The sequence below is a fragment of the Cytobacillus depressus genome, assembly GCF_008923245.1.
Lineage (GTDB): Bacteria > Bacillota > Bacilli > Bacillales > Cytobacillaceae > Cytobacillus > Cytobacillus depressus.
In genome coordinates this window covers 57,672-288,357 of record NZ_WBOS01000001.1, presented here as the reverse complement: position 1 = coordinate 288,357, position 230,686 = coordinate 57,672, and the positions used below count along the sequence as shown (strand labels likewise).

Genomic DNA, 230,686 nt, shown 5'->3' with positions numbered 1-230,686 from the left:
CGACCATGTTTTCCGGGAAGCTGATAGATTCCTTGAAATAATTGATATGTTTGATGCTCATCTTACTAGCGGTAACACAGGTTCTAGATAGTGCAACTGTGAAATGGAATTATATGTTCAAATCGGAAGAGCTGTACACTATGACCAAAGTTGCTCATCGGTATGTAGGAAATTCGGAATAAAAAACTAATATGCGATTATAGTAGGGCTTCCCAAACAATGATGTCTCGCCACATTGTTTGGGAAGCCCTTATTTTATTATTTAAATTCATCTATTTACTTAAAGGATATTGTTATATTAATAATCACTAATATACTTTTAGTAAAAATATTAATGTCATTATTTTTAATGAAATTAAATTTAAATGGTAGTATAAAGCGATTATTTTAAAGGGTTTTCAAGCGTTTTTATAAAATAGCCACATTTTTGTTGACGTATTGTGAACAAGAGTTTAATATGTGTATATAAAGTTTACTTGTTACAATAAGTAACCAGGGTATTTTAGAAAGGAGTAGTAAGAATACGTTAATTTTAATAAATAAAGCAGCACTTTAATATGTGATGCTCCATACAAGAGAAAATTTACATGGATTGAATGCAAATTGTTCAAAAATACAAGCCATGAGATGGCTTGATTTAGTTATCGAAATGTTAATTCGACATATAGCAAGGGGGATTAAGGATGAAACAAATCAATCGAGAAGAATTAAAAGCTGCTGGTTTTAGCGAAGACGTTTTGCCGCCGAAGCCAGAAGAGAGAAATTGGAACATCGGAAATTATGCAACAATATGGATGGGATCCGTTCACAATATCCCTAACTATATTGCGGTTGGTGGACTTTTTGCCTTAGGGATGTCAGCTGGACAAGTATTCGCCGCAATTATACTTGCGTCGATCATACTAGCAGCAGCGCTTGTTTTTAACGGCCACGCTGGATCAAAATATGGGCTACCGTTCTCAATGTTCTTACGCACATCTTTCGGTACTAAAGGTGCAATGATTGCAGGTGTGCTAAGAGGTGTTATTAGCGCAATTATGTGGTTTGGATTTCAAACATATGCAGGGAGTCAAGCATTATCAATCCTACTCGGAAAGCTTTGGCCAACGTATTTAACGTTAGGCGGGGATTGGAATCTATTAGGATTATCGTTGCCAGCATTAATTTCGTTTCTGATATTCTGGTTATTCAATGTTGCTTTAATTTATGGAGGAATGGGATTGTTAGGTAAATTCTCAAATATCCTTTCTCCGCTTGTGTATATTGTTTTTGGTGGTATGGCGATTTGGGCCATTAAATTAGCTGGAGGCGTTGGCCCTATCTTAGCTTATACAGGTGCAGGGGTCAGCGGTAATAAAGTAATCGTCTTTTTATCAGCTATAACGGTATTAATTGCTGCTTGGGCAGCTCCAATTGTCAATGTATCAGACTTTACAAGATTGGCTCGTTCAACGAAGGATCAGGCTGTTGGCCAAACATTAGGTTTAGTTGTGACTTATATATTGTTTGCCATTGCAAGTATTTCGATTATTGTCGGTTCTGAAATTGCCTTCGGTACACCAATTTGGAATGTACTTGATGTTGTTGCTAGATTTGATAGTTCTTATGCCATAGGAATTTCTGTACTTACACTATGTTTAACAACATTATCGGTAAACGTGACAGGTAATATTGTTCCTGCTGGTTACCAATTAGCATCACTATTCCCGAAAAAACTAACTTTTAAATCGGGAGCAACGATTGCTGCTGTACTTGGAATTGTTGTCATGCCTTGGAAGCTTATGGAGAACGCGACGAGTATTTTTACATTCTTAAATATGATTAGCGGCCTTTTAGCTCCAATTACAGGTGTTATGCTAGCGCATTATTTTGTAGTTACAAAAACAGAAATAGACTTGAGAGAGCTGTATTCCCACAACGGAAAATACAAATATAAAAATGGTTTTAATGTAAATGCCATTATTACATTAACTGTTGCTGGCGTGCTTTCCTTAATCGGCAATTTCGTCCCATTCTTTAAACCACTTTCTGATATTTCATGGTTTGTAGGAGTTATTTCTGCATTTATTATTTACACTTTACTTGAGTTACGTAGTAGTAAAGCTGTTAAGGTAACAAAGCAGATGAAATTGAATGAAGAAAAGTAGCTAGAAATAAGAGGATATCAATATAAATTTGGGAGTTAGTGGCAATTTTTAAAGAAAAGCTGCTAGGGTAATGTCAAAAAATGGGTTATTTTGACGGTGGGGCATTAATCTTATTTTAGAAAGGGGTTTTAATAATGACTCTTGATTTATTAATTAAAGGCGGCAATGTTGTCTTTCGGGATGGTGTTCGTAAAGTTGATATTGGAATAAAAAATGAAAAAATTTCATGCGTTGCTGAGCAAATTACTGAAGACGCAAAAGAAATTATTGATGCGAATGGGCAATATGTCATGCCAGGAATGATTGATACACATGTTCACATAAGCGAACCCGGCCGAACAGAATGGGAAGGCTTTGAAACAGGATCGAAAGCATTAGCAGCAGGTGGAACGACAAGCTATGTGGAAATGCCATTAAACGCACTCCCGGCAACAATTAATAAAGAGGCACTTGAATTAAAACTTGAAGCTGCAAGCAATCAAAATTATGTCGATTATGCTTTCTATGGCGGTCTCGTACCGGAGAACCTAGATAAGTTGGAAGAATTAGTAGATGCAGGTGTTCTAGCATTTAAATGCTTCTTATCTGATATCACCAGCGATGTTCCTGGAGATTTCATACATGTGGATGATTATTCTTTGTATAAAGGTATGGAAAAATTAGCGGAATTGGATCAGCTCTTATGTATTCATGCGGAAAATCCATCGGTTACATCTGGGCTTGCTAAAGCAATGGTAAGAGAAGGCAGAACTACAGCAATGGATTATGTAGATTCACGTCCCGTTTTCACTGAAGTGGATGCCGTTCAACGTGCCCTTCTTTTTGCTAAAGAAACTGGCTGTAAATTGCATTTAGTACACATTAGTACTTCAGAGGCTATACAGGCTATTTTAAAAGCTCGTGCAGAAGGTGTGAATGTAACCGTTGAATCTTGTCCTCACTATTTTGCAATGACTGCCGAACAAGTGGAGGGAATCGGACCTAGAGCAAAATGCCAGCCTCCAATTAGAAAAGCAAAAGATCAAGAGAAACTATGGGACGAGCTTCTTAACGGGAATATTGATTGGTTAACATCCGATCATTCGCCTTGTACAGAGGATTTGAAACAAGGAAATATCTTTGAAGCATGGGGCGGAATCAGTGGAGCTCAAAATAATGTCGATCTCATGTTTGATTTAGCTGTAAAACAACGTGGATTACCGGTTCATAAGTTTGTTGATTTAATTGCAACAAATCCAGCTGAACGCTTTAACTTGTCAAATAAAGGTGAAATTGCTGTTTCGAAAGATGCGGATATTATTTTGGTAGATCCTAACCAAACATATGTTGTTAAAAGAGAAGACCTATACTATAAAAATAAACATAGTGCATATGAAGGCAGAAAAATCGATTGCCGCGTAACAAAAACGATTGTTCGTGGAAATGTCGTTTTCGATTTAGAAAAAGGGATTGTTGGAACTCCTGTAGGACAGCTTATTTATGCAAAATAATTAATCTAAGGCCAATAAAAATTATTCGAACCCCTTGTTGGTGCAAAACCGGCAAGGGTTAAAGAAAATAGAAAATGGGGGAAAGAAACATGGTTAATTATGATTTAATTATTAAAAACGGGACAATCGTTACTGCAGATTCAATTGTTCAAGGAGATATAGCAATTAAGGAAATGAAAATTAAAGAAGTCTCTATTGGCAAGCCAATAGAGGCAACAGCAGATAAAGAGATTGACGCTAAAGGACTTCATATTCTTCCAGGTTTAATTGACACACATGTCCATTTTAACGAACCAGGCAGAACAGAGTGGGAAGGGCTAGAGACAGGAAGCAGAAGCTTAGCTGCCGGAGGAGTTACAACATTCTTTGATATGCCGTTGAATAGTACGCCTCCGACAATAAATAAAATAAATTTAGAGCTTAAGAGCACTGCTGCCGCTGAAAAGTCAATCGTTAATCCTCGTTTCTGGGGTGGACTTGTACCAGAAAATATTGACGATTTAAAGGATCTTCACGAAAATGGCGTCATCGGATTTAAGGCATTTATGTCACCAAGTGGAATTGTTGATTTCAATAATGTTGATGATGAAACAATTTATAAGGGGATGAAAGAGATTGCATCCTTAGGTTCTCTTTTAGCTGTTCATGCTGAAAGTACGGTGATTTGTGATCAGCTAGCTAAAGAAAAACAAAGTCAAGGCAAAACAACAGCAAGAGATTTTGTTGAATCACGTCCGATTATTTCGGAAATTGAAGCGGTCAGAAGAATTATTTCCTATGCAGAAGCAACTGGATGTAAACTTCATATTGTCCATGCAAGTAGCCGAAAAGTAGTACAAGTGATTAACGATGCAAAACAAAGAGGCTTAGACGTAACAGTTGAAACATGCCCACATTATTTATCGTTGACAGTAAAAGATTTAGAAGAAAAAGGAGCAATGGCGAAATGTGCCCCTCCATTAAGAGATGCAGAAGAAGTAGAAGATTTATGGGCCGCAATTGCTAACGGAGAAATTAACGTCATCGCATCCGACCATTCACCAGCACCGGCATCTATGAAAACAATAACAGACAACTTTTTTGAAGGGTGGGGAGGTATTTCGGGAGCACAGTCTACCTTGAATATCATGTTGACTGAAGGGTATTTTAAACGAAATCTTCCATTAGAAAAAATTGTAGAATTAACTGCGACAAACCCAGCAAAATTATTCGGCCTTTCAACTAAAGGAAAGATTGCCGTTGATTATGATGCTGATTTGGCGATTATCAACTTGAATGAAAGCTTTGAACTGAAGAATGAAGATTTGTTCTACCGTCATCAGCACTCACCTTATGTCGGAATGACATTTAAAGGGAAAGTAAAGACAACAATTGTTGGTGGTAAAGTAGTTTTCGAAAATGGCCAACCAATGAAAAAATAAAAATGTAAGGGAAGTAACTTTTATGGCACCTAAGGAAATACAACATCAAGTGCAAGAGAATAAGAAATTTATGATTCCGTATTGGTGGAAAGTGGTTTTTGCATTCACGTTAGGATGGATGTTTATCAATGCCAATAAATATTTTTTGAATCCTATTTTAGGGAATATTGGCTTAGAATATAACCTGAATAATAGCCAGCTTGGATTGGTCAATAGTATATTCTTTCTGACTTACACGATCGCGCAAATTCCGGCAGGGGCTTTCAGTGATAAATTTGGCAGGAAAAAGTTGCTTGTCATCGGGTTTATTTTATATGGGATTTTGACAGGCATCAGTGGCCTTATGGCGGGTTTCACAGGCTTTTTGGTGGCTCGTGCTATTGCGGGAATTTCTTCAGCCACTTATTACGGTCCTCAATTTGCCCTATCATCTGAAGCGATTCCAGAAAAACGCAGAACTATAGGCAGTGCCATTATTAACAGCGGATCGGGGATTGGGATTGCTTTAGGTTTTGTCTTGTCGAGTACATTAGTTTTAGATAAGGGAATGAGTTGGAGTGTTCCATTTTATATCTTCGGCGTGCTTACTGTTCTTGTCGGAATCCTTATTTCGGTATTAGTAAAAGAAAAAAATCCAGATACTGCATCGAAAGAAAGTGAAATACTAGAGGAGTCCTCGAATAAAGGAAAAAAAGTTTCGGTTTTATCTTTACTTAAAAACCGCAATCTTTTGATTACCTTTCTAGTCTTATTTTGTTCCATTTACGGCTTTACTGTCGTTGTCACATGGTTGCCGAAGTTTTTGGAAACCGAAAGAGGCTTCCACGGCAGTCAAGTTGGTTTGATAGCGGCCTTGGTCCCATTGGCTTCGATACCAGGGGCGCTGATCGCAAGTTATATTTCGGATCGCTTAGGTCGAAAGAAGCCTTTCGCTTTTGTGCTGATTCCAATTGCGGCGATCGCATTGTGGGCAACTGTCTATGTTCATAGTACTGCATTATTGATCACAGCATTATTGATTTATGGGTTATTTGGTAAAATTGCACTGGATCCGCTTCTGATCGCATCAGTTTCTGAGAATGTTGATAAATCAGCGTATGGGGTTGCCTTCAGTCTTTATAATTTTATGGGTATGATCTCGTCGATTATCGCCCCATTGCTCGTTGGTTTTCTTGCTGATAAAACAGGCAGCATGGCTACAGGATTTTACTCAGCGGTCATTGTTCTTGCTGTAGGGTTCGTGATAATGATGTTCTTTAAAGAAGACCCAAAAGTAAAAGCAATGGGTGAATAGACATTACCAAATTCCAGAGTGGTGTTTCTGAGAATCTATTATGGCAAAGGTGTTTGAATATATATATGGATCTTTAGTGCCGCTTGTGGAAAATATCGGAATAATAATGAAAGCTCAAATGGAAAGTAAATTAACTGCAGAATGTAAGATTAATCATATTGAAAAAGGGGTTATAACAGGTTTAATTTCACTGTTGTAGCCCCTTTTGCTTGGAGGAAATGGTGATGAAGCATTCAATAAGGAAAGATTGCAATAAAAATTATAGCCATTTTTCAGCCCAATTTTCAATTGTTTGTAGTGCTTTTCCAAGTTCAGTACCCTTTCTAGTAAGGGAATATTCTGTCCTAACAGGGCGATCAGTGATCACATTCCTAATTACGATTCCATCATCTTCAAGTTCTTTCATGCGTTCGTTTAGCACGCGTTTACTCAAATCAGGAATATAGGCGTGTATTTCACTAAATCTTTTTGGTTCTTCCATAAGTGTATGGATAATAAGTCCTATCCATTTTTTTCCAATCAGGTGATATGAGTGCTGAACTTTATCACATAATTGCTTCTGGCTTGCATGCTCAATCATTAATTTCACCTCCAGAATTAAGTATAGGTGTATATTAATAATAACCTGAATTATAATGTTATCTTTATCAAATTTTATCATATATTACCTTGATTATAAAGCTATTTATTATACGTGAAAAAAATCACTTTCGTTAATATAAAATAACCTTCAAGTTAAACTTTGATAATAGTCTTCTTCAAAACCTCTTTCTAAGATTTTTTTCCTACTCCGTTATTATCCATAATCATGTAAAAAGTTAAATTGCTGATTTTTTCTTCGATCATTTATATTTTTCTCTCTGTCTTTAATAAATATTATTATCTCTGCAAAAAAAATTAATATCACAAGATTAATAATTGGTTACTATTAGTTATTATGGTCTAAGAAATTTTTTGTGTGTTTTAATTTATATTTTAGAGATGTCAATGGTATAACACTCTATTTTAAAAGGTTTATTTCTGTTTCATAAAATCAAATTTTATTATTGACGAATAATACATACGGGTGTATTATGGTTACATAAAGTAAACAAGATAATAAATTGTAACCTTTATTGTCGTTAAAAAATTATAGAAAGGGTAGATGAAGATGAAAGACTTAACAAAAGAAATTGCTCAACTAGTAGATTGGCTAGGGGAATATGGGAAGGATCCTAATGGCGGTGTTACCCGCCTGCTTTATACGAAAGAGTGGATTGAAGCACAAAAAGCATTAGACAAGCTGTTGCAAGAAGATGGATTGGCTACTCGTTATGATGAAGTGGGAAATTTATTCGGCCGCTTAGAAGGTAGTAAGTATAAAGATGAAACAATCCTAACTGGTTCTCATGTTGATACAGTTAAAAATGCAGGTAAATTAGATGGTGCATTCGGAATTTTAGCTGGTATATTAGCTATTCGATACTTAAAGGAAACATACGGGCAGCCTTTACGAAACCTTGAAGTCGTTTCGTTTGCTGAAGAAGAAGGAAGTCGTTTCCCTTATGCTTTCTGGGGTTCAAAAAACCTTGTTGGAATGGCAAAGAAAGAGGATGTTGAAAACATAGCAGATTTCAATGGTGTTCCTTTTGTAGATGCAATGAAAGAAGCGGGTTTTAATTTTAGAGATGAATCAAAAGCGTTCCGTAAGGATATAAAAAGTTTTATTGAAATTCATATCGAGCAAGGGAATGTATTGGAGAATGAAGGGAAAAGCGTTGGGGTTGTTCATAACATTGTTGGTCAAAGACGTTTTACGATTGACGTAATAGGTGTAGCGAACCATGCAGGCACAACGCCGATGGGCTATCGTAAGGATGCTGTATTTGCAGCAAGCCGAATGATTCAAGACGTGATTAATAAGGCAATAGAGTATGGCGATCCACTTGTTGCTACTGTAGGAAAAATCGAAGTCAAACCGAACATCGTGAATGTTGTACCAGGGGGGGCATTGTTCACATTGGATGTTCGTCATACAGAAAAAGATATACTTGTAAAGTTCACAGACGAATTAACTAGTATCATTAACAGGATTGCCAATGATTCCGGTGTAGAGGTTAAAATCGATATGTGGATGGATGAAGATCCAATTCCTATGGATCAACAAATCGTTGAAGCCATTGAGAAACAAACGAAAGAAACTGGTTTGAATTACAAAATGATGCATAGCGGCGCAGGTCATGATTCTCAAATCATTGCCCCAATTGTGCCAACAGCGATGATATTTGTGCCAAGCCGTAATGGTATTAGTCACAATCCTTTAGAATATACAAGCCCAGAAGAGTTAGCAACGGGTGTTAAAGCGTTAATTCATTCACTATATGTTTTAGCGTATAAAGAATAAAAATGTTTACTAGGAAAAAGGTAAACTACTTTTTATAAAATTTGACGATTATATTAATTAAAATAGGAGATGAAGTAGTATGAAAACAACGAAGGAAGCATTAAAAAAATTAATGAAAGTGAAGTTAAATAAAGCGGGTCTTTCAGAAGAACACGCGGCAGGAGTAGCTGATGTATTGGCATATGCAGATGCACGAGGAATTCATTCCCATGGAGCTATGCGGGTGGAGTATTACGCAGAAAGAATCGCAAAAGGCGGCATTAACACAAATCCGAATTTTAAGTTTGAAAAAACAGGGCCTAGTTCAGCGATATTTGATGGCGATAACGGTGTTGGACATGTAGCTGCAAAAATAGGGATGGATCACGCGATCGATATGGCAAAAGAATCTGGTATTGCAGTTGTCGGAGTAAGAAGGATTGGTCACAGTGGAGCTCTTTCATACTTTGTCCAACAGGCAGCTGAACAAGGTTTAATAGGTATTTCTGTTGTACAATCGGATCCAATGGTTGTCCCTTTTGGTGGAAGTGAACCGTACTATGGAACAAATCCAATTGCGTTTGCAGCCCCTGGTAAAAATGACGATATGATCGTCTTTGATATGGCAACTACAGTTCAAGCATGGGGGAAAATTCTTCATGCACGCTCGAAGAATGAATCCATTCCTAATACATGGGCGGTAGATAAAAACGGCGAGCAGACAACAGATCCATTTAAAGTTAATGCCTTACTCCCAATTGCGGGTCCAAAAGGCTATGGGTTAATGATGATGGTGGACGTTTTATCAGGTGTTTTACTTGGCTTGCCGTTTGGGAATAAAGTTTCATCTATGTATCATGATTTAAGTGAGGGCCGTAATTTAGGTCAACTTCATATTGTTATCAATCCAGCATATTTTACAGACATAGAAAAATTTAAAGAAAACATTTCTAATACAATGGGTGAGTTAAACAATATTAAACCAGCCCCAGGTTTTGAACGAGTGCTTTATCCTGGTCAGAATTCTCTTATTGCAGAACAACAATCAGAAAAAGAAGGAATTGAAATTGTTGATGATGTCTACCAATATCTTGAGTCAGATGTTGTTCACTACAATAAGTATGACAATAAAGATCCATTTGCAAAATAGTTTATAACCATAATGCAAAGGAAAAATAAACAATTTTGAGGCTATCTATTAAACAACCAGAATTTATTTTTTAATAGAGATTTTAAATCATATATCTTGGAATAGAGATAACCTAATTAATATATTTTTAAACGGAGGTATAAAAAATATGACAACTATTACGACAAAAGATTTTTACACTGCAATTAAAGAAAGACGATCTTACTATGGAATCAATAAGGAAGTAAAGGTATCTGATGAAAAAATTAAAGAAATCGTTGAATTTGCCGTAAAATACACTCCATCTGCTTTCAATTCACAAACTGCACGTCTGGTTGTATTGACAGGAGAAGCGCATGATAAGCTATGGAACATTACAACTGAAACGTTAAGAAAAGTGGTTGGAGAAGGTGATTTTGAAGGAACTCAGCAAAAAATGGATTCATTTAAAGCTGGATTTGGAACAGTATTATTCTTTGAAGATGAAGCAATTGTGAAATCTCTCCAAGGACATTTTCCTTTATATGCGGACAATTTCCCTGTCTGGTCAAATCAAGCATCAGGTATGCATCAATTGGTGGTATGGTCAGCATTAGATGCTGAAGGATTAGGAGCATCTTTACAACACTATAATCCGTTAATTGATGACAAAGTCAAGCGAGAATGGAATATCCCAAGCAACTGGAAGCTGATTGCTCAGATGCCATTTGGCAATCCAATTGCTCAACCAGGCGAAAAAGAATTCCAGCCAATTGAAGACCGTGTTAGATTTTATAAATAATACACAAAGGAATTAATAATAAAATACCTCCTTATCAAAAGATAAGGAGGTATTTTTTAACATATTAAGTTTCGTTTTTTAATATACAAGTGTGGAAAGCTGCCTTAAATAAGGCTGTAGACTTCTTGATCTTACTGAACAAGTTATAAAATCGTACAAAATGATTTTAGATTATTTGCTTAGGGAGAGTGATTGTTTAACATGGTTACGCTATATTCAACACCAAGTTGTGCTTCTTGTCGTAAAGCAAAAGCTTGGCTTGAGAAAAATGAAATTGCTTATGTAGAAAGAAATATAGTTTCAGCACCGTTGACGATTAAGGAGATTGAGGGAATTCTTCGCATGACAGAAGATGGAACAGATGAAATTATTTCAGAAAGATCAACTGCATTTCAAGAATTGAATATAAATATGGATTCTCTTTCACTTTCAGAATTATATCAAACAATCAAAGATCACCCAAGATTATTACGAAGACCTCTAATACTTGATGAAAAAAGGTTACAAGTGGGATTTAATGAAGAAGAAATTCGCAGATTCCTTCCTCGCCAAGTTCGTTCTTTCTATCGCGAGGAAGCCCGACGATTGGTCAATTAATCTAGACTCAGCCCTGTTCAATTTTGTTTAATTAAACGGCTTAAAAGAAATATTACTGTCTACAGGGGAAACAACGACATTATCTATTTTATATATTCTTTGTTATCAGATGATTACATCCCCGATTTCTGTTTGGTGGTATTTACAAGAGTTTTTTAAATTAATACGTGGAGGGGAGTAATGCTCCTTATAATTATGTATATGGACAGGACTGTCAAATACATAATTATAAGGTTTTTTTATAGGCTTAAAAGCTTTTCGCTGTTTCTATAGCCCTTGAAATAGCTTTTTCTTTAATTTCCTGTGCTCTTTCTGGAAATCTCTTATGACCTTCTATAAATATTCCTTCAAATGAAGCTACCTCAAAGAATTTCATCATAACCTCTAAGTAACGATGACCCATTTCCATATCAGCATCTGGTCCTTCTGAATAAATATCTCCACGTGCTTGAATGTGTATTGCCTTTTTACCTGTTAACAAACCAATGGATCTTTCTTTTGAATATTTAAAAGTTTTTCCAGATACAGCTACACCATCAATATATGTCTTCAAAATGGCTGGTATAGAAAAATTCCACAAAGGTGTCACAAATATATATTTATCAGCTAATAAAAATTGTCCCCCTAATTCAGCTAAACGTCCTACTTTTGATCTTTCGCTAGGTAATAACTTATCAAATGAAATACCTGTCCGAAGTTTTTCCCAACCACTAAACACATCGGCATCAAGATATGGGATATTAGCCTTGTATAGGTCAAGATGAACTATTTCATCATTAGGATGTGAATCTCTATATGATTCGATAAATGCTTCTCCTACTTCCATACTATAAGACCCGGTTTCATCGTGCGGATTCGCTGTAATATAAAGAACATTTGACATGTATCTTTTCCTGCCTTTCTAGAATCAAGAGAATTCTCTGCTTCTGTGCTTATGATAATAAAGAAGGTATGAATTCTTGATTATTGTTGTTTATTCAATGAAGATTTCGCTTATCTCTGATGAAAAATCAAGAGTTGATGCTCCGTTTCTCTTTCTGCTACATTTATTTTTCAGTTATGATTGGAGCTATCGAAAGTCGGACTGTCACTCGTCTACATTAATCCTTAATCCACTCTTCGGCCCAACCACTGATTGGCCCAAGGATTTTTCCTAATTCAGTTCCCTTTTTTGTCAGCAAATACTCTGTCCTTATAGGGCGTTCAGGTATGACATGACGAACAACTATCCCGTGTTCTTCTAGTTCTTTCATTCTTTCCGTGAGCACGCGTTTGCTTAAATCTGGAATTGTCGAATGAATTTCACTAAACCGTTTTGGTCCTCCAAGTAATACATAAATAATTAACCCAGTCCACCTTTTCCCGATTAGTTCAAAAGATTTCCCTACCTTAGGGCATAGGTCTTTCGGTTCACTCATCTCCTTACATCTCCTTATAATCACATTTATATAATAAAAACCCCTGTATATTTATTGTAACCTATTTTATTTTACTAATGAAGTTATTAATAATAAAAATTATATTAAATTATTAATGACGATTGTTTTAGAAATAGGGTAGGAAATGGATGTAAATTACACTAGTAGAAAAAATATTTAGTTTGAATTTGGGGATTTTAGTTAGGTGGAAGTGTAAAAATAATAATACAATAAATTTTCAGGTTATAAAAAGTTCCTAATAAATGAAAAAGATTACACCAAATATTTATATGCTTGACCTTTGGAGCTGAAGCGAATAATTGACCTATGGTTCATTGAATAAACTTCAGCTAAATTTAATCTGATGGTCTTGGACCGGCAGCATGGCCAGAGTTTTCTACTGTCATAATAGGACGAACAGTAATATCTCCATTCACAATGATTTGACAAGATAAACGAAGATAATCATCAAACAATTGATCATTCAATCCTTTTGACGCAAAAGCTTTTTTTTCACTGCTGGTTATCTCAAGATAATCACCTGCCAGAACTTCTACTCTACAAGTTGTACATTTTGCTTTACCGCCGCAGCGATGTAGAATGTTTACACCGTTATCTTCTAATGCTAATACTAACTTTTTCCCCATACCTGCTTCAAAAGTACCTTGACCAATTACAGTAATATTGGGCATTTTATTTCCACCTCACAAAAAAGGATTGATCATCAAAATATGACTTCTTCATGATTAGTTATTCTCATACTTTACACAGTTAAGACATATAAAAGAAATTTTCCGCCAATAACATAAACAATTCCTTCCTTTAGTTCTTAAGATGATTCCTTGATACTAAAGGTCTCGAATTCGAGATTTTTTTCTTGCTTTGACTTCAGTTGAGTGGTAAAGTGAAGTCAAAGATTAGTATTAGTAATTTAGTACAAACTAATAACATGTGATGTATGCATAGCAAAAACTTTAAACAAAAAATTTTTTTACACACTCACTTGATTAATCAAGTTAAAACTAAGGAGGATGCATGATGTATAAAATACCTGGGCATCATCATATTTCAATGATCACTAAGAACGCTCAATTAAATAATCAATTTTATCAAAACGTGTTAGGTCTTCGACGGGTGAAAAAGACCGTTAACCAAGATGATCCTTCGATGTATCACTTATTTTACGGAGATTTAACCGGAAGCGCGGGTACAGAACTATCCTTTTTTGAAATTCCGTTAGCAGGAAGTACGCATCGCGGCACAAATGCAATCTCTCAAATAGGCTTACTTGTCCCATCTTTTGAAAGTCTTGAATATTGGAAAAAGCGCTTTGAGCAATTTGAAGTTAAGCATGGTGAAATCACAACATTTGCAGGTCGAGCAGCACTTCCCTTTGAGGATACAGAAGGATTACGACTTATTTTGCTAAATAATAATGACGAAGATATACCTGAATACTGGACGGCATGGGAAGATTCTGCTGTAGAGCAAGAGCACTGCATTTTAGGGATGGGCACTGTGGAAATTACAGTGCGTTATTTGGAAAAAACAGCGAGAACTTTAAAGGAAATGTTTGGCTATGTTGAAGTAGCTCGCTCAGAAAAAGAGGCAATCTATCAGTCTGTTGCAGGTCAAGCATTTGGCGAAATTATAGTGAAGCAGCAGGAGGGGCCAATTGAAAAGCCTGGTAGAGGCAGTATCCACCATTTGGCTATTCGAGTAAAAAACGAGGAAGAACTCATGTTTTGGGAAAAAGAAGTGAAGAAACGCGGTTTCTATGCATCAGGTGTTATCGATCGTTTTTATTTCCAAAGCTTATATTTCCGTGATTCGAACGGCATATTATTTGAAATTGCAACAGATGGACCTGGATTTACAGCAGACACAACGGTTGAAGCATTAGGGACAAAATTGGATTTACCTCCCTTTTTAGAAGAAAGGCGTACAGAAATTGAAGCGCATTTAAAACCACTTGATTAACGAGGAGAGAAGAAAATGGAAAAGTATCGTATTGATTTAAATAAAGGACTAGAATTCGGTTTATATTCGATTGGAGATCATTTGCTAAATCCATTTACAGGAAGTCGTATTAGCGCCGAACAACGTATTCATGAATTAATTGAAGCTAGTAAGCTAGCAGATGAAGCGGACCTAGATGTATTTGCTGTTGGTGAAAGTCATCAAACGCATTTTACAACCCAAGCGCATACGGTCATTTTAGGAGCTATTGCACAAGCGACAAAAAATATTAAAATTGCGAGCTCGGCAACAGTATTAAGTGTGGCAGACCCCGTTCGTGTGTATGAGGATTTTGCGACACTCGATTTAATCTCAAATGGTCGTGCAGAAATTGTTGCTGGACGCGGATCGCGAATTGGTGCATATAGTTTGCTCGGGTATGATGTCCGTGATTATGAAGAATTATTTGAAGAAAAATTGGAGCTGCTCTTGAAGATAAATAATGAGGATAGAGTTACTTGGGAAGGGCAATTTCGTGCACCGCTGGAAAATGCCTATATTCTACCTCAGCCATTAAATGGCCATATGCCGATTTGGCGTGCTGTTGGTGGGCCGCCTGCAAGTGCCATTAAAGCAGGCTATGCAGGTATACCAATGATGCTAACAACACTTGGGGGCCCAGCGAAAAATTTTAAAATATCTGTAGATGCTTATCGTGAAGCTGCAGCGCAGAGTGGATTTGACTCAAGCGAGTTGCCTATAGCCACAACAAGTTTATTTTACACGGCAGAAAATTCACAGGATGCACTTCGTGAGTATTATCCACATGCGAATTCAGGGATGCTGGCTTTAAGAGGCGGGGGATATCCAAAGCAACAATTCGCTCAAAGTTTAGACTATCGTGATGCTCTAATGATAGGCAGCCCACAGCAAATTATTGAGAAAATGCACTATCAATATGAACTTTACGGCCAACAAAGATTCATGGCACAAATTGATTTTGGCGGTGTGCCATTCGAGAAAATAATGAAAAACATAGAATTGATTGCGACAGAAATTTTACCTGCAGTAAGAAAGATTACAGTAAAAAATTAGGGGGCAAGTAAAATGAAAATAGTCGGTTTATCGGGATCAAGGGTTGGTTCTAAAACTAGAACAGCGATGAATTACACATTAAAATCTGCAAGTGAAAAATATCCAGAGGCAGAAATTACACTGATTGATCTAGCAGAATTTGATGTTCAGTTCAGTGATGGCCGTAATTACTGGGAATATGAAGGTGATACAAAATATGTAGCAGAAAAAATAATGGAAGCAGATGCCATAATTATTGGTACACCAGTGTTCCAAGCATCCATCCCAGCTACATTGAAAAATATATTTGATTTACTACCAGTAAACGCATTTCGCGATAAAGTTGTAAGTATGCTTGTAACAGCAGGTACACCAAAGCATTACTTAATGGTAGAACAACAATTAAAACCTATTTTGGCTTATATGAAAGCACAAATCGTACAGACCTACGTATTTATCGAAGAGAAGGATTTTCAGCGAAAAGAAATTGTAAACGATGATGTGCTCTTCCGAATCGATCGTTTAGTAGAAGATACAGTGTTACTAACGGAAACTTATACGAGAATTCGTGAAGCGAAAGAAGCTGAATACGATTTTTAATAGATTAAAAAAGCGCATGTAAAGACAAAGTTGAATAAACAAATAACTCCTTATTAAAAAGGAAAAGGGATGAGAACATGAAATTTGAGGTGAGTAAAGAAGCTGCAGAATGGTATAAAAACGAAATGGGTTTGAAGCAAGGTGATTATGTTCAATATTACGTTAAACTTTACGGTGGTATTCCGACTGTCCATCCGAACTATTCTTTAGGTGTATCAATCGGAAAAGAAGGGAATATTGCCATTAAAGATGAGGTTGAGGGAATTACGTTTTATTTTAATGACGGAAATTCCTGGTTTTTGAAAGAATTCGATATGAAAGTTGTTTTAGAAAAAGAAGAGTTAGATTTTATATTTCATAAAAAGCAAATTATTTAAAGGCTTCCAATAAGTAAAAGGCGGCATCACTGTTTCCTAATATAAGGAATGACTTTTATATAATTAAAAGGAATCCTGTCATCCTTTTCGTAGAAATATATAATTTTGAGACTTTAAAACTTGAGAGGGGGGATTTATGTAACTACATTATTGAATATCCCAATAGGATACCTGTCCAACAATTAGAAAAACAATGTTTCGCTCGATGAAAGAATATCAAAAATTCGGAGGAATAAATTATGACAAACCAACAAAAAAACGTATTCATTGACCCGAATGATGCTGCTCTTTTATTAATCGACCATCAAAGTGGTTTGTTCCAAACCGTTAAGGATATCGATGTTCCTACGCTACGAAGGAACGTGATAGCCCTTGCTAAATTGGCGAAATTAGCCAATATCCTACCATTACAACCGACTCTGTCCCTTCTGGTCCTAATGGTCCTTTGATTCCTGAAATCAATGAAATATTACCAGAGGCGGTGTATGTACCTCGCAATGGGGAGATCAATGCTTGGGATAATCCTAATTTCGTGAAAGCGGTTGAAGCAACAGGAAAGAAAACATTGATTATTGCGGGCACCCTTACTAGTGTCTGTATGGCGTTCCCTACATTATCTGCACTTGCTGCAGGCTACAAGGTGTACACGGTTGTTGATGCATCAGGTAACTGGAGCAAGTTGGCTATGCCTTGCTTTCAAGTTTTGTTGGTGTGTCGCCGTATGTTATTGCGTTGATTTTAATTGCGGGTACCGTCGGTCAAACTTTTATGCAGATTGCCATGTCAAATACCATTTCTCGAACTTTGGCAAAAGAGGAAGCGGGAATCGGGATGGGTTTATTTTCGATGTTGAATTTTATTTCGGGTGCTATTTCTATGAGTGTAATTGGAAAAGTGATTGATACAAAGCAAACAGCTTTTCACTTAAATCCATTTGTATTAAATATAGACGCCTATGTGTTCAGTAACATTTTTTTTGTGATGTGTATATTGACCATTGCTATATTCTGGCTATACCGTGTACAATTTGGAGCCGCCAAAACTAATATTATTAACGTTCCTGGAAAGGAGTAAGTAAGGAAGCCTAATTTCTCGGTTTTAATGTCACTAAGAAATTGTGCTTTTTGATATATGGGATAACTTTTAACACTGAATCTAGGTAAGTTTTTTAGACACCCTACCCTAAACATATAGGATAAGCAGTTAGGCATAAACTGAACTGATTATAAAATTAATGTTGGGGTGATGACTACCATGGTAGTGAAATACAAGAATAATTGGATTCCAACAAAATCACTTGAGGAGATGTCAAACGCAAATTATGATGTCCTAATTGTGGGAACTGGTCCTGGGGGAGGAGCAACTTTACAGAGACTTTGTGAATTGTGGAAAAATCAAGGGGCAAAAAAGATTGGAATATTAGAAAAGGGAGATAAGTTGTTTCACTCGCATTCTCTTAATATTCCTACACAAAATGTAAATACTGCGCGAGATGCACTTCTTCCTGATAATTCAACGGTTATAGGTGAAAGGTTACCGCAATTTTCTGGAGCAAGAATGGTGTATGCCCTAGGGGGAAGGTCATTATTTTGGAATGCGGCGACCCCAAGGCCCATACAATCTGAATTAAATAAATGGCCGATTCATCGTCAAGAATTAAATGTATATTATGACATGGCAGAGAGATTATTGCATGTGACAAGAGATTATGCTAAAGGATCATCGATGCAAAATACCCTTTTAAAGAGGCTCCATGCTGGAGGGATATTAGAAGCAAAAGATATGCCGGTCGCATTTGACATGACACCTTCCCGGCAAGGAGAAGTTCATTCAAATCCTTGGTTTAGTTCAATTAACGCTCTTGCCGCTGCATTGTTTGATAGGCCATATGATCTCGCTGTAAACGCTTATGTCTCTCGAGTAATGGAAGAGAATGGGAGAGTTTCTGGTGTCGAGGTTTTCTCAGCAGATAAGAATGCTCACATAATTCGGGCTAAAAATGTAGTAGTTTCAGCTAGCACGTTAGAGACTCCTCGTATATTGCTTAATTCTGGCATTCAAGGGCCAGCTATTGGACATTATTTGACAGGGCATGTGTCCATAATTGGTATTGGCACGATAAGTCGAAGACAGTTCTCTGATAAACTAGGAAATCTATGTATTTTGAAATTTGAAACGAAAGAGTCCCCTTATCAAATTCAGATTCTTGGTCCTGATCAATATTTTTCATATCAGCAATTTGAAGATAAGGTACATAAAGATCAGCTCATGGTTGTTTACGCAGCCTTTGGAAGAGTTGAGCCTCGTGCTGAGAACAGAGTTTACCTTACGGGTGAAAAGGATGAATTCGGAGTACCGTTGCAGCAGGTTCAATACTCCCTAAGCAATAAAGACCGTCAAACAGCCAACCAAGTTGCACAAGGCATTCGACAATCTGCAGCTGCCATGGGAGTGACTCTTGATGAGTCTACTTTAGTGCTCAGGCCTCCTGGAGCAGATATGCATGAGGCTAGTACATGCAGAATGGGTGATGACCCTGCGACATCATCGACTAACCGTCATGGTCAAGTACATGGAATTCAAGGACTATATGTGGCTGATAATAGCGTTCTACCTTCCTTAACGGCCGCTGGCCCTGTACTTTCAAATGTTGCTTTGGCCATAAGACTTGCAGATCATATCGTTCGACAGTCAGGGTAACCGTCTTGGATATATCAAAGCTGTATGTCACCAGTTTTAATAAATTGATAGCTTTTTCGATTTCTGACAAAGCAAGTGTTCTTTTTATTTTACAATGTAAAATAATAGGGAAATATCTTAACATCATATTAAAAGTTACTAAAATGAAAACCAACTTTTACTAGAGTATAGTTGGTTTTCATTTTAGTATTTGATTGACGCGGACAAAGAAAAATCATAAAATTGTCTCATATTCGAGATATTCAATTCAAGGATTTTATCTTTCTGCTAACACGAAAAATCATGTACCTGTAACAATGAAGGGCAATTCGATAATGAGGATAATTATGTATAAGTAGTAATTTGATATTAAAATAATTATGTGAACGTCGAGCCTAACTGAACAATCTTCAGTTGGGCTTGTAACATGTATTCTACTAAATTATTGGTTCGAATGGAGTTGGGCATGTGATGTTATTAGACAATCCAAGTCTTAAATTAGTAAGGGATATTCAAGTGTTTGATCTAATCTGGAATAATACGGCAGATGCCATCTTTACAATCGGTCATGATGGCGCAATTATTGATGCTAATCCAGCTTTTGAAGCTTTATTTGGCTGGAATGTGGAAGAGATAAAAGGACTTTCATTTCCTCCATTCTTTTCACATATAACGAAAGAAGAACATCAAGAAATTCTACTACAACTTCGAAAAGGAAAAAAATTTCCTTATGTGGTATCAAAAAGAAAACATAAAGATGGCATAGTTCTAGACATTATAGCATCTTATCAACCAATTAATAATCAAGAAATCCTCGCTATAGGTATGTACAAAAATTTTACTGAGCAAATGAAAATTCAACGTAAACTTCAAGCGAGTGAGGATACGTATCGAACACTTGTTGAATCATTGCCGGTAGCAATTATTGTTCAGCAACACGAGAAAATGGTCTTTGCAAACTCTGCTGGATTAAAGATATTTGGTAAAAATAGATTAAAGGATATCATTGGGAAATCGTTATGGGATTTTGTGTTTAGTAAAGAGAAGGAAAAGATAAAGGAAAAGTTTAATCGTATATTAGAGCAAAAGAATACATCAGTATCGATCAGTGATGAGTTTACGACAAATGATGGAAAAGTAATCTGTGGAGAAATTAAAGTAAATTATATCGAATATAAAGGTGAACCATCTATTCAAATTCTGATTCAGGATATCTCAGAAAAAAGAAATTATGAAGCACAATTAGAATATTTAGCATTTCATGATCCATTAACTGGGCTGAGAAATAGAAGGAAATTTACAGACATAGTGAAAGGTGCGATAAAAAAAGTAGAAAAGACAAATGAAAAAATAGCAATCATGTATATTGATCTAGATCATTTCAAATCAATCAATGACACACTTGGACATAATGTTGGTGATGAATTCCTGCAACATTTTGCAATAAGGCTAAAATCATGTGTTAGAAAAAATGATGAGCTATGTCGTATTGGTGGAGATGAATTTTTAGTACTTCTAAATAATCTTACGAATTATGAACAAATAAAAAAAATTGCGGAGAGAATGCATTCCACTTTTAAAGCACCTTATTCGATAGACAAAAAAACATTTGATGTTACCTCAAGTATTGGCATATCCGTATATCCTGAACATGGTTTAAATGAAAGATTATTAATTTCTCATGCAGATCAGGCATTATATAGGGCAAAAGAAAACAGAAATCGATTTGTTTTTTATTCATAGAATAGGAGATTCTATAATGGAGAATGCGGAAGTATAAATTGAACAAGCATATAAGGTGAACAAAGAGGGCAAATTGAGTATAAATATGATTTTGAATAAGGGTTTATACAGGAGGATAGATTCATGAAAATCGCTGCAATAGTTGGCAGTAATCGTAAAGGATCTTATAACAGAAAGCTGACTGCTATTATTCAAGAACGTTTCCAAGAGAAAATTGAAATTGAAATCTTAAAAATTGAACAGTTACCAATGTACAGTGAGGATGATGAGTTTAATTCTTCTTCAATCGTCACGGAAATTAAGCAAAAGATTTTAGAAAGTGACGGTGTTTTAATTACTACACCTGAATATAATCATTCCATTCCAGGAATCTTAAAAAATGCACTCGATTGGGTTTCGAGAGTTGATACGGTTATGGTTAAAAAACCAGTAATGATCATCGGCAGCACGACAGGAGCCCTAGGAACTGTTCGTGCTCAGATTCATCTTCGTCAAATTCTTAATTCACCGGGCATTTCTGCGCTTATCTTACCTGGAAATGAAGTTTATATTACTTTTGTACATGAGAAAATGAATAAGTCGGGTGAGCTGATTCATGAGCCAACTATTCAAATATTGGATCGAACGATGAATAATTTTATTGATTGGATAGAAAAAAACAAAATGTAAGAAAGGTCGACACCCATTAGGGGTATCGACCTTTTTTATGATTATAGAAATTTGAGAGAGGAGCAAGGGGAAATAAAAAAATGCCAAAAATGGAATGATTTTTAGTTAAAATTCGAGAGTTTTTAGGTTGAGATATTTACGATTCCGAGGTATTATATGTTCATGAGTTACAAAAAGTAACCGGAAGACAAAAAAGAAACACGCCAATGAAACCAATTTTATTTTCCGGACTTTTAACTCTGTTCCCGGGAACTGATCATTACAAGATTTTTTAAAATAAATCAACAGGGGGAAAAGATTATGATTAAAACATTGAAAAAAACAATATTTACAGGAGCTGCAGCAGCAACCATTTTAGGAACAGCATTCGCACCTATTTCAGGAGTAGAAGCAGCAACACTTACCCATTATACACAAAACCAAGAAGTGAAAGTGTTTAATCATAAATATACACATTTTGAAAGATATAGCCATTCACAAATTAAACAATATGAATTTCGTTTCAAACAATTAGGCTATAACATTTTTGATCAAAACTCTATTATGAATTTTCAAAGAGAATATCATTTACATGCTAATGGGATTCTAGGCCAAGCTACAATCAATAAATTAATGCTTGTAACTTACAACCAATATGAAGTTGACCTTTTAGCACGTGCTATTTATATGCAAGCCTATAATCAACCATTCAATGCCCAAATAGGAGTAGGGGCTGTAATATTGAACCGATTGCATCACGGTCAATTTCCTAATTCCATCTATGGAGTTATTCAAAATGACAGCCAATTTAGCCAAGTAATGTATGGAAGATATGCTGACATGAAACTTGATCCGAAATACTATCGTGCAGCCTATAAAGCTATTCAAGGTATTGACCCTACCCGAAATGCGCTTTTTGTTCAAAATAAATTTAATATCAAAGCCACTAGCAGTATTTCATTATCAGAAACAGGAAAAATCACATACGGACAAACCGTATTTACTAGATAAAAAATTTTACCATTCAATTATATGACGTGCAAGCCCAGCTGAGCAAATTTCAGTTGGGCTTGCAAATAAATCTTATAGAGAGAAGGACAATAATTTGTATAGATTACTAAATACGGTGAAGCCGTTGGTAATTTTATCTTTTTTTGTAGTAGGTTTATCATATACAACTACTTACGCTGATGCTGCAGAAAATTATGGGGAAGATATCATCATTATTAATAAGAAGATAAACAAATTAGCCTATATTAATAGTCAAAATAAAATGTACATTTTTTCTGTCGCTACTGGGAAAGCAAAGGATCTGACTCCAGTAGGAGAATTTAGAATTGTTAATAAAGTAATTGACCGTCCTTATTATAAAAAAAATATTCCTGGTGGAGTTCCTGAGAATCCATTAGGGCGTAGGTGGCTTGGTTTGAACGTATATGGGACTCCTGGTAATACCTATGCAATACATGGAAATAATAACGAAAGCTCTATCGGAAAGTATGTTACAGCAGGTTGCATAAGGATGAACAACAATGAAATTGAATGGCTGTTTGGAAAGGTTAAAAGTAATACGAAAGTATGGATAGTAGATTCTAACGAGACATTTGAAAAAATGGCCGCAAACAGATTTCTCGAAAAAGGATGCTTTACTGTCCAAAAGTAAGTGTCGTTTTTTGAAAGGCAGAGAAAATAAACATATGATTGTAAAAAATACATTAATTGATGATAAAGAAAGGAGGATTAAATAATGATTGAAGTAACTGTTACAGTTAATTTTAAAGGAAAAAACTATTTAACAAATGTCATTGGTGATAAAGGAATAACATGTGACAAAATTAACCTTATAGCTAAAGAACAAGTATTAAAACAATTGAGAAATAAGTAACTAATAAAAAATCAAGAAAAGGCTGTCCTTAGGGCAGCCTCTTCTTATTACAATCATTATTTTATATCATTAACTGATAAGTCCGCTGTTTGTATTGGTTAGAGGTTCCTCGGCAATAATAATTTCAAACGGCAGAGTTTATGGATTCGATCGTCAAAACAGTGCAATTTCATTTATTCCGCAAACATATACCAGATTGAATGACGGCGGAATCGAAACTGAAGAAAGCGATCTTGAAGATAATTTAAGGGGGAATTGAAAAATGAAAATAACAAAAATTACTACACTTATAGATTTATTGCAAGCCATTTCTGAAAATACACCACAAGTTTTGGAAATAGCAACGTCAATTCTTTCCCCTCACTCCATTTTTTTACCTGAAGGCTACAAATTAATAGGAAAAAGTAATGATTCATGTATGGTGAGCTTTAACAATAGTGATGGTTTTGGTGTGACACGTGACAATACCATCTCAAACATAACGGTTATGACAAAACAAACGAACCGTGCAATATATACGGTATCCGGCATTCCGGATATGGGGAATATTGTTCTTGAAAATTTGAATATTACAGGGCAGGTTTCAATCATTTCTAGGCAAGGAACAGACAAAATAAATCTCATTGCAAATAATATACATATTACTTCCTGCGATTCAAGGTATTACAGTGAGCAGCCGCAAAAGTATGGCGTAAATGTATACCAAGGGGCACTGACTGTATATAATTTTAATTCTAATGAAAACAGTAAGATTGATTGCAGATTAACAAATATTTGCATTGGCTTTAAGAATGCTCCCGTTATTGGCTCAGGCATTTTTGTATGTGGTTTTGGCGATAAAGGTGGCAAAGTTAATTTGGAAACACTAACCACAGGTGCAGTATATTCAAATGGTATGTTACCCGATGGCACAGCCGATATAATTACCGCTGCTGTTTTCATTGTTTATGGTGTTGAGGCAAAAACAGTTGAACATCATGGTGAACTTGTGACTTACGGTGTTAATGACATGGTTCTGGATACATGGGGTAAAGTTGAAAAATGGGTTAGCAATTATCCAGTAATATCATATGGCCCTAGTGGTATTGGATTTGTAAACTTTGGCAAAGTAAAAGATTTCATGGCACAAGATATTATTACATATGGATTAGGTGCTAGAGGGTTTAACCAATATGACGGTACGGTTGAGAATATTAAGTTTAAATCCATCACAACCTATGGTGATGGCTCAATAGGCATACAAGTAAGCAAGCCTATTGGAAATATGACTGTGGAAGAAAATGTAACAACATATGGCTCTGTAGGTAACTCCCTAGTGAAAGGAGTATTAATGAAGCTTGCGGCAAATGCAATAAGTGTTAAATCAGGTGGCAAAGTTGAAAGTTTGACCATTAATGGGGACATTATTACTTATGGCGACAATGTTACTAATTTCGCATTGGAAGGCGGAGAAGTTAAGAATTTTAACGTTGGCGGCAAAATTATTGTTAAAGGAAAAAGTTCACAAAAATATAAACCTTAATTCAGGGAGAATGGTCTTTGCATCGAAGTGTTAAAAGTATTATTAAAGTCCAAAAAGAATGGGAACGCTTGACGGTGTACCATATTAATTTCCCTAAAAATAGTAATTACAAAAAGGAGGTGTGTCTCCGTGAATCAGAATAATTGTGACTTTTCACCGATGAAACAATTATTAAAAAAGGATATCGGCCAAATTATAACAGCCCTTCAGAGTAGTTTAGAAACAATGGATAATGAAAATTATTGCCTTCTTGGAAATTTTGAAAAAATAAAAAATCAATTTATACATATTGAAATGAACGCTGCTACCTTTTATTTAAACTGCTATTTGTCCCCGTTTACGGATAAGTATCCGGAATTATCAATCTGTGTACAAAATATGTCGGAACGGAAACATGGCGGATTAATTATTATTAAACGCGAAGATTCTCTTGAATCAATAATACATCCTGGTATTCCAATAGGAGCAGATATAAGCCATACTTTATTAGAATCAATTTTTTTTCCGGGAAATCCTCTACATGATGGGGCTGTGTTGGTAAGTCAAAATCATATCATTTCTGCAGCAAATGTCCTCCCACTTTCAAACAGATATACGGGTGATAAAAAACTAGGGACACGTCATCGGGCTGCACTAGGTCTATCCGAAAAAAGTGATGCTCTTGTACTTGTTGTATCTGAGGAGACGGGTAGAATTTCATTTGCTTTTAATGGGAACTTGCACCCAATCACTACAGGAGAAATAATTTGAAGTAAAACCTAGGTTTTTCCAAATCAAACGGAGAAGCCTAGTTTTTTAATCGTTTAAAGTCTTTAAACCAAATATCTCAAATTAAAAATAAAATGTTTGCGCTTTTGTCAATTGCCTAGTAAACTGAAAATATAATGTCTGAAAAACTTCATTTGAGGGGTAATAACATGGAAACATTTGAACAAGTAGTTAGAATGAGACGATCAGCAAGTGATTTTTTGGAAAATAATCCGATTACAAAAAAAGAATTTGATGAAATTTTTGATCTTGTAAAAATGTGACCGTCAGCATTTAATCTCCAGCATACAAATTATTTAGTTGTAATGGATCCAGAGTTGAAGTTAGGTGTAAAAAAGGCAGCATATAACCAATATAAAGTTGGGACTGCTTCAGCAGTAATTATTGTTCTAGGTGATAAGAAGGCTTATCAAGACGCGGGGAAAATCTATGAAGGACTGCTTGCTTTAGGAATATTAAGCAAACAAGAGTATGACCAGGAAATACAAGATGTAGTTTCTTTATATGAACAGAGAAGAGAAGTATTCCAGCGTGATGAAGCCATTCGTAATGCTTCACTGTCAGCGATGTTATTTATGCTTGCTGCCAAAAGTAAGGGATGGGACACTTGTCCGATGATTGGTTTTGACCCTGAACAATTGAGACAATTATTATCCATATCTGATCAATATGAACCAGTATTAATGATTACCCTCGGAAAGGAAAAAGAACAAAGCAGAAAACCAAGAGGGTACCGTAAACCAGTAGACGAGTTTGTTACATATGTTTAAAATATCCTGCTAAATTTTAGTTTAAAAAACTGGTTTCCCATCTTTCTATAGGAAACCAGTTTTTTGGTTATCAAATGATTTTTTTGGGAATCATAAATTCCCTTACTAAGAAACTTGATTGGGGAAAATGTAATCCTAATTGCCAGGCCCCAATCCCTCTTAAACGATAGTCAACCATTAGTTGAAGTTTTTGAGCACGAGCTCTTGTATCTTCATACCACACAATATGTCGTTTGCCCGTTTCATCTCGATATTGATAAAAAGGCTGTTGATATTCAATAGAATATTGGATTGGAACTTGATACTTCATAGCAGTTTCTACTGCAGTTGCAACAGAAACTGCACGGGCACTAGCTACAGTACCATTAGACATTGTCCAGTCGTATCCATAGCGTGGAACACCTAGGATTATTTTGTTTCCTCTCATATGATTAAGAGCATACTCGATCGTTCGTCTTACCTCCGTTATCGGAGCAGTAGGGCCAGGTGGACTGCTTGTTTCGTGCCAGTCATAAGCCATAATAAAGACAATATCAACAGCTGCTCCAATTCCTCCGTAATCATACCCTTTTAACCAAGGTATATCGTCACTTGTCTTAGCTGGGATCGCTACAGATGTATAATATCCTTCTGGCCTTAATCGTTCTCTTAACGAACGTAAGAAGCCACTAAATAAATCCCTTTCACTTTCACGTATCCGTTCAAAATCAATATTTACACCTGCATAGTTTTTAGTTTTAACAAGGTTGTAGATATTATTAATTAATCTCTCTCTAATTTCAGGAGTATTTAATACTCTTCTCGTTAATTCCGGACTAAATCCTGTCGGTGTCAAATTCGTAATAACGGCAAGGGGTGCTACCTTATTCTCTCTGACAAGCCTAATTAGTTGCTGATCATTTAAGGTACTTAAACTTCCGTCTTCAAGAACATGATGTTCGAAAATTCCAAAATAAGTATTTATCGGTGCATAGGTCTGGACGATTAATTGATTAGTTTCAGGTGTATAAGGTGTTATATAACTAAAACCTTCAGCTTCATACTTAAGTCTAGGAGGAAAATATAATCTCATTCCAACCGTTAATAAATCTGAATGCAATCCGTTATATAGACGAATGGTTTCACTTGAAATTAAACTCATTTGAGATATGGAATATAGTGAATCCCCAGGCTGAACAATATACATGTTCGTTGGAATGAGTAGATCTTGACCTGGCACTAATCTATCTGTCTTTAATCCGTTTGTTTTACGTATACTATCCATAGAGACTTGGTATTTTGTCGCAATCGAAAATACAGAATCACTCTGTTTAACGACATAAATAAACATAGATAACCCTCCTTTCGAAAATAAGTATTAGTTTAAATATATGTAACAGTTTTTAATGAATGTCGGAAATTAATTATAATGTTTAAAGAAGTCAACTTTGCTGCGATATTAATTATGAGGTGCTTAACTTGATTTTTCGTCAATTGAGTGGTAAAGTGATATTGAGGTTAATGAAGGAGAGGGAAACGAGTTGCGTAATAATACGATGGGTTCTTTAATATGGTTACGCTTAATGCGTTTTACGAACCGCAGTAACCAGCTTTCGAATGATTTTTTAAAGCGTTTTGATTTAACAACAGCACAATTTGATGTGCTCGCGCAAATACATGTATACCAGCCACTAACGCAAATGGAGTTAGCTGATAAAGTAACAGTTACGCAAGGTGGTATTTCCCGTATGCTTGTAAGGCTTGAGAAAGAAGGCTATATCATGCGCAAGCAAGATTGGAAAACGAAAACGATAAGTCTCACTAAGAAGGGTGAAGCGATTTTAGATGAGGCGATGCCAGCTCAACTTGCGTTTCAAACGTCATTTTTTGACGAGGTTTTAAACGAGGAAGAAACAAAAACATTGTACACGCTAATGACTCGTGTCCATAAACATAGCCAAAAAAAAGAATTACCGCCTGAGTAATTTTTTTTGCACTATCGCTTGATTAATCAAGTTAAATAACGAGTATTTGATTGGATTATAATAAATTTGAAATTTTTCGATTGACTAAAATCCTCGTTTAATATATTATTAATTCGAGATAATCAACTCAAAGACATCTAAAGGAGATTACGAGATTATGAATATTTTAGTAGTAAAAGCAAATAACCGTCCAGCTTCTGAAGCGGTATCAACTAAAATGTATGAAGCTTTCATGAAAAATATTGAAGGTGTCAATGTAACAACATATGATGTGTTTGCAGAAGACATGCCTTACCTTGGACAAGATTTATTCAGCGCTTTCGGTAAAGTTGCATCAGGCGAAGAAATGACAGACGTTGAACAACGTATTTTAGCTGCAAAACAAAAAGCAATGGATGAAGTAACAGCTGCAGAACTAGTTGTATTCGCATTCCCATTATGGAACTTAACAATCCCAGCTAAATTACAATCATTCATCGACTATATATATCAAGCTGGATATTCTTTCAAGTATGATGAAAACGGCCAACTAGTACCATTATTGACTGACAAAAAATTCGCTATTTTAAGTGCTCGTGGAGGTATTTACTCAACACCAGAAACGGCACCAATGGAAATGGCTGCTACTTATATTAAAACTGTATGCGGCGGGTTATTCGGTATGGAGCTTGTAGATGAAGTGATTATCGAAGGTCATGCTGCAATGCCAGCTCAAGCTGAAACAATCATTGCTGAAGGTTTAGCAAAAGTAGAAGCTGTAGCAAAAGGGTTATCAGCAGTAACAGTTTAATTATTAAATTAAGAGCTTAACCAAAATGGAGTAAAATCTGAATTTAGATTTTACTCCATTTTTTTATTATTTTGTTATAGCATTGTGAAATCGAAATTCTAATTTGTTCTCCAAAATAAGACGGCATCAAAACGTTTTTTCATCATTTTTAAAAAAACAATAACGTATGGACCCCCTTAAGAAGGTAATTCTAGACTCAGTTAACGAAGTCATTTTTGAAACTCGAATAAAAATAAAAGAGGTGTCTCAAAATAACATTAAAAGAGCAAAGGAGTTTGGGATTCTTACAGAAAATAATTCATCTTTACAACCAGCTTTATTCATGAGTCTAGTCGAAAGAACCTTGTCAAGATGGTAATGATTCAGTTATTAATAATTCAAACTTTAATAAAAAAACTGATTGGCTCGGGATCTAATAAGGAAGGAGATAGAAACTTGAAAAGAAAACATTTATTTATATCATTTATTCTATTACTAACAATTACATTCGTATTAAGTGCATGCAGTGCAAACAATAATAAAACCACTGAAAATAAAGGTGACTTATTGCAGGAAGTTAAAGATAGAGGCGTTTTAAATGTAGGGGTAATGGGTACATATCAGCCTTACAATTTCTTGAATAAAGATAAAAAAATGGATGGATTTGATGTAGATATTGCAAAAGAAATCGGGAAACGTCTTGGTGTAAAAGTTGAGTTCGTTGCTCAAGAATTTTCTGGAATGATAGCTGGTTTACAGGCACAAAAATTTGATACAGTCATTAGCCAGATGACAATTACGGATGAACGGAAAAAACAAATGGATTTTACCGATCCATACATGACTAATAACGTTAAAGTTATTGTACAACAAGGAAATAACACGATTACTTCGGTTAATGATTTTAAAGGGAAAGATATTGGCGTTGGGTTAGGAACGAACGATGAAACATATCTTCGCACGGAGTTACTTCCAAAGGTTGGAGAATTCAATATAAAAACTTACGATGATGTGATCACTTCGCTAAAAGATTTGGATGTGGGACGAATTGACGCCACTATCAATAATATGTATGCAATAAAACCAATTGTAGAAAAGAATGGTTTTAAAATTAAGACAGTCGGTCAACCTGTCAAATCTGATAAGGCTGGTATTGCTGTACGTAAAGGGAATGAAGATTTTGTAAATGAATTAAATAAAATTCTAAAAGAAATGAAGAGCGATGGAACATATAAGAAAATCTTCGTTAAATGGTTTGGTGAGGAACCCCAAGCGTAAGTGACGGAAAGAGAAAGGAATAAAAACCAAAATGGATGTTGTATTAGAAAATATCCCATTTTTATTAAAAGGAGCGTACTATACGCTCCTAATCACAATTGTGTCAATGTTTTTCGGAACCATCATAGGTGTTATCACGGCGATTGCACGATTGAAAGGGAATAGATTAATTCGTTCGATAGCGCGAGGTTATGTATCGATTATTAGAGGGACCCCAACATTAGTGCAAATCATTATTGTATATTATGGACTGAGTGATTACAACATTAAGCTTGAGCCCTTGACGGCTGCTTATATTGCATTAAGTATTAGTATTGGGGCATATATATCAGAAGCATTAAGAGGAGCGCTCCAGTCTATCCCGAAAGGACAAACGGAAGCAGCCTATGTATCTGGGATGACGCCATTTCAGACCATGCGAAGAATAATCCTTCCACAAGCAATCCGGATCGCGATCCCTCCTATGGGTAATACTTTCATCGGAATGTTAAAAGAAACTTCACTTGTATCAGTTATCACTGTTACTGAGCTATTGCGCTCTGGGCAATTATTAATTGCCCAGTACTATATTTATATGCCATTTTATTTATCCATTGCTGCAATGTACTGGATAATGAGTACTGTATTTTCTTTCCTGCTTGAAAAAATCGAGAAGCGGTTATCAATATATGTATAAGTTGAGGTTACCCATGATCAAAACAAACAATTTATCCAAAAACTACCATAGCCTAGAGGTCTTAAAAAACATTGATTTTCAAGTAAATACAGGTGAAGTAGTTGCGATAATTGGTCCTAGTGGCTCTGGAAAAAGTACCCTTCTTCGCTGTTTAAATGGTCTTGAAGAAATTTCTAGCGGTAGTGTTGAAGTTAGTGGAATTATTGTGGATTCAAAACAAAGTAAAAAGGACCAATATAAAAAAATCCGGGAAATTCGTCTAAACACAGGAATGGTTTTTCAACAATTTAATCTATATCCTCATAAAACGGTATTACAAAATGTTATTGAAGCACTTCTGATTGTGAAAAAATGGAGTAAGGAAAAGGCGATTGAAAAAGGAGAGAATCTGCTTTCAAGAGTAGGATTGTTTGAAAAAAAAGATGAATATCCTTCTCGATTGTCTGGCGGCCAACAGCAAAGGGTAGCGATAGCACGTGCATTAGCCCTTGAACCTAAAATTATCCTTTTTGACGAACCAACATCTGCGCTTGACCCTGAGTTAGTAGATGAAGTGCTGAGTGTCATTAGAGAACTAGCTAAAGAAGGAATGACATTGTTGATTGTTACCCATGAAATGCAATTTGCCCGTGAAGTTGCAGATCGTGTTGTTTTCATGGCTGATGGAGTTATTGTAGAACAAGGAAAGCCAGAGAATTTTTTCTCAAATCCAGAAACAGAAAGAGCAAAAAGGTTCTTGAAAATAATGTGAAACCAATCTAATGTAAAAAGAGGGATACAGATGAAAGTGCTGACAACTTGGAAGGGACAGCGTGCTTTTACTGCTGTTGGGGATTCTGGGTATGAAATGAATTTAGATGCAACTGAAGCATATTTCGGTGAAGGGAAAGGTGTTACACCAACAGAAATGCTATTAGCGTCTGTAGCTGGATGCATTGGCATCGATGTAACGATGATTTTAAGGCACAACCTTTCTTCGATAGAAAAACTGGTAATAGAAACAAATGGTACAAGAAAAGAAGAATTACCAAAAGGATTCACCTCCATTGATGTTACTTTTATTATAGACGGCACAATTGATAGGAAACGAGTTTGGAGAGCTATTGACCTTGGCAAAGCAAAATACTGTGCCGTATCTGATTCTTTGAAAGCTGATATAACATTCCATCTAATTTTAAACGGTGAAGAGCAATCGAGGATGGAATGACTTGATAACAAAGCAATAATAAATAATGTAACACATTATATAAGGTAAAATAGAAGGATAGATACAAGCAGAACTTAATCTGCTTTATCTATCCTTTTTGTACTACATATAACCTTATTTACTATTTATTGTTCCATTAGTGGTACATGGACTGAACTTTTTCTAGATCACTTATTAAGAGGCTTATTTCCTCTTGGCTCAACAGTACAGGCAATTGATCATATAAAGTAATAATTTGACCATCAATGTCATTCTGGTGTTTCTTCAAAGGCATTTTTAATAATAATATTACTTGTTAAAGCGAAATTCTATTTTATTCTCTTTTTCATTCCATCCTAAAATCGCATCAAACGTTTTTTCCCCTTTTTTAAAATTCTTTATGACGTTTGTTTCTCCAGTATTTAGAAGTTTTTTCACGTTTGCTTGTGAAACAGTTTTTCCGAGTATTTTTTTGGATATCGAAAATTTGCAGTTAGACGTTTTATAGTTTGTACAGCCATAGAATTTTCCAAAGTCTAAAATTTGCCCATCGCATAGCTTGCATTTTCCAACAACTGTTTTCTCTTTTTTTACGAACTTACTTTTTGAATTCGAACTGATTTTCTCCATTTCGATATGTTCAAAAGTCCAATTTACTTTTTGCTCTTTCGCATCCATCATCAATTTATGTGATAATTTTTTAACTTGTTCGATGAAAGCTTTTGGCGAGGCTTTCCCTTCACCAATTTCTGATAAGCGTTGCTCCCATTTGCCTGTCATACTAGGAGAGGCTAATATACTTTCCCCTAAAGCTTCAATTAGCAGCAATCCTTTTTGGGTAGCAAATACTTGGTTTTTGCTAATTTCAATATAATTTCGATCCTTTAAAAGATTAATGATCCCGGCTCTAGTTGCCTCTGTTCCTAATCCTTCTGTTTTGGCCAAAACCTTTTCTAGCTCCGTATCTTCCAAATGCTTCCCAGCTGATTTCATTAAGGTGATTAAATTTCCTTCGGTATATCTTTTGGGGGCTTGCGTTTCTCCTTTTTTAAGGTCAACTTTCGTTACTTGCCCTGCTTCTCCCTCTTGTAAATTTGGCAGCTCTTGTCCATCTTCAGAATCTGAATTTTCCTTAGAAGTAAAAATGACTTTTCTCCAGCCTTCTTCGATTTGCACTTTCCCTTTAGTAATGAACTCTGCCCGGCCGTCAACTAAGGAATTGATTGTTGTATAATCAAAAACGGCATTGTTATAATGGGCAGCAATCACTTGCCGAGCGATAAGATCATAAATTTTAGCTTCATCCGCGCTTAACTTCGACGTATCAGGTACTTGCTCTGTTGGAATGATAGCATGGTGGTCTGTTACTTTTTTCTCATTTACATATCTTTTATTATTCATAATTGAAGCATTTGGCGGAGGAAGAAAAGCTTCGTATTGCTTCATTTTGCTTAGCTGATTAAGCAGGTTTGGCAAACCCTTTGCTTCTTCTTTCGTTAAAAATTGTGAATCTGAACGTGGGTATGAAACAATTCCCTTCAAGTAAAGCTTTTGCAATATGTCTAAAGTTATTTGCGGTGGAAACTTAAACGTTTTATTTGCGGTAGCTTGCAGGGCTGAAAGATTAAACAGGAAGGGTGGCTGATACTCTTTACGTTCTTTTTTGATATTTGTTATTTTTACATCTTTATTTTTACAAAATTCAGCTATGGCAACAGCTTGCTTTTCCTCTAAAATCCTTGTCACATTGTTTTTATGCCATTTGCCCTTAATCGTTTTATCGTCGAAGTTAAAGGTAGCTTCGACTTCCCAAAAAGGTTCTGGTTTGAAATTGGCTATCTCATGCTCTCTTTTGACGATTAACGCGAGGGTAGGGGTCTGTACCCGCCCAATCGAAAAGACATCCATTAAGCCTTTTTCTTTTAGTAATATTGTATAGATTCTCGATGCATTAATACCAATTAACCAATCAGCACATGAGCGGCTAAGAGCCTCATAATAAATATCGCGTGTTTCTCCTTCAGTAAGTAAATTAGCAAACCCGTTCTTGACCGCGCCTTCCGTTAATGAAGAGATCCATAGACGTTTCATCGGTTTATTCACACCGCAAATTCTAATAATCGTACGAATAATTAACTCGCCTTCGCGCCCAGCATCCCCGCCGATAATAATTTCACTTACATCCGGTCGTTTTAATAGAGTCTTAATGATATTAAATTGTTTATATTTTGTTTTTGTTACTCGATATTCAAATCGCTCTGGAATAATTGGCAATGTTTCTAAAGACCATTTTTTCCAGGCGGGGTTATATTCTTCAGGTGGCTTTAATTCACAAAGATGGCCGATCGCCCAAGTGATCAACGCACCGTTTGGAAAATAAGTATTCGGCTTAACCTCAAAATACCCGGCTTTCTTACTAAAGGAAAAGGGAGCTGCTAATTTAGCCGCTTGATCGGGTTTTTCTGCAATGACAATTTTCATTTGTTGATCTCCTCTATATGATCCATAAGACGAAATTTCAGTTCATAGTTTTCTATCTTTCTTTATAGCATACTTTCAGATTTTCTTGTAGATTTGAGTCTATCCTATATCCAATATAAAAAAGTACTTTACACGAATATTTAGAATATGATATGATGCAACTAATAATAAAATAGCATTGTTTTTGGAGGAGTCTGTCACCAAGGGATACGTGTGTCCTTTGGTGATAGGCTCCTTTTTGCTTTTTTATTAAAATATATCAAATCTCGGTTTGATATGTAATATCGTTGGCCAACGACAAGTAGTAAAAATATAAAAGAAGGTGGGGAATTCTAGTGTTAATACTTCAATTAGCCATTATTTTAATTGCATCAAAGATTTTTGGGGACTTAAGTGTTAGATTAGGACAACCGTCTGTTTTAGGTAAATTGATTATTGGAATTATTTTAGGTCCATCCGTTTTAGGATTAGTTACAGAAACTGAAACATTGACCCAATTGAGCCAAATTGGTGTTATTTTGCTCATGTTTATTGCTGGGCTGGAAACAGATTTAGATGAGTTTAAACGAACTGGAAAGCCAGCAACCCTAGTCGGTTTTGGCGGGATTATTGTGCCGCTTGTTTTAGGTTTTTTCGCGGGAATGATGCTTAATTTGTCTACGTTCCAGTCAGTATTTTTAGGACTGTTACTATCAGCAACGAGTGTAAGCATATCTGTTCAAGCACTTAAGGAAATGAATCAGTTACAATCACGTGAAGGCTCGACGATTTTAGGAGCGGCTGTCATTGATGACGTCGTTGTTATTCTTGCTTTAGCCTTTTTAATGAGTCTTTCAGGCGGGGATGTCAACTTAGGTCTTGTGGTACTGAAGAAAGTGTTATTTTTCGCTGGAGCCATTTTAGTTGGCTGGAAGGTCGTTCCTTGGTTTATGAAAAAGTTTGCTCCATTGAAGGTAACAGAAACGGTCATCTCTTCCGCACTAATTATTTGCTTCGTTTATGCATATTTAGCAGAGTATACGGGTGTAGCAGCAATTATTGGCGCCTATATTGCTGGAATTGCCATTAGTACTTCAGGATATAAAGAGGAAGTGTTCGGGAAGGTTGAAACAATTAGTTATTCCATTTTTGTTCCTGTTTTCTTTACATCGATTGGTGTGTCAGCGCAATTTAATGGCATTTTTGACAATCTTGGACTTGTTATTGGCTTAAGTATTTTGGCGATTTTAACGAAACTAATTGGAGCATCTATTGGGGCTAAAGTTTCTGGATTCACATGGAATAGCTCGCTTGCTATCGGATCTGCCATGGTGTCTCGTGGGGAGGTTGCATTAATTATAGCAGCCATTGGTTTAGAAACGAAGTTATTAACCCAAGATTTATTTGCAATCCTTGTTGTGGTCATTCTCGTGACAACGATTGTTACACCACCAATGATGAAATTGTTTTTTAAGAACCATTCACGAACAGTGAAAGCAGCGTAATTGTAACAATGGGTATGGAGTAATAATCAATTATCTTGTCTCTATTTTCCTAATGTAGTAAACTCATGTAGAGATCTTGGAACAATAAGTAATATTTTGAAGCTAATCATATTGCTTTATGAAACAATTTATAAACTTATTCATATATTGTAATAATGGATAAAAAGAATAAAAGATCTTTACGTTTGCACAGTTTATAGGAGGGTATAGGATGCCAACACCTAGTATGGAAGACTATATTGAACAAATATATATATTGATTAATGAGAAAGGGTATGCGCGTGTTTCGGATATAGCAGAAGCCCTTTCAGTCCATCCCTCCTCTGTTACTAAAATGGTTCAGAAGTTAGATAAAGATGAATACCTTGTGTATGAAAAATACAGAGGCCTTAGTTTAACTACAAAAGGAAATAAAATTGGAAAAAGACTAGTCTTCCGCCATGATTTATTAGAGCAGATTTTGCGCCTTATTGGGGTAAAGGAAGAAAATATTTACGATGATGTCGAAGGAATTGAACACCATTTAAGCTGGGATGCGATTGACCGAATTGGCGATCTTGTTCAATTTTTCGAAGAAGATCCGAATCGGATTGAAGCATTAAAAGAGATTCACAACAGGAATGAAGATGAAGTTGTGGATGCAGTTGAAGTTAAAGATGAAGTTGAAGAAAGTCAGGGACCTGCTTAAGCAGGTCCTTTTCTTGTTACTATTCAAAGGGATTCCAATACTTAAGAGAGAAATAATAGGAATGAAAACTTTACGTCAATAGTAATCCAAAAAGGAGTGGGGAAGCATGTCTATCTTTGATTGGAGTAAAGAAGCAGAGAAACAATGGGATGATCAATCAAGCAGCTGGAATTCGAAAAGTCGAGAAATGTGGGAAAGCGGGAGTAGAAAGGAGATCGTTCCGTTTTTTTCTAAATATGTCGATTCTGGAGCCCGGATATGTGATCTTGGCTGTGGTGACGGCTTCGGTTCATTCCAGTTAGAAAGAGCGGGATATAAAGTTACGGGACTTGATGTTTCAGAAGAAATGCTGCAAAAGGCGCAAGAAATAAATAAAGGAAATAACACTGAATTCGTCAAGGGCGATATTTCTGTACTTCCATTTCCGGATCGCGCTTTTGATGCGGTGTTAGCAATTAATTCACTTGAATGGACAGAGCATCCTTTTATGGTATTAAGGGAAGCACAAAGAGTGGTTAAGCCTGGAGGATTTGCTTGTGTCGGAATTCTTGGTCCGACAGCTGCTCCTAGAAACAATAGCTTTAGAAGGCTGTATGGCGAAAAAGTAATTTGCAATACGATGATGCCATGGGAGTTTGAAAAGCTGGCTGCTGATAATAACTGGGAAAAAATTGGTGACTTAGGTGTATATAAGAGAAGTGCGGATCAACTTCCGAAAGGTACATTGTCAACCGAGTTAAAACAATCTCTATCATTTATGTGGGTATTTATGTTACAAAATAAAATTGAAGTCTTGGAAAAATTAAATCAATAGAGGCCGCCTTTTGGCTGCCTCTTCCTAGTGTTAATCCCACTCATACGGTGTTTCTTGATATACATAGTAATTCAGCCAGTTCGAAAATAATAGATGAGCGTGAGAGCGCCATCTATTTAATGGCTGTTTCGTTGGATCATTATTTGGAAAATAATGTTTAGGCGGATGAATGTCTAATCCTTTTTGTATATCCCTTTTATACTCTTCCGCTAAAGTTTCAGCTTCGTATTCTAAATGGCCTGTAATCATAATTTGTTTTCCATTATTGGCGCTCAAAATAAAAGGACCGGCTTCCTCTGAGGCAGACAGCAATTTTAATGTCGGATGATTTTTCACTTTTTCTATGAAAATATCAGTATTTCGCGAATGAGGAGCTAAAAAGGAATCATCAAAGCCTCTAAGCAGTTTCTCAGAACGGTCATGAATTTGATGTGTGAATACACCAGAGCACTTCCGTGTGAGCTCATATTTTTGAATGCCAAAATGATGGAATAATGCAGCTTGGCCCCCCCAGCAAATATGGAGGGTAGAGGTTACATGACTCTTCGTCCAATCCATAATTTCTTTTAGCTCTTCCCAATAATCAACCTTTTCGAATGGCAGCAATTCAATCGGAGCGCCTGTTATGATCATGCCATCGAATTTTCGGTGTTTAACTTCGGCAAAAGTCGTATAAAACTGTTCTAAATGCAATGGGCTTGTGTTTTTTGATTCATGAGTAGCCGTCTTCAGAAAAGAAATATTGACTTGGAGCGGCGTGTTTCCAAGCAATCTTAAAAGCTGTGCTTCAGTCTTTTCCTTTTCAGGCATTAAATTTAGGATCAGAATATTTAATGGACGAATATCCTGTGTAAGCGCACGATCATCATCCATCACAAATATATTTTCTTCCTCTAATATTTCTCTTGCAGGCAGAAGCCTTGGAATCTTAATAGGCAAATCAGCATCCCCTTTTTAGAAAATTCAATTAAAACCTATTATAATAATGAAAAACATAAGTAGCAATGAATTAAAAATGAAATTATTAAAATCTTCATGATTTACTATCAACTGAAATAAAAGAAATGGTACAATGAGAGGGTAGTAATCGTTTTCATTACTGGAATGCTTAGGGGGATTAAGAAATGAATGTGAAACCAAAAGTAAAGTCAGACATTGAAATCGCACAACAATCACCAATGAAGCCTATCGTAGAAATTGCGGAAAAAATAGGTTTACATGTTGATGATCTTGAACTTTTTGGCAAATATAAAGCTAAACTATCAACTGATGCTCTTAAAAAACTAGAAACAAATAAAAACGGTAAGATTATCCTTGTTACTTCTATTAATCCGACACCGGCCGGGGAAGGGAAATCAACTGTGACAGTAGGGCTTGGCGATGCTTTTACGAAGATTGGCAAGAAGGCAATCATTGCGATGCGTGAGCCTTCACTTGGACCAACAATGGGCGTAAAAGGGGGCGCAACTGGAGGAGGTTATTCTCAAGTCTTGCCAATGGAAGATATCAACCTGCATTTCACTGGTGATTTGCATGCGATTACAACGGCTAATAACGCGCTTGCTGCATTCATTGACAATCATCTTCAACAAGGCAATCAGCTTGGAATTGATCCGCGAAGAATTGTGTGGAAACGCGCTCTAGATATGAACGACCGTGCTCTTAGAAAAGTAGTTATTGGCTTAGGCGGTCCAGTGCAAGGGGTTCCACGTGAAGATGGTTTTGATATTACTGTTGCCTCAGAAATCATGGCTGTATTATGCTTATCTACTGATTTGAAAAACTTGAAAGAAAGACTTGGCCGCATGGTTATTGCTTATAACTATGATAAACAGCCAGTTACTGTAGCAGATCTTGGTGTCCAAGGGGCATTAACAATGCTTCTTAAAGAAGCGGTTAAACCGAATCTAGTTCAAACAATTGAACATACACCTGCATTTATTCATGGTGGCCCATTCGCTAATATTGCTCATGGCTGTAATAGTGTCATTGCAACAAAGACAGCGACAAGGTTAGCTGATTACGTAATAACTGAAGGCGGTTTCGGTGCAGATCTTGGTGCTGAGAAATTCCTTCACATTAAATCTAGAAGTGCTGGAATTAAGCCAGAAGCAGTTGTTATTGTAGCAACGATTCGCGCATTAAAGATGCATGGCGGTGTTCCTAAAAATGATCTAGGAAGAGAAGATGTACAAGCTTTAATGAATGGCTTTGCAAACTTAAAGAAGCATATTGAAACGATCGAAAGCTTCGGACTGCCTTTTGTTGTAGCAGTTAATCGATTCATTACTGATACAGAAGAAGAAGTGAAAACATTAATGGATCTATGTGAACAAGCGAATATTCCAGTTTCACTAACTGAAGTATGGGAAAAAGGCGGGGCTGGAGGAGTAGATCTTGCGAACAAGCTTCTCGAAGTTATTGAGAAAGAAGAGTCGAACTTCCAGCCGTTGTACGATCTATCAGATACACTTGAAAATAAAATCATTACTATTGCCCAGAAGGTTTATGGTGCCGATAAAGTTGAGTTTTCATCTAAATCAAAAAAGCAGCTTCAAGATTTCGAAAGCTTTGGATGGGGGACTATGCCAATTTGTATGGCTAAAACACAATATTCTTTATCAGATGATCCAACAAAGCTTGGCCGTCCAACTGGATTCTCCATTACTATTAGAGAACTAAAACCATCAGTAGGTGCAGGATTTATTGTTGCCCTGACAGGTGATGTAATGACAATGCCTGGATTGCCAAAATCGCCGGCCGCTCTCAAAATGGATGTTGATGAGAATGGCAATGCCATTGGATTATTCTAGGATTTCACATGTTTGATCCGACAGCATTTGAGAATATGAAGGTTGTTGTGGAAGGAGCACTTTATGATCTTGATTTAAGCGGTGAGCTTCTTATTATTGACCGGAATGATTTCATTAATACTGCTAAGCTCTCACGAAGATATGAAGTGACTTTTTCAAAGGAAAGAGATGGCATGAATAGTGTCCAATGCACATTTATTATGGAGGCTAGTCTGGAAAATCTAGCAGCTGAACTGTTACCGTCAGCTCAATCGGACCGATTATCTGGCTGCCATCTTTTCGTGAAATTTTCCTTCAATCATCAAAATGAATTTGCGATTTTTCAGCGGATTGAAAAGGAGCTTCAAGACATCTGGGGTAACGACCGAACGATTAAGCAATCAATTATAATTGATCCATTCCAGTCTGAAGAATGGATTAAGAATGAAACGATGGTAAGCTTTAATCGCTTAGTCTACGAGGACCAAATGGATGATATAATAACAATGATCGAATACATGGACAAAAGTTTAGATAAGCTGCGAATGATTATTTAATAGATTTTTATACATGCTCTGCCCTTTTGCTGGCGGAGCATTTTTTTATTTGTAAAAAATATGGTTAGAAGATTCGAAACTATCTTTACATTATTAGTTTCAACTAATACGATTATAGAGAATGTGAAGAAAGCGCATTCAATTATTCGAAAGGAGGAGAAGGCAATGGATAGAAAAATCTTTGCAGGAAAAGGAATCAATAAAAATAGGTGTGAAAAAACTTAGTCTGGAGGAATTTTAATGGGTCAAATGACAAATTCAATAACAATTGTTGAATACAATGAAGGACTAGCTAAAGGGATCGCAAAAATGTGGAATCTTAGCCGCGATAGCTGGGGTGGAGATAAAAAAGTGCATACCGAGGAGTCGGTGAAAGCGAAGGAAGCAAGTTCAGAAAATATTATTCTTTACTTAGCGATGGACGGAGATGAAGTTGTCGGCTATTGCAGTCTATCGGAATATAAGGATGATACAGGTTCATTATATATTCCGCTTCTGAACGTAAGACCAGATTATCACGGCAAGAAAATAGGGAAAGTCCTTGTTTTGAAAGCAGTAGAGAAAACAGTTGAGCTTGGCTGGCCACGTCTTGACCTTTATACATGGCCTGGAAATGTAAAGGCAGTCCCACTATATAAGAAATGCGGATTTTTTTGGGAAGATCGGGATGATTCGACCCACCTAATGAATTTCATTCCAGCTGTGCTCAATACTCCATTATTAAAGCCGCTATTTTCAAAGCTTAATTGGTATAAGAATAGTATTAGAGAAATTAAAGTAAAGCCTGACGGACTGAAGGAAAGAGGCTTTACGTTCTATGAATATGTGTGGAAAAATGAACATTCTTTTGCTAGAGTTCGATTTGAACGAACAGGCAGAGGGATCTCTTTCATAGAAACAGCTGATTATCTACTTGAACTTGTCTTATCAGACCATGAAGTAATTGAAGAAGAAACTCGGAGATTTGAAATCCGTTTTGTTAATAAGTCAAAACGCCCAATCTCTTTAAAAGTGAAAGGAAATCAACATGAGCGGGCTAAATTTATATTAAATGAAGAGCTTATTGTTGTAGAAAGTACGGTCATTTCAGGGGATGTAGTTTTTCTGAAAGGTGAAGAGCCAAGTTTATGGAAAAAGCATCCTTATTTATCTGTGAATGTTTTAGTTAATGGAGAAGAGTGTGAATTAAGGCTAGGTGTATTCCCGAAACAACCTGCGAAAATTACGGCGAAATTAGATAGTCTATTAAGCTATATTGGGAAGGAAGAATGCATTGAGCTTGAAATGGAAAACAATCTAAGAGAGAACGCGGAATACGAAATATGTTTTTCTAAAAATAACCATGTTCAATTAAAAAATGATATTTATCAAATTTCATTAAAGAAAGCCGAAAGAAAATTAGTGAAAGTGCCGCTCGTTGTTAATAAATTCGGCTTCTACCAACCGCATCTACAGTGTAAAGCAATAAAAGAAGATGGTTCAGAAATTATTTTTGAAGATAATCATACAGGGATTGCCTTTAAAGGATTTGGTGAAAAGTTCGGAGGCGAGTCGAAGGATTATTGGCATATTTATAATGGATTGTATCAAGTAAATATAAGAAAAATGGATTATTTGACGACTGCTGGAAGAACCCAAACCTTTACACAGCCATATGCTTTCTTCGTACCGAAGCTTGGTAAACCATTTTCCACTGAATTTTCCAAACTAAAGCCGGAAAATGTGGAATGGCATGCAGATAATAGTGGAATTACGATCACACTGACTTTTCAGTCGAAGGAGTATGATGGGTTATTCTTAAGTTTATATACGACATTATTTGCTGAAGGGCTAGTAAAAAGATGGGTAACAATAGAAAATAAGGGTGAAAAATCATACAGTCAGTTATTTTTAAACCAGTCTTTTTACCACGAAAAAAAACATTGCTTTTTTCCGCTTGAAAATGAAGTTGTTGAGTTTTCAGAGGGAAAATACTTAGAATTTGGTGATATTCCTCCTAACAGTATAACTGGCAATTGGTATTTTTCTAATGACAAAGAAGGACCGATTGGCTTTAGCTGGTCAAATGAAATGAAAGTAAATCCTAATAGCTGGCAGTTCCAATTGGAAAATGAGTTATGTTCACTCGATTACGGGGAAAAGAAAGAAATCGAGCCATGCTATTTATCAATTGGGGCGTTCCGTACATGGCAGGAACAGGAGGCGTTTGCAAAGCAGCAATCTCAAGAGAAGCAAACGAGGACAAAATCAGAACTGGCCTTCCTGTTGACGGAAAATTCGCCGATTACGTCTAACTCAGAATTTGTTAGTTTTCAGTTAAAGTCATTCAGAACAAACTATCTGAATGGTCATTTGGATCTAAAGTTAAATGACGAGCGTATTCAAGAAACGGCCATTTTAGAAGCTGAAGAGAAAAGAGAATATGAGGCTCAAATATCAATTAAAAATAATGCAGCTGTTTCCATATTGACAAGTTCATTTACAGACGATAGCAAGGAAATGGAATTTAAGCAATTGCTTCTTAAACCAACAGGGGAGGTTCACTCTTATACGGAAGACACGGATCATTTACCTTCCTATATATTGGATAATGGAGTCATCAAAATTAAGGCGTCACCTGAATTTTATCCTGGAATTTATTCTCTAGCTTTAAAAGAACAGGAATGGCTAGATTCATCCTTTCCTAATTTAATTGAAAAAAGCTGGTGGAATCCATGGGCTGGCGGTTTGAAAACAGTACCTTCTAAAATAAATACGTTTTCACTTCTAAAAGAATCATCATCTGCCGAGTTTAAAGATGTGGAAGATATAAATGGAAACCGGTGGAGGAGCTTAGCTCTGCATACAAAAATAACTGAGAATGCCCATTGGAAGGGCTTACAATATACGCAATATTTTGCACTTCTGCCGGGTATACCCGTTTTAGCCTATTTTGTCAGTGTGGATAATGCAGGTGGAAATTCGCTTATTGGAGATACGTGGCGGACAGATTTATTTATAAAAGGGGATACATTAGAAGATCTTTCAGCTTTTACTAAAGGAGCGAAGAAATTTCACGTTGGCATGGAAGAGCAATTATTATTTTTGGAGGATGGCAGTTTTATATCTTCACAATCCCGGAAAGAAAATATGTATTTAGTAAATTGTGCCGATTGCAAAATTGCAGAAGGGTATATGAATAAAGACGCATTTCAAGTAAACTATGTGCAGAAGGCAAAAAAATTAACGGAGCCTGGATTTATTTTCTTTGATCAAAGAAGTTTATCAAAGGCTATATTGGATCAGCTTCGTCAAATTGAATTTCAGATATAAAGGGAGTAAACATGAAAATCATTGATGCACATATTCATTTTTCAGATATTCAATCTTTTCATCAAACGGCAAAAGAGCAATCGTTTGTTGATTATTCCTATAAAGGCTACGTAAAAGAGTTTAATGAAGCAAATGTTGTCCTAAGTATTGCGATGGGTGTCACAGAAACTCCGAATATGGGGTTTCCTGATTATCATTCCGTTACACCAATGGGGATAGATTTAGCAGATTCGATTCCTGAACAGATTGTTTATTGTCCGGGAATCAATCCTTATGATCTAAATGAGGAAGCCTTATTAAGACTAGAGAAAGAAATACAGAAGCCAAATGTTGTTGGGATGAAAATTTATTTAGGCTACTATCCATTTTATGCGTACGATGAAGTGTATGAGCCGGTTTATCAATTGGCGGAAAAATACGGTTTGCCGATTGTTTTTCACACTGGGGATACTTATTCAGAAAGAGGGCTGTTAAAATATTCTCATCCATTGACCATTGATGAAGTTGCTGTCAAGCATCGCAAGGTTAATTTTATGATGGCTCATTTTGGTGATCCTTGGACTTTAACAGGGGCTGAACTTATTTATAAGAATTCAAATGTCTATGCAGATTTATCTGGCTTGATTGTAGGAACAGAGAAGGACTTGAAAAAGCGAAGCGAAGACCGATTTTTTGACCATCTACGACATGCGCTTGTTTTTTCCGATTCCTACGATAAATTGCTGTTTGGCACAGATTGGCCGCTAATACCTGTTGGTCCCTATATAGAGTTTATAAAAAATCTTATACCAGAAGAACATCATGAGGATGTATTTTATAATACGGCATTAAAGATTTTCCCAAAAATTAAACCGTTTTTGCCGTAATTTTTTTGGGAGGAGGCTGGTGAACTAGCCAACCTCTTTCCTAATTTACATATATAGAAGGATTGATCCTGAGGGGGAAAAATTTTGACTAAAATTGCATGGGTCACAGATAGTACTGCCTATTTAGAAAAGGAGTTGATGGTTCACCCAGACGTTTATACGATTCCAGTAACAATTCTTTTAGACGATGAAGAATTTTTGGAAGTGGATTTAACACCTGTACAGCTTTATGGACGTTTAAAGACACTGAAATCACAACCGAAAACATCACAGCCTTCTCTTGGCGCCTTTAAAGACTTATATGAAAAGCTTGGTGAAAAATATGATGTTATTTTCTCTATTCACCTTTCCAGTAAACTAAGCGGGACCGCTTCTTCAAGTGTACAGGCGGCACAGCTTGTCGATGCTAATGTCATTACTATCGATTCGAAAATTCTCACTTATCCATTGACAAGGATCATCAAAAAGGGAATTGAATTGGCACAATCAGGAATGGGAATCGATGAGATTAAAACATCTTTAGAAGATTTACGGGAAACAAATGAGACATATGTATTAATAGGCAGCCTTGAACAACTTCATCGGAGCGGCCGTATGTCTGGGGTTCAATTCTTTCTTGGAAGTATGTTAAATATTATTCCTATAATTGAAATCAGGGATGGTGCTCTAAGCACAACAGAAAAAGTAAGAAGCGAAAGAAAAGCGAAAGACAAATTGATTCAGCCGCTAATGAAGGCGCACGCGCAAAAGCCAATTAGGGAGGCTTATATCTTGTACGGTTTACACGAGTCGGAAGCACTTAAGTGGAAGGAAGAACTCGTACTCCAGTTTCCTGATATTGATTTTGAACCGTACCCTCTTGGTGCAGCCATTGGTGTTCATGCAGGGGAGAACACACTTGGCATTAGCTGGTTTAATGGGTTAGACTAAAAACTTTATAGAAAATAAAAAGCTGTCCCGAACGAAGGATTTTATCCATTTAAGGGACAGCTTTTATATATATAACTAGTATTATTTTAAATCTTGAAGATGTGATAAATTAATGAGCCCATCAATATTGTTGCTTGGGATATAGCCAGCTTCTTTGCTTATATCGGCCATTTCTTGAATTACCTTTTCATTCACATCTATCGTTACTTGCAGCCTCTTAAAAGCAGCTGCAGTTTCTTCTTTATTTATTTCTTTGCCAGTTAAATCTTTAATATGTTTAATGACAATTTCTTGTGCTTTTTCTGGATTTTCTTGTATAAAGGCAACTGCTTTCTTGTGTGCATTTAGATAAGCTTGAACAAGCTCTTTATTTTCCAAGAATTCATCAGTTGCTGCGACAACTGTATTCGTTGACTCTTTCCCCCAAGCAAATTGGTCCCAGTCAAGCAATAGCTTTCCATTTGCTTGCGTTTCTAGAAAATAGCCCCACGGTTCTTGAGTGGCAGCTGCATCTACGGAGTTTTGGACGAAAAGAGTAGCAGTATCAGCTGGTGCTGCTGCAAAAAGTTCAACAGTTCCTCCGTTTGTTGTTGTATTTAAGTTTACATCTTGCAAAGCTTTCCTTAACATTACATCTTGTGTACTGCCGATAACAGGAATAGCAACTCTTTTTCCATCAAGGTCTGAAAGCTTCTCAATATTGCTTTCTTCATTTGCAACGAGCACTGCCCCGCCATTTACGGCCCCTGATATTATATGAAACTTCGGATTTTTTACGTAAAAATTAAGAAGTGGACCCGGACCGACAGTACCTACATCGATTGCTTTAGTCGTCATCGCTTCCATAAACAAACCGCCATTGCTTACTGTCTTTGTTTCAATTTTGACATTCTCGCCAAACTCTTCTTTAAAATAATTATTTTCAAGTGCAACGATTGTAGCGATATGAGTCAAGTTAGGGAAGTAGCCGATTTTGACTGTCCCACCATCGATTTTATTGTTTGCTTCTTTTCCATTTTGTGTGCAGGCGCTCATCATCCCGATTAATAATAAGGCGCTTACAGCTATAAGTAATTTTTTCATGATTATGACAACTCCTTTGTTATTGTTTGAAGACTAATTCATTCCCCATTTTGTTTGAACAGATCGCTCTAAACGAACAAAAACAATGTTATCCATGATCGTTCCGATAACGGCAATTACAATCATGACGGAAATAACGAGGTCCATTTGACCAAGTGATCTACCTGTTTCTAAAAGCTTTCCAAGTCCGCCGCCTGCACCAAGTAATTCCCCAGCCATTAATGCTCTCCAGGAAAAAGCCCATGCAATTCTAAGACCTGAAAGTAATTGTGGAACAGAGGCCGGCATGATGACCGTCCGAATAAAATGAAAACCAGATGAACCAAATGTTCTAGCTACACGCTGATACAGCCTTGGCACATTTTTAAAGCCGCTCGTTGCACTAATCGTCATTGTCCATGTAGCCCCAATTGTGACGATAAATAAAATCGCAAAATCATTGAGCCCAAACCAGATAATCGCAAGCGGAAACCACACGATACTTGGGATTGACTGGAGAGCTGTCACTAAAAAGCCAAGCGTATCTTCAACGAACTTAAACTTCCAGATTAAATAACCCATGAATGTTCCTAAAATAATAGCTATTAAGAAGCCAATTAAAATTCTGCTGATGCTCACACCAATGGCAGCAGTAATTTGGCCATTTATGATTCCATTAAACATTGTTTCGAATATTTGCGTGAGAGACGGAAACATAAATGCAGGAAGCCCAGAAAATCTAGATGTGATTTCCCAAATCGCCGCTATAATCACGATGAAGCTGATCCGCCTTAAAGCTGTAGTCATCTCCCATTTCCTCCTTCAAGACTTTTTCAATTTCCTCCTCTAAAATCGAGAGAATTCTTTGTTCAGAATGAAGTGTTACACTGTCTGGCATGACTCCATCCTTTGCTGATTGTATAGTAATCATTTCTTTAATTTTTCCTGGACGGGTAGCAAACACAATGACTTTTTCCGATAACAGAACAGCTTCGCGAATATTATGAGTGATAAAGAGAATCGTTACTTTTGTTTTGCGCCATATATCAAGCAACTCTTTATGAAGAACCATTCTTGTTTGCTCATCAAGGGCTGAAAACGGTTCATCCATAAGTAATATATCAGGCTCCATGACTAGTGCCCGTGCAATAGCAACTCTTTGCTTCATCCCACCGGATAGCTGATGGGGGTAGGAATCCGTATAGCGGCTTAAATGAACCATTTTTAAAATTTCAAGCGCTTTCGCTTCTGCTTGCTTTTTCGGGATTTTTTTCAGAAGTAAACCATATGTGACATTTTCGAGTACGGTCAACCAAGGAAATAAACCTGCTTCTTGAAACACGACGACTCGATCTGGTCCTGGTTGATTTACGCTGTTTCCTTCAATGTGAATTTCGCCATCATCTGCTTTTTCCAGTCCCGCAATTAAATAAAGTAAGGTTGATTTTCCACAGCCAGAAGGACCGACAATGGAAATAAAGTTGCCTTTTTCAATATTAAGGCTGATGTTATCTAAAACTTTGACTCTATCATTCTTCTCATTAACAAAGCTTTTACTAAGGCGATCGATTGTTAAATACATATTTACACCTCATCATAATCTGAATTATTCGTATGAAATTAATCGGATTTCATTGTAAAGAAAACAGGAACATTCCGTTCCTAATTTTCAAAAAGATCACTTGATAAATATCGTTCACCCGTATCTGGGGCGATACAAACGACCGCATCTGTTGGCTTTAATCTTTCGGCAACCTTTAGAGTCGAGTATACGGATGCTCCACCAGAAGGACCTAGTAAAATGCCTTCTTGAGCCGCAAGCCTTCTTACTGTTTCATATGCTTCTTCATCTTTTATTTGAAATATTTCATCGTACACAGACGTATTTAAAATGGAAGGGACAAAACCTGGGCTCGTGCCAACTAGTTTATGTTTGCCAGGTTCACCGCCTGATAATACAGGAGATCCTGCGGGCTCAACAACATGAACCGTAATGGAAGGATCATATTTCTTTAATTCTTCTCCTGTTCCTGTAATCGTTCCGCCCGTACCTGAAGTTCCAACAAAGGCAGCGAGCTTCTTCCCATGCTCTTCCATAGCCGCTATGATTTCGCGTGCTGTTGTTTTTCGATGAATATTCGGATTAGCCTCATTTTCAAACTGCATAGGTACAAAGCTATTTGGTGTCACAGCTGCTATTTCGCGTGCTTTGTTTATTGCACCTGGCATTTTTTCATCACTAGGTGTGAGGACGACTTCGGCTCCGTATGCTTTTAAAATATTGATTCGTTCAGCTGTTGCTGAATCAGGCATGATAATAATCGCCCGATAACCGCGGGCAGCCGCATTCATCGCAAGGCCAATTCCTGTATTGCCTGAAGTTGGCTCAATTATTGTTGCGCCGCTTTTTAAGAGTCCAGCATTTTCCGCTTCGACAATCATATTATAAGCTGCCCGGTCTTTCACGCTCCGGCTAGGATTGAAATATTCAAGTTTTACAAAAACTTCAGCTCCGTCTTTGGAAGGAAGTCTATTTAATCTTACTAACGGGGTTTCTCCAATTAATTCGGCAATATTATTTACGACCTTCATCGTTTCACCTACATTTTATTTTATGAACAATACTTTTTTAACTATATTACCAGATTGATATCTCATTATCCATACCTTTTTACTTGGATTAAGTGAAAAGTTTATTTTTTTAGTTTGGTTGATTGACTGAGCGTGTAATTTTTTTAACTATCTCATACCTTCATGGTAAAATAGTTCTTGATGATTAGCGAAGGTGGAGTTGTTATGCAAACAGTTATACAAACAACAGAAGACTTTGTACGAAATCTTCTTGGCGAAGATAGTACAGGTCACGATTGGTTTCATATTGAACGGGTGCGCAGAAATGCTTTATATATATGTGAAAAGGAAGGAAAAGGGAACCAATTTATTATTGAAATGGCTGCTTTACTCCATGATGTTCCCGATGAAAAGCTGAACTCCTCAAAAGAAGAAGGGGAGAAACAACTATTCGAATTTCTTGAAGTACTAGAACTTGAACAAAAGGTTAGAGCTCAAATTATCGAAATCATCGGTTCAATTTCTTTTAAAGGCGGAAAAAAATCCGTTTTAACTAGTATAGAGGCAGAAATTGTCCAGGATGCGGACAGATTGGATGCTATTGGTGCGATTGGCATTGCAAGAACTTTTGCTTATGGTGGGAAGAAAGGACAACTCATATATGCGCCCAATATTCAAGTAAGAGAAACGATGTCTGAAGAGGAATATCGCAAAGGGAAATCATCTTCTGTTCACCATTTTTACGAAAAGCTGCTGAAGCTGAAAGACTTGCTGAACACGGATTCGGCAAAGGAAATAGCAAATAAGCGTCATCAATTTATGGAAAATTATCTTGAAGAATTTTTTAATGAATGGAATGGTCAATTTTGAAAATGATTTCAGTTGAAAATATTACAAAAACATATGGGGAGAAAGAGCTTTTTAATGATATCTCTTTCACGATTTCTGAAAGAGACCGGGTTGGTTTAATTGGTGTAAATGGGACAGGAAAGTCATCCTTGCTGAAAATTGTGGCAGGGGTTGATCTCCCTGATTCTGGAGAAATTTTGACACCGAAAAATTATACTATATCATATTCTGAACAAGAACCTGATTTGGATCCTCACATGACAGTTCTAGATCAAGTTTTTGCAGGAGATGCCCCCGTCTTAGTTTTGTTACGGGAATATGAGCAGGCCTTGATTCAAATGAACAAAGAACCTGAAAATCAAGGTTTTCAAGAAAAGCTATTTGAACTGCAAAAGCGAATGGATGCGTTAAATGCTTGGGATGCAAGCACAAATGCAAAATCTATTTTAACAAAGCTCGGAATTGCAGATTTTAATAAGAAAATTGGTGAGCTTTCTGGTGGTCAAAAGAAAAGGGTGGCACTCGCACAAAGCTTAATTCAATCACCAGATTTGCTTATTCTTGATGAGCCGACAAATCATCTTGATTATGATTCCGTCAAATGGCTTGAAGAATATTTAGGCAGATATCAAGGCGCACTCCTGTTAGTTACCCATGATCGCTATTTTCTCGATAGAGTGACGAACAGGATGTTTGAGCTAGAAGGCGGACAGCTTTATAGCTACAAAGGGAATTATGCGGCCTTTTTAGAAGCAAAGGCAATCCGTGAAGAGAATGATGCTGCAACCATTGAAAAACAAAAAAATCTCTATAGAAGAGAATTGGAATGGATTAGAAGGGGAGCAAAGGCACGGACGACAAAGCAAAAAGCAAGAATCCAGCGATTTGAAAGCTTAGATCATCAGCTAGCATCTGTGAAATCCTCTGAAAAGCTAGACCTGTCTCTAAGCGGGAGCAGACTCGGTAAGCAGGTTTTTGAATTGAAATCTGCCTCGAAGAAATATGGCGATCAAGTCATATTAAACGACTTTGATTTGCTTGTGAAACCAGGAGACCGGATGGGCATTATCGGTAGAAATGGCTCAGGAAAATCGACACTAATGAATGTTCTTGCTGGAAAAATCCCATTAGATTCTGGTGAAGTAATCATCGGCCAGACTGTGAAAGTCGCTTATTATACACAAGAAAGCGAAGACATGGATGAAAATAAGCGCATGATTGAATATTTAAAGGAAACGGCACAGGTTGTGGAAACATCTGACGGAAAGACCATTTCCGCGGCGCAAATGCTGGAAAGGTTTTTATTCCCTTCCTATACCCATGGTACCCCAATCAGAAAACTTTCTGGTGGCGAAAAACGCCGGCTATATTTATTGAAAATATTAATGTCTGAGCCGAACGTATTGCTTCTTGATGAACCGACGAATAATTTGGACACACAAACATTAACAGTTCTAGAAGATTATCTTGAAGATTTTCCAGGTGTTGTGATTACTGTATCCCATGATCGTTATTTTCTTGATAAGGTGGCCGATCAGCTTATCATCTTGAATGGGAATGGGCTTATCGACTCCTTTTATGGAAATTACACGGAATATCTAGAAAAAGAAGCTGAGAAGTCCATTGTTCAAGAAAAAGCAGCGGCACCGATACAAAAGGAAAGAGAAAAACCGAAAAAGAAAAAGCTTAGCTACAATGAACAAAGAGAATGGGACGGCATTGAGGATGCGATTGCAGGTGTAGAAGCACGCTTGGAAGAAATAGCTAAAGAAATGACGAACACGGGCAGCGACTTTGAAAAAGCACAAAAGCTAATGAACGGGGAAGCAGAATTAAACGAAAAGCTTGAGCATTTGATTGAGCGCTGGACCTACCTTTCTGAGCTAGTAGAATAATTGTCTACCTTGATAATTTATTTAGTTTAAGCATGATAGACATGTAGCTTCACCACTTTATGTTAATATAAGTATAAGTTTACATGCTGATTATAGTGTAAAGGGTGATTTTGCCGTGAAAATATTATCAATTGAACCAACTCCAAGTCCAAATACGATGAAAGTTATTTTGGATGAAGAGCTGCCAATGGGGAAAAGCAATAATTATAAAAAAGAGAATCAAGAAGGCGCACCTAAGGTCATTCAGGAAATCCTCAATATAGATGGAGTGAAAGGTGTTTATCATGTAGCTGATTTTTTAGCTGTGGAACGGAACGCCAAATTTGATTGGAAGGAAATCCTTCCGCAAGTTAGAATGGCTTTCGGAGAATCAGCAGAAGCTGAAAATGATAATCTATCGAAGACAAATGACCATTTTGGTGAAATCAAAGTGTTTGTCCAAAAATATAAAGATATTCCGATGCAAGTAAAGCTGACAGACGGCACGGAAGACAGACGTTTTGGACTGCCGGAAGTGTTTATGAATGCCTTGTCGCGTGCTCAGTCAAAAGACGATAATGTCGTTTTAGCCCGTAAATGGGTAGAAGTGGGGGTCCGGTACGGAGAATTTGATCAAGTAGGGGAAGAGGTTGTTGAGGAGTTAATGGCAGCCTATCCGGATAGCCGTCTTAACCAACTAGTTGATCAGGCTGAAAATCCTGAAAAAAGTGATCAAAAGCAAGCTCGAAAGCGCATGAAATTAAATGTTTCTGATTTAGAGGATTCTGATTGGCGGATAAGGTATCAAAAGCTTGAGCAAATGGATGATCCCGAAATTTCCGATTTGTCAGTTTTAGAAAAAGCATTACAGGATGAAAAGGCGTCCATTAGAAGACTAGCTACCGTTTATTTAGGCATGATTGAAGATAAACAAGTTCTTCAGCTACTCTATAAAGCGTTGAAAGATAAAACTGTCACGGTAAGAAGAACAGCAGGCGACTGTCTTTCTGATTTAGGCTTTAAAGAAGCCATGCCAGAAATGATGGAAGCATTAACGGATAGCAGTAAGCTCGTTCGCTGGCGTGCAGCGATGTTCCTATATGAGGTTGGAGATGAGAAGGCTCTCCCTGCACTTAAAGCAGCTGAAAATGATCCAGAATTTGAAGTGAGTATGCAAATAAAGCTGGCTATTGAAAGAATCGAGCAAGGTGAAGAAGCGAAGGGTTCTGTCTGGAAGCAAATGACAGAGGCAAGAAAGAATTAGTTCTTTTTGAAAAATAGCATAGATTATAGTATCCTTATCCATACAAATGATGAACGGGAGATGTGTTAAAGATGTCAATGGCTTATGAAGAATATATGAAGCAAATGGTTAAACCGATGAGACAGGAGCTTGTTCAATCTGGATTTCAGGAGTTATTAACTACTGAAGAGGTTGAACAATTTATGGAAAATGTTGAAGGGACAACACTCGTTGTTGTTAACTCTGTTTGTGGCTGTGCAGCAGGGCTTGCAAGACCAGCGGCAACTCAAGCTGTAGTAAGAGGCGAAAAGCAGCCAGACCATTTGGTAACCGTTTTTGCTGGCCAGGAAAAAGATGCGACAGCAAAAATGCGGGAATACTTTGTTGGATTAGAGCCTTCTTCCCCATCGATGGCTTTATTAAAGGGAAAAGAGGTTGTACATTTTATCCATCGTCATGATATTGAGGATCACTCTATGGAAACGATCATGGAAAACCTTTTAGCTGCATTTGAAGCAAATTGTTAATAGAAATGGAATTGGATGTCTAGCGACGTCCTTTTCTTTTTTCTTGATAAGGAGAAAGAAATGATTATTACAACTGCTGGCAGAACAAATGAAGAAATGAATGCTCTTGCCATCAATATCGCTAAGGAATTAAATAGCAAATATGTCTTCAGAAGAAAGCGATCTGTGGCGGCGATTCAAGAGGCAGAAAAGGATGATTGTATCGTTGTCGGCAACGAAAGGCTCGAGCTTTATCTGTTTGGCGAAAAAGACCCTTTCTTTTTTCACCCAAATTCAGCTATGTTCAGAATCAAACGTTTGCTAAAAGGGGAACATGATCCTTTTATTGAAGCCGCCTGTTTACGACCAGGAAAAACAGTTTTAGATTGCACATTAGGATTAGCATCAGATAGTATTGTTGCAAGTTTTGTTGTCGGTGTTGAAGGGCGAGTGACAGGTATTGAAGGAAATCGATATTTAGCCTATTTAGTGAAAAAGGGTTTGCAAGCTTGGGATTCGGAAATATCAGTAATGAATGAGGCAATGGAGCGCATTGAAGTCGTCAATTCCCTTTCATTATCTTATCTTAAAAATCTTCCCGATAATAGCTATGATATCGTTTATTTTGATCCGATGTTTGAGGAGCATATTCTTGAATCTGATGGGATAAAGGCGTTAAGCCGCTTTGCAGTCTATGAGGATTTAACTCATGAATTAATCGGAGAAGCATATAGAGTTGCAAAAGAAAAGGTTATTTTAAAAGATCATTTTCGCAGTGAGAGATTTAAAAAATATCAATTTGAAGTATTGATCAGAAAATCATCAAAGTTTCATTTTGGGGTTTTACAAAAGAAGGAGAGTATCATTTAATCGTATAATACTCCCTTCTCTTTTTTGCTTTTTAATCCGTAATAGACAAATAAATAAAATACCCAAGCATCAATATCATAAGTGCCACAATAGCAATGGACCAATCCATAGAAATATCCCCTTTCATTGTATCTATTTAAAGTTATATGGATTTTTCCAAATCCTATACCCACTAAAACAAACTTTTAAAACAAACTTTTAAAACAAACTTATTTTACAATTGCGTGAAAAAATGAAACCATTTTTCCTTTTTCTCGTATTAGGAAGTATAATAGAATAATAGAAATTGAAACCGTTAATTTGAGAGGGAAAATAAATGAATATTTCAACTGCAGACAGAATGAATTCTTTTCAAGAAAGTATATTTTCAGAATTAGCTTATTATAAAGAGTCGAAAATTTCTGAAGGTCAGGAGATTGTTGACTTAAGTATTGGCAGCCCTGATACAGCACCACCTGCGATTGTAATGAAAACGATCGCTGAAATGGCGATGAACCCTCATTTATATGGTTATACGATGAAAGGGACAGGTGAATTTTATGAAGCGGTTAGCCATTACTATAAACGAAGCTTTCATGTGACGCTTGATCCAAAAATAGAAGTATCCCTGTTAATGGGCTCTCAAGATGGATTAGTGCATTTCCCGATGGTTCTTTGTAATCCTGGTGACTATGTGCTCGTTCCTGATCCCGGGTATACTGCATATGAAACAGGAATAAGCATGGCGGGTGCTAAACAATATCCGATGCCGTTAAAAAAAGAAAATCATTTTCTTCCTGATTTCTCAGAAATACCAGAGGAAATTAGTAAAAAAGCAAAGCTAATGATTTTAAATTTCCCTGGAAACCCTGTTCCGGTGATGGCTACGAAAGAGTTTTTTGCCGAGGCAATCGTTTATGCAAAAAAATATAATATCGTTATTTTGCATGATTTTGCTTACTCTGAGCTTTATTACGAGAGCAAACCGGTAAGCTTTCTTTCTGTTGAAGGAGCGATGGAAGTCGGCATTGAAATGAATTCATTATCAAAAAGCTTTAATATGGCCGGCTGCCGAATTGCTTACGCAGCGGGAAATCCGAAAATTATTGCTATGCTTGCTAATTTCAAATCAAATGTCGATTATGGTGTGTTTTTTCCTATCCAAGCGGCGGCTGTGAAGGCATTGACAGACGAATCGGATTTTTTAAGTAAACTTCGCGAAATGTATAAAAATCGAAGAGATGTTCTTGTGAATGGTTTACGTGAAATTGGCTGGAATGTAAGTTCTCCAAATTCTTCTATGTTTATTTGGGCGGAAGTTCCGAAGGGCTTTACGTCAAAGGAATTTGCCATTGAATTAATCAACCGTGCCAATGTAGTAGTCACACCTGGGAATGCTTTTGGGTCTTGGGGTGAAGGTTATGTGCGCATAGCTCTCGTTCAGTCAGAAGAATTGCTGACTAAAGCGGTAAATAACATTAAACAATCAGGGATTATGAAAGCAGTCTCGAATAAGTAAAGGCAGGAGGTTTTATTAATGCCAAAATGGCTACGGAAATCGCTCGTCGTCATGGTAACCATACTAACCTTTGGTTTGGTGACACCTTCTTACGATCATGCCGATGCAGTAAAAACACCGAAAAAAGATATTTTTGACTTTCTAGCAGATGAGAATAGAAACAATTCTTCTTTGAGCGAAGAAGAAGATGTTGGGTATATTAGTAAAGATGATTTTGTTAAGCAAATGCTCATTGCTGCTGAAGCTCAATCATTTACTAAGTTTGGCACAAGAATTAAGCCAGTCATCGAAAATGAATTTTCTGAAGTCATCTTACCTAATATTGAAAAGGCAATCCAAAATGTTGCAGCTCAATATCCAGAAGAGAAGTTGGCCTGTTTAACAGTATCAGAAGGTCCAGGCAAAGGGCACTCAGAGAAAATTTTTAACATTAAAAATGAAAAAACAAACGAGGATGTAATTCGTTTTCATGTAAGAAGGGATCAGCCGCCGCAACAAGGCTACTGGTTTAATTTTCACTACCATACTCATCATGATCAATTTCAAGCCCATCATGATTTAGGCAGCATTTATTGGGATAAAAACACTCCTCCGAAATGGATGAGCTAAAAATTAATAGAGTAAATGAAACCTTTTTATTCATCCTTCGTATATAAACAATAAACATTTATACTCAAAACTATATATAGCAGGGGGAACAATCAAGAAATGACAATATTAGAAGGTATACTACATACCTATTCGCAATTTTTTAATTGGGAAATGTGGGTAGAAGTTTTATCTAATCCAGTTAGCTGGGGATTAATAGGAACACTGATTATTTTAGAAGGACTTTTATCTGCAGATAATGCCCTTGTACTCGCTGTGATGGTTAAGCATTTACCAGAAAAGCAACGGAGGAAAGCTTTATTTTATGGACTTCTTGGTGCATATCTATTCCGCTTCATTGCTATTGGAATAGGTGTATTCTTAATCGAACTTTGGTGGGTAAAAATATTAGGTGCTGGCTATCTAGCATGGCTCTCTATCAAATACTTTATTGATAAAAAGAAGGAAGCAGATGCTGAGGAAGATGAAATAGAAGGAATGAAACAAGGGGGATTATTAATTCGCCTCTTTGGCACATTCTGGGGAACAGTCGTGGCAGTTGAGTTAATGGATATTGCTTTCTCTGTTGACAGTGTATTAGCTGCATTCGGTGTTAGCCAGGAAATCTGGATATTATTATTAGGCGGAATGCTTGGTGTTTTAATGATGCGTGGAATTGCCGGAGTGTTCCTAAAGCTGATTGATCGCGTTCCGGAACTAGAAACAGCGGCATATGTTCTTATTTTGATTATTTCTGTGAAAATGCTGCTTGGTGTAGCGGGCCTTGAATTTGACCATATGTATTTCTTTATTATATTACTCGTAACATTTGCAGCAACTTTCATTGTCCATTTTATGAACAAGAAGAAAGAAGCAACGAACGAAAAATAGAATATTATTTAGATGAGAAAAGGGAACAGACGAATGTCCGCTCCCTTTCTTTTTATCCTTTTTACAACTTATTGGAAATGAGGCAAACGGGATGAGATTGTTTTCAAATCTTAGTGATACAGCTTGCAATGAAATTTTTCATATAAAACCAAGAGAGTTTTCAAAGAATTCTAGTAAAGAAATTTTATCATATGCACTTGGGGCCACATTATATATGCCAGCGACAAGACCAAATATTTATCAGGATTTAATCACGAAAAAACATGCAGGACTCACCTCTATGGTCATTTGTTTAGAGGATGCCATTGGTGACGAAGAGGTGGAAAAAGCTGAATCAATCCTCATACAGGAGCTTAATAGTTTGAGAGATGATATGGATAAAGGTCTTTTGAGCGAAGAGGATCTTCCGTTAATGTTCATTCGAATCCGTAACAAGGAACAGTTAAGACGGATAAGACACCAAGGATCAAAAGGGTTAGATTTATTAACAGGCATTGTAATCCCAAAGTTTTCGCCCTTAACAGGCAGAGAAGTATTACAGGAAATTAGAGCGCTTAATTACGATGGCTATCGGCTTTTTGCCTTACCCATTTTGGAAACGAAGAAAGTGATTGAAAAGGAAACACGGCTTGATGAGCTGCTAGCAATCAAAAAACTTGTAGATGAATATGAAGATTTAATCTTAAATATTCGCATTGGAGCCACAGACTTTTGCGGCTTATATGGAATCCGTAGAAATTCGGATACAATTGTTTACGATATCGCAGTGATTCGTGATTGTATTTCCGATATCGTCAATCTATTTTTACGTGCGGATCAGCCATATGTGATATCGGGTCCTGTTTGGGAATATTTTTCTTCGAAGGAAAGAAGGCTAAAGCCGCAATTAAGACAAACACCTTTTCGAGAGCGATTCGGCCAAACGGGCATACATTACAGATCAGAGTTAATCGATAAACAGCTTGACGGACTCATTCGGGAAATATTGATGGATATAACAAATGGCTTAACAGGAAAAACAATTATTCATCCTACACATATAAGACCTGTTCAAGCGTTAAATACAGTGTCATATGAAGAATATTTAGATGCAAGGAACATTGTTGATATGGCAAATGGTCATATTGGCGTGGTGAAGAGCCATTTTTCCAATAAAATGAATGAAATCAAGCCCCATTACTATTGGGCACAAAAGATTCTCTTAAAGTCAGAAGTTTACGGGGTGCTAAATGAAGAATACACATACATTGACTTACTCACTAACGAAATATACGCTTCCAATCCTCAACCAGTTAAGCGTTAATATTGAAATTACTAATAATCCATATCAGTTGCCTATCGATGATTTATTTACGATGGCAGCTAGAATCAATAAAAAAAGGTCTTTTTTATTTGTAAGCAAGGTTTTAGGCAAACATATTCCCATTGAACCGGAAAAAGGATTAACTTGTGGGGCTTTGCTAGCCAATCGGTACTGGGAAACAATTACTGGAGCTGAATCAGAGTTAAGGGAAAAGTTAGTTTCCTCTTTTTTGAGTCATTCAAAAACAATTGCTAATCAGCCTTTTATTAATGAACAATTAAATCCTGTCATTATCGGTTTTGCCGAAACTGCTACTGCCCTTGGACATGCCTTTTTCCAAAATTTCCAAAAGGCGGACTTCTTCCACACGACGAGAGAGCATCTAATAGGGTTAGAACCGGTTATCACATTTGAGGAGGAACATTCCCACGCAACCTCCCACCGTTGCTATGTAGACGAATCAATGTTAAATAATCAGCGGGAAATCATTCTTGTTGATGATGAAATGACTACCGGGAAAACAGCCATTAATATTATTCGCTCCATTCAAGCAAAATTCCCTAGAGATAAATATACAGTTGTATCGATTTTGGATTGGCGTTCAGAGGAAGACTTATATTCATATGAAAATCTTGAAAGAGAGCTTGGGATCTCTGTTCGATCTGTAAGTTTACTAAAAGGGATAATGACAAAGGTTGGATCTTTGGAAATTGAAGCTCAATCTACGGAGCTATTTCAGCCTTCTAAAGTAGCACAATCTGTTCATCAAATCTCTTTAGATTCCGCTTTTTCAGAGGAAATGCAGAAGATTAATTATTCTTCTATTACTTTAGAAGGAAAGATAAAACAACTTCCTTATATGAAAGAGACTGGTAGGTTTGGTTTACACTCCCGTTTAAATCAAGAGTTAAACAAATCTATGGAGGAAATGGGGAAATATTTAAAGGAAAAAAGGTTAGGAGATAAAACTCTATGTTTAGGGACAGGCGAGTTTATGTATTTGCCAATGAAGATCGCTTCCTTTATGGGGACAGGCGTTTCCTATCAATCAACAACAAGAAGTCCTATTTATATCGAAAATCGTGATGGTTATGGAGCGCGATTCGGCCTTGCTTTTCCTAACCCAGATGATAGGAAAATAGCTCACTTTGTATATAATATTCCGCCTTATGAATATGACGATCTATTTATTTTTATGGAAAGAGCCGTATCGATGGAAGACCTTCAGCCAATGCTGAATGAACTGAAAAAGACGGGCATCAAAGATGTTAAAGTGGTTTTCTTTAGTGGAGGTAAAGGAATTGAATAGTCAAATAGATAATAAGATTATGTTCGGATCGTATAAAAAGGAAGATGTCATTTTCCTATTAAAGGATGTTAGTGATTTTCAGCTTGAAGGGACGATTGAAAGCCGGGAAAAACAAATTCAATTAGGCCGCCATTATAGCGAGACATTGCCGATCGAGTATCAGCCGCCTGCCTCTTATATACAATTATTTCGTGAAACACTTATGGAGTATAAGGAAAAAGTAGCGTTATGCACGGGAATCGTTGCTGAACAAATTTATCAGCTTAAAGGAGAGGATACGGTTCTTGTTTCACTTGCGCGTGCAGGAACACCTGTTGGGGCCCTAATAAAACGATATTTGAAAGAAAGGTATAATAAGGAACTGCCCCATTATAGTGTTTCTATTATTCGTGATAGAGGTTTAGATGAGAATGCAATCCGCTATATCATTGAAAAACATCCGAATAAGAATATTCAATTTATTGATGGCTGGACAGGAAAAGGAGCTATATCCATTGAGCTTACGAAAGCTTGTCAGGCTGTTTACGAGAAATTTGGTATTAGACTAGATGATACACTTGCTGTTCTTGCAGATCCGGGACATTGTACAACCCTTTATGGAACGAGGGAGGACTTCTTAATCCCAAGTGCTTGTTTAAATTCAACGGTTTCTGGATTAGTAAGTCGTACAGTTCTGAATTGTGACATCATTGGACAGAAAGATTTCCATGGTGCAAAATTTTATCGGGAACTAGCGGAATCAGATCTTTCGAACGAATATTTAGATGCGATCACAAATGAATTCCCACATATATTTGTTGAAGCAAAGCAAAGGGCTATACAATTGCAAACTCGCAAAGAAGAAGCAAATTTCCAAGGCATGCAAGATGTCTTGAGAATAAAGGAAGAGTTTCAAATTGAAACAACTCACTATATTAAGCCGGGTGTGGGGGAAACAACAAGAGTATTATTAAGAAGGGTTCCTTGGAAGATTTTAATGAAAGATATCGAAAGTCCATTTGTTAAACATATTCTTATGCTGGCAAAAGAAAGGAATGTGGAAATCGTTCATTATCCGGAAATGAGCTATACATGTTGCGGGTTAATTAAAAAGGTCGAACGCCGCCAATGAGGATGTTTGCTTCCGACCTAGACCGTACACTTATTTATTCAGAGCGTGCGTTAGCAGATTTTAAACAAACAAAGATGAATCATTTAATTGGCGTAGAAAAGAAAGCCAATCAAAACATTGCCTTCATGACAAAGAAGTCACTTGCCGACCTTCGATATATTGCCGAAAATACGCTGTTTGTACCTGTGACAACGAGAACGTTGGAGCAATTTAAGCGAATTTTTATTTTATCTATAGATATTCCGCTAACTTATGCCATTACGTCAAATGGTGCGAATATCATATATAAAGGTAATCCGCATAAAGAGTGGAGAAGCTTAGTTGATGAGCGGCTTAAAGCGGAATGTGCTTCTCTTGAAGAAATGATCAAACATGTAGAGAGTAATAATCTTAAAGGTACAATTAAAATTGCTGAATCACTGTTCTTTTACTATATTCTTGAAGAAAGCATTCATCAGGATACGAAGGATTTGATCAAATCATTGGCGAATCAAGCTGGATGGAGGATATCGCTCCAAGGAAGAAAGCTGTATTTCATGCCAAAACCAATCTGTAAAGGTGAGGCTGTAAAGTTTATTAAAGAGCGTGAGGGAATCACATCCATTTACGGTGCAGGGGACTCTTTGCTTGATCATGATTTTTTAAAAACTTGCGACTTTCCTTTTGTTCCATCTCACGGGGAATTAGCTAGTGAGACAATTGGGGATATACGGTATACATTGACGCAAGAAAGGGGAGTAGCGGCTGGGGAAGAGATTCTTTCTACTATTAAATTCGCATTAGCCAAATCCAGCTGACCTCATAGCCATTTTCTTATAATGCAGAAAAGGCATGCCCCAAAAATGTAAGAACTAAAAAAGATAAATAATCCCCATAAATATGAAAAATGCAGTGATATAGTTAGAAACGTAATCAGTAAAGACCAGAAAAATAAGTCAACTAATACAAAGGTACCAGATCCTAATACTTCCTCGACCAATTCTAAATCGGATTCATGTAAATGATATTTGGCTTTTCTAAATAAAAACCGCATGATTAATCACCTTCTATACCTTATGGTACTTAAAGGTATGCTAAGACAAGCTGAAAGGTGAAGGAATGGAGATATAAAGAATTTCAAAAATAAGATGGTATCATTTTAGAAACCTTTTTGATTTATGGTATGATTGTAATAACTTTACATATTATCGCAGATTAACGGGCTGTAAGACTCCCATTTCGAGTAGCGTGGTACAAAAAAATTCTGAGTGAGAGATCTAACAGCCCGTAAAGGCCCGACGACGGACAGGATGTCCTAGTCAGGCGAAAGCCACAGGACGTGGCGTTTTGAACTTTAACATCTTTCGCTTGCAGAGGGAAGGGAAGTAGAATGAATTATTCATTTAGTCAAATCAAAACACATCTATTGCCGATTTCTTTTGATAATTGGCTAATTAATTTAAAAAAGGCAATCAAAGACAGGGCTCAATTTTCAATTGTGCAAGGAACGATCCATATCCCTCAAGTGATTGCTCGTTTTAGCGGGATTCCGTTAGATGAGGATGAATACTATAATCGATTGTATGATTTAATCCATACTGAGCAGACAAACCTTATTCTTATAAGTGAAGAAGCTCTGAACAAAACAATAGATAATCAACAATTTCAATCTATACAGAAGGTGTTAAATTTCCATAAGGAGCAAAATTTATCCATCAACCGTTTTGTAGCCTTTCTTGACGGTGAACAGTTATTATTGAAGTCCAAACTCCCATCCTTACATAGGAAGGCAAGAGAGGCAATGATGTCTGTCCTACAGCTTTTTTCGTCAAAGGAAGAGGGTGGCTTAAATAATCCAGATTTACGGAGAGTTATTGTCGATGTGATTAAATGGACGTTTAATCATATTGCACCTATTTGGCCACAAGCTAACCCAGAACAAATGATGCCGAAATTTTTATGGTATGGTGATGCCAATAAAAGCCAGCAATATTTTTTATATTATTTAATGACCTTAGGGTGTGATATCATTTCTTTTGCACCTTCAGGAAATGATTGGCTAGCAGGTTTAGATGATGGGCAGGAAGAACCATTTATCTATAAATATCCTGGTGTGAAACAAGAGGAGCCTTTTCCGACTGAAAGAAGCAGAAGAACAGCAACAGTCGCCTATCGGGCCTCTCGTGAAATAGAATCTATTTTGAATCATGAAGGGTCGCATTTTTATAAGCCATGGCAACTTCGCGATTATACCCCATTATCTGTAACGTTAAAAACAACATATGATGAGTTATTTATTTTAATAAAAGAAAAAGCAATGATCCGCCCTAATTTTGCAGTGATGAACGGTCAAGTGAAAATCCCAGCTATTTTTGCGAAAGTTCAAGGTGTAAGTAAAAACCGGAAAGAGTATTGGGAACGTTTACAAACTGTTTCTGAATTTGAAAATAGTCTCTTAATAAAAAAGTTTCCTTTTACAAATAGCGTCAATAATGATTTTCGCTTCCATTATCGAAACGCTCTCGGTAAGGATGGGTTGTTGGATCCGCAGAAAATGATTACTGCCCACTATTGGAAATATCAGCATTTGCCAACTGGTCTGCAAAATGGGATTGCTACAGCAATTCGTAATATTTGTGCAAGGCCGTATATAAAACCGATTTATCATGAAAGTGAAGAGGAATTAAAAACTTATTTATTCACACAAGGGATGCAAATCCCAGCAAGTGTTTTACAGCTCCTGCAAAAGTTTGATTATTCCCAAGATATCCCTAAACTCATTCTTTACAATAATGAACTAAATGGGACGATGACGAGAACAGATGCAGCATTATTATTGCTGTTAAATCAATTCGGTATCGATATCGTACTATATAATCCTCCTGGCCAAAATGATCTTGAGAATTTTATAGAAGAAGGGTTATATGATGTTCATTGGCTAGAGGATGTTGTCTTTGAACAAGAATTTAAAGAGCCATCCATTTTTAAAAAAGTAAAAGGCATGTTTAAAAATTTAAGGGGAGATTGAAAGATGAACGAAATGCAGCAGACAAACCTAGATATCACTTTAACAAAACCGCAAGAAGATAAATTGACTGAAGCAACTGCATCAGAAATGAAGCTTGCATTAAGAAATGACCCTGAAGTCCAAAATTTAGTCAGATCAATTGATGAGCGGGATCAAATTCAAATTCTTGAATTTGGAAAAGAGCCAGCAACACAAATCTCCCGTTTTTCAGATCAAATTTTAAGCAATATGAGAACGACTAAAGTAGAAGATTCTGGTGAATTAATAAAGCAGCTTGGCAGAATCATGGACAAATTTGATAAAAAGGACTTTGAGAAAACTTCCGGAGGCTTATTTGGGAAGCTTTTCAAAAAAGGTGAGAAGCTTATCGATAAGCTATTTGGAAAATACCAAACGATGGGTCAAGAAATTGATAAAGTATATGTCGAGATTTCTAAGTATCAAAGTGAAATGGTTGATTCTACTACGATGCTTGATCAAATGTATGAGCAAAACTATCAATATTATTTAACGCTTGAAAAATTTGCAGTCGCCGGGCAAATGAAGGTGGATGAATTAAAAGCGAATCAGCTTCCACAGCTTGAATCTCGTACGGCTGCTGGTGACCAAATGGCTTCTATGCAATTAGATACGTTAAGAAATGCGATCGATTTATTGGAGCAAAGAGTATATGATTTGGAAATGGCGAAAATGGTTTCATTGCAAACAGCACCGCAAATTCGCCTTCTGCAAAGGGGAAATACGAAGCTAATTGGTAAGATTAATTCTGCATTTGTGACAACCATTCCCATTTTTAAAAATGGGTTAATTCAGGCGGTCGCTGCAAAAAGACAAAAGCTCGTTGCAGATTCCATGAATGAACTTGATAGAAGAACAAATGAGATGCTTTTGCGCAATGCGCAAAATATTTCTTCCCAAAGCGCTGATATTGCTAGACTTGCTGGAGCCCCTAGCATTAAGATTGAGACGATAGAAGAATCATGGAATATTATAATTAAAGGAATGCAGGAGACAAAAGCAATTGAAGAAGAGAATAAGCTGATGCGCGAGGAAGGGACAAGAAGGTTAGAACAGCTTCAAGATAATTTTAAAAAGCTTAAACAGCAAGGATAATGATTTAAAACAAACATGAGCAAAAATAAAATCAATTAATGGGGTGAATAGTATGGCAATAAATTTACAAAAAGGGCAACGTGTTGATTTAACAAAAGGGAATCCTGGATTATCAAAAATTATGGTTGGTCTCGGTTGGGATCCTGTGCAAAGCCGTGGAGGAGGCGGTTTATTCGGTGCGCTGTTCGGCGGCGGAAGCGGCCCAAATATCGATTGTGATGCTTCAGTTGTCATGGTTGACGAAAATGACAAGATAAGAAATAATAGCGATGTCATCTATTTCGGCAATTTAAAAAGTGCTGATGGCAGTATTCAACATACAGGAGATAATTTAACAGGCGATGGAGATGGCGATGACGAGCAAATTCTCGTTGATTTAAGCCGTGTTCCAGAACAAATTAAAAAGCTTGTATTTATCGTTAATATTTATGACTGTGTGAAAAGAAAACAGCATTTCGGAATGATTCAAAATGCCTTTATCCGCATAGTTAATTCGGCTAACAATCAGGAAATGATCCATTATAATTTATCGGATGACTATAATGGTAAAACAAGTTTAGTCGTAGGTGAAATCTATCGCCACGGTGCAGATTGGAAGTTTGTAGCGGTCGGAACAGGAACAACTGCTCCTGGGCTAGCCGACATTGTCCGTTCTTACACATAAAAAGCAAGAGTTGATAAATTAACTTGTCCATCCTAAATAGAATGATGAGAAGCCTTGGTATTATGCTAAGGCTTTTTCCCGTTGACCATCCTTTTGTGCATCATTTTCCAATTGTTTTCTAGTAATCTATCATATTAAGCTTTTTTTTCTTATGCTATAATTTATATAGTATCCTTTAATATTTTGAGATTACTATATATTCGAACAACTTTGAACTGCAGGTGGGATCCATCATAATGAAAAGAATGCAATCATTATTCATATTAATGGCTTTATCCCTTTCTTCATTAGGCAGTTCGCAAGCGGAGATGGGCGGAATTCAGCTAAAGGATTATCCGCGAAATTCACTTCTTTACCAAAATCTTACCCTCGCTTCATCAGCGCTATTGGAAAAAATCATCGTATTGCCATTAGGATCTTTTGATGAGCTTGAGGCTGCCGGGATTATTGAAAGAGTAGATCATCTGCCATATTTTATATTAGAAAAAATGGTCAATGAAAATATAAAGCTGAAGTTATTTGTCGGTCAATTAACAGAAAACCCAACAGTAAAGGATTTAACAGGGGTGATTCCAAGAGGATATACAAATAATACGACTTGGGATGATGTACCTGGGATAGGCGGCTCCAAAACGGTTTTAGTAAAGATAGGCTATAGTGAAAAAGGAAAAGGTCATGGCTCCGTTAATTTGGAACTACATGAGCTTGCACATTCGATTGATAAATATGTATACGAGGGGATTCGCTTTAATCAAGAGTTCCTGTCCATTTGGAATAAAGAAAAAGAGGCATTATTTCCAAATCAAGACTATTTTCTAAATTTCCCTGAGGAATATTTTGCAGAGGCTTTTGCAATGTATTATTTGGGCAGCCATACGAGAATGATCTTAAAGGAGCGAGCGTCAGAAACTTACCGATTTATCCAAAAATTAAATTAATTTATTGCTGATTCCTTATTTGATAATATAGGAGAAAGCATGATAGAAAAGGTAGGATGTAAATGAAACAATATTTAGAACTTTGTAAACATGTCCTAGAAAATGGCGTTAAAAAAGAGGACCGAACGGGAACAGGGACAATCAGTACATTCGGATATCAGATGCGTTTTGATCTTCAGGAAGGATTCCCTGTCTTAACAACGAAAAAGCTGCATTTGCGGTCAATTATTTATGAATTGCTTTGGTTTTTGCAAGGAGATACGAATGTTAAATATCTTCAGGACAATGGGGTAAGAATATGGAATGAATGGGCAGATGAAAGAGGCAATTTAGGCCCTGTTTATGGTCATCAATGGAGATCATGGACAGGGGCAGATGGTAGCACAATTGATCAGATCAGTTCATTAATTGAGCAAATCAAAACAAATCCTGATTCAAGGCGATTAATTGTCAATGCATGGAATGTCGGGGATATTGAGAAAATGGCGCTTCCGCCTTGTCATTGCATGTTCCAATTTTATGTTGCGGACGGAAAGCTATCCTGTCAGCTGTACCAAAGATCTGCAGATGTATTTTTAGGAGTACCATTTAATATTGCGTCCTATGCTCTTCTTACATTAATGATTGCCCAAGTTTGTGATTTAGAGCCGGGTGAATTCATTCATACATTTGGTGACACGCATATTTATTTAAATCATTTAGATCAAGTTAACCTTCAGCTAAGCCGTGAGCCTAAGGCGTTGCCAAAAATGAAAATAAACCAAGAGGTTAAAGATATTTTCAGTTTTACATATGAAGATTTTGAATTAGTCGATTATGAAGCCCATCCTCATATTAAAGGAGAGGTAAGTGTATGATATCCCTAATTTGGGCAATGGACGATAACCGTGTAATCGGTAAAGATAATCAGCTTCCATGGCATCTGCCAGAAGATTTAAAGTTTTTTAAACGAACGACAATGGGACATCCGATTGCGATGGGAAGAAAAACTTTTGATTCAATCGGAAAACCGCTTCCTGGGAGAGAGAATATTGTTGTGACTCGCAATCATGAATTTTCTCATGAAGGAGTAACCGTGCTTCATTCTGTTGATGAGTTAATTGCGTATAGTAAGAAAAAGGGTGAAGAGGTCTTCGTTATTGGCGGAGCGGAGATATTTAAGCTCATCACCACAGCTGCTGATCGGCTTTATTTAACGAGAATACATGCAGAATTTGATGGAGATACCTTTTTTCCAGCTTTGAATATGGCTGAATGGGAGCTTAAATCCAAGGAAAAAGGAATCAAAGATGAGAAAAATCCTTATGACTATGAGTTTGAAATCTATTATAGAAAATAAGCCGAAAGAAAAGACTCCTCGTTAACAGGAGTCTTTTCGCATTATATGCTGTAATTATAGTTGCTATCAACGAATATCGTAAAAATACTAAATTTTTAAATTATACGGTTGAAATCAAGTTTACAAGTGGTATAATTAACAAATTAAATCGTATAGAAGTGAGGGTGACAATATGGAACAGAAAGTATTGAAAAAGAAATGGGTGCATTTGGAGGATATTTTAATTGCATACCAGCACTTGAAAGATGTCGTCGCCCATACACCATTGCAAAAAAATGAGCGGCTATCCGAAAAGTATGAATGCAATGTTTTTTTAAAAAGGGAGGATTTGCAGCATGTTCGCTCCTTTAAACTTAGGGGGGCATACTATGCGGTAAAATCCTTAACTACAGAGGAACTTGAAAAAGGCGTTGTTTGTGCAAGTGCCGGCAATCATGCTCAAGGTGTAGCATATGCATGCAAACATTTAGGTGTAAGAGGAAAAATCTTTATGCCAGCGACAACACCAAGGCAAAAAGTAAGCCAAGTTGAAATGTTTGGTCGAGGCTTTGTAGATATTGTATTAGTTGGCGATACATTTGATGATTCTTATGCTGAAGCCCATAGCTGTGCAAAAGAAGAAGAGCGCACATTTATTCATCCATTTAATGATGAAAGAGTCATTGCTGGTCAAGGTACAGTAGCAGTGGAAATTTTGAATGACTGCGAGGAGCCGATTGATTATGTTTTTGCCAGTATTGGCGGAGGGGGCTTAATGTCAGGACTTAGCACTTATTTTAAAAGTATCTCACCGCAAACGAAGCTGGTGGGCGTTGAACCAACAGGTGCAGCTTCGATGCAGGAGTCTTTCATGAATAAATGTCTCACTACTTTAAATGAGATTGATAAATTTATTGATGGAGCAGCAGTTAAATGTGTTGGGGAGAAAAATTTTGATATTTGTGAAGAGCTTGTGGATGATATAGTGCTCGTACCAGAGGGGAAGGCATGTACGACCATCCTTGAACTATATAATGAGCATGCGATAGTCGTAGAGCCAGCAGGGGCTCTGTCCATTTCAGCTCTTGATTTATATAAAGATGATATTAAAGGCAAAAATGTAGTATGTGTCATTAGCGGTGGGAATAATGATATTGGCAGAATGCAAGAAATGAAGGAAAGATCTTTATTATATGAAGGACTATTATATTATTTTATTGTGAATTTTCCTCAGCGTGCCGGAGCTTTGCGTGAATTCTTAGATGAAGTTCTCGGTCCAAATGATGATATTACTAGATTTGAATATACGAAAAAGAATAATAAAGATAATGGCCCAGCATTAGTAGGCATTGAGCTTAAGAATAGAGATGATTATCCTGGCTTAATTTCCCGAATGAATAAAAAGGGCTTTGCCTATCAGGAAATCAATAATGACAGCAATCTCTTCCATTTGCTTGTTTAATAAACATACCAATATTATAATAATGAGGTAAATCTTTCAAATTTTATTTATAGCGACATCATTATTGACGGTTTGTGAATTAAATATGAACTTTTGTGGAGAAGTGCCACAAGCCGCCATAAAAGCTATATAATAAAATTAGATTTGCCAGTACGTATAATAAGGAGAATGTTTATGCTTTCAAACATCGGGTTTCCTGGATTGATTCTTATTCTTGTTTTAGCATTAATCGTATTTGGACCAAAAAAATTACCAGAAATTGGCCGTGCTTTTGGGCAAACTCTTAGGGAATTTAAAAAATCAACTCGTGAATTAACGAGTGATGTTATGGAAGAATTAGAAGATAACGATAAGAAAAAAACGATTAAATAAGGTGGCAAGATGTTATGTCTTGCCTTTTTTCATCTATTTGAATTTATTTAACATCGTTATATCGGGAGAACAGAATGGAAGATAAAGAACAGAACTTAGTTGAGCATTTGGATGAATTAAGAAAGAGGCTGATTATTTCAGTAGCTGCTTTTTTAATTTTTTTTGTAGTTGGATTTATATATGTTGAGGAAATTTACCATTGGTTTGTCCGTGATCTAGCTGTCAAGCTCATAGTGCTTGGTCCGAGTGACATTATTTGGGTTTATTTTATGATTGCAACTGTCATCGCTATTGCTGGAACCATTCCTGTTTTAGCTTTGCAAATATGGTTCTTTGTTAAGCCTGCCTTATTGCCAAATGAACGGAGAATTTCTCTATCCTATATACCAGCGTTATTTTTATTATTTATCGTTGGTCTTTGTTTCGGTTATTTTGTTATTTTTCCAATTGTTTTAGACTTTCTTGTTAACTTAGGAGGGCAGATGCTGGAAACGAATTTTACAGCGGAGAAGTATTTCCAGTTTATTATGCATATGACACTCCCATTTGGTGTCCTTTTTGAATTGCCAGTTGTTGTCATGTTTTTGACTTCATTAGGGATATTAAACCCATATGCTCTTTCAAAAATTCGCAAATATGCCTATTTTGTTTTAATCGTCATTGCAGTTGTCATTTCTCCGCCTGACTTTATGTCAGATTTCCTTGTTGCGATTCCGTTATTATTCTTATACGAAATTAGCATCAATTTATCTAAAATTGTTTTTAAACGGAAATTGAAAAGGGAAAGAGAAACTGGCGATCAAACTGAGTTTGAGCAGCTGGATGAAAATTAGCAGCATGGATAAGTATTTAATCCAAATTACGAATTTGACCAAAAAAAATTGTGATACATCTATAATGAGACACCATTCGATAGTGATTTCATGTATAATATAGTCAAACGGGTAAAAAAGAGGATTGATACTTTGCTATTGAAAAGCCTAGAGTTCAAAAATGCTGTTGGACAGAAGGTTAAGATTACGGAAATTCCTGTATTGGAGAGAAATAGCCCATTTTATTTCATGATTCAAGTCCGTTTGCAAACTTTTATGACATCTCTTTATAGGGATTCTACAAAAGTACTGAAAAGCTATTCATTTAGAGAGTATTTAAAAAGAATTTTAAAATGGCCAGTTTTTGAGGAGTTGTTTAAAACTCCGGAATTAAAGAATAATGCTTAAACCTTTTGAGTATCGGTCTAAACCGGTACTCATTTTTATTTTCTGCAGGAAAAAAGCCTAAGCAAATTTGCTTAGGCTGTGTGGAATTTTTAGCTAGGAAATGTGTTAGTGTTGGTTTAAGACCTCAATTCTACTATACCATAATTAAATGATTAATATATGATATAGTAGAATGGTTCATTTAAATGTCAATTTGAATGATTATGCAAATATTGTTATATTTAAATGATTTAAAAGGAAAAATGAACTTCTTTGTCGAATGGTAACATAGTTGAGATTATTAGGATTAGGGGAATGATTTATGAAAGATCAAATGAATAACTTACCTTTATCCAAAAAAGCTTTTCTATTCTCTTTTTACATTAGTTTTATTCTTGTTGTTACAACTGCAGGTTTAATTCTGATCCTCCAAGCCAAAGAAATGGAAAAGCAAATGCGAAGTCGCGTAACTGAAATGTCTTTACTATGGAATAATACTTTAGATGCAAAAGATATTAGTGAGTTGAATAACAGAAGAGATTATTCACATCCACTATTTCATCAAATAACTGAAAAACTATCAATTGTAAATAAAAATGCACGACATACAAATGCTTATCTACTCTCACCAGAATTCACGGATGAAAATGATATTTTCATTCTAGCAGGCTCAGGGGGAACAGAGGAAACGGATATGCATCCATTGGCTTATTATGCAGCAGAAAGTGCATATATAAATAGCTATAAGGATGCAATATTAACTAAAGCGGCAACAGCAACTGGGCTGTACAAAGATCATTTTGGTCTTTTTGTCTCTTCATTCGTTCCAATTACTGGGCAAACAGGTGAGGTAGTTGGCGTTATTAACTTTAAAATGGATGCGGCTCTCATTAATAAGTATCAAAAGAACATATTAATATATGTTATTGGCATGTCTTTGCTCCTTATGAGTATAGGTTACTTTATTTTAAATAAGGGCTTAAGGAAAGTATTAAGTCCGGTGAATGATATTATTTTTGGATTTAATGAAGTGAGTAATGGAAACTTTAATGTTAAATTGAAGTCCGCTGATCAGTATGACGTGGGGGTTATTGCTGAGCGCTTTAACAATATGACGAGTCAATTATCCCTACTTTTTGAACGATTATCTGCTACTTCAGAGGAGTTTGGCACAAATAATAAAAATATTGCTACAATGCACAGATTTGAAGAAGCTATTGATGAAATGGAACAAATTTTACATAAGACGAAAATTCAACGTGAACTTCAAAAAGCAGAAAAAATGAATGCCATCGGGCAGCTGGCGGCATCAGTTGCCCATGAAATTAGGAATCCAATGACAGTTGTTAAAGGCTTCTTACAAATCTTTTTGGCAAAAGAGCAAATGAGTGAAGAAGAGCGGACATACATAAAGCTTATGATTGAGGAAATGAATAGGGCCGAAACAATCATTAATGATTATCTTTCGTTGGCGAAGCCAGATATGGAGCAAGTGGAAGAAGTGGACGCAGCAGAAGCGGCTACGAAAGTACTTGATTTAATGAACTCGTATGCGATGATGTCTAAGAACATCAACGTTATGCCTACATTAACGGAGGGCGTGTTTATTAAAGGAAATTTAAGTGAGTTAAAACAGGTTCTCATCAATATATTAAAAAACGGGATTGAAGCGATGAAGGAAGGCGGTACTTTAACAGTTGCCGTTTATCGAGATGAGAAATATGGAATATTCGAAATTAGCGATACCGGGATTGGCATGAGTTCGGAGGAGCTAGAGCGATTAGGAACTGCTTTTTATTCATTAAAAGAAAAAGGAACGGGCATTGGGATGATGGTTTGTTACCAAATCATCGAAAGAATGAAAGGAAAGATCGAAGTACAAAGCCAAAATGGGCAAGGAACAACTTTCAAAATTTACGTTCCGATAATGGATTAACTTGTATGAGCTCCCCTAAAATTTAGTTTAAAACCTGCTTAACAAACATAGCTATTGAATATGTTTATTGTAGGAGGGGATGATCTTTCATGAAGAGAAAAAACGTCCTTCTATTTAGTGACTTTGGCATTGATGATATTGTCGCAATATTATTTGCAGATTTTTGCCCGGAAATTAATATTGTTGGCGTTGTTGCGGATTATGGAAATGTACCAAGAAAAGTGGCAATAAGGAATGCTGCCTACTTGCAGGAAGTGACAGGGATAGATCTTCAGATATATGGCGGTGCTTTATTGCCTTTGACTGGTGAGATGCCTGTATATGTCCCTGAGGTTCACGGGATTGAAGGATTAGGACCTATTATCCCAAATCTACAAGTAAACGAAAATTTATTCGAAAACTTTAATGAAGTGGTAACATTAATTGAGAAATATAAGAATGATCTCATCATTGTAAATGTAGGGAGATTATCTTCACTGGCGACAGCTTTTATTTTGTTTCCAAGGCTGATGGATAAAGTGAAGGATTTTTATATTATGGGTGGGGCGTTTCATGTGCCGGGAAATGTGACACCTGCTGCAGAGGCTAATTTTTTTGGTGATCCGTATGCTGCCAAAATTCTCATCAATAATGCACACAAAAAGATTCATGTATTACCTTTAGATGTAACGATGTCTGCCATCATTACACCTGCAGTTATCGATTCTTTGAATGAATATTATCAAGCTACTCAAAATAAAGTGGGTCTTTTGATTAAACCGATGGTCGATTATTATTACTCTTTTTATCAAAAGTCGAACCCGGGCATAGGCGGCAGTCCATTGCATGATTTATTTACATTATGGTCATTACTTGATAGTGCAGAAATTAGATATGTTGAGGTACCGATCCAAATTGTCGTAGATAGGGGCATTGCATTTGGGCAAAGTATTGGGGATTTTAGGAAGAATCCTGATCTTGAATCAAAGGATTACCAGATTCATAAGGTGGCTGTACAATTTAATTACCATCATTTCGTTAAATCATTTTATGAAATCATGCGAAAACCGTAAGGAATATTCTAATCTTTCACATGTTTGCCACACTTTTTTCTTTCTTCTTTCGTTTCTCTCTGCTAGAATAGGGTCGAATATGCAGAGGAGCGGATAAAATTGAGATTTAAGTATTTGACTATAATTTTAGCAATATTAGCTGTCGTAGGATTGTCAGCTTGCGGCAAAGGGGAAATAAAAGGCGCGAAAAATTGGCCAATCGCTGATTTCACATTTACCGATAACGAAAACAATTCGCTCAGTTTAGCCAATTTGAATGGAAAAGTATGGGTTGCTGATTTCATCTATACGAATTGTCCGGATGTTTGCCTACCAATGACTTTTAATATGGCAAAATTACAAGACTTAGCAAAAAAAGAGAAAATCGAAAATATTGAATTTGTTTCTTTTAGTATTGACCCAGAAGTTGATAGCCCTAAGGTTTTAACAGAGTACGCTAAATATTTTGATGTTGATTTTAAGAATTGGCATTTTCTAACTGGATACAAGCAAGAAGAAATTGAAAAATTTGCTATGGATAACTTCAAAACGTTAGTTAAAAAGCCTGAAAATGATCCAAATGTCATTCACCAAACATATTTTTATTTAGTGAACAAGGAAGGCAAGATTATGAAATTATATTCTGGTCTTGATGACATTCCATTTGATGAAATCATAAAAGACATAAAGACGTTACAATAGACCTTTTAGGTCTTTTTTCTTTTGATTAGTTCAATTATCCTGTTTTTTCCTCCTAAAGTTGAATTGTTTTGAATAAAGAGTAACGTGTTATAATAACGTATACGGAAATTTTACGCTTCACTACTTCTTTAAGTTCTACGTTTTACAAAGGCGGGTGATTACTTGAAATTCAAACTCCCCATTTTCTTAATCAGCATATTTATTTTGACATCCTGCAGTATGCTTTCCTCCACGAATATTGGGCATTTTAATCAAGCGAAGCAAACGGCTCTAACGACTAAAACAGAGCCACCAGAAGACTTTATTCCACATGATATTACGATCGTCTCCGCTGGAGATTCATTAACAGAAGGTGTCGGGGATAGTACAAATAGTGGTGGGTATATTCCATATTTAAAAGAAAAATTAGAAGATAATAGAGGAATTAGCAGTGCTCATTTTTTTAATTTCGGTGTTAAAGGAAATCGCTCTGATCAGCTTCTTACTCGATTGAACTCTAGTAAAATTAAAACGGCAGTAAGAGAGGCAGATATGGTGATCGTTACGATCGGCGGAAATGATATGATGCAGGTCGTTAGGGAGAACTTTTCAAACTTAAAATTTAGGGCGTTTCATAAACAAAAACAAAAATACATTGAAAATCTTGAAGAAGTAATCAATAAATTACGGAAGGATAACCCTGATGGTATCATTGTCTTAGTTGGTCTGTATAATCCATTTTTAAAATGGTTTGCCAATATTAGCGAGCTTAATGTGATTATTGATGAATGGAATAAAACAAGTAAAAAAACACTTGCCAAATATCCAAATACGTATTTTGTTGAAATTGATGATCTTTTCCAAAAGAACTCAGAGGAATTGCTTTATACTGATTACTTCCATCCGAATGATAAAGGATACGAGCTTATTGCAAACCGTGTATATGAAACTTTAAAAGAGGGTGCATTAAATAAGATAACAGAAAGATTTTATACAGTGGGGAATGGAGAGAAATATTGATGAAACAAAAATGGAAAATATTCTTTTTCCTTTTACTAGGGATGAATATCATTATCGTTGTGGCTTTAGTCACAGCTGTAAAAGCTCCTATTAAAGATGAAGCAGTGGAGAATCAAAAAATGGTTTCGGGATCATATGTCCCATTAAAAATTCAAGCAGAGAAAGAGGATTTAAATCAAGTCATTAATCATTACCTTGAAAAGGAAGGATTAACAGGACCGATACATTACCAAGTCGTTTTAGGTAAATACGTGGAATTATATGGCACGATTCCGGTCTTTAGCCAGGAAATTCAAATGAAGCTTGCTTTTGAGCCCATCGCCTTAGATAATGGCGATATATTGCTCCAGCAAAAATCAATATCCGTAGGGAAGCTCCAGCTGCCAGTATCGTACGTTTTGAAGTTTGTTCGGGATAAATACAAGCTTCCTGAGTGGGTAACAATTCAGCCAAACGCAGAAAATATTTATGTTTCATTGCAAAAAATGAAATTAAAAAGCGATATTCATGTAAAAGTTGATGAGTTTGATTTAGAAAATGATGATATTCGCTTTACACTGCTTGTACCAGTTAAATAAAGTAAAAGAAAGGCATGATGCAAAAGCGAGGCAAGCTTTTGCATCATGCCTTTTTTAATTTTTGATGATAATTATTTCAAGTCCCGGCTCACTCGCCGTCGATCCGACGAGTAGAATTGTGTAGGCATGGTTTGGCATTAATTGCAAATGAGGAAGAGGCAGGACGATATTAGAAGAGCCTGCAATTCTTGCTTCTAAATCTACCGTCATAGGGGAGAGTGCGAGATAGTTTGTATATTTTCGGAAGGATATATTTGAAAAAATTACCTCTCTTCCTTTAATTGCTAAATCCAATGCCGGTGCATCTGGGGATAGATTTACAAATCTGAATTTCGATTGCCCGATAGGGACTTGTGGATCATCGACTATAGCAAGCCATCTTAAATTTTTTACAAGTCCAGATGGAATGAGTGTATAGGACCTTCCGTGTTCAACGATGATTTTTCGGCTTAGAAAAGTGGAGACCATATTTCCAGTTGGATAAATATCGACTTGATGTTTACCAGCAGGAAGAGAAAAATAATTGCTTGCCTCTTTATAAGGGAAGTTCTTTAATATTCGTATACCATCAATATAAATATCTACATTAGGCATATCAATTGAAGCATGTACGAATCGAATTTTTCCCGAGCCGCCTTGAACATGGTGATTTGACGTCGGATTAGTGCGCATAGTTTGGACGGCCATACCCATATAATGCAAATGTTTTTGATAATAGGCGATATGTTTATTAGGGTCGGTGTATTTAAAATAATTTGCCAGCAAGTCATACATACTAGCTTTTGTGATTAAATCATAATAATTTCCATTTCGGGACATACCCCTCGCTCCTATCTAGATGGTGTATACGTCAATAACATATGCAAAAGTTTATAGGTTTGTGTCTCACTCTTATTGTTCAAAAAGTTCTGTAAAAAAGTCTTTACATTTGGATATACGTTCCATATAATAAAATTAATTATGTGAAAGGCGGGTGAAGTGTAATGAAGAAATTTATCATTGAAAGTAAGCTCATTGTCGATAATCATTGCACAGCCCAAATTACATCTGTTTAATACGATAGGAATATTCTTTTTTCTATGCATATTAAACCGTGGGCTGTGTTGCCTACGGTTTTTTTATTATTTCAATGCATGGAGGAAGAAAAATTTGAATTTACAATCTATTGGATTTAATGACTATTTTGAAAAAGAATTTGATGTATATAAAGCAAAGGGCTTTTCAGTTGGTCGAATAGCACTGGAACATAAACGAATGTATCGTGTTTGGACTGAAAATGGGGAGCTATTATGCGATGTAGCGGGGAAGTTTTCATATATGGCTAGCACAAGGGAGGATTATCCAGCTGTTGGAGATTGGGTAGTTTTCAGCCCCCGTTACGATGAAGGGCGGGGCACTATTCATGCTGTGTTGCCTAGAAAAAGTAAATTTTCAAGAAAAGCTGCTGGTCTGAATACAGAAGAACAAATTGTAGCCGCAAATGTTGATACTATTTTCCTTGTTAATTCTTTAAACGATGATCTTAATTTACGGCGAATCGAAAGGTATTTGCTTTTAACTTGGGAAAGCGGCGCAAACCCGGTCATTGTTTTGACGAAAGCAGATTTATGTGAAGCTTTAGAAGAAAAATTAAATGAAATAGAAACTGTTGCAATGGGTGTGCCTGTAGTTGTTGTCAGTGTTTTAGAAGAGAAAGGAATCGACAATCTGCAACCTTATTTACTTCCTAATAATTCAATAGCACTCCTTGGGTCTTCGGGTGTCGGAAAGTCTACCTTGACGAATTATCTTTTAGGGGACGAAAAGCAAAAAGTCCAAAATATTCGTGAAGGCGATGATAAAGGCCGCCACACGACGACCCATCGCGAATTAATTCAGTTGCCAAATGGGACCATGTTAATCGATACGCCAGGAATGAGAGAGCTGCAGCTTTGGGATAGCGGCGACGGATTAGTGGAAAGCTTTTCAGATATTGAAGAATTGGCTAAACAATGTAAGTATCGAGACTGCGCTCATAATCAAGAGCCTGGGTGTGCGATTCAGCAGGCAATTAATCAAGGCGCGATAGATCATCAGCGGCTGAAAAGCTATAAAAAGCTGCAAAAGGAGCTCGCTTATTTAGAAAGAAAACAAGATCAACTGGCTCAAGCAGAAGAGAAAAAGCGCTGGAAGAGCATTCATGTAAGTATGAAAAAGTCAAAAAAAAATAGTTATTAACTGCCATCAAAAAGGATCTCAATTGCTGTTGAGGTCCTTTATTATATTTACGTAGTTTTATTACTTTTTGTAAAATGGGCAAATGCCCGTACAGAACAAGCCCCCACATCATAAGTTAATATGGAAAATGCCCAAAAAAATTGAGGAGTGAAGTATTATGTATGGTGGCTATGGCTATGGTTGTGATCCTTGCTATCCTGGATATGGTTTTCCAGTAGCAGGTGCATATGCAGGACCTGTTGGAGGTTTTGGTGGATTTGACGGCTACGGCTTAGGCGGATTTGGCGGCTGTGGCGGCTGTGGCTTCGGTGGTGGCTTCGGTGGTGGCTTCGCCTTAATCGTAGTATTGTTTATTCTACTAATCATTATCGGCGCAAGCTGCTTCGGCTTCGGCAGCGGATGTTGTTAATATTAACATTAATGTTTAGGGCTGTCTTTATTAAAGGGCAGTCTTTTTTACTGTCCCCCATCGTTCACAAAGAATTCACTCTTTGATCACAAACTTCTTTTTCTCACTCTTTATAATGGATATAGGGAGAATATTCGTAATAAATTGGGGGAAGGTATATGCAACTTACTTTAATGATAATGCTTGCAGTAGCAATGTTCGTCTTATTTTTTTGTGGTTATTTTGCTGGTGTTATTAAAGAAAAATACGGGAAAAACTGGCTCCAAGCAGTTCCGATTACAGTAGCCATTTTGATGTTTAATATTATTTGGATTCTTACAGAATTAGCGAAATCTTCACGTTTTCAGTAAGGAATAAGGTAGAGAAAAGCAGCCCAATGTGCTGCTTTTTGTCTAGCTCCAGCGCCTACCCCCTCGAGGTCACAAGCCGAGCCTCCCAGAAAGGTAAAGAACACCTTTCCGAGAGGCTCGTCTTGCGCTTGTTGGGGGTGACCGAGGCGCTTCCGCTTTTCTATTTTCTCTGGACTGAAACCTAATTTATCGATTATAGTAGACGATATAAATAATTTTACTCTCCAAAATAGAGAAACTGCATAAACTATTAAAAATAATATTTAAGAGGCGTTTATTATGGCAAAAACTTTTTATCACTTTTTAATGAAATATCGGCATCCAGCACCGAAAGATGCGCTAAGCCGCTTTGCAAATGAGGCATATTTAGATCACAGCTTTCCAAAAACATCATCAGATTATCATGAAATAAGCTCCTATTTAGAATTAAATGGTTCTTATATGGAAAGTATGGCTGTGTTCGATGATGCATGGGACTTATATTTGATCGCGGAAAGTTAATTTGCAATTAAAGGTGTCTTTTTAGGTTTTTAGCTATTTTTCCTAACAGTGTTCCGTGTATACGGACCGAAATTTCCTCTCCTTGCATATAATATTCTAATCAATATTCACGACTCACACCCGAGAGGATGGAGGAAATGGGCGAAAGGAAAAAATCAAAATATAAAATCGGTGATACAGTCGTGATCACTATTTATGGCACTGTTGGAAAGATTACAGATGTAAAATGGCTGGATGGAATGTATGTCTACGAAGTCAATAAAAGTGAAGGTCTTTTTATGGAGTCCAGTCTTAAAATGCTCTCTGAATTAGAGGGAGAAATATTGGAGAAGGAGCATATTGACATCGAATACAAGTACTTCTTTGGCGATTTAGTTCAAGTAAAGGGCTATGGATCCGATTTATTTAAAATTGTAGGATTTAGAACAGAAATTTGGAGATACAAAGAAGATGCGTGGGAAGATGTTATATATGAGTTGACAAGAATAAGTGATGCAGAATGGCTTGAAGCGGGGGAAGAGGAGCTCACCCTAATCGCTGACGCGGAAAGTGCGGAAAGCTTCATTCAGAAGTTGGGACTTTTATATTTGCTTAATAAAAAAGAGCAGCTGCCAACATTAATAGAACAGAAAGGACCAACTTTCCGCAAGGCTGAAAAAGAAAGACTTGCAATTATTCAGGAAAAAAAACATTTAATCGACGGGCTGCTAGATATTTATAATGATTACCGGGTTTTATTTGAAATGTTTCACGATGATGAATATAGACATATTATGCGTGTCATTTTAAGAAAGCTGAAGCACGTTGTTAATAATGATGGAAAGAGCACAGTTTAGCTTTGCTGGATCAAGTGAAATAGCAAATAAGCCATATAGGGAATGCCGAATAAAAGTATCATTTTATACATGCCATTAAGAATTCGCTGAAAAAAATTAATAATTACACTATCTTCATCGTTCACATCTTCTAAAAATGCTGCAGCTAATCTAGATATACTCATAATATTCTCCTCCGTAAATAAAATAAATCTCTTAATTTTCTATCATTCTTAAAATCAAATATATGCCAGTTAAATTTTAAAAATGTCACAAGAAATTTATTGTTGCATGAAAGTTGAAGGGTCGTCATACATTCTTTGTAAAGGGGGCGGTGCTGTGAAAGAAATTGAGGTTATTATTGATACGGAAGAAATAGCGGATTATTTCTTTCATGAGCTAACGAGCAGGGGATATGTGCCTGCCGAAGGGGAGTTAGAAGAACTGGCTGATATTGTGTTCGATTATTTACTGCAAAAATGTATTATTGATGAAGAAATTGAAGATGAATAAAATAAAAAAATGACGAGTCATCCCGTCATTTTTTTAATGAACCTAGCTCCCGGTTTACGAGGTTTGAAGGTATTTTGCCTTCTAATGCTTCTGTTAAGTTCTTGGCTGCTAGTTCCCACATTTTTGTTCTTGTTTGAATACTGGCACTGCCGATATGAGGAAGGGTAACAACATTTGGAAACTGTAAAAGAGGGTGGTTTACATCAATTGGTTCTTGTTCAAAGACGTCTAATCCAGCACCCCAAATATCGCCTTCTGATAAAGCTTGAATGAGGTCCGCTTCGTTTACGATGCCGCCTCTAGCAGTATTAACTAATACTGCTGACTTTTTCATTTTTTTCAATTGTTTAAGCGTGATAAAATTTTTAGTTTCTTGCGTAAGTGGGGTAAGAATACACACAAAATCCGATGTTTGCAGTAATGTGTCTAAGTCAGTATATTCAATGTCTAGCTCAGCTTCTAAATCTGGCTTCGGATTGCGGCTATTGTACAATAGTTTCATATTAAAGCCCTTTGCTCTTCTTGCTACTGCTGCGCCAATCTCACCTAAACCAATAATGCCTAATGTTGAACCGTAAACATCCATCCCAGTCATATACATAGGTGACCATGTTTGCCAATTTCCCTCTCTTAAGGAATTCGAAGCTTCTATTAATCTTCTTGAAGTAGCAAGGAGAAGGGCAAAGGTAAGGTCTGCTGTCGTTTCTGTAAGCACCCCTGGAGTATTCGTGACCATTATTTCTCTTGAGGTCGCTTTCTCTAGCTCAATGTTATTATAGCCAACCGCCAAATTACTAATCACCTTAAGATTAGTGCCATTTTCAAGCACTTCTTCATCAATTTTTTCGGTTAACAGACAAAGCAAGCCATCTGTTTGAGGTACCTTATTTACCAATTCCTTTCTAGGTATTTCAATATCCTCTTCGTCCCAATAGTCTACGATAAATCTTTCTTGCAAATACTTTAAAACATGCTCGGGTGGTTTACGAGTAATGAAAACTTTCTTTTTAATTGAATTCATCTCCTAGCGATTAAATATTTTGAAAGCTTTGCTCTAAATATTACATTACCCATTAAAATTAAGTATTTCAAGAATGTATCCAAAAAAATGGCCCAATTTTTAAAACTTGGGCTTTTTCTAATTTATTCATTATTCCTTAATCAGAGGTGAGATAAAACTTGTAAACTTATAACTTGGTTTTCTAAATTCTTCATTAGAGATAATTCCGTGCACACCTAAACGCTGCATGATTGGGAATTGATATTGTTTCTTTATCGTCCATGAGAAAATATCGAATCCTAATAAATGCGCTTTATTAATAAATGATTTCGTCAGTAATTGGTGATTAATAGAAAGGAATGAAGCAAAAGGACGATAAGATGCTAATTGCAGCAAATCTAAAGGCTTATTTAATATAAGCCCGTGTCCGATATTTGGCACATACTCCTTTAACTTTTTCAATTCATTAATATTAAAGGTTTGTACCTTCAGCAATGCTGGATTTAGCCCATTTTCAATATGATAGGTTAGGATATCTGATAATATTTCAGTCATTCCTGGCTGTTTTTCAGGAGATTTCACATCTATTAATATTCCAATCGTTCCACCGAAAAGAGCAAGCACTTCTTCAAGAAGAGGAATCCTCTCATTCTTAAAATCTTCAGAAAACCATGAACCTGCATCTAGCATTTTCAATTCTTTAACTGTAAAATCACCGATTGCTCCTTTACCATTTGTTGTCCTTCTGACATCTTCGTCATGCAAAACGACTAATTGTTCATCTTTACTTAGTCTAATATCTAGTTCAATATAATCAAACCCAAGATCAACAGCTTTTTGAAAGGCGGCGAGTGTATTTTCAGGAGCGTGAAAGGAGGCACCCCGGTGCGCAATAGATGTGAATGGATGTATTGGTTGTACGTAATGCAAGATGCTAGAGATGGACAGCCAAAGACCAAGGAACATACTGAATAAAATAGCTGGTCTTTTATAAAGTGAGTATTCGATCATGTTACAGCCCCCTTTATCATTTATTATTAGTATATGAAACTATTGTTAATAATGTAAGCGCTTTCTAAAATGGATTTACTTCATTCGACAAAAATAGTTGTTTTTTGATGAAGGAAACGACACAGCGAATAGCAAAATAAAGAATCATGACAGAAATATTCGAATATTTAAATACATTTTACCTAATCCAAACGATCGAATCAATATGTGGGAAATAATTTTTTTCAACATTTTTAAGGAGGAATAAGGATATGTTAAAGGAGTTAACTAGGATTAAAAAGAAAGAATATGATGTGACGATCTTCCAAACACCTGAATTTCGACAAAGAAAAGGGTATAACCAAGTTTATCGATTAACTGTGGAAGCTAATAATCATAAAGAATGCATGTATTCTGTTTTTTCTACCTTTAATGTGCCTGATCGAATTCCTGAAGATTTTAAAGGACGCTTTATTTCGACCGGAGATATTCTCTATATTGATGAGGGGCGTAAGGGACAACATTATTTTCAATTACAAACGGGCGGATGGAAGGAAATTAACCGAATCCATATTAGGTAACGGGCATGTCTTGAGCTATGAATACATGAGCTCAAGACATGTGCGTATTGCATTATTGTTTGTTTTTTCTTCCGCCTGCTGCAGTAAACTCTTTGCCATGCGCTTCTTGCTCAGCAATGATTGCTTCGGGCGGTGTATGATTATTTTTTTTAGGTGAATTAATGCGGTTTCGATGCTTTTTACCCATTTGAATCCTCCATTACTTATTACTATTGGTTTTTACTGTTTTTGATGTATTTGGCGGTGTGTTATTTCGAGAAGTTGGATTCGTTTCATTTGCGTGTTGAACAGCCTGCCTAAGCTTTTTGCTCATTTTTTCATGAGTCATTTTAATTACCTCCTCTTCCAAAGCTATAAATAGCTTACCCTGATGGATAAAAAACATGCTCATAGTTCAATGTTTTATTGGCTAATGGAATTATGATATAGTGTATAGGGTACAATTAACGTAAGATTTTTTTGGGAGGCTATTTGAATGAGTATACATATTGGTGCAAAAGAAAATGAGATCGCAGAAACAGTCCTATTACCCGGTGATCCTTTACGGGCTAAATATATTGCTGAAACATTTTTAGAGAATGCTACATGCTATAATGAAGTTCGTGGCATGCTCGGTTTTACTGGTACATATAAGGGACATCGAATTTCTGTTCAAGGAACAGGGATGGGCGTTCCATCTATTTCGATTTATATTAATGAACTTATGCAAAGCTATAATGTGCAAAATTTAATTCGTGTAGGCACATGCGGAGCAATTCAAAAGGATGTAAAGGTTCGAGATGTTATTTTAGCGATGTCAGCATCCTCGGATTCGCAAATGAATCGTTTAACATTTGGCGGAGTTGATTTTGCTCCAACAGCGAACTTTGACCTATTGAAAGCCGCTTATGAGGCTGGAGTACAAAAAGGACTTCACCTAAAAGTCGGAAATGTATTTACATCTGATATGTTCTATAATGACAACTCTGAATTAGAAAAATGGGCTAAATATCAAATATTGGCGATTGAAATGGAGTCATCGGCTCTATATACTCTTGCTGCAAAATTTGGCAGAAATGCATTATCTGTCTTAACGGTTAGTGACCATATTTTAACTGGGGAAGAAACGACAGCCGAAGAAAGACAAACAACCTTCAGTGAAATGATTGAGGTAGCCCTAGAAGCGGCAATAAATAAATAGGTTTATTTTAGAACTGGTTATGTAAGAGAGCCAGTTCTTTTCCTTTTATCTAATACTTTCAATAAATGGTACAAAACAATCTCTGATAATATTTGATTTTCATGTTAAAATGGAAGGCGGTAAAAGTAATTAAAGATAGGTGAAAGAATGAAGAAATTATTTGTATTAACGGCAGCATCGTTGCTTATGCTCTCAGGCTGTAATAAGATTGAACCTTATTTAGAAAAGATTCCATTTTTCCAAAAGGAAAACAATGTAGCTAATGAGAGTGAAACAGGCGAGAAGGAATCTAATTCTGATAAAGAAAAAACTTCTGAGGAGAAAGAAGGCAAAAGTCAGGAAAAGGACGCTACTTCCTTAGAAGCGGCTTTTTTTAATGATGTAATAACAGTAGATGGGAAGAAAATTATTCAAAATCCGACTAATGTAATGGCATTAGTTAATAAACAATTTTCCTTGCCTGATGGTTATGCGCCAGAGGATTTAATGAGACCAGATGTGCTGTATTCATTTGGTGATCAAGATATTGAGAAAGCGTATATGCGAGAAGAAGCAGCTAAAGCGTTAGAGGCTATGTTTACTGAAGCGAAGAAAAATAACATTCATCTTTTTGCTGTTTCTGGTTATCGTTCGTATGAAAGACAGAAAGCTGTGTTTAATGCTGAAGTAAATACGTATGGAGAAGAAAAGGCAGTCCAAGCAGTTGCAATTCCTGGAACGAGTGAACACCAAACAGGATTAGCGATGGACATGTCGAGCCAAAGTGCTAATTTTGAACTTTCAGAAGCATTTGGGGAAACACTAGAAGGAAAATGGGTAGCTGCAAATGCTCATCGATTCGGATTTATTCTTCGCTACCCGAAAGGTAAAGAAGAAATTACGGGCTATAAATTCGAACCGTGGCATTTCCGATATGTAGGCAAGAATGCTGCAGCAGTTATTTATGAAAAACAGCTGACATTAGAAGAATATTTTGAAATTGTGAAGAAGATATAATAGGGAGGCTAGACTTTGTCTAGCTTCTTTTGATATTAAAAACAAAATCGAAAAGTTTTCTTTTGTTCTTTTCATCAAAAAAATGGTATTCTATTCAATAAGGATTTCGCTAGGCTATGAAAGTGGTGAGGAGTTTGCAAGATAAAGAAGTGAAACAGGAATCAGGCTTTATTCGGATGAAAAAGTTTAATTTCATCATGCTTATATTTTTTCTCGTCTTTTTATCGATTGGTATCACAATATTTGCGCTTGTCTTTGGAGATGAAAAGGCAGTAGAAATGGGAGTGGATCGCAGCGAATTCGAAAAGCTATATTCTGCTTACGATACGTTGAACAATTCCTATTTCCAAGAAGTTGATAAAGAAAAGTTAATTAATGGCGCCATTAATGGAATGGTTGATGCTCTTGATGATCCTTATTCGGATTATATGACAGTCGACGAGGCACAAAGCTTTCATCAGAGTATTTCATCTTCTTTCGAAGGAATTGGGGCAGAAATTCAGGAACAAGGCGGATTAATTGTCATTGTCACGCCAATAAAAGGCTCTCCTGCCGAAAAAGCTGGACTCAAACCAAATGATAAAGTACTTTCTGTTGACGGAAAAAGTATTCAAGGAATGAGTGCAACAGAGGCAGTCACTTTAATTAGAGGAAAAAAAGGCACTAAAGTTGAGCTTTCTATTCAAAGACCTGGGATGGATGAAGCACTATCTGTTCCAATTGTCCGTGACACAATTCCAATTGAGACAGTATATGGGGAAATGATGGAGGATGGGATTGCCAAAGTCCAAATTACATCTTTTTCTGAAAACACGTCGAAAGAATTAATCAAAACTTTGAATGATTTACAACAAAAAGGCATGAAGGGCCTTGTTCTTGATTTAAGACAAAATCCTGGTGGGCTGTTAACTCAGGCAATTGAAATTTCTAGTTTATTTGTGCCTGAAGGAAAGACAATTTTCCAAGTGGAGGACCGCAACGGCACTCGAAACGAAGTAAAGTCAAAAGGGTCAAAAAGCCGGCAAATTCCTTTAGTTGTTGTTATCGATAAAGGAAGTGCAAGTGCATCCGAGATTCTTGCTGGTGCTGTGAAAGAATCTGCAGATGTTCCTCTCATAGGGGAGAAGTCATTTGGAAAGGGTACTGTACAACGCGCAGAGGATTTTTCAGATGGGTCTAATTTGAAATTTACAACGGAAAAATGGCTTACACCAAATGGCAACTGGATTCATAAAAAAGGCATTCAACCAGATTATGAAGTGGCACTTCCGGAGTATGCTTCACTGCCAATTATCGATCCTGATTTAGAATTAAAGGTTTCTACATCATCGATGCAAGTAAAAGTCGCTCAACAGATGCTTACGGCAATTGGCTTTAATCCTGGCAGAGAGGATGGCTTCTTTGATGAGAACACTAAAAAAGCTGTTGAGGAATTTCAAACTGCAAATGGCCAGCAAGTAAATGGCATTTTAAAGGGAGAATCAACGATTAAATTAATGGGGCAATTACGAGAAAAGCTCAATAAAAATGATACACAAATTCAAAAAGCCGCTGAAGTTTTAAAACAAAAGCTTAGTAAATAAATGAAGGAGCAGCAGTTTCCGATAAGGGAGGTGCTGCTTCTTTGTCTAGTTCTAGGCCTAGCCCCGACGTACAGGATGTACTAGTGTCGACAATGCGACAGGACAAGGAAAGCTCATTCGAATAGTCATCGAAGGAACAATTTGTTCTTTAATTGTTCCAAAAGCGCTTCCACTTTTCTTTTTTCAAATAATGACCGGGTATAGAAACAGCCTATTTTTCGAACAATGAAAGTACATGTATACCCTCTATAAAAGTTTTTCCGCATCAGAGGTGATTTGTTTGTTAAGAAGGCTGCTTATATTAAGTTTTATTTGTGTTTTATTAAATGCATGCAGTTCAAGCTTTTCTGAGAGAAATATGAATGAAAAAGCAAGCCCAAAACCGATGAATGTAATCGAAAAAGTTATGGAAAATAATATTCCAACTATTCCTGTTGAGCCATTTAAATTAGCAAAAGAGCCAAAAAACTTCTTGCTGATTGGTGTTGATAGCAGAGGAGAAAAGGATTCCCGTTCAGATACAATTATGCTTGCGCGTTATGAACCCGCCGATAAAAAGATGAAGCTTATATCCTTAATGAGGGATAGTTTTGTGAAAATCCCAGATCACCCATTACATTATAGTAAGCTCAATCATGCTTACTATCTTGGGGGAAAGGATTTGCTTAAGAGGACGGTTGAAGAAAACTTCGGGGTGAAAATCGATCATATGGCGATCATTGACTTTAATGGTTTCATTAACATGATGGATACGATTGCCCCAAATGGCATAGATGTCGTGGTTACAGAGGCAATGATCAAGGATATGAATTTACAAGTGAAGCCAGGTAAACAAAAGCTTCATGGAAAGGATCTACTGTCTTATGTTAGATTCAGACATGATGAAATGAGTGATTTTGGCAGGGTTAAAAGACAGCAAGAGGTGCTAATTTCACTGAAAGAACAAGTCATTAATCAATTTTCTACGCTTGAAGGAATTGCGAAATTTCCCGATATTATTAAGCAAGCAATGCAAAATGTCGAAACGGATTTGAAATTTGATGAAGCTTTTTCAATGGGGGCAAGCTTTCTTTTAAATCCTGTGAATGACATTCAAACATTAAGAATACCTGTCGCGAATAGCTTTGAAAATAAGAGTTATCAGCATGCAGGCTCTGTTCTTCAATTAGATTTTCATGAAAACGAAGAAGCAATTAAGCAATTTTTATTAACACATTAAGGAGCGGGCATTAGCTCGCTTTTCTTATTCAGGCAGAACATATCGTTTGTTTGATAAGAGAAAATCAGCTAAAATGTGTCATTAGGACTCCATTTTAATCCGAGGTGGTTTTTTGAAATTAATTGTTGATCTAAACGAACAGATTAAAAAGGATATTGCTAAGCTTGAAGAAGAGTGTGAGCAAATAGGAAAAAAGCTTCAAACGATGTATAAGCAAAAGTTCAATGCGTTGAATGAGCAATTCATTATTGAGCTAATTAGAGAAATAAAAGGGAAACAAGCGACCGATGAGGATATTTTTTCTGATCGTTATGAGTCGTATTTGGAACTTGGTGTGGAGAAAAATGGCATGTATTTCCCAAACAGTTCGATTCCCATATGGAAATGCAAGGCGGAGATGTTTCATAAAGTTGGTTATTTAATGAAATTATCTATCCCTTCATTAGAAGCAAAGCTAAAAAACTTGATTATTGACATATTTGAAGATCATAGGAGAGAACTGGACGAAAATGATGACGACTGAAATTTATGTGCTTGCCGGGTTTCTTGGCAGTGGAAAAACAACCTTATTAAAACAGCTATTAACAGAAGAAAAAAAGCAAAATCGAAAAGTAGCTGTGATGATGAACGAGCTTGGCAAGGTGTCTATTGATTCTGATGCTGTTGAGGACGATGTTCCGCTCAAAGAGCTGCTTGATGGCTGTATTTGCTGCTCTATTCAAGATCAACTAGAGGCTCAACTGCAAGGTCTGCTAAGCCTAGAAAAACCGGATGTCATTTATATAGAAGCAACAGGTGCTGCCCATCCTGTTGAAGTATTAGATGATGTTTTGTCACCGCTTTTCGCAGACAAAATACATGTAAAGGGTATTATTTCAGTAGTCGATGGGGAAAGATGGTTAAACCGCAAATCTTTGAGTCCCCAAGTACAGCAGCTATTAATTGAACAAGTCCGTCATGCAGATTTAATTTTATTAAATAAAACAGATGTATTAAATGAAGAAGAACAAGCAAGGCTTTCTATGGAAATTCAATCACTGAATGGTCAAGCCTTCACTTTATTAACTACATACTCGAAAGTACCAATACAGTATGTAAGGAAGTTATCTGGAGGTAAAAAGCATTCACAAATAAGTTCACATGTTACGACAGACTTAAAGCTAAGTACATTCGTCTATAAGTTTGAAAACAGTGTGGATCAAAATGAGTTTGAAAATTTCTTACGAAACCTGCCCGATACAATATACCGAATAAAAGGATATATTAAATTTACCTTCTCGACCTATCCTTTCTTATTTCAATTTTCATACGGGATGCCTATTTATTTACAGGAAAATATGAATATGCCATTGAACTTAGTTTTTATCGGGGAAAAAGTGGATTGGCAGCTGATTTATGATAAGCTAAAACAATTAGAGAATAGAAATTCCTAACTTAAGGAAGAATCGTGTAGAAATTCAGCACGATTTTTTTTTTACCAAAATGAATACATTTACGGCTTTTTTTGAAAACTATTCGAGAAGGAAAAAGGATTTGCTAATAAAACAAAGAAATTGAGTGGAGAATATGAAATCTTTCGTTGCAATTCTACTTTCTGTTTCGATGTTATTGCTTAGTACAACTGTGAATGCTGATGAAGAAGTAGGCGGTCAAATCGAGATGCTTCCTTGGGATAAGGTGAATAAAGTCCTGCCGAAATATAGTAAATTTACAGTTATGGATGTTGAAACAGGCAAGAAATTTAAAGTGCAAAGACGGGCGGGCAGTCATCATGCCGATGTGCAGCCGTTAACGGCAAAAGAAACAAAAATAATGAAGGAAATTTATAATGGCAAATGGAGTTGGAAGAGAAGAGCCATTATTGTCATACATAAAGGTCAATGGATTGCGGCTTCTATGCATGGAATGCCACACGGAGCGGGCGCTTTAGAAAATGATTTTCCTGGCCATTTTTGTATTCATTTTCATGGAAGTACAACCCATCGGACAAACTTTATGGATTTATCGCATAAATTAATGATTTTAAAAGCTGCAGGGAGATTAAAGGAATATGCCAGCAGTGCAGATCCATATGAAATCATTAGTGCCTTTATTTCTGGGTTTAAACAGCAAGATGAAGTAATAATATCAACCTTTTCCTTACAGAAAATAAAAGAGAAAAAACTACTGGGAAAAATCGAAAATATAAATCTAAATCGAATGTCCATTGTCCCTGTAGAGGATCATTTAAATGAGTTAAGTATTGAAGTACCAGTTGATATTGAATTTATTATTCAAAATAAAGGCAAGAAATACTTTAAAGGAAAAATATATTTAGTTCGTTTTTCACAGGCAGATGCGTGGAAAATTGATAGTGTGCGCTTTTTAGAAGAAACTGAATTAAAGCTCAATAAAAAAACTTGAGTAAATATCTCAAGTTTTTTTACATTTGACCAAATTTGATAAACGTTCGCTCATCCTCGACTAAGCCGCACGAGCCGCATTGTACCCTAATCTCAGGACCTTTGTATGCCATGTGAAAGGGGCTTAATTCTCCGCTCGAATATTGTTCAATAATGTTTCCTGTTTGGGGGTCAAGCTTAACAGACTGCGGAACTTGTCTAATAATATTGAAACGGCTGCGATTTGTTTTGCAATTCGGGCAGCAATATGGTGTACTCATTTACATTCTCCTTTCATGATTGTTAACCTATTTTTTGCAAAACCGATTTTAAATATGTAAAAATGGAAGTATCACTACTATCACTACTATAGAAAGGCAAGATGAATATGCTTGATTACAAATGTTTACTAAATGAATATCGGAAATTATGGAAAAATAGGCCACTTTTTGTTGAGGAAGGGTCTGAGTCTGAAGCGATTTTAAAAGAAGCTATTATGAGAGAAATGAAAGATGAGAATGCTCATCCGCGTGTTCGAAAAAACCCAATGGATAAGTTTTATTTAGCGACGAAAAGAATTATGGAGTCTGAATTAGCAGATGAAAGTAAGTTGGCATTAATGAGGCTGCATATAGAGTTAATGATGCTCATGAAATAGGGATATAAGAATATTAGGATAACTTCACAATTTAAACACATATAGGCAATATAATGAAGAAAAATGTAAAAAGGAGAAAATCGTGCCTATTTTCCGAATGGTTTTTATTATTTTGGCAGCTGTATTTCTTTCTTCCTGTACGAGCCAAAAATATTCCCCTATTGAACCTGATCTTTCAATTGCCGCGAGTGTGAATATTAAAGATATGTCTGTCTCCTTCATTGATGTTGTAAATATGAAAAAGCTGACAGATTGGGAGCTGAATAAGCCATATACTGGCGCTGTTATTTTCCCAGATGGAGATACGTTATTACTATATGGGAAACAGCTTGAAACTGCTGATTTATATTCCTTAAAATTAGGAATATCGATTGGGAGCTGGAATACAGGAAAAGGAATTGTGAACGGCAAGCTACTTAAAAAAAACACGTATATAGCGTTGGCCGATCAAAATCAAAATAAGATTCGCTTCTTTGATCTAAACGGTCAAGAAAAAGCCGACATTAAAACGGAGAGGAATCCATTTACCATTCTCGAGTCTGAAAAGGAACAAAAGCTTTATGTATTAAGTTTTAATCGCGAACAGCTTACCGTGATTGATTTAAGAAAATTGGTGAAATTGGCTAATTTTCATATCCATCCGGCAGCTGCTGGAGCATGGTTAAATGATGGTAAAAATGAACTTTGGATTGGAGGCCATGGATCAGGTGCTGAAGTGGAAAAGGATATCCATGTGTACGATTCTGAATCTGGAGAATTTAAATACAAGATTCCAGCCCCTACTATGCCAGTAAATTTTTTAGGATTCTCCAATCATGTTTTTGTTCTTAGTCATGGATCAAATATGCTTTATAAATTGAATGAAGATGGCAATGTAATCAATTCAACTACAATAGGGGCTAACCCATTTGATATGGCCTTATTAGATCAATATTTAATGGTGGCCGGCTATGATAGCAATGATGTCCATATTATTAACCCCGATAACTTAGAGAGTATTATAACAATCCCCGTTGGAAAAGGCCCATTTCAAATTGTGATCAGAAAAGCGGAAGCGCCTTGAACAGGGGCGACAAGCATAAGACGAGCCATCAAGGAGGTTGTTTTTTAACCTGCTGGATGGATTGGCTTATGACCTCCGACGTACAGGACGTACTAGTGCCGACGTTGCCACAGAACGTGGCGTACTTAGTCGGCGAGCCCCTAGGCGCTGGAGCTAGACAAAGAAAAGCGGAAGCGCCCTTAGCAGGGGCGACTTTAAGGGAGAGAAGTGAATGGAGAAATTAAACATCCTTATCATCGATGATGAGGAAGATATGCGGCATCTTTTAGAAATGTATCTTGAAAACTCGGGGTTTCGCTGTTTCACTGCAGATGATGGACAAGAAGGGTATGCCATTTTGAAGGAAACACCCATCTCTTTAATCATTCTTGATATTATGATGCCTGATGAAGACGGGTTTCAAGTTTGTACAAAGATTCGAGAAGAATACGATGTCCCAATTATTTTTTTATCGGCAAAAGGGGAAGAATGGGACAAGGTAAAGGCTTTACAGCTTGGCGGAGATGACTATATTGTTAAGCCCTTCAGTCCTGGTGAGCTTATTGCAAGAATTCATGCGATTTTACGAAGGGCGGGAATAACAAAACAGGACAATCACCTACATATGGGGAAAATCGAAATGGACAGGCTTGCTCGAAGTGTACGGGTGGATGGGGAGCGCATTGTATTAACTTTAAAGGAATTCGAGCTTTTACTTTGCTTCATCGATCATCAGTCTCAAGCATTAAGCAGAGAACAACTACTTGACTTTGTATGGGGTTTGGATTACATAGGGAGTCTGAGAACAGTAGACACTCATATTAAAACATTAAGAATGAAGCTAGGTGTCGCAGATTATATCCAAACAGTATGGGGAATCGGCTATAAATTTGAGGTGCCGGCAAAATGAAATGGATAAAAAGTAGTATAGCCAAAAAGCTTTGGTTTACTATTACAGCGGCGATTATTATTACGATTCTTTATTCCTATTTTTTATCCTACTTTTTTTATGAAAAAATGTATGTTAACAACGTCGAAACATCATTAATTGAAGAAGGACAGCGATTAGCAAGCGATTATGAAGGCGGACCATTGACAGAGGAATTAAAAGAAAAAATTGAGTGGTATGGATCGAAGTCTGAATTAGAAATATTTATCGTCAGCAATCCACGAGAATTAAGTGCATGCTTACCATTTGAAATCGATTATGAAGCATTAATTAGCGGGAAGGAAAGAGAAGAATTACTGAAGGGGAATCCTGTTCAAAAAATCGGCTATGAGGAACGTTTTGATCGCGACATTATGGCGGTTGTTATTCCCCTCCTTGACCAAGCCCGGCTAGAGGGAATAATTTATCTTTATTTGCCGTTAGCAAAAATTTCAGAAGTAACGACAGATTTTGCTTATTTATGGTTAATTGCTGCATTGCTTTTTTTAGTTATCGCGATTTTTTTTGGAACGGTGCTCGTAAAAAGGCTCACAAAGCCTTTACTAGAGATGAAGCGTGCAGCAGAGCATGTTTCAAATGGTGACTACTCCATTCAAGTTCTCAATCATTCTACGGATGAAATCGGGCAGCTCGCGAACGCTTTTAATCATATGGCAGCATCTATTCAGCGCGAAGATGAACGAAGAAAAGAATTTCTTGCTAATATTTCACATGAATTAAGGACACCAATCAGCTATGTAAAAGGGTATAGTGAAGCATTAATTTCGGGGATTGTGAAAGAGGATTGTGAGCGCTATTTACAGCTTATTCATAGGGAAGCGGGAAGAATGGAAAGACTTGTTGGGGATTTGCTAGATTTGTCACAGCTTGATTCTGAAGAATTTAGGCTTGAAAAAATGCCCATTTCCCTATCACAAGTGATAGAAGATTCATTGCAAAAATTTTGGCCGGTTTTAAAAGAAAAAAACGTCAAGCTACATTATATGCTTGACCCCGATATTATCATTTATGGGGATGAGGGCAGATTTGAACAGGTAATCCAAAATATTATGGATAATTCTATTCGCTATACAGAAAAAGGCAAGATAACTCTCACACTTGCAAAAGTGAAGGAAGGCTGTTTGATAGAAATTATTGATACAGGATCAGGCATTCCCCGTGAGGATATTCCTAAAATTAAACAGCGTTTTTATAGAGTGAATAAAGCGAGAACAAGAAAGGATGGGGGAACCGGCTTAGGGCTTGCTATTGTCGAAAAGATCGTAAGTCTTCATGGCGGTAAACTATTAATTACTAGTAAATTGGGGGAAGGGACGACTGTCAGAATTACCCTTCCAATGCTAGAAATCTAGTTAAAAAAACCTTTACACATGTAACACCATCGTAACAAAAGTAAAACAAGCACTCTGCCAAAAAACCTGTCAATATTGAATTACTAGTATTTTTATGGAAGTTAGTTTAATAGCATTCCATGATTGGGTGGGATATCCATGGGTCTTACTTCCATTCTGTTTTATAAAAAGCCTTTTATTTTAAGGGTTTACTAGATTCAGGTTATTTTTTATGCAATTTACTTATACCGTTTTAAGATCATTGTTAAATTCTCCTATAAATATTACGAAAAACCATGTGTTATGATGATTATGCAAGTTAGCCAACACATAAAACTTCAACTTCAAGGAGGATTTATAGATGAATAAAAAAATGTTATTTTCAGTAGCAGCGGCAGCAGCATTACTAGTTTCTAATCCAGTGGTGAACAAGGCAGCAGCAGCATCTTATTGCCCAACGCCACAACAAGCAAAAGTATTTTACTCTCAACCTACTAATATAAACAATGATCAACTTAATAGCATTCTGCAAAACACTCTTAAAAATTTCAATATTCAATGGAATATGAATGATCTAAATAAGCAGTTTGGACAAGCTCCAACATGGCAAATGCCAGTACAACAGCAACCTGTACAGAAGCCAGTTCAACAGCAACCTGTACAGAAGCCAGTTCAACAGCAACCTGTACAACAACAACCAGTACAACAAAAGCCGGTTCAACAACAACCAACTGCACAAAAGCCAGTACAGCAACCGACTACTCCAGCGTCTTCATCTGTAAGTGCTTATGAGCAAAAAGTAGTTGAATTAACGAACCAACAACGTGCGAAATACGGCGTGCCAGCATTACAATTAGATGTAAACTTAAGCAAAGTTGCTCGTGCAAAATCTCTTGACATGAAAACAAAAGGATACTTTGATCATAATAGCCCAACTTACGGCTCACCATTCGATATGATGAAGCAATTTGGCATCACTTACAGTTCAGCAGGTGAGAACATTGCGATGGGTCAACGTACACCTGAAGAAGTAGTTAATGCTTGGATGAACTCTGACGGTCACCGTAAAAACATCCTAAATCCAAGCTTCACACATATCGGTGTTGGATACGTAGCAGAAGGTAACTACTGGACACAACAATTTATTGGTAAATAATATTGGCACAGTTTGAAAAAGAGCAGTCTTTGGCTGCTCTTTTTCTTTTTGAACAAATCATGATGAAGAGGATTCTTCATGATTAAGCGTGATTGGAATATTTTCGTGATCTGTCTGATTAAATGGAAGGATAATGGATAATATACCATTTTTAAAATGGGTTTGAATTTCTTGTCGATTAATTTGAACTGGGATCGTAATCTTTTTTTCAAATGTTCTGTTTGGTCTTTCTTTTAAATAATACTTAATCGACGGTTTGATCGTTTTGCATTCTCCTTTTAGGATTAGCTCATCTTGCTTAAGAAATACTTTTATCTCATTTATTTCTACCCCAGGGAGCTCGGCTTCTACAATGAGACATTCATTTTCTTCAAATACATCACAGCGTGGAAAAATGTCCTGGTTTGAAAAAAAATTTGCCGCCAATTCCTCAGTTGCATGAATTTGTTTGCTTTCAAACACATCATTCCAAAAGCTTTTTGTTTGATATTGATTCGTTAAATCCATCCATTGTTTTAATTTTTCATATTCCACGGATATTCCTCCTAATCATCTATCCTAAAAAGAAATCACATAATTTCGGTAATATCTATTTCAGAATACTGCATATCGACGTTTTTCGGGATTTTCATTTCTAACATGCCGTCCTTGTAAAAAGCAGTTGCTCCTTTTTTTTTCACTAAGGCGGGGAGGATAATTGTATGCTTATCATCATTTTCTGGTATGTGCTCAATCATCATCTGGTTTGATGTATGATAAATCTTCATATTTTTCAGCCACTCTTCATCTTTAATCGGGATTCTAACAAAAACATCCCCATGTGTCTCGAAAACAGATGAGCGTAGAGTGGACGATGATGATTGCGTGTTTTGCTTTTCAGCGTTTTGAAAGCCTGACATAAAGCTTTGCGGGTTCATCGTGCCTTGCATGCCCTTCATCTGTTCGGGAAGCATTTGGCTCATCATATTTTGGACATATTTATCAATCTCATCTGGCTTTATTTGCTTCATCATATTTTTCATATCTTTATTAAAAGGGAATAAATTCCAGGGAAACAAAGGGTATCCTCCTTTCGAAAACAGTCTTCAAGTTCATTCGTTTGGTTTAACGTATGCAGGTACACGCCTAATCGTTAATAAAATTCATGGTTCACAAGGATTCTTTCATATAATATTCATTTCATTTGCATATCATAGACGTTCTTCACTATATTTGTATTAAGGGTGTAATAAAAATAAATCATATAGCGAGGTATGTTCGTGAGAGAAAAAGCAGCTTTAATAACAGGAGGAGCAGCAGGTATTGGCAGAAGAACCGCTTATCAGCTGGCCGAAAATGGTGTTCACCTTGCCATCAATTATCGCAAGAGCAAAGTGGAAGCTGTCTCACTGGCAGAGGAATTAACTAAAAACTACGGTACTAAAAATATGGCTATTGGCGGCGATATAACAAATGTAGAAGATTGCCAAAGAATAGTAAATGAAGCACTGTCCAATTTTTCTAGTATAGATATTTTTATACATAATGCAGGTCCATACATGCATGAGAGAAAAGTTATGACCGAGTATTCATTTACCGAGTGGAATTACATGATCAATGGAAATTTAAATGCTTTATTTTATATTAGTAAGCTAATAATACCCAAAATGCGCGAAAAGGGCTGGGGGCGCATTATTTCTATAGGGTTTGATCGAGTAGAGACAGTACCAGGATGGATTTATCGATCCGCATTTGCAGCGGCAAAAAGCGGAGCGGCCTCTTTAACTAGAACGATTGCTCTTGAAGAAGCGGTTCATGGAATTACAGCCAATATGATTTGTCCTGGAGATATTACGAAAGATTGGAAGGAAAAAGAGATTTTCCAAGCTAGGGGAGTTCATGACGAAAATACCCCGATCGGAAGACCAGGAACAGGAGAAGATATCGCAAGAGTTATATCGTTTCTAATTGATGAAAAATCCGATTTTATTACCGGCAGCATTATCCCGATAACTGGAGGAATGGATGTGTTGGGGAAGGTGTTTAGAGAATAAAAAAGGGGAGAAAAAATTTTCACCCCTTTTTAATATTATTTCGCAAGTTTTTTTTGGTATATTACATTTTTCCTTTGGATCATGATGAGTCTGCTTGACAGGCAAATAGCTCCTGCTGCGAGGCCGATTATTAACCCAATCCAGTATCCAAATGCGCCCCAACTCGTGTAATTGGCAAGATAATAACCGAATGGCAGTCCAATGACCCAGTAAGAGATTAAGGTCATAATTAGTGTCATATTGACGTCCTTATAGCCTCTCAACGCCCCTTGTACAGGTGCCGCAATCGCATCTGATAGCTGGAAAAAGATTGCATAAATTAAAAATTGAGCAGTCAGCTGAATTACTTCTTGGTCCTTTGAATAAATAGCAGCTACCTCTGTTCGGGTGAAAAATAAGACCACACCACATAGGAAAGCCATAAGAACGGCAATGGTAATTCCAATCCAGCTGTATTCTTTCGCATCTTTGAATCGTTTAGCTCCAATTTCAAAACCGATAACAATCGTTAATGCCATCGATATGCTTAAAGGAACCATATAAAGGAAGGAAGCGAAATTTAATGCTGCTTGGTGAGCAGCAATTGTTACTGTGCTAAAATTACTCATAAACAATGTCACAGCTGCAAAAATACTTGTTTCAAAGAAGATTGCAAACCCAATTGGTACACCGATCAATAGGATTTCTTTCCATTTCGATAAAGAAACGCTGTAGAGCTTTCGGAAAATACCGAAAGAGGAAAAAGGAAGGGATTTATGCACAATAATTATAGCAATCAATGTAATAAGCCAATAAGTAATTGCTGTTGCGTAACCTGAACCAATCCCGCCAAGTTCCGGAAAACCCATTTTTCCAAAAATTAATAAATAATTAAAAATAATATTAATCGGCAGAGCCATTAATGTAATGAACATTGTTACTCTTGTTTTTCCTAAAGCATCCATAAATGACCGTAAAACATTGTAAACGAATAATGGCAGCATTCCATAGCTTAAAGCCGCTAAAAAGCCATAAGCCTTTAAATGAACGGCCTCCTCTAATTTCATGGCATTTAAAATGGGATTTAGGGCAAAACTGCCAGCTATGAGAACAATAATGGCCATCACGCAAGCAAGGTAGATTCCTTGTATGACTGAATTCGGAACCTCTTGGCGTTTTTTTCCTCCGATTAGCTGTGCGACGATGGGAGTAATCGATAATAATATTCCGCTCAGCCCCGTAAATACAGGCAACCAAAGAGATGAGCCAATGGCGACTCCAGCAAGATCCTCAGAACTATAGTGTCCAGACATCATCGTATCAAAAAAGCTCATCGAATACATGGCAAGCTGCGTAATTAAAATTGGAATTAATATGGTTAGCAGCTGCTTTATTTTTTCTCTTGACGTAAATGTTTGATTCATTTTCATCCTCTTTCACTTTAAGTTCGAAAAAGAAATTATAACATATTCTTGATTGTTTTTATGAATTATTTGCATGTGTTTGGTCTTGAACGGATGACGGGTGCATATATATGAATATGGACAAGCATTAGGAGGGGATGGACAATGGCGTATAGAGGATCAAAAGGCTGGTATATTCAAAAGTTAAAGGAAGCAGGTTTACAAAAGCATCCAATTGAGTTAAAAAAGCTGGAATTGTATAAAACTTATATCGTACGAAATTTATACCTTGATTTATATAAAGAAGAAAATAACGCATAGAAAACAAGAGCTCCTATTGAGGGGCTTTTTAATTTTTATGACAAAGCAATTTTTTAATTATGTGAACTTTTAAAAATCACGAATGAGAATAAGTGCAGTTGTTAATTATAAGGGTAAATGATTGACTAACTAACTTCAAAAGTAAATACTAGTAAAGGAGTGGGACCTTATGAGCTTTCAACTAAACAGAATTAACCCAAATCAAACACAAGTTATGTATCAAGACGGCCGTTTTGAAACACTCACGAATGAAGAGTTGGACGATTTAATGGGGCAAATGGGGATAAGTGAAAGGTCTGAGGAACTGGAATCAAATATTACAGATTAGCTATCTATATTCGTATAGAAAAAAGCCAATTATCCCAATTGGCTTTTTTCCTGAATGATATTATGCCTCCATTAAATGAGAAGCATCCTGTACAGCAGAACCATTCCGCAAAACTTCTAATGTATATAAATCTTTCGGTATTTCATATAAATTGTAAATGTCCCCATTCGCATTTAACTGATCATAAACTGATTTTCGCGTTTCATTTGCTTTTATGATGTAAGGAAGCTTTTCAGCAGCCTTTTGTGAACGAATATTTTCTTTTCTTATACGCATGAAGATTGTTTCAATACCCATTTCATAAAAAAGCTCATTAAAGAAAGCGTCTTTTGCTAATTTATTATAGCCCATACCGTGGTATGGCTTTCCGAGCCAAGTGCCTAAAAAGCCGGCATTTTCTTCAATATCAAATAAATTAATCGTCCCGATTGGAGCGCCCCACTCATCAAGAATCGTCCGTGAAATTAATTCACCTCGTTCTTCTGCTTCGATTGTTTGTTTTGTCATAAAGACAAATTCATCATAGGAGTAAGCTTTTTGGCGCACAAAAGGGAAGACTTCAGGATGTGTCATTAAGTCAAATAACTGATGGCATTCATGAAAATCACGTTTCTTGAGCAAGGTTATCCCTCCAATTAGAGGACAGTCCTTCTCCATGCCAAATAGAGATTACGGTCCACCCTCGAAATTTTTTGTATATTGCTTAAAAAATTTCGGGGTGGGAATCGAACCCACTAGAACCAGTTTGACTGGTGGCGCACCATTTGCCTTCCCTATTTTATCATTGCTGATATTTTCTTTAAAAAAAATCAAACTTCATAAAAACATTTCACTATCGTATAATACTAAAAAAAAATAAAAAAGGAAATAGTTTTTTTGTGTATTTTTTTCAACAATTTTCTACAGTAAAATCCTACATTTTTCACTCATCAATATATTCAAAAATTCCATTAATCATCGTCCATTTTGGTTTAGCCAAATAATGAAAGGGGTGATGGCTCCATAGGACTAGGTCAGCATCTTTTCCAGCTTCAATACTGCCAAGCTGCTTATCAATTCGTAGGTTTTTCGCAGGGAGAATTGTGATTCCTTCTAGCGCTTTTTGTTCTGATAGACCTTCACGAACTGCTATCGCTGCACAAAGGTTTAAATATTGAATAGGCGTGTATGGATGGTCTGTCGTGATAGACACCTCAACCCCATGGTTTGTCAGCTCTTGATATGTTTTCCACGTTTTATTCTTCAGCTCAACTTTTGAGCGTCTTGTTAGAGTAGGACCAACTGATACCTTCAAACCAAGTCCAGCTAATTCTTCGGCAATTAAATGACCTTCTGTACAATGTTCAATGCGTAAATCGAGATTAAATTCTTCGGCAAATCTAATCGCAGAGATAATATCATCTGCACGATGGGCATGGATTCTTACAGGTATTTCACGGTTAAGAGCTTGAATAATAGGAGCTATCCGTAATGTATCGGGCTTGTCCGAAAGACTCGCTTCAAAAAATATTTCCCTTAGCTTTCCCATGATCCCCATTCGCGTAATGGAATCTTTATTTCCTTGGCTGTGAATTTGTTTCGGGTTTTCTCCGAGTGCAATTTTTAATCCGGCTGTTTCTTGAACAAGCATTTTCTTAATATTCTTCCCGGTCGTTTTGATGACAGATGTTGTCCCTCCGATTACGTTAGCACTTCCTGGCATAATATGCACGGTTGTAATCCCGTATTTGACTGCATCACTAAACGCCGGATCAAGCGGGTACACCCCATCCATAGCCCGAACATGCGGAGATAAAAGTTCGGCTGTTTCATTCGCGTCATTACCTGCCCAGCCTGTCCCTTCATCATAGAGACCTAGATGTGTATGAACATCAATAAATCCAGGCAGTAAATAATGGTTTTGACAATCAACGATATATACATCTGGATCTGTCATGTTTATTTTACCTGTTCCTATAATTTTTCCATTTTCAATTAATACATCGCCATAATAAGCAGTTTTTGTGACAGGATAAACATTGGCGTTTTTTAATAATATTTTCGTCATGATAATCCTTTCTTGCTTTACACATTTTTTTTAATTTTAACAACAAAGACAAGAATAAGGAATGATTTTTTTAGTTGAAAAAAACCGCAAAAGAAGCGGCAATTACTTAGAATGTCGTTTTTTATATAAAAAGTAGATGCCAATGGAAAGGAAAGCAAGTATGATAAGGGGCATTAGGAAAGGCTGGGCATATTGTTTAATATCACGCCAATGATCGCCAAGCTCCATGCCTAATAGTAAAAACAAGACGGTCCAAGGAATCATTGCAGCAACCGTATACAATGTAAAGGTAGAAAGCGGCATTTTGGCGATGCCAGCAGGGATAGAGATCGCATGGCGAATGACTGGGACAAATCTGGCAGTAAAAATAACACCAGTGCCATATTTTTGAAACCATTGCTCTGAAGCATCTAAATGTGCTTTTTTGATTAGTAAAAACTTCCCGTATTTATCAAGTACTGGTCTCCCTCCATAAACACCAAGCCAATATAAAAAAAGTTGAGCAAAAGTACCTCCAATGACACCAGCGATTAATGCCCCCAAAAAGTTGATCTTTCCAGTGCTAATTAAATAGCCTCCGTAGCTTAAGACGATTTCGCTCGGTATCACTTCAACCATTAAACCGAGTGCAATTCCTAAGTAACCTAATTGAGATAGCATGTCAAAAATAGAGAGGATGAAATCTTTCATTTGTAAAACCCCTTTGATCTTTGATTTTGCGGAGTTAAAAGATCCCAGTCATTTGTAGGAGAATAATGGAAATGCCGAGTAACCAAACATATACGGCAAATATTTTCAGTGATTTTCTTTTGAGGAAATTAATCATCCAAACGACCGCCATATAGCCAAACAGTGCAGACGACAGAGTAGCGATAAATAAACTTCCAAAGGAAATGGCTTCAGTACGTCCTGATACCATTTCGCCAAATTGAAGGACAATTCCTCCAGCAATGGCAGGAATGGATAATAAGAATGAAAAATAGGCAGCTGTTTCTCTATCGAGCTTTCTAAATAATCCTGCTGCGATCGTGAGACCAGATCTTGAAATGGCGGGGAAAATGGCCACTGCTTGAAATGTGCCGATAAATAAGGCATCCCCATATGTAATATTCTCCATTTTTTTGGCTCCCTTGCGGATATGGTCTGACATCCAAAGAATCATACCTGTAACTAAAAACTCCCAACCGATCGTGATGCCTGATTTTGAAATGGATTCAAACAAATTACTAAATAAAAAGCCGACAATGACAGCAGGGATTGTCCCAATGACAAGAATCATGGAAAGTTTTCCAAATGGCTTTCTTATTATGATCATTAGTTCGTTTTTATAAACGACTAAAACAGCTAATAAAGTACCAACATGGAGCATCGTATCAAGAAAAAGACCAGCCTCATCAAGTCCAAATAAATGCCGGCCTAAATATAAATGCCCCGTGCTAGAGATAGGCAGAAACTCGGTTAAACCTTGAATGATCCCGAGTATAAAGGCTTCAAGCTTTGACATCAATTGGCATCATCCTTTTTTATTAGATCTGAAACCGTAGAGAGAGGTTGTCTCTACAAAGTGTATTCATCTTGTCCTAAACAAGAACTGAAATTGTCAGGCTGTGAAACAGAAATAAAAAATGTGCAAAATAAAATGAAACATTTTCATCTTTAAAGCGTAAATAGTATCATGAAGAATGTTCTAAAATAGTTGTTTCGAACATTGAATGGAAGGCTTTTACTTCAAAAGAAAATGGGGGAATAAACAATGCCATCACATGATGAAAGATTGCTGGCGGCAGCGATTTATGTGACAAGTTTTTTTACTACTATCGTCGGACCACTAATTATTTGGCTTCTTAAGAAGAATGATTCACCATTTATTGATTATCATGGCAAAGAATATTTTAACTTTATTATTTCTTATGCTGTTTATAGTTTGATCAGTGGAATATTAGTGATAATTTTTATTGGTGTGATTGCGCTTTGGGCAGTAGGTGTATTAGCGTTTATTTTTACAATCGTTGCAGCGATAAAAGCATATGAAGGAAAGGAATACCAAATTCCGCTAGTATTTCGAATTATTCGCTGAGTATTGAAGTCTAGGGGATTACTAATCTCTTAGACTTTTTTTGATGATTTTTCATGTCCAAAGTCTTATTATTAAATTACTGGGAGGTTGTTAACTATGGAATTAATTCAAAGTATAAACTGGGCTATTATTGCGCCAATTATTGTCATTCAGTTAATCCTGCTAATTGTCGCTATTATTGATTTAGTTCGCATTGAAAAAACGAATGGACCGAAATGGATGTGGGCGCTAATCATTCTTTTTATTAATTTAATTGGTCCGATATTATATTTTGTCCTTGGAAGGAGAAATCAGTGATGTCAGCAGTCGTCACCGTCCAAAATCTAAAAAAAAGCTTCCATCACTTAGAAGTGATAAAAGGATTGGATTTTTCCTTAACGAAAGGAAAATGCATCGCATTATTAGGAGCAAATGGAGCCGGGAAGACAACCACGTTACAAATGCTTTCCGGACTTATGAAGCCAACATCAGGCAGCATCATATTTAAGGGAGCGAAAAAAGGGGAGGACTTCCGAAAATGGATTGGTTATCTGCCTCAGCATCCTGTTTTTTATGAGTGGATGACAGGCAGTGAATTTTTAGAATATGCTGGTAAACTGGCGGGGTTGACAAAAAATGAAGCAAAAAATCGTGCTGAAGAGCTTTTGGGGATGGTAGGACTCGCAGATGCGAAGAAACGCCGCATCGGAAAATATTCGGGCGGCATGAAACAACGGCTTGGCATTGCTCAGGCCATCATCCATAAACCTAAATTAGTCATACTTGATGAACCCGTTTCCGCACTGGACCCATTTGGTCGGAGAGAGGTTCTTGAATTACTGGAACAATTGAAGCTGGAAATGACCATACTTTTTTCCACCCATATTTTGAATGATGCGGAAGAAGTATGTGATGAAATTATGTTTCTTCACAATGGAGAGATTATCGAATCTGGATCATTGGAAGAGCTTCGGGATAAACATCAACAAGCATTAATTGAACTCGTCATTCGAGGAGAAGCTGAAAAGTATGTGGAGCAGTTGTCATTACTATCTGATATTCAATCAGTAACTTTGAAAGGCAGCATAATACATATTTCTACGGACGATATCGAAAAGGTGAAGTTATATATTTTTAAAGAGGCTGCCGATAAGAACTGGCCATTGCAAAAATTTGAAGTGAGCCGTACTAGTCTAGAAGATGTATTTATGAAGGTGGTGCAAAAATGAGTCAGTGGCTAACCTTGTTTAATAAAGAAATGCTTGAGATGTCTCGTAACTTTAAGTGGATATGGGTGCCCATTGTTTTTATATTGCTGGCTGTTCAGGAGCCAATTGTCCAATATTACTTGCCGGAAATTATAAACTCTTTAGGTGATTTGCCTGAAGGAGCAGTAATCAAGCTCCCTGTTCCATCAGCTGCTGAAGTTTTAATGGCTATTTTAGGACAATTTAATGTATTGGGAGTTTTAATCATTGTTTTAACTTCGATGGGAATTATTGCCGGGGAGAGGAAGAGCGGCGTCGCAGCTCTCATTTTAGTGAAACCTGTCTCTTATTTTTCATACATTACTGCTAAATGGGCAAGTGCGATGCTCCTATTATGGGTCTCTTATTTTGCAGGTTATATTTTTTCTTATTATTATGTAGTTGTTTTATTCGAAGCTGTTTCTTTTTCGGTATTTCTGCAGTCCTTTTTTATGAATGGAATTTGGCTTTCTTTCGTTCTAACAATTACGATCTTTTTAAATTCATTATTTAGATCTCCAGGAGCAGTTGGCTTTCTTTCGATTACAGCCATTTTACTCATAAATATGTGTAGCAGTTTGTTTGTAAAATGGTTTAAATGGAGTCCTGCCCTTCTTACGGGTTATACAAATCAATTTCTATTATATGGAGAGTTTCCACGAGAAGCATTTCCTGCATTAACGCTAGCAATAATAAGTATAATTGTTCTACTTTTATGGTGTGTCCGTATTTTTCGACAAAAAGAACTTGCTTAAGAACCCAAAAAAGGGTCTTTTTGGATAGGAATCAGGGGGAATCCTAAAACCTGTTCAGAAAAGTGGTTTTATTGGACAGGAATACGAGAAAATCCCAAAACTTGTCCAATAAAGTCGTTTTTAGCTTTGTAGGCAAAAGCCAAAAGAGGGTTATGATCCGAAAATCCACATTTTTAATATTGCCGCATATTCTCGAATAAATAATGTGGCCTTGACAACTCTTGGGGTTTCAGCTGCCAATGGATAACCTTTTATCCCGACTTTTTTTGCTAGTTCAATTGCACGGTAAAGGTGAAAGTCATTACTTACAATAATTGCATGATCAATATTATAAAGTTCTTTTGTAAATTTAAGATTTTCATATGTAGAAGTAGAGAGATCTTCCTGCAGTATTCGGTCTTCATGAATCCCTTCATTGATAAAAAACCGTTTAAGGGCTTCTGCTTCACTAATATGTTCCCCGTTTCCTTGCCCGCCAGTGACAATCACGGTCGTATCAGAATGAGCCTCTATATATTCTAGTGCCTTTCTCGCTCGATAAAGCAAACTAAGAGACATTTCTTCTCCATTTACTTTCGCTCCAAGAACAATTACATAAGGAATATCTGCTGGAGGTGTGCTCTCGGCTGTTTTCATTATTTGATGATGCAATACAGCAATACTGATTATAGATATCATTATCACAATAGACAAAATAATCATTATTTTTTTCATGATTTTCCTCCAAAAATTCATGTTTAAAGACATTAAATAATAGAATGAATTAAGACACTATTAATATATTGCAGATTAACGGGCAGTAAAAACCCCTACTTCAAGGTTTAAATTTAAACACTAAAGAAGAAAGAGGGTTCAACTGCCCGTAAAGGCCCGAAATAGTTCAACTAACAATCCCCACTGATTGTTAGTTGAACTATATCATATGAATGAATAGTAAGGAATTCCCTTTTTTGAAGTTAGGAGATTTGGTTATGAATATACAAGATTATTACCGAAAAACAGCCTCAGCTTCTTTAAATGCAAGTCTAGCTTCACTCATCCCTCCATTTTTCTTCATCATTTATGGAATTATTGCCACCCCAGAAGGAAAAATGGTCTATTTAATTATCCCTTTTTTAGCGTATAGTTTTTTTTGCTATCAAATCTATTTAATAAATGATATACGCACGAAAGAAATATTCAATGAATGGAATGGAGCAGAGAAACAAACTACCCTTTTTGAGGAGGAGCAGGTACTTCTTAAATTTCTGCCGGCTCCGACTTTAAGAATGCTAATCTTTGAAGCGGGTGGACAAGTAATTGGCGAAATAAGAGATTTAAGGTTTTCGTCATATCGTTGGTTTATGCCTTATTTTTTCGAAGGACTAATGAGAAAAAGATATGGACTTTACGATGGCAAAAACCGGCTCAATGGCTCGTTTATATTAAAAAAAAATGAAATCATAATAACAGATGCAAATTTTGAAGTAATCTCTCAAGTATTCATTAAACGATCTAATAGCCGCTCTCAAATGATCTTTCAAAACGAAAGGAAAAAAATGACCGTCAAGCAATCTTTTCTCTTTATGGATTATCAATTTGTAAATCAAAAATCTAATGTGGAGGCAAGGCTCCGAAAAGGCTTGATTCCACTAGAATGGGGGAGTCGATTTAAAGATCCGAATACACCTGTTTTATCATTTGATAAGGTCTTATCAGTAGATGAGCGGCTTTTTATATACGCCATTTTAATGAAACTCTTTCGCTGTTCCAATCATTAAAATTAGCGTATAAAACTGTTCGTTTTTATACATGGCGAATGGATTACAGATATAGTATGATTGAAGCAATGATTAAGCATTAGGATTTAATGTTGAGGTGTGTTATGAAGAAGTTTCTATTAGTTGCAGGAATTATTATTCTTTGTTTATTTATTGTTGATCAAACGATCCTTAAAGACAAAGGTATTGTCAAGAATCTAAATCAGCTTCAAAAGTATGAAAGAGTTGAGAACCTTGATAAACTTAAAATTGGCATAGAAGAAGGCCAAAGAGCGCCAGACTTTGAACTATTGGATTTGAAAGGGAATCCGGTAAAGCTTAGTGATTATAAAGGAAAGACGGTTCTGTTGAACTTTTGGGCGACATGGTGTCCTCCTTGTAGATCTGAAATGCCGCATATGGAAAAGCTTTATCACAAATATAAAAACGATGGTTTTGAAATTATAGCTGTAAACATTACTTCATCTGAAAAAAATATTAATAATGTCGAGCGATTTATTGAAGATTATGAGCTAACCTTCACAATTCCACTTGATGAAAATGGGGCTGTATCTCATGATTATGGGATCATGGCGTACCCTACAAGCTTTTTCGTTGACTCTGATGGTGTGATTCGGAAAAAAGTATTGGGAGCCGTAAACGAAGAGGCGATGGAGAAGGAAATACAACGTTTGCCATAGGAAAAGAGGCACTGCATTGCTTGTTAGCAATGCAGTTTTTCTATATCTTCTCAAGATTTACAGTTAGTCTTTCCTTAATTCTTCGTTTACGATAAAGCATCATACCTGCTTCCGCAATATCATTGACAGCTGATCGATTAATGAAGGCACCAAAAAGGAGGCCCGCAACCGGGATCATTTGAAAAAGCTTTTTCCAGCCGATGTGATCTCTGTATGTAAAGACAACCTCTCGCCACCCTTGAATTTCTGAAATGACTTCTCTATTTCCTTTATCATTTGGAGAATCGATAGCCGAAAGCTGTTTTAATATCGCTTTTTTCCCAACAATATCAGAAGAAACAAATTGAAGAATCTTTACAATAAACATTCTTTCTTTTTTATCATTCGGATCAAAGCCATAGCAAATGGCAAGATCTTGCAGTGTTTTTAATTGAATGCCGAGTAAAACAGGGATGTCAATTGATAAAGTAAGAATTCCGCCCACCCCTGTACTCGCCCCTTGAATAGTTGCAAATCTCTTGCGATTTTTCGTCAATTTTGAGACTGCCGTATCCATTTCAGAAATGGCAATGTGATTTAAGTCTTCTAATTTGCTTATACGTTTATGAGGATAGTGCTTTTTCAGTGAAGACATGGAGCTTAAATATCTTCCGCCTGATTGGATATAATTACCGAGTTCATCGAGGATGACACCGATTTTTTTCTGTATAACTATCGGTGTCATCTTGTCCAGTAGCTTAAATGGCAGCCGACCGATCTTCTCCCAGAACCATATACCACTTTGGCTCTTTTCCCAATCCTCGCACTTTTTTAATTCATGAATTAATTGTTCTCTAGTTTCCATTACACAACATTTTCCTTCCATTATTAAATAAACGTTAAACGATTTTTCGATTACTAAGGTTTTATTTTAATACTATCCTTTGAAGATCTATTTTGTTTATTCATTAATATTGCCATATAAGTAGCAAAGAGATGTGTATTTCATGTTTTGTGTGGAAGAAAAATATTAGATTTATGTGAAAGAAACTGGAGAAACGTGGAAGGTCATCTGTACAAACATGTTTAAAATGTAGACATAAAATAATTGTGGAGGTGAGAAAATATTGAACTTTATCGAATGGGTTGCACCATTTTCTGTAAAATACATGAAAGAGGAAGGAATTCTAGCTTATCTTACCATTGCGCAAGCTATTTTGGAAAGTGACTTTGGCCGCTCTGAATTAGCTGTTAAGGCAAACAATCTTTTTGGCATGAAGGTCATTTCCAGCTGGACCGGCCAAGTGTACAAAAAGAAGACTGAGGAAATAAAGGATGGTAAACGGATTGAAATAGTTGCGTCATTTTGCAAGTTTTCTAGTACAGTTTAAATGAATATGACAAGGAGGGGAGTATAGTGAAAATTTTCATTGACCCGGGGCATGGTGGGACTGACTCAGGAGCGATTGGAAATGGACTGCAGGAGAAGGATTTAACATTGTCCATTTCTAAAAAAATTCGTGATTTACTATCTCAATATGAAAACGCTCAGATTAATTTGAGCCGTGATTCTGACCAAACACTTGAACTTACTCAGCGAACCGATATGGCGAATGCATGGGGAGCAGACTTCTTATTATCGGTTCACATCAACTCTGGGGGTGGTACAGGATTTGAAAGCTATGTTTATCCTCGCATTGGCGCTCCAACAACAACCTATCAAAATATTATCCACGACGAAATCTTGGCACAAATCGATTTAATTGGTCGAGGAAAGAAGTAGGCCAATTTTCACATGCTTCGTGAATCAAATATGTCAGCATTACTGACAGAGAATGGTTTTATAGACCACAAAGATGATGCCGCGAAACTTAAACAAGACTCATTTCTAGAGGGACTTGCTCAAGGACATGTTAATGGCTTAGTTAAAGCTTTTGGATTAAAGCAAAAACCAATACAAGAAAGGAAGTTGAGTGGTATGAAACCAAATTGGGCCGATTGGCAATGGGCAGAGGCAGCAAATACACTTAAAAAGGCAAGAGAAAAAGGAATAATTACGTCTGATCAATGGGAAAAGAAAGCAGCATTAAAGGATTTAACTTTTGATGAGTTAGAATTTCTAAATCTCGTGCTTTCTGGCAGACAATTTCAGTAAAAGTAGCCCTGTCTTGAGGCATCTTTTGTTTTTTCTCAATAGTAAATGGTACGAATGTAACAATAAACAAAACTTGCATTTTCTGCAGTTGTCCGAGATAATAAGTTTACATTCGAATAAATATTCCTTCGGGGCAGGGTGAAATTCCCAACCGGCGGTGATGAGGATTGCTGTCCTCTTAGTCCGTGACCCGGTTTCAATTTTTGAAAACGGTGGATTTGGTGAAACTCCAAAGCCGACAGTTAAAGTCTGGATGGGAGAAGGAATGGATGATGTTTGCGTAAAAAATATGTTTCTTTACGCTTATTTAACTATGCTTTTTGCCCCGTACAAGATCTTTGTACGGGTTTTGTTTTATCTGGGGAAGATTTAAGCGGAAAGGAGTTAGTATATGCAAGACCAAAAATATATGGAATTGGCGTTAACAATGGCTCGGACAACAAGTGGACAAACAAGTCCAAATCCAAAGGTTGGAGCTGTTGTTGTGAAGGATGGTGAAGTCCTTGGCTTTGGCGCACACTTAAAGGCGGGAACCCCTCATGCGGAAGTCCATGCTCTTCAAGCAGCCGGCGAGAGAGCTCGAGGAGCAGACATGTATGTAACTCTTGAGCCATGCAGCCATTTTGGAAAAACGCCCCCTTGTGCAGATTTAATTATCCGATCTGGGGTTAAAAGAGTAGTGGTGGCTGAACTTGATCCAAATCCTCTCGTTGCAGGCCAAGGAGTCGCTAAATTAAAGGCTGCAGGAGTTGAAGTAGAAATTGGTATCGGTAAAGAAGAAGCTCATTCCATAAATGAACATTTTTTTCACTATATTCAAACGAACACCCCTTACGTAACGATAAAGGCAGCTGCCTCATTAGATGGGAAGACTGCCGCGAAAACAGGTGACAGCAAATGGATTACCTCTCCAGAGTCCAGATTAGATGTTCACCAGCTAAGACATGAACATGACGCCATCCTGACAGGCGTGAATACAATCATTCAAGATAATCCGCATTTAACCACCAGACTGCCCCGAGGTGGAAAGAATCCCATTCGAATAGTGTTAGATACGCATTTGCGTACACCGCTTGAATCCAATGTGATTCAAGATCAAGCTGTAAAAACGATTATTTATACTGGAAATGACATAGATTCAAAAAAGGCTGATACTTTCCGAAATTTAGGAATCGAGATTTGTCCATTATCAAAATCAACCATTGATATCAATGAAGTTTTATTTGATTTAGGAAAGAGAAAAATCATGTCTATTCTCGTTGAAGGCGGTTCAGAAATTCATTCTTCTTTTATCAAAAGTAACGCCTTTCAGCAAATCATTTTATATATTGCGCCAAAAATTATTGGCGGAAAATCAGCGATTCCTTTCGTAGGTGGAAGTGGAGTTGAACTTGTTCAATTTGCAAATAAGCTTCAATTTGAATCAGTTCAACATATAGGCTGTGATTTGAAAATTATTGCTAAGCCTCATAAGGAGGAGTCTAACGGATGTTCACGGGAATTATTGAGGAATTAGGCACAATAAAAAAGGCTGTCCAAATTGGCAGTACGATTCAATTAACGATTCAAGCTTCAAAGATATTACATGATATTCATCTTGGTGACAGTGTTTCTGTTAATGGTGTTTGTTTGACTGTAACGGAATTTAATCAAGATTCGTTTTCTCTCGATGTCATGCCGGAAACGTTTAAGAGCACTTCCTTATCTTTATTAAAGCAAGGATCCAAAGTAAATCTTGAAAGAGCGATGGCAGCCAATGGCCGGTTTGGCGGGCATTTTGTAACAGGGCATGTCGATGGGACAGGCCATATTTTAAAAAAATCACCGAGTGAAAATGCGATCTATATTGAAATTTCAATCCCTAATTCCTTTAGTCATCTTCTCTTAATGAAAGGCTCGATTGCCATTGATGGGATCTCGCTGACTATTTTCGGTGTGACAGATGAATCGGTAACCGTTTCTATCATTCCGCATACAGCAAAAGAAACCATTCTTGGCTTGAAGCAGGTTGGTGAAAAGGTGAATTTGGAATTTGATATGCTCGCTAAATATTTGTATTCATTTACATTAAAAGAACAAGAAAATAAGGAAAAGAATGTTGGGATTTCAGAAAATTTTCTAAAAGAAAACGGGTTTTTTTAATCATAAAGACGAAGCAGGAGGTATAAGCCGTGTTCAGTGAAATAAAGGAAGCAATAGAGGATTTAAAGGCAGGAAAAGTCATTATTGTCTGTGATGATGAAGACAGGGAAAATGAAGGAGATTTTCTTTCCATTGCAGAGTATGTTACCCCCGAAACTATAAACTTTATGGCGAAAGAAGGAAGGGGACTAATTTGCACACCCATTTCTGAAGAATTAGCTGCCAAACTTGAATTGTTACCAATGGTTGAACGGAATACAGACAGCCGCGGAACAGCATTTACAGTTTCAATTGATCATAAAGAAACAACGACAGGCATTAGTGCTTTTGAAAGGGCCTTTACAATCGAAAGAATGATGAGAGAGGATGCACATCCTAATGAATTTAATCGCCCTGGTCATATTTTTCCCTTGATTGCTAAAGAAGGCGGTGTACTCAGAAGGGCAGGACATACGGAGGCAGCTGTCGATTTAGCGAGATTAGCTGGGGCAAAGCCTGCGGGAATTATTTGTGAAATCATGAAGGATGACGGAACGATGGCTCGAGTAAATGATTTAGAGCTCATCGCCCAAAAATTTGATTTAAAAATGATCACGATTCAACAATTAATCGAATACCGGATAGAGCATGATTCACTTGTAAAAAGAGAGGCAGATATTCAACTGCCGACTGAATATGGCTTTTTCAGAGCAGTTGGCTATACGAGCAAATTGGATGGCAAGGAGCATGTCGCATTAGTAAAAGGTGAAATCACTGAAGATGAACCCGTACTATTACGTGTGCATTCGGAATGTTTAACAGGGGATGTTTTCGGTTCAAATCGATGTGACTGTGGTCCTCAGCTGGGAGCCGCATTAACACAAATAGAAAAGGAAGGAAAAGGCATTCTTCTTTATATGAGGCAGGAAGGCAGAGGTATCGGCTTAATTAATAAAATGAAGGCTTACAAACTGCAAGAGGAAGGGTACGACACGGTTGAAGCCAATCATAAGCTTGGATTTGACGATGATTTACGGGATTACGGAGTCGGCGCCCAAATACTACGAGATCTTGGCGTGAAAAAAATGCGGCTGTTGACAAATAATCCGCGCAAAATAGCAGGATTAGGTGGATATGGACTTGAAGTGACAGAACGTGTCCCATTACAATTGCCGACCAAAAGCGAAAATGAAGCATACTTAAAAACGAAAAAAACGAAGCTTGGTCATTTATTAAAAATATAGGTTGTATTAGAAAAGTTTGTTGCTTTATTAGTGTGAATTTAATTTAATTTTCTGAGTTGATTGGAGCGGAGGGCACTTGACTCCTCCAAAATGCATATGCGTTTTGCCGTGCGGTGTCCATTCACGGATGTTTATTCAATGTCCTGCGGGAATAGAGGGAAGCGGGAGACCCCACAGGTGGTAACGCCGAGGAGGCTCCCGTCCCTCCCCGTGGAAAGCAAGTGCCCACAGCGGAAATCACGGGCAAACTTTGAAGGCTAAGCCAAATTATAAGAGGAGAGATGGATAATGAAGAAAGTAATAGAAGGACATTTAGTAGGAAGAGGATTAAAAATTGGGATTGTCGTATCACGATTTAATGAATTTATTACAGGGAAATTATTAAGTGGAGCAGAGGATGCGTTAAAGCGTCATGGGGTTGCTGAAGAGGATGTAACCGTTGTTTGGGTGCCAGGTGTATTCGAAATCCCATTAGCGGCAAAGAAGCTTGCGGAATCAGAGAAATTTGATGCAATTATTACGTTAGGAACCGTTATTCGAGGAGCCACTCCACATTTTGATTTCGTTAGTAATGAAGTCTCTAAAGGTGTGGCTACAACTGGCATGCAAAGCGGAATTCCAATTATTTTTGGTGTATTGACAACCGATACAATTGAACAGGCAATCGAAAGGGCCGGCACAAAGGCCGGAAATAAAGGCTGGGATGCAGCAGTTGGGGCTATTGAAATGGGTAACTTATTTAAACAATTAGCAAAATAGGTCTAAATAAACTTGTTGGAAGTGGGCTGTCAATGAAATAATATTCGAAATATAATTTAACTTATTCTATAATTCGACAAAATGAGCAGGTTGAATTGTATACAATATTGAAGAATATATGCAGAAACTGTCGGAGGTTGAAGATGGAGGTTTTTGTAGCAAGACAGCCGATTTTTAACGTCAATGAGGAAGTATTTGGATATGAGCTCCTTTACCGTAGTAATCAAAGTGTAAATGCATTTCCGAATATAGATGGAGATCAAGCAACAACCGAACTAATTATTAATAGCTTTTTAAATATTGGCATTGATAAGCTATCAAATGGCAAGCCTTGTTTTATTAACTTTACCGAAAAGCTTTTAAAACTAAGACTGCCAACATATTTTCGTCCGCGGGAAGTGATCGTGGAAATTCTCGAGTCTGTTGAACCGAATGCTGAGATAGTAGAAATTTGCCGCGAATTGAAGGAGTTAGGCTATCAGATTGCGCTTGATGATTTTGTTTTTAATGAGGAAAATAATTATGCATATGAGCTCCTCAAGCTTGCGGACATTGTGAAAGTTGACTTTCTATTCACAACCCCGGAAATGAGAGATAATATTGAACTGATAGTTAAATCAATGAATATAAAATTAATTGCCGAAAAGGTAGAAACGAGAGAAGTATTTGAAGAAGCGAAGAAGCGAGGATATCATTATTTCCAAGGGTTTTTCTTTGCTAAACCGAGCATTTTATCTACTCGTGACGTGCCAACTTATTTCCACTCCTATTATGAAATGATCCGAAATTTGGCAACAAATGAACCGAGTATTGATCGGATTACGGAATTAATTGAAAGGGATATATCCTTATCTTATAAATTATTAAAATTAATCAATTCTCCTGCCTTCAGGCCGAAGCAAAAAATTAATTCCATTAAACAGGCTGTCGTATTGCTAGGCTTGATTGAATTAGAGAAGTGGATATATGTACTTGCCGTTAGGGAATCGACAGTTGAAAAGAGAAGTATTTCACAGGAAAAGATTCAAATAAGTTTGACACGGGCAAAATTATGTGAAGAAATTGAAAAGCTTCGGGTAAATCGGGCACCCTCTCCTAGCTATTTCATGACAGGAATGTTTTCAATAATGGATTCAATCTTGTCTATGCCAATGAATTCGATTTTGCAGGATCTCCCGCTTGACGAAGAGATTTGCGGTGCATTAACTGGTCAAGAAAATAACCTTAAGGAAGTTCTTGATCTTGTTCTTGCCGTGGAAACAGCTCAATGGAATGTAATAAGCGAAAAATGTAAAGTTTTAAACATAGATGAGAAAGACTTATTTAAATTGTACGCAGAATCATTAAATTGGTCGAATGAACTTGTCGAAGAGGAAAAATTCATTTTAAAAAATAGAAATGCGGAAGCGCCTTCGGAACAATCAAAGTGCAGATTGTTCCTGCGGTGATTATTCCAAGAAGCTTTCCTTATCCTGTCGCATTGTCTACACTAGTACGTCCAGTACGTCGGGGGTAGGCGCTGGAGCTAGACAACAAAAACCTGCCATTATTTATGTGGCAGGTTTTTCGTTTTTAAAAATTGCAGGATTGGGTCAAATTTCTGTATTTCCTTCGTTTCAAAATAGGAGGCAAACGGATCACCTACATCATTGATGCGTTTCATCATTTTAGGGATTTGAAAGTCCTCTACCTTTATTTGGTCATTTACTTCCTCCCAGAAAAGCGGAGTCGCAACAGTAGCCTCCTTTGTTCCCCGAGGGGAATAGGGGGAAACGATCGTTTTTCCTTCCGCATGCTGAATATAATCCACATAAAGCCGGTTGCCCCGATTTTTTTTCATTCTTTCAATTGTGAAGGAGTCTGGATCTTTGGACACGAGAAAATCAGCAATAAATGAAGTAAACAACCGAGTATCATCATATGTGTATGTATTTTCTGGCAATGGAATATAAATTTGCAGCCCTTTATTTCCAGATGTTTTCACATAGCTAATTAATTCGAGCTGATCAAGTACTTCTCTTATTAATAATGCCGCTTTTATCGCTAAGGGAAACTCCTTCCGTGATGGCGGATCTAAATCAAAGACAATTTCGCTCGGCCCATTACTTTGTACCGTTTGAAATGGGATATGAAATTCAAAGGAAAGTTGATTTCCAAGCCAAAGCAATGTTTTTAAATCGTTACAAATAATGTAATTGATGCCCTCTGATTTTTCTGTTTCGACGAATTCAGGAGCATATTCCGGGCAATTCTTCTGATAAAATGGCTCGCCGAAAATGCCGTGCGGGTAACGGATTACCGTCAATAGGCGATTTTTTAGAAAAGGGAGCATGTAAGGAGAAATTTCTCTTAAATAATGAATATATTCCATCTTTTGTATAGCTGGATTTTCCCATAATGGTTTATCAGGATGGGTGACTTCAATATCAGCAGGCAAATTTTTTTGCTGCTGGACAAATTGTTCGTATTGGCAGTCCGCTGGCTTTAAGTCAAAGCGAAACTCATGAAAATGAGGCTCCCTCATTTGTCCCTCATAAATTTCTAAATATTTCACATCTACACAAATGGCCGGATCGACAAAAATGAATGGGCTTGTTTCTTCTATTTTGTTAGCTTTAATAATTTCAAAAAGTGCCTTTTTTTCATCCGGTTTTAATCCGAAAATAAATTGCCCGATTTGGAATACTTCCTTATTTTTATAAACACCTGCATAAAAATAGCCGTTTGTTTTTTCATAAGCGATAATAAAACAGGATACGTATTTCCAATTTTTAAACTTAAGCCATAATGTCGTTCTTTTTCCTTCCTCCCATTTATTTTTTTCTTGTTTGGCGACAATGCCTTCTCCGTTATAGAGAACGACATTATCCCATATTTCCTGAAAGGTTTGATAATAGGGAATGAGCTGGATTAGTTTACTGCTATTATGATCCGGTTGCAGGGGTAGACGGCACTTTTTAAACAGTTCTAATAATTTCTTTTTTCTTGTTAGAAAATCATCAGTCCTTAATGATTTTCCTTTTAACTCCAATAAATCGAAAGAAAGAAAATGGCATGGAGATTTCTGAGCTTTTTCCACGATTTTTTTTTCTGATCTCATCCGTCCGCGTACTTGAATCGAACCAAAATGAGCTTTATATTCATTTTCCAAAAAGACTAATTCCCCATCCAATGTGATTGGAAGAAAAGGATGAAACAGCTCTTTATTTTCTTCTAAAAATGTTTTGATTTCCGGAAAGATTGGTAATAGCGGCTTACTATTTCTGCTTTCTAATGACATTTCATGATGATTCCAATGTAAAATCGCGCGAAATCCATCATATTTTACCTCATATAGCCAGTCTTTCCCTTGAGGTACCTCGAAGGTTAAGCTAGGAAGCATCGGTTTCATCTAAAGAACCTCCTGTCCAAACATTCCTACAATATCTCTTACTATCGTGTGCAATTACCAAATGTTTTAATGCATGCAACTACTTGTTTCACATAAATTAAAGAAAAAAAGAATGGAGTCATCTTATGCATACAATGTGGAAAGGAAGCATTAGCTTTGGGTTAGTGAATATTCCAATTAAGCTTCATGCAGCAACAGAAGACAAGGATGTGAAGCTGCGGAATCTTCATAAAGAATGTCATTCACCTGTTAAATATGAAAAAGTATGCCCTGTTTGTGATGTTGAAATAAAAAATGAAGATATTGTCAAGGCGTATGAATATACGAAAGGAAAGTTTGTCGTTCTTGATGATGATGACCTTGAAAAATTAAAGAAGGAAAATGAGGATAAAGCTGTTGAAATTATGGATTTTGTCAAAATGGAGCAAATTGATCCGATCTACTATGATCGAACATATTATATGTCCCCAGGGGACGGGGGAAGCAAAGCTTATTCATTGCTACGAAAAGCTTTAGAAGAATCAGAAAAGGTAGGCTTAGCAAAAATCATCATCCGCTCGAAGGAACAGCTTGCCGTTATTCGTGTATACGAAAACACTTTAGTAATGGAAACGATACATTATCCTGATGAAGTCCGTAAATCCGGGGATGTTCCGAATGTACCTGAAGAGGATAAAGTGACGAAGAAGGAAATTGACACGGCAATCCTTTTGATTGACCAATTGACTTCCGAATTCGAGCCGGAAAAATATACGGATGAATACAGAACAGCTTTATTAGAGCTCATAGAATCGAAGCGAACTGGAAAAGAGGTTGTTACACCGGTTGAAAAAGAGCCAGTATCAAAAGTGACCGATTTAATGGCTGCCCTGCAAGCCTCCATTGATAAAACGAAGCCAAAAAAACCAGCAGCTAAAAAGAAACGTGCGGCAACAAAAACAAAAAAAGAAGCATAAGTTAGTTAACCGATTTTGTCTTTGCAAAATCGGTTTTTTATTGAATACCCAGATAATATAGTAATATTAAGAAAATGAAAATTTGCATTTTTTTAAGGGAGGCGAGCGTGGTGGAAAAGTATATTTTATCTTTAGATCAGGGAACAACAAGCTCCCGCGCGATATTATTTAATAAAAAAGGCGAAGTTGTCCATATCGCTCAACAAGAATTCACCCAATATTTTCCTCATCCAGGCTGGGTAGAACATAATCCAATGGAAATTTGGGGATCAATATTATCTGTGATCGCAGCAGTTCTAACAGAATCTAGTGTGAAGCCTGAGCAAATTGCGGGAATTGGGATTTCGAACCAAAGAGAAACAACGGTTGTTTGGAATAAAGAAACAGGCCAGCCTGTCTATAATGCGATCGTTTGGCAATCTCGGCAGACGAGCGAAATTTGTGATCAGTTAAAGGAACAAGGCCTTAATGACCTTTTTCGGGAAAAGACAGGTTTATTAATTGATGCTTATTTTTCAGGGACTAAAGTAAAATGGATCCTTGAGAATGTGGAGGATGCTAAAGAACAAGCAGAGCAAGGGAAATTAATGTTCGGGACGATGGATACGTGGGTATTATGGAAGCTTACAGGGGGAAAATGTCATCTAACCGATTATTCAAATGCTTCTCGAACATTAATGTTCAATATTTATACATTGAAATGGGATAAAGATATTCTCCAAATTTTAGGCGTCCCTGAAAATATGCTTCCTGAAGTGAAATCGTCTTCCGAAATTTATGGGTATACGGATGAAGCAAATTTCTTTGGCCATGTTGTCCCAATTGCTGGGATCGCAGGCGACCAGCAGGCAGCATTGTTTGGCCAGGCATGCTTCGAACAGGGGATGGCCAAGAACACGTACGGTACTGGCTGTTTTATGTTAATGAATACAGGTGAAAAGGCAGTACGTTCCAAGCATGGCTTACTTACGACGATTGCTTGGGGGTTAAATGGAAAGGTAGAGTATGCATTAGAAGGAAGCATTTTTGTGGCAGGATCAGCCATTCAGTGGCTTAGGGATGGGCTAAGATTGCTTAGGAGTGCTAGCGATAGTGAAAAATATGCATTAAAGGTAGCTTCTTCTGACGGTGTTTATGTCGTTCCTGCTTTTGTAGGTCTTGGAACTCCTTATTGGGATAGTGATGTCCGTGGTGCTGTTTTCGGATTGACGAGAGGATCTTCCAAAGAGCATTTGATTCGGGCAACGATCGAGTCGCTAGCCTATCAGACGAAAGATGTTTTGGCAGCGATGGAATCGGATTCAGGTATACAATTGAAGAAGCTGCGGGTGGACGGCGGAGCAGTTAAAAATAATTTCCTAATGGAATTTCAATCCGATCTATTAAATGTTCCGGTTGAACGACCAATCATAAATGAAACGACAGCACTTGGCGTTGCTTATTTAGCTGGTCTTGCAACAGGATTTTGGAATAGCCAAGTAGAAATTGCAGATAAATGGGCAATTGATCAATCCTTTCATCCTCACATGGGGGAGGAAAAACGTAATAGTCTATATGACGGCTGGAAAAAGGCTGTTCATGCAGCAATGGCTTTTAAATAGCATTTTGCATATGGCCTTTAACTAAAGGGGGTTCAACAGTGACGTTTTCAAACAAAGACCGGCAAGACATTATTAATAAACTAACAGGTGAAAATTTTGATGTCTTAATTATTGGCGGAGGGATTACCGGTGCAGGGATTGCCTTAGACGCGTCCGCACGGGGGATGAAAACAGCATTAGTTGAAATGCAGGATTTTGCGGCTGGCACTTCAAGCCGTTCGACAAAGTTAGTACATGGCGGGCTTCGCTATTTAAAAAATATGGAAGTAAAGCTAGTTGCAGAGGTTGGAAAGGAAAGAGCAATTGTTTATGAAAACGGCCCACATGTGACAACGCCTGAGTGGATGCTTCTTCCTATATATTTAGACGGAACATTTGGCCGTTTCAGCACGTCAATCGGTCTTAAAATATATGATTTTTTGGCAGGAGTTAAGAAACCTGAAAGAAGAATATTGCTAAATGCCAAAGATACTTTAAATAAAGTTCCCTTTTTAAGAAAGCAAGGCTTGAAGGGGAGTGGCTATTATGTTGAATATCGGACAGATGATGCACGTTTAACAATTGAAGTGATGAAAGCTGCCCATGAAAAAGGGGCAACACTGATAAATTATATGAAAGCTGAACAGCTTCTTTACGAAAATAATAAGGTGGGCGGAGTCCTTGTGGTTGACGAGATGACAAGTGAAACCTATCAAATTAAAGCAAAGAAAATTGTAAATGCAGCGGGACCTTGGATTGACTCCATTCGGGAAATGGATCAGTCAAAGCAGGGAAAATCATTGCAGTTAACGAAAGGTGTGCACATTGTTATTGATCAAGAGAAATTTCCGCTAAAGCAGGCAGTATACTTCGATACTCAAGATAAAAGAATGATATTTGCTATTCCGAGAAATGGAAAAACATATATTGGGACAACTGACACTTTTTTTAGCGGAGATGCAAGAAAACCAAAAATCACTAACGATGACAGAAATTATCTTATACAAGCGATCAACTATATGTTCCCCGAGCTTGAAATAACTGAAAAAGACATTGAATCAAGCTGGGCTGGTATTCGGCCATTAATTTTGGAAGAAGGGAAGGGCCCATCAGAAATTTCCCGTAAAGATGAAATATGGGAATCCGACTCAGGCCTTATTACCATAGCAGGCGGAAAACTAACTGGTTACAGAAAAATGGCGGAAATGATTGTTAATTTGCTTGCACGGAAACTGAAAGAAGAAAAGAATCTTGATTTTGATACCTGTAAGACGAAGACATTACCTATTTCCGGAGGCAATGTAGGGGGAGCTAGTCATTTTCAGGCTTATATTCAAAGCGAATCCGAAAATAGAACGAAGCTAGGACTTTTGAAAAATGAGGCTATGCATTTGCTTTCTATGTACGGCTCAAATGCTTCAATTTTATTTACAATGATTGAAAAGGATGGTGGCAAAGAAGCAGTACAATATGAAATGCCGCTTATTTTATGGGTTAAACTTAAGTATGCACTAGAATTTGAGATGGCAGCATCCCCAGCCGATTTTTTTATACGAAGAACAAGTGACTTGCTATTTGATCATAGAACGGTTTTGAAATACAAAGATCAGGTAATCACGTATATGGCAGATTACTTCAGTTGGACTGAGGAAATAAAAAATAATTTGTTGAAAGAACTAGAACAGGATATAAATGATACAACGAAATTCCCGATTATATGAAGAAAGCTCACCTTAAGGCGAGCTTTTTATTATGATTGATAATGACTAATTTTTGTTGACATTTATCTTTTTCTTTGTTAAACTTAAAGTTCTGCTTGTTTGAGGGTCAAGACTCACAGTGCATTCGACGTAATCAAATTGCCATACCTGTTTTTTAGGTTCGGATTATATAATTAATAACCCATGCTCTTTTAATTGTAATTTCCTCTTAAAACTTCTTCTTGATTACCCGGAACAACTGCATTTTTTAGTTTATTCAATCTGCAAATTTAAAAAATCCATGTATTGATTAAGAATATGAATATTGAATTGTTTGTAATACCTGATTCCCACTGGCGCGGCCAAGGAGCCGTAAAAATGGAAGAGAGGTAGGGCTTTCATTGTCTTAGGTGTTAGAACAAAAGAAAGCGCTGATGCAAAATAGAATTAACCCTCGAATAAGCCAAAAAGAGAAATAATTTAATTATAGCCTTTTAGTATTGACAATATTAGGATTTCGGTTTAATATGAAGTTAACGCTGTAATGTTCGTTATATATATTTTTGGATAAGTGGTCGTAGCTACAATAAATTGTGGACGATTTTATTCCTCATTTATTGCTGCTACGACCTTTTTATATTTAAGGTTATATAATAAAGACTTATAGTGAAACATTTCTTGGAGGTATGAACAATGAACACAGGTAAAGTAAAATGGTTTAACGCAGAAAAAGGATTTGGATTCATCGAGTCTTCAGAAGGTCAAGATGTATTCGTACATTTCTCAGCAATTCAAACTGATGGTTTCAAAACTTTAGAAGAAGGCGAAGCTGTAACTTTCGAAATCGTTGAAGGTAACCGTGGACCTCAAGCTTCTAACGTAACTAAAGCTTAATTTCGAACAAATGCGGAAGAACGGAGTGGTGCATGTCATTCATGCATCACTTTTTGCTGTCTAGCTCCAGCGCCTACCCCTGACGTACAGGACATACTAGTGTCGACTTAGAGATGCGGCCGTCGCGTTTTTGTCGACCTCGGGGTCACAAGCCAAGCCTCCCAGAAAGGAAATAACACCTTTCTGGGAGGCTCGTCTTGTGCTTGTCGGGGATGTGCACTATGGAGAGCTTCTTGGAATAATCAGCGCAGGAACAATCTGCATACTGATTGTTCCGAAGGCACTTCCGCTTTTCTATTTACGTTATTTTTTCTCCACTTTGTATATTCTTCATTCATTCCTCAAAAGAAAATCCATCCAACGTTTGCTTTTTGGGAATAAAATTTTTTCCTCGCACCCTTTAGGAAAATAAATACGAATGGGATAATAATTTCCTATTATAAAATGTAAAAAAGAATGCAAACTGGAAAACCTATTAACGTAGTAATTGATTTCTTATTCAAACAAATATTGATCACATATGGAACGATCTAAGGAGGAAATTTAATTTTGACAACTTTTTCAGATTTTGGTTTAAGTAATGAAATAGTAAAAGCATTATCAAATATGGGATTCGAGGAGCCAACACCAATTCAGGCACAATCGATTCCAATCGGACTTGAAGGCAAGGATATGATTGGCCAAGCGCAAACAGGGACAGGTAAAACAACGGCATTTGGTGTTCCTTTATTAGAAAAAATTAATATCGAAGAGGGCATTCAAGGCCTAGTGCTTGCTCCAACTCGTGAGTTAGCAGTTCAAGTGGCTGAAGAATTGAATCGAATTGGTCATGTGAAAGGTGTAAAGACATTACCGATTTATGGCGGTCAGGATATTAATCGCCAAATTAGAGCTTTAAAAAACAAACCGCATATTATTGCAGCAACGCCAGGAAGATTGATTGACCATATTGAGAGAAGAACGATTCGTCTTGGTAATATTAAAATGGCTGTTCTGGATGAAGCAGACGAAATGCTGAATATGGGCTTTATTGAAGATATTGAAAGAATTTTAGGTGAGATTCAAGGTGAACGTCAAACCCTACTCTTCTCGGCGACAATGCCTAAAAGAATTCAATCTCTTGCTGAAAAGTTTATGAATGATCCGCAATTAGTAAAAGTTAAAGCAAAAGAAATGACTGTAAAAAATATTGAACAGTATTATATGGAAGTTCATGAAAAACAGAAATTTGATGTTCTTTGCAGTTTATTAGATATTCAATCACCAGAACTTGCAATCGTGTTCGGACGTACTAAAAAGCGTGTCGATGAAGTGGTTGAAGGCTTAATTAAACGTGGGTATTCAGCAGAAGGCATTCACGGAGACATTCCACAAGCGAAGCGTGACCAAGTGATTCGCCGATTTAAAGAGCAAACGATCGATATTATGGTTGCAACGGATGTAGCAGCTCGTGGTCTTGATATTAGTGGAGTTTCTCATGTATATAACTTTGATATCCCTCAGGATCCTGAAAGCTATGTACACAGAATTGGGCGAACAGGACGTGCTGGAAATAAAGGGCTTGCAGTTACATTTGTTTCTCCAAGAGAAATTGATCATTTGAAAATTATTGAGAATGTAACAAAGAGTAAAATGACAAAACAACCTGTTCCGTCATACAAAGACGTGCTAGCAGGCAATCAGCAGGCTACCATTAATCGTTTAATGGGTGTAATCGAAAGAAACGATCATAATGATTATAAAAGAATTGCTGAGTCTTTGCTGGAAGATACGGATTCCGTCTCACTTTTAGCTGCAGCCTTGAAATTATTGACTAAGGATATTGATGTAACGCCAGTTAAATTAACAGCTGTAGAACCAATTCGGATGAGAAAGCCAAGAATGGATCGAAAAGGCGATCGCAAGCGCTACAATGATCGTGGAAGAAGTGCAAGCAGAGACGGCAGAGATAGAAGAGAAAACAGAGATAACAGAGAAAACAAAGACAACAGAGACAACAGAGACAGAAGAAGAAATAGAGTGCGCAATAAATAATTTATTTAAACTCCAAATTCCATGTATTACTATAAGTAATAATGGTTAGAATCCTAATGTATTACCCATAATAATATTTGCAGGGTAATATATTCCTGTCAGTGATTGAATTTAGGAGGATTAACATGGCAACAGGTAAAGTAAAGTGGTTCAACGCAGAAAAAGGCTTTGGATTTATTGAGGTTGAAGGTGGAGAGGACGTTTTCGTTCACTTTTCTGCGATCCAAAGTGAAGGCTTCAAAACCCTTGAAGAAGGCCAAGAGGTAAACTTTGACATAGAAGAGGGTCAGCGCGGACCTCAAGCAGTAAATGTAACAAAAGCATAAAAAATAAAAGAGCCTTTTGGGGCTCTTTTATTCATTTTCCGAAGCTTCTACATAATGCTCTCGGCAAAATTGTGCAACGAACTTTTCCTCATCTTCATCTAATGCGAAGTCTAATATAGTTTCAGACGTTAGAAAATGATAATTTAATATTCGGTAATCATCTTCATGCTTATAAAATAAAATTCTAAGCTGCAAGCCACTCTCCGAATATAATTCATCTTCGTCATCCACTAAAATATCCAAAAAGAACTCATAGCGCTCTCCTAATAAAATCCCAGTAGGATCTTGTAATTGTTCCACCGTATAGCTTATAATTTCCATAGGGTTCACCCTTTCTTCTTAAACAACACAAATTTGACATTCGAAAATCTTATATAACGAAATTTCATTATACACCTTGCCCGTAAAAATGTAATCGTATGACGATTAATTTAAAGCTTTTAAATATTTTTTATTTAATTCACTTTAATGATTTAATGGATAAAAAGAATAGGTTTTGTCTTTTGACGCTATAGGAAATATCTGTTATACTAATAATATAAATGATTTATATTAGTTTCCCAAATTCACTTGTTATTTAGAGTCGGTAATTTTGTTCCCTTTATTTAACAGGTGTTTTTATTTTTAACAGAAAAATAGGGTTCTGCCCTTTGGGAGGTGCCTTAATATGGCAATGGGATTTGGGAGAAGAAATGCGGAAGAAATCAAGATGGAAGAAGTTAAGGTATGGGAATGCTCGTCAGACTCATGCAATTGCTGGGTAAGAGATAATTTCAAAAGCAGCCAAAAACCATCATGTCCAATCTGCAAAAGTGAAATGCAAGAAACGACAAGAGAATTACAAGTTGTAAACAATAATAGTATTTATTCAAATAGTTAACATATTGCGGGGCTGTTCAGGAAGTCGGAGGATTACGACTTACTGAACAGCCTCCTTTTATTAAATCATGTGAAAGTGTCCGTTTTTGAATAGCCTAACCATACATGAACAAAATAATGGAAACTGATAAAATCGGAAGTGAGCAGCATGCCAAATTATATTTGGTATTTTTCATTAGTTTTCATTAGTATCATCATTTTTATTTTTACATTAAAGAGCACGAAAGATATTCGGAAAAATCTTTCTGTTTATTTCTTTGCTGCTGGTCTTTCCTTTTTTGGCGAGTTTATTGTCTTTATTTTGCTGGATAGTTATACGTATAATCCCGAAGTTTTTCAAGGTCTGTGGCAAAACAATATATTTGGTTCGATTATTTCTCAAGGGATCTTTATCCCAACAATATTAATGGCAATTTTAGCATTTCAATTGAAAACAAAATGGGTTTTATTGATCATTTCTATTGTGGCATTAATTGAGGAAGCTTTTTTGCTACTTCGTATTTACGAGCATCATTGGTGGGAAACGTGGTACACGACTGCTTTACTATTATTAGGTTCTTTCATTATGAAATGGTGGAAGAGACGACTGAATAATCGATCTACAGCCAATCAATTTATCACAATTTTTATGTTATTAAATACAATCTTTCATCCTGTCTCATACTTTTTGACAACCGTTTATCACTTGAAATGGTATACTCCCGGCTTGTTTGACTCAATTTATAAGGATCATATTATATTTAATACGCTTCTTGGAATTATCATTTCTATTCCAGTCACAGTCATTATACTTTTTTCGTATAATTATTTCACTTTAATTATTTTCGCAATAATTAAAGTCTTATTTGATTATTTACTTATTAATAAGGGCATCCTGCACGTAGTTGATTTCAAATTAGTCATAGCGACTACTATTTTAATGATAATTATTATTTCAGTTGTAAAAAGGGCTAGTGATCTTTTATTCCAATGGAGAGATGATTTTTATTAGGAGGATAATTTTCTCGCTGCAACAAAAAATAAAATAGAAACTATAGAAGGAGTGAGCCAAAATGGATGCTACTCGTATAAAACAAATTCTATCTTCATCAGCGGATATTGAAGTTACATACAATGGTGCTTCTGTTTGGATTGACATGCTAAATGAAGATGGAAAAACAGCCACTGTGCATTTACGGGGGCCACTTGAAGAAAGATCAACAGTAGAAATTACTGAACTGCAAGAAATATAAACAAACCTGTTGTTCAGTAAAGTAAAGGGTCGACTTCCATAATTGTTGTGGAGTCTGACCCTTATCATTTGTGTAGACTTTATATTAATATCGGACATTTATAATTATTATTCAATTCAGCAAATTGCTGCATCTACAGGCGCGAAATCGATTTCGAAACCGAGATCTTTAAGCATTTGATGATCAGCTGAATCTTTTTGCCCAGCGGTAGTCAGGTAATCACCAACAAAAATAGAGTTTGCTGGGTAAAGACCAAGTGGCTGAAGGCTTCGTAAATTAACTTCACGACCGCCAGAAATGCGAATTTCCTTAGAAGGATTGATAAATCTCATTAAACATAACACTTTAAGGCAATACCTTGGATTCAATTCATCTGTTCCTTCAAGGGGGGTTCCTTCAATAGCATGAAGGAAGTTAACCGGAATGGAATCTGCATCAAGGGCCTTTAAACTTCTAGCCATTAAGACAACATCTTCTTTTGTTTCCCTCATACCAATAATGACGCCGGAGCATGGGGAGATTCCGTGCTCCTTAATTAATTCAACTGTATTTACACGATCAGCATATGTATGGGAGGTTGTAATGGCTTCATGGTGATTCTCCGACGTATTAATATTATGATTATATCGATCCACGCCAGCCTCCTTTAATCTGGATGCCTGCTCAGGCTTTAATATCCCTAGACAAGCACATACTTTTAGCTTATATTTATCTTTTATTTCCTTAACAGCGGAAACGACTTCATCTACATCCTTATTGCTTGGGCCTCTGCCGCTGGCTACGATGCAATACGTCCCAATATTTAAATTATAAGCCTTTTCGGCTCCTTTAACGATCGAATCTTTATCCATCATGCGATATTTTTCGATTGGTGCAGTTGAGATGCTTGATTGTGAACAGTAGCCGCAATTTTCAGGGCAAAGCCCCGATTTTGTGTTTATGATCATATTAAGCTTAACCTTATTGCCATAATAATGGTGGCGCACCTTGTATGCACCATGCAGAAGCTGCAATAGTTCTCCATCAGGACAATTTAATACATTTAATGCTTCTTCGTCCGAAAGCTCGTGGCTTTCTAATATATTTTGAGCAAGCTTATTCCATTTCCCCAATTTGGTCTCCTCCAATTTCCTCCGCTTTAAGAAGCGCGTTGTGTATTTCTTAATTGACTGCGTGCGAAAACTTTGTGCTCAAGTCGAATTGCCATCATACCGGCAAGAATCGCAAGAATAATATCCTTTGGCAGTGGGACAACCATCCACATCCAAGCCATTTTATAAGTAAAGCCTTCTGGAGCAGAAGCCCATAGTTTATAGGCAAAATACATCCAGTTCGTTCCTAACACATAATTAATAACCATTCCAACTAATGCTGCAAAAATATAGACAGGTAAAGTCTTTTTCTTTTCGATAATTTTCCCAGTTACATAAGCAGTGAGAATATAAGAAAGAATAAATCCAAATGTTGGGCTAATGAGAGAAGATAAGCCTCCGCCAAATTTTGCAAAAACAGGTACGCCTGCAAGACCGACAAATGCATAAACAGCCATTGTTATTGCGCCAAGCCGGCTGCCTAAAATGGCGCCAGAAAGAATGGCAAAAAAGGTTTGCAGTGTGATCGGAACTCCACCGATGACCATAAAAGGGACAAAGGATGTGATATTCGCGCCAATACACATCAAGGCGACAAACATGCTAGCAAGGGTTAAATCAATCGCTCGTAGTTTCTTTTTCATCATCATTTCCTCCAAATGCTGTATTAAATTTAGAATAAGTCCTCTTATGTGTATATGTCAACCTATTTTTATTTTTGGTTAACATATATTATATTCACTGAGTTGACGTACAAGATCATTTTTAATATCAATAAATTATTGCGAAATAAAATATTAAAGATGCCTCTATTCTATAAAAATACTGAATTTTTAAGTTTTTCCTTTACTTTTTGAAAGAATTGGTGTTTAATTTATTATATTATTTAAATCATTTTTATTATCTAATTATTAGATGGTCTTTATTTATAATGTCTAGCTCCAGCGCCTACCCCCTCGAGGTCATAAGCCGCTTCGCCCAGAAAGGTAAAGAACACCTTTCCGTTCGAATCGTCTTATGCTTGTCGGGGGTGAACAAGGCGCTTGCGCTTTTCTAACGAAATGTGGAGGGATCAGAGTGGCAGAATTACGCAGTAATATGATTAAACAAGGATTTGACCGTGCACCGCATAGAAGTTTGCTACGTGCAGCGGGTGTAAAAGAGGAGGACTTCGGTAAACCGTTCATCGCTGTTGTCAATTCTTATATTGATATAGTTCCGGGGCATATTCACTTACAAGAATTTGGGAAAATTGTCAAAGAAGCAATTCGCGAAGCTGGTGGTGTTCCATTTGAAATGAATACGATTGGTGTTGATGATGGAATTGCGATGGGGCATATTGGGATGAGATATTCATTGCCAAGCCGTGAAATTATTGCTGACTCCGTAGAAACAGTTGTAGCGGCACACTGGTTCGATGGCATGGTATGTATTCCAAATTGCGACAAAATCACACCTGGAATGATGATGGCCTCACTCCGCCTCAATATTCCTACAATATTTGTTAGTGGCGGCCCGATGAAGGCGGGAACAGATAGTGCTGGTAATCCGCTTGACTTAACATCTGTATTCGAAGGGGTAGGTGCTTTCCAATCTGGTAAAATTGATGAAGCTAGATTGCTAGAAATTGAGCAACTTGCCTGTCCAACTTGCGGATCTTGCTCGGGAATGTTTACAGCGAACTCAATGAACTGTTTAGCGGAAGGACTTGGTCTTGCCCTTCCAGGAAACGGCACGATTTTAGCGGTTGCTGAGGAACGTAAAGAGTTTGTTAAGCAATCCGCCAAACAATTAATGGAGCTAATTAAGAAGGATATTAAGCCTCGGGACATTGTTACAATTGATGCAATCGATAACGCATTTGCATTAGATATGGCGATGGGCGGTTCGACAAATACGGTTCTTCATACGTTAGCATTGGCTCATGAAGCTGAAATTGAGTACTCATTAGAGCGCATTAATGAAATCGCTACTCGTGTTCCGCATTTAGCAAAAATCGCTCCTGCGTCTGATTATCACATTGAAGATGTTCATAATGCAGGTGGAGTTAGTGCAATCATTAATGAGCTACTAAAGAAGCCAGGTGCCTTTAATGGAGAATGTCTGACTGTTTCAGGAAAGACAATCCGTGAAAATGTAGCAGGTAGTGATATTTTAGATAAGGACGTTATTCGACCATTAGATAACCCTCATTCTGAGCAAGGCGGACTAGCTGTTCTATTCGGAAATTTAGCTCCGGATGGTTCTATTATTAAGGTCGGTGCCGTTGATGAATCTGTGGGCGGCTACCATAGAGGACCTGCCATCTGCTTTGATTCTCAAGAAGATGCACTTTCAGGAATCATTACTGGGAAAGTAGAAGAAGGACATGTAGTAGTGATCCGCTATGAAGGACCAAAAGGCGGTCCTGGGATGCCGGAAATGCTTGCTCCGACTTCGCAAATTGTTGGAAGAGGGCTTGGAGCGAAAGTGGGCTTAATTACAGACGGACGCTTCTCAGGAGCATCAAGAGGAATCTCTATCGGACATATTTCTCCTGAAGCGGCAGAAGGCGGACCAATTGCGTTTGTAGAAGATGGTGATATCATTGAGCTCGATTTAAAGAAACGCACGATCCAGCTCGAAATTTCTGATGAAGAAATGGAAAGACGGAAAGCGAATTGGAAGGGCTTTGAACCGAAAGTGAAGAAGGGTTATTTAGCACGCTATTCGAAGCTTGTGACATCAGCAAATACTGGCGGAGTAATGAAATATTAAGAACTGGGCAAAGACCTATGAACAGTCAAATATGACTATTCATAGGTCTTTTTTGGATTTATGTAATAGCAATCACATTTTAATAGGTCGTAAAGTCTATGTTTAACACCTACATAACGCTTTCGCCATTATCATAATTAAATTGCCAAGCAATGCCGAATTTGTCTGTAACTTGTCCGTAGCATTTGCTCCAGAAGGTTTCCTGAAGCTCCATCGCTACTTTACCGCCTTCTTTTATTTTGTTAAATTGAGCTTTCACGTCATCAAGATTCGTACTAACGACCGCAAGGCTAATATTATTGCCTTCAATAAAAGGCATGCCTGGAAAAACATCAGAAAACATGACATTGCTGCCATGAATATTTAGTCTTGCATGCATAACAAGATTTTTTGCTTCCTCTGGCAGTGGATATTCTGGATTTGGAGGGGCCTCACCAAATGTCATGATTTTTGGAAGTTCAGTTCCAAAAACATCAGCATAAAATTCAACTACTTCTCGGCAATTTCCATTAAAGTTAAGATACACATCAACAGCCATTTGCAACACTCCTTGAAAATTTTTAATAATGCATGTTACATTTTATCATCAATCAATGCAATATCAAATTTTCAAACCGAGCAAGTAATAAATCTACGAATTTATTGCATCTTGCTATATCCTGTTGTTGGGGCAATAATTCAACTTTTAAAGTAACCGATAAATCTGTTTTTACATTCAGTAGGTCTCTGAACATATCGACCGCTCCACAGTAATGAGGATAAAAACTGTCCCCAGTCCCGAAGACACCTGTTACTATGTTTCTTCTATCGATCTTCTTAAACTCCTGATAAAGAGGCATCATTTCATCCGGAATTTCTCCATTGCCCCACGTGTAAGTGCCTATAACAATTGCATCAAATTCATCTAACCGATGACAGGCAAATTGTTCTATGCTATATAAATAAACATCTAAGCTTCTTTGTTTGAACTGATTATTTATTAATAAGGCTAATTCTTTTGTATTTCCGCTAATCGAGGTATAAATAATTCCAATCCTCATAGTTCATCAAAACCATTATCTTGAGAAACCTTCGTATACGTACGAGACTTTTGTTCAAAGAAGTCGGACTTCGTTTCATTCATCATTTCATCGCTAAATACATGAATCCAAGGCATTGGGTTTTCTCGTCCCTCATATAGGTTTTGAAGTCCTAATTGTCGAAGCCGTTTATTAGCAAGGTACTCAACATAGCCTTCAAATTCATCTAAATCGATTCCTTGAATATCCTTCAATATATATTGAGCCCATTCCTTTTCAAGCTTGACTGCTTTTTGAATCGTATTATATACATATTGGTTATTTTGCTCCGTATTCAATTCCGGATTTTCAGCAAGGAGAATACGGATAAATTGCGCAATGAAGTAGGCATGCTGCATTTCATCACGTTGAATATAACTAATCATGGAACTCGTTTTAAGCATTTTTTGCTGTCGTGCCAGGTTATAGAAAAAGGCGAAGCCTGCATAGAAATAAATTCCCTCTAAATTAATCGAGTTAATTCCAAGCTCAAATAAATTTTGCAGCGTTGGGCTATTTCTGAATTTTTCATAAGATTCTAGAATTAATTGATTGCGTTTTCGAACAATAGGGTCATCCTTTGCCTGGTCAAAGCGGGCAATTTGTTCATTGATGGGAATAAGCGAACTCAAAATATAAGAATAAGATTCATTATGAACTGCTTCCTGCTGAGAAATAACAGCAAAAATCGCTTTAAAGCTTGGATCTGTGACAAAATCCATGACTTGAGTCATCATTGGTGTTTGCAAGCTATCAAGTGAAGCAAGCTGTGTATTTATCCGCAGAAAAACATCCTGTTCTTTTGTAGTTAAAGTATCCCATTGTTTAATGTCGTCTTGCATATTGATTTCTTGGGCTTTCCAGAAGTTGGATAATAAAGTTTGATACATTCGATACATTTGGGGATATCTAATGTCATTCCAATTTAATATACCTGATGCTTGACCGTTTACTAGACTAGTAGATTTATTTGGGAACGCAGGATTAAGCAATTTTATTTTTGTTAATAATGGTTGATGTGACATGGAATCGCTCCTTTTGAAAATAGAATTCAATATAATCGGAAAGTCGCCGATATAATCGGAAAGTCGCCGATATATCCAGAAAGTCGCCGATATAATCGGAAAGTCGCCGATATATCCGGAAAGTCTCTGATATAACCAGGAAGTCGCCGATATATCCGGAAAGTCGCCGATATAATCGGAAAGTCGCCGATATAATCGGAAAGTCGCCGATATAATCGGGAAGTCGCCAATATTTCCGAAAAGTCACTGATATATCCGGCAAATCACTAATATATTAACTATGGCAAGCTTCGCATTCATCAATTTCAGTTTGTGAAGTACTGCGAACATAATAGGTCGTTTTTAAACCGTGCTTCCAGGCTTCTAAATGAAGCTGTAATAAATCCCTTGCTTTAATATCATGACGAACATAGAGATTGAAGCTAATCGATTGATCAATATGTCGCTGCCGTGCTGCGTTCTGTTTAATGCTCCATAATTGGTTTAATTCATGCCTCACACGACGGTAATAGTTGTAAGTGTGATGATCTAATTCAGGTGCGGTGACTTTAAACTTGAAATTTTTCTTTTCTTCCGCATATTCAATCGCATAAAGAGGATCGATACCGTCTGTTGACCCGCCAATTTTGGCTGTTGATGAGTTTGGAGCGACTGCAAGCATCCAGCCATTACGAACACCATATGTTTGAATGTCATTTTGTAACTTATTCCATCGTTCGGAGGAATACTTTTTACGTTTAAAATACTCGCCAGATTGCCACTCAGAGCCTTCAAATAATTTATAGGCACCTTTCTCTTTTGCTAGTTCCATTGAAGCTTGTATCGTATAAAAGGCGATATCCTCATAAAGTTCATTTGCATACTCAACTGCTTGATCAGATTCCCAGTGGATTCCTTTTATAGCAAGGAGGTGATGCCAACCAAATGAGCCTAATCCAACTGCCCTGTATTTCTGATTTGTCCATTTTGCCTGTCCGACGGAAATATGATTAATATCTATTGTATTATCTAGCATTCTCATTTGTACTCGAATTAGGCGTTCCAAAGCATTGGCCTTAACCGCATTTGGAAGATGAATAGAGGATAAATTACATACAACAAAATCACCTGGTTTTCGGACAATGATGATATTTCCTTCTTCATCTTGATATTCCTTTTGAATCGTAGTAGCTGACATATTTTGCATAATTTCTGTACATAAATTACTGCAATATATAGAAGTGCGTCCGATGCCTTTTAAATGTTTATTCGGATTTTGGCGGTTTACTTCATCTCGATAGAACATATAAGGTGTGCCTGCTTCCAATTGAGAAACCATGATTCTAGCCATAATATCCATTGCACGGTAAGTCTTCCTAGGTAGAAGAGGGTGGCTAACCGCATCCTCATATTTTTCTGTAAAAAGTTTCTCAGCAGACTCATCGTAAAAATCCTCTAGTCCTAGCGGGTTCCCATTCTCATCCTTCCAGCCCATTATTTGCTTTACTTGATGTGGGCAGAACGTATGCCATTCTCCAATGCTTCTGCCTGTTGCGTTCACCTCTTCAAGCTTCTTCATGAATAGGTCCGGGATTGCTACCCCTGTAAATATGTCATGTGCTTTCCTGCGCTCATCTCCGTTATTTGTCTTTAAATCTAAAAATCCATTCATAATGTCTTTGTGAAAGACATCTAAATAGATGGCAATTGCTCCTTGTCTTTGCCCTAACTGATCGACACTGACAGCCGTATCATTCACAAGCCTGATCCAAGGAATAACACCTGAGGAATTTCCTTTAAACTTCTTAATGTCAGAACCTAAAGCACGGACTTTTCCATAATAAATTCCAATTCCGCCGCCATCCTTGCTTAATCTGGCAATATCCCAATTATTCAGGTAGATACTGTCTAATGAATCATCGACTATATCAATAAAGCAGGATGACAACTGGCCATAGCTTTTTCCTGCATTTGCAAGTGTTGGAGTAGCAACAGTCATATATAGATTGCTTAAAGCCCAATAAGCTTCCTTGACTAATGATATTCGGTTTGTTTTATCTTCATTTTTCATTAATGTCATGGCAATAATCATGAATCGCTCCTGTGGCAGCTCATAAATATTTTTTTCGTAATCTTTAGCAAGATAACGGTCAGCTATGAGAAACAGACCAACATAATTAAATAAATAATCCTTTTCAGGATCAATCACTTTTCCTAATTGAGTGATCTCCTCTTTAGAATAGAAACTCACTAAATCTTTTGAATAAATCCCGATGTTAGTAAGTTTGTTGATGAGACTGTAAAAATCACCATATTTTAATTTCTCGTCATATCCTCTATTATTTGCTGCCTGCATATACAAATCTCTTAAATATAAGTGAGCAGCAAGAAAGGTCCAGTCTGGCTGATCCATTGATATGTTGTTTAAGGAATATAGAAGGGCATGCTGATTAGCTGAAAAATCGGTTTGCTGCAGTTCCTCTAATTGCTGTTTAAGCGGCTGAACGTCGATTTTATATAAACTTGAAGCTCTGTTTATCTCTTCTAATACAGAATTTAATTGTGTGTGAACATTAGTACTCATTATCGTATCCCCTTTACTTGTTTAATTTTCCAAAACAAAAAACCCATCGCTCAAAGAGGATGGGGAAGTAAAACGTTGATATAATAATAGATTAAAAAAGTCTATCAAAATACCCTCGCTCTACCTTCCCAGCTCCCGAAGAAGATAACACGTTATAAATATGGCAGGTCTCCTGACTTGTGCTTTTGCCTACTCTAAGCCCTTCCCATCTTATAAGAAAAGCGCAAGCGCCTTGCCCACCCCCGACAAGCACAAGACAAGCCTCTCGGAAAGGTGTTCTTTACCTTTCTGGGAGGATTGGCTTGTGACCTCGAGGGGGTAGGCGCTGGAGCTAGACATTTCTTATAAAAAGACAGTGGTTTTTACTTATTTCGATAGCACTTACAGTTGCGGGAACAGTTCTGGAATTCCACCAGATTCCCTATTAAGTCCTGTTCGGACACCATATTTATTGGATTAACACTGTATATTGTGTTGTTGAATCAAAATTAATACTATATATGTAACTTTTATGATTATAAGACAAACGAGATTTTTTGACAACCTTTTTAAATCCCGAGATTTATTATCTAATTTGCGAATATTAAAGACAGAGTGAGCCGTATTTGGTTCACTGATTTTATTAAGCCGGTATATTTCAGGGGTCCCAATAATAAAATTGCAAACAAAACACATGGCCTTTTCAAAGTGAAAATCGCCATGTGTTTTTTGATAATCCAGTGATAAGCCTTATGGCCATTAATTGTTTTAATGGTGAGAGGGGTCTTTTATGTTATCATGCATATTATAATAGCCTAGACAGAGCTTGTACTCCAGTTAGGAAAATCCCTATTATAAAACCACAAACTGCTCCGTTCACACGAATCCATTGTAAATCTTTTCCTACATTGTTTTCCATCATATCAATCAGTGTTTCGTTGTCTAGTTTATCTAAATTTTCTTGCACAAGATTGCCAATTTGTGAATGATTATTTTCAACGAAAACGGTTATTTGTTTCTGTATCCAGTCATCAATGGTGATTTTATTTTCCTTTATGTTGTCTAGGATGTGATTCATCAATGGTAAAAGATAAGTATCAATAAATTCTTTATTCTCTAAGAAAACTAACGCATTTTGTTGAATTTGGTGAAGGCTTTCGGCTATTAGTTGATCAGGATCCCATTTAGCTAGAAGTTGATTTTTCCATTTTTCAATTCCCTCTACTAGCTCCTTGTTCTCATTAATACTTCGAATCTCTTTTCGGATATATAAGATTAATGCTTCTCTATTTGGTTCTTCTTCGCGTTGCAAACTCTTTATAACACTTAATAATAGGTTTTGTACGATGTTTCCAAGCTTTTCCTCGTTAAGTAGACTCTGGATAGTTTTAAGAGCAAATGCAAGCATACCATCTGCTTGAATATTGTTAAGTACATTCATGGAAACTGTGCCAAGTCGGTAACGAGTTTGTTCTTCTCTTAACCAAGTCTCAACTTTGTTCAAAATATGATCCAAAGCTTTCTTATCAAATTGTTCATTTAGCAGCTGAGAACTAACTAATTGAAGTAATTTACTCATCTCAATGTTAGAAAGGGTCGATACGATTTGATTTTTAATGAAAGGTGTAATCTTTTCAATTTCTATATAACGAATCATTTGCTTAATTAGTTTGATCATACCTTTTCTAAACGTATCTGTTTGCATTTGTTTGACGAAAAGGGCAATCAACTTTTCTGTAAATGGAATATGTTTTACTTTCTCTTGGATACTTTCCTTAGAAAGCCAGTCGTTTTTCAACATCGAAACAAGTCCATTTGTCATTCTTTTCCGATTATTAGGCAGTAATGCTGTATGAGGGATTGGTAATCCAAGCGGATGGCGAAACAGTGCAGTCACGGCAAACCAATCTGCTAGTCCGCCAACAAGCCCCGCTTCAAATCCACCATGTAATAAATTTAGCCATAATGAACCTTGAAATGGGGTAGTTGCAATAAATCCTATCCCCATAATAATTAGTGAATACAAAGCAATTTTTTTTGAAGATTTTGTTTTTGTTGACATCAAATATTACCTCATCCTACATGTTATAAATTTACTATAACCTAACCAATAGCAAATTTAAATAAAACGTTTACTAGTATTGTAAACTCCGCTCTTTATCTTCAAAAAAATAATTAAATACACCAAAATATTTCACTTCTTCAAACTGAGTCAAGTTTTGTGGGAGCATTTTTTTGATCCAATTTTTGTAGAGCGAAGTATATTAGCTAATACATATTTAATAAACTACACTCTATTCAAGTTAAGAGGGCTATACGACACTTATTCCTTTTCGAATAAAAATTAACTTAAAGAAAATAATACATTCAAAGCTTCTTTTTATTTTCATAATGGAGGGCATATATAATGTCTGTAATAGTGTACCAAACCTTTGAAATCAAACAGGACAAATTTAAAGAAGGCATCGAAAATCTGCAAGAAATAAAGAAATTTAGAAATGAAAATTTTCATCATAAGGTTGAAATTTTAACCCCCATTACTGGTAAAGATCATACATTCTCAATGATTACGACATATGAAGGACTGGCAGAAATGGAACTTCAAAATAAGAAGATGTTTGATGACGATGAGTATTTAAAACTTGTCGAATCCTTCTTTTTGGAAAATATTATTCAAGGCAGTATGAATACACAGTTTTATCGGATCATGACTGAGCCGCCTGAAAAGAAAGGGAAAGAAAAATAAATTTTAACTCTATGGAAAGCGATGATAGAAGAGAGATGATGGCGATAGATAATTTTTGTGCAAGTTTGTGGCCAGAAGATCCCATTCCTCATAGCCAGAAAGATTGCCGTGAATGCGGTCTATTTGAACATGGGTCAAGAATGGTTTGGGGTGAAGGGAACCCTGATGCACCAATCATGATCATTCTTGATAATCCTGGGGCGAGAGAGAATCGTGAAGGAAATCCATTCGTTTGCGGGACGCGGCAAACCTTGCAAAAGGCCGCAAATGTTACAGGCTTAGAAGTGAAGGATTTATACGTTACATTTATTCTAAAAAGAAGACCGATCCGCACCTACGATAAAGAAAAGACGCGAGAAACATGTATGATCCATCTAAAGGAGCAATTAACTGAAAAGAAACCGAAAATTATTTTTTGTTTAGGCAATGTCGCAGTGCAATCTTTCTTCCAAAATCCTGAGGCCGAGGTAAAGATGTTACGAGGTTCTTGGCATCATATAAATGGATTCAAGACAGCTGTTGCTTATCATCCGCTCGCAATAAGGAGAAGACCTAATTTAGAGGCATTATTTTTGAGTGACTGGAGGATGGTGGCGGAAGCCTTCAAAAATATGAAAGCATAATTGTAGCCAAATGCACTTTCGATAAAAGAAAAGCATTTGGCCTTTTTATTTATACATATCACTGACAAAGGGAACACATTCATTCAGCCATCTTTCTCACCCAAATAGCTAGCTGTAATACAAGCGCATCTTGAAAGAGCTGAGGGTCATAACCGGTTATTTCCTTGACCTTTTTTATTCTATAAATAAGTGAATTACGATGAATAAACATGTTTTTCGCACATTCCCCAATGTTAAAATTGTGCGCATTGAATTGCTCTAAAGTATCGATGAATTTTTCTGATAAATCACCTAATACTCGTTCAGCAAATTGCTGCTTTGTCCGCTCATCCAACTGATCCAAAAGTGCCATCATTTCAATTTCAGGGTAAGCGACAAGGGGCTTACTCCCTCCAAATTTTATGGCGCATAAAGCTTCGTGATACGAGTATTTTATATGGGTTTGCTCTGTAACAGCTGAGCCCATACCAATTTTTGTGGAAATATGCTTTCTTTCAAAAACACTAAACATTTCCATTAATTTTTTTCTGAACTGATCATCTTGAATAGTTGAGGAAAGAATGAATAATCGGTTTACACTTAAAAAACCAAAAAGTGTTTCATTCATGGGGAAAATATCAGCCAATAATTGAATGGCGACACTTTTTTTTACATGATTTAGCTCAAGGTCGACGACAGCTACTTGATAGGGTATTTCTATTTGGCAATCAATTAGATGCATTTTTTGTTTAATAGATTCGATTTTTAATGGGGTTGTTATTAGTTCTTCGAAGATTAACTCCTTCAAATTCTGTTTCCATTCTAGCTGTTCTGTCATATAGGCCTGGTGAATAATCATTTCGGTAATCATTTTTACTAATTCACCAAATTCCATAAGTTCATCTGGATTGCCCGTAATACCGATTACTCCAATTATTTGATCTTGAAATTGGATAGGTAGGTTGATTCCCGGGAGTGCGCCTTCCCAATGGTGACTATTTGATTCTTGAATAATGAGCGGGTTCCCTGTGCGAATCACTTCAATGGCTCCGTAGTGAGCTTGACTCATTCGCTCTAAATCTCCAGATGCAATAATAATTCCGCTTTTATCCATAATATTTATGTTTCGATTTAAACGAATCATTGTTTGAGTGACAACTTCTTTTGCTATTTCCTTCGTTAACATAGCGTCGATCCTTTGGAATAGTATTTTTATTTATTGTACACAAAAAAATAGCAAAAATCATAGTGTTTTTTGTTTGCGGCAAACGATGTGTAAACTAATTTTAGTGATTATAATAGTAATTAAGGTTTATTGTGTTGTATAACAACAATATTATATTTAAATAGTTATATAAAAGAGTTGTCATAATTTCATAAGAAGGTGGCATGCGAAATGAAAATTGTAATTGCACCCGATTCATTCAAAGGAAGCTTGACAGCCGTTGAAGCAGCTCAAGCAATTGAAAGAGGGGTGGCAAAGGCAGTCCAGGATGCAAAAACAGTTATAGTGCCTGTAGCAGATGGCGGAGAAGGAACGATGGAAAGCTTAGTAGCCGCGACGAATGGCCGAATGGTTGAAGAAACAGTGAAAGGTCCATTGCTTGATTCTGTACAAGCTGCTTATGGAATTTTGGGGGATAAGGACACTTGTGTAATTGAAATAGCAATTGCTTCCGGCATATGTTTGATTGATTCCGACAAACTCAATCCAATGGCAGCCACTACATTCGGTACAGGACAATTGATTAAAAAAGCGTTAGATGACGGTTATCGTAAATTTATTTTGGCGATTGGCGGAAGCGCTACCAATGATGGTGGGATTGGCATGCTTCAAGCTTTAGGGATGAAGCTGTTAGATATTCATAATCAAACAGTTGGCTATGGCGGTGCAGAGCTTTCGCGCATTGTGCAAATAGATGACAGAGATTTTGATCCCCGCATTGCCCAATGTGAATTTTTAATTGCGTCAGATGTGCAAAATCCATTGATTGGGAAAGATGGAGCTTCACATGTTTTCGGTCCGCAAAAAGGAGCTACTCCTGAAATGGTTGAGGTTTTGGACAAAAATTTAACCCATTGGGCAAATTTGGTTGAAGAAAAAACAGGAATTCAATTACATGATAAACCTGGTGCTGGAGCGGCAGGTGGAATAGGCGGAGCATTCCAAGCGTTTTTCCCTTCCAAAACACGAAGAGGGATAGATATCGTTATTGAATACTCAAAGCTTGAAGAACATTTAGCTGATGCAGAATGTGTTTTCACTGGAGAAGGACAAATTGATTTCCAAACAGCATCCGGGAAAACACCAATGGGGGTTGCAGAAGCAGGCAAGAAGAAGGGGATTCCTGTATTTGCACTTGCGGGCTCAGTAGGTCAAGGGATTGATGTTTTGTACGAATATGGAATAACTAGTGTGACAAGCATTGTAAATTCACCGATGACTCTTCAAGAAGCGATGACAAGAGGTGCAGCACTTCTTGAGCAAACAGCTGAGCAAGTCATGCGTACGTATTTAGCGGCTATAAAAAAATAGAAAAAGACAGGAGGAGAAATGAAAAGTGTGTGAATGACAGTTTCTTCTGGGTAGTTACAGAATTTAGCGGAATGAAGATCAAAGATGCCTATAAAGCACAAACAATGGCAACGCTTTTACAAGGGATTGTAACCATTGTCCTTACGATGATTTTGTGGATTATCTTAGTTTAATTGAAGATAAAAAGACAGAGAGCTAGGTTTAGTTCTCTGTCTTTTTCGTTTGTTGCTGAGCTCCTACAATATGTGATTGTGTTGTTTCATTTATACAAAAACAACTAAAAAATTTGTCTATTTTGAATAATGACTTTATTCTTTAAACTCCGTTACAATCTATTTTAAATAGATATGAAACTGAATATAGCTATTTTTCGGAATTTTTACAATTAATTATGAAAGGGAGTATTTCGATGTTACAAGAACTAAATCCTTCTTTACGAACTTTAATGACACCCGGCCCAGTTGAAGCAGAACCTCGTGTGCTTCGGGCAATGACAATCCCGATCATAGGACAATTTGATCCGGAGTTTTTAAGGATTATGGATGAAACAATGGAGTTGCTAAGGCAGTTATTTCAAACGGAAAATCACTGGGCTTATTCAGTTGATGGTACATCTCGGTCCGGAATTGAGGCAGTTCTTTGCTCCATTATTGAGCCGGGTGACAAAGTTTTAGTTCCTATATTTGGCAGGTTCGGCCATTTATTAGCCGAGATTGCTTACCGCTGTGGAGCGGATGTCACTAAAATGGAATGTGAGTGGGGAACAGCTTTTGATCAAGAGAAGATTATTGCTGAAATAAAAAGAGTGAGTCCAAAAGTTGTTGCACTTGTGCATGGTGAAACGTCAACGGGAATCATGCAGCCCTTAGATGGAATTGGCAAATTTTGCCGTGAGAATGACGTGTTATTTGTTGTTGATGGGGTTGCTACTATCGGAGGAACAGACTTTAAAACAGATGAGTGGAATATTGATGCAGTAATTACTGGGACTCAAAAATGCTTAGGGGTACCAACTGGTATGGCGCCGATTACTTATAATGATAGGGTTGAAAAAATACTTCTAGAGCGAAGAAAAATTGAGCAAGGTTTAGATATATCATCTAGTAATCCCAGAAGAATTCAAAGTAACTATTTTGACTTAAGTCAAATTCAGGAATACTGGAGCCCGAAGCGCCTAAATCACCATACAGAGGCAACCACGATGCTATATGCGCTAAGGGAAGGCTTGAGAATTATTCATGAAGAAGGCTTACAAAATAGATTTGATAGACATAAGTTACATGAGAAGGCGCTTGTCGAAGGACTTAAAGCAATGGGACTTAGCTTATTTGGAGATCCACGCTATAAAATGCCGATTGTTACTTGTATCAATATTCCTGAAGGAGTAAATGGAGACGCCGTTCGCTTTACGATGGTAAAAGAGTTTGGTGTCGAGATTGCTAGCACCTTCGGATCACTAGCAGGAAAAATATGGAGAATTGGTTCAATGGGCTTCAGCTGCCGAAAAGAAAATATTTTTAGAGTTTTATCTGCATTAGAAGCGGCTATTTATCGTCACGGTGGGAAAGTCAATGCAGGTGCAGCGGTTCAAGCCGCACTTGATGTATATGAAGAAAGTACATTGGCAGTAAGTATTAAATAGATTGTGAAAAATTTGTTGTTCAATTTTAATCGAAAAGGTATTTACAACTTGTGAATATACCTTTTAGTTTCTTCGGTAAATCCCTTACTTTTTAAATGGATTAAATATAAAAAGAGGTGTTTAATGATGGAAGAGAAAGCAATGATTATGAGCATTGATCAAATCATGGCAGAGAGAGTTTTTGAAATTGACAAGATAGCAAATTTTGATCAGGATGAGCCGCAGAAGAACTATTTCTATGAAACAGATAAAACAGTTGGAGCTGTTTGGTGTTTGGAACCAGGGCAGGAAGTTTACATACATTCTCATTCGAATGTTGATGATATGTGGGTTTGTGTTGAAGGGGAGGGAGTCTATTTCCCAGATTTAGAGAATGAAATCCCGATCCGACAAGGCATGGTTTTATTGGCCAAACCTGATCAAATTCACGGCATGCGTAATACTGGGAGTGAGCGTTTCATGTTCGTGGGCTTTGCAGCTGGTAATTTGCCGATGGATATAACAAGATACTAGAATAGAAGAATGGTGATGAAAGAGGAGCGATTGTCGAGAGACAGTCGCTCCTTTTGCGTAGATTTCCCTCCACTAAATTATCCCTATAACAAGTTTAAACGGCGAAATAATAGGGAAACTTCAAAATAAGTTCTTAAGCGATCTTTTTAGACAAAATTCCCATTTTTTTTGCGCAAAAAAATTCCGCACATATAGAGCGGAAAAAATAAAGAGACCTTGGATCAGTTAAGGAAATTTTAAATTAAGAACAACATATAGTATCTTCAGGAAATTAATAATACTATATGTTGTTACTTGAGATTCTACCATATTAAAATCAATAGAGCAAATAGTTTGTTATTTTATGTTCAAAATTCTTTTTCCAGTAATACCAATAAAAATACGATTTTTTTAAGAAAGAATTGAAAAAGATTAGGAGATTCGGTAATCTTAATGTAAGAGAAATATAGCGAAATTTTAATAGTTTTGTAAAGAAATCGATAAAAATGACAACTTTTTTAAAAATTTAAACGTCAAATTATTAAAAGCTCAAATAAAATGTCTTACAACAGAATTTCTACAATCTGTAAGGCATGCTTTTCTCCATGAAAAGGCTCCATAGCTTTCCCATTATTACATACACAAATTAAACATTTAGCATATTATTTCCACTTTAGCCACATAAAAATGTCTTAATCATTAATCATCTAGGAATATTCAGGAAATGGAAAGGTGAACTGTTGTGAGAAGGAAAAGAAGTAGAAAAAAATTAATGAAATTAAATGGAAAATTGCTTACCTCGCTTTTTATCTGTTTAATGTTAATTTTAACATCTGTTGAGCCGAGAAAAACGATTGAGGTTGCAGCTGTATCTAGCTTTAGCCAGCCAATTAATATTATGTACTCTTTATTGGCAATGAGGCATTTTGATCAACAAATTGGTGAGTTGAATGGGGGCCCTTCTTTTGAAAATTATATTCGCTCCGTTTATAAAATAAAAAATGATAAGCTCAATGCACAAAACCAACAGCCGCAAGGTGAAAAGGAAACGAATGTTCAAGAGGAACAGGAACAGCAAGCAACTCTGCCAAATAATGAAAATACTAATCAAGGAATAAATGAATCTACAAAGCAAGAAAACACTCAAGTTAAGCAGCAAAACGAACAAAAAATGGTTTACTTAACCTTTGATGATGGACCATCAGCTTATACGATGCAAATTTTAGACGCACTGCAATCATATGATATGAAGGCGACATTTTTCATGCTTGAACCGAATATGAGAACATATGAAAACGAATTGCAAGCCACCATTGAAAACGGACATATTCCAGCGTTACATGGGGTGACTCATCGGATAGACTTAATTTACCGTTCGGAAAAGACAGTTGTAGATGAAATGACGGCAGCTCAGGGTACTTTAATGCAGCTAACTGGGACCGTTTCCCATTTAATTAGAACTCCATACGGGTCAGCACCATATATGAAGCCATCTTATAAGCAAGCTGTTGAAGAGGCTGGATTTCAACTATGGGATTGGACAATCGATAGTGAAGATTGGAAATATAAGAATGGCGAGTATGTTCCTAAGGTTATTCAGCAAATCGAAAATTACCGCCTTCATGAAAGTCCGATGGTTATTTTATTGCATGATAAAAAGTCAACGGCCGAGCATTTGCCACAACTACTAACCTATTTAAAAAATAATGGCTATCAGGCCGAGCTTTTAGATGAAAAGCTAACTGCCTTTCATTTTTAAAACAAAGGGCCTTCATCACGTTTAACAAATGAGATGAAGGTTCTTTTTATAATTTTGCATTTTTTCAGTGTGTCCATTAAACATATGAAGTCATAAAAACCTAATACATTTGATAAGATTTATGAAGGAAATGTAGAGGGGGAGATCTGTTGGCTACTGGATATGAACAAACAGCAAAATTTGAGCATCGTTTTTGGCTGCAAGTGTTGGGGGATCATTCAAGGTTTATTCATGATTCACTTGCACCGAGCGAAAACGAATTAATAAATGAGGCGAATAATTTTATTCAAATGTTTGATCAGCTGCTAGGAAGAGTTAATGTTGATAATTTAGTTGAGTTAAGCAAGATGGCTGATGAAGGGGCTAAGAAAATTAGACAGTTTAAGCTAACCATTCTTGAGCGCCATCTCATTGGTAAAGTGAAGATTCACCTTGGACCTGTTTTTATGAACCATATGGTGAACGAAGTTGAGGAATACTTGCTTGTTCTAGAGTATTTAAAAAAAGGCGTGGTGCCTCCCGTTTTTCATGAGCTTCACCATCATTTGCTTTGGCTATTTGATGCAGCCGGTCACGCAGGTGCCATTTCTAATAAAATGGAATTTGCTGAAAAAAGGATCAAAAAGCAGAGTGATGATTTTACGAAGGATTTTGAAGCATTTTATTTAAAAGCGGTCGAATTGACAGGCTTCTTACGAACAAATGTTACTGCCTTTCCGGCATTGGAAAAATTTAATAAAGATGTTTCACTTGAAATGAAGCTTTTTATGAATTTTTTACATGAAATAGAGGAGCTTGAAATAAGTAAAGAGGTATTAGGGCCCTTTGCTGCGTTAATGGCTGATCATATGTTTAGAGAAGAATGCTATTATTTAACAAAGCTTGCGGAATCGACACAGCTTGAAAAGCCTAATTGTAATCCAGGGAAGCCCAGAGTAAATGAATAAATTCACCTTTTGGTGGTTTTTCCCATGGGTAAAATAGGAGAAAAGATTCATTTTATCATTAACAGAACATGCGTTCTTTTGTTTGGACAAGTTTATGGTATAATAAAGAGGCAATCGGTTGTTTTCGGGAAGGGTGGTCGGCTAGCCCCATTTGAAAGGGGGTGATGCCTTTGACAGTATTTGAAACGATTATGATTATGATTTCATTTTCGAGTCTCATTATTGCTGTCTTGTCTTTTAACCACAAAAAATAGACCTCCCTTGACCTGATAACCTTAGGAGAGGTCTAGTCTTTGAACTGGCCGATCCCTTTAGGAAACGACTATTGCGGATGACCATAGGTGCGCCAACACCTGTGGTCATTTTTATACAGGATTATCTTAAATTTAGGATAACATAAATAACTAAGGAAGTCATCCGAAAGTTTAACCTTATGCTTCTTCCGCATCAGGTTTGATCGCCACAAATGTAGCAATGATGCCAATGACAGTAATACCGCTTAGGAAGTAAAAGAGAAATTTTTCCGAGTGCTTCATTAAAATGGCTATGATAGGGGGACCAGCGGCTACGCCAATAAACCTCATTGAGCTGTATATCGAGGTAATTGTTCCTCGCTCCTCTTTTTCAATCCCACAAGTAATTAAAGCATCAAGGCAAGGAAGGGCGACACCAATCCCAATTCCACCAAAAATAAATAGTATGAGCATATACCACATACCACTTGAAAAGCTTAAAGCAGCAACAGCGATCGCAGTTAATGCAGACCCTCCAAAAATTAGCCATTTCATCAATATTTTATTTTCTTTAATTATTTTTCCTGTAATAAAAGAGGCAATACATAAGGCACCTAACGGAATAGCTAGGAGGAAGCCTTTTTTAATATTTTTAATATCATACGTTTTCTCAAGAATATCAGATAAGTAAAATAAAACACCAAATAATACAAACATCATGATTACACCGATAATAAAGATGGCATAGAGCCATTTTCCATTATGTGTAAAGGTGTTTTTTATTTTTTGCAAAAATTCTTTAAAGGGAAGAGGTTCCTCTTTCTCCTTAGGCGTTTTTATTAACAATAAAATAAGCAAAATGGACACGGCGCAAAAAGCGGGAAAAGCGAAAAAAGGGAGAAACCAAAAAAAGCTAGCTAGAAAAGCACCAAGTATCGGGCTTAAAACTTTTCCGAATGTATTCGATGTTTCGATCATCCCAAGTGAGCTGCTTACTTCGTCATCGCTTTTGAATAAATCGCCAACAAGTGGCATGACTATAGGAGCCGCTCCTGCTGCTCCAACCCCTTGCAATGCCCGGCCACAAAGAATAATCCAATAAGCATCATCTACCTTCCAAGCAGCCCATCCTGAGATGAGACCTCCAATCCCTGCAATGATTAGGCTTGGAACGATTACTTTTTTCCTGCCAATATGATCAGATAGGCATCCAGCGACAGGGATTAATATAATGGCAACTACAGAATAGACTGTTAATATCAAGCTTGTCTGGAGCGAAGTAATATTAAGTTTTTTTTCCATTGCTGGAAGAACAGGAATTAACATTGAATTTCCAAGGGTCATTACAAGCGGAATGGAAGCTAGTGAAAGGATTGCCCATTTCTGATTGGCAGCATTATTCCGTGATTTCTTCTCCGCTTTTTGACTGCTCCCTTGCAATTTCTCAATATGCTCCATTTGCATACCATCCTTTTACATAATCATACCTAATGATTATTATTGGTTAAAAAGGCGAAAGTAGAAGGGACTTTTTATGGTAATTTTTTTGCAGGAAATTTTAACCTGTATTATGATGAATAAAGGAAATTGCCGAAAAAATAATAAAATATTAGAGGTGTTATAATGGGGGAGAGGATTTTAGCTTTAAATATCGGGAGACCGAATCTTCATTTATGGAATGGGATGACGGTCAATTCAGCGATTGGGAAGAAGCCTATCGAGGAAGTAATGCTGACAAAGGATGGATTTACCGGTGATTCAGTCGGAAATCGTGAATTTCATGGCGGCAGAGATAGAGCGGTTTGTTTTTACCCTTATGAGCATTACGAACAATGGGAAAGGGAATTTCAAAAGCCATTAAAATCACCAGCTTTTGGAGAAAATATTTGTGCAGCCAATTATCTCGAAAAGGATGTCTATATTGGTGATATATTTTCCTTAGGCGACGCAATCATTCAAGTTTCTCAAGGACGTATTCCATGTGCCTCCATATCGAAGCATAATCGAGTGGATCAACTACTAAGCAGGGTTGTTGAGACTGGCTATACTGGATACTTTTTTCGTGTTTTGCAAGAAGGTTTGGTGAATGCTGAATCCCAATTGTTATTAATAGATCGAAAACAGGAAAAATTTTCAGTCTTAACAGGAAATCAAATAATGTTTCATAAACATAATAACCGCGAGGCCATTGAAGAGTTTTCCCAAGTAGAAGAATTGGCTGAAGTTTGGAAAAGTAAACTGATAAAGAAAATTTCAAAATAATTTTCAAAAAATCTCTTGACTTCTTTTATTATTAAGAATAATATAAAAGGCAATATAACGTACGGCGTTGATGAAGAGGAGTAACTTTTACGGATACTTTAGAGAGCTGATGGGTGGTGCGAATCAGTGTAAAAGTAAAAGCGAATGGACTTCTGAGCCCCAAACCGAAATTAATGTGCGGGAAGATAATACCGACCATTTAAAAAGTAGGCTTTGGCGAACAGTCTCATCGTTACAAGAGACAGATATTCAAATGATTATTCATTTTGATATCTGTTAAGTGAGCTAATAATTAGCTAATGAAGGTGGCACCACGGGTTTCTCGTCCTTTTTTGACGGGAAGCCCTTTTTGTATTTCTAAAATTAATATTTAAATCATTGAGTAAGAGTAGTACATTGTTTCAAAACGTGACAGAGAGCCGGGGGTGGTGGAAACCGGTACGTAGCGAGCAAATGGAATGGACTTACGAGAGACTTCTTGAAAATTCAGTAGGGAAGAACGGATTTCCACCGTTATATGGATAGGGTATCGATGATTGGCATGTATAGCTTCTTCATCCGTACCTGAAGAAGGGAGCAATTCCGCTCTAAAACTGAGGTGGCACCACGGTCAAAAATACGTCCTCTATACGCACTAGCTTTGTGCGTATAGGGGACTTTTTTATTTTCTATGAAGGAGAGAATTGCATGCCGTTAACAGAGAATTATTTGATGAGCGAAATCGAAGGGGATACGTTGACACCGATTTTGATTTTCCAGCGGCTCCAAGGAAAGAAGAAATTCCTCTTCGAAAGTTCGCTGAAACATGAAAACGCGGGGAGATACTCATTCATTGGCGTTGACCCTGTAATAGAAGTAATTGGCGATGGGGATTTTTGCACTGTCATTAGTGATAAAGAGAGGAAGGCTGTTCAGGAAAAGCCGTTGGACGTACTACAGGAGATTTTATCTGACAGCCGATTTGAAACTGCTAGTCAATTCCCATTTTGTGGTGGAGCAGTGGGGTATGTTGGCTATGATGTCATCCGGCAATATGAAAACATTGGCAAGACTCCAGATGACGAGCTAAATATTCCGGATGTTCATTTAATGTTTTTCGAGGAAGCAGTCGTATTTGATCATTTGGAACAAAAAGTTTATTTGCTGACTATTCCGTTATTTAGTGAATTATCAAAGCTTAAAACCTTACATGAAAAAAGGGTAGAAGAAATTCAGCGAGGAACGGCCAAAACTGATTCTGATGAAGTAGAGCTGTCAGCTTTTCAGACTTCCATTAAAAAAGAAGATTTTATCGAAAAAGTAAAAAAAGCGAAGGAACATATTGTATCGGGAGATATTTTCCAAGTTGTTCTTTCCCAGCGCCTCAAAGGAACAATTAAAGGTGATCCATTTTCTTACTACCGGAAGCTAAGAGTGCATAACCCATCACCATATATGTATTATTTAGATTTCGGTGATTACAAAATTGCCGGTACTTCTCCTGAGAGCTTGATTAAAGTGAATGGAAATAAAGTGACGACGAATCCAATAGCCGGAACAAGACCAAGAGGGAAAACAGAAATGGACGATATCTTAACGGAAAAGGAATTATTGGAGGATGAAAAGGAGCTGGCCGAGCACCGAATGCTATTAGATCTCGGGAGAAATGATCTTGGCAAAGTATGTGAGTTTGGCTCGATTTACATTGAAAAACATCTGAAAATTGAGAAATACAAGCATGTCATGCATCTAGTTTCTGAAGTAAGCGGCACTTTGAAAAAGGATTTATCAGCCATTGATGCGTTAATCTCGTGTTTACCTGCTGGTACGGTTTCCGGTGCACCGAAAATTAGGGCGATGGAAATCATAAATGAGCTTGAAGATGTCAAAAGAGGAGTTTATTCCGGAGCAATCGGTTATTTCTCTGCAAATGGCAATATGGATTTTGCCCTTGCGATCCGTACGATGCTGATCAAGGACGAAAAAGCTTATATCCAAGCCGGAGCGGGAATTGTCCATGATTCTATTCCTGAAAAAGAATATGAGGAAACGATTCATAAACTTAAGGCGTTTTTGGAGGGTCAAGATGATTTTACTCATTGATAATTATGATTCATTTACGTATAACCTTTATCAATATTTAGGGGAGTTAGGAAAGGAAGTTCGCGTAGTTAGGAATGACAAGATTACTATCGAAGAAATCTCTGAAATGAAGCCAGATGCCATTATATTATCGCCTGGACCTGGACGGCCGGAAGAGGCGGGACAATGCACGGAAATCATTCGCACTTATTATAAAACAACGCCGATTTTAGGAATTTGTCTTGGGCATCAGGCCATTGGCTATTCATTAGGGGCAAGCGTGGTGAAAGCCGAACACATTATGCATGGAAAAATTTCTAAGTTAAAGCATAGTGGAACAGATTTGTTTGAATATTTACCACAGCCGATTGATGTTATGAGATACCATTCATTAGTGATTTCTCCGGAATCATTGCCTGATGATTTTCGGATTCTTGCTGAATCGATGGATGACAGTGAAATCATGGCGATTAAACATGAAAAATATCCCCTTTATGGACTGCAATTTCATCCTGAATCTATGGGAACCACCTATGGGAAGAGGATTTTACAGAACTTTTTAAATAGTATCAGGAGGGAACGAAGACATGAATCTAATTTTGCAAAAAATATCTGACGGCGTATCACTATCCGAAAACGAAATAAATGAAGCAACTGAGTATTTATTTACAAATGAAATTACTGATAGCGAAATTGCTGCCTTGTTAATCGGACTAAAAACAAAGGGAGAGACAGTCGAGGAAATTGTTGGCCTGGCAAAAGCGTTGCGAGGGAAGTCATTGACATTTAACAAAAAAATTCCGAATGTTATGGATAATTGCGGAACAGGTGGGGATGGATCAAAGAGCTTTAATATTAGTACAACATCTGCCTTTGTTCTAGCTGGAGCAGGGATTTCTGTTGCCAAGCACGGAAACAGAAGCGTATCAAGTAAAACGGGAAGTGCGGATGTTTTAGAGCATCTTGGCATTCATTTAAGCTTAGGTGCAGAAAGAACAGAAGAAATTTTAGAAACGGTTGGAATCGCGTTTTTATATGCGCCCAATGTTCACCCTCAATTGAAAAGGATTTTGAAGGTGCGCAAGGAATTGCGAATCCCGACAGTTTTTAATTTAATCGGCCCGCTTACTAATCCTGTCGAATTAGAAACACAGCTGCTTGGCATTTATCGCCGGGATTACCTTGTTCTGTTTGCCGAAGTACTGAAAAAATTAGGCAGGAAGCGAGCCGTAGTGTTAAATGGTGCGGGGCATATGGATGAGGCATCCCTACAAGGAGAAAACCACTTAGTTATTTTAGAAAATGAAAGCATTACGGAAAAAATACTTCATCCTGAAGAATTGGGTTTACCGGTTTATTCGAATGATTCGATTCGCGGAGGAAATGCGAAAGAAAACTCAGAGATTTTACTCAAAGTCTTGAAAGGGCAAGAGGGCGCATACCGGGATACAGTGCTTCTGAATGCAGGCATTGGGATTTTCACAGCCGGAAAAGCGGAGTCCATACAAAAAGGAGTAGAGCTTGCAAAAGAAAGTATTGATTCTGGGTCTGCTCTAAACAAGCTTGAACAACTCATAAAAGAGAGTAAAACAGTACAGGAACAGGTGATATAAATGACGACAATTCTCGATCTTATATTGAAAGAAAAGAAAAAAGAGGTAGAGCGGTTTAAGGAAGAAAAAATTGAAATACCAGAACAACCTTCTGAAAAAAAAGCTTCATTATTAAAGAAGCTTCAAAGCGAAGAAGAGCTTGCCATTATTGCTGAATTCAAAAGAGCCTCTCCTTCAAAAGGAGATATCAATATAGGGTTAAATCCCGAAACACAAGCTTTATCGTATATTGACTTCGGTGCAGATGCGATTTCCGTATTAACGGATACGCCCTTTTTTAAAGGAGGGTTTGATGATTTAAAAGCGGTTAGAGAAACAGTCGATGCACCGCTGCTTTGCAAGGATTTTATTATTGACGAGGTTCAGATTCTAAAGGCGAAAGCGTCAGGAGCGAATTTAATTCTTTTGATTGTTGCTGCTTTAGAGGAGCAACGCTTGAAAGAGCTATATAGTTTTGCAATTGGAAACGGACTTGAAGTTTTGATGGAAGTCCATAGCGAAGATGAGCTTGAAACAGCATTACGGACCGGTGCACAAATTATTGGAGTAAATAATCGGGATTTAAAAACCTTTTCGGTCGATTTAGCCATGACAGAAATGCTGGCCCCGAAAATTAAAGCGGCTGGAGCATACCTCATTAGTGAAAGCGGAATTCAAACCGAACAGGATGTACAAAGGGTTATAGAGGCTGGAGCAAACGGCATTCTTGTTGGCGAAGCATTTATGCGGGCGGAAAACTTAGAGGCATTACTAAAACAAATGAAGCAGCCATTAAAAGAGGTGTTGAAAAAATGAAGGTGAAAATTTGCGGGATATCTGATATTGAAACGGCTTTATATGCCGTTGAATCTGGAGCAGATGCCATTGGGTTCGTTTTTGCGGAAAGTAAAAGGAGAGTTACGCCTAAACTTGCAAAAGAAATCATTAAACACATTCCCGATCAGGTTTTTAAAGTGGGTGTGTTTGTGAATGAACGGGCAGATGTCATTCAACAAATTGTTAACGAGACGGGGATTAACGTTATTCAGCTACATGGCGATGAAATACCAGAGTTTTGCGAGCAATTTTCTATTCCGGTTATTAAAGCTTTAAGTATTGGATCGAGTGAGGACTTAAACCAGCTTGACAAATATTCATGTGATTTTTACTTACTTGATAGCCCGCGGGGAAAATACCGCGGCGGAAATGGAGTTGCTTTTGATTGGAGCCTTCTTTCAGAGGAACAATTGAAAGGAAAGAAGATTATTCTTGCTGGCGGGCTTTCTATTGAAAATGTTGCAGAGGCGATTCAATTGGCAGCCCCTTATATGGTCGATGTCAGCAGCGGCGTCGAAACAGATGGAAAAAAGGATGTTAATAAAATTACGAAATTTATTGAGCGAGCTAAGAATAGATCAAAGCATGAAATTAGCTAACAAACTTATAGATTTAAGGGGAGGAACTATTTATGACAACCTATACATTACCAGATAAACGTGGTCATTTTGGACAATTCGGCGGAAGATATGTGCCAGAAACTTTAATGCAAGCTGTTCTTGAACTGGAAAGAGAATATAAAAAGGCTCAGGAGGATCCTGAATTTCAAAGCGAGCTTGATGATTTATTGAAGAATTATGTTGGACGGGAAACGCCGTTATATTTTGCGAAAAATTTAACGAACCATCTTCAAGGGGCAAAAATCTATTTAAAACGTGAGGATCTGAATCATACGGGTGCCCATAAAATCAATAATTCTTTAGGCCAGGCACTTCTAGCAGCGCGGATGGGAAAACGAAAAATTGTTGCCGAAACAGGTGCTGGACAGCATGGGGTTGCTACGGCTACGGCATGTGCTCTTCTAAATTTAGAATGCATTATTTACATGGGGGCTGAGGATATTCGGCGTCAGCAGCTAAATGTGTTTCGGATGGAGCTTTTAGGTGCAAAAGTCGTTAGTGTTGAGTCTGGAAGCGCGACATTGAAAGACGCTGTGAATGAAGCGTTGCGCTATTGGGTGACAAATGTCGAGGACACTCACTATATTTTAGGATCAGTAATGGGACCGCATCCGTTTCCGATGATCGTCCGCGATTTTCAAAGTGTCATCGGGAAAGAAACGAAGAAGCAATTTCTTGAAAAAGAAGGCAAGCTTCCGGATGCTGTTGTTGCCTGCATTGGCGGGGGGAGCAATGCAATGGGCATGTTTTATCCGTTTATTAAGGATGAATCTGTTCAGTTGTATGGAGTGGAAGCGGCCGGTTTAGGATTAGATACTGCTAAACATGCTGCGTCTATGTCAAAAGGAAAACCAGGAATCCTTCATGGTGCTCTCATGTATTTACTTCAGGATGAAGACGGGCAAATTCAAGAAGCTCATTCGATTTCGGCTGGACTTGATTATCCTGGAGTTGGCCCTGAGCATAGCTATTTAAAAGATATTGGCCGGGTGACATATGATGCAATTTCAGATGAAGGTGCAATGGAGGGATTAAAACTGCTTTGTCAATTAGAGGGAATCATTCCCGCTCTTGAAAGTTCTCATGCTGTTGCCTATGCAGTAAAACTTGCCCCAGCAATGAGAGAAGATGAAGCTTTAGTCATTTGCTTATCTGGCAGAGGAGATAAAGACGTAGAAACAGTGAAAGCAAGATTAGGAGGGAATGGGGAATGAACCGGATTGAAAAGGTGATGCAAACTCTTGTAAAAAATAATGAAAATGCTTTTGTTCCTTATATTATGGCTGGCGATGCATTAGTGGAACAGATTGCTTTTTTAGAAAAAGCAGGTGCGACAGCGATTGAAATTGGTATTCCGTTTTCAGATCCAGTTGCAGACGGGCCAGTTATACAGCGAGCGGGAAAAAGGTCGCTTGAAAACGGAACAACATTAAGAGGGGTTTTAAGGACGATTGCTGACATTCGTCCAATCATTCATACGCCGCTCATTATTATGACTTATATGAATCCCATTATGGCTTTGGGCATTTCTGAATTCATCGATGAGTGCTCCCGTTCAGGCATCGATGGTCTCATCCTGCCAGATTTGCCGATTGAAGAGGAAGAAATTATTGCTCCTTTTGCGGAGAAGGCAGGAATTGAAATCATCCGTCTCGTCACATTAACAAGCCCGCTCGAGCGAATTGAGGAAATTTCAAAGAAAGGGCGCGGATTTTTATATGCAGTTACAGTCAACGGGATAACTGGTGCGAGAAAAGGATTCAACGAACAGCTAGGAGAACATTTACAAAGAGTAAAAAGCGTCAGCAGCCTGCCTGTATTAGCTGGCTTTGGAATTTCCTCACCATCCCATGTTCAGGAAATGAACCAATACTGTGATGGCGTGATCGTCGGAAGCAAAATCATCGAGCTATTAGAAGCAAGGGATTTAGCTGGAATTGAGGAGCTAATTAATGCATCCAAAATTACTCATGTTAAAAATTAGATAAAAGTTTCGATTTGATGATTAAAAAAGGTGGTCGCGGAAGTCATAAAGCGTTCATGGCGCTTGTTTTAGTAGGGATTCAGTGAAAACGAGCGTCATGAAGCGATCATGGAGCTTGTTTTATAAGGGATTCAGTGAAAACGAGTGCCATGAAGTGACCATGACGCTTCTTTATGCCAAGAGCCCGTCAAAATGATCATTATGAAAGTCTTTTACGTTTTAAAATGCGTATTCAACTAAATTTTACTCAACAAAAAAACAGACAAGCGAATTTTCGCAAGTCTGTTTTTTAAATATTATTTAAAATTTATATAAAGCGGCAAGTCGGTATGTCCCATCTCTCTAACATACACAAATAGATTGCCTTTATGGTGAATTTCGTGCTCAATTGCCATTTGCACCATAAGATGACCAGTAACGTTCATTCCAAAGATTTTTGTCATGTCAATTTCACGATCCAGCTCTTCTTTCGTTAGTGAAGCAAGTAGCTCTTTCGTTTTTTCTGTAAAATCTTCACCTAACTGATTCAAAGACTGTTCGTTATCATCAAATTTCTCCAAAAATGGAGCTCCGTTCCCTTCTTTTACGGTTTTAATAAATTTATAATAAGAAGTATACATATGTGTGACTAATTTTTGTGCACTCATAGACGTTTCTGTCGGCGTAAAATCATAATTCGCTTCCTCAATTTTTCCAACTAATGCATTTGTAACCGTACGGTGAGCTAAAAAATGACTGACAAGATTCATGAATGTGCCTCCTCAGATTTTAATATGTACCATAATTACATCTTCCATTAATTAATAAAAAATTGCAATTAAGATGCTTCTTTTTTGAATACCTTCTTTACCGAGAAAAACCGCTCTCTAAGTTTCTTTTCAATATTAGATGGACCAAATAAGCAACGATTCGTAAAAAAATAAATGCCTTCTTCGATCACGATCCAAACAGTGATGATTATTATTAATATCTGAATCCATCCCCACATAAAATCCCCCCCTTTAATCTATATTCATGACCCATGTATGATTTACCTTTTTCATTAATAAAAGGGGTAAAACTTATGAGATATGATTTTATTTCTAAGCAGGAGGAATAACATGCGTTAGTAATAAAATAAACAATATCAGTCCGATGAAAAGAAAGAAGATGGAAGCATAGACAACATAATTAGGACGTAATTTAAAATCTTCTCGTTTTTGAATGAGTCCCGTTTCTGCGCTTATTTGGCTATTGTGATATTTCGTAATTGCCCCGCCGCTGCTGGAAAACCAAATCGTTATGGCTGAAAAGGCTACACCGGCAAAAAACATTAATTCAATAAAGCGGACAGATATTAAGGAAGAAAATAAAATGGTGAGACCCGTTTCAATGATGAGTGTTACAAAGAAGATAATGAATCCTTTTTTCATGGAATAACACCTCCTAATACAAATACGTTTCAAAACCACTAAAGTTTCAAAATATTTAGAGAATAAAACACTGATATAGTTAGTGCTTTTTATTTTTGAAAACCAAGACTTTTGAGAGCCGATAAACCAGATTTTGAACAAATTTCTCGGGGAGTCGGACTATTCAGCATGGAAGGAAGAGCAAGAGCTGCTGGCGGGATGATTGCCATTCATTCGGAAATAGGCAAAAGTACGAGAATAATTTTGGAAGTGCCAATATAAAAAGCTTGAAAGGCTGCTAAAATTTTTGGCAGCCTTTCAAGCTAAACAAATTCAAGAAATATTCCTCCGATTGCTCCTGTTAACACGATGACCCAAGGTGGAAGCTTCCAGAATGCAAGCATACTAAATAGGATAGCTGCAAAGGCGAAATCCTTCGGCGTTAAAATGGAACTCGTCCAAATGGGATCATAAAATGCCGCAATTAATATACCAACAACTGCTGCATTTACCCCAATTAATGCCCCTTTTAATATTGGATTTTTTCGTAGTTCATGCCAAAAAGGCAATGTTCCAAGAATGAGTAAAAAGGCAGGGAGAAAAATAGCGATCGTGGCAAGCATGCCACCTTTCCATCCATGGATGACGGCTCCAATATAAGCTGCAAAAGTAAACAATGGCCCAGGCACCGCTTGTGTCGCACCATATCCTGCAAGAAACGCTTCTTTACTTAGCCAACCAGTAGGAACAAATTCTCGCTCAAGCAAAGGCAAAACGACATGTCCTCCGCCAAAAACGAGAGATCCAGATCGATAGAAACTATCAAAGAGAGCAATCCATTCTAATTGGGTAATCTCTCTTAATATAGGGAGAATAACTAACAATATTAGGTATAGTATGATGCACGCTAGACCCAATTTTTTACTTAGTGGGAAATGAGCAGTCTCTTCACCTTGATCAGAATGGTTTTTATAAATCAAATACCCTAACAAGCCAGATAAAACAATAATGCTAATTTGTGTTAATACAGTCGACCATAAAAGAGTTGCACAAATTGCAAATAGCACAATAGCTTTTCTTTTCAAATCAGGAGCCAGCTTTTGAGCCATTCCCATAACAGCATGGGCTACTACCGCTACGGCAACTATCTTAAGACCATGAATCCAGCCGGAGCTTCCAATATCCGAAAAAGTTAGGAGTTGGACAAACAAAATTAAGGCAATGACTGATGGCAGAGTAAACCCAAGAAAGGCGAGTATACCCCCTAAGATTCCGCCTCTAGTTACACCGATACCAATCCCAACTTGACTGCTTGCAGGGCCAGGAAGAAATTGACATAGGGCAACTAAATCAGCATAGCTCTTTTCATCAATCCATTTGCGCTTTATTACATACTCATTATGAAAATACCCAAGATGGGCAACCGGTCCCCCAAAAGAAGTTACCCCTAGCTTCAATGCGACAGTAAATATTTCAAATAAAGATTTTATGCTGTGTTGTGCCATACATTTTCTCCTTCTTGAAATCTTTTCAATTATAGCAAAGTAAAATAAGTACAGAGTGTCAATTATGGCGAAATTACAAATCCTTAACAATTGATATTGCAAAATCATGAGATTAGTCTTATAGTGTTTAAGCAATTCCTAAATCACATATAATTACAGGAAAAATACATATTCACAAATATTGGGAGAATATCTGTGAGGAGGTTAAAGTATGGAGAATAAACTTGCACAAAACTTAGAAGTGATCAATTTATGCTTGCTGGCAGGAAAAATAATGCTGAAGTGCGGGGCAGAAACATATCGAGTAGAAGATACGATGATGCGAATTGCGGCGGCATTTGGCATTCCGCATTCGCATAGCTATGTGACCCCTACAGGGATCATCTTTTCCCTTGATGGGACGGAACCTGCTAAGTTCATTCGAATTTCAGAGCGATCGACTGATTTATATAAAGTAACATTAGTTAATAGCGTTTCTCGAAAAATAAGCAGCGGCGATTTAACAATGACGGAGGCTTTTCAAAAACTGCATGAAATTGAAAAAGCAAACTTTGCCTTCCCGATTTATCAGCAAATATTAGCTGCAGCGCTTTCCAGTGGCTGTTTCTTATTGATGTATTTAGGTTTATGGGGAGATTTTATTCCAGCCATTATCTCCGGCGGTCTCGGCTTTACTTGTTTCGTTTACGTACATAAATTAGTCAAAGTTAAATTCTGCTCGGAATTTTTAGCAGCATTAACGATTGGAACAAGTGCCTTTTTATTTGTCACATTTGGGATAGGGACACAGCTTGATAAAATTATTATTGCTTCGGTCATGCCATTAGTTCCCGGGCTCCTCATTACAAATGCCATTCGGGATTTAATGGCTGGACATTTAGTGGCAGGATTATCAAAAGGGGTAGAAGCATTTTTAACAGCATGTGCAATAGGAACGGGAATAGCGGTTGTCATTGCTTTTTCTTAAGAAATGCATAGGGGGAGAATCATTATATGATTGTACATTTAGTGACTAGCTTTATTGCTACCGCAGCGTTTGCGATTTTATTTAATGCACCTAAAAAATCCCTCATTCGCTGCGGATTTGTTGGCATGGCTGGTTGGTTTATTTTTAGGCTGCTTGTCGATTATCAGTTTGACGCGGTCGTTGCATCATTTGTCGGTGCTTTCATAGTTGCAGTGATCAGTCAAATCTGCTCAAAAATATATAAAACACCTGTCACGATCTTTAGTATTTCCGGAATTATTCCGCTTGTACCTGGTGGAAGCGCGTATGATGCAATGCGCCATTTTGTCTTCAATGACTATAACACCGCCGTCCAGCTGGCAGCGAAAGCCTTCATGATTTCTGGAGCCATCGCTGTTGGACTTGTTATTTCTGAAGTGTTGAATCAATTAGTTGTAAAAATTAAGTTTAGATGAGAATGAAAAGTAAGCCCTAATCAAATTTAAAGCATATGAACACGCAGCACCTCTCTGTTATGATCAACGTATCAATTTAGGGAGGTGCTTTTCACATGTCGCAACAAAAACTATCCATAGTCCCCATTACATTAAATACCGAAAATAAAGTTGGAAGAAATAAATAAAGGATTCTAAACACTTAATCGTTAAGAGTTCCTTTTAATATAGTAAAAATCCGTTCAAATACTCAGGATATACCGAGTGTTTTTTTGTAAATAATAAGATTGTTAAATAATAAATATAGGAGGGCTTGTATGCAACAGAATCAACAAGGTAAGAAGAATTTGGTTACTAATATGGAATCAGAATCTTCTGGAACAAATGCACAAAAAGTAAAACAAGATATTCAAAAAGATGTAGCCCAAGGACAAGGTGCAATGACTTCTCGAGAAGCAGGGGCAATGCGCGATTAAAAAACCACTCTGAGTGGTTTTTTTTCTGGTTCAATATTAAACAAATCTAACATAAAGGGCATCCCTGTTACCAAATTTCCACCCTTTATTAACCATTTCGTAACTCCTAATTGTCAGAGCTGAAGTAAAATTCAATTAGAAACAATCTTACAAGATAATGGAGGAATTTAAATGAATACAAAAAAATGGTTATTAACGGGTGTGGCAGTAACGATGTTAAGTCTTCCGGTTTTTGCATTAGGAGAAGCGGTTTCGGCGAAAGAACTGCCGAAACAAATCGGCCAAAGTGTGAATCAAGAAAAAACGATTTCCGAAAAACAGGTTGCTGCATTAGTAATCAAGTGGAAAAAAAGTGAAAGCTATGTGCAAAGAGGCGGAGACTATAAAGAAGGCGAATACCAATCCTTTCAGTATAAAAATAAGCCATATCGGTATTTGGCAAGCGATTTAGATACGAAGAAAGAGTTGATGGAATATTTAACTCTCACACTAACGCAATCACAAGCTAAACTATTTATTAAGGAACGCCAAATTATTGAATATAAGGGGAAAATGGCTCAGCCAGAAGCAGACGGTGGCTCTATTTTGCAGTGGGACAAAGCGAAAGCAGCTTTTGTTAAGAAGGAAGGTTGGAATCGAACGTATAAACTAGAAGTGCCTGTTGGGGAAACGAAAGATAAAGATATATTCCTTGTAGATGTGCTTTACCTTCAAGGGAAGGGCTGGAAAATTAGCGAAAGACCTTATCAGGATGTAAATTTAGATATCCCTGGAAATGTAAATCCCGCATTTATCTTTTTGAAATATTTGTTAGTTGATTATAAACAAGCTGAAAATCAATTTTTAAATAGGGATTTTGATGTTATTGCTTTTAGAAAAGGAATAAAAAAGTTAGAAATTCGCTCAGTAAAAGAACGCGCTAGAACGAAAACGAAAGTTGAATTCGAAGGGACTTTTTATGTGGAATTAGAAAAAGGCTATAAAGGCCAATTAAAAAAAGGTAATAATAAAATGTATTTTCTTATTGAAAATACGGGCGACATGGAATTCAAAATTGTTAGTGCAGAAATGGAACCGCAATTGGAAAAGTAATATGTCTTAGTGTAAGCGTTACATTTTATTGTAATGCTTATTTTTTTGATTAAAATTTTAAAAAATTCAAATATTAGAGGTTGAAAATTGTAAAAATTTCAATAAGAGTATTGTCATTTATTGAGAAATACTTGATAATCAATAAGGATTGAGTGAACCACTCATCTCAATTATTCATTGATAAGGGGGATGACATTTTGAAATTACGTGTTTCAGCTGTACAGTATCATTTGCATACGATTCATTCATTTGAGGAGTTTGCGAAGCAATGTGAGCATTATATTAAAACCGCACAAGAATTCGGATCGGAATTTATCTTGTTTCCTGAATTTTTTACGACACAGCTATTATCGATTGGTAATGGTGAAGGGGCAAGCTTAACGATTGATGAACTTCCTAGCTTCACAGAACAATATAAAAATTTATTTATTAAATTTGCGAAAGAAACGAATATGCATATTATTGCCGGCACACATGTAATTAAAAAGAATGATCGTTTATATAATGTGGCCCATTTATTTTACCCAGATGGCCGAATTGCTGAACAAGCGAAATTGCATATTACGCCGACAGAGGTTGAAGAATGGAATATGTCTGCTGGTGATGGGCTTGAAGTTTTTGATACAGATAAAGGAAGAATTGCTGTCTTAACATGCTATGACATTGAATTTCCGGAAATCGTCAGAATGGCGAAGGCGAAGGGAGCGGACGTTATTTTCTGTCCATCTTGTACAGATGATCGTCACGGATTTCATCGTGTACGCTACACTTGCCATGCGCGCGCAATTGAAAATCAAGTATATGTTGTCGCGACAGGTACGGTAGGTTCTCTGCCAACAGTCGATTTCATGAGAGGGAATTTTGGACAGGCAGCTGTGATCACACCAAATGATGTTCCATTTCCTCCACAAGGAATTATGGTACAAGGTGAAATTAATGATGATATGATTGTGACCGCCGATCTTGACTTATCTCTTTTATATGAGGTTCGCGAGCGTGGATCCGTAACAACATGGCGTGATCGACGTGTCGATTTATATCCAGATTGGGAAAAGAGCGAATAAGAGGGATGAAAATGGCTTATCGGAGCGAATTTTATGCCTTTGATCAAGATAAACCAATCCCAATTGTTATTCGGAATTACACAGAAGCAGATTTTGATGAACTGATTCAAATTCAGGCAGAATGTTTTCCGCCGCCCTTCCCATCTGAGCTATGGTGGAATAAAGAGCAATTAACGAATCATGTTACATTGTTTCCTGAAGGCGCCTTATGTGTGGAAATGGATGGCCAATTAGCCGGGTCACTAACAGGAGTTTGTGTCCAATTTGATCCCGCTCATCCATCACATAACTGGGAAGAGATAACAGATTGCGGCTATATTCGCAATCATGATCCGAATGGAAATACACTGTATATCGTGGATATTAGTGTTAGACCAAAGTCTCGGAAGCTGGGCCTTGGAAAATTTATGATGCAGTCGATGTACCAAGTTGTCATTCAACTTGGTCTTGATCGATTACTTGGCGGCGGTAGAATGCCTGGATATCATAAAGTGGCAGATCGTTTGACGCCAAATCAATATATAGATGCCGTGATAAAAGGAGAAATTAAAGATCCCGTTATTTCCTTCCTTTTACGCTGCGGCCGGACACCAGTTTCCATCATCGAAAATTACTTAGAAGATGAGGAATCCCTTCATCACGCCGTTTTGATGGAGTGGAAAAACCCCTTTAAGCAGAGAGGAGAATAGTCCTATGGAATATCGGAGAATAACGAGTATTGAGGATCCTTTATTTGTGCAAATGCATGATTTAATGAAAGAGGTATTTCCACCAGAAGAAGTGTTGGAATTTGAATTGTGGAAAGAGCCATTAGAAGATCCAGGAATTAGAGTATTTGTCGCTGTTCATAACGATGAAGTTGTAGGGGCGACAGAATATCGATATTATGCCGATTGGAATATCGCTATGACAGATTTTACTATAATCGGACGCCCTGGCTTAAGTTTAGGCAGATTTTTAGCGCGTAATCGCGAAAAGGATCTCCAAGAATTAGCGAAAGAAAATGGGAAAGTGCTGTTTGGCATGTTTGCTGAAATTTATGACCCGTATCAGCTTGAAGATCATGAGTTTGGCGGTGTCAAACCAATGAATCCATTCGTACGTCGTGAAGTCTTATCCCATCTTGGCTACAAGCGTTTAGATCTATCCTATGTCCATCCATCGTGGAAAAATGATGGCGAAGCAGTTAAAGGGCTTGATTTTTGCTTTATGCCAACTGATGACAATGTTTCCGAAATTTCAGCAGCACTCGTTGCAGAATTTTTAACGACCTATTACTCAGTCTTAACAAACAAGCCTCAAGAATGGGTGCAAATGATAGAAGAAATTAAAGGTAAAGAAACAATCAATTTACTACCGTTATAATGATTAAAAAGGCCGCTGTTCATCACACAGCGGCTTTTTGTATTCAATATTATGCACATACCGTTCATCTGGAATTTTATTTATCATCATATAGAGACTGAAATTTCCTTATCAATAAAGGCCAGTTAATTTTACCAAAATAATTATTAATAAAGAAAAGCAAACAAGAAATAATATCTATTGTAAGTCAATATTTATAGAAAGAGGGAAAGCCATGACAGTAATCACACAAGTTAAACAAACAATTGCGGGTTTGAAAAGCGCTCAAGCGAGCTTTGAAGGATTTGCATTAGCAACAGATAATCAACAGGCTAAGCAATTATACCAGACTTGCGCACAGCAAACTCAAACAGTCATTGACACTGTAGAGCCACGCTTACAGCAAATTCAAGAAGAAGAACCGCAATACAATCAATAGGCTTTTACTGGTTGGCTTTTAGCCAACCTTTTCATCATTTTTAGATTGGGAGTAAATGACATGACTGTTATTTCTAATGTAAAGCAAAGCCTTTCTAATATTAAAGGAATTGAAGCTCAACTTTCGATTTTGGCATTAAATTCACAAGATCCGGAGGCACAAAAAACGTTTCATGAGATGATGAACATGATGAATGAGATTAAGAAAGACCTTCAAGTTCGCGTGAGTGAAATGATTTTAGAAGAACCACAATATAAGAAATCTTAAGATTAAAGGTGATAAAATGTCAGAATGGAGTCAAATCATTATACGCGCTTTTTTCTTTCTTTTAGTCTTATTTGTATTGACAAAAATAATGGGGAAGAAGCAAATTTACCAACTTTCATTTTTCGAATATGTCACAGGAATCACAATCGGCAGTATTGCTGGCGAAGTAATCATGGGACTGGACGGTAATGTTTGGCATGGTTTAGTAGCCATAGGTATTTTTGGATTAGTAACTATTGGGGTTGGCTTTATTTCTTTAAAAAGCAATTCATTTCGTGATTTTGTTGAAGGAAAAGGAAGCATTTTTATAAAAAATGGGAAAATAATGGAGGATAACTTAAAAAAGGAAAAATATTCGACAGATCAGCTTACTACATTGCTTAGAAAAAAAGATGTATTTAATATAGCAGATGTAGAGTTTGCCGTATTAGAACAGACAGGTGACTTAAGTGTGTTATTAAAAAAGGAAAATAGGCCATTAACTTTTAAAGATCTTAATATAAAGGTAGCGAATGATAAAGTACCACAAACAGTAATACGAGACGGAAATATCGTCCATGACTCCCTTTCCTCTGCAGGGAAAACTAGAAAATGGCTTCTTGATGAATTAGATAAGCTAGAAGTTACAATTGATAATGTCTTTTATGGTCAAGTGGATTCGTATGGAGATTTAACGGTTGATCTTTACGATGATAAAATTCAGCAGCCTACGCCACAAACGAGACCACTTTTAATGGCAATGCTGAAAAAATGCCAAGCAGATATGGAGATTTTTGAATTAGAAACAGATTCTGAGGAAGTTAAAAAAATGTACAGAAAAAATGCCGAAAAGCTGAATGATGCGATGAAAATACTTAGACCTTACTTAAACAATTAATATAATTTGTTAAGTGGGTTATACATAGACGATATATAGTGAAACTTCAATCAGTAGTTTTAGCCTATTTCAAGGTGAAACACTTTTGGCCTTTTACCCATAACATATGTATAAAAATGCGAAAAGAGGAGTTCCATCTATGTACTCTCATCATCAAGCCATGTATGCCGACAACGTTAGAAGAGGTATAATCCCTCATTATTCAACTGCTTCTTTTCACCCAAATTACCGTGCAAATTTATGTGTCAGTAAAGCTGAAATGGATTTAAATAACTTCATGCGTTTACTTTGGGAGGAACATATTGCATGGACAAGAATGGCGATTATCAGCATCGTTTTTAAACTTCCTGATAAAGATTTTGTCATAAAGAGACTTTTCCAAAATGCAACGGATATGGGGAATGCTTTTCGAAAATATTATGGAGCTGAAATTGGAGATCGCTTCGGCCGATTAATCAGGGAACATTTAATCCTTGCCGCAGATTTGGTAACTGCTGCTGCAGCAGGTGATGCCAAAGCGGCAGCCATCGCTGAAAAAAAGTGGTATGCTAACGCAGATAAAATAGGGACTTTTATGAACACGATAAATCCAAATTGGCCAGTTAAGGATGTAAGGGAAATGTTTTATGAACATCTCAGACTTACAAAATTAGAGGCTGTATATATGATAAACAAAAACTTTGCCGCAGATATTGCGGTTTATGACCAAATACAAAAACAGGCTTTAGGAATGGCAGATGTATTTACATCTGGCATCATTAAGCAATTCCCAGCCGCTTTTCAATGTTAAAAAAGATATTCCCCTGTATAAATAGTCAGGGGAATATTAATATTGGAAAAAGCGAATCTGATGACGAGCATAATTATCGTATTCCTATTCTACTATTCTAGAAGGATGTGAATACACATTAAATGAATTGCCACGGATAAATCCAACAGCAGTAATATTTAAGTCCTCCGCCAGCTGAATGGCCAGATTAGTAGGAGCTGATTTTGAAAGAATGATGCCTACACCAATTTTGGCAGCCTTCAATAACACTTCAGATGAAATTCTGCCGCTAAAGGCAATAATTTTATCGCGAACGGAAATTTTATTTTGAATACAATAGCCATAAATTTTATCTAGTGCGTTATGCCGCCCGATATCTGTGCGGTTAACTACCATTATCTCACCGGAAAACAATGCAGCATTATGCACGCCGCCGGTTTCCTGGAATGTCACACTGCTATCCTGCAGCTGCTTCATAATGTTAAGGCATTGATCAGGTGTTATCGTTATTTTGGAAGTGGATGTTTTCGCAGTACGGGCATCATTATGAAAATAGAACTGCCTGCTTTTCCCACAGCATGAGCCAATAAACCGTTTTGAATGAAACTCATGGCTAGTCGTAACAGGAACTAGCAAGTCTATATAGGCAATGCCTTTACTTTCATCGATTGAAATACTTTTTATCTCTTCCTCTTGACGAATAAATCCTTCCGATGCAAGAAAGCCGATCGTTAATTCTTCAAGATGCTCTGGTGAACAAACCATCGTTGCAAATTCTTCCCCATTTAACATGATTGTTAAAGGCTGTTCGACTACAATTTCATCAAACTGTTCTTGTAAAATACCATTCTCAAATCGATATATTTGTTGACTATTTTTGAGCTGATCTTTCATTTTACTCACCTGCCGAACCGTCAGTATATTTACCAAAATATTAGCACAATCACTTAATATATCAATAGTAAATAATATTACCATTATAAAAAAAGAAAAAGAGTTGTAAGCAAATTAAAAAGATGTTAATATTTAGAAAAGTTCATAAAGTTGTAACAATTATTGATGCGAGATAGCGGACCTGTCGTCGGTTAATATTTGTAAAATATTTTATGTAAGCGATTAACTGTTGGTGTATAGTAGCGTTCCTGCTGGTAGCTAACCGTCAATCCCTACCAATGTCTATGAGACAAGGGGGATTGGCGGTTTATTTTTATTAAATCAATAAAACGAGGTGTAGAGTGGATGGAAAAAGTGAAAAACAGATGGCTGATTGCAGCCTCTGCGGTAGGAATTCATATTTCTATCGGATCTGTATACGCATGGAGTGTTTTTACTAAGCCAATTGTCGCTCAATTTGGATGGGAGTTAACAGAAGTTAGTTTTACATTTAGTTTAGCGATTTTATTTCTTGGTTTATCCGCAGCATTTTTAGGCCATTTTGTTGAAAAATATGGACCGAAAAAAGCGGGGATGTTGGCAGCGATCTTCTTTGGCGTTGGAACCATTGGTTCAGGATTAGCGATAAACTTAGCCTCATTGCCATTATTGTATATTTTTTATGGGGTTCTTGGTGGGATTGGACTTGGAGTTGGGTATATTGCTCCTGTTTCAACACTTGTAAAGTGGTTTCCGGACCGAAGAGGATTAGCGACAGGCCTTGCCATTATGGGTTTCGGCTTTGCAGCCCTAATCAGTAGTCCGATTATGCAAAGCTTAATAGATGCTGTTGGAATTGCTAACACTTTTTATATTCTTGGAATCTCCTACTTCCTCATTATGATGATTTCTTCCTTGTATCTTGCCCCTCCGAAAGAGGGATGGGTGCCTGCTGGTTTCCAGGAAAAAATAAAAGCTGGTACTAAAGCCCTTAAACAAGATTTATCCCAATTAACAGCAAATGAAGCGATAAAAACGAAGAGATTTTATTATTTATGGCTGATGCTCTTTATTAATGTTACTTGCGGTATTGCCATAATTTCTGCTGCTTCACCACTCGCACAGGAAAGTATTGGACTGAATCCAATTGCTGCAGCAGCACTTGTTGGTGTGCTAGGTGCCTTTAACGGTCTTGGAAGAATAGGCTGGGCATCTATCTCGGATTTTATAGGTCGACCAAATACTTATACTACATTTTTTGTTATCCAAGTAATTGCATTTCCATTAGTAACAATGACAACCAATCCGCTACTTTTCCAAATTTTATTAGCCGTTATTTATACATGTTATGGAGGTGGTTTCTCTGCAATCCCAGCTTATATTGGCGACTTATTTGGAACAAAACAGCTCGGTGCCATTCATGGATATATTTTGACAGCATGGTCTGCGGCTGGGCTGGCAGGACCAATGTTTGCCTCTTGGATAAGAGAAACGACAGGATCCTATTCCCAAAGTTTAATGGTATTTGCAGGAATGTTTGCCGTAGCTTTAACGATTTCAATCCTTATTAGAATCGATATTAAAAAGCTTCGAGAAAAACAAATGCAAGGGAATGAAGTTGCGGTTTGACAATTTTATGAATTATTGATTAACTAAGTATAGTAGTATGATTATTTCAACTATAGGTAGCAATTAGATTCTCTTATATTGGAATTAAAGGATTGAAATAGCATGAACAAATATGAAGCAGAATTTAGCAATCTTGTACGTTCTTTCCGAAAAAAACATATGGGTAAAGGTCCTGGCAAAGTAACAACTACTTTTTGCAAAAATTGGGCGATATGTGAAATGGAAGGAAATCTTTCGCCAGTTGAAAAATTTATTGCAAGTGCTGATGATGGGAAGCAGATGCTTCGTGCAGCCAGAACTGAAATGGTGAAGGACATGTATAAGAAAAATCAGCCGATTGAAATGGAGAATTTCTTACAATCAAAGCTCATCGACCTCTTTGTCGATATCGATATTGAAAGAGATTTTGGCATGTCGGTGTTTGTTTTTGATAAAAATATTGAAGAAATGTTTAAAACTAAATAGTCAACCGGAAGTTGGCACTTGGTAGCGATCCTGCTAAAGACTAACCACCAAACACAATTTTTATCTGTGTTGGTGGTTTTTGTGTTTTTATGGAAAAAATTACCAACTAGATTAAGAATGATAAAGGAGCATAATGTCATGACATCAACAAAACATACGGGACCAATGAAATTAGATACTTCACTTAAGCCATCTTTATGGGCGAGCAAAGCTCCAATGGGACTTGGGAAAATAAAACCCCATCATATTAGAGATACAATGAAGGTTGCGTGGGATAATAAAGATAACTTAGGCTATGCATTCCGAATTTTAACACAAGGAGTATGTGATGGCTGTGCACTCGGAGTTTCCGGTTTATATGATCAAACGTTAACAGGCCCGCACCTTTGTACAACGAGATTAAATGTTCTTCGATTGAATACGATGCCAGCAATTGATCCTTCATGGCTGGAAAATATCGAAAAAATGCAAGAATTAGATAGTACTGAGCTGCGAAAGCTTGGGAGAATTCCATATCCGCTTTCACGAAAAAAAGGAGAAAAGAAGTTTACGAGAATCACTTGGGACGAAGCTTTAGATAGAATTGCTACTAAAATAAAGAAAATCGATCCAAAACAGCTTGCTTTCTATTTAACAGCAAGAGGGATTACGAATGAAGTATATTATACTGCAGCAAAGGTCGCCCGCTTTCTTGGGACGAATAATATTGATAACGCTTCCCGGATCTGTCACTCCCCTAGTAAAACAGCTTTAAAAAGATCGCTAGGGATTGGCGCTTCTAGCTGTAATTACAAAGATTGGATTGGAACAGATGTCCTAATTTTCTGGGGTTCCGTAGCAGCAAATAATCAGCCTGTTTCCACGAAATATATGTATGCCGCGAAGAAAGCGGGAACAAAAATTATCATGATTAACCCGTATCGCGAACCGGCTATGGAAAATTATTGGATTCCATCAGTACCAGAAAGTGCGTTGTTTGGAACGCAAATTGTTGATGATGTCTATCAAGTGAATATTGGCGGCGATATTGCCTTTATGAATGGTGTCATGAAACATTGGTTTGAAATGGAAGAAAAAGTTCCGGGCTCTGCGATTGACCATGAATTTGTCAATGAACATACGAATGGTTTTTCAGAGCTGAAAAACCATATTGAGAATCAAGATTGGGCGCTTCTCGAACAATCATCTGGTTTAACAAAAGAGAGAATGTACGAGTTTGCCGAGCTATTAGCAAAATCAAAATCTGGTGTATTCATTTGGAGTATGGGGCTGACACAGCATCGCTTTGCTACTGATAATATTTCTCAGGTTGCTAATCTTGCGATGCTGCGTGGTTTTATCGGCAGAGAGCACTGTGGAGTAATGCCAATACGCGGCCATAGTGGAGTGCAAGGCTCAGGTGAAATGGGAGCAGATCCGTTCGTTCTTCCTGGAAGTGATTTTGATGAGCTGAATGCTAAGCGGATGGAATATTTATGGGGCTTCGGGGTTCCGAGATGGCAGGGAGATACGGTTGGACAGACGTTGGAAAATGTTATGCTTCCTGAGAATCATGAACGGAAGGTTAAGCTCTTTTATACGAGTGGAGGAAACTTTTTAGAAACAATGCCAGATCCGGATTTTATTAAGGAAGTGCTTGAAAACGTTGAGCTTCGTGTACATCAGGATATCATCTTTAATACATCAACTCTTGTTGAGGCGAAGGAAGAAGTGATTGTTCTTCCAGCGATGACACGATATGAACAGCCCGGCGGAGGAACTTCAACTAGTACCGAAAGAATGGTTTATTTTAGTCCAGAAATTAATGGTCCAAGAATTGAGGAAGCAAGATCAGAGTGGGAAATTTATGTTGATTTAGCTTCTCGAGTATATCCGGATAAGAAGCATCTCATAGAATTTACGCATGCGGAGGAAATCCGTGATGAAATTTCCATCGCGAATCGAAATTATGATGGCATTCAGCATTTGAAAAACCGTGGAGATGTTTTCCAGTGGGGTGGTGCCTGGTTATGTGAGGGGGGAAATTGTCCGACACCTGACGGGAAAGGGAATTTGCTAGCTATTGAAATTCCGGAGCTGCGGAAAACGGAAGGTCAGTTTTACGTGACAACAAGACGAGGAAAGCAGTTTAATTCCATGATCTATAGTGAGACTGATCCTTTCAATGGAGCAGATCGCTATGATATTTTAATGAATGCTGTAGATGCGGAGCAAATAAATATTAAAGAAGGCGATTCCATCGTTGCTTTTAATAGCTATGGCACTTTACAAGGCCGAGCAAAATTTGAAGATGTGAAATCTGGTAATATCGCTGTATTTTGGCCAGAAGGGAATGTGCTATTACCAAAAGGTGTTTATGAGAAATACGCAGAGATTCCAGAGTACAATACTTCGATTATTGTTGAAAAAGCCGAAACCTTCCACGCGCAAAAAGATCGGAAATATGTTGAGAAGAGAGTTGAAGAACTAGAAATGAGTATGAGTTAAAATAATTTCTATTATAGCTGATTATGCCCTTTATATGAGAGTGTATAATCAGTTATTTTTGTTTGGGGTAAGGCACATATGGAAGTTAATGATATTCTTATATTGGGAACAAAATTGGAGGAATATGTAATATTCACTCTAAAAATATCCAATATTTCCCTCTATGTGAAAATAGATGGAAGTATTTGAAATACTTTTGTAATATAACTAAAATAATCCTGTTAAATTACCATGTTATAATTCTAGTTATTAATCAGTCATTTAATTATTCATAGACCATAAATAATGAATTATTTTACATATGCCAAGGGGCAGCGATGACTAAACATAATTGGAGGCAGGATTACAAATGAAAAAGAAGTTAGTTATCTTAAACACGACACTTATGCTTGGACTCGGTGCTTTCACTTCAATTCCTTCGGTTGATGCAGCATCCTTACATAGTCAAAAACAAGAAATTCAAAATCAAAGATTAAATGTCCAATCAAGCCTTTCAAAAGCGGATATTGAGCTAACAGCAGTTTTGGAAGAGCGCGTACGCTTGACTGCACAAATTAATAGAGTGATGCAGGCAATAAATGATAATAATAATTTAATTAAGAAAACTGAAAACGACATTATTACAACTAAAGCTGAAGTTGAACAATTAAAGACGGAAATAGCAGAAATTCAAGAGCGAATTGATAAAAGAAATGAGATTTTAAAACAGCGGGCTGTTTCATACCAAGAAAACGGCAATAGCCAGATCGGCTATGTCGAAGTATTACTTGGTGCTACAAGCTTTGGCGATTTCGTTGAAAGAGTCGGAGCTGTTACAAAAATTGTGCAAGCAGACCAAGATATCATTGCTCAGCATGATGCCGATAAAAAAGAAATCGAAGAAAAAAAGCTTTCTGTCGAACAAAAGCTTACGAATTTAGAAAGCATGAAAACAGAGCTAGTTGGGATGCAAGCTCAATTGGGAGAACAAAAGCAGCAAACAAATGAATTAGAACAAGAGTTAAATAGAAAAGAAAATGAAATTGCAGCTTTAAAAGCTGATTTAAAAATTCAAGATAGTACACTTGCTGCAAAAGAGCTAGAAATTCAAACAAGATTGGCAGCAAGCCAAAAGGTTGAAGTTAAACATCATACTGTTGCCCAAGCAAATACAAGTTCTTCAACTGTGAAAAATGAAACAAGTAACACTCCAAATAGCGCTTCTAATAATGTTTCTAATAATGTTTCAGTAGAAGCACCTGTGAAAGAGGCTCCTGTGAAGGAAACACCAGTTGCAAAAGGAAATGTAAATACTGTCATTAATGCTGGAAATAAGTATATCGGAAATTCTGTCTATGTATTCGGTGGCGGTAGAACGGCATCAGATATTGCCAATGGCAGATTTGACTGCTCTGGCTTCGTTTCATGGGCATATGCTCAAGCGGGTGTTAAATTACCAGCCTATACAGAATCATTAAAAAGCGTAGGTCGTCAAGTACCTACCAGTGATATGAAACCTGGTGATCTAGTATTCTTTGATACTTATAAAAAGGATGGACATGTAGGTATATATATTGGCGGCGGTAAATTTATCGGCTCACAAAGCTCAACTGGGGTATCGATTGCTAACATGAGCAGCGGATATTGGAAGAATACATTTAATGGACGTGTCGTTCGAATCTTTTAATTATAAAAAACCTGACTGTGTTTGCTTGATTGCAACGGCAGTCAGGTTTTTTTAGGTTTGATAATCGTAATGTTGATAATAGATTAGCCTTCATTGCTGATATATATTTTCTAATGAAAAAGTAGGAGGCCGCGAACCCGGGGCCCCACTATATGTCATTTATGATCCTGTAAAGGACATAGTATTGTGGTACCGCCTCCTCTATGTCCTATAAAGGAGCGATAAAGGACATCTTTTTATAATATCGCCCCCTCTATGTCCTATAAAACAGAGTTATAGGACATACTTTTGCGAATTCTTTTCTTCTATGTCCTTTAAAACAGAGATAAAGGACATAGTTTCATGAAACCTCACTTTTACTGTCCTTTAATACAAAGAAACGATATATTTCAATTTTTCTTTTAATTCGAAATGTTCATTGAAATTTTTGTTATAGAATGCTTTAATAGTAAGTAATTGCTTGTATTTTTTTCTCTATGATTGAAAACAGTGTTTCTTATTACGGAACAATAAGGAGATCTGGTTATGAAAACGGCCATTTTTTTAGATGAATTAAAGTCAAGTTTATTAGAAGAACAATTATCGGTAGGTTATGGCGATCTCGTCACAGTGTATCCTTATTCAGAAGATGAGATTTCTACACTATTAAAATATGCCAATGATAATCAGCTGAAAGTATCTATCATCGGGAATGGCTCCAAAAGTGGTTTTGGTGGGCAGCAACAAACGGATGATTTATTACTCTCCTTAGAAAAATATAAGGGAGTCGTAGAGCATACGGTCGGTGATATGACGATAACCGTTAAATCGGGAACAAACTTTCAGGAGCTACAGGATTATTTGGCAAAATGTAAGCAAAAACTTTCGCTTGATCCATTTTCTCCTACCGAAGCAACAATTGGAGGCATTTTAGCAGCAAATGATAGCGGTCCAAAAAGATATAAATATGGCTCAGCACGCGATTCTGTCATCGGACTTCGCACCGTTTATCCTGATGGGACAGTCATTCGTTCTGGCGGAAAAGTAGTTAAAAATGTCGCTGGGTATGACATGAACAAATTATTTATTGGGTCAATGGGGACTCTCGGTGTAATTTCAGAAGTAACCTTTAAGCTACGGCCGCTTCCAAAATATGAATCTATCGCTTTATTATCGTTTCCGGAAGGGAATGCAGAAGATATAAAGTCATTTGCTGTTCAAGTGCTTGATTCAACACTAGAACCGGTTTGTTTAGAATGGCTGAATCCCACTATTTCAGAGAGGTTAACAAATCAACGAAATTATACTCTAGCCATTGCCTTCGAAGATGTTGAAAGCTCTGTTCATTATCAGGAAGAGATGTTGAGAAGCATGGCGCCAACTCATGCAAAAATAGCCGTTCTTCAAGAAAAGGAGGCACAGAGTTTTTGGGAGAAATTTTACGAAATGAACAGAAAAGGATCTGGCATGAAAGAAGTTACAGCTGTATTAAAAGCAGGAGTCGTTAATCTCGATGTATTGAAGGTTGTTAAAGAGGCTGATCTTCTACAAGATTTACATAATATAAAGGCAGAAGTACACGGGGGCTTAGGGCACGGGCTTTGTCAAATAACTCTGACTGGCTTGAAAGAGGATGTTGCTGCTTATATTCATCACATTAGAAAGAGTGTAAAAGCATTAGACGGGTATGTAATTATCAAACATCTGCCAGAAAGTCTCCGAAATGAAGTTGATTTTTGGGGAGAAAAGCCTTCTTACTTTTTCCTTCTTGAAGGAATTAAGGCGAAAGTCGATCCGAATAAACTATTAAACCCGAACAGATTTGTAGGAGGGATTTAATTTGAGTGCTGAATTGGAATTGAAACAAACTCCTCCATGTACAACAAGCTTAAGCAATTATTTATGGAAGGATCCGCCAGATGAGAACAAATGGGCCGATTGTGTTCATTGCGGGATGTGCCTTGAATCATGCCCGACGTATGAACATACAGGTCAGGAACAGCATTCTCCAAGGGGGCGTGTCTATTTAATTAAAGCTGTTGCAGAAGGAAAACTTGAAGTAAATGAGCAATTCATGGATCCCGTATTTGCTTGTTTAGACTGCCGTGCCTGTACGACTGCTTGTCCGGCAGATGTCGATGTTGGCGGATTAATCGAAGAAGCAAGGGGACAAATTCGTCAGGCGATGCCGTTAACAGGGTGGAAAGGAACGGTTAGTAAACTTTTCCTCCATGGAATTTTCCCCCATCAAACTCGTCTCAACTCACTTGGAGGTTTATTGAAATTTTATCAAAAAAGTGGGCTGCAAAAGGTTGCTAGAAAAACGAATCTTCTTAAAATCATGCCACAGCACTTAGCTGAGATGGAAGGAATCATGCCTGAAGTTAAACAATCCGTCCGAAAAAAATATCAAAATCAACCAGTCATCAAAGCACAAGGCGAATCCAAACGAGAGGTCGCCATGTTAACAGGATGCATTATGGATGTGATGTTCAGTGACATTAATGAATCGACAATTAACGTTCTGACAAGGAATGGAAACGATGTCACGATACCAACGGCACAAACTTGCTGTGGGGCTTTACATGTTCATGCAGGAGACCGTGAGATGGGAAGGAAGCTGGCTAAGCAAAATATTGAAGCTTTCCAAGATGCCGAGAAGGTGATCGTCAATGCGGCGGGTTGCGGCTGTATGATGAAGGAATATGCTGAATTATTTAAAGAAGAGCCTGAGTGGCGTGTGAGAGCAAAGGAATTTTCAAAAAAGGTCGTTGATATTTCAAAACATCTGTATGACACCGGGTATGAAAAACCAACGGCCGAAATTAATACAACGATTACGTACCATGATGCTTGCCACCTTGCACATGGTCAAGGTGTGAGGCATGAGCCGCGAGAACTTTTATTAAATATCCCAGGGGTAGAAATGGTGTATATGCCAAATGCGGATCGTTGCTGCGGAAGTGCAGGAATCTACAATATTACGAATCCTGAAATGGCGGATGCTGTATTGGAAAGCAAAATGGAAAATGTTCCGGATGATGTCGATATGATTTCAATGGGGAATCCAGGCTGTATGCTACAAATGGCTTTAGGTGTGCAAAAATATGGACGAAACCAGAAAATCGTTCATACTGTTCAGCTCCTCGATTGGGCTTATCAAAAGGAGAAAAAGGAGGCTGATTGACATAAAAACAAAAATAAAAACAACCGATATTCATATTCACCAATTAGCCGAAATTGTCGGCGGACCAAGGGCTATTCTTTACCACAAAGAAGATTTAATTGCCTATGATTGCGATGGGTTTACCCTTCATAAGCATTTGCCAAAAGCTGTCGTTTTTCCAAAGGATACAGAGGAAGTGGCGAAGCTTGTAAAATATTGTTCAGAAAACAATTTGCCTTTCCTTGCGCGCGGTGCCGGAACTGGATTAAGCGGCGGGGCGATTCCGATTAATGGTGAGGTTATTATAAGTCTTGTGCGGATGAAAAAATTAATTAGTGTTGATTTGGAAAACAGAAGGGCAGTTGTCGAGCCCGGGTTTGTCAACTTGAAACTAACAAATTCGATATCTGATAAAGGATATTATTATGCACCAGATCCGTCCAGTCAATATTGCTGTACAATTGGCGGAAATGTTGCAGAAAATGCTGGCGGGGCTCATTGTTTAAAATATGGTGTAACGACGAATCATATTTTAGGGCTTGAAGTAGTTTTACCGAATGGCGAGATTATTGAAGTTGGCAAAAACGGGATTTTAGATGAGCCAGGCTATGATTTGCTTGGGCTTTTAACCGGTTCAGAAGGCACTCTAGGAATTGTCACAAAGATAACAGTCCGCATTTTAAAAAATCCTGAAGGCAAACAAACGGTGCTCGCCTATTTTGACAAAGTTGAGGATGGGAGTAAGGCTGTTTCAGATATCATTTCTGCTGGAATCGTACCAGCTGCCTTAGAAATGATGGATAAAGTTGCTATCGAAGGGGTGGAGGCGGCTGCTTTTCCAGTTGGTCATCCGAAAGATATCGATGCGGTATTACTTATAGAGGTAGATGGGATTGCCGCTGGCATTGATGAGCAAATCAATCAAATTCTTGATGTATGCAGGAAATGCAATGTTCGCGAGGTCCGAGCAGCAAAGGATGAAAAAGAAAGGGAACGCTGGTGGGCGAATCGAAAAACAGGCTTCGGGGCAATGGGAGCAATTTCTCCAGATTATTTAGTGCAAGATGGTGTTATTCCACGCAGTAAATTACCGGAAGTCCTCCAAAGAATTCAGCAGATCAGTGAAAAGTATGGACTAAGAATTGCGAATATTTTCCACGCTGGAGATGGGAATCTTCATCCGCTTGTCCTTTTTGATGCAAGGATCCCTGGTGAAACTGAAAAAGCACTCCTTGCAGGCAGTGAATGCTTAAAGGTTTGTGCCGATGTTGGTGGAACAATTACAGGTGAGCATGGGGTAGGGATTGAAAAACGGGAAGAAATGCGGTTTGTCTTTAATGATGAGGAAATTATTGCACAAACAAATATTCGTGAAGTTTTCAATCCAGATAATCTATTAAATGCCGGAAAACTATTTCCAACACCTGGTCGATGTGTGGAAATTAAGAAAGAAATGAAGGAAGCCGCTCTAAAAGCATAATCATTTTATTTTTTTGAATTGTTGAAACAGTTGGATGATTATGCTATTCTTTTTTTAACGATAGAATGAAACAGCGTTTCGTGATACGCAACAATTAGAGAAATATAAATGGGAGAATAAAACTGCCAAGGAGGAAGGAAATGAGCACTTATCAACAAGTTGGGAAAATGCAAGTAGCGAAGGAGCTTTTTGATTTTATTAATAATGAGGTTCTTCCGGGAAGTGAAGTGAATCAAGAACAATTTTGGAATGGTTTCGAGAAGATCGTTTACGAATTAACTCCGAAAAATAAAGAGTTGCTTGCTGAGCGTGATGTACTCCAAAGAAAAATTCACACTTGGCACCGTGAAAATAAAAATTTTGAATTAGCTCAATACAAAGCGTTTTTAGAAGAGATTGGCTATTTAGAGGATGAGGGAGAGGACTTTAGCATTTCGACTGAAAATGTAGATGACGAGGTTGCCCTTCAAGCAGGACCACAACTTGTTGTTCCTGTTAATAATGCTCGCTACGCATTGAATGCGGCCAATGCACGCTGGGGCAGTCTCTATGATGCACTTTATGGAACAGATGTTATAAGTGAGGAAGATGGCGCCCAGCGAAGGGGCGGCTATAACCCAGTCCGAGGCGAAAAGGTTATTGCATTTTCAAAAGAGTTTCTTGATAAATCGGCCCCGTTACAATCAGGGTCACATAAAGATGTCAATCAATATTTAGTTAAAAATGGTGAATTATATGCAGTCCTTCATAATGGTCAGGAAAACGGGCTAAGAGAAAAGGAGAAATTTGCAGGATATGATGGAGAAGCTGATAATCCTTCGATCGTCTTGCTGAAGAATAATGGGCTGCATTTTGAAATTCAAATCGAACGCAATCATCAAATCGGAAAAACAGACCATGCAGGCGTTAAGGATATCCTTCTTGAGTCAGCCCTTTCGACAATTATCGATTGTGAAGACTCTGTCGCTGCCGTCGATGCTGAAGACAAAGTACTCGTTTATCGCAATTGGCTCGGATTAATGAAGGGAGATTTATCGGCTAGCTTTGTCAAAGGCGGCAAAACCATAACGAGAACGATGAATCCTGATCGCAGCTACAAAACACCTAATGGGAAGTCAATTTCACTGCCAGGCCGTTCGGTAATGTTTGTGCGGAATGCAGGACATTTAATGACTATTAATGCCGTTTTAGATCAAAATGGGGAAGAGATTCAAGAAGGGATATTAGATGCCATTGTAACAAGTTTAATCGCAAAACATTCCTTATTAGGAAATGCCGTATACACAAATTCAGCAAAAGGGTCCATCTATATTGTGAAGCCAAAAATGCATGGATCAAAAGAAGCGGCTTTTGCCAATGAACTGTTCAATCGTGTCGAGGATTTACTAGGTCTTGTACGCAACACATTGAAAATTGGGCTGATGGATGAAGAGCGCCGAACTTCATTAAATTTAAAAGCTTGCATCAGGGAAGTGAAGGAAAGAATCGCCTTTATTAATACAGGTTTCCTTGATCGGACGGGAGATGAGATTCATACTTCGATGGAAGCAGGTCCGATGATAAGGAAAAATGATATGAAAGGTACATTATGGCTTCATGCATATGAAAAATCAAATGTGAGCAATGGTCTTGCGACTGGCTTTCATAGCAGGGCCCAAATCGGTAAGGGAATGTGGGCGATGCCGGATCAAATGGCAGATATGCTGCAACAAAAAATTGGGCATGTAAAAGCAGGCGCAAATACGGCTTGGGTTCCATCGCCAACAGCCGCCACACTGCATGCACTTCACTATCATGAAGTGTCTGTTAGCGCCGTACAAAAGAATCTATTAGATGAGATTAAAGATTATCGGAATGATATTTTACAAGTGCCGCTAGCTAGTACCCCTCAATGGTGTGCTGATGAGATTCAGCAAGAGCTCGATAATAATGCCCAAGGAATTCTTGGCTATGTTGTACGCTGGGTTGAACAAGGAATAGGCTGTTCAAAAGTTCCTGACATCAATAATGTCGGATTAATGGAGGACAGGGCAACGCTTAGAATTTCCAGTCAGCATATTGCCAATTGGCTGCATCATGGCATTTGTACGAAAGAACAAGTAATGGAAACTTTACAGCGGATGGCTAAAGTCGTTGACCAACAGAATACTGGAGATTCTGCTTATCATCCAATGGCAGATGACTTTAATGATTCTGTTGCTTTCCAAGCAGCTTGTGATTTGATTTTTCAAGGATATGACCAGCCTAATGGCTATACAGAGCCCATCTTGCATAAGAGACGATTAGAAGCAAAAGTAAAATTAGCTATAAAGTGAAACTTCATTCAGTGGGGGGGGCCGACGCACAGGACGTGCTAGTGCCGACGTTGCCACAGGACCTGGATTTCTTAGTTGGCCTTCATCCCCCACTGAATGTTAGTTGAACTTATCGGGCCTTTACGGGCAGTTGATCTCCCACCTAAATTTCTTCGAATCATCTAAAGTTTTGAGGTGGGAGTCTTACTGCCCGTTAATCTGCGATAAAACGATAATCCAATCCGGCATGGCATTCATCTGAACTTGAAATGCCATGCTTTTTAGGCAAAACTACAATTCGAGCTCTGAGGAGAGGAAATGTTGGAAAGAGAGAATGTAGTGAAATCAGTAAGCCGCGCCCTTGATATTATTATGATCGTTAGTTTAAAAAAAGGCGGACTTGGGGTTACTGAAATTGCTAATCAAATGGATATAAATAAAAGCTCAGTTTATCGAACACTATCGACACTTGTTCAATATGGCTATGTCGAGCAGGATAAAGAAACGGGACGTTATAAGCTTGGATATAAATTTTTAGAAATCAGTTCGAATCTGCTCGAATCGATCGATTTAAGGGAAGAAGCAAAGCCGTTTTTGAGGGAATTGGAAAGTGAGACGAAGGAAGTGATTCACCTCGTCGTTTATGACCAAGGGGAAGTCGTTTATATTGAAAAATTAGACGGCAGTGAAACATTGCGCATGCATTCAAAGGTTGGTAAAAGAGCACCGATGCACTGTACATCGGTTGGAAAATCAATTCTAGCTCATTTGCCTACAGATGCTGTGACAAGTATTCTCGATCACAAAGGCCTCCCAGTGCACACTGACAAGACTATTACGGACAAGGATCAATTATTTCAAGAACTTGCCAATGTGCGAAAAAATGGGTTTGCATTAGATTTAGAAGAAAATGAAAAGGGGATTACTTGTATTGCCGCCCCTATATTTGATCATGTAGGAAAAGTCGTTGCCGCCATTAGTATTTCTGGTCCGACAATGAGAATGACAATGGACAGGCTAAATAGTCTCCAATCAAGAATGATCCAGGTCGGAAAGCAAATATCGGAAAGACTCGGGTATTTTGAAATATAGTATGTAAATGCTGTAAAACATGAAAAGGATGTTTTACAGCATTTTTTATTTATACTGCTACAAATCACTATAATCAAAAAGATCCAGGGAGATATCACTGGATCTAAGCATACAATGAATTAAGCACCTAATATTCCAGATTGCACACAACTATTTACAGAAGGCAAAATATAGTATAATAGAGTAGTATTTTGATAATTCAAATTTTTTAGATATTATTAAAATACAACTAATCTGGGGAGGTTAGTGCTAATAACTAGGAAGCTTTTTGACGCTTATAACGAGTAAAAGAGATTCCTAAATGAATATTTAAATAGGAGGATAAAAATGGGGGAAACTGAAAAAGTAAAAACCGTTTGCGGTTATTGCGGAACCGGTTGTGGCCTTGTCGTTGAAGTGGACAATAATCGAATTGTCAAAATTCGTGGCGATAAAGAAGCACCGGTAAACAAAGGACAAACATGTGTAAAAGGTTCATTTGCCTATGAATATGTCCATGCGAAAAGCCGTTTAACGTCGCCACTTATCCGTAAGGCTGGGGAGCTTGTAGAAGCGACGTGGGAAGAGGCCTATTCCTTTATTGTTGAAAAGCTAAAGGGGATTAAGGAGCAATTTGGTCCTGATGCAATTTCAATGTTTGCTACAGCAAGAAGCACGAATGAAGTGAATTATGTAACACAGAAATTTATGAGAACGGTGATTGGCAGCAATAATATTGACGGATGTAATCGAACGTGACACGCTCCAAGCGTTGCCGGTCTGGCAACTGTATTTGGAAGTGGATTTCCAACAAACACGTTAGAAGATATTGATCGTGCGGAAGTTTTACTTCTGATGGGCTCAAATACGACCGAAGCCCACCCAATTATTGCAAACCGTATGAAAAAAGCTGTTAAATCTGGGTTGAAAATTATTGTTATCGATCCGAGAAAAATCGATATGGTGAAGAGCGCTCATCGTCATTTGCAAATAAATGTCGGCTCTGACATCGCTCTCATGAACGCGATGATTCACGTCATTATCGAAGAAAACTTGTATAACCCAGCATTTATCGACCAATTTACTGTTGATTTTGCTACGTTAAAAGAACATGTAAAAATGTACACACCGGAATATTCTGCCGCTATTACAGGGGTAAGTGCTCAAGATATTATTGAAACGGCGAGGGAATATGCAAAAGCGGATAAAGCGATGATTGCCTATACATTAGGAATTACCGAGCATCATTGCGGCGTTAATAATGTGTTTGATATTGCCAATCTCGCATTATTAACCGGTCATATCGGAAGAGAAGGCTGCGGAATTATGCCGTTGCGCGGACAAAATAATGTACAGGGCGCAGGTGACTTAGGCTGCTTGCCAAATCAGCTGCCTGGTGCAGTTAGTTTATCGAATGAAGAATACCGTGCTCGTTTTGAAAAGGCATGGAATGTCAAAATTAATCCAGAGCCTGGTGATACACAAACAAGGGCTTTTGAGCGCATGGAAAAAGGACTTGTCAAAGCTTTGTATTGTATTGGCGAAAATCCGTTAGTGGCTGATGTGCATAGGCAGCATACCCGTAAGCTATTAGAAAACTTAGATTTATTAGTCGTTCAAGATATTTTCATGACAGAAACGGGGAAACTTGCTGATGTCGTCCTCCCAGCACGATCTTGGGGAGAGGTTGAAGGCACATACACAAATACAGATCGCCGAATTCAGCGGGTACGGAAGGCTGTCGATGCTCATCCGGATACGAGGGATGATTGGGAAATCTTATGTGAAATTTCCACACGGCTCGGCTACCCATTGAATTACAAGAATAGTGAAGAAATTTGGGAGGAAATTCGAACGCTAGCTTGGGAAATGTACGGCGGGATGCCATATTCCAGATTAGAAAAGGAATATAGCTTGCATTATCCTTGTCCTGATGAGTCCCATCCGGGAACGTTCATTCTTCATCAAAGATTTCATAATGAAAATGAGGAAAATGTGCGATTATCTCCGTTTAATGCTGTGAACTATACTGGCCCAATCGAGCGCCCGGACGAAGAGTATCCGTTTATGCTCACGACTGGAAGGCGCTATGAATCTTACAATACCCACACACAAACGAATTATTACGCAAGCGGGGTAAAAATTAAGCAGACTGAAGAAACCGCCGACATCCATCCAGATGACGCGGTTAAGCTAGGAATTGAATCTGGAGATTTTGTCGAAGTTAGCTCGAGAAGGGGAAGTGTGAAAGTGAAAGCAAAAGTAACAGATCAAGTTTCTCCAGGTCTGATATTTATGAGCTTCCATTTCAGTGATGTCCCTACGAATGTGTTAACGATCAATGAGTTTGACCCTATTTCTGGAACGGCTGAGTTCAAAGCCTGTGCCGTGAAAATAACACCTTTGAAAAAGTAGAATAGTAGAAAAAGGAAAAGTGGCTAACACTTTTCCTTTTTTTATTTTCATAAAAATTATTTTCCAAAACCTATTTCTTTTTCCAAAAACTTATCATATAATCTAACTGTATTAACTGTACTATGTATCATAGTACACTAGGTACAGATTGGAGGGATCCATACATGTTTGAGCTGGATGTGAGAAGCCGAAAGCCGATCTATGAACAATTGGTTGAGCGGCTTAAAGAGCTGATCATTACGGAAATATTAAAAGCAGACGAACAGCTGCCATCAGTGAGAACACTAGCCCAACAGCTGACAATCAATCCAAATACAATCCAAAAGGCATATCGCGAATTAGAAACACAAGGCTATATTTATTCCATTAAAGGAAAAGGCAGCTTTGTCAGTCCGGCCAGTCCTTCTCCAGATGCCGAAAAACTTTCGAAAGTGAAATCAGAACTGATGAAGCTGCTTTCAGAAGCAATGTACCTTGGGATGACTGTGGATGATTTATTCATAATCATTCAAGAGGTCGAGGCCACCGTCGGAGGAGGGGGAGACAATGATAAAAATTAGAAATGTACGCAAGTCATTTGAAAACTTAGAAGCTGTTGAAAATATGAATTTAACCGTAAACAAAGGCTCCATCTATGGGCTGCTCGGTTCAAACGGAGCGGGAAAGACGACTCTATTAAAATTAATAGGTGGCATTTACGTTCAAGACGATGGAGCTATTATGATAGATGATCAGTCGGTCTATGAAAATACTGACATAAAGCAGAGGGTTTTCTTTATACAGGATATTCCGTATTTTCTGCCGCAATATACGGTTAAGCAAATGGCGCAATTTTATGAAAGTATATATCCTACATGGGACCAAAATCGCTTTGAAGAACTTGTTAAGACGTTTAATATGGACATACATAAAAAAGTTCATAAATTCTCTAAGGGAATTCAAAGACAAGCTGCTTTTATCCTTGGACTATCTACAAAACCGGAAGTACTTATTCTCGATGAGCCAATGGATGGGCTTGACCCTGTTATGCGCAAAAAAGTGAAGGGCCTATTAATAGAAGATGTCGCTGAACGGGAAATGACTGTGTTAATTTCCTCACATAATCTCAGAGAAGTGGAAGATTTATGTGACCATGTTGCCATTATGCATAAAGGGAAAATCATGATAGAAAAGGAACTGGATGATCTGAAATCAGATACTCATAAAATTCAAGTTGCCTTTAATGGATCCATCCCATCAGAATTCATTAAACATATGAAGATATTGCATCAGGAAAAACGAGGAAGCGTCCTTTTATTCATTGTCAATGGGAAAGAGGAAGAAATCACTGCTCACATTAAAAAGTTTAACCCGATCATATTTGATATCCTGCCGTTAACATTAGAAGAAATATTTATTTATGAAATGGGGGATGTTGGCTATGCAGTCGAAAATATCCTTGGTTAATAATGAGATCTGGAAAACAATCACTAGAAATGTTGGCTGGGTGGCCATTGTCTATTTTCTTGGTTTATTGATTGCCCTTCCATTAGAAATGTTAATGACGACTGATTCAATCTATGAAGAGCATCGTTATTTTTTCCAGGCTGATAACCTTTTCCAATATAATTCGGAAATTCAAAGTATATTGTCAATTGCTTTACCCGTTTTACTGGCTTTATTTTTATTTCGCTTTTTACAAGTAAAACAGTATAGCGACTTTATGCATAGCCTGCCAATAAAGAGAGACCGAATTTATCATATGTTCGCCATTTCGGGCATCGTAATTTTAATCATCCCAGTTTTATTAAATGCGTTAATCATTTTTGCCCTTTATACACCATTACATTTATACGATTTTTTATCGATTAGCGATATTTTCGAATGGCTTGGCATTACCATAATGGTCAATCTGCTTCTTTATATGGCAGCGGTCTTCACGGGAATGGTTACAGGTTTATCAACGGTCCAAGGTGCTCTAACATACATTATGCTTCTGCTGCCAATTGGGCTGATCGTCTTGCTAGGCTTTAATTTACCATTTTACTTATACGGATTCCCAGATCAATATTTTATGGAAAGCAAGATTGAAGCATTTTCTCCGTTAGTAGCTTTAAGTCTATTAAGGGATAGACCATTAGGACCAGCAGAAATTGTTATATATATTTTGCTAATCTTCATGCTTTACTCATTATCATTATGGGTTTATAAACACAGAAAGCTTGAAGCTGTCTCACAGGCGCTAATTTTTCCATTTTTGAAGCCTATCTTTAAGTACGGGGTTACATTTTGCTTCATGTTATTAGGAGGAACGTACTTTGGGAGAATGGAAGAAGGGAGCATTTGGCTAGTAACAGGTTATATTTTTGGCGCCATTATCGGATTTGCCTTATCAGAGATGGTACTGCAAAAATCGTGGAGGATTATCATTCATATTCGGGGGCTATTTATTTATGCCTGTTCAATGGCTGTACTTGTTATTCTCTTTCAGTTTGATTTCACCCAATATGAGAAAAATATTCCGAATACAAGCGAAATCGAAGGGGTCCATTTTAGCAATAGTTTCTATTATTATCGCAATGGCGATCAACCGTATTATTTGCAGGATTTGGAAAATATCGATTTGATTAGAAGGCTCCATAAGGAAATTGTCGCTAATAAGGGCGATAACAATCATAATAGTGAAAATGCTTTTTTTGTTTACAAGCTTAAAAATGGGAAAAGCATCGTTCGAAATTATGAGATTGATCAAAAGAAATATGCTCATTTCTATAAATTGATTTACGAAACATCTGAGTATAAAAGGGTGACAAATGAAATTTTCAATGTAAAAGAAGATCAGATTGAAAAAGTTTCGGTTCATCCGTATGGCCCGATTAATAAGAGGGCAGTTATTGCCGACTCTTCTGAAATAAAAGAATTCATAGCCATTTTAAAAGATGAAATTAACGATGCTACTTATGAAGACATGCGGGATAACCGTGATGCATACGCTATAATTGAGCTTTTACAGCAGGATGACGAAACCGTTACCGAGCCATGGCGCGTTAATTATAAAAGGCTAGAACAATGGCTTGATGAAAAAGGATTATTGGAGAATGCACGTGTAAATGCTTCTGATATTTCGATTGCATATATAGCCCGAAAAGATGATTTGGAAATAGACCATAGAGGATACTCCCATGAGGAGGTATTCGCGCAAATGAAAAAGCTAGGAAAGGTACTGAAAATAACAGACAAAACACAGCTGGAAATAAGTCTAGAGAATACACAGGGCTATATTGGCGGATCATATATCGTTGCATTTTACTATCAAAATGAACGGTCCATCGATATTAAAAGCTTTAGCAGTGAGCGGGTTCCTGAATTTGTGAAGCAATACTTCGAATAGATTTCTGTTTATGATTAAGAAAGAGCATGGCCGAGAGGGGGAATGAAAGGTGGATGTTTGTTCTATTGATATGAGGGAAATTTGTGATCTGTATTATAAACGGCTTTTCCATGTGGCATTTTGTATAACTAGGGACCATCACTTGGCCGAAGATGTTGTCCAGGAAACGTTTCTTAAAGCCTATCAAAAAATCCACACCATTCAAGATAAGGAGAAAATGGGTTCTTGGCTTTCTGCCATTACGACAAGAACGGCCATTGATTTTATTAGAAAAGAGAAAAAAACGACAGAGAGACTGGCAGTCGGAACAGATTTAGAAAATACGAAGATTACTATGAGTCAAAACGTAGAGCAAGAAGTAGAGTTGAATTTCATGCAGGAACAAATTCAAGATGCCGTCAATTCCCTCTCACCTGATCAAAAACGTATGTTTCTATTAAAAATAAGCCACGGACTAAAAGAAAAAGAAATTGCTGATTTATTGATGCTCAATCAAAATACTGTAAAAACAAAACTTTACAGAATTCGAAAATACTTAAAAGCAATGATCCTTGAGAAGGGCTTTGCTTAATAGCCAAAAATAATGAAGGTTCCGTTAGAGTATAATAAACGGAACCTTTTTATTTTTTTGAGAAAACATATTTCAGAGTTTATTGCTCAAACAAAGGAAAAAAGTGTTATAATCTTTTTTATTACGTAATAAATATATGTGAAATAAAGGAAATAGTCTTGATTAAGAACATTTAATAGGAGAGATCAAAACTTGTGAGAATAACAAAAGCAATTCCCAATATGGTTACACTCGGAAATTTATACTGCGGATTTTTATCAATTGGTTTTGCAGCTAAAGGCGAGTTTAAGAACGCCGCTATCTTAATATTAATTGGCATGATGCTTGACAGTATTGACGGAAGATTGGCACGTATGCTGCAAGCAGATAGCGAATTAGGTAAACAGCTCGATTCATTAGCTGATATCGTCACATTTGGAGTAGCGCCATCATTTTTAGTTTATTATACATACTTTTTTCAATTCGGTATTTTAGGATTAGCCGTAGCAGGATTATTCCCATTATTCGGCGCGTATCGCTTGGCAAGATTCAATATTAGCTCAAGCAAAGCGTCCTTAAACTATTTCGTAGGAGTCCCGATCACTGCTGCCGGAGGAATCTTAGCCATCCTTACGTTGTTCGGCGATAAAATTCCTCATATCATTACAACAGTAGTCTTCACGGGCATGTGTTTTCTAATGGTTAGCAAAATTAGAATCCCAAGCCTCAAGGAAGTTCCACTGCCAAAGTATGGAACTATCGTCACAATATTTATTGGCTGCCTGTTATATGTTATTTACAAAAAAGGCCAGTTCCCAGATTTAATGTACATCGCAACACCGCTTTATATTGCCTATGTAGCCTATCGATTTGTGAAAGGGAAGAATAGGAAGCATGATTGAATAAGGACCTTAGAAAAAGAATGGACATCCGATTGGATATTCATTCTTTTTTCAATTTTCAGCGCAATAATGTTTATTTAGGAAACGTAGCATTTAAAAGAGGAAAAAACAAATTTAACATAGAATATAAACAATATTCGGAATTTTAAAATTAATATATTAAAATTAGGGGGAAGATGATTGGGCGGCATTTTAGAAATCAAAGATCTAACTTTACAATTCGGGGGTGTCATAGCTTTAGATCATGTTTCATATAAAGTAAAGGCAGGTGAGATCTTTTCACTTATCGGGCCGAATGGGGCTGGAAAGACTAGTATGTTGAATTGTATTAGCGGTTTGTACAGGCCATCGGAAGGTTCAATTTTGTTTAAAGGGGAAGTGATTACGCGGTATAAGCCTCATAAACGGGCCCATCTTGGGATTGCGAGAGCTTTTCAAAATATTGAGCTGTTTCCTCATTTATCAGTTTTGGACAATTTAATGCTTGGCAGGCATGTCCGTATGAAAACCGGTGTGCTATCAGGGGGGCTTTATTGGGGCAAAGCTCAAAGGGAGGAAGTCGAACATCGCGAAAAAATCGAGAAAGTAATCGATTTCCTGGAAATTGAACATATTCGTGACACTCCAGTCGGGCGGCTTTCGTATGGATTGCAAAAACGTGTGGAGGTTGGAAGGGCACTTGCCTTAGAGCCAGAAATCCTCTTATTAGATGAGCCGATGGCCGGAATGAATAGTGAGGAAAAAGAAGACATGGCCCGCTATATTATCGATATTCATGAAGAAATGAACAAAACGATTATTTTAATTGAACATGATATGGGTGTCGTCATGGACCTTTCCGATCACATTGCCGTTTTAGATTTTGGTAGATTAATTGGCTATGGGACTCCGAATGAAATTCAAAATAATGACAAAGTGATTGAAGCATATTTAGGAGAAGAAAATGTAGGTTAGGATTGGGGAGGTTTTGCATTCATGTCCAGCTCAAATAAGACGTTTCCGCAAAGTTTACTAGAGTGGGCAAGTAAAGCCAGTGATCATGTGGCTTTAAGAGAGAAGGATTTTGGTATATGGAATGAAATCACGTATGAAGCCTATTTAGAACAGGTCAAGTTTCTTAGTCTTGGCTTTTCAAAGCTCGGTATTCAAAGAGGAGATAAAGTTGCGATCATTGGAGATAATCGGCCTGAATGGGTCATGAGTGAGTTAGCCGTTCAATCTTTAGGAGGAATTTCTGTCGGTATTTATCAGGAATCGCTTCCTAATGAAATTAGCTATATTTTAGACCATAGTGATGCAACAATTGTCGTTGTAGAAGATCAGGAACAGGTTGATAAAGTTTTTGAAATTAGAGAAGAAATTCCAAAGGTAAAAAAAATAATCTATTATGACCCAAGGGGGATGAGAAACTATCAGGATGAGGCAGTCATAAGCTTTCAAGAAGTTCAAGCACTCGGAAAAGAATTCGCTGCAGATCAACCTCTATACTTTGAGAAGGAAGTACAGAAGGGGACAGAGCATGATATTGCGATCTTCTGTTATACTTCCGGAACAACTGGCAATCCAAAAGGAACGATGTTAACGTATAAGAATTTGCTAGACATGGCAAAAAACCTTTCAACAATAGACCCTCTAACAGAAAAGGATGAATATGTCTCCTTTTTGCCACTCGCCTGGATCGGGGAACAAATGATGACAATGGCGATGGGCCTTTATAATGGCATAACCATCAACTTCCCAGAAGAACCTACCACCGTATTAGACAACCTGCGAGAAATTGGACCTCAAGTAATGTTTTCACCACCAAGAATATATGAAGATATGCTTTCAAAATTCCAAGTAAAAATTCAAGATGCTGGCTGGCTAAAAAGAAAAATGTACGAATGGTGCAAGCCGATTGGGCAAAAAGTCGCTCATGCTCATTTTGAAAATCGACCTGTTTCTTTTCGGACAAAACTGCAATATAAAATTGCGGATTATTTTATGTTTAGTGCCATTAGAGATCATCTCGGTCTATTGAATATGAAGCGGGCCTATACGGGTGGGGCTCCACTCGGGCCGGATGTCTTTGAATTTTTCCATAGTATTGGTGTAAATGTTAAAAGCATTTATGGGCAAACCGAAGTATCTGGCATTGCCATCGTACATCGCGACGGTGATATTAAATTGGATAGTGTTGGGATTCCGCTTCCCGGAACAGAGGTGAAGATCTCTGAAGAGGGAGAAATTCTTATTAGAAGCTCGAGCATTTGTAAAGGGTACTACAAAAATGAAAATTCATCGAAGGAAACAATTCAATCTGGTTGGCTGCATTCTGGGGATGCCGGGAGAGTCGATGAAGAAGGTCATTTATATGTCATTGACCGTATTAAAGATGTCATTCGCTTGGAGTCAGGTGAAATGTTCTCGCCGCAGTTTATCGAGAATAAATTGAAATTTAGTTCGTACATTCAAGAAGCTGTCGCCATTGGGAAGGATCGACCTTATGTCGTAGCTATGATTAATATTGATATGGAAAATGTCGGCCGCTGGGCAGAGAAAAACCAAATCAGCTACACGACATATACAGATTTGTCTTCAAAACGAGAAGTGTTAGCGCTCATTCAAAAACAAGTAAATGAAATTAATCAAACCTTACCTGAGAAGGCACGGGTAAAAAAGTTTGTTCTTCTCTATAAGGAGCTTGACGCAGATGATGAAGAATTAACACGAACGAAAAAGGTTAGAAGACAGTTTGTCGCTCAAAAATATGAAGCATTAATCAATGGAATGTACACAGAAAACGAGCAAATAAAAGTGGAAGGGAAAATAAGATATCGAGATGGAAACGAGCAAACAATTCATACGACACTTCAAGTGATTTTCATGGGTGAAGGCGAGGGAGCTGCTTAATGGTCTTTTTTTTGCAAATGCTTGTGACAGGCATTGTTGTAGGTAGTGTATATGCCTTAGTTGCACTTGGTTTTGTCCTAATCTATAAATCTAGCGATGCAATCAATTTTGCGCAAGGGGAATTTTTATTAATTGGAACGTATGTATGTCTTACTTTGATTACAGCTTATAATATTCCTTTTATTGCTGCATTGCTTATTGCGTTGATGTTTAGTGCCGTCCTGGGTTTTGCTATCGAGAGAATAGTCTTACGGCCATTTATCGGTGAGCCGGTAATTTCGATGATCATGGCAACGATCGGATTATCTAGTGTTCTAGCAGGTTTTGTTCATATTATTTGGGGACATGAAACCCGTGTATTCCCAAAGGTCTTTTCTGAACAGCCTGTTCAATTAGGAAAAGTTGTTGTTGCTCCAGTTTATTTATGGTCCTTGCTGATTGTTGTAATCATGCTCGTTATTTTTACGCTATTTTTCAAATACTCGAAGCTTGGTATTGCGATGCGTGCAACAGCAGATGATCAGCAGGCAGCCATGTCGATGGGGATTAGTGTAAAGATGATTTTTGCGGTTGCCTGGGCAATTGCCGCGGTTGTTTCGGCTGTTGGCGGAATTCTGCTCGGCAATATTAATGGAGTGAATGCATCTCTGTCAGCAATTGGCTTGAAAGTACTGCCGGTTGCGATTCTCGGTGGATTGGATAGTATTCCAGGAGCCATCATCGGGGGACTTATTATCGGGGTTATTGAAAGTATGACAGGCGGATATTTAGATCCGTTAGTCGGCGGCGGCTTAAAAGAAGTCATGCCCTTTGTCATCTTAGTGTTTATTCTCATGTTTAAGCCATATGGACTATTTGGCAAAAAAGAGATTGAGAGGGTGTGATGGCATGAAAAATCCCTTTGTGATGGGCTGTGGAGAATTCCATGTAAATTATAAGGAAGATATGGCCATTTGGAAAATTTCCCGCGTAAGAATACGTGTCTTTATTATGCTTGCACTATTGGCGATCTTTCCACTGCTTGCGTCCGATTATGTTGTAGGACTTGCGACATTATGCGGGATTGCGGCAATTGGAGCCATTGGATTGAATATATTAACGGGATTTACTGGGCAAATTTCGATCGGAGTTGGAGCATTTTTAGGTGTCGGCGGCTATACATCAGCTATTTTAACAGCAAAGCTCGGGTTAAGCTTTTGGATTGCAATGCCGACAGCTGGAATTATTACGGCCATTGTTGGCGGGCTATTTGGCTTACCGTCCTTAAGATTAAAAGGGCTTTATTTAGCGATTGCGACATTGGCAGCGCAAGTTATCATCCTGTTTGTCATATCAAGATGGGATTCTTTGACAGGCGGTACAGCAGGGATGGTCCTTTCACGGCCAGAAATTGGCGGATTTATTTTTCATAGTGAGACGAGCTATTACTACTTAATATTTATCGTGCTGATCATTACAACGCTGTTTACATTAAATCTTTTCCGCTCAAGGGTTGGCAGGGCCTTTATTGCTGTACGCGATAGAGATATTGCTGCTGAAGTCATAGGCATTGATCTATTTAAGTATAAAGTGCTTGCCTTTATTGTCAGCTCATTCTTTGTAGGCGTAGCTGGTGCTTTGCTTGGTCATTACACAATGGTCGTTAGCCCAGAGCTGTACAGCATTTCTGTTTCCATTGAATATTTAGCCATTATTCTTGTCGGGGGATTGGGAAGTGTATTCGGTTCCATCTATGGAGCGGTATTCATTACATTATTGCCGGTCATCCTTCGTTCAGGGGTTGAGTTGTTAAGCGGCTTATTCCCGGATATTTCGAATGTGCTTGTCGGCATGAAAGAAGTCGTATTTGGCCTAGTCATTATTTTATTCCTTATTTATGAACCAGAGGGACTCGCAAAAATATGGAAAAACATTAAAGATTATTTCAGACTGTGGCCATTCTCATATTAGCTAATTCATTGTTTAAAACATTTGAAGCAGCAATTTTATAGAGAAATAGCTTCAAATTTTTAATGATTTTATTCAAAAGTAAAGAGGGGGAAAACGATGAGGAAGTTTTGGGCTGTTTTGTTAGTGTTGATGTTAGGCGTACTTTCAGCATGTTCAGGCGGAGAGAAAAGCTCAGGCGATACGAAAGGGACGATAAAAATTGGCGGCATCTTTGACATTACAGGTGGTACAGGTGATGTCGGTACTCCATATGCAGAAGGAGAAAAAGCCTTTTTTGAATATTTAGCTGTAAAAGGTGATGTCAACGGCTATAAAGTAGAGCTAATTGGGGATGATTACGCTTATAAAATCCCTGAGGCGCAAAAGCTTTATCAAAAATTGAAATCGAAGGATAAGGTGTCGGCGATTTTAGGATGGGGCACTGGTGATACAGAGGCGCTTCGCCAACAGATCGCAGCGGATAAGCTTCCATACATATCTGCTTCCTATTCTGAAAACTTAAAAAACATACAAGATAGCCCATACAACTTCTTAGCTGCCGCGTCGTATTCAGACCAAGCACGCTCTGTTCTTAAATGGATTAAAGATAATCATAGCGGTGGAACACCGACAGTAGCGTTAATTTATAATGATTCCGCTTTCGGAAAATCTCCAATTGAAGATGCGAAAAACTATGCAAAGGAAATTGGCGTAGAAGTGGTTGACGAACAAATCGTCGAGCTGCAAGCGCTTGATGCGACTTCTCAATTATTAAATATGGAAAAGAAAAACCCTGACTATGCGATCATTCAGCAAACTTGGGGGGCAACTGCGACAATCTTAAAGGATGCGAAAAAGCTTGGACTTGATACGCAATTTATCGGATTAAACTGGGCAACTGGTGAAGGCTTGCTTCCAATCGCAGGTGATGCCGCTGAAGGCTTTATCGGGGTAGTGACACATGCATTCCCATATGAAGATCTCTCTGGAATGGCTGAAATAAAGACGTTTTTAGAAGGAAAAGGTGAAAAGCTAGAAGATAAAAACCAAAAGTTTATTCAAGGCTGGGTCTCCGCAAAAATTATGGTTGAAGGCATGAAGCTTGCGGATGATCCAACGACTGGTGAAGGGATCCGCGCCGGATTAGAGAAATTATCAAACCTTGATTTAGGTGGATTAGCAGCACCAGTATCATTCTCCGCTGATAATCATGCAGGAACCCATCAAGTTCGTCTAGCAGAAGTAAAAGAAGGGAAATTTAAAGTTTTCACTGATTATATTGGATATTAATTTGATGAGGGGGCGTTTTAATAACGCTCCTTTTCTAAAAGGGAAAGTGGACTTGGAGCTGGAGAGTAAGGGGGAAGATTTTCTAACAATTAATAATGTTGAAGTCATGTACGATCGAGTCATTCTTGTGTTAAAAGGAATGTCAATGGTTGTGCCAAAAGGGAAGATTGTTGCCCTTTTAGGGAGCAATGGAGCAGGTAAAACAACGACGCTGAAAGCGATCTCTGGGCTTTTGAAAAGTGAAAATGGTGAAGTGACAGATGGGTTTATAGAGTTATATGGGGAACGAATTGATGTGAGCGATGCTGAAACGATTGTCAAAAAAGGAATTTTTCAATGTATGGAAGGACGCCGTGTATTTGAACAATTGACGGTAGAGGAAAATTTAATTGCCGGAGCTCATACTCGAAAAGATCGGAAAAATATTAAAGATGATATTCAAAAGGTATATCATTACTTCCCGAAGCTAGAAATGTTAAAAAATCGCCAAGCAGGCTATTTATCGGGAGGCGAGCAACAAATGCTGGCAATCGGCAGAGGAATTATGGCAAAGCCTAAAGTGCTGCTATTAGATGAGCCATCTCTTGGGCTAGCTCCGCTGCTCGTGAAAGAAATCTTTGCTATCATCAAAAAAATTAATGAAGAGGAAGGAACAACTATTTTAGTAGTCGAACAAAATGCGAATGTGGCGTTATCGATTGCGGATTATGGCTACATAATGGAAAACGGGCGCATCGTCATGGACGGAACCGTTGAACGTTTACTAGTTAATCAAGATGTCCGTGAATTTTATTTAGGGATGAGCGACAAAGGAAGAAAAAACTATCGAAATATTAAATCGTATAAAAGAAGAAAGAGGTGGCTGTAATGGAGGCACTGGAACAAGTGATCCACTATGCCTATCAACATGCAACGGGATTTAGAGAGAGGCTGGATAAGGCAGAAATTTCTCCTGATGATATTCAATCTATTAGTGATTTAGAGAAAATTCCCGTTTTAATAAAGGACCAATTACCCGAGCTACAAAGCAAAAATGCCCCCTTTGGTCAATTAACAACTGTTCCGGCTGTTGAAATGGCGAGAATATTTATGTCTCCTGGTCCGATTTATGACCCACAAACACATGAGCAAGATTTTTGGCGTTTTTCAGAAGCACTTGACGTTGCTGGATTTACCAATGAAGATATCGTGCAAAATACATTTTCCTATCATCTATCCCCAGCAGGCTTTATGTTCGATTCGGCATTAAGGGAACTAGGGGCAACAGTCATTCCAGCGGGAACTGGAAATCGTGAATTGCAAATTCAAGTAATGAAGGATTTACAAGTAACTGGTTATACAGGAACACCAAGCTTCTTCGCGATTCTATTAGATGCAATCGAAGAAAAAGGATGGAGTATCGGAAAAGAGATTCATCTGAAAAAAGTATTCTTTACCGCTGAAAGGCTGACAAATGAATTAAGAAAAAGATGTGAAGAGAATAATATTGCCGTCTTTGAAGGATACGGCACAGCAGATTGCGGTTGTATTGCTTATGAAGATAAACAGGGGCCAGGCTTAAAAGTATCGCATACAGCTATCGTGCAAATTTGCGATCCCCATTCAGGAAAGGAAGTAACTTCTGGAGAAGGTGAAATCGTTGTAACATTATTCGATAAAAGCTATCCGCTCATTCGCTTTGGTACTGGTGATCTTTCACGATGGGTAGATGGCTATGAAGGCAAGAGGATAGCTGGAATCCTTGGAAGAGTTAGCGATGGGATCAAAGTCAAGGGTATGTTTGTTAGAGAAAAGCAGCTTGCACTTGTTTTAGAGGAAGCAGGGTACAGGACCTTCCAAGCCATCGTAACAAGTAAAAATAACCAGGACTCATTTGAAATAATCATAGAATCCGAGGAAGAAATTGCTGGCGATCTCATGAACAAGTTACAAAATGTTATCCGTGTCACACCAACTATGAGGAGGGTATTACCTGGTACGATTGAAAAAAATGAAAAGCGTTTGCTGGATAAAAGATTATATGATTTGAAGAATGTGTAAAAAGAATGGGATTGTCTCTCATTCTTTTTTTCTATGCAAACTATCCGTCATGAGGGTCATGACGGACAGTTCTGTTTTTGGTTACTTCTAAGGACAAAAACTACATATCTGTTTCATGGACCGCGTTTCCGCAGGTCACCGTCCAAAACGCTTCCCATGACTACTTCATAGCACCGATTTTCATAGGCCACCTAGTTTTACTAGTGCATTAACCATTAACCTTACCTAATTTTCTCCACCTGTACACGGCCGGAAAAGAATGTTGCGCCGCCGCCAATATCGGAAAGGCGGTCTGGCGTTAATGAGTTGACATGCTGTTTCTTGCCGGGAGCATCTGCCCATAATCCTTGGGAGACGGCCACACCGGGGAGGACATTTTCACCAACAACTGCCTTCAGCTCACATTCTCCACGATGATTCCAAACACGGACAACTTCACCATCTTCAATGTTTAAGCGGTGTGCATCCTCTTGATTGATATGAATTTTTGCTTCCTTTTCAAGGGAAACATGCTTTTCATTGTTTGAAAAAGTAGAGTTTAAGAAATTATGATTTGGTGCTGGAATGAATAAAAATGGTAGATCGCTATCTTTTATTATTGGTATATAGGTTGGCAACCCTGGTTGCCCATCTTGGACCATTTTTTCTGAGTAAAGCTCAATTTTTCCACTTGGAGTAGCCAGTTTTCCAGGGAAAAGAGGCTTCACAGCGGCTTTCAAATATTGCTTTTCTACTAAATCTTCATAAGTAATATGCGAGATATAAGGATTTTCCGGATGATCAAGTGCTTCCGCGATTAGCTCAGCTTCAGTTGCTTTAAGGGTCGGTTCGTCAAAGCCCATTCCTTCAGCTAACAAACGGAACATTTCAACATTAGATTTCGACTCTTCATACGGCTCGATGACAGGCTGCTGAAGCTGAATAAAATGGTGCCAGTAAGATGTATAGAAATCGGTATTTTCAAAGGCAGATGTTGCCGGTAATATGATGTCCGCGTATTTCGCTGTTTCAGTCATGAATAAATCATGAACGACAATAAATAAATCTTCTCGCTCTAATCCTCTTCTAACCATATTTCCTTCTGGTGCAACGACCGCTGGATTGCAGCTGTACACAAATAAAGACTTCACAGGTGGATCTAATTCCAGCAGCGCTTTGCCAAGCTGATTCATATTAATGACACGCGTATTTTTATTTTGCAATAAATCAGGACGCTGCAGTTTTTCTGCATTGTGGGCTAAGTAGCTCGAATTCCCCTTAATAGCCCCACCGCCTTTTTCCAGCCATTGTCCGGTTATAGCAGGGAGGCAGGCGATTGTTCGGATGGCCATTCCACCATTATCATGGTGCTGAATCCCATTTCCAATCCGAATATACGAAGGAGACGTTTCGCTGTACATTTTTGCAAGCTTATATAGATCGTCAACGGGAACACCAGTAATGCCGGAAACCGTTGCAGGATCATATTGTTTTACATGTTCGCGAAGCTCTTGATGACCCACTGTATATTCTTCTAAAAATGCATCATTGGCCATATTTTCTGCGAATAAAATATGCATCAATCCAAGTGCTAAAGCAGTATCCGTACCCGGTAAAATGGGAATAAACCAGTCTGCCAGCCGGCCTGTTTGATTTTTATGAACATCAATAACAACAATTTTTGCACCATTTTTCCGCGCTTTTTGCGCTAGTGCAACTTGGTGCATATTCGTACTAACAGCGTTCACTCCCCAAAAGATGATTAACTTGGAGTGGATTGTGTCCTCTGGATCAATGCCAAAGCTGCCGCCCATTGTGTACTTGTAGCCTACTGTACCAGCTGATTGACAGATCGTGCGATCAAGCAATGAGGCCCCAAGCCGATGGAAAAAGCGGCGATCCATTCCTTCCGCTGTTAAGTTTCCCATGTTTCCATAGAAACTGTAAGGAAGTATGCTTTCTGGACCATCAGTTTGTATGAGCTCCTTCCAGTGGGAAGTAATCGTGTGGATGGCTTCTTCCCAGCTGATGCGTTCGAATTTTCCTTCTCCTTTGTGACCAATTCTTTTTAAAGGATATTTCAAACGGTTTTCATCATGTATTCTTTCAGCCATATGGCGAACTTTGTTGCAGATATTTCCTTTCGTAACCGGATGTTCTGGATCTCCTTCAACTTTAACAATCTTGCCATCCTTTTTATGCACCAAAAGCCCACATTGATCCGGGCAATCAAGTGAACATACAGATGGAAAAACTCCATTTCTTTCATGTACAAAAGAGGTCATTCTTTTTCTCCTTTTGGTAAAATTCATATTTTGCTAGTATATTATTATTAGTTGTTATTATATACAAGATTGTTATTATTTTATATATAAAAAATTCGATCATGTGCATATGCATTGAAGCTCATATAAAAAATTCAAAAGAATTTATTGTATTGCGATGTTCAAGGGCAAGTAGAGGAGTTTCCCGTAGAAAGATATCGTGGAATGAATCCTCATGATCATGGCATCTCAAAAACACCGGACGGTTCCATTATCATTGTATTAGCTACCGATCTTCCACTTAGTGACAGGCAACTTCAGAGAGTTGCGAAGCGTTGTGGAATTGGTCTTGGCAGAACAGGCAGCCATTTTAGCCATGGGAGCGGCGACATCGTTATTGCTTTTTCAAGGGCCAATAAAATTACTCACTTTTCCGAGGGGAATTTTGAACCGAGTACATACACAAGGGAGGAGCAGCCAATCTTTAATCAAATTTTCACAGCAGCCGTAGATGTAACAGAGGAAGCAATTATGAACTCTCTATCAAAGGCGGAAACAACAACAGGTAGAGATGGGGAAATTATTGAATCTCTCTTTCAAGAATAAACCGTATGGAGGGCTGTGGAATTATTCACAAGCCTTCTTTTAGTTTGAAAAATTTTCTACCCTTTGTCCCATGGTTTCTTTAATGATTCGAGCAATTCGACAAATTTTTCATGAAAACAATAGGATTTTCGGCTTATTTTTACCTCATTTAAAGTATTTCTCATGATCATATGAAACATTATAACCAATATTCTGAAATCTCTTTTTTTAGTAACTCCATAATTTATGAATTTTTATTCATATAAATGTAAAATTTATCCTAAAACAAAAAGAAAACGGGATCTTTATAAAGAATAATTTGTCTAATGAATAGGAATGTCCCTCTATTAACACGATTTCTGTCAAACCGTACAATTAACTAGTAAAGGAAAATAAAAGACAGGGAGGAATATTTCAATGAGTTTAAAAAAGAAAGTATTATCGGTTTCATTATCTAGTTTAATGGCTTTAGGTGCTGTTTCAGCTGTATCGATGCCGGTTCATGCGGTTGGGAATGGGCCAAGCGCTGGTAATGGGGCGATTCAAACGTCAATCTTGCATACATATGATAGTTTAGTTGATTATTTAAAAACGCAAGAGGCAAAACAGTCTGCAATGGAGCTCGAAATTATTGGACAAACGGTAAAAGGCCGGGATATTTATATGGCCAAATATTTGTCGAATCCAAATAATCCAACGATTCTATTTTTAACGCAGCAGCACGGGAATGAGCAGCTTACGACTGAAGGGGCGCTTGAATTTATTAAGCATTTAGGAACAGGAAAAACAAAAGGTGTACTTGATAATGTAAACGTTCTCATTATCCCGATGTTAAATGCAGATGGGGCAATGGGAGATGTTAATTTCTCTCTTGATAATTATCTGGCAGATGGGGATCGCCATTTGACTCGTTATAACGCAAATTATGTTGATTTAAACCGTGAGCATGATAAAGCCACTAACAAAATGGAACCCGAGGCAAGGGCATTGCATGAAAATGTGTTAAAGAAATATAAAATTGACTATATGATTGACCTACATCACCAAGGAACATTAAGCGAGACTGAAGGAGAGCTAGTTTCAGGTTCGATCCTTTACCCGACAACTAAGAATGTGAAGCCAGAAGTATTAGAGGGTTCCAAAAAGCTTGGTTCAGTTGTCTTTAATGCGATTGAGCCTACTGGCTGGGGACATCTTGGGAAATACGCCGGTGAAAGCACGAATAATATTGGACGTAACGGTATAGCAGCCTATTATGATATTTCCACATTATTATTTGAAATGCGGGGAATGTCTGATCACTACATTAAATCTTATGCTATTGGACAAAAAAGTAATGGATATTTAATCAAGCAAACGATTACAACATTAGACTCTACTGTCAGAGCGATTGCTGATGGATCAATTAAAAAAGCAGATACGAGCTTCTGGGATACTCTTCCTACACAAAAAAGCAGACAAGGTGAAGAATCTGACGAATAAAAATTATTTAAAAGGGGGCAGAATCATAAATAATATGATCTGTCCCTTTTCTTTTACATAAGTTCTTCCCAATCGGCATAAGAGCCACTCCCATTGCATCCAGGACAATCAAGTAAATTTCCGTAGAAGGCCATTTCATTCGCCGGATAATGCATAAAGCCTCTGCCATAGCAATCAGGGCATTTTTCCATCTCCTTCATTTGAGCGACATGGTTTTCATGCCGTGCTGCTCTCCAATTATTAAAGGCTTTAACTAACCCCATTTTAACCACCTCAACTATCTTTTTTTCTTATTTTTAATTAAAATGCCTATTTTTATACAATCGGATTATTTAGAGTTGAGGCCGATTCATTGTCAAATCAACTTTTTTAATCAACAAACGAGTAAACAAACAGCAACATCTTTATTCCGAAAATATAAATAGGCACTTGCTATGGGAACCATACCTAATCCTCGTTCATATTTTGTTGAGGAGAGTATAGGTGCGTTTACCTAAAAATTATGGCTAATATGTGATTCATTATTTTGCTAAACACCTATAAAAAAAAATAGGAGGCTATGCAAATGAATAATTTCCAAAGAGAACTCGAAATGATGCAACTCGGAGATTTCCGTACAAATGAGGCAATTCCTTGGGATCCAAATCTGGAGCCGACGGATAGAATTTTCGGTATGGGTTGTTTCGGTTTTGGTGGATTCGGTTCTTGTTTCGGTCTAGGTTTCGGTTTCGGTTCTTGTTTCGGTTTCGGTTCTTGTTTCGGCTTTGGTTGTGGATTCCGTTGTGGAGGTTGTGGGTTCCGTTGTGGAGGTTGTGGATTCCGTTGTGGCGGATGCGGTCGCTGCGGCGGAAGATGCTTTATTTAATCGTATTTTAGGTATCTACAAAATAACATGGTTACTCAATGGAGAAATTTCTGCCCCAGCATCAATTTTTGCTGGGGCATTTCTCTATAAGAGGAGACATATGGGACATATTGCGGTACATAGGGTAATAGTGAAAAGTTATTAGTGATTTAAGAACAGCTATCTGTAAGGAGGAGCAATGATGACGAGTGTAATCCCGTCTATGCGTTTGAAAGTGAAAAGGGACACGTTTGTTCTCCCTGTTCCAAACAGTGGAGTATATTTTCGGAACAACATATGTTCGTTTCAAATGGAAGGCAGTATGATCGATCAGTGGGTTGAAAAACTGTTGCCTATGTTCAACGGGGAGCATACGTTGGGAGAATTGACTAATGAATTGCCGAGTGCATACAGGGAGCGGGTCTTTGAAATTGCAGAAGTGCTTTATCGAAATGGGTTTGCAAGTGATGTGAGCCAAGATCATCCACATGAATTAACGGATGAAATTCTTAAAAAACATGCTTCTCAAATTGAATTTTTGAACAGTTTCGGCAATTCGGGTGCATACCGTTTTCAAACCTATCGTCAGGCTAAGGTTTTGGCAGTTGGCTCCGGCCCTATATTTGTTTCCTTAGTTTCCGCTTTGCTTGAATCTGGTTTGCCAAAGTTTCATGTGCTAATTACGGATTCGGTTAGGACCAATAGACAGCGAATAATGGAACTTGTGGAACATGCTCGTAAAACAGATCCCGAGGCAGCAGTAGAGGAGGTTATCTTGCAGGAGGGAGTGAATTCCTGGGAGAAGATTGTTCAGTCGTATGAATCAATTTTGTATATAACACAGGAGGATAACATAGAAGATCTCAGGGATATTCATAGGATTTGCAAGGTAGAAAAGAAACTATTTATTCCAGCTATATGTATACAACAGATGGGAATTGCAGGTCCTATAGTGCACCCAGGTTCTAGTGGATGTTGGGAATCTGCATGGAGACGAATACACAAATCTGTGCTTTCCAATGACCAGCTACTGACGACCTACTCGTCTACAGCAGGAGCGATGCTGGCAAATGTGATCGTGTTTGAATTGTTCAAAGAGTGTACAAAAGAGACAGAATCGGAACAGCATGATCAAATCTTTCTGCTTGACCTAGAATCGCTAGAAGGAAACTGGCATTCTTTCATACCACATCCGTTAGAAGCAGGTCGTGTGTCTGCCGAATGGGTTCATGATTTGGATTTGCGACTTCAAAGAAGCTTAAATAAAGAAGAGCCAAATAAATTACTTTTTTATTTCAGCCAATTAACATCAGCTGAATCAGGCATTTTTCATATTTGGGAAGAGGGGGATTTAAAGCAGATACCGTTAGCGCAGTGTCGGGTTCAGGCAGTCGACTTGTTGTCGGAAGGACCAGCTGAGCTGTTGCCAGAGATAATCGCAACTGGTTTGACACATGAAGAGGCACGGAGAGAAGCGGGATTGGCAGGAATCGAAGCGTATGTGTCACAACTGGATGATCTACTTCTTAGGTCTCTGCCTCCACATCCTGAAATAGCTGAACGTATATTAGAAAGAAAGGGATTTGTCGGAATTGGAACGGGGGAAACGATTGCGGAAGGTGTAGGACGCGGATTGCAAAGGTGTTTGGAAAAAAAGCTAAACAAGCAAGCGCTCCATAAAGAAATTTCTATCACTCGGGTAAACTTGGGTGAGATACATGATGAACGGTGCCGTTTTTATTTGCAGGCACTGACTACTATGCGGGGAGAACCGACAATAGGCTTAGGAGAAGAAATCTCCGGCTTCCCAGTTGTATGGATTGGTACGAATGGAAGCTGGTATGGCAGTGTAGGTTTGAACTACACAAGAGCGTTAAGGAACGCTCTGCAGCAGGCGCTTATGAAAGCACAAAATACCACGATGTTCCACACGGCACAGGCGTTGGAAGTATCGAGTGTGCTTCTTGAAGAAAGGAAGGTTCAAAGCATAAACATCCATGAGTGTGAAGTACCTATCGGATCCGATTTGCTAAATTCTGCAATAAAGACCTTAGAAAGTAACCATAAGCGCCTTCTAGTCATTGAACTTGAATCGGAACCTTTTTTGAAAGCGGGACTTGCGGGCGTGTTTGGTGTAATGTTACGAGAGGAGGAAAAAGTGTGAGTGCAGTAGTAGCAATAGTCGGAAGTGGATTGTTGGCAGACTATGTTTGCACAGAACTATCCACTCAAATTGAAGTTCTTCATCAAACTGATTTTGAGACAGAAGTGCCTGAAACTGCTAATTTGGTTCTTGTATTGCATGATACTTGGCATCCCTCCGTTCATCGAAAGGCAGAAGGGAAGTTGCGAATGGCCGGCATCCCTTGGCTACGAGGATTCGTTTCATTTGGTGAGGGGATCGTCGGACCACTTGTTTATCCAGATAAGCCTGGGTGCTCCCAGTGTGCGAATATAAGACGTCTGATGGCCGGACGGGACCGTGAAGAGATGTGGGAGATCGAGGATAGATTTGCGGAGAAAAGCGGAGAGTCGTCTGACCCTTGGGCATCGCAGACAGGCATTTTACAGATGGCACACCTTATTGCGGAAGAGGTTCAGAGCGTTTTGCAAGGTAATCAAGCTCGCTCTGAAGGTCGAATGTTCTTAATGAGTTTCAAATCACTTAAGAGTAAGTGGCATTCCTTTTTGCCTGATTCATTATGCCCGGTTTGTAGTCAAATACAAGACGATTCAGCTGAGGGGGCCAGAATAACTCTACAGCCTAGTCCAAAGATCAGCACCGGTAGTTACCGCTGCCGTTCAATGGATGATCTGAACAAAGTTTTGGCCACAGATTATTTGGATCATCGGACTGGTTTATTAAATGGAAAAATGTATGACATCTTAACGCCATTTGCCGATGTAGGTGTTAATTTGCCGTTATTCTCGGGTGATGAGGGAGTGGCCGGAAGGACTCTTTCCTATGCAGTAAGTGAGTCGACGGCAATTTTAGAGGGGTTGGAACGGTATTGCGGTATGACACCCCGTGGCAAACGGACAGTGATCCATGACAGTTTCCGTAATCTGCAGGATCGAGCACTAAACCCTCTCGAGGTAGGGGTACACGCAAAGGAACAATATATGAAGCCAGATTTTCCGTTCGAACCGTTTTATCCTGATCGCTCAATGAATTGGGTTTGGGGTTACTCGTTTTTGCAAGAGCGTCCGATTCTCGTTCCAGAGTTGCTTGCTTATTACAGTTTAGGCTGTGGTGACGGATTTGTCTATGAAACTTCTAATGGGTGTGCTTTAGGCGGGAGCTTGGAGGAGGCCATTTTCTACGGAATGATGGAAGTGGTGGAGCGTGACTCATTTCTGATGACTTGGTATGCGGAGCTATCACTTCCGCGTCTTGATCCTAATTCTGCAAACGATCAAGAATTGCAGTTGATGATCGAACGCGCACGGGCGGTTGCAGGATATGATTTATATTTTTATAATTCGACGATGGAAAATGGAATTCCAAGCGTTTTAGTGATAGCGAAAAATAGGAAAGAAAATGGTTTGAATATTATCTGTGCTGCAGGAGCACATTTGGACCCGGTCCGAGCTGCAAAGAGCGCTGTATACGAGTTGGCAGGTATGATGCTTACGCTTGATGGGGAATTTGAAGCGAAAAAAGAGAATTATGTGCGAATGCTGCAAGATTCTTCCCTAGTGCGGAAGATGGATGAGCATGGAATGCTGTACGGTTTACCTGAGGCAGAAGAGCGATTGAAGTTTTTGCTTGACGATAACCGGCCAATGAGAAGCTTTGCTGAAGAATTCAAATGGAAGTCAATGCATACAGACTTGACCGATGATCTTCAAGACATACTTCTTGAATTTCGCCGTTTAAATCTTGATGTGATAGTGGTGGATCAAACAACATCGGAAACGAATCGAAACGGATTGTTTTGTGTTAAAGTACTGATTCCGGGAATGTTGCCGATGACATTTGGACACCATCTTACCCGCATAACAGGGCTGGACAGAGTGTTAACGGTACCAATGAAACTTGGATACTCGAAGCAGAAGCTAACCTATGAACAACTCAATCCATTTCCTCATCCGTTTCCATAAGGGGTGGTTAGGAAGATGAATTTAGAGTCATTTCTGCACAATCTCCATTTTGACAATGAAAAGATAACTCCGCCGGACTGGGAAGCGGATTGGGGTGATGCACCTCTTGCGTATAAGGTTTACCGAGGATTACCTAAGGTTCCATTATCTTCAGAGATACCTCTAACGCTTGAAGGAACAGAAGTACCTGCAAAGCCTGACCTTCGCAAATTCGGACATTTCCTTTGGTATGTTTTCGGCCTTACCCAATTAAGCCAGTCAGTCTACACCTTAGATTCTTCAGAAAATAAGAGTGAACTAATGCAATCAAATAGGCGGTATGTTCCATCTGGAGGGGCGTTGTATCCAAACGAATTATACATCTATTTGAAGCTAGATGATCTTCCTGCTGGGATATACCATTATGATGTAGCACATCACAGCTTAGTGCTTTTGCGAGAAGGAAATTTTGATTCATATATAGCACGTGCACTTGGTAATCGCTGTGATATAGAAACTTGCTTCGGCACTGTTTTTGTGTCGACAATGTTTTGGAAAAATTTCTTTAAATACAATAATTTCGCCTATCGACTGCAAGGATTAGATGCTGGCGTACTAGTAGGACAGCTGCTGGAAGTATCGAAACGTTTTAGCTTCGAAACTGGATTATACTTCCAATATCTCGATCGGGCCCTCAACCATTTGCTTGGACTTACTGAACAGGAAGAGAGCGTATACGCTGTAATCCCGGTTTCGGTGGAAACTACAAACTGGTCAGCTAGTTTAAGTGACAGAGAAGGGGAGGTCTCTGCTCCAGAGTTATGGCGAGAGCTTACAGCTATTCAACATAGTTACATTCAACGTTCAAAGAGGGTCGCAGAGTATCCAATGGTAAAGAAGGTAAATGAAGCATCTATGCTTCAGTCAACGAATATGTTTCGGAAGATCCGGCCCAAGGAAACTCGGACTTGTGATGGTAATACTATTGCTCTTCCTCGCGAGAAGCGGTTGACATATGATCTAGCATTAGCTTGTAAAGAACGATTTTCACCAGACATGGATTTTGTATTGAGAAAGGTTACCAAGCCACAGCTGTCCACACTTTTGCAGGAGGCGTTCGCTTCCTTCTCCTATCGAAATGATTTAGATGTAACACATTCAAAAAACGAATCCCGCGTCTCGTTATTTATGTGCTTATATAATGTTGAAGGCATACCAAATGGTTCATACCAATATGATGAAACGGCTCATTCACTGCGAAAAGTAAATCACGGAGATCATCGATTTAAATTGCAAAACGCCATGATTAGTCATAATGTTAATTTGTTCCAAGTTCCAATATGCTTTCATATAGCGGGAGATAAGAACCACTTAGTAAAAGAACTTGGGTATAGAGGATATCGCATTCAGCAAATGGAGGCAGGAATGCTTACTCATCGATTGCTAATAGCGGCATCAGCCTTGGGGATGGGGGGACATCCGCTTCTCGGATTTGACGCCAAAGCATGTGATGAGATTTATGAGCAGGCTCTCTATGAAAAAACAAGCCTTATCCAAATTCCAATTGGAACCTATCGTGACCGAGCTTGGTTAAAAGGAAGTTTGCATAGTTAATTTAGGTGAAAAATACATTCATTAAAGGCTAAGCTACTCTCAAAAATTGGGTAGCTTATTTTTTTTATATAATCACTCCTATTGACCTACCTTGATAGGGTAGATTCTCATGATAAAATATTCGACCCACACATAATTTTGACATAAACCTATGACTATAGTTCTGTTTTATTTTTTTAAAATAGAATTCTCAAATCTATCATGTATAATATTGAAATGCAAGGCCATCAATTAGGTAAGGAGGTTTAGAATGATGGGATGGGCGTTAGCTATTTTATTTGGTGCAGCAGTGGTGCTGCTCATTTTATCGTTTTATAAATCGGGGCAATCTTCAACTAGACTTGAGCAACAAATCGATCAACTTACCTTCTCTTTAATGGAAGAAGTGTATCAGCTGCAGCAGCAAATGAAGGATCTCGAAATCGATGCTGAAATTACAGCGAAGGAAGGGGAAGCTTCTATCGTTCCTTTCGAGAAAAGGGTTCTGCTGCGGGAACTGATTGATTTACATAGACGTGGTTATTCATTTGAAAGCATTGCAGCTGAAAAGCAAATGAGTACGGAAGAGATCGAACAATTGCTTGCTTCCTATATAAAGAAAAGGGATGAAAGGGGCAAGGATGTGAATGACATCTAAATCAATGCGCAGCTTTGCCGGTGGATTAATTGTCGCGGCGACTTTGTGCGGAGCCGTCTATTTTAGTGGCCCGGCAAAAGCAACAACTAAGCAGACTGCGGAAAAACTTTCAAATGAAGAAATGAAAACTTTGCTCGCCGAGGAAGGCTATGTAATCTACTCGGAAAAAGAGTGGGATCAGCTTGAAGCAGAGAAGGAACCAGCAAAGGAAGCACCAAATAAAAATGAAGAAACGAAACAAGATGAAAATGTTATTTATCGTACTATTTTAAACGTTTCTTTAGGTATGACAAGCATTGATGTCGGGAGAAGTCTTGAGAAAGCAAAAATTATCGATAATGCAAGAGCTTTTTCTACCGAAGTTGAAAAACGAGGTTTATCAAGCAAATTAAAACCAGGTATATATGAAGTTGAATCTGGGATGAATATGGATCAAATTTTATCTGTTATGTTTAAAAAATAATGGGTAACAAATCAAAATGCACCTGAATCAGGCTGCATTTTTTTGTTTGTCTAGCTCCAGCGCCTACCCCCTCGAGGTCACAAGTCAATCCTCCCAGAAAGGTAAAGAACACCTTTCCGAGAGGCTCGTCTTGTGCTTGTCGGGGGTGAGCACAAAGGAAAGCTTCTGCGCATTATCATCGCAGGAACAATTGTCCTTTGATTGTTCCGAAGGCGCTTCCGCTTTTCTATCCTTAAATCAGTTTCGAACAATTTCCATTTTATATAACAATCTTTTTATCGGGAATTTTCAGAATTATTATTGTATACTTTGTCGAAATGTGTTATTTTTAAAAAAGCATTAGATGAAGTGTAAACTTCATTAATTACTAAATATTAAAGTCTTTACTTCAAATTTAAGAGGAGATTCTTATGGAGCTTAAAGAGGTCATCCATACATATTACCACCAGCTTTCAAAGGGACAGCAAAAGGTTGCGAATTATTTGCTGGAAAAGCCTAGAGAATTTGCGATTAAGTCTGCACAGGAAATTGGTACCGACGCTGGAGTGAGCGAAACGACCGTTATTCGGTTTTGTTACGCAATTAAACTATCAGGCTTTTCTGAGCTGCAGAAAAGAATCCGTGAACAACTTCTTTTTCAAGAAAGCAGTCTAGGCAATTATTATTCTTCAAAACTGGAGATTGCCGAGGAACCAAACTTTTTCACCCAAGTGATGGAAAAAGACCGAGAGCAAATTAAGGAACTGATTTCCCTTATTAATGAAGAGAAAATGAATCAGATGGTTGATCAGCTCGTGAAGGCGGATGGAATTTATATTGCAGGGATGGGCATTTCCTTTTCCGCGGCAAATTGGCTCGCTTTCACACTTGGATTAGTTAAAGATAATGTTAAGCTAGTCCGATCCGATACTGATGATATTCTATTTACGCTGAGCAGAATGGACAGCCAATCTGTCTTAATTGCTATTTCCTTTCATCGCTATTTAAAAGAAACGATAAAAATAGCCAAGTTGGCGAAGAGGCAAGGAGCGACCGTCGTTGGAATTACGGATACTCCACATTCACCAATAAGTGAATTTTCCGATATACTATTTCCAATTTTTCCTTATAAAAAATCGACGATTGACATGGCAACAGGTTTATTTTCTTTTTTAAACGCCGTAGTTGCCGGGGTAACCGTAACGAATTCAAACGGCTTTGAAAAACAAAAAGAACAATATGAAGAACTATTTCGAAATTATTTTTTCATCGAAGGAGGAGAAGTGAAATGAAAAATCTTCTTGAACAGCTAAGACCGACAATCGACTCCTTATTTGATCACTTCCACCAGCATCCCGAAGTAAGTTGGGAAGAGTTTAAAACAACTGAATTTATTCAAGCTTTTTTACAAAAAGAGGGTTTTCAGGTGCGGACATTTGACTGCACTGGCCTCGTTGCCGAAGTAGGGCACCCTGGGGATTTTTGTGTCGGCTTGCGAACAGATATTGATGCATTATGGCAAGAAGTGGATGGCGTTTATCAGGCTAACCATTCATGCGGTCATGATGCTCATATGACGATGATTATTGGAACGATGCTGCTTCTAAAGAAGTTAAACTTTCCATTTGAGGGGAAGGTAAAATTCATCTTCCAGCCAGCAGAGGAAAAAGGCACAGGCGCATTAAAAATGATTGAAAAGAATGTTATCGACAATGTTGACTATTTGTATGGCGTTCATTTAAGACCGGTGCAGGAGCTTGAAGATGGATATGCGATCCCTGCCATTTATCATGGAGCTGCCAAATTTATAACTGGTGAAATCATTGGCGAGGATGCGCATGGAGCAAGGCCCCATTTAGGGCAAAATGCGATCGAAGTTGGTGCTTCAATCGTTAATGAAATTAAGAGCATACATTTAGACCCAATGGTTCCGTATTCTGCGAAAATGACAAAATTCCATGCTGGCGGCGATTCAGGCAATATTATTCCGGGAAAAGCGTCATTTAGTCTTGATTTACGGGCACAATCGAATCAAGTCATGAATGAATTAACCGAAAAAATTTACAGCATTTTTGAGAATGTAAGCCGCATGTACGATGTGAAAATTACATCTGAGACAAAGGCGAGTGTAGCGGCGGCTGAGGTGGATTTGGATGCGTTGGAATTTATGAAGCAAGCCATTATTGATACTTTAGGTGAAAACGGATTAAAAGAGCCAGTCGTTTCATCTGGTGGGGAAGATTTTCACTTTTATACGTTAAAAAAGCCAAGTGTTAAAGCGACGATGCTCGGTCTCGGATGCGGCCTCACACCAGGGCTTCATCATCCGAATATGACGTTTAACCATGAAGCGATGTATGCTGGTATAGAAATTTTAGCAAAAACGATCATCAACACATTTGCTAAACAACAAGAAGGTGAACGAAAATGAAATATGAAATACGACCTTTATACAGCAACAATGAAATGAAGCAAGTGCAGAAACTTGAAGAAGAAGTTTGGCACATGAGTGCGATACCGATTCATCAAACAATTACAGCTGTAAAAAACGGCGGCATTATGCTAGGTGCTTTTGATCAAGATAAATTAGTTGGTTTCAGCTATGGATTTACTGGCTTCGATGAAAAACAAACGTATCTTTGCTCTCACATGCTTGGTATTCACCCCGATTACCAGGATCAAGGAATTGGTGCTAAATTAAAAGAGGCACAAAAAAGAGCAGCTGCCGAGAAAGGCTATGAACTGATCATTTGGACATTCGACCCGCTTGAAAGCAGAAATGCCTATCTCAATATGAATAAGCTCCGCGGCATCTGTTCCACTTATTTCGAAAATTGCTACGGGGAAATGGAGGACGGCCTGAATAAAGGGCTGGCAACAGATCGCTTTAAAATCGATTGGTGGATTAACAGTGACCATGTAGCAAATAACGAAACGATTGACGAAATTCTTTCGTTGGAAGGAACTCATCTTTTTAGCTGGGAGACTGTGAACAATGGATTGCCGAAATTAGGTGATATTGATCAAGGTTTAGCTGCCTTTTCTGAAAGTAAGCTGCCGTTATTAGTACCTGTTCCAGTTAATTTTCAAGATTTGAAAAAAGCGGATCATGACCTCGCTATTGATTGGCGATTAAAGACAAGAAGGATTTTTCAGCAGCTATTCAAAACGGGCTATGCAGTAGTTGCTTTGCAAAAAACAACTCAATTGCCTGTCCATTATTATGTTTTAACAAAGCTTGAATCATTAAATATTTGATTAGGAAGGGTTGATATCCATGAAATTAAAAGAAGTTACGTTACGACATTTAAAAATGCGAATGAAATCTCCATTTACAACTAGCTTCGGGACGATGCAAGATCGGGATTTCATTTTACTTGAAGCTAAGGATGAGAACGGAAATAGCGGTTGGGGAGAATCGGTTGCCTTCCATTCACCTTGGTATAATGAAGAAACTTTAAAAACGAATTGGCATATGCTAGAGGATTTTATTATTCCAGAATTATTGAATAGAGAAATTAGCCACCCTAATGAGGTTTCTGACATCCTTTCTTATATTCGCAAAAATAATATGGCAAAATCCACCATTGAGGGAGCGGTTTGGGATCTTTATACTCAAGACCAGGGAATTTCATTAGCGAAGGCCCTTGGTGGAGAAAAGTCAAAAATTGAAGTCGGCATTAGTATTGGCATCCAAAATACAGTCGATGATCTACTTAAATTAATTGATGAGTACGTAACAGAAGGCTATAAGCGTATGAAAGTAAAAATTAAGCCAGGCTGGGATGTAGAGGTAATGAGGGAAGTAAGAAAGCATTTCCCGAATGTGTCTTTAATGGCCGATGCTAATTCCGCATACCGCTTGGAAGATATTGACCGTCTGCGTGCTTTAGATGAATTTGATCTTATGATGATTGAACAGCCGCTAGCATCCGATGATATTATCGATCATGCGACTCTTCAAAAGCAAATAAGCACACCTGTTTGCTTAGATGAAAGTATTCATTCATATGAAGATACTCGTAAAGCCATTGAATTAGGAAGCTGCAAAATTATTAATATTAAAATCGGCCGTGTTGGCGGCTTAACAGAGTCAAAGCGGATTCATGACCTTTGTAAGCAACACGATATTCCTGTCTGGTGTGGCGGCATGCTTGAGTCAGGGATCGGAAGAGCTCATAATATTGCCCTTACTACTTTAGATAATTTTATTTTGCCTGGTGATACGGCTGGATCTTCGCGTTATTGGGACAAAGACATTATTGACCCTGAGGTAGTTGTGAAGGATGGCTTCATTACCGTTCCAGATGTCCCTGGGATTGGATATACTCCGAACAGAAAGACGATTAAACAATTTACAGTAAGCGAAAAAACCTTTTCATAATGATGTTAAAAGGGATGAAGCGCCGTTTATTTTTTCGCTTCCTCTCTTTTTTAAATAATTATCAAAAAATTCAATCTTGGTGGAGGCATTTATGAAAAAAAGCATTCAAATGGCAGGTGCATATATCGGAACGGTTATTGGAGCCGGTTTTGCTTCTGGACAGGAAGTTTTGCAGTTTTTTACAAGCTTTGGATGGTTAGGATTTTTCGGCGCGATCTTGGCAACCTTACTATTTGCTTTTTTAGGAATGAATATTATTCAAATTGGTAGCCGTCTTCAAACTGATTCACATAAAGACGTCGTGTATAATATTTGCGGTAAATATCTTGGGTTAGCGGTAGATTTTATCATTACTTTCTTCTTATTTGGAGTAGCTGTTATTATGTTTGCGGGTGCAGGTTCAACTTTTGAACAGCAATTTGGCATTCCAAGTGCAGTAGGAAGTTTAATTATGGTGTTATTAACGATTGCAACTTGCTTCTTTAATGTAGAAAAAGTCCTAAATATTATTGGAAGTATAACTCCGGCATTACTCGTGTTAGTCTTGCTGATCGCTGCTTATGCTTTATTTACAATGGATACTACCTTTGCAGAGCTTAACAAATTGGCTCATGGGCAACAATCAGCTGCCTCTAACTGGTTTCTTTCTGGCTTATTGTATGTTTCATTTAACATCACTTGTGCGATTCCGATGCTTGCAGTAATGGGCGGAACAACAAAGAACAGGAAGGTAGCCGGAATGGGCGGTATTCTTGGCGGTATCGGTTTAGGTCTTATGCTTATTCTAATTAATGTTGGGATGTATACAAGACTCGATGCAGTTGGAAGCCTAGATATTCCAATGCTTTACTTAGCTAATGAAATTTCACCAGTTGTCGGAATTTTCATGTCGATCGTCCTGTTGGCGATGATTTTCAACACAGCAGTAGGGATGCTTTATGGATTTGCGGTACGCGTGATGAAGCCTGGAACGATGAAATTTAAAGGATTAGTTACAGCGCTTGGATTTGCAGGTTTTGCAGCAAGCTTCGTAGGTTTTACGAAACTTGTAGGAACATTATATCCAATTACAGGTTACCTTGGCTTCGCTTTAATCGCAGCGGTTATTGTAGCTTGGGTTAGAGGAAAAAGAAAATCTAATCATGAACAATTAGAAACAAAAGCATCATAATCAAAAAACCTTTCCGAGTGTTAATAGCTTGGAAAGGTTTTTTTAATATTTAGTTTAAATGCCTGAAATTTGTTTGCTAGAAAAACTTGGTGTATACCAAGTTTCCCCTATACCTACCGTCTCGCCCCTAATTTGGCTGAGACCCGTTTGCCCGTTTCGATTACCTTATGGATTAGAAAATTATGCCTTTCTTGCGTGACATTGAAATTAACATAGCCAATACTAATGGAACCTATTAAATCATTCCATTGGTTAAAGATTGGTGCAGCAACCGAAGAGGTTCCTTCCGTTCTTTCATCATGGCTAATGCTATATCCTTGTACCTTTGTCATTTGCATGGTGTATAAGAAGCTCTCTTTTTCTTTCTCCTCTACAAGTGAATTCACGATATTTAACATCTCTTCTTTGGGTATGTGAGCGAGTATGACCTTATTGGCGGCACCCACATTCATTGGGATGCGAATTCCTAATTGATCGTATATCCGGATGTTATTAGTTGGGCAATCGATTCTCTCAGCGACAATGGACTCTAATCCAATAGGCTTACTAAAATAGATACTCTCTTCGGCATCAAGCATCAATTTTTCCATTTCTGGACGAATTAATGTCACGAAATCAAAGCTGTCATAAAGCTTCAAGCCAAATTCAAGCCACGTATTACCAAGTGAGTACAGCTTTGAATTAGGGTCTTGTTGAACAAGGCCATGTTTTTTCATCGCTTGTAAAAGCCTGTGCATCGTACTGGCAGGCAAATCACATTCCTTCGATAAATCAGTAATGGACAGCCACATTTTGTCCTGATTTTTTGATAAAGCCTCCGTAACCTGCATCGCGCGGTCAATCGTTTGCATAATGGGATCACCTATTCTATGTTTATAGTTTTATTTTACAGTAAACATCTAGGAAACGAAAATATTCCCTCAATTCGAAAAATATTGACAGGGGGCTTTTTCTACTATACTATCATATTATAAAATTCCTTTGAAAGGAATGTGATTCCGTTATACGGAAAATGAGGAGGGAGACTGAATGGATTACTGTCAATCGATGTACAAACAACTTCGAAAAGTGATCGTCAAACATCCAAACGATGCTTTTATAAGTCAAGAACATTTACAAGTAGAATGGAAGCGATATAACTACATAGAAGAACCTAATTTCGCTGAGGCGCTGCTGGAATATGAACAGTTTCTTGGAATTCTCCGCGAACATGTCGAACAGATTGTATTTTTACCTGCATCAAAGGATGTTGGTTTGGATTCCCTTTATGCTCATGATCCTGTCAAATTTACTGGGAAAGGGGCCATAATTTTAAAATCAGGAAAAAAATTACGTCAGAATGAAGCAACTGTTTATAAAAAGTTTCTTCAAGAGAAGAATATCCCTATTATCGGGGAACTGACTGGTGAAGCAGTGGCTGACGGAGGAGATCTCGTTTGGCTAGATGATCGTACGCTTGTTGTCGGCAGAGGATATCGGACAAATGATGAAGCTATTCGACAAATTAAGGAAATGACAAAGGATTTAGTGGATGAGTTTATCGTTATTCAGCTCCCGCATGATCAAGGGGAGGCGGAATGTCTTCATTTAATGTCATTTATAAGTATGGTCGATCACGATCTTGCTGTCGTCCATTCAAGATTAATGCCCGTCTTCTTTAGACAACTGCTAATTGAACGCGGCATTCAATTAATCGAAGTGCCAGAAGAAGAATACCATCGTCTTGGCTGTAATGTGTTAGCTTTGGCACCAAGAGTTTGTATGATGGTTTCTGAAAACCCTTCCACAAAGCAACAATTAATCGATGCAGGAGCAACTGTTTACGAATATAAAGGCCATGAAATCTCATATTTAGGAACTGGCGGACCAACTTGCCTAACGAGTCCTGTCATTCGAAATTAATAATTAACAAGTTTAGGAGGAAAAGAAATGTTTAAACATACGATTGTAAAAACACCTGGAGAAAGCTATATCAATGGATTAACGACATCAGACCTTGGCACCCCTAATTACGAAAAAGCACTAGAGCAGCATGAAGCATATAAAAGCGCTCTTAAAAAGTGTGGAGTAGAAGTCCATGAGATGCCAAAGAACAATGATTTCCCTGACTCCACTTTTGTTGAGGATACAGCTGTACTTACACCAGAATTCGCTGTAATCTCTAATCCAGGTGCGGCAACACGAAACCTTGAGATTATTGAAATGGAGCCAGCTATTAAAGAGTTTTATGAGAAGTATTATTACATTAAATCTCCTGGCTTCCTTGATGGCGGGGACGTATTACAGGCTGAGGATCATTTTTATATCGGCTTATCCGAACGCACGAATTTAGAGGGGGCCAAGCAATTAAAGGAAATTTTAGAATCGGAAAACTATAAAGCTACTATCGTGCAACTAGAAAAATTCTTCCACTTAAAAACGGGCATTTCTTATTTAGGCAATCAAACAATGGTTGTTGCTGGAGAGTTTATTAATCATCCAGACTTTGAATCGTATAAGAAAATCGTCGTTCCTGCAGAGGAAGAGTATGCGGCTAACTGTATTAAAGTGAATGACTATGTGATCATTCCAGCGGGTTATCCGCAAACGAAGGCGCTTATTAATGATGCGGGCTATCAAACGATTGAACTAGACATGTCAGAATTCCGTAAATTAGACGGAGGGCTAAGCTGCTTATCATTGCGGTTTTAATAGAAAAGATTAGAATTCATTAATAAAATAGAGGTCTTGACAAGGTTTGAAAATGTTGATCACTACCCTGGCTATTTCATCGTTTTGACGGCCAAGGTCTCTCTTGAAGGACATACTAAGGTGTTTTTCGCATAATTCATGTCCTATAAACCATCGTTAAAGGACATGTTTAAGTGTTTTCGTACAATCAATGTCCTTTAAACCATCGTTAAAGGACATGTATAGAGGTTTTCGCCCAATTCATGTCCTATAAACCATCGTTAAAGGACATACTTAAGTGTTTTCGCACGATCTATGTCCTTTAAACCACCGTTAAAGGACATGTTTAAGTGTTTTCGCCCGATTCATGTCCTTTAAACCACCGTTAAAGGACATGTTTAGAGGTTTTCGCCCGATTCATGTCCTATAAACCATCGTTAAAGGACATACTTAAGTGTTTTCGCCAATCAATGTCCTTTAAACCATCCTTAAAGGACATACTTTCAACAATGAGGGGAGCGCAGACTAACAAATGTTTCTCATCTCATTGTAGCTTGCGTCATGTTAGGCGGAATGTTAAAAAATTCGCAAATATTAATTGCTTATATAGAAGGGTGTGAGTCTATTGGTCAAGCAGGAATTACAGGATAATCAATTGAATCGGTCGATGAAGAGGCGGCATTTATTTATGCTTTCCCTTGGAGGAGTGATCGGAACAGGCTTGTTCTTAAATGCCGGATATACCATTAATCAGGCAGGTGCAGGCGGTGCATTAATCGGGTACATATTTGGGGGATTAATTTTGTACCTTGTCATGGTGTGCTTAGGGGAGCTTGCTGTTTATATGCCTGTTACCGGATCGTTTCAAACATATGCAAGCAAATTTGTGAGTCCTTCAGCAGGCTTTGCTTTAGGATGGATGTATTTCATCGGTTCAGCGACAACTGCAGGAGTGGAATTTACGGCTGCGGGGATTGTCATGCAGCGCTGGTTTCCGGATGTGTCCATTTGGATTTGGTGTGCACTATTTATTGTCTTATTGTTCTCATTGAATGCGCTTACAACTAGAGGATTTGCGGAAGCGGAATATTGGTTTGCCGGGATTAAAGTCGTCGCCGTGTTATTCTTTATTGTTATTGGCTTTGCCGCTATTTTTGGCATCATTCCGCTTACTGATCGTCCAACACCTATGTTTCAAAATTTAGCTCCAGCAGGATTATTTCCAGCAGGCATAGCCATCCTTTTCGTCACAATGATGAATGTAATATTTTCGTATCAAGGCTCAGAGCTAATCGGAATCGCGGCAGGGGAAAGTGAAGAACCGGAAAAGAATATTCCTCGTGCCATTCGAAATGTACTTGTTCGAATCGTTGTTTTCTATATTTCTTCTATTATCGTATTGTCTGCAATTTTTCCATCTACTGAATTGGGATTATTAGAAAGCCCATTCGTTACCATTATGGATTTGGCAAGAATTCCATATGCGGCGGACATTATGAACTTTGTCATTTTAACAGCGATTCTTTCTGTCGGGAACTCATGTCTTTACGCATCTACTCGTTTGCTTTGGGCGATGGCACGAGAAGGAATGGCGCCGAAACGCTTTGGCACACTTTCGAAACGAAAAGTACCATTTGCAGCACTCGTATTTACAATGGTATTTTCATTGCTTTCGTTATTAACAAGTGTGGTAGCAGCCGATACGGTATTCGTTTTATTAATGTCAATTGCAGGTATTTCTGTAACTATATCATGGATCGGTATTGCTCTTTCGCAGTTGATGTTCAGACGGAAATATATCCAGGCCGGCGGAAAATTAGAAGATTTGAAGTATAAAGTTCCGTTTTATCCACTAGTTCCAATCATATGTATCGTATTTTGTGTAGGAATTCTATTGTTTTTAGCATTTGACCCAACACAGCTTGTTGGATTATTGATTGGAATTGGCTTTTTAGTCGCATGTATCTTGTATTATCGCTTTAGAATTTCGAAAAATAGCAATATTCCCCCGAACCAAGAAACAAAATCAATTTAGGTAGCTGAAATTAAAGACATCCTCTCAATGGTAGAGTGGATGTCTTTTTTTTGTGGGACGACCTGCGTAAAAATTCAGCGCTATTTCAAAAAGACTTACAATGAAAATCATGTCCTCATACTTATGAAGTCTTTTTCTGCTGTTCATTTTTTTCGACGAGTGACCCTCTTTTGATCCAATATTGAAAGCTATCCATAGGAAACACACCTCTGCAGTCAGGATTTTGCATTTGCACGATGACGCTTCCTGTAGTAACTTCTAAAATCCTCAAACTTTCCGATTTTGCCAAATTGGGGATAAAGCAGCTTTTCATTTCAAATTCCATATTATTGTACAAATTCATTTCTTCCACTTCCTCAATGAATTATCTATATTCTTCCATATATTCCCCTCTCGCTTCCTTTTTATCCAGAAATTGATCAGCTTTATTTTTGTTAAAGAGATTGAATTATCTAAAAATTACTGTTAAAATAGAAAAAAGGTCAAGGAGTTGATTTTCAATGGAAAAGCATTTACTAAATTCACCTAAACACTTAGAAGAGTCAATGGATGAAATTCTTGCCGAGCAGTTTTTAACCAACGCCTTGCTGACATTTCGGAGAAAGCAACTTAAAGTCGAAATCGATAAAACCTTAGCCGAGAGAAATAAAGAGAAGTTTTTGCGCTTAACTGAAGAACTAAAGAGTATTTCATAGAGTAGACAAAGGCTGCTATCTAAAGGATAAGCAGCCTTTAATTTTGATGTGGAGGGGATAATGAATGACTGAATTAGCGCTTTTTATTTCAAAAGAGGCAGCCAGGAAGCTACGTGAAATGCTTGAAGCTCGAATAGGGCAATCGGTTAGGCTGAAAGCTCATCCAACAGGTGAATGCTGAGGGAATGTTGAATTTACATTGTCTCTGGATGAGGCAAGAGATACAGACTACCAGATGATGATTGATCAAATTCCTATTCTTATGGATCGGCATTCAGCGGTGTTTATATTCAAAACATTATGTGTTTCTGTCGATGAGAGAGGGGGATTTGTGATTGTTGATCGGCTCTTGTAAAAAAAGAATGAAATGATAAGATTAATTGAGTACTTTAAAGGATGTGAGAGAATTCATTATAAAATCTCGTTTTGAACCGGAAGAGTTAAAGTTTCTAAAATGCTTAAGATGGAGAATGAATTTATCGGAAAAGGATTTGAATAACCTTACTAATCTTGAAAAGGGCTATGAAGGTGAGCTGCTATTTGACAAATGGGTAGAAGCTCTATCGGGTGATTGGCTCATTCTAAATGATTTATTACTTGAAAGCAATAATACTGAATTTCAAATTGACTCGTTATGGATCTCCCCAGAGACAATTTATCAGTTCGAGGTAAAAAATTACGATGGTGATTTTTATATCGAAGGTGATAAATGGTTTTCCCAATCAGGAAAAGAAATCAAAAATCCGATAAACCAATTGGAGCGCAGTGAATCCTTACTTCGAAGACTGCTCCAAGACTTTGGTGTAAAAACCCCAATAAAATCCTTCGTTTGCTTCGTCAACCCCGAATTCCATCTATATCAAGCTCCGAGTAACCTGCCAATTATTTTTCCAACTCAGTTTTCAAGATTTATGAAAAAATTGTCTATGAGCCCTCCAACGATTCAGAAAGGGTATGTAAAGCTTGCTGAAAAATTAGTAGCTGCTCATATTAAAGAGTCACAATACAAGCGTGTTTATGAATATCGGTTTGAGGATTTGAGAAAAGGTGTTACCTGTACTCGCTGCAATTCCTTTTTGATTAACTTAAAAGTAGACGTTTTCATATGCAAAAATTGCGGAGAAGCCGAAAGGGTAAAACCGGCAATTTTAAGAAACGTGGAGGAATTTACTCTTCTTTTTCCCAAGAGGAATATTACAACAAGTGCCATTCATGAATGGTGTAACGGGTTAAAGACAAAAAGAACTATCCGTCGAATTCTTCTGGAAAACTACACCCTGATAGGAAACCGCAAAAATAGTTATTTTATTAAAAATCCAAAGTAGTTAATGCTGTTATTAATGTTTAAAAGGTTTAGTTAAGGACCAATTATCACCTGAAACAGGAAGTTCTGTTCTTTTAAAGGACATAATTCGTGGAAAATAAGAAACAGTGTCCTTTAACTGCGATTTAAAGGACATAAAAATACAGGGAAAATGAATCTATGTCCTATAACTGTGATTTAAAGGACATAGGCATGTGGGATAAAAGAAACAGTGTCCTATAACGGGGTGTAAAAGGACATTAAATGGCGGAATTCGCGAATCTATGTCCTTATCAGATTTTAAAAAGACATAAAAATCAAGAATTCAAGAAAATTTTTCCTTTAGAGGGGTTTTAACGAACGCCAAAGGGGAGAGAATTCATATCCAGTCTTCCTCTAGTTAGTAATACCTATTTTCTCTTAAAATTAATTACTTCCATGGTACAATGAATAAAAACATAGGGTATTTAATACGTTATACCTAGTACGAAATACCGTAATTCTTTTAGTTTACTGCGTTCAATGAAGATTATTATATAGAAGGGGTTATACCATTTGTTTAGATCTGCCGTAAAGCCTGATGGCAAATTAAATCAAGCTGTCATACATAGGAAGGAAAATATTTACCTGGGGATGAACGGGCGCTATGTCGAGCGATTTTATTTGAACCCCACAGAAAGTTACATTTATAAACCGTTAACGAACGAAGCACAGATGGGGAAAGAGGTTTGGATGTATCATCATTTGTTGTTAAATCTCCCTCCGATTTTTCCGAAAATAGTCGCTTATTCCATTGATGAAAGTAGCGATCAAAATTGGATCATTTTTGAGGATCTTGGAGCGATTCAGCATCAATTTAATAAGGAATTAGCGGTGAATGTGATTAATTTGATGACAGCCTGGCACTCATTACCACCTGAAATTCTAATCAATCATTCTTTAAAAGGTCCGAAGCCTCCAATCGAGGAGATCGTTGAATTTCTTTTTTTGAACAAAAATAAGGTGGAGGATGTTATAGCTCAACATCATATCCCAGATCAATTGCTCAATACCATCTTTACAATGCTGGATAGACATGAATTTCCTAACAAACAGGTTATTTCCCATGGAGATTTACATCAAGGAAACTACGGAATGGCAGGGGAGAGAGTCGTGATTCTAGACTGGGAGCACGCTCATGTAAACTCTCCTTATTGGGATTTATACCATCTCCTTGATATTTCCCACCCTGATTTTTCAAAAGAATTGAATAAGGAATGGCGAAATCAGCTGCTAGATCATTATCTTGATAAAATGAATTTCCCGAGTAAAATGAAATTAAGATTTCATTTCAAGCAAATGTATTATTTGTTTTCAGCTGCATTCTCGATATGGATGTTATTGTTAATTCAGAACGATCTGGAGAAAAATGCAGCAAAATGGTCAAAAGAACGATTAACTAGGCAAAAAACTGAAACGATTTCTAACCTAATTCAGTGCGGAGAAGAACTTGATGAGGAAAAATTAAATAAATTCACGAAAGAAGAGGAGGTTTATTTGTGACAAAGGTTGGATTAGTGATGAGAAAGATTCAATTTACAGAGGCACAAGGTCCGCGCATTTTTGCAGATCGTCTAAAAGCAATTGGAAAGGAATTAGGAGTTGAAATCGTATTCATTTCTCCAGAGCGCCATGTGAGCGGATATGATTGGCTTCCCGGCTATGAACATGAAAAAGGTGACCTCGTTAACTATGACATCGTATTGGACCAAATTTATTCACAAAAAATAGATCATGTCATTTATACGGTCTCCGGTTTTGCATATTTAAAGATGTTTTTGAAAAACAGTGTGTTATTTCCACATAGTTTTCCGGACCCAGCTTTAACAGGTTATGAAATGATGAAGCCATTTTACACAATTGTAGACAAAGCGATTGTACAAACGGAATTTTTAAAAAAGGAAATGGCCCGTCATTTTGGTGTGGAGGATGTAACAGTTATCCCAATTGGATTTAATGAAACCCTTGCTAAAACTTATTATGATCCGAGTCAAGTTGTTGATAACCGGATTCTTTGGATAGGGCGGGACGAAGAGAATCGTCGCCCGGATCTCGTTTTAGAATATGCGCGCAGAAATCCCGATAAAGAGGTATTTATGGTATTCGGCGGGGAACGGTACCGCGAAAGCATGAAAAAATATGATGTTCCAAATAATGTGAAGCTACAATTTGCGCTGTCACAGGAAGAAGTTTTCACCCTTATGAATTCCGCCAAAGTATATTGGAGCTGCTCCAAATTTGATACATTTGCGATGCCGTTAACGGAAGCATTGGCTATGGGGAAAATCGTAGTTAAACCCGAACATCCATGCTATGACCATATTAGTGCAAGGCACTCTTTTTCCGGAAATGAAAAAAATTGGTTTGAACTCGTCAACATGGCGGCTTCAGTCCCGATAAAGACATCAAGCGAAAATCGGGACTACGCGTTTGAATCCTTCTCAACCTCAGTCATGAAAGAAGGATATCGTAAGTTTTTTGCGAAGTGGCTAATACATTAAAACGGCATACCTAGATGAAAAGCCAATAATCAAAGTTGAAGGACTTTAATTGTTGGCTTTTTATAATTTCAAATGTATTAAAGAGGCTGAAAAATCATCGAAGAAATAAGATAGTATATTCCACATCTTTAATAACCTCTCCTATAATTATACAATTTTGAAATAAACTGATATTTATTTAGCCTGAAATTTTTTTAATTAGCAGCCTTTTTTCAAATCTTTGCTATATTTGTCTTCAACTGAAATTTATTTGCCTTTTTTACCACAGTTGATTGGTCTATTTGTAATGCTTCAGCTACTTTTCTTGTCGTTTTGTATTTTTTGAAAGCTGACAAAAGCAACTTCTTTTCTAATTGTTCAACTGCTTCTTTTAAGGGGATGATATCTTGCATATTTTTCTGTTGGATGGGTTCAATGATATCGAATACTTTTGCGGCTTCAATTTTATCACCGATTGTGGTGATGACTAATCTTTCAATTAAATTTTGTAATTCTCTAATATTCCCAGGATATTCGTAATCATATAGGCTCCGCATGGCTTCTTCCGAAATAGTTTTTTTCACGCCATATTTATTATTTGTTTTACTTAGAAACATATTAATCAATGAAGGAAGATCTTCTTTTCTTTCTCTAAGTGATGGAATTGTAATTGGTACGACATTTAGTCGATAGAATAAATCCTCTCTGAAATCACCTTTTTTCACAAGTTCTTTTAAATTTTTATTAGTTGCAGCGATCACGCGGGCATTAACATCAATTGATTTAAAGCCTCCAATTCGTCTAACTTTTCGCTCATCAAGTACATGTAAAAGTTTAACTTGAAGGCTTAGGGGCATATCGCCAATCTCATCTAAAAAGATCGTCCCATTTTCAGCCATTTCAAAGAGTCCCTTTTTCCCTTCTTTTGACGCCCCAGTAAATGATCCTTTTTCATAGCCGAAAAGCTCTGATTCAAGAAGATTTTCAGGAATAGCGCCACAGTTAATTGTGATGAAGGGACCGTCTCTCCGTCCGCTTTTTTCATGGACCAGTTTCGTAATAAAGCCTTTACCGACCCCAGTTTCACCTAATAATAAAACAGTAGCATCCATTTTAGCTACATGGTCAATAAGGGTAACAATATTATTCATCGCTACACTTTCATAAGTGATTCGATCCTTATCATTCGTCCGTTTAAATAGTTCCTGCTTGAGCCACTCGTGCTCGATTTGTAAATTATTAAGGTCTGATTCAAGCTTTTTCGTTTCTGTAATATCCTTTGATATATTAATGATTTTTTGGATTTCTTTATTTTTATTAAAAATAGGGATACCCGTTACTAAGAGTATTTTATTTGCAGCTGCTTTTTGGATGATTGTAACTTTCTTTTTCTTTTTAAGGACTTCACAAGTAACAGACCTATCGAAAAATCCCTCTTTTTCCAATTTAAAGGCACTTTGCCCGATTATATCGGATTGTGTAATTCCAAACTTTTCCTCAAATGATTTACTAATTTTTGTGAAAATCCCCTCACTATTTGCAATTGTAATCGCTTCAAAGTTCATTTCTAGTATAGAATTTAGTTCCTCAAAGGCTTGTCTATAATTTTCTAATTGTCTATTCGTCATTAAAAAACCACCTTGTTATTTTCTAATTGACAGGAAGAGTGATGAAAAATTTCATCAACTTCGATGAATTTTTTCATCAAAAACAAAAGAGAAACTATGTAATAGCTAGATATTGTTCAAAAAATATCTTGGCATAAAAAATGCATATATTATTTACAATCTTCTAAAAATTATAACATTAATAATAGAAGGTTACTAGGTGATTGTTTCACTTGAAGATTTTTCGAAAATATTAGAGGAGAAGTGGAATGGGGATAAACTTCGAAAGAATGATGCTTGATTTTTCAAAAATTATTAGCATTACGAAAACACCTGGGAATGGATGTACACGATTTTCATACAGTCCTGAAGACAAACAAGCAAGACAGTACCTCCTTTCTCAAATGGAACTACTTGGACTTTCTATTAAAGTAGATGCGATTGGAAATATTAGAGCTAAGTTTGGAAAGGAAATAGACAAACCGTCCATTATGATCGGTTCCCATATTGATACAGTAGAAAGTGGAGGAAAATACGACGGATTAACCGGTGTTTTAGCAGCTTTAGAGATTATTAGAGTATTGATAGAAGAAGAGACTGAATTAAGACACCCTATTGAATTAATTATTTTTGCGGAGGAAGAAGGCTCTAACTTTGGGGTTACGATGCTCGGAAGCAAGGTTTTGACAGGTAGGTATAACGTTGAGGAATTAAAATCAATTAAAAACGGAGAGGGTATTTCTGTTTATGAAAAAGTACAAAGTTTTGGCTTAAACATAGAAAATGTCGAGAACGATTTACTTAGAAAAAATGAAGTTATGTCGATGATTGAATTGCATATTGAACAAGGGGCAGTACTAGAAACGCAAAGTAAATCGATTGGCATCGTTCAAGCCATTGCAGGGATGAATACGTATAAAATTAATCTTGAAGGAGAATCCAATCATGCGGGCACAACCCCAATGGGTCTAAGATCTGATCCGATGGTTGGAGCGGCAAATATCATTTCTTTCATCCAACAAGCCGCAAAGGAAATGGCTTTGCCATCAACTGTTGCGACAGTGGGGAAAATATCCTGCCAGCCCAATGTCCCGAACATTATTCCAAAAAAAGTAGAATTCTATATAGATATTAGGGATGTAGAATCCAATGGAATTGAAATCTTTTCAAAAAAATTGAAGGAAAAAGTAAAAAATGTTTCAGAAGAGCATTCACTAAAAAATACAATCGAATTAATCGGAGCTTCAAATACAGTAAAACTATCTCCAAGGATCATTGAACAAATTGAAGAGATAGCTAAAGAACAGAATTATAACTATATGAAATTGAATAGCGGTGCTGTACATGATTCGGCAATGTTAAATAATCTGACAGAAGTAGGTATGATCTTTATTCCAAGTCTCGGTGGAAAAAGTCATTGTCCTGAGGAATTCACAAGTGAAAAAGATATTCATGCAGGTTGTAATTTATTACTTAATGTTGTAAGGGCTTTAGCTACTAAGAAAAATGAAATAGAAACATTCTAGTAGTTAATATTTATTAATTTTTATTGTGGAGATAAGATTAAATATTTTAATCATAAAAATTGAAAGGAGTTTTTAATTATGTTGGAGACTGTTTTTGAAAGATTACAAGAAATTTATCCGGAGATGGTGGATTTCAGAAGGGATCTTCATATGTATCCGGAGCTTTCACATCACGAGGAAAACACACCTCTTAAAGTGGAAAATTTCCTAAGAAATTTAGGATTAGAAGTCCGATCCCAAGTTGGTGGGAGAGGGGTTGTAGGTCTACTTAGGGGCGGAAAGCCGGGGAAAACCGTAGCCTTGCGTGCTGACTTTGATGCCTTGCCGATTCAAGAAGAGAATGACGTGGAATATAAATCGCGTATTCCTGGAGTTATGCACGCATGTGGCCACGATATTCATACCGCTGCCCTGCTGGGAGTGGCAAAAGTACTCACTGAAGTTAGAGATCAAATTGAAGGGAATATTGTATTTATTCACCAATTTGCGGAGGAAGTGATTCCAGGAGGGGCTAAGTTCATGATCGAGGACGGATGCTTAGACGGTGTAGATGTAATCTATGGTGCCCATGTTTCTTCTATTCACCCGCTTGGAACAATTGGTGTTAGAGAAGGGGATACTATGGCAGCAGGTGATACGTTTGAAATTGATATTTTTGGAAAAGGCGGGCACGCTGCGACTCCCCATTTGACTGTTGACCCAATTGTTGTAGGTAGCCAGTTAATCATAAATTTGCAACAAATTGTTGGGAGAAAAGTAGATCCACTCAAGCCAGCTGTTGTTTCTGTTGCTGCATTTAACAGCGGTACAGGCTTTAATGTCATTCCTGATAAAGCAAAAATCACGGGAACTGTTCGTACATTTGATGAAGATGTTCGTGACATGATTGAAGACCTTATCGGCGAGATTGTGAACTCTACTTGTAATGGAGTGGGTGCAACTGCTAAATATGAATATGTAAGAGGGTATCCAGCTGTTAAAAATCACCCAGATGAAACGAAAAGGATTGAAGAACTAGCTATTAATCTATTTGGAAGTGAAAATACTAAGCGTATACCTGCGCAAATGGGAATGGAGGATTTTGCATATTACTTGCAAAAGGTTCCGGGTACTTTTTTCTACGTAGGTGGAAAATCTGATTTATTCGAAGAATTCCCGCATCATCATCCTAAATTTAATGTAGATGAGCGTTCTATGATTCAGATTGGAAAACTGTTTATTTCGGCTGTGTTTGATTTTCTCTCAAATGAAGAAACAGAAGAAAAAAAGCTAGTAGAGGCCCCTTAGGAGATTTGAAGGGAATCTATCAAATATAGGGTTGCAGAAACTTACATTTAGGGAGGCCCTTCCTAATGTAAGTTTCACTCTTGAAAATTTTATGGGAGGTAATAACAAATGGAAGAAGTTTTGCAGTACGCCAATAGTGCCCCTGTATGGATTATCTCTAGTATTGTAGTATCTATTGTTATTTTCCAAGCATTTATATTTATTAGAGTAGCTTCAAAAACCGCTCCAAGTATAGGAATGACAGCTCAAGAAACTAAAAGTGCTTTGAGGACAGGGTTTATTAGCTGTTTAGGACCTTCATTTGGAATTGTCGTTGTTATTATTTCTTTGATCTCAGTACTTGGGGCACCCTTTACGTTAATGAGAATTGGGATTATCGGCAGTGCTGCTACAGAATTAACTGCTGCTGGAATCGGTGCCAATGCTTATGGAGTTGAATTGAATTCACCAGACTTTGACTTAAAA

At 37.5% G+C, this 230,686-nt stretch carries 230 protein-coding genes, 4 pseudogenes, 2 riboswitches and 2 other annotated features (2 of these 238 only partly in view); of the genes and pseudogenes, 186 read left to right on the top strand and 48 right to left on the bottom strand.

Annotated features, from left to right (window positions below):
• The 6 genes from F7731_RS01365 to F7731_RS26305 form a co-directional block, all read left to right on the top strand.
• On the top strand, window positions 1-91 hold the 3' end of the coding sequence (locus tag F7731_RS01365; protein WP_151532969.1) for a DUF2935 domain-containing protein. Its footprint begins 755 nt before the window's first position; only the last 91 of its 846 coding nucleotides appear in the window; its start codon lies off the left edge, out of view; it ends in the stop codon at window positions 89-91.
• A gap of 592 nt (window positions 92-683) precedes the next feature.
• Window positions 684-2,147 (top strand): allantoin permease, encoded by a 1,464-nt coding sequence (gene allW, locus F7731_RS01360; RefSeq protein ID WP_151532968.1) that lies wholly within the window; start codon window positions 684-686, stop codon window positions 2,145-2,147.
• Window positions 2,148-2,281: 134 nt separating this feature from the next.
• A complete protein-coding gene (gene allB, locus F7731_RS01355; RefSeq protein ID WP_151532967.1) occupies window positions 2,282-3,637 on the top strand; it encodes an allantoinase AllB in 1,356 nt (451 codons plus the stop codon).
• Between the two features lie 89 nt (window positions 3,638-3,726).
• On the top strand, window positions 3,727-5,058 hold the full coding sequence (locus F7731_RS01350; protein ID WP_151532966.1) for an allantoinase: 1,332 nt from the start codon (window positions 3,727-3,729) through the stop codon (window positions 5,056-5,058).
• Window positions 5,059-5,080: 22 nt separating this feature from the next.
• Window positions 5,081-6,352, top strand: coding sequence for an MFS transporter (locus F7731_RS01345; protein WP_151532965.1), 1,272 nt, complete (start codon window positions 5,081-5,083; stop codon window positions 6,350-6,352).
• Between the two features lie 40 nt (window positions 6,353-6,392).
• Window positions 6,393-6,551 (top strand): hypothetical protein, encoded by a 159-nt coding sequence (locus F7731_RS26305; protein ID WP_170289622.1) that lies wholly within the window; start codon window positions 6,393-6,395, stop codon window positions 6,549-6,551.
• 60 nt (window positions 6,552-6,611) lie between these two features.
• Here the strand turns inward: F7731_RS26305 and F7731_RS01340 are convergent, their stop codons facing one another.
• Window positions 6,612-6,932 carry a winged helix-turn-helix transcriptional regulator gene (locus F7731_RS01340; protein WP_151532964.1) on the bottom strand — a complete coding sequence of 107 codons (321 nt, stop codon included), beginning with the start codon at window positions 6,930-6,932 and terminating at the stop codon, window positions 6,612-6,614.
• 570 nt (window positions 6,933-7,502) lie between these two features.
• On the opposite strand from F7731_RS01340, the gene allC reads away from it, so the two are divergent.
• The 4 genes from allC to spxA all read left to right on the top strand — a co-directional run bounded on the left by allC (window position 7,503) and on the right by spxA (window position 11,221).
• Window positions 7,503-8,735: an allantoate deiminase gene (allC, locus tag F7731_RS01335; RefSeq protein ID WP_151532963.1), complete on the top strand. Its 1,233-nt coding sequence runs from the start codon at window positions 7,503-7,505 to the stop codon at window positions 8,733-8,735.
• A 79-nt stretch (window positions 8,736-8,814) separates the two neighbouring features.
• Window positions 8,815-9,864 carry an ureidoglycolate dehydrogenase gene (gene allD / locus F7731_RS01330; protein ID WP_151532962.1) on the top strand — a complete coding sequence of 350 codons (1,050 nt, stop codon included), beginning with the start codon at window positions 8,815-8,817 and terminating at the stop codon, window positions 9,862-9,864.
• Window positions 9,865-10,012: 148 nt separating this feature from the next.
• Window positions 10,013-10,624: a nitroreductase family protein gene (locus F7731_RS01325; protein ID WP_151532961.1), complete on the top strand. Its 612-nt coding sequence runs from the start codon at window positions 10,013-10,015 to the stop codon at window positions 10,622-10,624.
• Window positions 10,625-10,825: 201 nt separating this feature from the next.
• On the top strand, window positions 10,826-11,221 hold the full coding sequence (gene spxA / locus F7731_RS01320; RefSeq protein ID WP_151533697.1) for a transcriptional regulator SpxA: 396 nt from the start codon (window positions 10,826-10,828) through the stop codon (window positions 11,219-11,221).
• A 247-nt stretch (window positions 11,222-11,468) separates the two neighbouring features.
• Here spxA and F7731_RS01315 read toward each other — a convergent pair whose 3' ends face one another.
• From F7731_RS01315 to F7731_RS01305, 3 genes are all read right to left on the bottom strand, one after another.
• Entirely contained in the window at window positions 11,469-12,104 is a 636-nt protein-coding gene (locus tag F7731_RS01315; protein WP_151532960.1) for an FMN-dependent NADH-azoreductase, read from the bottom strand.
• Window positions 12,105-12,321: 217 nt separating this feature from the next.
• On the bottom strand, window positions 12,322-12,639 hold the full coding sequence (locus F7731_RS01310; protein ID WP_151532959.1) for a winged helix-turn-helix transcriptional regulator: 318 nt from the start codon (window positions 12,637-12,639) through the stop codon (window positions 12,322-12,324).
• A 356-nt stretch (window positions 12,640-12,995) separates the two neighbouring features.
• Window positions 12,996-13,331: a 2Fe-2S iron-sulfur cluster-binding protein gene (locus F7731_RS01305; RefSeq protein WP_151532958.1), complete on the bottom strand. Its 336-nt coding sequence runs from the start codon at window positions 13,329-13,331 to the stop codon at window positions 12,996-12,998.
• A gap of 346 nt (window positions 13,332-13,677) precedes the next feature.
• Between F7731_RS01305 and F7731_RS01300 the strand changes: the two genes are divergently transcribed.
• The 16 genes and pseudogenes from F7731_RS01300 to F7731_RS01230 all read left to right on the top strand — a co-directional run bounded on the left by F7731_RS01300 (window position 13,678) and on the right by F7731_RS01230 (window position 26,664).
• A complete protein-coding gene (locus tag F7731_RS01300; protein ID WP_151532957.1) occupies window positions 13,678-14,619 on the top strand; it encodes a ring-cleaving dioxygenase in 942 nt (313 codons plus the stop codon).
• 15 nt (window positions 14,620-14,634) lie between these two features.
• Window positions 14,635-15,693, top strand: a complete 1,059-nt coding sequence (locus F7731_RS01295) for an LLM class flavin-dependent oxidoreductase (RefSeq protein WP_151532956.1) — start codon at window positions 14,635-14,637, stop codon at window positions 15,691-15,693.
• Window positions 15,694-15,705: 12 nt separating this feature from the next.
• Entirely contained in the window at window positions 15,706-16,272 is a 567-nt protein-coding gene (locus F7731_RS01290; RefSeq protein WP_151532955.1) for an NADPH-dependent FMN reductase, read from the top strand.
• A gap of 77 nt (window positions 16,273-16,349) precedes the next feature.
• Entirely contained in the window at window positions 16,350-16,649 is a 300-nt protein-coding gene (locus F7731_RS01285; RefSeq protein ID WP_151532954.1) for a HesB/YadR/YfhF family protein, read from the top strand.
• A gap of 239 nt (window positions 16,650-16,888) precedes the next feature.
• Window positions 16,889-17,098: a cysteine hydrolase family protein gene (locus tag F7731_RS26705; RefSeq protein WP_212031136.1), complete on the top strand. Its 210-nt coding sequence runs from the start codon at window positions 16,889-16,891 to the stop codon at window positions 17,096-17,098.
• Between the two features lie 32 nt (window positions 17,099-17,130).
• Window positions 17,131-17,385, top strand: coding sequence for an isochorismatase family protein (locus F7731_RS26700; RefSeq protein ID WP_212031135.1), 255 nt, complete (start codon window positions 17,131-17,133; stop codon window positions 17,383-17,385).
• Window positions 17,340-17,723: an MFS transporter gene (locus tag F7731_RS01275; RefSeq protein WP_151532953.1), complete on the top strand. Its 384-nt coding sequence runs from the start codon at window positions 17,340-17,342 to the stop codon at window positions 17,721-17,723. Before F7731_RS26700 ends, F7731_RS01275 begins: the two co-directional genes overlap by 46 nt.
• 180 nt (window positions 17,724-17,903) lie before the next feature.
• Window positions 17,904-19,349 carry a GMC oxidoreductase gene (locus tag F7731_RS01270; RefSeq protein WP_151532952.1) on the top strand — a complete coding sequence of 482 codons (1,446 nt, stop codon included), beginning with the start codon at window positions 17,904-17,906 and terminating at the stop codon, window positions 19,347-19,349.
• 450 nt (window positions 19,350-19,799) lie between these two features.
• Entirely contained in the window at window positions 19,800-21,071 is a 1,272-nt protein-coding gene (locus F7731_RS01265; protein ID WP_246197132.1) for a diguanylate cyclase domain-containing protein, read from the top strand.
• 123 nt (window positions 21,072-21,194) lie between these two features.
• A complete protein-coding gene (locus F7731_RS01260) occupies window positions 21,195-21,740 on the top strand; it encodes an NADPH-dependent FMN reductase (protein ID WP_151532950.1) in 546 nt (181 codons plus the stop codon).
• Between the two features lie 300 nt (window positions 21,741-22,040).
• Window positions 22,041-22,730, top strand: a complete 690-nt coding sequence (locus tag F7731_RS01255) for a cell wall hydrolase (protein ID WP_151532949.1) — start codon at window positions 22,041-22,043, stop codon at window positions 22,728-22,730.
• 94 nt (window positions 22,731-22,824) lie between these two features.
• Window positions 22,825-23,382 (top strand): L,D-transpeptidase, encoded by a 558-nt coding sequence (locus F7731_RS01250; RefSeq protein WP_212031134.1) that lies wholly within the window; start codon window positions 22,825-22,827, stop codon window positions 23,380-23,382.
• Window positions 23,383-23,466: 84 nt separating this feature from the next.
• Entirely contained in the window at window positions 23,467-23,604 is a 138-nt protein-coding gene (locus F7731_RS01245; RefSeq protein WP_151532948.1) for a BA3454 family stress response protein, read from the top strand.
• Between the two features lie 262 nt (window positions 23,605-23,866).
• Window positions 23,867-25,126: a hypothetical protein gene (locus F7731_RS01240; protein ID WP_151532947.1), complete on the top strand. Its 1,260-nt coding sequence runs from the start codon at window positions 23,867-23,869 to the stop codon at window positions 25,124-25,126.
• A 129-nt stretch (window positions 25,127-25,255) separates the two neighbouring features.
• Entirely contained in the window at window positions 25,256-25,876 is a 621-nt protein-coding gene (gene cdaS, locus F7731_RS01235; protein WP_151532946.1) for a sporulation-specific diadenylate cyclase CdaS, read from the top strand.
• Between the two features lie 167 nt (window positions 25,877-26,043).
• A pseudogene (locus F7731_RS01230) lies at window positions 26,044-26,664 on the top strand (nitroreductase family protein).
• 70 nt (window positions 26,665-26,734) lie between these two features.
• On the opposite strand, the gene F7731_RS01225 reads toward F7731_RS01230, so the two are convergent.
• Window positions 26,735-27,994, bottom strand: a complete 1,260-nt coding sequence (locus F7731_RS01225) for a glycosyl hydrolase family 18 protein (protein ID WP_151532945.1) — start codon at window positions 27,992-27,994, stop codon at window positions 26,735-26,737.
• Between the two features lie 190 nt (window positions 27,995-28,184).
• Between F7731_RS01225 and F7731_RS01220 the strand changes: the two genes are divergently transcribed.
• The 6 genes from F7731_RS01220 (at window position 28,185) to F7731_RS01195 (ending at window position 32,558) form a co-directional block, all read left to right on the top strand.
• Window positions 28,185-28,628 (top strand): MarR family winged helix-turn-helix transcriptional regulator, encoded by a 444-nt coding sequence (locus F7731_RS01220; RefSeq protein ID WP_151532944.1) that lies wholly within the window; start codon window positions 28,185-28,187, stop codon window positions 28,626-28,628.
• A gap of 157 nt (window positions 28,629-28,785) precedes the next feature.
• On the top strand, window positions 28,786-29,418 hold the full coding sequence (locus F7731_RS01215; RefSeq protein ID WP_151532943.1) for an FMN-dependent NADH-azoreductase: 633 nt from the start codon (window positions 28,786-28,788) through the stop codon (window positions 29,416-29,418).
• Between the two features lie 435 nt (window positions 29,419-29,853).
• On the top strand, window positions 29,854-30,675 hold the full coding sequence (locus tag F7731_RS01210) for a transporter substrate-binding domain-containing protein (protein WP_425481970.1): 822 nt from the start codon (window positions 29,854-29,856) through the stop codon (window positions 30,673-30,675).
• 31 nt (window positions 30,676-30,706) lie between these two features.
• Window positions 30,707-31,351: an amino acid ABC transporter permease gene (locus F7731_RS01205; RefSeq protein WP_151532941.1), complete on the top strand. Its 645-nt coding sequence runs from the start codon at window positions 30,707-30,709 to the stop codon at window positions 31,349-31,351.
• A 13-nt stretch (window positions 31,352-31,364) separates the two neighbouring features.
• The gene (locus tag F7731_RS01200; RefSeq protein ID WP_151532940.1) at window positions 31,365-32,102 is read left to right on the top strand and encodes an amino acid ABC transporter ATP-binding protein; all 738 of its coding nucleotides are present in this window, start codon (window positions 31,365-31,367) and stop codon (window positions 32,100-32,102) included.
• 30 nt (window positions 32,103-32,132) lie between these two features.
• Complete coding sequence (locus tag F7731_RS01195) at window positions 32,133-32,558, top strand: OsmC family protein (RefSeq protein ID WP_151532939.1); 426 nt, start codon at window positions 32,133-32,135, stop codon at window positions 32,556-32,558.
• A 288-nt stretch (window positions 32,559-32,846) separates the two neighbouring features.
• On the opposite strand, the gene F7731_RS01190 is transcribed toward F7731_RS01195, so the two are convergent.
• On the bottom strand, window positions 32,847-35,018 hold the full coding sequence (locus F7731_RS01190; protein WP_151532938.1) for a DNA topoisomerase III: 2,172 nt from the start codon (window positions 35,016-35,018) through the stop codon (window positions 32,847-32,849).
• 335 nt (window positions 35,019-35,353) lie between these two features.
• Here F7731_RS01190 and F7731_RS01185 point away from each other — a divergent pair, with 335 nt between their 5' ends.
• From F7731_RS01185 to F7731_RS01175, 3 genes are all read left to right on the top strand, one after another.
• On the top strand, window positions 35,354-36,502 hold the full coding sequence (locus F7731_RS01185) for a cation:proton antiporter (RefSeq protein WP_151532937.1): 1,149 nt from the start codon (window positions 35,354-35,356) through the stop codon (window positions 36,500-36,502).
• Between the two features lie 211 nt (window positions 36,503-36,713).
• A complete protein-coding gene (gene mntR, locus F7731_RS01180; protein WP_151532936.1) occupies window positions 36,714-37,190 on the top strand; it encodes a transcriptional regulator MntR in 477 nt (158 codons plus the stop codon).
• 106 nt (window positions 37,191-37,296) lie between these two features.
• Window positions 37,297-38,004, top strand: a complete 708-nt coding sequence (locus F7731_RS01175; RefSeq protein WP_151532935.1) for a class I SAM-dependent methyltransferase — start codon at window positions 37,297-37,299, stop codon at window positions 38,002-38,004.
• 30 nt (window positions 38,005-38,034) lie between these two features.
• Here the strand turns inward: F7731_RS01175 and metA are convergent, their stop codons facing one another.
• Window positions 38,035-38,943, bottom strand: a complete 909-nt coding sequence (gene metA, locus F7731_RS01170) for a homoserine O-acetyltransferase MetA (protein WP_151532934.1) — start codon at window positions 38,941-38,943, stop codon at window positions 38,035-38,037.
• A gap of 185 nt (window positions 38,944-39,128) precedes the next feature.
• On the opposite strand from metA, the gene F7731_RS01165 reads away from it, so the two are divergent.
• From F7731_RS01165 to F7731_RS01145, 5 genes are all read left to right on the top strand, one after another.
• Complete coding sequence (locus tag F7731_RS01165; RefSeq protein WP_151532933.1) at window positions 39,129-40,817, top strand: formate--tetrahydrofolate ligase; 1,689 nt, start codon at window positions 39,129-39,131, stop codon at window positions 40,815-40,817.
• Between the two features lie 8 nt (window positions 40,818-40,825).
• The gene (locus F7731_RS01160; protein WP_151532932.1) at window positions 40,826-41,353 is read left to right on the top strand and encodes a hypothetical protein; all 528 of its coding nucleotides are present in this window, start codon (window positions 40,826-40,828) and stop codon (window positions 41,351-41,353) included.
• Window positions 41,354-41,593: 240 nt separating this feature from the next.
• On the top strand, window positions 41,594-44,665 hold the full coding sequence (locus F7731_RS01155; protein WP_151532931.1) for a GNAT family N-acetyltransferase: 3,072 nt from the start codon (window positions 41,594-41,596) through the stop codon (window positions 44,663-44,665).
• Between the two features lie 11 nt (window positions 44,666-44,676).
• Window positions 44,677-45,531 carry an amidohydrolase family protein gene (locus F7731_RS01150; RefSeq protein WP_151532930.1) on the top strand — a complete coding sequence of 285 codons (855 nt, stop codon included), beginning with the start codon at window positions 44,677-44,679 and terminating at the stop codon, window positions 45,529-45,531.
• Between the two features lie 84 nt (window positions 45,532-45,615).
• Window positions 45,616-46,461: a DegV family protein gene (locus F7731_RS01145; protein ID WP_151532929.1), complete on the top strand. Its 846-nt coding sequence runs from the start codon at window positions 45,616-45,618 to the stop codon at window positions 46,459-46,461.
• An 81-nt stretch (window positions 46,462-46,542) separates the two neighbouring features.
• On the opposite strand, the gene F7731_RS01140 is transcribed toward F7731_RS01145, so the two are convergent.
• The 4 genes from F7731_RS01140 to cysK all read right to left on the bottom strand — a co-directional run bounded on the left by F7731_RS01140 (window position 46,543) and on the right by cysK (window position 50,115).
• Window positions 46,543-47,547, bottom strand: coding sequence for an ABC transporter substrate-binding protein (locus tag F7731_RS01140; protein ID WP_151532928.1), 1,005 nt, complete (start codon window positions 47,545-47,547; stop codon window positions 46,543-46,545).
• Between the two features lie 30 nt (window positions 47,548-47,577).
• Complete coding sequence (locus F7731_RS01135) at window positions 47,578-48,330, bottom strand: ABC transporter permease (RefSeq protein ID WP_151532927.1); 753 nt, start codon at window positions 48,328-48,330, stop codon at window positions 47,578-47,580.
• The gene (locus F7731_RS01130) at window positions 48,263-49,105 is read right to left on the bottom strand and encodes an ABC transporter ATP-binding protein (RefSeq protein ID WP_151532926.1); all 843 of its coding nucleotides are present in this window, start codon (window positions 49,103-49,105) and stop codon (window positions 48,263-48,265) included. The genes F7731_RS01135 and F7731_RS01130 overlap by 68 nt, the downstream gene beginning before the upstream one ends.
• 80 nt (window positions 49,106-49,185) lie before the next feature.
• Window positions 49,186-50,115, bottom strand: a complete 930-nt coding sequence (gene cysK, locus F7731_RS01125) for a cysteine synthase A (RefSeq protein ID WP_151532925.1) — start codon at window positions 50,113-50,115, stop codon at window positions 49,186-49,188.
• Between the two features lie 204 nt (window positions 50,116-50,319).
• Between cysK and F7731_RS01120 the strand changes: the two genes are divergently transcribed.
• From F7731_RS01120 to F7731_RS00985, 27 genes are all read left to right on the top strand, one after another.
• Window positions 50,320-50,964 carry an HD domain-containing protein gene (locus F7731_RS01120; protein ID WP_151532924.1) on the top strand — a complete coding sequence of 215 codons (645 nt, stop codon included), beginning with the start codon at window positions 50,320-50,322 and terminating at the stop codon, window positions 50,962-50,964.
• Window positions 50,961-52,838 (top strand): ABC-F family ATP-binding cassette domain-containing protein, encoded by a 1,878-nt coding sequence (locus tag F7731_RS01115; RefSeq protein ID WP_151532923.1) that lies wholly within the window; start codon window positions 50,961-50,963, stop codon window positions 52,836-52,838. Before F7731_RS01120 ends, F7731_RS01115 begins: the two co-directional genes overlap by 4 nt.
• Window positions 52,839-52,953: 115 nt before the next feature.
• Window positions 52,954-54,081: a conserved virulence factor C family protein gene (locus F7731_RS01110; RefSeq protein WP_151532922.1), complete on the top strand. Its 1,128-nt coding sequence runs from the start codon at window positions 52,954-52,956 to the stop codon at window positions 54,079-54,081.
• A 71-nt stretch (window positions 54,082-54,152) separates the two neighbouring features.
• Window positions 54,153-54,587, top strand: a complete 435-nt coding sequence (locus F7731_RS01105) for a BrxA/BrxB family bacilliredoxin (RefSeq protein WP_151532921.1) — start codon at window positions 54,153-54,155, stop codon at window positions 54,585-54,587.
• 60 nt (window positions 54,588-54,647) lie between these two features.
• A complete protein-coding gene (locus tag F7731_RS01100; protein WP_151532920.1) occupies window positions 54,648-55,436 on the top strand; it encodes a class I SAM-dependent methyltransferase in 789 nt (262 codons plus the stop codon).
• A 316-nt stretch (window positions 55,437-55,752) separates the two neighbouring features.
• Complete coding sequence (locus tag F7731_RS01095; protein ID WP_151532919.1) at window positions 55,753-56,934, top strand: LL-diaminopimelate aminotransferase; 1,182 nt, start codon at window positions 55,753-55,755, stop codon at window positions 56,932-56,934.
• A gap of 18 nt (window positions 56,935-56,952) precedes the next feature.
• Window positions 56,953-57,543, top strand: coding sequence for a YpjP family protein (locus F7731_RS01090; RefSeq protein WP_151532918.1), 591 nt, complete (start codon window positions 56,953-56,955; stop codon window positions 57,541-57,543).
• 99 nt (window positions 57,544-57,642) lie between these two features.
• Window positions 57,643-58,413 (top strand): TerC family protein, encoded by a 771-nt coding sequence (locus F7731_RS01085; protein ID WP_151532917.1) that lies wholly within the window; start codon window positions 57,643-57,645, stop codon window positions 58,411-58,413.
• Between the two features lie 91 nt (window positions 58,414-58,504).
• Complete coding sequence (locus tag F7731_RS01080) at window positions 58,505-59,716, top strand: HpcH/HpaI aldolase/citrate lyase family protein (protein ID WP_151532916.1); 1,212 nt, start codon at window positions 58,505-58,507, stop codon at window positions 59,714-59,716.
• On the top strand, window positions 59,643-61,025 hold the full coding sequence (locus F7731_RS01075; RefSeq protein WP_212031132.1) for a phosphoribosyltransferase family protein: 1,383 nt from the start codon (window positions 59,643-59,645) through the stop codon (window positions 61,023-61,025). Before F7731_RS01080 ends, F7731_RS01075 begins: the two co-directional genes overlap by 74 nt.
• 19 nt (window positions 61,026-61,044) lie before the next feature.
• Window positions 61,045-62,136, top strand: coding sequence for a cysteine protease StiP family protein (locus tag F7731_RS01070; protein ID WP_212031147.1), 1,092 nt, complete (start codon window positions 61,045-61,047; stop codon window positions 62,134-62,136).
• Entirely contained in the window at window positions 62,133-62,933 is an 801-nt protein-coding gene (locus tag F7731_RS01065) for an HAD family hydrolase (protein WP_151532914.1), read from the top strand. Before F7731_RS01070 ends, F7731_RS01065 begins: the two co-directional genes overlap by 4 nt.
• A 572-nt stretch (window positions 62,934-63,505) precedes the next feature.
• Window positions 63,506-65,143 (top strand): YceG family protein, encoded by a 1,638-nt coding sequence (locus tag F7731_RS01055; RefSeq protein WP_151532912.1) that lies wholly within the window; start codon window positions 63,506-63,508, stop codon window positions 65,141-65,143.
• 12 nt (window positions 65,144-65,155) lie between these two features.
• Window positions 65,156-66,256: a toxic anion resistance protein gene (locus F7731_RS01050; RefSeq protein ID WP_151533694.1), complete on the top strand. Its 1,101-nt coding sequence runs from the start codon at window positions 65,156-65,158 to the stop codon at window positions 66,254-66,256.
• A 52-nt stretch (window positions 66,257-66,308) separates the two neighbouring features.
• Window positions 66,309-66,920, top strand: a complete 612-nt coding sequence (locus tag F7731_RS01045) for a TerD family protein (RefSeq protein WP_151532911.1) — start codon at window positions 66,309-66,311, stop codon at window positions 66,918-66,920.
• 236 nt (window positions 66,921-67,156) lie between these two features.
• Window positions 67,157-67,858 (top strand): anthrax toxin lethal factor-related metalloendopeptidase, encoded by a 702-nt coding sequence (locus F7731_RS01040; RefSeq protein ID WP_151532910.1) that lies wholly within the window; start codon window positions 67,157-67,159, stop codon window positions 67,856-67,858.
• A 62-nt stretch (window positions 67,859-67,920) separates the two neighbouring features.
• Window positions 67,921-68,715 (top strand): thymidylate synthase, encoded by a 795-nt coding sequence (locus tag F7731_RS01035; protein ID WP_151532909.1) that lies wholly within the window; start codon window positions 67,921-67,923, stop codon window positions 68,713-68,715.
• Entirely contained in the window at window positions 68,712-69,197 is a 486-nt protein-coding gene (locus F7731_RS01030; protein WP_151532908.1) for a dihydrofolate reductase, read from the top strand. The genes F7731_RS01035 and F7731_RS01030 overlap by 4 nt, the downstream gene beginning before the upstream one ends.
• A 172-nt stretch (window positions 69,198-69,369) precedes the next feature.
• Window positions 69,370-70,638 (top strand): threonine ammonia-lyase IlvA, encoded by a 1,269-nt coding sequence (gene ilvA / locus F7731_RS01025; RefSeq protein ID WP_151532907.1) that lies wholly within the window; start codon window positions 69,370-69,372, stop codon window positions 70,636-70,638.
• A 174-nt stretch (window positions 70,639-70,812) separates the two neighbouring features.
• On the top strand, window positions 70,813-71,010 hold the full coding sequence (locus tag F7731_RS01020; RefSeq protein ID WP_151532906.1) for a twin-arginine translocase TatA/TatE family subunit: 198 nt from the start codon (window positions 70,813-70,815) through the stop codon (window positions 71,008-71,010).
• A 74-nt stretch (window positions 71,011-71,084) separates the two neighbouring features.
• Window positions 71,085-71,843, top strand: coding sequence for a twin-arginine translocase subunit TatC (gene tatC / locus F7731_RS01015; RefSeq protein WP_151532905.1), 759 nt, complete (start codon window positions 71,085-71,087; stop codon window positions 71,841-71,843).
• Between the two features lie 132 nt (window positions 71,844-71,975).
• A complete protein-coding gene (locus tag F7731_RS01010) occupies window positions 71,976-72,230 on the top strand; it encodes a DUF2535 family protein (RefSeq protein ID WP_151532904.1) in 255 nt (84 codons plus the stop codon).
• A gap of 301 nt (window positions 72,231-72,531) precedes the next feature.
• Entirely contained in the window at window positions 72,532-74,145 is a 1,614-nt protein-coding gene (locus F7731_RS01005) for a sensor histidine kinase (RefSeq protein ID WP_151532903.1), read from the top strand.
• A gap of 89 nt (window positions 74,146-74,234) precedes the next feature.
• Entirely contained in the window at window positions 74,235-75,197 is a 963-nt protein-coding gene (locus tag F7731_RS01000; RefSeq protein ID WP_151532902.1) for a nucleoside hydrolase, read from the top strand.
• Between the two features lie 99 nt (window positions 75,198-75,296).
• The gene (locus F7731_RS00995; RefSeq protein WP_246197110.1) at window positions 75,297-75,878 is read left to right on the top strand and encodes an SCO family protein; all 582 of its coding nucleotides are present in this window, start codon (window positions 75,297-75,299) and stop codon (window positions 75,876-75,878) included.
• A 162-nt stretch (window positions 75,879-76,040) separates the two neighbouring features.
• Window positions 76,041-76,877 (top strand): SGNH/GDSL hydrolase family protein, encoded by an 837-nt coding sequence (locus F7731_RS00990; RefSeq protein WP_246197109.1) that lies wholly within the window; start codon window positions 76,041-76,043, stop codon window positions 76,875-76,877.
• A complete protein-coding gene (locus F7731_RS00985; protein WP_212031131.1) occupies window positions 76,877-77,455 on the top strand; it encodes a YpmS family protein in 579 nt (192 codons plus the stop codon). Before F7731_RS00990 ends, F7731_RS00985 begins: the two co-directional genes overlap by 1 nt.
• 54 nt (window positions 77,456-77,509) lie before the next feature.
• Here the strand turns inward: F7731_RS00985 and F7731_RS00980 are convergent, their stop codons facing one another.
• Window positions 77,510-78,274, bottom strand: a complete 765-nt coding sequence (locus F7731_RS00980) for a DUF4397 domain-containing protein (protein ID WP_151532900.1) — start codon at window positions 78,272-78,274, stop codon at window positions 77,510-77,512.
• Window positions 78,275-78,604: 330 nt separating this feature from the next.
• Between F7731_RS00980 and rsgA the strand changes: the two genes are divergently transcribed.
• The 5 genes and pseudogenes from rsgA (at window position 78,605) to F7731_RS00955 (ending at window position 81,768) form a co-directional block, all read left to right on the top strand.
• On the top strand, window positions 78,605-79,672 hold the full coding sequence (gene rsgA, locus F7731_RS00975) for a ribosome small subunit-dependent GTPase A (RefSeq protein ID WP_170289621.1): 1,068 nt from the start codon (window positions 78,605-78,607) through the stop codon (window positions 79,670-79,672).
• Window positions 79,673-79,979: 307 nt separating this feature from the next.
• Window positions 79,980-80,081: pseudogene (locus tag F7731_RS27225) on the top strand (YjcZ family sporulation protein); the annotation flags it as partial.
• A 158-nt stretch (window positions 80,082-80,239) separates the two neighbouring features.
• Window positions 80,240-80,431, top strand: coding sequence for a hypothetical protein (locus F7731_RS00965; protein ID WP_151532898.1), 192 nt, complete (start codon window positions 80,240-80,242; stop codon window positions 80,429-80,431).
• Between the two features lie 279 nt (window positions 80,432-80,710).
• Entirely contained in the window at window positions 80,711-80,932 is a 222-nt protein-coding gene (locus tag F7731_RS00960) for a YozE family protein (protein WP_151532897.1), read from the top strand.
• A gap of 137 nt (window positions 80,933-81,069) precedes the next feature.
• Window positions 81,070-81,768, top strand: a complete 699-nt coding sequence (locus tag F7731_RS00955; RefSeq protein WP_151532896.1) for a hypothetical protein — start codon at window positions 81,070-81,072, stop codon at window positions 81,766-81,768.
• On the opposite strand, the gene F7731_RS26300 is transcribed toward F7731_RS00955, so the two are convergent.
• Complete coding sequence (locus tag F7731_RS26300) at window positions 81,765-81,932, bottom strand: hypothetical protein (protein WP_170289620.1); 168 nt, start codon at window positions 81,930-81,932, stop codon at window positions 81,765-81,767. The genes F7731_RS00955 and F7731_RS26300 overlap by 4 nt on opposite strands.
• A gap of 154 nt (window positions 81,933-82,086) precedes the next feature.
• On the opposite strand from F7731_RS26300, the gene F7731_RS00950 reads away from it, so the two are divergent.
• Complete coding sequence (locus F7731_RS00950) at window positions 82,087-82,260, top strand: YozD family protein (protein WP_151532895.1); 174 nt, start codon at window positions 82,087-82,089, stop codon at window positions 82,258-82,260.
• A gap of 25 nt (window positions 82,261-82,285) precedes the next feature.
• On the opposite strand, the gene F7731_RS00945 is transcribed toward F7731_RS00950, so the two are convergent.
• Together F7731_RS00945 and F7731_RS00940 are read right to left on the bottom strand one after the other, a co-directional pair.
• Entirely contained in the window at window positions 82,286-83,281 is a 996-nt protein-coding gene (locus F7731_RS00945; protein WP_343032842.1) for a 2-hydroxyacid dehydrogenase, read from the bottom strand.
• A gap of 129 nt (window positions 83,282-83,410) precedes the next feature.
• Window positions 83,411-84,271: a glycerophosphodiester phosphodiesterase gene (locus F7731_RS00940; RefSeq protein ID WP_151532894.1), complete on the bottom strand. Its 861-nt coding sequence runs from the start codon at window positions 84,269-84,271 to the stop codon at window positions 83,411-83,413.
• 251 nt (window positions 84,272-84,522) lie between these two features.
• Here F7731_RS00940 and F7731_RS00935 point away from each other — a divergent pair, with 251 nt between their 5' ends.
• Entirely contained in the window at window positions 84,523-84,831 is a 309-nt protein-coding gene (locus F7731_RS00935) for a YodL domain-containing protein (RefSeq protein WP_151532893.1), read from the top strand.
• A 52-nt stretch (window positions 84,832-84,883) separates the two neighbouring features.
• On the opposite strand, the gene F7731_RS27035 is transcribed toward F7731_RS00935, so the two are convergent.
• Window positions 84,884-85,018: a hypothetical protein gene (locus F7731_RS27035; RefSeq protein ID WP_281352190.1), complete on the bottom strand. Its 135-nt coding sequence runs from the start codon at window positions 85,016-85,018 to the stop codon at window positions 84,884-84,886.
• Window positions 85,019-85,030: 12 nt separating this feature from the next.
• Entirely contained in the window at window positions 85,031-85,159 is a 129-nt protein-coding gene (locus F7731_RS27030; RefSeq protein ID WP_281352189.1) for a hypothetical protein, read from the bottom strand.
• Window positions 85,160-85,306: 147 nt separating this feature from the next.
• Here F7731_RS27030 and deoD point away from each other — a divergent pair, with 147 nt between their 5' ends.
• From deoD to F7731_RS00900, 7 genes are all read left to right on the top strand, one after another.
• The gene (gene deoD, locus F7731_RS00930; RefSeq protein ID WP_151532892.1) at window positions 85,307-86,011 is read left to right on the top strand and encodes a purine-nucleoside phosphorylase; all 705 of its coding nucleotides are present in this window, start codon (window positions 85,307-85,309) and stop codon (window positions 86,009-86,011) included.
• 147 nt (window positions 86,012-86,158) lie between these two features.
• A complete protein-coding gene (locus F7731_RS00925; protein WP_151532891.1) occupies window positions 86,159-87,007 on the top strand; it encodes a M15 family metallopeptidase in 849 nt (282 codons plus the stop codon).
• 176 nt (window positions 87,008-87,183) lie between these two features.
• On the top strand, window positions 87,184-88,590 hold the full coding sequence (locus F7731_RS00920; protein ID WP_484482010.1) for a lmo1851 family serine protease: 1,407 nt from the start codon (window positions 87,184-87,186) through the stop codon (window positions 88,588-88,590).
• Window positions 88,591-88,870: 280 nt separating this feature from the next.
• A complete protein-coding gene (locus F7731_RS00915) occupies window positions 88,871-89,809 on the top strand; it encodes an LCP family protein (protein ID WP_246197108.1) in 939 nt (312 codons plus the stop codon).
• Between the two features lie 112 nt (window positions 89,810-89,921).
• Window positions 89,922-90,332, top strand: a complete 411-nt coding sequence (locus F7731_RS00910; RefSeq protein ID WP_151532889.1) for a hypothetical protein — start codon at window positions 89,922-89,924, stop codon at window positions 90,330-90,332.
• The gene (locus F7731_RS00905) at window positions 90,319-91,242 is read left to right on the top strand and encodes a CobW family GTP-binding protein (RefSeq protein ID WP_151532888.1); all 924 of its coding nucleotides are present in this window, start codon (window positions 90,319-90,321) and stop codon (window positions 91,240-91,242) included. Before F7731_RS00910 ends, F7731_RS00905 begins: the two co-directional genes overlap by 14 nt.
• A gap of 133 nt (window positions 91,243-91,375) precedes the next feature.
• Complete coding sequence (locus F7731_RS00900; protein WP_151532887.1) at window positions 91,376-92,212, top strand: hypothetical protein; 837 nt, start codon at window positions 91,376-91,378, stop codon at window positions 92,210-92,212.
• A 19-nt stretch (window positions 92,213-92,231) separates the two neighbouring features.
• On the opposite strand, the gene F7731_RS00895 is transcribed toward F7731_RS00900, so the two are convergent.
• Complete coding sequence (locus F7731_RS00895; protein WP_151532886.1) at window positions 92,232-92,471, bottom strand: DNA alkylation repair protein; 240 nt, start codon at window positions 92,469-92,471, stop codon at window positions 92,232-92,234.
• 107 nt (window positions 92,472-92,578) lie between these two features.
• Here F7731_RS00895 and F7731_RS00890 point away from each other — a divergent pair, with 107 nt between their 5' ends.
• The 5 genes from F7731_RS00890 to F7731_RS00870 all read left to right on the top strand — a co-directional run bounded on the left by F7731_RS00890 (window position 92,579) and on the right by F7731_RS00870 (window position 97,326).
• Window positions 92,579-92,848 (top strand): hypothetical protein, encoded by a 270-nt coding sequence (locus F7731_RS00890; RefSeq protein ID WP_151532885.1) that lies wholly within the window; start codon window positions 92,579-92,581, stop codon window positions 92,846-92,848.
• Window positions 92,849-92,930: 82 nt separating this feature from the next.
• Window positions 92,931-93,911, top strand: coding sequence for a YncE family protein (locus F7731_RS00885; protein ID WP_246197107.1), 981 nt, complete (start codon window positions 92,931-92,933; stop codon window positions 93,909-93,911).
• A gap of 211 nt (window positions 93,912-94,122) precedes the next feature.
• The gene (locus tag F7731_RS00880; protein ID WP_151532884.1) at window positions 94,123-94,800 is read left to right on the top strand and encodes a response regulator transcription factor; all 678 of its coding nucleotides are present in this window, start codon (window positions 94,123-94,125) and stop codon (window positions 94,798-94,800) included.
• A complete protein-coding gene (locus tag F7731_RS00875) occupies window positions 94,797-96,191 on the top strand; it encodes a sensor histidine kinase (RefSeq protein WP_151532883.1) in 1,395 nt (464 codons plus the stop codon). Before F7731_RS00880 ends, F7731_RS00875 begins: the two co-directional genes overlap by 4 nt.
• A gap of 340 nt (window positions 96,192-96,531) precedes the next feature.
• Window positions 96,532-97,326: a CAP domain-containing protein gene (locus tag F7731_RS00870; protein WP_151532882.1), complete on the top strand. Its 795-nt coding sequence runs from the start codon at window positions 96,532-96,534 to the stop codon at window positions 97,324-97,326.
• Between the two features lie 57 nt (window positions 97,327-97,383).
• Here the strand turns inward: F7731_RS00870 and F7731_RS00865 are convergent, their stop codons facing one another.
• Window positions 97,384-97,860 (bottom strand): Hsp20/alpha crystallin family protein, encoded by a 477-nt coding sequence (locus F7731_RS00865; protein WP_151532881.1) that lies wholly within the window; start codon window positions 97,858-97,860, stop codon window positions 97,384-97,386.
• Between the two features lie 35 nt (window positions 97,861-97,895).
• Window positions 97,896-98,384 carry an Hsp20/alpha crystallin family protein gene (locus F7731_RS00860; protein WP_151532880.1) on the bottom strand — a complete coding sequence of 163 codons (489 nt, stop codon included), beginning with the start codon at window positions 98,382-98,384 and terminating at the stop codon, window positions 97,896-97,898.
• A 201-nt stretch (window positions 98,385-98,585) separates the two neighbouring features.
• Here F7731_RS00860 and F7731_RS00855 point away from each other — a divergent pair, with 201 nt between their 5' ends.
• Window positions 98,586-99,359 (top strand): SDR family oxidoreductase, encoded by a 774-nt coding sequence (locus tag F7731_RS00855; protein WP_151532879.1) that lies wholly within the window; start codon window positions 98,586-98,588, stop codon window positions 99,357-99,359.
• A 35-nt stretch (window positions 99,360-99,394) separates the two neighbouring features.
• On the opposite strand, the gene F7731_RS00850 is transcribed toward F7731_RS00855, so the two are convergent.
• On the bottom strand, window positions 99,395-100,762 hold the full coding sequence (locus F7731_RS00850) for an MATE family efflux transporter (RefSeq protein ID WP_151532878.1): 1,368 nt from the start codon (window positions 100,760-100,762) through the stop codon (window positions 99,395-99,397).
• A gap of 144 nt (window positions 100,763-100,906) precedes the next feature.
• Here F7731_RS00850 and F7731_RS00845 point away from each other — a divergent pair, with 144 nt between their 5' ends.
• Both F7731_RS00845 and F7731_RS26295 read left to right on the top strand, forming a co-directional pair.
• Window positions 100,907-101,062, top strand: a complete 156-nt coding sequence (locus F7731_RS00845) for a DUF2639 domain-containing protein (protein ID WP_151532877.1) — start codon at window positions 100,907-100,909, stop codon at window positions 101,060-101,062.
• Window positions 101,063-101,231: 169 nt separating this feature from the next.
• On the top strand, window positions 101,232-101,390 hold the full coding sequence (locus F7731_RS26295; protein WP_170289619.1) for a hypothetical protein: 159 nt from the start codon (window positions 101,232-101,234) through the stop codon (window positions 101,388-101,390).
• 60 nt (window positions 101,391-101,450) lie between these two features.
• Here the strand turns inward: F7731_RS26295 and F7731_RS00840 are convergent, their stop codons facing one another.
• The 4 genes from F7731_RS00840 to F7731_RS00825 form a co-directional block, all read right to left on the bottom strand.
• Window positions 101,451-102,011, bottom strand: coding sequence for a GNAT family N-acetyltransferase (locus F7731_RS00840; protein WP_151532876.1), 561 nt, complete (start codon window positions 102,009-102,011; stop codon window positions 101,451-101,453).
• A gap of 301 nt (window positions 102,012-102,312) precedes the next feature.
• Window positions 102,313-103,437, bottom strand: a complete 1,125-nt coding sequence (locus F7731_RS00835; protein WP_151532875.1) for an amidohydrolase — start codon at window positions 103,435-103,437, stop codon at window positions 102,313-102,315.
• A 102-nt stretch (window positions 103,438-103,539) separates the two neighbouring features.
• A complete protein-coding gene (gene uptA / locus F7731_RS00830) occupies window positions 103,540-104,127 on the bottom strand; it encodes an undecaprenyl phosphate transporter UptA (RefSeq protein WP_151532874.1) in 588 nt (195 codons plus the stop codon).
• Window positions 104,128-104,161: 34 nt separating this feature from the next.
• A complete protein-coding gene (locus tag F7731_RS00825; RefSeq protein ID WP_151532873.1) occupies window positions 104,162-104,941 on the bottom strand; it encodes an undecaprenyl-diphosphate phosphatase in 780 nt (259 codons plus the stop codon).
• 249 nt (window positions 104,942-105,190) lie between these two features.
• Here F7731_RS00825 and F7731_RS00820 point away from each other — a divergent pair, with 249 nt between their 5' ends.
• The 4 genes from F7731_RS00820 to F7731_RS00805 all read left to right on the top strand — a co-directional run bounded on the left by F7731_RS00820 (window position 105,191) and on the right by F7731_RS00805 (window position 107,495).
• The gene (locus tag F7731_RS00820; protein WP_151532872.1) at window positions 105,191-105,514 is read left to right on the top strand and encodes a DUF4870 domain-containing protein; all 324 of its coding nucleotides are present in this window, start codon (window positions 105,191-105,193) and stop codon (window positions 105,512-105,514) included.
• 96 nt (window positions 105,515-105,610) lie between these two features.
• Complete coding sequence (locus tag F7731_RS00815) at window positions 105,611-105,811, top strand: PLD nuclease N-terminal domain-containing protein (protein WP_151532871.1); 201 nt, start codon at window positions 105,611-105,613, stop codon at window positions 105,809-105,811.
• Window positions 105,811-106,722, top strand: a complete 912-nt coding sequence (locus F7731_RS00810; RefSeq protein WP_151532870.1) for an ABC transporter ATP-binding protein — start codon at window positions 105,811-105,813, stop codon at window positions 106,720-106,722. The genes F7731_RS00815 and F7731_RS00810 overlap by 1 nt, the downstream gene beginning before the upstream one ends.
• On the top strand, window positions 106,719-107,495 hold the full coding sequence (locus F7731_RS00805; RefSeq protein WP_151532869.1) for an ABC transporter permease: 777 nt from the start codon (window positions 106,719-106,721) through the stop codon (window positions 107,493-107,495). The genes F7731_RS00810 and F7731_RS00805 overlap by 4 nt, the downstream gene beginning before the upstream one ends.
• 150 nt (window positions 107,496-107,645) lie before the next feature.
• Here F7731_RS00805 and F7731_RS00800 read toward each other — a convergent pair whose 3' ends face one another.
• Window positions 107,646-108,209 (bottom strand): YdcF family protein, encoded by a 564-nt coding sequence (locus F7731_RS00800; RefSeq protein WP_151532868.1) that lies wholly within the window; start codon window positions 108,207-108,209, stop codon window positions 107,646-107,648.
• Between the two features lie 257 nt (window positions 108,210-108,466).
• On the opposite strand from F7731_RS00800, the gene F7731_RS00795 reads away from it, so the two are divergent.
• Window positions 108,467-109,255, top strand: coding sequence for a hypothetical protein (locus tag F7731_RS00795; RefSeq protein WP_151532867.1), 789 nt, complete (start codon window positions 108,467-108,469; stop codon window positions 109,253-109,255).
• A 104-nt stretch (window positions 109,256-109,359) separates the two neighbouring features.
• Window positions 109,360-109,935: a TlpA disulfide reductase family protein gene (locus tag F7731_RS00790; protein ID WP_151532866.1), complete on the top strand. Its 576-nt coding sequence runs from the start codon at window positions 109,360-109,362 to the stop codon at window positions 109,933-109,935.
• Between the two features lie 40 nt (window positions 109,936-109,975).
• Here the strand turns inward: F7731_RS00790 and F7731_RS00785 are convergent, their stop codons facing one another.
• Entirely contained in the window at window positions 109,976-110,779 is an 804-nt protein-coding gene (locus F7731_RS00785) for an EcsC family protein (protein ID WP_151532865.1), read from the bottom strand.
• Between the two features lie 262 nt (window positions 110,780-111,041).
• Here F7731_RS00785 and F7731_RS00780 point away from each other — a divergent pair, with 262 nt between their 5' ends.
• The 7 genes and pseudogenes from F7731_RS00780 to F7731_RS00750 all read left to right on the top strand — a co-directional run bounded on the left by F7731_RS00780 (window position 111,042) and on the right by F7731_RS00750 (window position 117,641).
• The gene (locus F7731_RS00780) at window positions 111,042-111,305 is read left to right on the top strand and encodes a glucosaminidase domain-containing protein (protein ID WP_246197106.1); all 264 of its coding nucleotides are present in this window, start codon (window positions 111,042-111,044) and stop codon (window positions 111,303-111,305) included.
• A 23-nt stretch (window positions 111,306-111,328) separates the two neighbouring features.
• Window positions 111,329-111,865, top strand: a pseudogene (locus F7731_RS00775) (N-acetylmuramoyl-L-alanine amidase family protein); the annotation flags it as partial.
• A 324-nt stretch (window positions 111,866-112,189) separates the two neighbouring features.
• Window positions 112,190-112,338, top strand: a riboswitch (FMN riboswitch).
• Between the two features lie 122 nt (window positions 112,339-112,460).
• Window positions 112,461-113,585 (top strand): bifunctional diaminohydroxyphosphoribosylaminopyrimidine deaminase/5-amino-6-(5-phosphoribosylamino)uracil reductase RibD, encoded by a 1,125-nt coding sequence (gene ribD / locus F7731_RS00770; RefSeq protein ID WP_151532864.1) that lies wholly within the window; start codon window positions 112,461-112,463, stop codon window positions 113,583-113,585.
• Window positions 113,558-114,211, top strand: a complete 654-nt coding sequence (gene ribE, locus F7731_RS00765; protein ID WP_151532863.1) for a riboflavin synthase — start codon at window positions 113,558-113,560, stop codon at window positions 114,209-114,211. Before ribD ends, ribE begins: the two co-directional genes overlap by 28 nt.
• 29 nt (window positions 114,212-114,240) lie before the next feature.
• The gene (locus tag F7731_RS00760; RefSeq protein ID WP_151532862.1) at window positions 114,241-115,434 is read left to right on the top strand and encodes a bifunctional 3,4-dihydroxy-2-butanone-4-phosphate synthase/GTP cyclohydrolase II; all 1,194 of its coding nucleotides are present in this window, start codon (window positions 114,241-114,243) and stop codon (window positions 115,432-115,434) included.
• Between the two features lie 288 nt (window positions 115,435-115,722).
• Window positions 115,723-116,193, top strand: coding sequence for a 6,7-dimethyl-8-ribityllumazine synthase (ribH, locus tag F7731_RS00755; RefSeq protein ID WP_151532861.1), 471 nt, complete (start codon window positions 115,723-115,725; stop codon window positions 116,191-116,193).
• A 143-nt stretch (window positions 116,194-116,336) separates the two neighbouring features.
• Window positions 116,337-117,641 (top strand): EAL and HDOD domain-containing protein, encoded by a 1,305-nt coding sequence (locus tag F7731_RS00750; RefSeq protein ID WP_151532860.1) that lies wholly within the window; start codon window positions 116,337-116,339, stop codon window positions 117,639-117,641.
• Between the two features lie 98 nt (window positions 117,642-117,739).
• On the opposite strand, the gene F7731_RS00745 is transcribed toward F7731_RS00750, so the two are convergent.
• Window positions 117,740-119,584, bottom strand: a complete 1,845-nt coding sequence (locus tag F7731_RS00745; RefSeq protein ID WP_151532859.1) for a DNA ligase D — start codon at window positions 119,582-119,584, stop codon at window positions 117,740-117,742.
• Between the two features lie 125 nt (window positions 119,585-119,709).
• On the opposite strand from F7731_RS00745, the gene ku reads away from it, so the two are divergent.
• The 6 genes from ku (at window position 119,710) to F7731_RS00715 (ending at window position 127,074) form a co-directional block, all read left to right on the top strand.
• Window positions 119,710-120,540 carry a non-homologous end joining protein Ku gene (gene ku, locus F7731_RS00740; protein WP_151532858.1) on the top strand — a complete coding sequence of 277 codons (831 nt, stop codon included), beginning with the start codon at window positions 119,710-119,712 and terminating at the stop codon, window positions 120,538-120,540.
• 110 nt (window positions 120,541-120,650) lie between these two features.
• Complete coding sequence (gene glpK, locus F7731_RS00735; RefSeq protein WP_151532857.1) at window positions 120,651-122,141, top strand: glycerol kinase GlpK; 1,491 nt, start codon at window positions 120,651-120,653, stop codon at window positions 122,139-122,141.
• Between the two features lie 38 nt (window positions 122,142-122,179).
• On the top strand, window positions 122,180-123,841 hold the full coding sequence (locus tag F7731_RS00730; RefSeq protein WP_151532856.1) for a glycerol-3-phosphate dehydrogenase/oxidase: 1,662 nt from the start codon (window positions 122,180-122,182) through the stop codon (window positions 123,839-123,841).
• 672 nt (window positions 123,842-124,513) lie between these two features.
• The gene (locus tag F7731_RS00725; RefSeq protein WP_151532855.1) at window positions 124,514-124,714 is read left to right on the top strand and encodes a cold-shock protein; all 201 of its coding nucleotides are present in this window, start codon (window positions 124,514-124,516) and stop codon (window positions 124,712-124,714) included.
• 549 nt (window positions 124,715-125,263) lie between these two features.
• Entirely contained in the window at window positions 125,264-126,748 is a 1,485-nt protein-coding gene (gene cshA, locus F7731_RS00720) for a degradosome RNA helicase CshA (protein WP_281352188.1), read from the top strand.
• Window positions 126,749-126,873: 125 nt separating this feature from the next.
• Window positions 126,874-127,074 carry a cold-shock protein gene (locus tag F7731_RS00715; protein ID WP_151532854.1) on the top strand — a complete coding sequence of 67 codons (201 nt, stop codon included), beginning with the start codon at window positions 126,874-126,876 and terminating at the stop codon, window positions 127,072-127,074.
• A 27-nt stretch (window positions 127,075-127,101) separates the two neighbouring features.
• Here F7731_RS00715 and F7731_RS00710 read toward each other — a convergent pair whose 3' ends face one another.
• Window positions 127,102-127,395 carry a DUF6509 family protein gene (locus F7731_RS00710; protein ID WP_151532853.1) on the bottom strand — a complete coding sequence of 98 codons (294 nt, stop codon included), beginning with the start codon at window positions 127,393-127,395 and terminating at the stop codon, window positions 127,102-127,104.
• A 346-nt stretch (window positions 127,396-127,741) separates the two neighbouring features.
• Here F7731_RS00710 and F7731_RS00705 point away from each other — a divergent pair, with 346 nt between their 5' ends.
• The 3 genes from F7731_RS00705 to F7731_RS00695 all read left to right on the top strand — a co-directional run bounded on the left by F7731_RS00705 (window position 127,742) and on the right by F7731_RS00695 (window position 129,185).
• Window positions 127,742-127,954 carry a cold-shock protein gene (locus tag F7731_RS00705; RefSeq protein ID WP_151532852.1) on the top strand — a complete coding sequence of 71 codons (213 nt, stop codon included), beginning with the start codon at window positions 127,742-127,744 and terminating at the stop codon, window positions 127,952-127,954.
• A gap of 147 nt (window positions 127,955-128,101) precedes the next feature.
• Window positions 128,102-128,944: a hypothetical protein gene (locus tag F7731_RS00700; protein WP_151532851.1), complete on the top strand. Its 843-nt coding sequence runs from the start codon at window positions 128,102-128,104 to the stop codon at window positions 128,942-128,944.
• A 61-nt stretch (window positions 128,945-129,005) separates the two neighbouring features.
• The gene (locus F7731_RS00695) at window positions 129,006-129,185 is read left to right on the top strand and encodes an H-type small acid-soluble spore protein (protein ID WP_151532850.1); all 180 of its coding nucleotides are present in this window, start codon (window positions 129,006-129,008) and stop codon (window positions 129,183-129,185) included.
• 116 nt (window positions 129,186-129,301) lie between these two features.
• Here the strand turns inward: F7731_RS00695 and bioB are convergent, their stop codons facing one another.
• Entirely contained in the window at window positions 129,302-130,297 is a 996-nt protein-coding gene (gene bioB, locus F7731_RS00690; RefSeq protein WP_151532849.1) for a biotin synthase BioB, read from the bottom strand.
• 26 nt (window positions 130,298-130,323) lie between these two features.
• Window positions 130,324-130,920 carry a biotin transporter BioY gene (locus F7731_RS00685; protein ID WP_151532848.1) on the bottom strand — a complete coding sequence of 199 codons (597 nt, stop codon included), beginning with the start codon at window positions 130,918-130,920 and terminating at the stop codon, window positions 130,324-130,326.
• A 433-nt stretch (window positions 130,921-131,353) separates the two neighbouring features.
• Between F7731_RS00685 and ilvD the strand changes: the two genes are divergently transcribed.
• Window positions 131,354-133,033, top strand: coding sequence for a dihydroxy-acid dehydratase (gene ilvD, locus F7731_RS00680; RefSeq protein WP_425481969.1), 1,680 nt, complete (start codon window positions 131,354-131,356; stop codon window positions 133,031-133,033).
• A 109-nt stretch (window positions 133,034-133,142) separates the two neighbouring features.
• Here ilvD and F7731_RS00675 read toward each other — a convergent pair whose 3' ends face one another.
• From F7731_RS00675 to F7731_RS00655, 5 genes are all read right to left on the bottom strand, one after another.
• Window positions 133,143-133,571 carry a VOC family protein gene (locus F7731_RS00675; RefSeq protein WP_151532847.1) on the bottom strand — a complete coding sequence of 143 codons (429 nt, stop codon included), beginning with the start codon at window positions 133,569-133,571 and terminating at the stop codon, window positions 133,143-133,145.
• A gap of 52 nt (window positions 133,572-133,623) precedes the next feature.
• The gene (locus F7731_RS00670; RefSeq protein WP_151532846.1) at window positions 133,624-134,073 is read right to left on the bottom strand and encodes a flavodoxin domain-containing protein; all 450 of its coding nucleotides are present in this window, start codon (window positions 134,071-134,073) and stop codon (window positions 133,624-133,626) included.
• Window positions 134,070-135,116: a ribonucleotide-diphosphate reductase subunit beta gene (locus tag F7731_RS00665; protein WP_151532845.1), complete on the bottom strand. Its 1,047-nt coding sequence runs from the start codon at window positions 135,114-135,116 to the stop codon at window positions 134,070-134,072. The genes F7731_RS00670 and F7731_RS00665 overlap by 4 nt, the downstream gene beginning before the upstream one ends.
• A gap of 274 nt (window positions 135,117-135,390) precedes the next feature.
• On the bottom strand, window positions 135,391-137,679 hold the full coding sequence (locus F7731_RS00660) for a ribonucleoside-diphosphate reductase subunit alpha (protein ID WP_151532844.1): 2,289 nt from the start codon (window positions 137,677-137,679) through the stop codon (window positions 135,391-135,393).
• A 145-nt stretch (window positions 137,680-137,824) separates the two neighbouring features.
• Window positions 137,825-138,141, bottom strand: a riboswitch (cobalamin riboswitch).
• A 322-nt stretch (window positions 138,142-138,463) separates the two neighbouring features.
• The gene (locus F7731_RS00655) at window positions 138,464-139,720 is read right to left on the bottom strand and encodes a DUF445 domain-containing protein (RefSeq protein ID WP_212031130.1); all 1,257 of its coding nucleotides are present in this window, start codon (window positions 139,718-139,720) and stop codon (window positions 138,464-138,466) included.
• Window positions 139,721-140,065: 345 nt separating this feature from the next.
• Between F7731_RS00655 and F7731_RS00650 the strand changes: the two genes are divergently transcribed.
• On the top strand, window positions 140,066-140,404 hold the full coding sequence (locus tag F7731_RS00650; protein WP_151532842.1) for a hypothetical protein: 339 nt from the start codon (window positions 140,066-140,068) through the stop codon (window positions 140,402-140,404).
• A gap of 38 nt (window positions 140,405-140,442) precedes the next feature.
• On the top strand, window positions 140,443-141,027 hold the full coding sequence (locus tag F7731_RS00645) for a uracil-DNA glycosylase (RefSeq protein WP_343032841.1): 585 nt from the start codon (window positions 140,443-140,445) through the stop codon (window positions 141,025-141,027).
• A gap of 79 nt (window positions 141,028-141,106) precedes the next feature.
• On the opposite strand, the gene F7731_RS00640 is transcribed toward F7731_RS00645, so the two are convergent.
• On the bottom strand, window positions 141,107-142,192 hold the full coding sequence (locus F7731_RS00640; RefSeq protein WP_151532841.1) for a CdaR family transcriptional regulator: 1,086 nt from the start codon (window positions 142,190-142,192) through the stop codon (window positions 141,107-141,109).
• A 210-nt stretch (window positions 142,193-142,402) separates the two neighbouring features.
• Between F7731_RS00640 and F7731_RS00635 the strand changes: the two genes are divergently transcribed.
• The 7 genes and pseudogenes from F7731_RS00635 to F7731_RS27220 all read left to right on the top strand — a co-directional run bounded on the left by F7731_RS00635 (window position 142,403) and on the right by F7731_RS27220 (window position 148,636).
• A complete protein-coding gene (locus tag F7731_RS00635) occupies window positions 142,403-143,542 on the top strand; it encodes a glycerate kinase family protein (RefSeq protein WP_151532840.1) in 1,140 nt (379 codons plus the stop codon).
• A gap of 29 nt (window positions 143,543-143,571) precedes the next feature.
• Window positions 143,572-143,715, top strand: a pseudogene (locus F7731_RS00630) (GntT/GntP/DsdX family permease); the annotation flags it as partial.
• Window positions 143,716-143,951: 236 nt separating this feature from the next.
• Window positions 143,952-145,184 (top strand): pyridoxal-phosphate-dependent aminotransferase family protein, encoded by a 1,233-nt coding sequence (locus F7731_RS00625; protein ID WP_425481968.1) that lies wholly within the window; start codon window positions 143,952-143,954, stop codon window positions 145,182-145,184.
• A 123-nt stretch (window positions 145,185-145,307) separates the two neighbouring features.
• Window positions 145,308-145,697 carry a cupin domain-containing protein gene (locus F7731_RS00620; protein WP_246197105.1) on the top strand — a complete coding sequence of 130 codons (390 nt, stop codon included), beginning with the start codon at window positions 145,308-145,310 and terminating at the stop codon, window positions 145,695-145,697.
• A 721-nt stretch (window positions 145,698-146,418) separates the two neighbouring features.
• Window positions 146,419-147,435: a polysaccharide deacetylase family protein gene (locus F7731_RS00615; RefSeq protein WP_151532839.1), complete on the top strand. Its 1,017-nt coding sequence runs from the start codon at window positions 146,419-146,421 to the stop codon at window positions 147,433-147,435.
• Window positions 147,436-147,584: 149 nt separating this feature from the next.
• A complete protein-coding gene (locus F7731_RS00610; RefSeq protein WP_151532838.1) occupies window positions 147,585-148,382 on the top strand; it encodes a DUF2935 domain-containing protein in 798 nt (265 codons plus the stop codon).
• Window positions 148,383-148,546: 164 nt separating this feature from the next.
• Window positions 148,547-148,636, top strand: a complete 90-nt coding sequence (locus F7731_RS27220; RefSeq protein ID WP_410489293.1) for a putative holin-like toxin — start codon at window positions 148,547-148,549, stop codon at window positions 148,634-148,636.
• Between the two features lie 177 nt (window positions 148,637-148,813).
• Here F7731_RS27220 and bcbE read toward each other — a convergent pair whose 3' ends face one another.
• Complete coding sequence (bcbE, locus tag F7731_RS00600) at window positions 148,814-150,073, bottom strand: bacillibactin exporter BcbE (RefSeq protein WP_151532836.1); 1,260 nt, start codon at window positions 150,071-150,073, stop codon at window positions 148,814-148,816.
• A 165-nt stretch (window positions 150,074-150,238) separates the two neighbouring features.
• On the opposite strand from bcbE, the gene F7731_RS00595 reads away from it, so the two are divergent.
• From F7731_RS00595 to trpA, 8 genes are all read left to right on the top strand, one after another.
• Window positions 150,239-150,877, top strand: a complete 639-nt coding sequence (locus F7731_RS00595; protein WP_151532835.1) for an MOSC domain-containing protein — start codon at window positions 150,239-150,241, stop codon at window positions 150,875-150,877.
• Between the two features lie 58 nt (window positions 150,878-150,935).
• Window positions 150,936-151,210 (top strand) — a binding site (T-box leader).
• A 36-nt stretch (window positions 151,211-151,246) separates the two neighbouring features.
• Window positions 151,247-151,506, top strand: a binding site (T-box leader).
• Between the two features lie 58 nt (window positions 151,507-151,564).
• Window positions 151,565-152,959 carry an anthranilate synthase component I gene (gene trpE, locus F7731_RS00590; protein WP_151532834.1) on the top strand — a complete coding sequence of 465 codons (1,395 nt, stop codon included), beginning with the start codon at window positions 151,565-151,567 and terminating at the stop codon, window positions 152,957-152,959.
• Window positions 152,943-153,554 carry an anthranilate synthase component II gene (locus F7731_RS00585; protein ID WP_151532833.1) on the top strand — a complete coding sequence of 204 codons (612 nt, stop codon included), beginning with the start codon at window positions 152,943-152,945 and terminating at the stop codon, window positions 153,552-153,554. Before trpE ends, F7731_RS00585 begins: the two co-directional genes overlap by 17 nt.
• On the top strand, window positions 153,526-154,551 hold the full coding sequence (gene trpD / locus F7731_RS00580; RefSeq protein WP_151532832.1) for an anthranilate phosphoribosyltransferase: 1,026 nt from the start codon (window positions 153,526-153,528) through the stop codon (window positions 154,549-154,551). The genes F7731_RS00585 and trpD overlap by 29 nt, the downstream gene beginning before the upstream one ends.
• Window positions 154,552-155,346: an indole-3-glycerol phosphate synthase TrpC gene (trpC, locus tag F7731_RS00575; RefSeq protein ID WP_151532831.1), complete on the top strand. Its 795-nt coding sequence runs from the start codon at window positions 154,552-154,554 to the stop codon at window positions 155,344-155,346.
• Complete coding sequence (locus tag F7731_RS00570) at window positions 155,343-155,966, top strand: phosphoribosylanthranilate isomerase (RefSeq protein WP_151532830.1); 624 nt, start codon at window positions 155,343-155,345, stop codon at window positions 155,964-155,966. Before trpC ends, F7731_RS00570 begins: the two co-directional genes overlap by 4 nt.
• Window positions 155,967-155,998: 32 nt before the next feature.
• Window positions 155,999-157,201, top strand: coding sequence for a tryptophan synthase subunit beta (gene trpB / locus F7731_RS00565; protein ID WP_151532829.1), 1,203 nt, complete (start codon window positions 155,999-156,001; stop codon window positions 157,199-157,201).
• Window positions 157,198-157,971 (top strand): tryptophan synthase subunit alpha, encoded by a 774-nt coding sequence (trpA, locus tag F7731_RS00560; RefSeq protein WP_151532828.1) that lies wholly within the window; start codon window positions 157,198-157,200, stop codon window positions 157,969-157,971. The genes trpB and trpA overlap by 4 nt, the downstream gene beginning before the upstream one ends.
• 296 nt (window positions 157,972-158,267) lie before the next feature.
• On the opposite strand, the gene F7731_RS00555 is transcribed toward trpA, so the two are convergent.
• The 4 genes from F7731_RS00555 to F7731_RS00545 form a co-directional block, all read right to left on the bottom strand.
• A complete protein-coding gene (locus F7731_RS00555; RefSeq protein ID WP_151532827.1) occupies window positions 158,268-158,720 on the bottom strand; it encodes a DinB family protein in 453 nt (150 codons plus the stop codon).
• A 68-nt stretch (window positions 158,721-158,788) separates the two neighbouring features.
• Window positions 158,789-158,959 (bottom strand): hypothetical protein, encoded by a 171-nt coding sequence (locus F7731_RS26290; protein ID WP_170289618.1) that lies wholly within the window; start codon window positions 158,957-158,959, stop codon window positions 158,789-158,791.
• Window positions 158,960-159,053: 94 nt separating this feature from the next.
• Window positions 159,054-159,383, bottom strand: coding sequence for a hypothetical protein (locus F7731_RS00550; protein WP_151532826.1), 330 nt, complete (start codon window positions 159,381-159,383; stop codon window positions 159,054-159,056).
• A 302-nt stretch (window positions 159,384-159,685) separates the two neighbouring features.
• On the bottom strand, window positions 159,686-160,867 hold the full coding sequence (locus tag F7731_RS00545; protein WP_151532825.1) for a chromate transporter: 1,182 nt from the start codon (window positions 160,865-160,867) through the stop codon (window positions 159,686-159,688).
• A 211-nt stretch (window positions 160,868-161,078) separates the two neighbouring features.
• Here F7731_RS00545 and F7731_RS00540 point away from each other — a divergent pair, with 211 nt between their 5' ends.
• The 11 genes from F7731_RS00540 to F7731_RS00495 all read left to right on the top strand — a co-directional run bounded on the left by F7731_RS00540 (window position 161,079) and on the right by F7731_RS00495 (window position 168,617).
• The gene (locus F7731_RS00540) at window positions 161,079-161,834 is read left to right on the top strand and encodes a threonine/serine exporter family protein (protein ID WP_151532824.1); all 756 of its coding nucleotides are present in this window, start codon (window positions 161,079-161,081) and stop codon (window positions 161,832-161,834) included.
• Between the two features lie 26 nt (window positions 161,835-161,860).
• On the top strand, window positions 161,861-162,289 hold the full coding sequence (locus F7731_RS00535; protein ID WP_151532823.1) for a threonine/serine exporter family protein: 429 nt from the start codon (window positions 161,861-161,863) through the stop codon (window positions 162,287-162,289).
• Between the two features lie 296 nt (window positions 162,290-162,585).
• Window positions 162,586-162,744 (top strand): hypothetical protein, encoded by a 159-nt coding sequence (locus F7731_RS26285; protein ID WP_170289617.1) that lies wholly within the window; start codon window positions 162,586-162,588, stop codon window positions 162,742-162,744.
• A gap of 171 nt (window positions 162,745-162,915) precedes the next feature.
• Window positions 162,916-163,836 (top strand): DL-endopeptidase inhibitor IseA family protein, encoded by a 921-nt coding sequence (locus tag F7731_RS00530; protein WP_151532822.1) that lies wholly within the window; start codon window positions 162,916-162,918, stop codon window positions 163,834-163,836.
• A gap of 197 nt (window positions 163,837-164,033) precedes the next feature.
• The gene (locus F7731_RS00525; RefSeq protein ID WP_151532821.1) at window positions 164,034-164,900 is read left to right on the top strand and encodes a carbon-nitrogen hydrolase family protein; all 867 of its coding nucleotides are present in this window, start codon (window positions 164,034-164,036) and stop codon (window positions 164,898-164,900) included.
• 11 nt (window positions 164,901-164,911) lie between these two features.
• Complete coding sequence (locus F7731_RS00520) at window positions 164,912-165,589, top strand: GNAT family N-acetyltransferase (protein ID WP_151532820.1); 678 nt, start codon at window positions 164,912-164,914, stop codon at window positions 165,587-165,589.
• 4 nt (window positions 165,590-165,593) lie between these two features.
• Complete coding sequence (locus tag F7731_RS00515) at window positions 165,594-166,265, top strand: GNAT family N-acetyltransferase (protein WP_151532819.1); 672 nt, start codon at window positions 165,594-165,596, stop codon at window positions 166,263-166,265.
• Window positions 166,266-166,479: 214 nt separating this feature from the next.
• The gene (locus F7731_RS00510; RefSeq protein WP_151532818.1) at window positions 166,480-166,683 is read left to right on the top strand and encodes a DUF1657 domain-containing protein; all 204 of its coding nucleotides are present in this window, start codon (window positions 166,480-166,482) and stop codon (window positions 166,681-166,683) included.
• A gap of 60 nt (window positions 166,684-166,743) precedes the next feature.
• Window positions 166,744-166,950, top strand: coding sequence for a DUF1657 domain-containing protein (locus F7731_RS00505; protein WP_151532817.1), 207 nt, complete (start codon window positions 166,744-166,746; stop codon window positions 166,948-166,950).
• Window positions 166,951-166,966: 16 nt separating this feature from the next.
• Window positions 166,967-167,827, top strand: a complete 861-nt coding sequence (locus tag F7731_RS00500; protein ID WP_151532816.1) for a DUF421 domain-containing protein — start codon at window positions 166,967-166,969, stop codon at window positions 167,825-167,827.
• Between the two features lie 139 nt (window positions 167,828-167,966).
• A complete protein-coding gene (locus F7731_RS00495; RefSeq protein ID WP_151532815.1) occupies window positions 167,967-168,617 on the top strand; it encodes an acetylglutamate kinase in 651 nt (216 codons plus the stop codon).
• An 84-nt stretch (window positions 168,618-168,701) separates the two neighbouring features.
• On the opposite strand, the gene fdhD is transcribed toward F7731_RS00495, so the two are convergent.
• Entirely contained in the window at window positions 168,702-169,490 is a 789-nt protein-coding gene (gene fdhD, locus F7731_RS00490) for a formate dehydrogenase accessory sulfurtransferase FdhD (RefSeq protein WP_151532814.1), read from the bottom strand.
• A 345-nt stretch (window positions 169,491-169,835) separates the two neighbouring features.
• Between fdhD and F7731_RS00485 the strand changes: the two genes are divergently transcribed.
• From F7731_RS00485 to F7731_RS00375, 22 genes are all read left to right on the top strand, one after another.
• The gene (locus F7731_RS00485) at window positions 169,836-171,098 is read left to right on the top strand and encodes an L-lactate MFS transporter (protein WP_151532813.1); all 1,263 of its coding nucleotides are present in this window, start codon (window positions 169,836-169,838) and stop codon (window positions 171,096-171,098) included.
• Between the two features lie 102 nt (window positions 171,099-171,200).
• A complete protein-coding gene (locus F7731_RS00480; RefSeq protein ID WP_151532812.1) occupies window positions 171,201-171,563 on the top strand; it encodes a Na-translocating system protein MpsC family protein in 363 nt (120 codons plus the stop codon).
• Window positions 171,564-171,701: 138 nt separating this feature from the next.
• Complete coding sequence (locus tag F7731_RS00475; protein WP_151532811.1) at window positions 171,702-174,050, top strand: FdhF/YdeP family oxidoreductase; 2,349 nt, start codon at window positions 171,702-171,704, stop codon at window positions 174,048-174,050.
• A gap of 349 nt (window positions 174,051-174,399) precedes the next feature.
• Window positions 174,400-175,716: a C40 family peptidase gene (locus F7731_RS00470; RefSeq protein WP_151532810.1), complete on the top strand. Its 1,317-nt coding sequence runs from the start codon at window positions 174,400-174,402 to the stop codon at window positions 175,714-175,716.
• A gap of 525 nt (window positions 175,717-176,241) precedes the next feature.
• Window positions 176,242-177,534, top strand: coding sequence for an FAD-binding oxidoreductase (locus F7731_RS00465; protein ID WP_151532809.1), 1,293 nt, complete (start codon window positions 176,242-176,244; stop codon window positions 177,532-177,534).
• Window position 177,535: 1 nt separating this feature from the next.
• Window positions 177,536-178,882 carry a (Fe-S)-binding protein gene (locus F7731_RS00460; RefSeq protein WP_151532808.1) on the top strand — a complete coding sequence of 449 codons (1,347 nt, stop codon included), beginning with the start codon at window positions 177,536-177,538 and terminating at the stop codon, window positions 178,880-178,882.
• A complete protein-coding gene (locus F7731_RS00455) occupies window positions 178,803-180,341 on the top strand; it encodes an FAD-linked oxidase C-terminal domain-containing protein (RefSeq protein ID WP_212031129.1) in 1,539 nt (512 codons plus the stop codon). Before F7731_RS00460 ends, F7731_RS00455 begins: the two co-directional genes overlap by 80 nt.
• Before the next feature lie 140 nt (window positions 180,342-180,481).
• The gene (locus F7731_RS00450; protein WP_151532807.1) at window positions 180,482-182,656 is read left to right on the top strand and encodes a malate synthase G; all 2,175 of its coding nucleotides are present in this window, start codon (window positions 180,482-180,484) and stop codon (window positions 182,654-182,656) included.
• Between the two features lie 300 nt (window positions 182,657-182,956).
• Window positions 182,957-183,727: an IclR family transcriptional regulator gene (locus F7731_RS00445; protein ID WP_151532806.1), complete on the top strand. Its 771-nt coding sequence runs from the start codon at window positions 182,957-182,959 to the stop codon at window positions 183,725-183,727.
• A 327-nt stretch (window positions 183,728-184,054) separates the two neighbouring features.
• Window positions 184,055-186,121: a formate dehydrogenase subunit alpha gene (gene fdhF / locus F7731_RS00435; protein ID WP_246197104.1), complete on the top strand. Its 2,067-nt coding sequence runs from the start codon at window positions 184,055-184,057 to the stop codon at window positions 186,119-186,121.
• A gap of 164 nt (window positions 186,122-186,285) precedes the next feature.
• Complete coding sequence (locus F7731_RS00430) at window positions 186,286-186,681, top strand: GntR family transcriptional regulator (protein WP_151532803.1); 396 nt, start codon at window positions 186,286-186,288, stop codon at window positions 186,679-186,681.
• Window positions 186,668-187,567, top strand: a complete 900-nt coding sequence (locus F7731_RS00425) for an ABC transporter ATP-binding protein (protein ID WP_151532802.1) — start codon at window positions 186,668-186,670, stop codon at window positions 187,565-187,567. The genes F7731_RS00430 and F7731_RS00425 overlap by 14 nt, the downstream gene beginning before the upstream one ends.
• Window positions 187,542-189,491 carry a DUF6449 domain-containing protein gene (locus F7731_RS00420; RefSeq protein WP_246197103.1) on the top strand — a complete coding sequence of 650 codons (1,950 nt, stop codon included), beginning with the start codon at window positions 187,542-187,544 and terminating at the stop codon, window positions 189,489-189,491. Before F7731_RS00425 ends, F7731_RS00420 begins: the two co-directional genes overlap by 26 nt.
• A gap of 49 nt (window positions 189,492-189,540) precedes the next feature.
• Window positions 189,541-190,062 (top strand): RNA polymerase sigma factor, encoded by a 522-nt coding sequence (locus F7731_RS00415; RefSeq protein WP_246197102.1) that lies wholly within the window; start codon window positions 189,541-189,543, stop codon window positions 190,060-190,062.
• Window positions 190,063-190,256: 194 nt separating this feature from the next.
• Window positions 190,257-190,943 carry a CDP-diacylglycerol--serine O-phosphatidyltransferase gene (gene pssA, locus F7731_RS00410; protein WP_151532800.1) on the top strand — a complete coding sequence of 229 codons (687 nt, stop codon included), beginning with the start codon at window positions 190,257-190,259 and terminating at the stop codon, window positions 190,941-190,943.
• A 180-nt stretch (window positions 190,944-191,123) separates the two neighbouring features.
• Window positions 191,124-191,897, top strand: a complete 774-nt coding sequence (locus tag F7731_RS00405) for an ABC transporter ATP-binding protein (RefSeq protein ID WP_151532799.1) — start codon at window positions 191,124-191,126, stop codon at window positions 191,895-191,897.
• A gap of 21 nt (window positions 191,898-191,918) precedes the next feature.
• Window positions 191,919-193,835 carry an AMP-binding protein gene (locus tag F7731_RS00400; RefSeq protein WP_151532798.1) on the top strand — a complete coding sequence of 639 codons (1,917 nt, stop codon included), beginning with the start codon at window positions 191,919-191,921 and terminating at the stop codon, window positions 193,833-193,835.
• Entirely contained in the window at window positions 193,835-194,719 is an 885-nt protein-coding gene (locus tag F7731_RS00395) for a branched-chain amino acid ABC transporter permease (RefSeq protein ID WP_151532797.1), read from the top strand. Before F7731_RS00400 ends, F7731_RS00395 begins: the two co-directional genes overlap by 1 nt.
• Window positions 194,720-194,723: 4 nt before the next feature.
• The gene (locus tag F7731_RS00390; RefSeq protein WP_151532796.1) at window positions 194,724-195,785 is read left to right on the top strand and encodes a branched-chain amino acid ABC transporter permease; all 1,062 of its coding nucleotides are present in this window, start codon (window positions 194,724-194,726) and stop codon (window positions 195,783-195,785) included.
• 96 nt (window positions 195,786-195,881) lie between these two features.
• The gene (locus tag F7731_RS00385) at window positions 195,882-197,054 is read left to right on the top strand and encodes an ABC transporter substrate-binding protein (RefSeq protein WP_151532795.1); all 1,173 of its coding nucleotides are present in this window, start codon (window positions 195,882-195,884) and stop codon (window positions 197,052-197,054) included.
• 106 nt (window positions 197,055-197,160) lie between these two features.
• Window positions 197,161-197,922, top strand: a complete 762-nt coding sequence (locus F7731_RS00380; protein ID WP_151533679.1) for an ABC transporter ATP-binding protein — start codon at window positions 197,161-197,163, stop codon at window positions 197,920-197,922.
• On the top strand, window positions 197,922-199,094 hold the full coding sequence (locus F7731_RS00375; protein ID WP_151532794.1) for a phenylacetate--CoA ligase family protein: 1,173 nt from the start codon (window positions 197,922-197,924) through the stop codon (window positions 199,092-199,094). The genes F7731_RS00380 and F7731_RS00375 overlap by 1 nt, the downstream gene beginning before the upstream one ends.
• A gap of 221 nt (window positions 199,095-199,315) precedes the next feature.
• Here F7731_RS00375 and F7731_RS00370 read toward each other — a convergent pair whose 3' ends face one another.
• A complete protein-coding gene (locus F7731_RS00370; protein WP_151532793.1) occupies window positions 199,316-201,358 on the bottom strand; it encodes a molybdopterin-containing oxidoreductase family protein in 2,043 nt (680 codons plus the stop codon).
• Window positions 201,359-201,562: 204 nt separating this feature from the next.
• Here F7731_RS00370 and F7731_RS00365 point away from each other — a divergent pair, with 204 nt between their 5' ends.
• Window positions 201,563-201,943 (top strand): P1 family peptidase, encoded by a 381-nt coding sequence (locus tag F7731_RS00365; protein ID WP_151532792.1) that lies wholly within the window; start codon window positions 201,563-201,565, stop codon window positions 201,941-201,943.
• A gap of 396 nt (window positions 201,944-202,339) precedes the next feature.
• A complete protein-coding gene (locus tag F7731_RS00360) occupies window positions 202,340-203,404 on the top strand; it encodes a M14 family zinc carboxypeptidase (RefSeq protein ID WP_151532791.1) in 1,065 nt (354 codons plus the stop codon).
• 53 nt (window positions 203,405-203,457) lie between these two features.
• On the opposite strand, the gene F7731_RS00355 is transcribed toward F7731_RS00360, so the two are convergent.
• The gene (locus F7731_RS00355) at window positions 203,458-203,667 is read right to left on the bottom strand and encodes a methionine aminopeptidase (RefSeq protein ID WP_151532790.1); all 210 of its coding nucleotides are present in this window, start codon (window positions 203,665-203,667) and stop codon (window positions 203,458-203,460) included.
• Between the two features lie 296 nt (window positions 203,668-203,963).
• Between F7731_RS00355 and F7731_RS00350 the strand changes: the two genes are divergently transcribed.
• From F7731_RS00350 to F7731_RS00300, 11 genes are all read left to right on the top strand, one after another.
• The gene (locus F7731_RS00350; RefSeq protein WP_343032840.1) at window positions 203,964-204,269 is read left to right on the top strand and encodes a heterocycloanthracin/sonorensin family bacteriocin; all 306 of its coding nucleotides are present in this window, start codon (window positions 203,964-203,966) and stop codon (window positions 204,267-204,269) included.
• Between the two features lie 181 nt (window positions 204,270-204,450).
• Window positions 204,451-206,412 (top strand): putative thiazole-containing bacteriocin maturation protein, encoded by a 1,962-nt coding sequence (locus F7731_RS00345; protein WP_151532788.1) that lies wholly within the window; start codon window positions 204,451-204,453, stop codon window positions 206,410-206,412.
• Window positions 206,409-208,352, top strand: coding sequence for a TOMM precursor leader peptide-binding protein (locus F7731_RS00340; protein WP_151532787.1), 1,944 nt, complete (start codon window positions 206,409-206,411; stop codon window positions 208,350-208,352). Before F7731_RS00345 ends, F7731_RS00340 begins: the two co-directional genes overlap by 4 nt.
• Window positions 208,353-208,367: 15 nt before the next feature.
• Complete coding sequence (locus F7731_RS00335) at window positions 208,368-209,945, top strand: SagB family peptide dehydrogenase (RefSeq protein ID WP_151532786.1); 1,578 nt, start codon at window positions 208,368-208,370, stop codon at window positions 209,943-209,945.
• 250 nt (window positions 209,946-210,195) lie between these two features.
• The gene (locus tag F7731_RS00330; RefSeq protein WP_246197100.1) at window positions 210,196-210,582 is read left to right on the top strand and encodes a hypothetical protein; all 387 of its coding nucleotides are present in this window, start codon (window positions 210,196-210,198) and stop codon (window positions 210,580-210,582) included.
• Entirely contained in the window at window positions 210,572-211,045 is a 474-nt protein-coding gene (locus F7731_RS00325; RefSeq protein ID WP_151532785.1) for an endolytic transglycosylase MltG, read from the top strand. The genes F7731_RS00330 and F7731_RS00325 overlap by 11 nt, the downstream gene beginning before the upstream one ends.
• A 410-nt stretch (window positions 211,046-211,455) precedes the next feature.
• Complete coding sequence (locus tag F7731_RS00320; RefSeq protein WP_151532784.1) at window positions 211,456-212,316, top strand: MurR/RpiR family transcriptional regulator; 861 nt, start codon at window positions 211,456-211,458, stop codon at window positions 212,314-212,316.
• A complete protein-coding gene (locus F7731_RS00315) occupies window positions 212,313-213,455 on the top strand; it encodes a M20 peptidase aminoacylase family protein (RefSeq protein ID WP_151532783.1) in 1,143 nt (380 codons plus the stop codon). The genes F7731_RS00320 and F7731_RS00315 overlap by 4 nt, the downstream gene beginning before the upstream one ends.
• On the top strand, window positions 213,452-214,282 hold the full coding sequence (locus F7731_RS00310; RefSeq protein ID WP_246197099.1) for a GNAT family N-acetyltransferase: 831 nt from the start codon (window positions 213,452-213,454) through the stop codon (window positions 214,280-214,282). Before F7731_RS00315 ends, F7731_RS00310 begins: the two co-directional genes overlap by 4 nt.
• Window positions 214,283-214,301: 19 nt before the next feature.
• Window positions 214,302-215,408, top strand: coding sequence for an o-succinylbenzoate synthase (gene menC / locus F7731_RS00305; protein ID WP_151532782.1), 1,107 nt, complete (start codon window positions 214,302-214,304; stop codon window positions 215,406-215,408).
• A gap of 91 nt (window positions 215,409-215,499) precedes the next feature.
• Window positions 215,500-216,579, top strand: a complete 1,080-nt coding sequence (locus tag F7731_RS00300; RefSeq protein WP_151532781.1) for a YkvI family membrane protein — start codon at window positions 215,500-215,502, stop codon at window positions 216,577-216,579.
• A 113-nt stretch (window positions 216,580-216,692) separates the two neighbouring features.
• On the opposite strand, the gene F7731_RS00295 is transcribed toward F7731_RS00300, so the two are convergent.
• Window positions 216,693-217,430, bottom strand: a complete 738-nt coding sequence (locus F7731_RS00295) for an IclR family transcriptional regulator (protein ID WP_151532780.1) — start codon at window positions 217,428-217,430, stop codon at window positions 216,693-216,695.
• Window positions 217,431-217,608: 178 nt separating this feature from the next.
• Here F7731_RS00295 and F7731_RS00290 point away from each other — a divergent pair, with 178 nt between their 5' ends.
• From F7731_RS00290 to F7731_RS00280, 3 genes are all read left to right on the top strand, one after another.
• The gene (locus F7731_RS00290) at window positions 217,609-218,481 is read left to right on the top strand and encodes a dimethylarginine dimethylaminohydrolase family protein (protein WP_151532779.1); all 873 of its coding nucleotides are present in this window, start codon (window positions 217,609-217,611) and stop codon (window positions 218,479-218,481) included.
• A 27-nt stretch (window positions 218,482-218,508) separates the two neighbouring features.
• On the top strand, window positions 218,509-219,270 hold the full coding sequence (locus F7731_RS00285) for a dimethylarginine dimethylaminohydrolase family protein (RefSeq protein WP_151532778.1): 762 nt from the start codon (window positions 218,509-218,511) through the stop codon (window positions 219,268-219,270).
• Between the two features lie 646 nt (window positions 219,271-219,916).
• On the top strand, window positions 219,917-221,284 hold the full coding sequence (locus tag F7731_RS00280) for an amino acid permease (RefSeq protein ID WP_212031146.1): 1,368 nt from the start codon (window positions 219,917-219,919) through the stop codon (window positions 221,282-221,284).
• Between the two features lie 121 nt (window positions 221,285-221,405).
• Here the strand turns inward: F7731_RS00280 and F7731_RS00275 are convergent, their stop codons facing one another.
• Complete coding sequence (locus F7731_RS00275; RefSeq protein ID WP_151532776.1) at window positions 221,406-221,627, bottom strand: hypothetical protein; 222 nt, start codon at window positions 221,625-221,627, stop codon at window positions 221,406-221,408.
• Between the two features lie 157 nt (window positions 221,628-221,784).
• On the opposite strand from F7731_RS00275, the gene F7731_RS00270 reads away from it, so the two are divergent.
• From F7731_RS00270 to F7731_RS00255, 5 genes are all read left to right on the top strand, one after another.
• Window positions 221,785-221,979 carry an IDEAL domain-containing protein gene (locus tag F7731_RS00270; RefSeq protein ID WP_151532775.1) on the top strand — a complete coding sequence of 65 codons (195 nt, stop codon included), beginning with the start codon at window positions 221,785-221,787 and terminating at the stop codon, window positions 221,977-221,979.
• A gap of 199 nt (window positions 221,980-222,178) precedes the next feature.
• On the top strand, window positions 222,179-222,334 hold the full coding sequence (locus F7731_RS26280; protein ID WP_170289616.1) for a hypothetical protein: 156 nt from the start codon (window positions 222,179-222,181) through the stop codon (window positions 222,332-222,334).
• 115 nt (window positions 222,335-222,449) lie between these two features.
• Window positions 222,450-223,304 (top strand): nuclease-related domain-containing protein, encoded by an 855-nt coding sequence (locus tag F7731_RS00265; RefSeq protein ID WP_151532774.1) that lies wholly within the window; start codon window positions 222,450-222,452, stop codon window positions 223,302-223,304.
• 533 nt (window positions 223,305-223,837) lie between these two features.
• Entirely contained in the window at window positions 223,838-224,824 is a 987-nt protein-coding gene (locus tag F7731_RS00260) for a phosphotransferase (protein WP_151532773.1), read from the top strand.
• On the top strand, window positions 224,821-225,822 hold the full coding sequence (locus F7731_RS00255) for a glycosyltransferase (RefSeq protein WP_151532772.1): 1,002 nt from the start codon (window positions 224,821-224,823) through the stop codon (window positions 225,820-225,822). The genes F7731_RS00260 and F7731_RS00255 overlap by 4 nt, the downstream gene beginning before the upstream one ends.
• 212 nt (window positions 225,823-226,034) lie before the next feature.
• On the opposite strand, the gene F7731_RS00250 is transcribed toward F7731_RS00255, so the two are convergent.
• Window positions 226,035-227,429, bottom strand: coding sequence for a sigma-54 interaction domain-containing protein (locus F7731_RS00250; RefSeq protein WP_151532771.1), 1,395 nt, complete (start codon window positions 227,427-227,429; stop codon window positions 226,035-226,037).
• Between the two features lie 248 nt (window positions 227,430-227,677).
• On the opposite strand from F7731_RS00250, the gene F7731_RS00245 reads away from it, so the two are divergent.
• The 3 genes from F7731_RS00245 to F7731_RS00235 all read left to right on the top strand — a co-directional run.
• Window positions 227,678-228,934 carry a M20 family metallo-hydrolase gene (locus F7731_RS00245; RefSeq protein ID WP_151532770.1) on the top strand — a complete coding sequence of 419 codons (1,257 nt, stop codon included), beginning with the start codon at window positions 227,678-227,680 and terminating at the stop codon, window positions 228,932-228,934.
• 78 nt (window positions 228,935-229,012) lie between these two features.
• Window positions 229,013-230,221, top strand: a complete 1,209-nt coding sequence (locus F7731_RS00240; RefSeq protein ID WP_151532769.1) for an amidohydrolase — start codon at window positions 229,013-229,015, stop codon at window positions 230,219-230,221.
• 108 nt (window positions 230,222-230,329) lie between these two features.
• Window positions 230,330-230,686, top strand: the 5' portion of a protein-coding gene (locus F7731_RS00235; RefSeq protein WP_151532768.1) for a DUF5058 family protein. It continues 351 nt past the right edge of the window; the window shows 357 of its 708 coding nt (coding positions 1-357); the start codon lies at window positions 230,330-230,332; its stop codon lies beyond the right edge, outside the window.

Excerpts from the sequence above, each read along its gene's own strand:
- allW (WP_151532968.1), top strand. The coding sequence starts at position 684 with ATGAAACAAATCAATCGAGAAGAATTAAAAGCTGCTGGTTTTAGCGAA.
- allB (WP_151532967.1), top strand. The coding sequence starts at position 2,282 with ATGACTCTTGATTTATTAATTAAAGGCGGCAATGTTGTCTTTCGGGAT.
- F7731_RS01350 (WP_151532966.1), top strand. The coding sequence starts at position 3,727 with ATGGTTAATTATGATTTAATTATTAAAAACGGGACAATCGTTACTGCA.
- F7731_RS01345 (WP_151532965.1), top strand. The coding sequence starts at position 5,081 with ATGGCACCTAAGGAAATACAACATCAAGTGCAAGAGAATAAGAAATTT.
- F7731_RS26305 (WP_170289622.1), top strand. The coding sequence starts at position 6,393 with ATGGCAAAGGTGTTTGAATATATATATGGATCTTTAGTGCCGCTTGTG.
- F7731_RS01340 (WP_151532964.1), bottom strand. The coding sequence starts at position 6,932 with ATGATTGAGCATGCAAGCCAGAAGCAATTATGTGATAAAGTTCAGCAC.
- allC (WP_151532963.1), top strand. The coding sequence starts at position 7,503 with ATGAAAGACTTAACAAAAGAAATTGCTCAACTAGTAGATTGGCTAGGG.
- allD (WP_151532962.1), top strand. The coding sequence starts at position 8,815 with ATGAAAACAACGAAGGAAGCATTAAAAAAATTAATGAAAGTGAAGTTA.
- F7731_RS01325 (WP_151532961.1), top strand. The coding sequence starts at position 10,013 with ATGACAACTATTACGACAAAAGATTTTTACACTGCAATTAAAGAAAGA.
- spxA (WP_151533697.1), top strand. The coding sequence starts at position 10,826 with ATGGTTACGCTATATTCAACACCAAGTTGTGCTTCTTGTCGTAAAGCA.
- F7731_RS01315 (WP_151532960.1), bottom strand. The coding sequence starts at position 12,104 with ATGTCAAATGTTCTTTATATTACAGCGAATCCGCACGATGAAACCGGG.
- F7731_RS01310 (WP_151532959.1), bottom strand. The coding sequence starts at position 12,639 with ATGAGTGAACCGAAAGACCTATGCCCTAAGGTAGGGAAATCTTTTGAA.
- F7731_RS01305 (WP_151532958.1), bottom strand. The coding sequence starts at position 13,331 with ATGCCCAATATTACTGTAATTGGTCAAGGTACTTTTGAAGCAGGTATG.
- F7731_RS01300 (WP_151532957.1), top strand. The coding sequence starts at position 13,678 with ATGTATAAAATACCTGGGCATCATCATATTTCAATGATCACTAAGAAC.
- F7731_RS01295 (WP_151532956.1), top strand. The coding sequence starts at position 14,635 with ATGGAAAAGTATCGTATTGATTTAAATAAAGGACTAGAATTCGGTTTA.
- F7731_RS01290 (WP_151532955.1), top strand. The coding sequence starts at position 15,706 with ATGAAAATAGTCGGTTTATCGGGATCAAGGGTTGGTTCTAAAACTAGA.
- F7731_RS01285 (WP_151532954.1), top strand. The coding sequence starts at position 16,350 with ATGAAATTTGAGGTGAGTAAAGAAGCTGCAGAATGGTATAAAAACGAA.
- F7731_RS26705 (WP_212031136.1), top strand. The coding sequence starts at position 16,889 with ATGACAAACCAACAAAAAAACGTATTCATTGACCCGAATGATGCTGCT.
- F7731_RS01270 (WP_151532952.1), top strand. The coding sequence starts at position 17,904 with ATGGTAGTGAAATACAAGAATAATTGGATTCCAACAAAATCACTTGAG.
- F7731_RS01265 (WP_246197132.1), top strand. The coding sequence starts at position 19,800 with ATGTTATTAGACAATCCAAGTCTTAAATTAGTAAGGGATATTCAAGTG.
- F7731_RS01260 (WP_151532950.1), top strand. The coding sequence starts at position 21,195 with ATGAAAATCGCTGCAATAGTTGGCAGTAATCGTAAAGGATCTTATAAC.
- F7731_RS01255 (WP_151532949.1), top strand. The coding sequence starts at position 22,041 with ATGATTAAAACATTGAAAAAAACAATATTTACAGGAGCTGCAGCAGCA.
- F7731_RS01245 (WP_151532948.1), top strand. The coding sequence starts at position 23,467 with ATGATTGAAGTAACTGTTACAGTTAATTTTAAAGGAAAAAACTATTTA.
- F7731_RS01240 (WP_151532947.1), top strand. The coding sequence starts at position 23,867 with ATGAAAATAACAAAAATTACTACACTTATAGATTTATTGCAAGCCATT.
- F7731_RS01225 (WP_151532945.1), bottom strand. The coding sequence starts at position 27,994 with ATGTTTATTTATGTCGTTAAACAGAGTGATTCTGTATTTTCGATTGCG.
- F7731_RS01215 (WP_151532943.1), top strand. The coding sequence starts at position 28,786 with ATGAATATTTTAGTAGTAAAAGCAAATAACCGTCCAGCTTCTGAAGCG.
- F7731_RS01205 (WP_151532941.1), top strand. The coding sequence starts at position 30,707 with ATGGATGTTGTATTAGAAAATATCCCATTTTTATTAAAAGGAGCGTAC.
- F7731_RS01200 (WP_151532940.1), top strand. The coding sequence starts at position 31,365 with ATGATCAAAACAAACAATTTATCCAAAAACTACCATAGCCTAGAGGTC.
- F7731_RS01195 (WP_151532939.1), top strand. The coding sequence starts at position 32,133 with ATGAAAGTGCTGACAACTTGGAAGGGACAGCGTGCTTTTACTGCTGTT.
- F7731_RS01190 (WP_151532938.1), bottom strand. The coding sequence starts at position 35,018 with ATGAAAATTGTCATTGCAGAAAAACCCGATCAAGCGGCTAAATTAGCA.
- mntR (WP_151532936.1), top strand. The coding sequence starts at position 36,714 with ATGCCAACACCTAGTATGGAAGACTATATTGAACAAATATATATATTG.
- F7731_RS01175 (WP_151532935.1), top strand. The coding sequence starts at position 37,297 with ATGTCTATCTTTGATTGGAGTAAAGAAGCAGAGAAACAATGGGATGAT.
- F7731_RS01165 (WP_151532933.1), top strand. The coding sequence starts at position 39,129 with ATGAATGTGAAACCAAAAGTAAAGTCAGACATTGAAATCGCACAACAA.
- F7731_RS01160 (WP_151532932.1), top strand. The coding sequence starts at position 40,826 with ATGTTTGATCCGACAGCATTTGAGAATATGAAGGTTGTTGTGGAAGGA.
- F7731_RS01155 (WP_151532931.1), top strand. The coding sequence starts at position 41,594 with ATGGGTCAAATGACAAATTCAATAACAATTGTTGAATACAATGAAGGA.
- F7731_RS01150 (WP_151532930.1), top strand. The coding sequence starts at position 44,677 with ATGAAAATCATTGATGCACATATTCATTTTTCAGATATTCAATCTTTT.
- F7731_RS01135 (WP_151532927.1), bottom strand. The coding sequence starts at position 48,330 with ATGACTACAGCTTTAAGGCGGATCAGCTTCATCGTGATTATAGCGGCG.
- F7731_RS01130 (WP_151532926.1), bottom strand. The coding sequence starts at position 49,105 with ATGTATTTAACAATCGATCGCCTTAGTAAAAGCTTTGTTAATGAGAAG.
- cysK (WP_151532925.1), bottom strand. The coding sequence starts at position 50,115 with ATGAAGGTCGTAAATAATATTGCCGAATTAATTGGAGAAACCCCGTTA.
- F7731_RS01120 (WP_151532924.1), top strand. The coding sequence starts at position 50,320 with ATGCAAACAGTTATACAAACAACAGAAGACTTTGTACGAAATCTTCTT.
- F7731_RS01105 (WP_151532921.1), top strand. The coding sequence starts at position 54,153 with ATGTCAATGGCTTATGAAGAATATATGAAGCAAATGGTTAAACCGATG.
- F7731_RS01100 (WP_151532920.1), top strand. The coding sequence starts at position 54,648 with ATGATTATTACAACTGCTGGCAGAACAAATGAAGAAATGAATGCTCTT.
- F7731_RS01095 (WP_151532919.1), top strand. The coding sequence starts at position 55,753 with ATGAATATTTCAACTGCAGACAGAATGAATTCTTTTCAAGAAAGTATA.
- F7731_RS01090 (WP_151532918.1), top strand. The coding sequence starts at position 56,953 with ATGCCAAAATGGCTACGGAAATCGCTCGTCGTCATGGTAACCATACTA.
- F7731_RS01085 (WP_151532917.1), top strand. The coding sequence starts at position 57,643 with ATGACAATATTAGAAGGTATACTACATACCTATTCGCAATTTTTTAAT.
- F7731_RS01080 (WP_151532916.1), top strand. The coding sequence starts at position 58,505 with ATGAGATTGTTTTCAAATCTTAGTGATACAGCTTGCAATGAAATTTTT.
- F7731_RS01075 (WP_212031132.1), top strand. The coding sequence starts at position 59,643 with ATGAAGAATACACATACATTGACTTACTCACTAACGAAATATACGCTT.
- F7731_RS01070 (WP_212031147.1), top strand. The coding sequence starts at position 61,045 with ATGTTCGGATCGTATAAAAAGGAAGATGTCATTTTCCTATTAAAGGAT.
- F7731_RS01065 (WP_151532914.1), top strand. The coding sequence starts at position 62,133 with ATGAGGATGTTTGCTTCCGACCTAGACCGTACACTTATTTATTCAGAG.
- F7731_RS01055 (WP_151532912.1), top strand. The coding sequence starts at position 63,506 with ATGAATTATTCATTTAGTCAAATCAAAACACATCTATTGCCGATTTCT.
- F7731_RS01050 (WP_151533694.1), top strand. The coding sequence starts at position 65,156 with ATGCAGCAGACAAACCTAGATATCACTTTAACAAAACCGCAAGAAGAT.
- F7731_RS01045 (WP_151532911.1), top strand. The coding sequence starts at position 66,309 with ATGGCAATAAATTTACAAAAAGGGCAACGTGTTGATTTAACAAAAGGG.
- F7731_RS01040 (WP_151532910.1), top strand. The coding sequence starts at position 67,157 with ATGAAAAGAATGCAATCATTATTCATATTAATGGCTTTATCCCTTTCT.
- F7731_RS01035 (WP_151532909.1), top strand. The coding sequence starts at position 67,921 with ATGAAACAATATTTAGAACTTTGTAAACATGTCCTAGAAAATGGCGTT.
- F7731_RS01030 (WP_151532908.1), top strand. The coding sequence starts at position 68,712 with ATGATATCCCTAATTTGGGCAATGGACGATAACCGTGTAATCGGTAAA.
- ilvA (WP_151532907.1), top strand. The coding sequence starts at position 69,370 with ATGGAACAGAAAGTATTGAAAAAGAAATGGGTGCATTTGGAGGATATT.
- F7731_RS01020 (WP_151532906.1), top strand. The coding sequence starts at position 70,813 with ATGCTTTCAAACATCGGGTTTCCTGGATTGATTCTTATTCTTGTTTTA.
- tatC (WP_151532905.1), top strand. The coding sequence starts at position 71,085 with ATGGAAGATAAAGAACAGAACTTAGTTGAGCATTTGGATGAATTAAGA.
- F7731_RS01005 (WP_151532903.1), top strand. The coding sequence starts at position 72,532 with ATGAAAGATCAAATGAATAACTTACCTTTATCCAAAAAAGCTTTTCTA.
- F7731_RS01000 (WP_151532902.1), top strand. The coding sequence starts at position 74,235 with ATGAAGAGAAAAAACGTCCTTCTATTTAGTGACTTTGGCATTGATGAT.
- F7731_RS00985 (WP_212031131.1), top strand. The coding sequence starts at position 76,877 with ATGAAACAAAAATGGAAAATATTCTTTTTCCTTTTACTAGGGATGAAT.
- F7731_RS00980 (WP_151532900.1), bottom strand. The coding sequence starts at position 78,274 with ATGTCCCGAAATGGAAATTATTATGATTTAATCACAAAAGCTAGTATG.
- F7731_RS00965 (WP_151532898.1), top strand. The coding sequence starts at position 80,240 with ATGCAACTTACTTTAATGATAATGCTTGCAGTAGCAATGTTCGTCTTA.
- F7731_RS00960 (WP_151532897.1), top strand. The coding sequence starts at position 80,711 with ATGGCAAAAACTTTTTATCACTTTTTAATGAAATATCGGCATCCAGCA.
- F7731_RS00955 (WP_151532896.1), top strand. The coding sequence starts at position 81,070 with ATGGGCGAAAGGAAAAAATCAAAATATAAAATCGGTGATACAGTCGTG.
- F7731_RS26300 (WP_170289620.1), bottom strand. The coding sequence starts at position 81,932 with ATGAGTATATCTAGATTAGCTGCAGCATTTTTAGAAGATGTGAACGAT.
- F7731_RS00945 (WP_343032842.1), bottom strand. The coding sequence starts at position 83,281 with ATGAATTCAATTAAAAAGAAAGTTTTCATTACTCGTAAACCACCCGAG.
- F7731_RS00940 (WP_151532894.1), bottom strand. The coding sequence starts at position 84,271 with ATGATCGAATACTCACTTTATAAAAGACCAGCTATTTTATTCAGTATG.
- F7731_RS00935 (WP_151532893.1), top strand. The coding sequence starts at position 84,523 with ATGTTAAAGGAGTTAACTAGGATTAAAAAGAAAGAATATGATGTGACG.
- F7731_RS27035 (WP_281352190.1), bottom strand. The coding sequence starts at position 85,018 with ATGGGTAAAAAGCATCGAAACCGCATTAATTCACCTAAAAAAAATAAT.
- F7731_RS27030 (WP_281352189.1), bottom strand. The coding sequence starts at position 85,159 with ATGACTCATGAAAAAATGAGCAAAAAGCTTAGGCAGGCTGTTCAACAC.
- deoD (WP_151532892.1), top strand. The coding sequence starts at position 85,307 with ATGAGTATACATATTGGTGCAAAAGAAAATGAGATCGCAGAAACAGTC.
- F7731_RS00925 (WP_151532891.1), top strand. The coding sequence starts at position 86,159 with ATGAAGAAATTATTTGTATTAACGGCAGCATCGTTGCTTATGCTCTCA.
- F7731_RS00920 (WP_484482010.1), top strand. The coding sequence starts at position 87,184 with ATGAAAAAGTTTAATTTCATCATGCTTATATTTTTTCTCGTCTTTTTA.
- F7731_RS00905 (WP_151532888.1), top strand. The coding sequence starts at position 90,319 with ATGATGACGACTGAAATTTATGTGCTTGCCGGGTTTCTTGGCAGTGGA.
- F7731_RS00900 (WP_151532887.1), top strand. The coding sequence starts at position 91,376 with ATGAAATCTTTCGTTGCAATTCTACTTTCTGTTTCGATGTTATTGCTT.
- F7731_RS00895 (WP_151532886.1), bottom strand. The coding sequence starts at position 92,471 with ATGAGTACACCATATTGCTGCCCGAATTGCAAAACAAATCGCAGCCGT.
- F7731_RS00890 (WP_151532885.1), top strand. The coding sequence starts at position 92,579 with ATGCTTGATTACAAATGTTTACTAAATGAATATCGGAAATTATGGAAA.
- F7731_RS00880 (WP_151532884.1), top strand. The coding sequence starts at position 94,123 with ATGGAGAAATTAAACATCCTTATCATCGATGATGAGGAAGATATGCGG.
- F7731_RS00875 (WP_151532883.1), top strand. The coding sequence starts at position 94,797 with ATGAAATGGATAAAAAGTAGTATAGCCAAAAAGCTTTGGTTTACTATT.
- F7731_RS00870 (WP_151532882.1), top strand. The coding sequence starts at position 96,532 with ATGAATAAAAAAATGTTATTTTCAGTAGCAGCGGCAGCAGCATTACTA.
- F7731_RS00850 (WP_151532878.1), bottom strand. The coding sequence starts at position 100,762 with ATGAATCAAACATTTACGTCAAGAGAAAAAATAAAGCAGCTGCTAACC.
- F7731_RS00845 (WP_151532877.1), top strand. The coding sequence starts at position 100,907 with ATGGCGTATAGAGGATCAAAAGGCTGGTATATTCAAAAGTTAAAGGAA.
- F7731_RS26295 (WP_170289619.1), top strand. The coding sequence starts at position 101,232 with ATGAGCTTTCAACTAAACAGAATTAACCCAAATCAAACACAAGTTATG.
- F7731_RS00835 (WP_151532875.1), bottom strand. The coding sequence starts at position 103,437 with ATGACGAAAATATTATTAAAAAACGCCAATGTTTATCCTGTCACAAAA.
- uptA (WP_151532874.1), bottom strand. The coding sequence starts at position 104,127 with ATGAAAGATTTCATCCTCTCTATTTTTGACATGCTATCTCAATTAGGT.
- F7731_RS00825 (WP_151532873.1), bottom strand. The coding sequence starts at position 104,941 with ATGTCAAAGCTTGAAGCCTTTATACTCGGGATCATTCAAGGTTTAACC.
- F7731_RS00820 (WP_151532872.1), top strand. The coding sequence starts at position 105,191 with ATGCCATCACATGATGAAAGATTGCTGGCGGCAGCGATTTATGTGACA.
- F7731_RS00815 (WP_151532871.1), top strand. The coding sequence starts at position 105,611 with ATGGAATTAATTCAAAGTATAAACTGGGCTATTATTGCGCCAATTATT.
- F7731_RS00810 (WP_151532870.1), top strand. The coding sequence starts at position 105,811 with ATGTCAGCAGTCGTCACCGTCCAAAATCTAAAAAAAAGCTTCCATCAC.
- F7731_RS00805 (WP_151532869.1), top strand. The coding sequence starts at position 106,719 with ATGAGTCAGTGGCTAACCTTGTTTAATAAAGAAATGCTTGAGATGTCT.
- F7731_RS00800 (WP_151532868.1), bottom strand. The coding sequence starts at position 108,209 with ATGAAAAAAATAATGATTATTTTGTCTATTGTGATAATGATATCTATA.
- F7731_RS00795 (WP_151532867.1), top strand. The coding sequence starts at position 108,467 with ATGAATATACAAGATTATTACCGAAAAACAGCCTCAGCTTCTTTAAAT.
- F7731_RS00790 (WP_151532866.1), top strand. The coding sequence starts at position 109,360 with ATGAAGAAGTTTCTATTAGTTGCAGGAATTATTATTCTTTGTTTATTT.
- F7731_RS00785 (WP_151532865.1), bottom strand. The coding sequence starts at position 110,779 with ATGGAAACTAGAGAACAATTAATTCATGAATTAAAAAAGTGCGAGGAT.
- ribD (WP_151532864.1), top strand. The coding sequence starts at position 112,461 with ATGCAAGACCAAAAATATATGGAATTGGCGTTAACAATGGCTCGGACA.
- ribE (WP_151532863.1), top strand. The coding sequence starts at position 113,558 with ATGTTCACGGGAATTATTGAGGAATTAGGCACAATAAAAAAGGCTGTC.
- ribH (WP_151532861.1), top strand. The coding sequence starts at position 115,723 with ATGAAGAAAGTAATAGAAGGACATTTAGTAGGAAGAGGATTAAAAATT.
- F7731_RS00750 (WP_151532860.1), top strand. The coding sequence starts at position 116,337 with ATGGAGGTTTTTGTAGCAAGACAGCCGATTTTTAACGTCAATGAGGAA.
- F7731_RS00745 (WP_151532859.1), bottom strand. The coding sequence starts at position 119,584 with ATGAAACCGATGCTTCCTAGCTTAACCTTCGAGGTACCTCAAGGGAAA.
- ku (WP_151532858.1), top strand. The coding sequence starts at position 119,710 with ATGCATACAATGTGGAAAGGAAGCATTAGCTTTGGGTTAGTGAATATT.
- F7731_RS00725 (WP_151532855.1), top strand. The coding sequence starts at position 124,514 with ATGAACACAGGTAAAGTAAAATGGTTTAACGCAGAAAAAGGATTTGGA.
- F7731_RS00715 (WP_151532854.1), top strand. The coding sequence starts at position 126,874 with ATGGCAACAGGTAAAGTAAAGTGGTTCAACGCAGAAAAAGGCTTTGGA.
- F7731_RS00710 (WP_151532853.1), bottom strand. The coding sequence starts at position 127,395 with ATGGAAATTATAAGCTATACGGTGGAACAATTACAAGATCCTACTGGG.
- F7731_RS00705 (WP_151532852.1), top strand. The coding sequence starts at position 127,742 with ATGGCAATGGGATTTGGGAGAAGAAATGCGGAAGAAATCAAGATGGAA.
- F7731_RS00700 (WP_151532851.1), top strand. The coding sequence starts at position 128,102 with ATGCCAAATTATATTTGGTATTTTTCATTAGTTTTCATTAGTATCATC.
- F7731_RS00695 (WP_151532850.1), top strand. The coding sequence starts at position 129,006 with ATGGATGCTACTCGTATAAAACAAATTCTATCTTCATCAGCGGATATT.
- F7731_RS00685 (WP_151532848.1), bottom strand. The coding sequence starts at position 130,920 with ATGAAAAAGAAACTACGAGCGATTGATTTAACCCTTGCTAGCATGTTT.
- F7731_RS00675 (WP_151532847.1), bottom strand. The coding sequence starts at position 133,571 with ATGGCTGTTGATGTGTATCTTAACTTTAATGGAAATTGCCGAGAAGTA.
- F7731_RS00670 (WP_151532846.1), bottom strand. The coding sequence starts at position 134,073 with ATGAGGATTGGAATTATTTATACCTCGATTAGCGGAAATACAAAAGAA.
- F7731_RS00665 (WP_151532845.1), bottom strand. The coding sequence starts at position 135,116 with ATGTCACATCAACCATTATTAACAAAAATAAAATTGCTTAATCCTGCG.
- F7731_RS00660 (WP_151532844.1), bottom strand. The coding sequence starts at position 137,679 with ATGAGTACTAATGTTCACACACAATTAAATTCTGTATTAGAAGAGATA.
- F7731_RS00655 (WP_212031130.1), bottom strand. The coding sequence starts at position 139,720 with ATGTCAACAAAAACAAAATCTTCAAAAAAAATTGCTTTGTATTCACTA.
- F7731_RS00650 (WP_151532842.1), top strand. The coding sequence starts at position 140,066 with ATGTCTGTAATAGTGTACCAAACCTTTGAAATCAAACAGGACAAATTT.
- F7731_RS00645 (WP_343032841.1), top strand. The coding sequence starts at position 140,443 with ATGGCGATAGATAATTTTTGTGCAAGTTTGTGGCCAGAAGATCCCATT.
- F7731_RS00640 (WP_151532841.1), bottom strand. The coding sequence starts at position 142,192 with ATGTTAACGAAGGAAATAGCAAAAGAAGTTGTCACTCAAACAATGATT.
- F7731_RS00635 (WP_151532840.1), top strand. The coding sequence starts at position 142,403 with ATGAAAATTGTAATTGCACCCGATTCATTCAAAGGAAGCTTGACAGCC.
- F7731_RS00625 (WP_425481968.1), top strand. The coding sequence starts at position 143,952 with ATGTTACAAGAACTAAATCCTTCTTTACGAACTTTAATGACACCCGGC.
- F7731_RS00620 (WP_246197105.1), top strand. The coding sequence starts at position 145,308 with ATGATGGAAGAGAAAGCAATGATTATGAGCATTGATCAAATCATGGCA.
- F7731_RS27220 (WP_410489293.1), top strand. The coding sequence starts at position 148,547 with ATGCCTTTGACAGTATTTGAAACGATTATGATTATGATTTCATTTTCG.
- bcbE (WP_151532836.1), bottom strand. The coding sequence starts at position 150,073 with ATGGAGCATATTGAGAAATTGCAAGGGAGCAGTCAAAAAGCGGAGAAG.
- F7731_RS00595 (WP_151532835.1), top strand. The coding sequence starts at position 150,239 with ATGGGGGAGAGGATTTTAGCTTTAAATATCGGGAGACCGAATCTTCAT.
- trpE (WP_151532834.1), top strand. The coding sequence starts at position 151,565 with ATGCCGTTAACAGAGAATTATTTGATGAGCGAAATCGAAGGGGATACG.
- F7731_RS00585 (WP_151532833.1), top strand. The coding sequence starts at position 152,943 with ATGATTTTACTCATTGATAATTATGATTCATTTACGTATAACCTTTAT.
- trpD (WP_151532832.1), top strand. The coding sequence starts at position 153,526 with ATGAATCTAATTTTGCAAAAAATATCTGACGGCGTATCACTATCCGAA.
- trpC (WP_151532831.1), top strand. The coding sequence starts at position 154,552 with ATGACGACAATTCTCGATCTTATATTGAAAGAAAAGAAAAAAGAGGTA.
- F7731_RS00570 (WP_151532830.1), top strand. The coding sequence starts at position 155,343 with ATGAAGGTGAAAATTTGCGGGATATCTGATATTGAAACGGCTTTATAT.
- trpB (WP_151532829.1), top strand. The coding sequence starts at position 155,999 with ATGACAACCTATACATTACCAGATAAACGTGGTCATTTTGGACAATTC.
- trpA (WP_151532828.1), top strand. The coding sequence starts at position 157,198 with ATGAACCGGATTGAAAAGGTGATGCAAACTCTTGTAAAAAATAATGAA.
- F7731_RS00555 (WP_151532827.1), bottom strand. The coding sequence starts at position 158,720 with ATGAATCTTGTCAGTCATTTTTTAGCTCACCGTACGGTTACAAATGCA.
- F7731_RS26290 (WP_170289618.1), bottom strand. The coding sequence starts at position 158,959 with ATGTGGGGATGGATTCAGATATTAATAATAATCATCACTGTTTGGATC.
- F7731_RS00550 (WP_151532826.1), bottom strand. The coding sequence starts at position 159,383 with ATGAAAAAAGGATTCATTATCTTCTTTGTAACACTCATCATTGAAACG.
- F7731_RS00545 (WP_151532825.1), bottom strand. The coding sequence starts at position 160,867 with ATGGCACAACACAGCATAAAATCTTTATTTGAAATATTTACTGTCGCA.
- F7731_RS00540 (WP_151532824.1), top strand. The coding sequence starts at position 161,079 with ATGGAGAATAAACTTGCACAAAACTTAGAAGTGATCAATTTATGCTTG.
- F7731_RS00535 (WP_151532823.1), top strand. The coding sequence starts at position 161,861 with ATGATTGTACATTTAGTGACTAGCTTTATTGCTACCGCAGCGTTTGCG.
- F7731_RS26285 (WP_170289617.1), top strand. The coding sequence starts at position 162,586 with ATGCAACAGAATCAACAAGGTAAGAAGAATTTGGTTACTAATATGGAA.
- F7731_RS00530 (WP_151532822.1), top strand. The coding sequence starts at position 162,916 with ATGAATACAAAAAAATGGTTATTAACGGGTGTGGCAGTAACGATGTTA.
- F7731_RS00520 (WP_151532820.1), top strand. The coding sequence starts at position 164,912 with ATGGCTTATCGGAGCGAATTTTATGCCTTTGATCAAGATAAACCAATC.
- F7731_RS00515 (WP_151532819.1), top strand. The coding sequence starts at position 165,594 with ATGGAATATCGGAGAATAACGAGTATTGAGGATCCTTTATTTGTGCAA.
- F7731_RS00510 (WP_151532818.1), top strand. The coding sequence starts at position 166,480 with ATGACAGTAATCACACAAGTTAAACAAACAATTGCGGGTTTGAAAAGC.
- F7731_RS00505 (WP_151532817.1), top strand. The coding sequence starts at position 166,744 with ATGACTGTTATTTCTAATGTAAAGCAAAGCCTTTCTAATATTAAAGGA.
- F7731_RS00500 (WP_151532816.1), top strand. The coding sequence starts at position 166,967 with ATGTCAGAATGGAGTCAAATCATTATACGCGCTTTTTTCTTTCTTTTA.
- F7731_RS00495 (WP_151532815.1), top strand. The coding sequence starts at position 167,967 with ATGTACTCTCATCATCAAGCCATGTATGCCGACAACGTTAGAAGAGGT.
- fdhD (WP_151532814.1), bottom strand. The coding sequence starts at position 169,490 with ATGAAAGATCAGCTCAAAAATAGTCAACAAATATATCGATTTGAGAAT.
- F7731_RS00485 (WP_151532813.1), top strand. The coding sequence starts at position 169,836 with ATGGAAAAAGTGAAAAACAGATGGCTGATTGCAGCCTCTGCGGTAGGA.
- F7731_RS00480 (WP_151532812.1), top strand. The coding sequence starts at position 171,201 with ATGAACAAATATGAAGCAGAATTTAGCAATCTTGTACGTTCTTTCCGA.
- F7731_RS00475 (WP_151532811.1), top strand. The coding sequence starts at position 171,702 with ATGACATCAACAAAACATACGGGACCAATGAAATTAGATACTTCACTT.
- F7731_RS00470 (WP_151532810.1), top strand. The coding sequence starts at position 174,400 with ATGAAAAAGAAGTTAGTTATCTTAAACACGACACTTATGCTTGGACTC.
- F7731_RS00465 (WP_151532809.1), top strand. The coding sequence starts at position 176,242 with ATGAAAACGGCCATTTTTTTAGATGAATTAAAGTCAAGTTTATTAGAA.
- F7731_RS00455 (WP_212031129.1), top strand. The coding sequence starts at position 178,803 with ATGGACGAAACCAGAAAATCGTTCATACTGTTCAGCTCCTCGATTGGG.
- F7731_RS00450 (WP_151532807.1), top strand. The coding sequence starts at position 180,482 with ATGAGCACTTATCAACAAGTTGGGAAAATGCAAGTAGCGAAGGAGCTT.
- F7731_RS00430 (WP_151532803.1), top strand. The coding sequence starts at position 186,286 with ATGTTTGAGCTGGATGTGAGAAGCCGAAAGCCGATCTATGAACAATTG.
- F7731_RS00425 (WP_151532802.1), top strand. The coding sequence starts at position 186,668 with ATGATAAAAATTAGAAATGTACGCAAGTCATTTGAAAACTTAGAAGCT.
- F7731_RS00420 (WP_246197103.1), top strand. The coding sequence starts at position 187,542 with ATGCAGTCGAAAATATCCTTGGTTAATAATGAGATCTGGAAAACAATC.
- F7731_RS00400 (WP_151532798.1), top strand. The coding sequence starts at position 191,919 with ATGTCCAGCTCAAATAAGACGTTTCCGCAAAGTTTACTAGAGTGGGCA.
- F7731_RS00395 (WP_151532797.1), top strand. The coding sequence starts at position 193,835 with ATGGTCTTTTTTTTGCAAATGCTTGTGACAGGCATTGTTGTAGGTAGT.
- F7731_RS00390 (WP_151532796.1), top strand. The coding sequence starts at position 194,724 with ATGAAAAATCCCTTTGTGATGGGCTGTGGAGAATTCCATGTAAATTAT.
- F7731_RS00385 (WP_151532795.1), top strand. The coding sequence starts at position 195,882 with ATGAGGAAGTTTTGGGCTGTTTTGTTAGTGTTGATGTTAGGCGTACTT.
- F7731_RS00380 (WP_151533679.1), top strand. The coding sequence starts at position 197,161 with ATGTACGATCGAGTCATTCTTGTGTTAAAAGGAATGTCAATGGTTGTG.
- F7731_RS00375 (WP_151532794.1), top strand. The coding sequence starts at position 197,922 with ATGGAGGCACTGGAACAAGTGATCCACTATGCCTATCAACATGCAACG.
- F7731_RS00370 (WP_151532793.1), bottom strand. The coding sequence starts at position 201,358 with ATGACCTCTTTTGTACATGAAAGAAATGGAGTTTTTCCATCTGTATGT.
- F7731_RS00365 (WP_151532792.1), top strand. The coding sequence starts at position 201,563 with ATGAATCCTCATGATCATGGCATCTCAAAAACACCGGACGGTTCCATT.
- F7731_RS00360 (WP_151532791.1), top strand. The coding sequence starts at position 202,340 with ATGAGTTTAAAAAAGAAAGTATTATCGGTTTCATTATCTAGTTTAATG.
- F7731_RS00355 (WP_151532790.1), bottom strand. The coding sequence starts at position 203,667 with ATGGGGTTAGTTAAAGCCTTTAATAATTGGAGAGCAGCACGGCATGAA.
- F7731_RS00350 (WP_343032840.1), top strand. The coding sequence starts at position 203,964 with ATGCAAATGAATAATTTCCAAAGAGAACTCGAAATGATGCAACTCGGA.
- F7731_RS00345 (WP_151532788.1), top strand. The coding sequence starts at position 204,451 with ATGACGAGTGTAATCCCGTCTATGCGTTTGAAAGTGAAAAGGGACACG.
- F7731_RS00335 (WP_151532786.1), top strand. The coding sequence starts at position 208,368 with ATGAATTTAGAGTCATTTCTGCACAATCTCCATTTTGACAATGAAAAG.
- F7731_RS00330 (WP_246197100.1), top strand. The coding sequence starts at position 210,196 with ATGATGGGATGGGCGTTAGCTATTTTATTTGGTGCAGCAGTGGTGCTG.
- F7731_RS00325 (WP_151532785.1), top strand. The coding sequence starts at position 210,572 with ATGACATCTAAATCAATGCGCAGCTTTGCCGGTGGATTAATTGTCGCG.
- F7731_RS00320 (WP_151532784.1), top strand. The coding sequence starts at position 211,456 with ATGGAGCTTAAAGAGGTCATCCATACATATTACCACCAGCTTTCAAAG.
- F7731_RS00315 (WP_151532783.1), top strand. The coding sequence starts at position 212,313 with ATGAAAAATCTTCTTGAACAGCTAAGACCGACAATCGACTCCTTATTT.
- F7731_RS00310 (WP_246197099.1), top strand. The coding sequence starts at position 213,452 with ATGAAATATGAAATACGACCTTTATACAGCAACAATGAAATGAAGCAA.
- menC (WP_151532782.1), top strand. The coding sequence starts at position 214,302 with ATGAAATTAAAAGAAGTTACGTTACGACATTTAAAAATGCGAATGAAA.
- F7731_RS00300 (WP_151532781.1), top strand. The coding sequence starts at position 215,500 with ATGAAAAAAAGCATTCAAATGGCAGGTGCATATATCGGAACGGTTATT.
- F7731_RS00295 (WP_151532780.1), bottom strand. The coding sequence starts at position 217,430 with ATGCAAACGATTGACCGCGCGATGCAGGTTACGGAGGCTTTATCAAAA.
- F7731_RS00290 (WP_151532779.1), top strand. The coding sequence starts at position 217,609 with ATGGATTACTGTCAATCGATGTACAAACAACTTCGAAAAGTGATCGTC.
- F7731_RS00285 (WP_151532778.1), top strand. The coding sequence starts at position 218,509 with ATGTTTAAACATACGATTGTAAAAACACCTGGAGAAAGCTATATCAAT.
- F7731_RS00280 (WP_212031146.1), top strand. The coding sequence starts at position 219,917 with ATGAAGAGGCGGCATTTATTTATGCTTTCCCTTGGAGGAGTGATCGGA.
- F7731_RS00275 (WP_151532776.1), bottom strand. The coding sequence starts at position 221,627 with ATGAATTTGTACAATAATATGGAATTTGAAATGAAAAGCTGCTTTATC.
- F7731_RS00270 (WP_151532775.1), top strand. The coding sequence starts at position 221,785 with ATGGAAAAGCATTTACTAAATTCACCTAAACACTTAGAAGAGTCAATG.
- F7731_RS00265 (WP_151532774.1), top strand. The coding sequence starts at position 222,450 with ATGAATTTATCGGAAAAGGATTTGAATAACCTTACTAATCTTGAAAAG.
- F7731_RS00250 (WP_151532771.1), bottom strand. The coding sequence starts at position 227,429 with ATGACGAATAGACAATTAGAAAATTATAGACAAGCCTTTGAGGAACTA.
- F7731_RS00245 (WP_151532770.1), top strand. The coding sequence starts at position 227,678 with ATGGGGATAAACTTCGAAAGAATGATGCTTGATTTTTCAAAAATTATT.
- F7731_RS00240 (WP_151532769.1), top strand. The coding sequence starts at position 229,013 with ATGTTGGAGACTGTTTTTGAAAGATTACAAGAAATTTATCCGGAGATG.